Origin of the sequence: Luteibacter sp. 22Crub2.1, assembly GCF_900167995.1 — a bacterium.
Classification (GTDB): Bacteria; Pseudomonadota; Gammaproteobacteria; order Xanthomonadales; family Rhodanobacteraceae; genus Luteibacter; species Luteibacter mycovicinus.
Window position 1 is genome coordinate 57,672 of the sequence record NZ_FUYT01000001.1, and the last position, 230,223, is coordinate 287,894.

The 230,223-nt window shown below is 65.2% G+C and carries 203 protein-coding genes (1 of these 203 cut by a window edge); 107 read left to right on the forward strand and 96 right to left on the reverse strand.

The window, feature by feature from the left end; genetic code table 11:
• Positions 1–275 precede the first annotated feature (275 nt).
• From cyoA to B5X73_RS00260, 7 genes are all read left to right on the forward strand, one after another.
• Positions 276–1,292: a ubiquinol oxidase subunit II gene (gene cyoA / locus B5X73_RS00230; protein ID WP_079519818.1), complete on the forward strand. Its 1,017-nt coding sequence runs from the start codon at positions 276–278 to the stop codon at positions 1,290–1,292.
• A gap of 83 nt (positions 1,293–1,375) precedes the next feature.
• Entirely contained in the window at positions 1,376–3,376 is a 2,001-nt protein-coding gene (cyoB, locus tag B5X73_RS00235; RefSeq protein ID WP_079519820.1) for a cytochrome o ubiquinol oxidase subunit I, read from the forward strand.
• A 19-nt stretch (positions 3,377–3,395) separates the two neighbouring features.
• A complete protein-coding gene (gene cyoC, locus B5X73_RS00240) occupies positions 3,396–4,022 on the forward strand; it encodes a cytochrome o ubiquinol oxidase subunit III (protein ID WP_217699724.1) in 627 nt (208 codons plus the stop codon).
• Entirely contained in the window at positions 4,019–4,396 is a 378-nt protein-coding gene (gene cyoD / locus B5X73_RS00245) for a cytochrome o ubiquinol oxidase subunit IV (RefSeq protein WP_139382599.1), read from the forward strand. The genes cyoC and cyoD overlap by 4 nt, the downstream gene beginning before the upstream one ends.
• Before the next feature lie 214 nt (positions 4,397–4,610).
• Complete coding sequence (locus B5X73_RS00250) at positions 4,611–5,453, forward strand: tetratricopeptide repeat protein (RefSeq protein WP_139382600.1); 843 nt, start codon at positions 4,611–4,613, stop codon at positions 5,451–5,453.
• Between the two features lie 54 nt (positions 5,454–5,507).
• Positions 5,508–7,298 carry a peptide-N4-asparagine amidase gene (locus tag B5X73_RS00255; protein WP_079519826.1) on the forward strand — a complete coding sequence of 597 codons (1,791 nt, stop codon included), beginning with the start codon at positions 5,508–5,510 and terminating at the stop codon, positions 7,296–7,298.
• Positions 7,299–7,416: 118 nt separating this feature from the next.
• On the forward strand, positions 7,417–9,288 hold the full coding sequence (locus B5X73_RS00260) for a beta-ketoacyl-[acyl-carrier-protein] synthase family protein (RefSeq protein WP_079519828.1): 1,872 nt from the start codon (positions 7,417–7,419) through the stop codon (positions 9,286–9,288).
• On the opposite strand, the gene B5X73_RS00265 is transcribed toward B5X73_RS00260, so the two are convergent.
• Together B5X73_RS00265 and B5X73_RS00270 are read right to left on the reverse strand one after the other, a co-directional pair.
• Positions 9,289–10,614, reverse strand: a complete 1,326-nt coding sequence (locus B5X73_RS00265; protein ID WP_079519830.1) for an ATP-binding protein — start codon at positions 10,612–10,614, stop codon at positions 9,289–9,291.
• Positions 10,611–11,336, reverse strand: coding sequence for a response regulator transcription factor (locus tag B5X73_RS00270; protein ID WP_139382601.1), 726 nt, complete (start codon positions 11,334–11,336; stop codon positions 10,611–10,613). The genes B5X73_RS00265 and B5X73_RS00270 overlap by 4 nt, the downstream gene beginning before the upstream one ends.
• 185 nt (positions 11,337–11,521) lie before the next feature.
• On the opposite strand from B5X73_RS00270, the gene B5X73_RS00275 reads away from it, so the two are divergent.
• Genes B5X73_RS00275 through B5X73_RS00290 form a run of 4 tightly spaced genes read left to right on the forward strand, consistent with a single transcriptional unit; the run spans position 11,522 to position 20,518 of the window.
• Entirely contained in the window at positions 11,522–12,745 is a 1,224-nt protein-coding gene (locus B5X73_RS00275) for an MdtA/MuxA family multidrug efflux RND transporter periplasmic adaptor subunit (RefSeq protein ID WP_079519834.1), read from the forward strand.
• Complete coding sequence (locus tag B5X73_RS00280; RefSeq protein ID WP_079519836.1) at positions 12,742–15,855, forward strand: efflux RND transporter permease subunit; 3,114 nt, start codon at positions 12,742–12,744, stop codon at positions 15,853–15,855. The genes B5X73_RS00275 and B5X73_RS00280 overlap by 4 nt, the downstream gene beginning before the upstream one ends.
• Positions 15,852–19,124, forward strand: coding sequence for an efflux RND transporter permease subunit (locus B5X73_RS00285; protein WP_079519838.1), 3,273 nt, complete (start codon positions 15,852–15,854; stop codon positions 19,122–19,124). The genes B5X73_RS00280 and B5X73_RS00285 overlap by 4 nt, the downstream gene beginning before the upstream one ends.
• Entirely contained in the window at positions 19,121–20,518 is a 1,398-nt protein-coding gene (locus B5X73_RS00290) for an efflux transporter outer membrane subunit (protein WP_079519840.1), read from the forward strand. Before B5X73_RS00285 ends, B5X73_RS00290 begins: the two co-directional genes overlap by 4 nt.
• 21 nt (positions 20,519–20,539) lie before the next feature.
• Here the strand turns inward: B5X73_RS00290 and B5X73_RS00295 are convergent, their stop codons facing one another.
• Positions 20,540–20,875, reverse strand: coding sequence for a hypothetical protein (locus tag B5X73_RS00295; RefSeq protein ID WP_139382602.1), 336 nt, complete (start codon positions 20,873–20,875; stop codon positions 20,540–20,542).
• 465 nt (positions 20,876–21,340) lie between these two features.
• Here B5X73_RS00295 and pilV (B5X73_RS00300) point away from each other — a divergent pair, with 465 nt between their 5' ends.
• The 12 genes from pilV (B5X73_RS00300) (at position 21,341) to B5X73_RS00355 (ending at position 36,431) form a co-directional block, all read left to right on the forward strand.
• Complete coding sequence (gene pilV, locus B5X73_RS00300) at positions 21,341–21,832, forward strand: type IV pilus modification protein PilV (protein WP_176167666.1); 492 nt, start codon at positions 21,341–21,343, stop codon at positions 21,830–21,832.
• Complete coding sequence (locus B5X73_RS00305; protein WP_079519845.1) at positions 21,829–23,157, forward strand: PilW family protein; 1,329 nt, start codon at positions 21,829–21,831, stop codon at positions 23,155–23,157. The genes pilV (B5X73_RS00300) and B5X73_RS00305 overlap by 4 nt, the downstream gene beginning before the upstream one ends.
• On the forward strand, positions 23,154–23,741 hold the full coding sequence (locus B5X73_RS00310) for a pilus assembly PilX family protein (protein ID WP_079519847.1): 588 nt from the start codon (positions 23,154–23,156) through the stop codon (positions 23,739–23,741). The genes B5X73_RS00305 and B5X73_RS00310 overlap by 4 nt, the downstream gene beginning before the upstream one ends.
• Positions 23,742–23,752: 11 nt before the next feature.
• Positions 23,753–27,697, forward strand: coding sequence for a pilus assembly protein (locus B5X73_RS00315; RefSeq protein ID WP_079519849.1), 3,945 nt, complete (start codon positions 23,753–23,755; stop codon positions 27,695–27,697).
• A gap of 1 nt (position 27,698) precedes the next feature.
• Complete coding sequence (locus tag B5X73_RS00320) at positions 27,699–28,127, forward strand: type IV pilin protein (RefSeq protein WP_079520327.1); 429 nt, start codon at positions 27,699–27,701, stop codon at positions 28,125–28,127.
• A 5-nt stretch (positions 28,128–28,132) separates the two neighbouring features.
• Complete coding sequence (locus B5X73_RS00325; protein WP_176167667.1) at positions 28,133–28,750, forward strand: GspH/FimT family pseudopilin; 618 nt, start codon at positions 28,133–28,135, stop codon at positions 28,748–28,750.
• Positions 28,751–28,940: 190 nt separating this feature from the next.
• Positions 28,941–29,459: a type IV pilus modification protein PilV gene (gene pilV, locus B5X73_RS00330; protein WP_079519853.1), complete on the forward strand. Its 519-nt coding sequence runs from the start codon at positions 28,941–28,943 to the stop codon at positions 29,457–29,459.
• Positions 29,456–30,754 carry a PilW family protein gene (locus B5X73_RS00335; protein ID WP_079520328.1) on the forward strand — a complete coding sequence of 433 codons (1,299 nt, stop codon included), beginning with the start codon at positions 29,456–29,458 and terminating at the stop codon, positions 30,752–30,754. The genes pilV (B5X73_RS00330) and B5X73_RS00335 overlap by 4 nt, the downstream gene beginning before the upstream one ends.
• Positions 30,751–31,338 carry a pilus assembly PilX family protein gene (locus B5X73_RS00340; RefSeq protein ID WP_043694056.1) on the forward strand — a complete coding sequence of 196 codons (588 nt, stop codon included), beginning with the start codon at positions 30,751–30,753 and terminating at the stop codon, positions 31,336–31,338. Before B5X73_RS00335 ends, B5X73_RS00340 begins: the two co-directional genes overlap by 4 nt.
• Positions 31,323–35,378, forward strand: a complete 4,056-nt coding sequence (locus B5X73_RS00345; protein ID WP_079519855.1) for a pilus assembly protein — start codon at positions 31,323–31,325, stop codon at positions 35,376–35,378. Before B5X73_RS00340 ends, B5X73_RS00345 begins: the two co-directional genes overlap by 16 nt.
• 1 nt (position 35,379) lies before the next feature.
• Positions 35,380–35,814 carry a type IV pilin protein gene (locus B5X73_RS00350; RefSeq protein ID WP_079520330.1) on the forward strand — a complete coding sequence of 145 codons (435 nt, stop codon included), beginning with the start codon at positions 35,380–35,382 and terminating at the stop codon, positions 35,812–35,814.
• Complete coding sequence (locus tag B5X73_RS00355; protein WP_079520331.1) at positions 35,814–36,431, forward strand: GspH/FimT family pseudopilin; 618 nt, start codon at positions 35,814–35,816, stop codon at positions 36,429–36,431. The genes B5X73_RS00350 and B5X73_RS00355 overlap by 1 nt, the downstream gene beginning before the upstream one ends.
• 14 nt (positions 36,432–36,445) lie before the next feature.
• On the opposite strand, the gene B5X73_RS00360 is transcribed toward B5X73_RS00355, so the two are convergent.
• Positions 36,446–36,982: a YaeQ family protein gene (locus B5X73_RS00360; protein ID WP_036113095.1), complete on the reverse strand. Its 537-nt coding sequence runs from the start codon at positions 36,980–36,982 to the stop codon at positions 36,446–36,448.
• Positions 36,983–37,094: 112 nt separating this feature from the next.
• On the opposite strand from B5X73_RS00360, the gene B5X73_RS00365 reads away from it, so the two are divergent.
• The 3 genes from B5X73_RS00365 to B5X73_RS00375 all read left to right on the forward strand — a co-directional run bounded on the left by B5X73_RS00365 (position 37,095) and on the right by B5X73_RS00375 (position 40,592).
• Complete coding sequence (locus tag B5X73_RS00365; RefSeq protein WP_079519857.1) at positions 37,095–38,804, forward strand: dihydroxyacetone kinase family protein; 1,710 nt, start codon at positions 37,095–37,097, stop codon at positions 38,802–38,804.
• A gap of 39 nt (positions 38,805–38,843) precedes the next feature.
• Positions 38,844–39,686, forward strand: a complete 843-nt coding sequence (locus B5X73_RS00370) for a class I SAM-dependent methyltransferase (RefSeq protein ID WP_079519859.1) — start codon at positions 38,844–38,846, stop codon at positions 39,684–39,686.
• A 153-nt stretch (positions 39,687–39,839) separates the two neighbouring features.
• Complete coding sequence (locus B5X73_RS00375) at positions 39,840–40,592, forward strand: hypothetical protein (protein WP_079519861.1); 753 nt, start codon at positions 39,840–39,842, stop codon at positions 40,590–40,592.
• Here B5X73_RS00375 and B5X73_RS00380 read toward each other — a convergent pair.
• On the reverse strand, positions 40,563–41,108 hold the full coding sequence (locus tag B5X73_RS00380) for a DUF2878 domain-containing protein (RefSeq protein ID WP_079519863.1): 546 nt from the start codon (positions 41,106–41,108) through the stop codon (positions 40,563–40,565). The genes B5X73_RS00375 and B5X73_RS00380 overlap by 30 nt on opposite strands.
• Positions 41,109–41,288: 180 nt before the next feature.
• Between B5X73_RS00380 and B5X73_RS00385 the strand changes: the two genes are divergently transcribed.
• Both B5X73_RS00385 and gph read left to right on the forward strand, forming a co-directional pair.
• Positions 41,289–43,841: a bifunctional diguanylate cyclase/phosphodiesterase gene (locus B5X73_RS00385; RefSeq protein ID WP_079519865.1), complete on the forward strand. Its 2,553-nt coding sequence runs from the start codon at positions 41,289–41,291 to the stop codon at positions 43,839–43,841.
• Positions 43,842–43,873: 32 nt separating this feature from the next.
• Positions 43,874–44,530 (forward strand): phosphoglycolate phosphatase, encoded by a 657-nt coding sequence (gene gph, locus B5X73_RS00390; protein WP_079519867.1) that lies wholly within the window; start codon positions 43,874–43,876, stop codon positions 44,528–44,530.
• A 59-nt stretch (positions 44,531–44,589) separates the two neighbouring features.
• Here the strand turns inward: gph and msrA are convergent, their stop codons facing one another.
• The 4 genes from msrA to B5X73_RS00410 form a co-directional block, all read right to left on the reverse strand.
• A complete protein-coding gene (gene msrA, locus B5X73_RS00395; RefSeq protein ID WP_079519869.1) occupies positions 44,590–45,090 on the reverse strand; it encodes a peptide-methionine (S)-S-oxide reductase MsrA in 501 nt (166 codons plus the stop codon).
• Complete coding sequence (msrB, locus tag B5X73_RS00400; protein ID WP_036113072.1) at positions 45,087–45,548, reverse strand: peptide-methionine (R)-S-oxide reductase MsrB; 462 nt, start codon at positions 45,546–45,548, stop codon at positions 45,087–45,089. The genes msrA and msrB overlap by 4 nt, the downstream gene beginning before the upstream one ends.
• Positions 45,549–45,660: 112 nt before the next feature.
• Positions 45,661–46,992: a sensor histidine kinase gene (locus tag B5X73_RS00405; RefSeq protein ID WP_079519871.1), complete on the reverse strand. Its 1,332-nt coding sequence runs from the start codon at positions 46,990–46,992 to the stop codon at positions 45,661–45,663.
• Positions 46,976–47,665, reverse strand: coding sequence for a response regulator (locus tag B5X73_RS00410; protein WP_079519873.1), 690 nt, complete (start codon positions 47,663–47,665; stop codon positions 46,976–46,978). Before B5X73_RS00410 ends, B5X73_RS00405 begins: the two co-directional genes overlap by 17 nt.
• Before the next feature lie 137 nt (positions 47,666–47,802).
• On the opposite strand from B5X73_RS00410, the gene B5X73_RS00415 reads away from it, so the two are divergent.
• The 3 genes from B5X73_RS00415 (at position 47,803) to B5X73_RS00425 (ending at position 50,249) form a co-directional block, all read left to right on the forward strand.
• Positions 47,803–48,576, forward strand: a complete 774-nt coding sequence (locus B5X73_RS00415; protein ID WP_079519875.1) for a MipA/OmpV family protein — start codon at positions 47,803–47,805, stop codon at positions 48,574–48,576.
• 3 nt (positions 48,577–48,579) lie between these two features.
• Positions 48,580–48,780: an antitoxin Xre/MbcA/ParS toxin-binding domain-containing protein gene (locus tag B5X73_RS00420; RefSeq protein WP_036113058.1), complete on the forward strand. Its 201-nt coding sequence runs from the start codon at positions 48,580–48,582 to the stop codon at positions 48,778–48,780.
• Between the two features lie 83 nt (positions 48,781–48,863).
• The gene (locus B5X73_RS00425) at positions 48,864–50,249 is read left to right on the forward strand and encodes an aminotransferase-like domain-containing protein (RefSeq protein ID WP_254857182.1); all 1,386 of its coding nucleotides are present in this window, start codon (positions 48,864–48,866) and stop codon (positions 50,247–50,249) included.
• Positions 50,250–50,287: 38 nt separating this feature from the next.
• Here B5X73_RS00425 and zwf read toward each other — a convergent pair whose 3' ends face one another.
• Complete coding sequence (zwf, locus tag B5X73_RS00430; RefSeq protein WP_079519879.1) at positions 50,288–51,775, reverse strand: glucose-6-phosphate dehydrogenase; 1,488 nt, start codon at positions 51,773–51,775, stop codon at positions 50,288–50,290.
• Between the two features lie 193 nt (positions 51,776–51,968).
• Between zwf and B5X73_RS00435 the strand changes: the two genes are divergently transcribed.
• Positions 51,969–52,715, forward strand: a complete 747-nt coding sequence (locus B5X73_RS00435; protein ID WP_079519881.1) for a glucose 1-dehydrogenase — start codon at positions 51,969–51,971, stop codon at positions 52,713–52,715.
• Here the strand turns inward: B5X73_RS00435 and yjjX are convergent.
• The 4 genes from yjjX to B5X73_RS00455 form a co-directional block, all read right to left on the reverse strand.
• Positions 52,712–53,281 carry an inosine/xanthosine triphosphatase gene (gene yjjX / locus B5X73_RS00440; protein ID WP_036117558.1) on the reverse strand — a complete coding sequence of 190 codons (570 nt, stop codon included), beginning with the start codon at positions 53,279–53,281 and terminating at the stop codon, positions 52,712–52,714. The two genes, B5X73_RS00435 and yjjX, sit on opposite strands and share 4 nt — an antisense overlap.
• Before the next feature lie 53 nt (positions 53,282–53,334).
• Positions 53,335–55,245: a methyl-accepting chemotaxis protein gene (locus B5X73_RS21465; RefSeq protein ID WP_079519883.1), complete on the reverse strand. Its 1,911-nt coding sequence runs from the start codon at positions 55,243–55,245 to the stop codon at positions 53,335–53,337.
• Between the two features lie 78 nt (positions 55,246–55,323).
• The gene (gene pgm / locus B5X73_RS00450; RefSeq protein WP_079519885.1) at positions 55,324–56,964 is read right to left on the reverse strand and encodes a phosphoglucomutase (alpha-D-glucose-1,6-bisphosphate-dependent); all 1,641 of its coding nucleotides are present in this window, start codon (positions 56,962–56,964) and stop codon (positions 55,324–55,326) included.
• Between the two features lie 104 nt (positions 56,965–57,068).
• Complete coding sequence (locus tag B5X73_RS00455) at positions 57,069–57,761, reverse strand: response regulator (RefSeq protein WP_052191257.1); 693 nt, start codon at positions 57,759–57,761, stop codon at positions 57,069–57,071.
• Between the two features lie 138 nt (positions 57,762–57,899).
• On the opposite strand from B5X73_RS00455, the gene B5X73_RS00460 reads away from it, so the two are divergent.
• Entirely contained in the window at positions 57,900–58,643 is a 744-nt protein-coding gene (locus B5X73_RS00460) for a hypothetical protein (RefSeq protein WP_139382603.1), read from the forward strand.
• Positions 58,612–59,469, forward strand: a complete 858-nt coding sequence (locus tag B5X73_RS00465) for an NAD-dependent protein deacetylase (RefSeq protein ID WP_079519889.1) — start codon at positions 58,612–58,614, stop codon at positions 59,467–59,469. The genes B5X73_RS00460 and B5X73_RS00465 overlap by 32 nt, the downstream gene beginning before the upstream one ends.
• On the opposite strand, the gene tadA is transcribed toward B5X73_RS00465, so the two are convergent.
• The 5 genes from tadA to B5X73_RS00490 form a co-directional block, all read right to left on the reverse strand.
• Positions 59,460–59,975, reverse strand: a complete 516-nt coding sequence (gene tadA, locus B5X73_RS00470) for a tRNA adenosine(34) deaminase TadA (protein ID WP_255363943.1) — start codon at positions 59,973–59,975, stop codon at positions 59,460–59,462. The genes B5X73_RS00465 and tadA overlap by 10 nt on opposite strands.
• 44 nt (positions 59,976–60,019) lie before the next feature.
• A complete protein-coding gene (locus tag B5X73_RS00475) occupies positions 60,020–60,574 on the reverse strand; it encodes a DNA-3-methyladenine glycosylase I (protein ID WP_079519891.1) in 555 nt (184 codons plus the stop codon).
• A 59-nt stretch (positions 60,575–60,633) separates the two neighbouring features.
• A complete protein-coding gene (locus tag B5X73_RS00480) occupies positions 60,634–61,194 on the reverse strand; it encodes a TetR/AcrR family transcriptional regulator (protein ID WP_079519893.1) in 561 nt (186 codons plus the stop codon).
• A 5-nt stretch (positions 61,195–61,199) separates the two neighbouring features.
• Positions 61,200–61,664 carry a nuclear transport factor 2 family protein gene (locus B5X73_RS00485; RefSeq protein ID WP_217699725.1) on the reverse strand — a complete coding sequence of 155 codons (465 nt, stop codon included), beginning with the start codon at positions 61,662–61,664 and terminating at the stop codon, positions 61,200–61,202.
• A 120-nt stretch (positions 61,665–61,784) separates the two neighbouring features.
• Positions 61,785–62,948 carry an NADH:flavin oxidoreductase/NADH oxidase gene (locus B5X73_RS00490; RefSeq protein WP_052191258.1) on the reverse strand — a complete coding sequence of 388 codons (1,164 nt, stop codon included), beginning with the start codon at positions 62,946–62,948 and terminating at the stop codon, positions 61,785–61,787.
• 258 nt (positions 62,949–63,206) lie between these two features.
• On the opposite strand from B5X73_RS00490, the gene B5X73_RS00495 reads away from it, so the two are divergent.
• Entirely contained in the window at positions 63,207–64,121 is a 915-nt protein-coding gene (locus B5X73_RS00495; RefSeq protein ID WP_036113034.1) for a LysR family transcriptional regulator, read from the forward strand.
• 51 nt (positions 64,122–64,172) lie between these two features.
• Here B5X73_RS00495 and B5X73_RS00500 read toward each other — a convergent pair whose 3' ends face one another.
• Entirely contained in the window at positions 64,173–65,063 is an 891-nt protein-coding gene (locus B5X73_RS00500; protein ID WP_079519897.1) for an AraC family transcriptional regulator, read from the reverse strand.
• A 99-nt stretch (positions 65,064–65,162) separates the two neighbouring features.
• Here B5X73_RS00500 and B5X73_RS00505 point away from each other — a divergent pair, with 99 nt between their 5' ends.
• The 3 genes from B5X73_RS00505 to B5X73_RS00515 all read left to right on the forward strand — a co-directional run bounded on the left by B5X73_RS00505 (position 65,163) and on the right by B5X73_RS00515 (position 67,610).
• On the forward strand, positions 65,163–65,906 hold the full coding sequence (locus tag B5X73_RS00505) for an SDR family oxidoreductase (protein WP_079519899.1): 744 nt from the start codon (positions 65,163–65,165) through the stop codon (positions 65,904–65,906).
• A gap of 102 nt (positions 65,907–66,008) precedes the next feature.
• Positions 66,009–66,263 (forward strand): helix-turn-helix domain-containing protein, encoded by a 255-nt coding sequence (locus tag B5X73_RS00510; RefSeq protein ID WP_254857184.1) that lies wholly within the window; start codon positions 66,009–66,011, stop codon positions 66,261–66,263.
• A gap of 3 nt (positions 66,264–66,266) precedes the next feature.
• A complete protein-coding gene (locus B5X73_RS00515) occupies positions 66,267–67,610 on the forward strand; it encodes a type II toxin-antitoxin system HipA family toxin (RefSeq protein WP_079519903.1) in 1,344 nt (447 codons plus the stop codon).
• A 62-nt stretch (positions 67,611–67,672) separates the two neighbouring features.
• On the opposite strand, the gene B5X73_RS20505 is transcribed toward B5X73_RS00515, so the two are convergent.
• The 4 genes from B5X73_RS20505 to B5X73_RS00535 form a co-directional block, all read right to left on the reverse strand.
• The gene (locus B5X73_RS20505) at positions 67,673–68,107 is read right to left on the reverse strand and encodes an SDR family NAD(P)-dependent oxidoreductase (protein WP_303048749.1); all 435 of its coding nucleotides are present in this window, start codon (positions 68,105–68,107) and stop codon (positions 67,673–67,675) included.
• A 192-nt stretch (positions 68,108–68,299) separates the two neighbouring features.
• The gene (locus tag B5X73_RS00525; protein ID WP_254857185.1) at positions 68,300–68,617 is read right to left on the reverse strand and encodes a YybH family protein; all 318 of its coding nucleotides are present in this window, start codon (positions 68,615–68,617) and stop codon (positions 68,300–68,302) included.
• A gap of 4 nt (positions 68,618–68,621) precedes the next feature.
• Entirely contained in the window at positions 68,622–69,023 is a 402-nt protein-coding gene (locus B5X73_RS00530) for a VOC family protein (RefSeq protein ID WP_079519905.1), read from the reverse strand.
• 10 nt (positions 69,024–69,033) lie between these two features.
• Positions 69,034–69,777 (reverse strand): SDR family NAD(P)-dependent oxidoreductase, encoded by a 744-nt coding sequence (locus tag B5X73_RS00535; protein WP_079519907.1) that lies wholly within the window; start codon positions 69,775–69,777, stop codon positions 69,034–69,036.
• Between the two features lie 41 nt (positions 69,778–69,818).
• On the opposite strand from B5X73_RS00535, the gene B5X73_RS00540 reads away from it, so the two are divergent.
• A complete protein-coding gene (locus B5X73_RS00540; RefSeq protein ID WP_254857186.1) occupies positions 69,819–70,844 on the forward strand; it encodes an AraC family transcriptional regulator in 1,026 nt (341 codons plus the stop codon).
• Positions 70,845–71,115: 271 nt separating this feature from the next.
• Here B5X73_RS00540 and guaA read toward each other — a convergent pair whose 3' ends face one another.
• From guaA to folD, 3 genes are all read right to left on the reverse strand, one after another.
• Positions 71,116–72,672, reverse strand: coding sequence for a glutamine-hydrolyzing GMP synthase (gene guaA / locus B5X73_RS00545; RefSeq protein WP_079520334.1), 1,557 nt, complete (start codon positions 72,670–72,672; stop codon positions 71,116–71,118).
• Positions 72,673–72,792: 120 nt separating this feature from the next.
• Entirely contained in the window at positions 72,793–74,247 is a 1,455-nt protein-coding gene (gene guaB, locus B5X73_RS00550) for an IMP dehydrogenase (RefSeq protein ID WP_036113016.1), read from the reverse strand.
• Positions 74,248–74,358: 111 nt separating this feature from the next.
• Entirely contained in the window at positions 74,359–75,213 is an 855-nt protein-coding gene (folD, locus tag B5X73_RS00555) for a bifunctional methylenetetrahydrofolate dehydrogenase/methenyltetrahydrofolate cyclohydrolase FolD (protein WP_036113013.1), read from the reverse strand.
• 65 nt (positions 75,214–75,278) lie between these two features.
• Here folD and B5X73_RS00560 point away from each other — a divergent pair, with 65 nt between their 5' ends.
• On the forward strand, positions 75,279–75,845 hold the full coding sequence (locus tag B5X73_RS00560; protein WP_079519909.1) for a GNAT family N-acetyltransferase: 567 nt from the start codon (positions 75,279–75,281) through the stop codon (positions 75,843–75,845).
• Positions 75,846–75,898: 53 nt separating this feature from the next.
• Here B5X73_RS00560 and moeB read toward each other — a convergent pair whose 3' ends face one another.
• The 8 genes from moeB to ndk form a co-directional block, all read right to left on the reverse strand.
• On the reverse strand, positions 75,899–77,068 hold the full coding sequence (gene moeB, locus B5X73_RS00565; protein ID WP_079519911.1) for a molybdopterin-synthase adenylyltransferase MoeB: 1,170 nt from the start codon (positions 77,066–77,068) through the stop codon (positions 75,899–75,901).
• Positions 77,069–77,094: 26 nt separating this feature from the next.
• A complete protein-coding gene (gene der, locus B5X73_RS00570) occupies positions 77,095–78,492 on the reverse strand; it encodes a ribosome biogenesis GTPase Der (RefSeq protein WP_036113005.1) in 1,398 nt (465 codons plus the stop codon).
• Between the two features lie 23 nt (positions 78,493–78,515).
• Positions 78,516–79,715, reverse strand: a complete 1,200-nt coding sequence (gene bamB, locus B5X73_RS00575) for an outer membrane protein assembly factor BamB (protein ID WP_036113002.1) — start codon at positions 79,713–79,715, stop codon at positions 78,516–78,518.
• Complete coding sequence (locus tag B5X73_RS00580) at positions 79,712–80,362, reverse strand: YfgM family protein (RefSeq protein WP_036113000.1); 651 nt, start codon at positions 80,360–80,362, stop codon at positions 79,712–79,714. Before B5X73_RS00580 ends, bamB begins: the two co-directional genes overlap by 4 nt.
• Positions 80,363–80,512: 150 nt before the next feature.
• Entirely contained in the window at positions 80,513–81,490 is a 978-nt protein-coding gene (locus tag B5X73_RS00585) for a helix-turn-helix domain-containing protein (RefSeq protein WP_254857187.1), read from the reverse strand.
• An 89-nt stretch (positions 81,491–81,579) separates the two neighbouring features.
• Positions 81,580–82,329 (reverse strand): type IV pilus biogenesis/stability protein PilW, encoded by a 750-nt coding sequence (gene pilW, locus B5X73_RS00590; protein ID WP_254857188.1) that lies wholly within the window; start codon positions 82,327–82,329, stop codon positions 81,580–81,582.
• Positions 82,330–82,339: 10 nt separating this feature from the next.
• A complete protein-coding gene (gene rlmN, locus B5X73_RS00595) occupies positions 82,340–83,464 on the reverse strand; it encodes a dual-specificity RNA methyltransferase RlmN (protein WP_239709043.1) in 1,125 nt (374 codons plus the stop codon).
• A gap of 8 nt (positions 83,465–83,472) precedes the next feature.
• Positions 83,473–83,898 (reverse strand): nucleoside-diphosphate kinase, encoded by a 426-nt coding sequence (gene ndk / locus B5X73_RS00600; protein ID WP_036112989.1) that lies wholly within the window; start codon positions 83,896–83,898, stop codon positions 83,473–83,475.
• 254 nt (positions 83,899–84,152) lie between these two features.
• On the opposite strand from ndk, the gene B5X73_RS00605 reads away from it, so the two are divergent.
• From B5X73_RS00605 to B5X73_RS00615, 3 genes are read left to right on the forward strand one after another with little or no spacing between them, the layout of a single operon-like run.
• Positions 84,153–84,815 carry a TetR/AcrR family transcriptional regulator gene (locus tag B5X73_RS00605; RefSeq protein WP_079519915.1) on the forward strand — a complete coding sequence of 221 codons (663 nt, stop codon included), beginning with the start codon at positions 84,153–84,155 and terminating at the stop codon, positions 84,813–84,815.
• Between the two features lie 35 nt (positions 84,816–84,850).
• Entirely contained in the window at positions 84,851–87,220 is a 2,370-nt protein-coding gene (locus tag B5X73_RS00610; RefSeq protein ID WP_079519917.1) for a 3-hydroxyacyl-CoA dehydrogenase/enoyl-CoA hydratase family protein, read from the forward strand.
• A 50-nt stretch (positions 87,221–87,270) separates the two neighbouring features.
• Entirely contained in the window at positions 87,271–88,479 is a 1,209-nt protein-coding gene (locus B5X73_RS00615) for an acetyl-CoA C-acyltransferase (RefSeq protein ID WP_043694133.1), read from the forward strand.
• A 23-nt stretch (positions 88,480–88,502) separates the two neighbouring features.
• On the opposite strand, the gene B5X73_RS00620 is transcribed toward B5X73_RS00615, so the two are convergent.
• Together B5X73_RS00620 and B5X73_RS00625 are read right to left on the reverse strand one after the other, a co-directional pair.
• A complete protein-coding gene (locus B5X73_RS00620) occupies positions 88,503–88,838 on the reverse strand; it encodes a tRNA-binding protein (RefSeq protein WP_079519919.1) in 336 nt (111 codons plus the stop codon).
• Between the two features lies 1 nt (position 88,839).
• Positions 88,840–90,165, reverse strand: a complete 1,326-nt coding sequence (locus B5X73_RS00625; protein ID WP_343124633.1) for an NAD(P)/FAD-dependent oxidoreductase — start codon at positions 90,163–90,165, stop codon at positions 88,840–88,842.
• A 61-nt stretch (positions 90,166–90,226) separates the two neighbouring features.
• On the opposite strand from B5X73_RS00625, the gene B5X73_RS00630 reads away from it, so the two are divergent.
• A complete protein-coding gene (locus tag B5X73_RS00630) occupies positions 90,227–90,751 on the forward strand; it encodes a 3-hydroxyanthranilate 3,4-dioxygenase (RefSeq protein WP_079519923.1) in 525 nt (174 codons plus the stop codon).
• 9 nt (positions 90,752–90,760) lie between these two features.
• Here the strand turns inward: B5X73_RS00630 and B5X73_RS00635 are convergent, their stop codons facing one another.
• Positions 90,761–91,321, reverse strand: coding sequence for an NUDIX hydrolase (locus B5X73_RS00635; RefSeq protein WP_052191261.1), 561 nt, complete (start codon positions 91,319–91,321; stop codon positions 90,761–90,763).
• 142 nt (positions 91,322–91,463) lie between these two features.
• Between B5X73_RS00635 and B5X73_RS00640 the strand changes: the two genes are divergently transcribed.
• The 3 genes from B5X73_RS00640 to B5X73_RS00650 all read left to right on the forward strand — a co-directional run bounded on the left by B5X73_RS00640 (position 91,464) and on the right by B5X73_RS00650 (position 95,679).
• Positions 91,464–92,432, forward strand: coding sequence for a hypothetical protein (locus B5X73_RS00640; protein ID WP_079519925.1), 969 nt, complete (start codon positions 91,464–91,466; stop codon positions 92,430–92,432).
• Between the two features lie 217 nt (positions 92,433–92,649).
• Positions 92,650–94,140, forward strand: a complete 1,491-nt coding sequence (locus B5X73_RS00645) for an amino acid permease (RefSeq protein WP_079519927.1) — start codon at positions 92,650–92,652, stop codon at positions 94,138–94,140.
• A gap of 90 nt (positions 94,141–94,230) precedes the next feature.
• A complete protein-coding gene (locus B5X73_RS00650) occupies positions 94,231–95,679 on the forward strand; it encodes an amino acid permease (protein ID WP_079519929.1) in 1,449 nt (482 codons plus the stop codon).
• 373 nt (positions 95,680–96,052) lie between these two features.
• Here B5X73_RS00650 and B5X73_RS00655 read toward each other — a convergent pair whose 3' ends face one another.
• The gene (locus tag B5X73_RS00655) at positions 96,053–96,385 is read right to left on the reverse strand and encodes a high-potential iron-sulfur protein (RefSeq protein ID WP_079519930.1); all 333 of its coding nucleotides are present in this window, start codon (positions 96,383–96,385) and stop codon (positions 96,053–96,055) included.
• Positions 96,386–96,572: 187 nt separating this feature from the next.
• Here B5X73_RS00655 and B5X73_RS00660 point away from each other — a divergent pair, with 187 nt between their 5' ends.
• The 4 genes from B5X73_RS00660 to B5X73_RS00675 all read left to right on the forward strand — a co-directional run bounded on the left by B5X73_RS00660 (position 96,573) and on the right by B5X73_RS00675 (position 99,763).
• On the forward strand, positions 96,573–97,217 hold the full coding sequence (locus B5X73_RS00660; protein WP_079520335.1) for a methylthioribulose 1-phosphate dehydratase: 645 nt from the start codon (positions 96,573–96,575) through the stop codon (positions 97,215–97,217).
• Positions 97,214–97,789, forward strand: coding sequence for a 1,2-dihydroxy-3-keto-5-methylthiopentene dioxygenase (locus tag B5X73_RS00665; protein WP_079519931.1), 576 nt, complete (start codon positions 97,214–97,216; stop codon positions 97,787–97,789). The genes B5X73_RS00660 and B5X73_RS00665 overlap by 4 nt, the downstream gene beginning before the upstream one ends.
• A gap of 209 nt (positions 97,790–97,998) precedes the next feature.
• Positions 97,999–98,682 (forward strand): acireductone synthase, encoded by a 684-nt coding sequence (gene mtnC, locus B5X73_RS00670; protein ID WP_079519933.1) that lies wholly within the window; start codon positions 97,999–98,001, stop codon positions 98,680–98,682.
• Positions 98,666–99,763, forward strand: coding sequence for a C13 family peptidase (locus B5X73_RS00675; protein ID WP_079519935.1), 1,098 nt, complete (start codon positions 98,666–98,668; stop codon positions 99,761–99,763). Before mtnC ends, B5X73_RS00675 begins: the two co-directional genes overlap by 17 nt.
• A 144-nt stretch (positions 99,764–99,907) precedes the next feature.
• Here the strand turns inward: B5X73_RS00675 and B5X73_RS00680 are convergent, their stop codons facing one another.
• The 3 genes from B5X73_RS00680 to B5X73_RS00690 are packed head-to-tail and all read right to left on the reverse strand — an operon-like array spanning position 99,908 to position 102,882.
• Positions 99,908–100,711, reverse strand: coding sequence for an amidohydrolase (locus B5X73_RS00680; protein WP_079519937.1), 804 nt, complete (start codon positions 100,709–100,711; stop codon positions 99,908–99,910).
• Positions 100,699–101,844, reverse strand: a complete 1,146-nt coding sequence (locus B5X73_RS00685) for a pyridoxal phosphate-dependent aminotransferase (protein WP_079519939.1) — start codon at positions 101,842–101,844, stop codon at positions 100,699–100,701. The genes B5X73_RS00680 and B5X73_RS00685 overlap by 13 nt, the downstream gene beginning before the upstream one ends.
• Before the next feature lie 9 nt (positions 101,845–101,853).
• Positions 101,854–102,882: a LysR substrate-binding domain-containing protein gene (locus B5X73_RS00690; protein WP_079519941.1), complete on the reverse strand. Its 1,029-nt coding sequence runs from the start codon at positions 102,880–102,882 to the stop codon at positions 101,854–101,856.
• A gap of 122 nt (positions 102,883–103,004) precedes the next feature.
• Here B5X73_RS00690 and B5X73_RS00695 point away from each other — a divergent pair, with 122 nt between their 5' ends.
• Positions 103,005–103,589: an FMN-dependent NADH-azoreductase gene (locus tag B5X73_RS00695; RefSeq protein WP_079519943.1), complete on the forward strand. Its 585-nt coding sequence runs from the start codon at positions 103,005–103,007 to the stop codon at positions 103,587–103,589.
• A gap of 67 nt (positions 103,590–103,656) precedes the next feature.
• Here the strand turns inward: B5X73_RS00695 and B5X73_RS20845 are convergent, their stop codons facing one another.
• From B5X73_RS20845 to B5X73_RS00720, 6 genes are all read right to left on the reverse strand, one after another.
• Complete coding sequence (locus B5X73_RS20845) at positions 103,657–103,803, reverse strand: hypothetical protein (protein ID WP_176167669.1); 147 nt, start codon at positions 103,801–103,803, stop codon at positions 103,657–103,659.
• A gap of 230 nt (positions 103,804–104,033) precedes the next feature.
• Positions 104,034–104,993: a ribonuclease H-like domain-containing protein gene (locus B5X73_RS00700; protein ID WP_079519945.1), complete on the reverse strand. Its 960-nt coding sequence runs from the start codon at positions 104,991–104,993 to the stop codon at positions 104,034–104,036.
• Complete coding sequence (locus B5X73_RS00705) at positions 104,990–107,428, reverse strand: DEAD/DEAH box helicase (protein WP_079519947.1); 2,439 nt, start codon at positions 107,426–107,428, stop codon at positions 104,990–104,992. Before B5X73_RS00705 ends, B5X73_RS00700 begins: the two co-directional genes overlap by 4 nt.
• A 76-nt stretch (positions 107,429–107,504) precedes the next feature.
• A complete protein-coding gene (locus B5X73_RS00710; protein ID WP_139382604.1) occupies positions 107,505–107,738 on the reverse strand; it encodes a hypothetical protein in 234 nt (77 codons plus the stop codon).
• 96 nt (positions 107,739–107,834) lie between these two features.
• On the reverse strand, positions 107,835–108,074 hold the full coding sequence (locus B5X73_RS00715) for a hypothetical protein (RefSeq protein WP_079519951.1): 240 nt from the start codon (positions 108,072–108,074) through the stop codon (positions 107,835–107,837).
• Between the two features lie 69 nt (positions 108,075–108,143).
• Entirely contained in the window at positions 108,144–108,557 is a 414-nt protein-coding gene (locus B5X73_RS00720) for a hypothetical protein (RefSeq protein WP_139382605.1), read from the reverse strand.
• 153 nt (positions 108,558–108,710) lie between these two features.
• Between B5X73_RS00720 and B5X73_RS00725 the strand changes: the two genes are divergently transcribed.
• Both B5X73_RS00725 and B5X73_RS00730 read left to right on the forward strand, forming a co-directional pair.
• A complete protein-coding gene (locus tag B5X73_RS00725) occupies positions 108,711–109,115 on the forward strand; it encodes a hypothetical protein (RefSeq protein WP_079519955.1) in 405 nt (134 codons plus the stop codon).
• 38 nt (positions 109,116–109,153) lie between these two features.
• Positions 109,154–109,537, forward strand: coding sequence for a DNA-binding transcriptional response regulator (locus tag B5X73_RS00730; protein WP_079519957.1), 384 nt, complete (start codon positions 109,154–109,156; stop codon positions 109,535–109,537).
• A gap of 3 nt (positions 109,538–109,540) precedes the next feature.
• On the opposite strand, the gene B5X73_RS00735 is transcribed toward B5X73_RS00730, so the two are convergent.
• Positions 109,541–109,756 carry a hypothetical protein gene (locus B5X73_RS00735; RefSeq protein WP_079519959.1) on the reverse strand — a complete coding sequence of 72 codons (216 nt, stop codon included), beginning with the start codon at positions 109,754–109,756 and terminating at the stop codon, positions 109,541–109,543.
• 88 nt (positions 109,757–109,844) lie between these two features.
• Between B5X73_RS00735 and B5X73_RS00740 the strand changes: the two genes are divergently transcribed.
• The gene (locus B5X73_RS00740) at positions 109,845–110,531 is read left to right on the forward strand and encodes an SOS response-associated peptidase (protein ID WP_079519961.1); all 687 of its coding nucleotides are present in this window, start codon (positions 109,845–109,847) and stop codon (positions 110,529–110,531) included.
• A gap of 16 nt (positions 110,532–110,547) precedes the next feature.
• On the opposite strand, the gene B5X73_RS00745 is transcribed toward B5X73_RS00740, so the two are convergent.
• Both B5X73_RS00745 and B5X73_RS00750 read right to left on the reverse strand, forming a co-directional pair.
• Entirely contained in the window at positions 110,548–110,886 is a 339-nt protein-coding gene (locus tag B5X73_RS00745; RefSeq protein ID WP_079519963.1) for a hypothetical protein, read from the reverse strand.
• Positions 110,887–110,939: 53 nt separating this feature from the next.
• Positions 110,940–111,662 (reverse strand): murein L,D-transpeptidase catalytic domain family protein, encoded by a 723-nt coding sequence (locus tag B5X73_RS00750; protein ID WP_079519965.1) that lies wholly within the window; start codon positions 111,660–111,662, stop codon positions 110,940–110,942.
• Positions 111,663–111,805: 143 nt separating this feature from the next.
• On the opposite strand from B5X73_RS00750, the gene B5X73_RS00755 reads away from it, so the two are divergent.
• The 6 genes from B5X73_RS00755 (at position 111,806) to B5X73_RS00780 (ending at position 116,782) form a co-directional block, all read left to right on the forward strand.
• Positions 111,806–113,533 carry a L,D-transpeptidase family protein gene (locus B5X73_RS00755; RefSeq protein ID WP_176167670.1) on the forward strand — a complete coding sequence of 576 codons (1,728 nt, stop codon included), beginning with the start codon at positions 111,806–111,808 and terminating at the stop codon, positions 113,531–113,533.
• A gap of 115 nt (positions 113,534–113,648) precedes the next feature.
• Positions 113,649–114,380 (forward strand): 2OG-Fe dioxygenase family protein, encoded by a 732-nt coding sequence (locus tag B5X73_RS00760; protein ID WP_079519969.1) that lies wholly within the window; start codon positions 113,649–113,651, stop codon positions 114,378–114,380.
• Between the two features lie 104 nt (positions 114,381–114,484).
• Positions 114,485–114,853 carry a BON domain-containing protein gene (locus B5X73_RS00765; protein ID WP_217699710.1) on the forward strand — a complete coding sequence of 123 codons (369 nt, stop codon included), beginning with the start codon at positions 114,485–114,487 and terminating at the stop codon, positions 114,851–114,853.
• Between the two features lie 14 nt (positions 114,854–114,867).
• A complete protein-coding gene (locus B5X73_RS00770; protein WP_043694172.1) occupies positions 114,868–115,389 on the forward strand; it encodes a hypothetical protein in 522 nt (173 codons plus the stop codon).
• Between the two features lie 161 nt (positions 115,390–115,550).
• Positions 115,551–115,892, forward strand: coding sequence for a 2-hydroxyacyl-CoA dehydratase (locus tag B5X73_RS00775; RefSeq protein ID WP_343124634.1), 342 nt, complete (start codon positions 115,551–115,553; stop codon positions 115,890–115,892).
• Positions 115,889–116,782, forward strand: a complete 894-nt coding sequence (locus B5X73_RS00780; RefSeq protein WP_079519973.1) for a bestrophin family protein — start codon at positions 115,889–115,891, stop codon at positions 116,780–116,782. The genes B5X73_RS00775 and B5X73_RS00780 overlap by 4 nt, the downstream gene beginning before the upstream one ends.
• Here the strand turns inward: B5X73_RS00780 and B5X73_RS00785 are convergent.
• Positions 116,770–118,356 carry an inorganic phosphate transporter gene (locus B5X73_RS00785; RefSeq protein ID WP_079519975.1) on the reverse strand — a complete coding sequence of 529 codons (1,587 nt, stop codon included), beginning with the start codon at positions 118,354–118,356 and terminating at the stop codon, positions 116,770–116,772. The genes B5X73_RS00780 and B5X73_RS00785 overlap by 13 nt on opposite strands.
• A gap of 109 nt (positions 118,357–118,465) precedes the next feature.
• On the opposite strand from B5X73_RS00785, the gene B5X73_RS00790 reads away from it, so the two are divergent.
• Both B5X73_RS00790 and B5X73_RS00795 read left to right on the forward strand, forming a co-directional pair.
• Positions 118,466–119,302: a CHAD domain-containing protein gene (locus B5X73_RS00790; protein WP_079519977.1), complete on the forward strand. Its 837-nt coding sequence runs from the start codon at positions 118,466–118,468 to the stop codon at positions 119,300–119,302.
• A 428-nt stretch (positions 119,303–119,730) separates the two neighbouring features.
• Positions 119,731–121,035 (forward strand): carbohydrate-binding protein, encoded by a 1,305-nt coding sequence (locus tag B5X73_RS00795; RefSeq protein ID WP_051943619.1) that lies wholly within the window; start codon positions 119,731–119,733, stop codon positions 121,033–121,035.
• Positions 121,036–121,072: 37 nt separating this feature from the next.
• On the opposite strand, the gene B5X73_RS00800 is transcribed toward B5X73_RS00795, so the two are convergent.
• Both B5X73_RS00800 and B5X73_RS00805 read right to left on the reverse strand, forming a co-directional pair.
• The gene (locus tag B5X73_RS00800; protein WP_036112909.1) at positions 121,073–121,462 is read right to left on the reverse strand and encodes a response regulator; all 390 of its coding nucleotides are present in this window, start codon (positions 121,460–121,462) and stop codon (positions 121,073–121,075) included.
• A 21-nt stretch (positions 121,463–121,483) separates the two neighbouring features.
• Entirely contained in the window at positions 121,484–124,597 is a 3,114-nt protein-coding gene (locus tag B5X73_RS00805; RefSeq protein WP_079519979.1) for a CheR family methyltransferase, read from the reverse strand.
• A 180-nt stretch (positions 124,598–124,777) separates the two neighbouring features.
• Here B5X73_RS00805 and B5X73_RS00810 point away from each other — a divergent pair, with 180 nt between their 5' ends.
• From B5X73_RS00810 to B5X73_RS00830, 5 genes are all read left to right on the forward strand, one after another.
• Positions 124,778–126,988: a TonB-dependent receptor gene (locus B5X73_RS00810; RefSeq protein ID WP_079519981.1), complete on the forward strand. Its 2,211-nt coding sequence runs from the start codon at positions 124,778–124,780 to the stop codon at positions 126,986–126,988.
• Positions 126,989–127,090: 102 nt separating this feature from the next.
• On the forward strand, positions 127,091–127,609 hold the full coding sequence (locus B5X73_RS00815; protein ID WP_036112903.1) for an RNA polymerase sigma factor: 519 nt from the start codon (positions 127,091–127,093) through the stop codon (positions 127,607–127,609).
• Positions 127,602–128,747 carry a FecR family protein gene (locus tag B5X73_RS00820; protein WP_176167671.1) on the forward strand — a complete coding sequence of 382 codons (1,146 nt, stop codon included), beginning with the start codon at positions 127,602–127,604 and terminating at the stop codon, positions 128,745–128,747. The genes B5X73_RS00815 and B5X73_RS00820 overlap by 8 nt, the downstream gene beginning before the upstream one ends.
• A 119-nt stretch (positions 128,748–128,866) precedes the next feature.
• Positions 128,867–131,338 carry a TonB-dependent receptor gene (locus B5X73_RS00825; RefSeq protein ID WP_079519986.1) on the forward strand — a complete coding sequence of 824 codons (2,472 nt, stop codon included), beginning with the start codon at positions 128,867–128,869 and terminating at the stop codon, positions 131,336–131,338.
• 47 nt (positions 131,339–131,385) lie between these two features.
• Positions 131,386–133,014, forward strand: a complete 1,629-nt coding sequence (locus B5X73_RS00830) for a histidine phosphatase family protein (protein WP_079519988.1) — start codon at positions 131,386–131,388, stop codon at positions 133,012–133,014.
• Between the two features lie 18 nt (positions 133,015–133,032).
• Here the strand turns inward: B5X73_RS00830 and B5X73_RS00835 are convergent, their stop codons facing one another.
• Positions 133,033–134,283 carry a cyclic di-GMP phosphodiesterase gene (locus tag B5X73_RS00835; RefSeq protein WP_079519990.1) on the reverse strand — a complete coding sequence of 417 codons (1,251 nt, stop codon included), beginning with the start codon at positions 134,281–134,283 and terminating at the stop codon, positions 133,033–133,035.
• A gap of 158 nt (positions 134,284–134,441) precedes the next feature.
• On the opposite strand from B5X73_RS00835, the gene B5X73_RS00840 reads away from it, so the two are divergent.
• Entirely contained in the window at positions 134,442–134,771 is a 330-nt protein-coding gene (locus B5X73_RS00840; RefSeq protein ID WP_079519992.1) for a hypothetical protein, read from the forward strand.
• 48 nt (positions 134,772–134,819) lie between these two features.
• Here the strand turns inward: B5X73_RS00840 and B5X73_RS00845 are convergent, their stop codons facing one another.
• From B5X73_RS00845 to B5X73_RS00860, 4 genes are all read right to left on the reverse strand, one after another.
• Positions 134,820–136,493, reverse strand: coding sequence for a methyl-accepting chemotaxis protein (locus B5X73_RS00845; protein ID WP_079519994.1), 1,674 nt, complete (start codon positions 136,491–136,493; stop codon positions 134,820–134,822).
• A gap of 99 nt (positions 136,494–136,592) precedes the next feature.
• On the reverse strand, positions 136,593–137,756 hold the full coding sequence (locus B5X73_RS00850) for an AI-2E family transporter (protein ID WP_217699711.1): 1,164 nt from the start codon (positions 137,754–137,756) through the stop codon (positions 136,593–136,595).
• Positions 137,757–137,844: 88 nt separating this feature from the next.
• Positions 137,845–139,041, reverse strand: a complete 1,197-nt coding sequence (locus B5X73_RS00855; protein WP_079519998.1) for a DUF2252 family protein — start codon at positions 139,039–139,041, stop codon at positions 137,845–137,847.
• A 122-nt stretch (positions 139,042–139,163) separates the two neighbouring features.
• Entirely contained in the window at positions 139,164–140,390 is a 1,227-nt protein-coding gene (locus B5X73_RS00860; RefSeq protein ID WP_079520000.1) for an MFS transporter, read from the reverse strand.
• A gap of 98 nt (positions 140,391–140,488) precedes the next feature.
• Between B5X73_RS00860 and B5X73_RS00865 the strand changes: the two genes are divergently transcribed.
• Both B5X73_RS00865 and B5X73_RS00870 read left to right on the forward strand, forming a co-directional pair.
• Positions 140,489–141,448 (forward strand): AraC family transcriptional regulator, encoded by a 960-nt coding sequence (locus B5X73_RS00865; RefSeq protein ID WP_036112878.1) that lies wholly within the window; start codon positions 140,489–140,491, stop codon positions 141,446–141,448.
• A gap of 41 nt (positions 141,449–141,489) precedes the next feature.
• The gene (locus B5X73_RS00870; RefSeq protein WP_079520002.1) at positions 141,490–142,881 is read left to right on the forward strand and encodes a cation:proton antiporter domain-containing protein; all 1,392 of its coding nucleotides are present in this window, start codon (positions 141,490–141,492) and stop codon (positions 142,879–142,881) included.
• Here the strand turns inward: B5X73_RS00870 and B5X73_RS00875 are convergent.
• The 3 genes from B5X73_RS00875 to B5X73_RS00885 are packed head-to-tail and all read right to left on the reverse strand — an operon-like array spanning position 142,871 to position 147,124.
• Entirely contained in the window at positions 142,871–143,953 is a 1,083-nt protein-coding gene (locus tag B5X73_RS00875; RefSeq protein ID WP_079520004.1) for a lipocalin-like domain-containing protein, read from the reverse strand. The two genes, B5X73_RS00870 and B5X73_RS00875, sit on opposite strands and share 11 nt — an antisense overlap.
• A complete protein-coding gene (locus tag B5X73_RS00880; protein WP_079520006.1) occupies positions 143,953–146,469 on the reverse strand; it encodes an FtsX-like permease family protein in 2,517 nt (838 codons plus the stop codon). The genes B5X73_RS00875 and B5X73_RS00880 overlap by 1 nt, the downstream gene beginning before the upstream one ends.
• A complete protein-coding gene (locus B5X73_RS00885; protein ID WP_079520008.1) occupies positions 146,462–147,124 on the reverse strand; it encodes an ABC transporter ATP-binding protein in 663 nt (220 codons plus the stop codon). The genes B5X73_RS00880 and B5X73_RS00885 overlap by 8 nt, the downstream gene beginning before the upstream one ends.
• A gap of 55 nt (positions 147,125–147,179) precedes the next feature.
• On the opposite strand from B5X73_RS00885, the gene B5X73_RS00890 reads away from it, so the two are divergent.
• The 6 genes from B5X73_RS00890 to B5X73_RS00915 all read left to right on the forward strand — a co-directional run bounded on the left by B5X73_RS00890 (position 147,180) and on the right by B5X73_RS00915 (position 152,608).
• Positions 147,180–147,527: a LysR substrate-binding domain-containing protein gene (locus B5X73_RS00890; RefSeq protein WP_079520010.1), complete on the forward strand. Its 348-nt coding sequence runs from the start codon at positions 147,180–147,182 to the stop codon at positions 147,525–147,527.
• Between the two features lie 89 nt (positions 147,528–147,616).
• Positions 147,617–148,054 carry a MarR family winged helix-turn-helix transcriptional regulator gene (locus tag B5X73_RS00895; RefSeq protein ID WP_176167672.1) on the forward strand — a complete coding sequence of 146 codons (438 nt, stop codon included), beginning with the start codon at positions 147,617–147,619 and terminating at the stop codon, positions 148,052–148,054.
• Positions 148,055–148,066: 12 nt separating this feature from the next.
• A complete protein-coding gene (locus B5X73_RS00900; protein WP_079520014.1) occupies positions 148,067–150,073 on the forward strand; it encodes an FUSC family protein in 2,007 nt (668 codons plus the stop codon).
• Entirely contained in the window at positions 150,070–150,291 is a 222-nt protein-coding gene (locus tag B5X73_RS00905; protein ID WP_303048743.1) for a DUF1656 domain-containing protein, read from the forward strand. Before B5X73_RS00900 ends, B5X73_RS00905 begins: the two co-directional genes overlap by 4 nt.
• Positions 150,288–151,184: an efflux RND transporter periplasmic adaptor subunit gene (locus B5X73_RS00910; RefSeq protein WP_079520016.1), complete on the forward strand. Its 897-nt coding sequence runs from the start codon at positions 150,288–150,290 to the stop codon at positions 151,182–151,184. The genes B5X73_RS00905 and B5X73_RS00910 overlap by 4 nt, the downstream gene beginning before the upstream one ends.
• The gene (locus B5X73_RS00915) at positions 151,184–152,608 is read left to right on the forward strand and encodes an efflux transporter outer membrane subunit (protein WP_079520018.1); all 1,425 of its coding nucleotides are present in this window, start codon (positions 151,184–151,186) and stop codon (positions 152,606–152,608) included. Before B5X73_RS00910 ends, B5X73_RS00915 begins: the two co-directional genes overlap by 1 nt.
• Positions 152,609–152,634: 26 nt before the next feature.
• On the opposite strand, the gene B5X73_RS00920 is transcribed toward B5X73_RS00915, so the two are convergent.
• The 4 genes from B5X73_RS00920 to B5X73_RS00935 form a co-directional block, all read right to left on the reverse strand.
• Positions 152,635–154,155: an acetyl-CoA hydrolase/transferase family protein gene (locus B5X73_RS00920; RefSeq protein ID WP_079520338.1), complete on the reverse strand. Its 1,521-nt coding sequence runs from the start codon at positions 154,153–154,155 to the stop codon at positions 152,635–152,637.
• 77 nt (positions 154,156–154,232) lie between these two features.
• On the reverse strand, positions 154,233–154,637 hold the full coding sequence (locus tag B5X73_RS00925; RefSeq protein WP_079520020.1) for a hypothetical protein: 405 nt from the start codon (positions 154,635–154,637) through the stop codon (positions 154,233–154,235).
• 216 nt (positions 154,638–154,853) lie between these two features.
• Positions 154,854–156,758 carry a diguanylate cyclase domain-containing protein gene (locus tag B5X73_RS00930; protein WP_176167673.1) on the reverse strand — a complete coding sequence of 635 codons (1,905 nt, stop codon included), beginning with the start codon at positions 156,756–156,758 and terminating at the stop codon, positions 154,854–154,856.
• A 197-nt stretch (positions 156,759–156,955) separates the two neighbouring features.
• Entirely contained in the window at positions 156,956–157,540 is a 585-nt protein-coding gene (locus B5X73_RS00935) for a TetR/AcrR family transcriptional regulator (RefSeq protein WP_079520086.1), read from the reverse strand.
• Between the two features lie 101 nt (positions 157,541–157,641).
• On the opposite strand from B5X73_RS00935, the gene B5X73_RS00940 reads away from it, so the two are divergent.
• Both B5X73_RS00940 and B5X73_RS00945 read left to right on the forward strand, forming a co-directional pair.
• Positions 157,642–158,841, forward strand: a complete 1,200-nt coding sequence (locus tag B5X73_RS00940; RefSeq protein WP_079520088.1) for an MFS transporter — start codon at positions 157,642–157,644, stop codon at positions 158,839–158,841.
• 320 nt (positions 158,842–159,161) lie between these two features.
• Positions 159,162–161,534, forward strand: coding sequence for a TonB-dependent receptor (locus B5X73_RS00945; protein WP_079520090.1), 2,373 nt, complete (start codon positions 159,162–159,164; stop codon positions 161,532–161,534).
• 13 nt (positions 161,535–161,547) lie between these two features.
• Here the strand turns inward: B5X73_RS00945 and B5X73_RS00950 are convergent, their stop codons facing one another.
• The 7 genes from B5X73_RS00950 to B5X73_RS00980 all read right to left on the reverse strand — a co-directional run bounded on the left by B5X73_RS00950 (position 161,548) and on the right by B5X73_RS00980 (position 171,139).
• A complete protein-coding gene (locus B5X73_RS00950) occupies positions 161,548–163,113 on the reverse strand; it encodes a response regulator (RefSeq protein ID WP_079520092.1) in 1,566 nt (521 codons plus the stop codon).
• A 16-nt stretch (positions 163,114–163,129) separates the two neighbouring features.
• Positions 163,130–163,960 carry a CheR family methyltransferase gene (locus tag B5X73_RS00955; RefSeq protein WP_079520339.1) on the reverse strand — a complete coding sequence of 277 codons (831 nt, stop codon included), beginning with the start codon at positions 163,958–163,960 and terminating at the stop codon, positions 163,130–163,132.
• Positions 163,961–163,974: 14 nt separating this feature from the next.
• Positions 163,975–167,427, reverse strand: coding sequence for a response regulator (locus B5X73_RS00960; RefSeq protein WP_079520094.1), 3,453 nt, complete (start codon positions 167,425–167,427; stop codon positions 163,975–163,977).
• Positions 167,428–167,598: 171 nt separating this feature from the next.
• Complete coding sequence (locus B5X73_RS00965) at positions 167,599–168,687, reverse strand: FUSC family protein (RefSeq protein WP_079520096.1); 1,089 nt, start codon at positions 168,685–168,687, stop codon at positions 167,599–167,601.
• A 59-nt stretch (positions 168,688–168,746) separates the two neighbouring features.
• Positions 168,747–169,622: a glyoxalase gene (locus B5X73_RS00970; protein WP_079520098.1), complete on the reverse strand. Its 876-nt coding sequence runs from the start codon at positions 169,620–169,622 to the stop codon at positions 168,747–168,749.
• A 117-nt stretch (positions 169,623–169,739) separates the two neighbouring features.
• Positions 169,740–170,414: a siderophore-interacting protein gene (locus B5X73_RS00975; RefSeq protein WP_176167674.1), complete on the reverse strand. Its 675-nt coding sequence runs from the start codon at positions 170,412–170,414 to the stop codon at positions 169,740–169,742.
• A gap of 38 nt (positions 170,415–170,452) precedes the next feature.
• Positions 170,453–171,139, reverse strand: a complete 687-nt coding sequence (locus B5X73_RS00980; RefSeq protein ID WP_079520102.1) for an O-methyltransferase — start codon at positions 171,137–171,139, stop codon at positions 170,453–170,455.
• Here B5X73_RS00980 and B5X73_RS00985 point away from each other — a divergent pair.
• Complete coding sequence (locus tag B5X73_RS00985) at positions 171,123–172,109, forward strand: AraC family transcriptional regulator (RefSeq protein WP_254857189.1); 987 nt, start codon at positions 171,123–171,125, stop codon at positions 172,107–172,109. The genes B5X73_RS00980 and B5X73_RS00985 overlap by 17 nt on opposite strands.
• A 102-nt stretch (positions 172,110–172,211) precedes the next feature.
• Positions 172,212–172,490 carry an EF-hand domain-containing protein gene (locus tag B5X73_RS00990; protein ID WP_176167675.1) on the forward strand — a complete coding sequence of 93 codons (279 nt, stop codon included), beginning with the start codon at positions 172,212–172,214 and terminating at the stop codon, positions 172,488–172,490.
• Positions 172,491–172,529: 39 nt separating this feature from the next.
• On the opposite strand, the gene B5X73_RS00995 is transcribed toward B5X73_RS00990, so the two are convergent.
• On the reverse strand, positions 172,530–174,707 hold the full coding sequence (locus tag B5X73_RS00995) for a TonB-dependent siderophore receptor (protein WP_079520106.1): 2,178 nt from the start codon (positions 174,705–174,707) through the stop codon (positions 172,530–172,532).
• Between the two features lie 164 nt (positions 174,708–174,871).
• Positions 174,872–175,483 carry a TetR/AcrR family transcriptional regulator gene (locus tag B5X73_RS01000; RefSeq protein ID WP_079520108.1) on the reverse strand — a complete coding sequence of 204 codons (612 nt, stop codon included), beginning with the start codon at positions 175,481–175,483 and terminating at the stop codon, positions 174,872–174,874.
• Between the two features lie 119 nt (positions 175,484–175,602).
• On the opposite strand from B5X73_RS01000, the gene B5X73_RS01005 reads away from it, so the two are divergent.
• Complete coding sequence (locus B5X73_RS01005) at positions 175,603–176,802, forward strand: MFS transporter (RefSeq protein ID WP_303048744.1); 1,200 nt, start codon at positions 175,603–175,605, stop codon at positions 176,800–176,802.
• Here the strand turns inward: B5X73_RS01005 and B5X73_RS21160 are convergent.
• Together B5X73_RS21160 and B5X73_RS01015 are read right to left on the reverse strand one after the other, a co-directional pair.
• Positions 176,776–177,249, reverse strand: coding sequence for an NAD-binding protein (locus tag B5X73_RS21160; protein ID WP_217699713.1), 474 nt, complete (start codon positions 177,247–177,249; stop codon positions 176,776–176,778). The two genes, B5X73_RS01005 and B5X73_RS21160, sit on opposite strands and share 27 nt — an antisense overlap.
• A 361-nt stretch (positions 177,250–177,610) precedes the next feature.
• On the reverse strand, positions 177,611–178,033 hold the full coding sequence (locus tag B5X73_RS01015; RefSeq protein WP_254857190.1) for a substrate binding domain-containing protein: 423 nt from the start codon (positions 178,031–178,033) through the stop codon (positions 177,611–177,613).
• A gap of 214 nt (positions 178,034–178,247) precedes the next feature.
• Here B5X73_RS01015 and B5X73_RS01020 point away from each other — a divergent pair, with 214 nt between their 5' ends.
• On the forward strand, positions 178,248–178,721 hold the full coding sequence (locus tag B5X73_RS01020) for a hypothetical protein (RefSeq protein ID WP_079520114.1): 474 nt from the start codon (positions 178,248–178,250) through the stop codon (positions 178,719–178,721).
• A gap of 48 nt (positions 178,722–178,769) precedes the next feature.
• A complete protein-coding gene (locus B5X73_RS01025) occupies positions 178,770–180,308 on the forward strand; it encodes a cryptochrome/photolyase family protein (RefSeq protein ID WP_079520116.1) in 1,539 nt (512 codons plus the stop codon).
• On the opposite strand, the gene B5X73_RS01030 is transcribed toward B5X73_RS01025, so the two are convergent.
• The 4 genes from B5X73_RS01030 to B5X73_RS01045 form a co-directional block, all read right to left on the reverse strand.
• On the reverse strand, positions 180,262–182,313 hold the full coding sequence (locus tag B5X73_RS01030) for a hybrid sensor histidine kinase/response regulator (protein WP_254857191.1): 2,052 nt from the start codon (positions 182,311–182,313) through the stop codon (positions 180,262–180,264). The two genes, B5X73_RS01025 and B5X73_RS01030, sit on opposite strands and share 47 nt — an antisense overlap.
• On the reverse strand, positions 182,300–183,796 hold the full coding sequence (locus B5X73_RS01035) for an ATPase domain-containing protein (protein WP_079520120.1): 1,497 nt from the start codon (positions 183,794–183,796) through the stop codon (positions 182,300–182,302). The genes B5X73_RS01030 and B5X73_RS01035 overlap by 14 nt, the downstream gene beginning before the upstream one ends.
• A 178-nt stretch (positions 183,797–183,974) precedes the next feature.
• Positions 183,975–185,042, reverse strand: coding sequence for a metallophosphoesterase (locus tag B5X73_RS01040; protein WP_079520122.1), 1,068 nt, complete (start codon positions 185,040–185,042; stop codon positions 183,975–183,977).
• Positions 185,043–185,092: 50 nt separating this feature from the next.
• Positions 185,093–186,376 carry a hypothetical protein gene (locus tag B5X73_RS01045; protein WP_079520124.1) on the reverse strand — a complete coding sequence of 428 codons (1,284 nt, stop codon included), beginning with the start codon at positions 186,374–186,376 and terminating at the stop codon, positions 185,093–185,095.
• 194 nt (positions 186,377–186,570) lie between these two features.
• On the opposite strand from B5X73_RS01045, the gene B5X73_RS01050 reads away from it, so the two are divergent.
• Positions 186,571–186,933, forward strand: coding sequence for a hypothetical protein (locus B5X73_RS01050; RefSeq protein WP_079520126.1), 363 nt, complete (start codon positions 186,571–186,573; stop codon positions 186,931–186,933).
• Between the two features lie 21 nt (positions 186,934–186,954).
• Here the strand turns inward: B5X73_RS01050 and B5X73_RS01055 are convergent, their stop codons facing one another.
• Positions 186,955–187,689 (reverse strand): SDR family NAD(P)-dependent oxidoreductase, encoded by a 735-nt coding sequence (locus B5X73_RS01055; RefSeq protein ID WP_079520128.1) that lies wholly within the window; start codon positions 187,687–187,689, stop codon positions 186,955–186,957.
• A gap of 83 nt (positions 187,690–187,772) precedes the next feature.
• On the opposite strand from B5X73_RS01055, the gene B5X73_RS01060 reads away from it, so the two are divergent.
• From B5X73_RS01060 to B5X73_RS01080, 5 genes are all read left to right on the forward strand, one after another.
• Positions 187,773–188,333 (forward strand): TetR/AcrR family transcriptional regulator, encoded by a 561-nt coding sequence (locus tag B5X73_RS01060; protein ID WP_079520130.1) that lies wholly within the window; start codon positions 187,773–187,775, stop codon positions 188,331–188,333.
• Positions 188,334–188,407: 74 nt separating this feature from the next.
• A complete protein-coding gene (locus tag B5X73_RS01065) occupies positions 188,408–189,148 on the forward strand; it encodes an alpha/beta fold hydrolase (protein ID WP_079520132.1) in 741 nt (246 codons plus the stop codon).
• A gap of 231 nt (positions 189,149–189,379) precedes the next feature.
• Entirely contained in the window at positions 189,380–191,317 is a 1,938-nt protein-coding gene (locus B5X73_RS01070; protein WP_079520342.1) for a glycoside hydrolase family 76 protein, read from the forward strand.
• A 117-nt stretch (positions 191,318–191,434) separates the two neighbouring features.
• A complete protein-coding gene (locus B5X73_RS01075; protein WP_176167676.1) occupies positions 191,435–192,640 on the forward strand; it encodes a GAF domain-containing sensor histidine kinase in 1,206 nt (401 codons plus the stop codon).
• Positions 192,641–192,683: 43 nt separating this feature from the next.
• Complete coding sequence (locus B5X73_RS01080) at positions 192,684–192,950, forward strand: DUF3253 domain-containing protein (RefSeq protein ID WP_079520343.1); 267 nt, start codon at positions 192,684–192,686, stop codon at positions 192,948–192,950.
• On the opposite strand, the gene B5X73_RS01085 is transcribed toward B5X73_RS01080, so the two are convergent.
• Entirely contained in the window at positions 192,934–193,686 is a 753-nt protein-coding gene (locus tag B5X73_RS01085) for an EAL domain-containing protein (RefSeq protein ID WP_079520136.1), read from the reverse strand. The genes B5X73_RS01080 and B5X73_RS01085 overlap by 17 nt on opposite strands.
• 122 nt (positions 193,687–193,808) lie before the next feature.
• Positions 193,809–194,135, reverse strand: a complete 327-nt coding sequence (locus B5X73_RS01090) for a hypothetical protein (RefSeq protein ID WP_079520138.1) — start codon at positions 194,133–194,135, stop codon at positions 193,809–193,811.
• Positions 194,136–194,349: 214 nt separating this feature from the next.
• Here B5X73_RS01090 and B5X73_RS01095 point away from each other — a divergent pair, with 214 nt between their 5' ends.
• Both B5X73_RS01095 and B5X73_RS01100 read left to right on the forward strand, forming a co-directional pair.
• On the forward strand, positions 194,350–195,513 hold the full coding sequence (locus B5X73_RS01095) for a zinc-dependent alcohol dehydrogenase (RefSeq protein WP_079520140.1): 1,164 nt from the start codon (positions 194,350–194,352) through the stop codon (positions 195,511–195,513).
• Between the two features lie 44 nt (positions 195,514–195,557).
• Positions 195,558–195,821, forward strand: coding sequence for a hypothetical protein (locus tag B5X73_RS01100; RefSeq protein ID WP_079520142.1), 264 nt, complete (start codon positions 195,558–195,560; stop codon positions 195,819–195,821).
• A 27-nt stretch (positions 195,822–195,848) separates the two neighbouring features.
• On the opposite strand, the gene B5X73_RS01105 is transcribed toward B5X73_RS01100, so the two are convergent.
• A complete protein-coding gene (locus tag B5X73_RS01105) occupies positions 195,849–196,553 on the reverse strand; it encodes a nucleoside/nucleotide kinase family protein (RefSeq protein WP_079520144.1) in 705 nt (234 codons plus the stop codon).
• Positions 196,554–196,698: 145 nt separating this feature from the next.
• Between B5X73_RS01105 and B5X73_RS01110 the strand changes: the two genes are divergently transcribed.
• The 8 genes from B5X73_RS01110 to B5X73_RS01145 all read left to right on the forward strand — a co-directional run bounded on the left by B5X73_RS01110 (position 196,699) and on the right by B5X73_RS01145 (position 204,655).
• Positions 196,699–197,424: a nucleoside/nucleotide kinase family protein gene (locus B5X73_RS01110; RefSeq protein ID WP_079520146.1), complete on the forward strand. Its 726-nt coding sequence runs from the start codon at positions 196,699–196,701 to the stop codon at positions 197,422–197,424.
• On the forward strand, positions 197,421–198,137 hold the full coding sequence (locus B5X73_RS01115) for a nucleoside/nucleotide kinase family protein (protein WP_079520148.1): 717 nt from the start codon (positions 197,421–197,423) through the stop codon (positions 198,135–198,137). Before B5X73_RS01110 ends, B5X73_RS01115 begins: the two co-directional genes overlap by 4 nt.
• Positions 198,138–198,337: 200 nt before the next feature.
• Positions 198,338–200,071, forward strand: a complete 1,734-nt coding sequence (locus B5X73_RS01120; RefSeq protein WP_079520150.1) for a fatty acyl-AMP ligase — start codon at positions 198,338–198,340, stop codon at positions 200,069–200,071.
• Between the two features lie 2 nt (positions 200,072–200,073).
• Positions 200,074–201,039, forward strand: coding sequence for an NAD-dependent epimerase/dehydratase family protein (locus B5X73_RS01125; RefSeq protein WP_079520152.1), 966 nt, complete (start codon positions 200,074–200,076; stop codon positions 201,037–201,039).
• Between the two features lie 13 nt (positions 201,040–201,052).
• Positions 201,053–201,304, forward strand: coding sequence for an acyl carrier protein (locus B5X73_RS01130; RefSeq protein WP_079520154.1), 252 nt, complete (start codon positions 201,053–201,055; stop codon positions 201,302–201,304).
• A complete protein-coding gene (locus tag B5X73_RS01135; RefSeq protein ID WP_079520156.1) occupies positions 201,301–202,485 on the forward strand; it encodes a serine palmitoyltransferase in 1,185 nt (394 codons plus the stop codon). Before B5X73_RS01130 ends, B5X73_RS01135 begins: the two co-directional genes overlap by 4 nt.
• Positions 202,482–203,819, forward strand: coding sequence for a lipopolysaccharide biosynthesis protein (locus B5X73_RS01140; protein WP_079520158.1), 1,338 nt, complete (start codon positions 202,482–202,484; stop codon positions 203,817–203,819). The genes B5X73_RS01135 and B5X73_RS01140 overlap by 4 nt, the downstream gene beginning before the upstream one ends.
• Complete coding sequence (locus tag B5X73_RS01145) at positions 203,816–204,655, forward strand: hypothetical protein (protein WP_079520160.1); 840 nt, start codon at positions 203,816–203,818, stop codon at positions 204,653–204,655. The genes B5X73_RS01140 and B5X73_RS01145 overlap by 4 nt, the downstream gene beginning before the upstream one ends.
• Here B5X73_RS01145 and B5X73_RS01150 read toward each other — a convergent pair.
• The 6 genes from B5X73_RS01150 to B5X73_RS01175 all read right to left on the reverse strand — a co-directional run bounded on the left by B5X73_RS01150 (position 204,652) and on the right by B5X73_RS01175 (position 214,906).
• Positions 204,652–206,025: an efflux transporter outer membrane subunit gene (locus tag B5X73_RS01150; RefSeq protein ID WP_176167677.1), complete on the reverse strand. Its 1,374-nt coding sequence runs from the start codon at positions 206,023–206,025 to the stop codon at positions 204,652–204,654. The genes B5X73_RS01145 and B5X73_RS01150 overlap by 4 nt on opposite strands.
• Positions 206,022–209,138, reverse strand: coding sequence for an efflux RND transporter permease subunit (locus B5X73_RS01155; protein WP_079520164.1), 3,117 nt, complete (start codon positions 209,136–209,138; stop codon positions 206,022–206,024). The genes B5X73_RS01150 and B5X73_RS01155 overlap by 4 nt, the downstream gene beginning before the upstream one ends.
• Before the next feature lie 10 nt (positions 209,139–209,148).
• Positions 209,149–212,238: an efflux RND transporter permease subunit gene (locus B5X73_RS01160; protein ID WP_079520166.1), complete on the reverse strand. Its 3,090-nt coding sequence runs from the start codon at positions 212,236–212,238 to the stop codon at positions 209,149–209,151.
• Positions 212,235–213,446, reverse strand: a complete 1,212-nt coding sequence (locus B5X73_RS01165; protein WP_079520168.1) for an efflux RND transporter periplasmic adaptor subunit — start codon at positions 213,444–213,446, stop codon at positions 212,235–212,237. The genes B5X73_RS01160 and B5X73_RS01165 overlap by 4 nt, the downstream gene beginning before the upstream one ends.
• Positions 213,446–214,585: a hypothetical protein gene (locus tag B5X73_RS01170; RefSeq protein WP_217699714.1), complete on the reverse strand. Its 1,140-nt coding sequence runs from the start codon at positions 214,583–214,585 to the stop codon at positions 213,446–213,448. The genes B5X73_RS01165 and B5X73_RS01170 overlap by 1 nt, the downstream gene beginning before the upstream one ends.
• Positions 214,586–214,711: 126 nt before the next feature.
• Positions 214,712–214,906, reverse strand: coding sequence for a hypothetical protein (locus tag B5X73_RS01175; protein WP_079520170.1), 195 nt, complete (start codon positions 214,904–214,906; stop codon positions 214,712–214,714).
• A gap of 167 nt (positions 214,907–215,073) precedes the next feature.
• Here B5X73_RS01175 and B5X73_RS01180 point away from each other — a divergent pair, with 167 nt between their 5' ends.
• Together B5X73_RS01180 and B5X73_RS21165 are read left to right on the forward strand one after the other, a co-directional pair.
• Positions 215,074–215,838: a DUF72 domain-containing protein gene (locus tag B5X73_RS01180; protein ID WP_079520345.1), complete on the forward strand. Its 765-nt coding sequence runs from the start codon at positions 215,074–215,076 to the stop codon at positions 215,836–215,838.
• A gap of 98 nt (positions 215,839–215,936) precedes the next feature.
• Positions 215,937–217,301 (forward strand): thioesterase family protein, encoded by a 1,365-nt coding sequence (locus B5X73_RS21165; protein ID WP_217699715.1) that lies wholly within the window; start codon positions 215,937–215,939, stop codon positions 217,299–217,301.
• Here B5X73_RS21165 and B5X73_RS01195 read toward each other — a convergent pair.
• Both B5X73_RS01195 and B5X73_RS01200 read right to left on the reverse strand, forming a co-directional pair.
• Positions 217,246–218,685, reverse strand: a complete 1,440-nt coding sequence (locus B5X73_RS01195) for a sensor histidine kinase (protein WP_079520172.1) — start codon at positions 218,683–218,685, stop codon at positions 217,246–217,248. The genes B5X73_RS21165 and B5X73_RS01195 overlap by 56 nt on opposite strands.
• A 202-nt stretch (positions 218,686–218,887) precedes the next feature.
• The gene (locus B5X73_RS01200) at positions 218,888–219,718 is read right to left on the reverse strand and encodes an NAD-dependent epimerase/dehydratase family protein (RefSeq protein ID WP_079520174.1); all 831 of its coding nucleotides are present in this window, start codon (positions 219,716–219,718) and stop codon (positions 218,888–218,890) included.
• Positions 219,719–219,831: 113 nt separating this feature from the next.
• Here B5X73_RS01200 and B5X73_RS01205 point away from each other — a divergent pair, with 113 nt between their 5' ends.
• Positions 219,832–220,590 carry a helix-turn-helix domain-containing protein gene (locus tag B5X73_RS01205; RefSeq protein ID WP_079520176.1) on the forward strand — a complete coding sequence of 253 codons (759 nt, stop codon included), beginning with the start codon at positions 219,832–219,834 and terminating at the stop codon, positions 220,588–220,590.
• On the opposite strand, the gene B5X73_RS01210 is transcribed toward B5X73_RS01205, so the two are convergent.
• On the reverse strand, positions 220,583–222,577 hold the full coding sequence (locus tag B5X73_RS01210) for an AAA family ATPase (protein WP_079520178.1): 1,995 nt from the start codon (positions 222,575–222,577) through the stop codon (positions 220,583–220,585). The two genes, B5X73_RS01205 and B5X73_RS01210, sit on opposite strands and share 8 nt — an antisense overlap.
• A 353-nt stretch (positions 222,578–222,930) precedes the next feature.
• On the opposite strand from B5X73_RS01210, the gene B5X73_RS01215 reads away from it, so the two are divergent.
• Positions 222,931–223,290: a helix-turn-helix domain-containing protein gene (locus tag B5X73_RS01215; RefSeq protein ID WP_079520180.1), complete on the forward strand. Its 360-nt coding sequence runs from the start codon at positions 222,931–222,933 to the stop codon at positions 223,288–223,290.
• An 81-nt stretch (positions 223,291–223,371) separates the two neighbouring features.
• Here B5X73_RS01215 and tehA read toward each other — a convergent pair whose 3' ends face one another.
• Positions 223,372–224,352 carry a dicarboxylate transporter/tellurite-resistance protein TehA gene (gene tehA, locus B5X73_RS01220; RefSeq protein ID WP_079520182.1) on the reverse strand — a complete coding sequence of 327 codons (981 nt, stop codon included), beginning with the start codon at positions 224,350–224,352 and terminating at the stop codon, positions 223,372–223,374.
• 114 nt (positions 224,353–224,466) lie between these two features.
• Positions 224,467–224,739: a hypothetical protein gene (locus B5X73_RS01225; RefSeq protein ID WP_079520183.1), complete on the reverse strand. Its 273-nt coding sequence runs from the start codon at positions 224,737–224,739 to the stop codon at positions 224,467–224,469.
• Between the two features lie 622 nt (positions 224,740–225,361).
• On the opposite strand from B5X73_RS01225, the gene B5X73_RS01230 reads away from it, so the two are divergent.
• From B5X73_RS01230 to B5X73_RS01240, 3 genes are all read left to right on the forward strand, one after another.
• Positions 225,362–226,153 (forward strand): SDR family NAD(P)-dependent oxidoreductase, encoded by a 792-nt coding sequence (locus tag B5X73_RS01230; RefSeq protein WP_079520185.1) that lies wholly within the window; start codon positions 225,362–225,364, stop codon positions 226,151–226,153.
• Between the two features lie 107 nt (positions 226,154–226,260).
• The gene (locus B5X73_RS01235; protein WP_079520187.1) at positions 226,261–226,761 is read left to right on the forward strand and encodes a hypothetical protein; all 501 of its coding nucleotides are present in this window, start codon (positions 226,261–226,263) and stop codon (positions 226,759–226,761) included.
• A 505-nt stretch (positions 226,762–227,266) separates the two neighbouring features.
• A protein-coding gene (locus B5X73_RS01240; protein WP_176167678.1) for a sensor histidine kinase crosses the window boundary here: on the forward strand, positions 227,267–230,223 show its 5' portion. The gene runs 22 nt beyond the window's last position; 2,957 of the gene's 2,979 nt are visible here — the first part of the coding sequence; it begins with the start codon at positions 227,267–227,269; its stop codon lies off the right edge, out of view.

Genomic DNA, 230,223 nt, shown 5'->3' on the forward strand with positions numbered 1-230,223 from the left:
CCCGCTCGCGTATACCTTCCAGGCCACCGACACGGTCACGTTCGAACCATGTTCGTCGAAGGTACCGCCCAAGGCTTCTCACCGTCGACACATCGAGAAGAATCACCCCCGTGGCACGCGCGAAGCGCGATGGCATACACGAGGAATAGTTACCTTCCATCACCCAGCGGTCCTGCTGAATCGCTTCGCGGTCGCTGTCGACACGCAACCGGGCATCGCAGCCAAAATTGACCCAGGTCAGGATCGATCGGCAATTGCCGCCCTATCGTTCCGCCATGACCCCGAGAACCCCCTTAGCCCACTGGGCCCGTAGTGCACTAGTCGCGGTGCCGCTCATCCTTCTGAGCGGCTGCAAAATGGTGGTGATGGACCCCACCGGCGACATAGCCATACAGGAACGCAACCTCATCCTTGTCGCCACGGGCATGATGCTTCTGGTGATCCTGCCGGTCATGGCACTCACGGTCATCTTCGCGCTGCGCTACCGCAAAGGTCGCAATCCCAAGGCATACGACCCCCACTTCACGCACTCGACCCGGGTCGAACTGGTCGTCTGGACCATCCCGCTCCTCATCATCGCCTGCCTTGGCGTCATCACCTGGACGAGCACGCACCTGCTCGATCCCTTCCGTCCGCTGGACCGGATCTCGGCGACCAAGCCCCTTCCCAAAGACATGAAGCCGCTGGATATCCAGGTCGTGGCCATGGACTGGAAGTGGCTGTTCATCTACCCCGAGCAGGGCATCGCGACGGTGAACGAACTCGAGCTGCCCGTGGATGTGCCGGTGCGCTTCTCGATCACCGCGACCAGCCAGATGAACACGTTCTACGCGCCCACGATGGCCGGCATGATCTACGCCATGCCGGGCATGAAGTCGATGCTGCACGCGGTGCTCAATGAACCGGGCGACACCTGGGGCTACTCCGGCAATTACACCGGCGCAGGCTACTCGGACATGCGTTTCATGCTGCACGGGGTGGATCAGGCGGGCTTCGACGCCTGGGTGAGCAAGGTCAGGTCCTCCGGCGAGTCTCTGTCGACCGAACGTTACCTAACGCTCGACGAGCCCAGCGAAAAGGTGCCGGTGATGCACTTCGCCGCCGTCGAGGCCGACATCTTCAACCGGGCGGTCAACCGCTGCGTCAAGCCGGGCACGCCCTGCATCGCCGATGTCATGGCGTTGGACCGCGCCGCCGATCAGGGTCGCTACCAGGCACCCAGGGCCGCCGCCAGCGATGCGTCGATGCATGACGACATGTCCCACGACGCCATGCCACACGGCAGCCCCTGAGCGAACCCTCGCGCCGACACCCTCTTCTTCCTCTCCGCCCCGGCCGCCTCGTGTGGGCCGCGGGCCTGAACCCCGGGCCGACCATGCTAGACCAAGGCTTTCTCAAGGCACCACTCGGGCGGTTATCGCTCGATTCCCTTCCACTCCACGAGCCCATCCTGATCGGTACCTTCATCGGTGTCGCGGTGCTGGGCCTCGTCGTCGTCGCCGCGCTCACCTGGCTCGGCCGATGGGGCTGGCTCTGGCGTGAGTGGCTCACCAGCGTCGATCACAAGAAGATCGGCATCATGTACGTCATCCTCGGCATCATCATGCTGTTGCGCGGGTTTTCCGACGCGCTGATGATGCGCGCCCAGCAGGCGGTCGCCTTTGGCGCCAACCAGGGCTACCTGCCTGCCAGTCACTACGACCAGATCTTCACCGCGCACGGCACGATCATGATCTTCTTCGTGGCGATCCCGCTGGTGGTAGGCATCATCAACTTCGTGATGCCTCTGCAGATCGGCGCGCGCGACGTGGCGTTTCCGTATCTCAACAACCTCAGCTTCTGGCTGACCGCTGCCGGCGCGGTGCTGACGATGATCTCGCTCTTCGTGGGCGAGTTCGCGCGCACCGGCTGGTTGTCGTATGCCCCGCTGGCCGAGCTGCAGTACAGCCCCGACTCCGGTGTCGACTACTACCTGTGGTCCCTTGAGATAGCGGGTGTCGGTACGACGCTGTCCGCGATCAACATGGTGGCGACCATCATCAAGATGCGTGCCCCCGGCATGACCCTGATGAAGATGCCGGTGTTCACCTGGACCGCGCTGTGCAGCAACATCCTGGCGATCGCGATCTTCCCGGCACTCACCGCGGCGTTCTTCCTGCTGATCCTGGATCGCTATGCCGGCACGCAGTTCTTCACGAACGAGCTGGGCGGCAGCCCGATGATGTACTGGAACATGGTCTGGATCTGGGGTCACCCGGAGGTGTACGTCCTGATCCTGCCCGCTTTCGGCATCTACTCCGAGATCACCTCCACGTTCACCGGCAAGCGGCTGTTCGGCTACTCCTCGATGGTCTACGCCACCGTGGTCATCACTCTGCTTTCGTACCTTGTCTGGCTGCATCACTTCTTCACCATGGGCTCCGGCGCGTCGGTGAACTCGTTCTTCGGTATCGCGACGATGATCATCGCCATCCCGACCGGCGCCAAGGTGTTCAACTGGCTGTTCACCATGTATCGCGGCGAGATCCGCTTCGAGCTGCCGATGATGTGGGTGGTCGCGTTCATGCTGACCTTCGTGGTCGGTGGCATGACCGGCGTGCTGCTGGCCGTGCCGCCGGCGGACTTCGTGCTGCACAACTCGCTGTTCCTCGTCGCCCACTTCCACAACACGATCATCGGCGGCGTGGTGTTCGGCCTCTTCGCCGGCATGACGTACTGGTTCCCCAAGGCCTTCGGTTTCCGGATGGACGAGTTCTGGGGCAAGGTCGCCTTCTGGGGCTGGGTGGTCGGTTACTGGGTGGCCTGGACGCCGATCTACATCGTCGGCCTGATGGGCGTGCCGCGTCGCGTGCATCACCTGGACGATGTGTCGCTGCGCCCCTACTTCGTCGTCGCGGCCATCGGTGCGGTCATCATCCTGATCGGCATCCTCGGCTTCGTCATGAGCATCGTCATGGGAATCGTGAAGCGCAAGGCACTGGCCGACGTCACCGGCGATCCATGGAACGCCCGCACGCTCGAGTGGTCGACCTCGTCGCCGCCGCCGGCCTATAACTTCGCCTTCCAGCCGGTCGTGCACGACCTCGACGCCTGGCACGACATGAAGGAAAACGGTTATGTCCGCCCGACCACAGGCTTCAATCCGGTGCATATGCCGCGCAACACGGGTGTCGGCATCTATGTGGCCGCATTGAGCCTGACCCTCGGCTTCGGCATGGTCTGGTACATCTGGTGGCTTGCCGCGATCAGCTTCGTCGGCATCGTGCTGGTCTCGATCCTGCACACTTTCAACTATCGCCGCGACTACTTCATTCCCGGGCACGAGATCGCCATGACGGAAGACGCGCGCACGCGTTCACTGGCCACGGGAGCCTGATATGAGCAGCAACGTAGCCATGCCGAGCCGCCACGACGGTCCCGTAGCCACCCGCACCTGGTTCGTCGCCACGGAAGATCACGCACACGGTGGCGGTGCCACCCTGATCGGATTCTGGATCTATCTGATGAGCGATGCGCTCATCTTCGCCTCGCTGTTCGCGGTGTTCGGCGTGCTCGGCCGCAACTATGCCGGCGGCCCCGGCCCGAAGCAGCTGTTCGACCTGTCGCTGGTCGCTCTCAATACCGGCTTGCTGCTGGCGTCGTCCATCACCTTCGGCATCGCGATGATGGCGATGGAGTCGGATCGCGTGAAGCGGACGATGTTCTGGCTCGTCATCACCGGCCTGCTGGGCCTCGGCTTCCTGTGCGTCGAGATGCACGAGTTCGCCGAACTCGTCGCCCAGGGCGCCACACCCCAGCGCAGTGCCTTCCTCTCGATCTTCTTCACGCTGGTCGGAACCCACGGCGCCCATGTCGCATTCGGTCTGATCTGGCTGGTGACCATGCTGATCCAGATCGGTCAGCGAGGCCTCCACGTCGAGAACCGCCGCCGCATCGTCTGCCTGTCGATGTTCTGGCACTTCCTCGACATCGTCTGGATCGGCGTCTTCACCTTCGTCTACCTGTATGGAGTCATCCGGTGACCACTTCCGCCGCCTCCCATCCCGCCGATCCCGGCCACAGCCACGGCAACAAGCAACGTTTCATCACCGGCTCCGCCCTTGCCGTTCTGCTCACCGCGATTCCTTTCTGGCTGGTGATGAGCGGAGGATTGCACAGCGGCAGCGCCACGGCCCTGACGATCTTCGCCTTCGCCATGGTTCAGATCGTCGTCCATGTCGTTTATTTCCTGCATGTGGACACGAAGAGCGAGGGCGGATGGACGCTGATGGCGACCCTCTTCACGGCCATCATCGTCGTTCTGACGATCGTCGGTTCGATCTGGGTGATGTATCACCTGGACGTCAACATGATGCCGATGCCCACAGCGCCGGGCGGCATGGGCGCGATGCACTGAGTGTCCGTCGGGCCGGGGCGGACCGGGAGCGATCGTCGAGATGAACGGAGGGATGTCGTTCGCAAGAAGTTGCTTCGGGGCGTGGCTACACTTCGCCGCACGTCGCCGCGATTGATCTTCGAGCGTGGCGTCCGCACATCCGGAACAGGACGCCTCGCACGAACTTTCCGTCGTGCGGCGACTCAAACCGCCATCCCGCGCTTCGGACACCCACATGAAAAAGACGTTGCTTGCCCTTAGCCTGATGTTTGTCGCCGCGGCCGCCAGCGCCGGCGATTCGCCGAAGGACGTCCAGGCGATGATCGCCCGTGGCGACTTCCCCGCCGCCGAGACGGCGTTGCGTGAGGCCGTTTCGGAACACCCGCAGAGCGCCAAGGCGCACTACGTGCTGGCGGAAGTGCTTGCGCACGAAGGCAATATCGGTGAGGCCCGGGCGGAAGCCAACAAGGCCGCCACGCTGGATCCGGCGACCCGTTTCACCGATCCCGCCCGGTTCCAGCAGTTCCAGAGCAAACTCAACCAGGCCATGGCGCCGCCGTCGGCCAGTCGCCCGGCTGCCCGCCAGGCGGCTTACGGCGGTGCCCCGGCGGTGGCACCTCCGAAGGAGGCGTCCTTTCCATGGTCTGGACTTCTGATCGGCGCAGGAGTTATCGCGCTCATCGCCTTCCTGTGGTCTCGCCGCCGCCGTGATGTTGCGCCGCCTTTCGCCGGCGCGCCTTATGGTTCGCCCATGAACGGTGGCCCGGGCCCGGGTTATGGGCCGAACTACGGTTACCCGCCGCAGGCTCCCTCGTCGGGCGCCGGTGCCGCGGTGGCCGCGGGTCTGGGTGGTCTGGCCGCGGGCGCCCTGCTCGACGAGGCGTTCCGTAGCCACGGCTCGGGTGAGACCTCGCGCGAGGCGGGCTTCGCCAATCCACCGCCGCAGCAGGACGCCTCTCCGTCCGGTCAGGCGTATGACGACCTGCGCGACGATCCGATCGACATGGGCAACAACGACAGCTCGTGGGATCAGGGCGATTCGGGCGACAGCGGGAGCTTCGACGATAACCAGTGGTAAAACCTATGCTACGTTTCCCGCGCAGGGGGCAGTTTGTCGCGGGAGAACGGGCGCATGGCTGTCATCGTCGGGGCGGGCCGCAAGGGCCTGTGGGTGGGGTTGTTCGGTTGCATGATGGTAAGCCCGGCGCCCGCTGCATTCGCAGCGACGGCGCCGGGTTTCAATGTCGGTTCCGCTAACGTCGCGGTAGCCGACCCAGCGGTACCGAGGCCACCGGGCAAGGCGTGCACGGTCCAGCTGTTCGAGGGTTTCAGCTTTACCGACTTCTCCAACCACCCTTATACGTATACGCCACCGGTGGGCTGCGGCAAGTCGTGGTCGAAGGTCGTGCTGGAAGCGGATTTCTCCGTCACCGCCGGAAGGCAGTTCGACCGCACCGCGTCCTTGTGGCTCGGCGGTGCGAACCTCTATTTCGGTACCACGCAGGAACCTTCAGCCGCCGTCTCGCCGAGCTGGCACATCGAACGCGATGTCAGCGACTTCGCAAGTCTGCTCGGCAATGTGCAGACGGGTCAGGCGATCCTGGGCAACGTCGTCGACGGAACCTATACCGGTGTGATCAGTGGCTCGGCGCGGCTGGTCTTCTATCCCGCGAACGTACTGGCGCCGAAGGTCGATGCCCCGGATGCGGTATTTCCACTATCGGACGGCACGGCGGGCGGTCCGGTCACCCTGAACACCGGCGCGGACGTGCTATCACGCACGCTGACCTTGCCGACGAACGTCGAGCGCGCCTACCTGGACGTCTTCGCCCAGGGCCAGGGTGGTGACGAGTTCTGGTACTCCTGTGTGCCCGATGCGCTGGCTGAGGAGGCTCAGAGCTGCGGCGGCGGTTCGTACCGCGAGGTGCAGGTATCGATCGACGGAACCGCGGCAGGCGTCGCGCCGGTGTATCCGTGGATCTTCACCGGTGGCATCGATCCGTACATGTGGCGGCCCACGCCAGGCGTGCAGACACTGAATTTCCTGCCCTATCGCGTGGACCTTACACCGTTCGCCGCGTTGCTCAATGACGGCAAGGCGCATGCGGTGGCGATCGGCGTCACGGGAGCCAATGGCTATTTCGCGGTGACGGGCAACCTTTTTGTCTATCTCGATCGCGGTCGCAAGGTTCTCACGGGCAGCGTCACGGCCAATACGTTGCAGGGTCAGCCAGCTGTCGCCGCGGTCGACAACCGGCTGACCGACAACGCCGGAGTCGTCGCGGGCTCGGTGGCCACCCAGGCGTCGCGTCGCTTCCGCACCGCGGGCTATGTCGATACGTCTCACGGCAGGGTCACCACCGATGTGACGCAGACGGTGGCCTTCCGCAACACCCAGACCTTCGCCATCGACCCATCGCGGTATGACCAGCGCATCGATCAGCTGTCGACGGTCGACAGCACGACGAAGACACGGCAGGGTCCGTTCGGCGTTACCGTCACCAGCGAGGCGCATTTCGATTATCCACTGGTCGCCAGTTTCCGTTACACGTTCGACGCGGCCGGCAACGTCGCGACGGCGCCGAGCGCTGTCACGCAGGGCTATTCGAGGCAGTTCACGAAGAAGCTGGGCAGCCTCGTTCTCTATCGCAGCGACGTGGACAACAGCATCGATACCGCGGACACGCTGGTCTTCACGGACGGTGCGGTGACCAGCCACACCGGCCAGCGCAGCACGCAGGTGTTCCGCTTCAAGGACAACCTTGGCAGTTGCTACGGAAGGGATATCGCGACCGCGACAGGCGTACTGACCGCGGCGACGGATGGCGGCGATTGCGCGAAGGGGCGTAACCAGGTGCTGTGGTTCACACACCCGGATGGATCGCCGGATACGTCACGGACGGAAGACCCGGGTCTCTTCTGAACCAGGCTGTGGTGGGAGCCCGCCGTCATTGCGGCTCCCTATCACAGGGATGTGTCGATACGGGTGGCGTCTTCGGATCTATAATGGGGAATTCATCTGTATCGGTACCCGTCCGGGCATGGCTATCCTGAAAACGAATCAAGTCCTCGTCACCGTCGGCACGGCCTGCACCTTGTCGGCCGTCGGTTCGACGGAAACCTATCAGGCCCTCGTCGCCCGGTCGGAAGAATTCCTTCCGCTGGCCGCGTTCGACGCGGGTCTGGTGGAGATCGATCCGGAATCGGCCAGCGCAGCGGACGGCATGCGTTGGGCCGGCGGCGAACACGCAGGTGAACCCGTCACGCTGGACGAACTGAAGCGCCTGCACGGCGACAGTCTCCGCGCCAACAGCGGCATCCGCCATGTGCCCAACGTGCGCGAACTGGCGCCGCGCGTGGTAACCGACATCGCCGCACCGTTGCCGCACGATCTGGAGACCGTCGGACTGCGTCGCCTCGCCGGTCTGCGATACGAGGATATCCGCGCGTCGAAGCTCAAGGACATGCACGGTCTTTTCCAGGATGATCCGTTGCTCAGCCCGTCGTTGCAGGCCCAGCTGTTCGCCTACGGCGCGCTCGGCGCGCTGGCCGGCCTGCCGCGTCCGCTGTCCGAACTGGTCCCCAACCCGTTCGGCTTCCGTGTGGCGTCAGCGACGGCATTCGGCGGTAACGAAGCGCTGGGCCAATGGCTGCGGCCGGATGCGCCGCTGCCCGAAGGCGGCTTTCCGAAGGACACCTTCGCGGTCCGGCTGGCGCACTCGCTGGGTTCGCACGGCCCTGCCCTCGTCTCGACCATGCTGTCGCCGTCGTACAGCATCAGCCGCGTTCTGAAGAACCCGGAACTGCGCGAGTCGCTGCGCTCCGACGATGTCGGCTTCATGCGCGTTCCGCAGGCGCCGATGACCGCCGTGGGCGCCTGCGCGTCGAGTCTGGTCGCGCTGGCGGACATCGCGCCGCAACTGCTGTTCGACTACCCCGGTTTCCAGAAGCCGCAGATGGTGCTCCTTACCGCGGCCGACGCCGCGCTGCAGCCACGCTTCGGCATCCTCGAGGCGTTCGGCGGCGGTGCGCTGATGACCGGCGACAAGCTGGCCGCCAAGAACGCCGCGCACGACGACGGCAACGTTCGCAGCGTGCACGATTCGCTCGCGCCTTTCGACATCGATGCCGACGGCACCGTGGTCGGCCACGGAGGCTCGGGCCTGCTGGTGACGACCCTGGAATTCGCCCTCGTCAACCAGCTGGATATTACGTCCATCATCGTCGGCTGGGGCCAGAGTGCGGAAGCCGGTGGCAAGGCGCATTTCGCCGGTGTCGGCTTCGGCGGTGAGAACGCGCTGGTACAGGCGCTCGACATGGCCCATGCCGGCCATGGTTACGGCGTGCACGACTTCCAGTACCTCGCGGCGCACGCGACGGGCACGCGTACCAACTCCAAGACCGACCTCGGCACCGCACTGGCCGGTCTACGCGGCGCGGCGCAGCGTCAGGGTGTCGAAGGTGAACTGCCCAGGCTCTTCGTGGGCACGCCGAAGGCCGTCGGCGACGGTCACTCGATGGGCGAGACCGGCCTGAAGGCGCTGTCCCAGGCATTGCAGTTCGTACTCGGGCGCAAGGCGCCCGGCGTCCCGACACTGCGCCGTCTGGACCCCGATCTGGCCGATGTCGCGGCGCACTTCCATTTGCAGGCCGACCCGTCCGACGGCAACGCTGACGGCGGCGCCATCTGCGCCACGCAGGGTTTCGGCGGCTACAACGGCGCGGTGGCCCTGCGCTCCGCGACACCGGCGACGATCGCGAAATACGAAGGCGATCCGGCGGTACTCGAGGCGTATCTCGCCGCGTGGCCGACGATCCGCGCCGACCGCGAGAAGCGTGAGCGCGTCGCCCGCCGTAGCCCCAGGCTCGCCCTCAACATGGCCGAGACGCACCGCTGGATCGGCCTGGACTGATCACGGGGCGGATGCGACGAGGGGCAGTTCGATCAGCGCGAGCAGCCCCCCTTCCACGCGATTCGACAGCGTCAGGCGGCCGCCGTGCTCCTGCACGATGTCGCTGACGATCGACAGGCCAAGGCCCAGACTGCCCGGTCGCGCGTTACGGGACGGGTCCAGCCGGACGAAGGGCTCGATCACTTCGGCCAGCTGATGAGCCGGGATGCCGGGGCCGTCGTCCCCAATCGTCACCGCCACCTGGTCGCCGGCGGATGTGGCGATCACATCGATGCGCGAGCCGAACGCGATCGCGTTCTCGAGCAGGTTGCCGACCGCCCGCTGGATCGCATTCGGTTTGCACACGACCGTCAGGGCATCCGGCCCGGTGTAGTGGATCTCGACACCGGCATCCGCGTACTCGTCGCAGATCGTCTGCAACAGTGCCGCAAGATCGAGCGGCTCGAAGGCTTCCGACGAACTCCGGTTGCCGAGATAGCCGAGTGCGGAGGTCACCATGTCCTGCATCAGGATGGTCTCGCGCGACAGCTTCTGCACCATCTGTGTCGGTTCCGCCGTGTCCAGCTGGAGACGCATGCGGGTCAACGGCGATCGCATGTCGTGACTTATCGCGGCCAACATGCGGGTGCGGTCCTGGATCGAGCGCGTTACGCGCTCCTGCATCAGGTTGAACGCGTGCGCGGCACGCCGGATCTCGAGCGGACCTTCTTCCGCCAGTGGCACGAACGACATCTGTTCACCGAACGTCGTGACCTGGTCGGACAGCCGCCGCAGCGGACGTATGACCAGCCATACCGCCCATGCGGACATGAGAACGACCGCGACACCCAGAAAGACAAGTGCCCCGACCAACGGGAAGGTCAGCCGTCGACGGGTGCCGTTGACGGCATGCGTCCGCACCGCAAGCGTCTGCTCGCCCAGGCCGACAAGGATCTGCACACGGGTCTCGAGCGGCGCATCGCTGCATTCGCGCACGGTGACTTTCCCGCTCGTCGCGGCAAGGTCGTCCTGGAGTACCGCTTCCAGCTCACGCGTGTCTTTGGATAGCGCATCGCACACCGATGCCGCCGTCGCCAGTCTGGCCTCGGTAAGCGGCCAGCGCACGCCGGCCAGCAACGCGGCGCGATCGCGCTCCGGGACGCCACGCAAACCGTCCACCAGACTTTCGATACGAAAGGCGACCGACCACGGCCATGGTGGACGCGGTGGCGCGTTCGGGTAAAGCCACGAAAACAGGGCGAGGGAAAAGAGGAAAGTCACCGTCGACGAACTGGCCGTGATCATCAGAATCTGGCCGACGGTACTGCGGAAGAAGCGGCCGATCATCCGGCGGTCACATCGCGCTGAAATGCATAACCATCCGAACGCATGGTCCGAATGGGATCGTCGAGCGGATCGGTTCCGGCCAGCTTGCGACGCAGCCGACTGATGAGCAGATCCACCGAGCGCGCGGAGATCGGAAAGCCCTGGCCACGGGTCAGGCCGATGAGCTCGTCACGCGAGAGCACCTCGCGCGGATGCTGACACAGCGCGAGCAACAGATCCGTCTCCGTACCTGTCAGCGGAATGCGCACGCCCGCGTCGCTGCGCAGAAAGCGTTTTGCCGGGAAGAAGGTAAAGCCCTGGAAGCGCAGCACCAGGCCATCCGCGCCGCTTGCGGCGACCGTGGGAGCATCGGCCGCCATGGGTCGACGCAGCACGGCACGGATTCGCGCGACCAGTTCACGCAGATCCACCGGCTTGGTCATGTAATCGTCCGCGCCCAGCTCGAGACCGACCACCTTGTCGGTGGACTCACCCAGCGCGGTAAGCATGATGATCCGCGGCGAACCCCTGGCCTGCATGCGCCGGCAGAACGACAGCCCGTCCTCCCCGGGCAGCATGACGTCGAGCAGCATCACCTCGACATCGCCGCGTGCCAGCAGGGGCTCCGCCGCTTCCGCGCTGTCGGCTTCGGAGACGACGAACCCCTTCCCTCGCAGGAAGTCCGCCAGCGGCTGGCGAATACCGGGGTCGTCCTCGACCAGGAGAATGTGCGGAGTGGCCAACGCGCCCTGCCTTTTGCGGTTCGTCGATATTCTGCGGCATCCCCGAGGCGGATAACCAGCGAATGCGGTGTTTGTTTAAATACTGACACACTGTGTAAATGTGTTTTGATATCAACAAGATGCATTGTCGCGACAAGGGTCCGGTGTCACCGTGTCGACCATCCGAATCTCCCTGATGGCCCGCCATGCACCCGCGTACCGAACCGCAATCCTCCTCCACCCCGTCACGCCGTCGCGTCGGCCTTTGGGTATCCGTCGTCGCGGTCGTCCTCCTGATCGCCGCGTTCATCGCGTGGCGGGTGGTGTCGGGTACGGGTGGTAGCGGTCATCAGGGAGGTCCGGGCGCTCAGCAGACGGCGACCTCGGTCGGCGTGGCGACAGCCACCAGGGCCGACATCCCGGTCACGCTGGAGTCCATCGCCACGGTCACATCGCTGGCTACCGCCACCGTGAAGGCGCAGACCAGCGGCTACCTCACCTCCATCGCCTTTCGCGAAGGCCAGACGGTGAAGGCGGGCGACGTACTCGCGCAGGTGGACCCGCGTCCTTACCAGATCGCCCTGGCGCAGTATCAGGGCCAGCTGCAGAAGGATCAGGCCACGCTGGAAAACGCGCGCCTCGATCTGCGGCGCTACCAGCAGCTGATGAAACAGGACTCGACATCGAAGCAGACGGTGGACACCGCCATCGCTTCGGTGCACGAGTACGAAGGCACGGTGCGGACGGATCAGGCTCAGGTCGACACGCAGAAGCTCAACCTGACCTATGCGCGCATCACCTCGCCGATCGACGGCAGGACCGGCTTTCGCCAGGTGGACGTCGGCAACTACGTGACCTCGTCGGACACCGATGGCGTCGTGGTGGTGACCCAGATGGATCCGATCTCGGTCGTGTTCACGCTGCCGGAAGATTCGCTGGCCGCCGTGCTGAAGCCGTCGGCCGACGGTAAGCCGCGGCCGGTGTCCGTCTGGGACCGTACGTTCAGCACGAAGCTGGCCGATGGCACCCTGGATACGATCGACAACGCGGTCGATACGAGCACCGGCACGGTGAAGCTGCGTGCCTTGTTCGCCAATCCCGACGGGCGTCTGTTTCCCAACGAATTCGTCAACGCGTCGCTGCTGGTCGACACTCTGCGCGATGCCGTGACGGTGCCGACGACGGCCGTGCAGACCGGTACACCGGGCACCTATGTCTACGTGCTCAAGAGCGACCGCACGGTATCGCTGCGCAAGATCACGACCGGTCCTTCCGCCGACGGCAACGTCGCCGTGACCTCCGGACTGAACGTGGGCGACGTCGTGGTCGTGGACGGTGCGGATCACCTCAGTGACGGTGCCAGGGTCGTCGTGCCGGACGAGAAGAAGGCGTCGGTCTCCGGTAAGGCAGCCGCCACGGCCGCCCCATGAATCCGTCGCGCATCTTCATCCTGCGGCCGGTAGCGACCACGCTGCTGATGGCCGCCCTGCTCATCGTCGGCCTCGTCGCATGGCGCTCGTTGCCGCTCTCGGCCCTGCCGGCCGTCGAATACGCGACGATCCAGGTACAGACGTTCTATCCCGGTGCCAGTCCGGACGTCATGACCTCGGCGGTCACCGCGCCGCTCGAGCAGCAACTGGGCACGATGTCGGGCCTGAAGCAGATGTCGTCGCGCTCGTCGGCGGGTGCGTCGGTGATCACGCTGCAGTTCGACATGGCCGTGACCCTGGACGTCGCCGAGCAGGAAGTGCAGGCGTCGATCAACGCGGCCAACAGTTTGCTGCCCAGCGACCTGCCCGCACCGCCGGTGTATGCGAAGGTGAATCCCGCCGACGCGCCGATCATGACACTGGCGATCACCTCACCCACCCTGCCCCTGACCCAGGTGCAGACGCTGGCGGATACGCGTATCGCCCAGAAGATCTCCCAGCTTCCCGGCGTGGGCCTGGTGACGCTGAGTGGCGGCAACAAGCCGGCGATCCGCGTGCAGGCGAACATCCGCGCCATGTCCGCTTACGGTCTCAATATCGACGATCTGCGCACCACGCTGGACAACATCAACGTCAACACGCCCAAAGGCAGCATCGACGGCCCCAGACGCGCGTACACGATCGATGCCAACGACCAGATCCAGGATCCGGCCGACTACCTCGAGACGATCATCGCGTACAAGAACGGCCGCCCGGTCAAGCTGAAGGACGTTGCCACGGTCGTGGCCGGCTCGGAGAATGCGGAACTCGGGGCGTGGATGAATACGACGCCCGCCATCATTCTCAACGTTCAGCGCCAGTCCGGCGCGAACGTGATCCAGGTGGTGGACAACATCAAGTCGTCGCTCGCCCAGTGGACCGCCGGACTGCCCTCGTCCGTCCATGTGGCCGTCCTGACGGACCGCACGACCACCATTCGCGCGTCGGTCCAGGACGTGGAGTTCGAGCTGGCGCTGGCGGTGGCGCTCGTCGTCATGGTCATCTTCCTGTTCCTGCGCAATGTCCGCGCCACCATCATCCCGAGCCTGTCCGTGCCGCTGTCCCTGGTAGGCACCTTCGGCGCCATGTACCTGTGGGGCTTCAGCCTCGATAACCTTTCGCTGATGGCGCTGACCATCGCCACTGGATTCGTCGTGGATGACGCGATCGTGGTGATCGAGAACATCAGCCGCTACATCGAACAAGGCATGCGTCCGCTGGATGCCGCGCTGAAGGGCTCGGAAGAGATCGGCTTCACGATCATCTCGCTGACCGTGTCGCTGCTGGCGGTACTGATTCCGCTGTTCTTCATGAGCGATGTCATCGGCCGACTGTTCTACGAGTTCGCCGTGACCCTGGCGGTGACGATCGTCCTGTCCGCCGTGGTGTCGCTGACGCTGGTGCCCATGATGTGTGCGCGGCTGCTTCGTCAGCATCCGGCCGAGCCGAAACAGCTCGACGCCGGAAAGCGACCGGGATGGTTCGATCGCGTGATCCGCGGCTATGACCGCATTCTCACCATGGCGCTCGACCACAAGTGGATCACGCTCGGCGTGGCCGCAGGCTCGGTCGTGCTGACGGTCCTGCTCTACATCGTGGTCCCCAAGGGCTTCTTCCCGAGCCAGGACACCTCGGTGATCCAGGGCATTACGCAGGCATCCCAGTCGATCTCCTATGACGATATGCGCAAGCGTCAGCTGGCGCTGGCCGAGGTGCTGCTGAAGGATCGCGACGTCGTCAGCCTGTCCTCGTTCATCGGCGTGGACGGTACCAACACGACACTGAGTTCGGGCCGTTTCCAGATCAACGTCCTGCCCAAGGATCAGCGCGACGATTCCATCGACGAAATCATCCGCCGCATCCAGAAGGACGCCGCGAAAATCGCCGGCATCACGCTCTACATGCAGCCGGTACAGGATCTGACCGTCGATACCGAGGTCAGCGCCACCCAGTACCAGTTCATCCTGGACAACCCGTCGCTGGACGAACTGTCCACCTGGACGCCGAAGCTGCTCGCCGAGCTGCGCAAGTCCTCCGAACTGGCGGACGTGACGAGCGACTTGCAGGACAACGCCCTCGCGGCCACGGTCGTGGTCGACCGCGCCACCGCCGCGCGTTTCGGCATCACGCTGGCGACCATCGACAACGCCCTCTACGACAACTTCGGCCAGCGCATCGTCAGCACCGTGTTCACCCAGTCGAGTCAGATGCGGGTGATCCTCGAAATGGATCCGACGCTCGGGCGCGGCCTGAAGACGCTCGATTCCATCTATCTGTCTTCGGCCACCGCCACGACGGGCCAGGTCCCGCTGAGCTCGATCGCAAAAGTCGTGGTGACACATAAGCCGAACCAGATCGGCCACCTCGCACAGTTCCCTGCCACCACCGTATCGTTCAACCTGGCGCCCGGCGCGTCGCTGGGCGCGGCGGTCGACGCCGTGAATCAGGCGCGTAAGACCGTCGGCCTGCCCGGGAGCTTCGGTGTGAACTTCCAGGGCGCGACCGATGCGTTTCAGTCGTCGCTGTCCAACGAACTGTATCTGGTGCTGGCCGCGGTCCTGGTCATGTACGTGGTGCTGGGCGTGTTGTACGAGAGCTTCATCCATCCGCTCACCATTTTGTCGACGCTGCCGTCGGCGGGTATCGGAGCGCTGCTGGCCATGGAGATCAGCGGGTCCGGGCTCGATATCATCGGCATCATCGGTATCGTCCTGCTGATCGGTATCGTGAAGAAGAACGCGATCATGATGATCGACTTCGCACTGGCCGCCGAACGCGAGGAAGGCCTCAGCCCACGCGAGGCCATTCACAAAGCCTGCCTGCTGCGCCTGCGCCCGATCCTGATGACGACGATGGCCGCGCTCATCTCGGCCGTGCCACTCGCTCTGGGCCATGGCAGCGGTTCCGAGCTGCGCCATCCGCTCGGCGTGGCGATGATCGGGGGCCTGCTGGTCAGCCAGCTGCTGACGCTGTTCACCACACCGGCGGTGTATCTGGTGCTGGACCTTGCCGCGCAGCGGTTCCGTCACCATCGCGCCGGCCTGCCCGGTCACGAGGCAAGCCAATCGTGAACCTCAGCGCGATCTTCATCCGGCGCCCGGTCGCGACCATCCTGCTGACCGCGGCCATCGCCGTGGCCGGTGTCCTGGCTTTCCGTCTGCTGCCGGTGGCACCGCTGCCCAACGTCGACTTCCCGACCATCCGCGTGCAGGCGCAGATGGCCGGAGCCAGTTCGGACACCATGGCGTCGACCGTGGCGGCACCGTTGGAACGTCGGCTGGGCCAGATCGCGGACGTGACGGAGATGACGTCGCAGAGCAGCCTGGGCTCGTCGAACATCACGCTGCAGTTCGGTCTGGACCGCGATATCGAAGGCGCGGCACGCGACGTGGAGGCGGCGATCAATGGGGCCCGCGCGGATCTGCCCGCCAGTCTCAAGGCCAACCCGACCTACCGGAAGTCCAATCCGGCGGATGCGCCGATCATGATTCTGTCGATGACCTCGGACAAGCTGACTACCGGCCAACTTTACGATCAGGCCTCGAACATTCTCGAGCAGCGTCTGCTCCAGGTGCAGGGCGTCGGCAATGTCGACCTCAACGGCGGTTCATTGCCGGCCGTACGCGTGGAAATCAATCCCGGCAAGGTGTTCAAGTACGGCATCGGTCTGGAAGACGTGCGTGCCGCGTTGTCCGCCGCCAATGCCGACAGCGCCAAGGGCGTGGTCAACGAGGGCAATCTCCGTTACCAGCTCTACGCCAACGACCAGGTCTCCGAGGCCAGCGACTATCGCGATCTGATCGTCGCCTGGCGCAACCAGCGACCTGTCTACCTCAAGGACATCGCCGAGATCGACGATTCGGTGGAAAGCCTGCGCAACGTCGGCATGGTCAATGGCAAGCAGGGCATCATGCTGTTTATCTTCAAACAGCCCGGCGGCAATATCGTCAACACGGTGGACGGTATCCGCAAGGTGCTGCCGCAGCTGGAGGCCGCCCTCCCCGCCGGCACGCATATGACGATCGCCGCGGATCGCAGCAGCACCATCCGCGCCTCGCTGTCGCATACTGAAGAAACGCTTGTCGTCGCCGTGGTCCTGGTAGTCCTGGTCGTGCTGGTCTTCCTGCGCGAGTGGCGAGCCACGTTGATTCCCGCCGTGGCGGTGCCCGTGTCGATCCTCGGGACGTTCGCGATCATGCGTCTTTGCGGATTCACGCTGGACAATCTGTCGCTGATGGCCCTGACGATCGCCACGGGTTTCGTGGTCGACGATGCCATCGTCGTCCTGGAAAACATCACGCGGCACCGCGAGGCGGGTATGCCTCGCGTCGAGGCGGCCCTGACCGGTGCCAGAGAGGTCGGCTTTACCGTGCTGTCGATGAGCGTATCGCTGATCGCGGTTTTCCTGCCTATCGTGCTGCTGGGCGATATCGTGGGACGGCTGTTCCGTGAGTTCGCGCTGGTGCTGTCCGTCGCCATCGGTATATCGCTCGTGCTGGCCTTGTCGACCACTCCGATGATGTGCGCGCTGTTGCTGAAGGACGAAACGACGCCGAAGCGGCCGGGCCGCGTCAGTCGCTTCATCGAACGACGCATTCAGGCGGTTCACGACCTTTATGCGCGAACGCTCGGCATCGCGCTGAGGCACCCGCTGGCGGTAATACTTACCTTCTTTCTGACCATCGGCGCCACCGTCGTGCTTTTCACGATCATTCCGAAAACCCTGTTCCCTCAGCAGGACACCGGACTGATGATAGGCGGCATCAACGCCGACGAAAGTACGTCGTTCCAGTCGATGCGCACCAAGCTCACCGAAGCGCAGGCCATCGTGCAGGCGGATCCGGCCGTGCAGACGGTGGTCGGGTTCACCGGCGGCCGCGGTACCAGCACGGCCAACGTCATTGTCGCGCTGAAGCCGCTCGAGGAGCGGACGGCATCGGCGGCACAGGTCATCGCCCGGCTGCGCCCGAAGCTGGCGAACATTCCCGGTGCCCGGCTGATGATGTTCCCGATGCAGGACCTGTCCGCCGGTGGCCGACAGAGCTTCGCGCAGTTCCAGTACACGCTGCAGTCCGATGACAGTGCGCTGCTGAGTGTCTGGTCGAACAAGCTGCTCGACGCACTGAAGTCCAACAAGATGCTCGCCGATGTGAACTCCGACCAGCAGACCGGCGGCCTCGAGACCCGGGTCGTGCTGGACCGCCCGACCATCGCGCGGCTCGGCCTGACACCCGACATCATCGACGCGACGCTTTACGACGCTTACGGCGAGCGTACGGTGTCGACGATCTACAAGGCTCAGAACCAGTACCACGTCGTCATGGAACTCGCGCCGCGGTACCTGCAGGATCCCGAGACGATCAAGGGCATCTACGTCGGCACGTCGGGCGAAGCCGCCAGCGGCACGTCGTCGACCAATGCCACGTCGAACACCACCAGTGCGGCGAGTACATCCGCAACGTCCACGTCCTCCGCGGCGACCAACGCCGCGACCAACTCGATCGCGACGAGCGGCGGAAGCGCCTCCAGCGGCTCCGCGGTCAGCACGACGGCCGGCACCATGATTCCGCTCTCCTCGTTCGCCACGCTGGCCACCGGCAATACGCCTGTGCAGGTGAGCCACCAGGGCCAGGCCGTCGCGACCACGCTTTCGTTCAACCTGGCGCCGGGCTATGGACTGGCGGATGCGACCAGGGCCATCGAGCAGGCCACGCAGGCCATTCGCATGCCTGTGTCGGTGCGTGGGTCGTTCGGCGGCACGGCAGGCAAGTCGCAGTCGATCATCGCCACGATGCCGCTGCTGATCGGTGCCGCGCTGCTTGCCGTCTATGCGGTTCTGGGCATCCTCTACGAGAGCTACGTCCATCCGCTGACGATCCTGTCGACGTTGCCGTCCGCCGGTGCCGGTGCCGTACTGGCCCTCTTGCTGACCGGTACCGAATTCAGTGTCATCGCGCTGATCGGTGTGTTCCTGCTCATCGGCATCGTCAAGAAGAACGCGATCATGATGGTCGACTTCGCCCTTGAAGCCGAACGCAACGAAGGCCTCGAACCGCTCCAGGCGATCGAGCGTGCCTGTCTGCTGCGCTTCCGTCCCATCCTGATGACGACCTGCGCCGCCCTGCTCGGTGCCTTACCTCTCGTGCTCGATCACGGCATGGGCGCGGAGCTGCGCCGCCCGCTCGGCATCTCGATCATCGGCGGCCTCGTCGTCAGCCAGCTGCTCACGCTGTACACGACGCCCGTCGTCTACCTCTACCTCGACCGCTTCCGCCATCGCTCGCTGGGCTTCTGGCACCGGGCGTTCCCCGGCGCGGCCCTGCCGGATACCCGTCCATGAACCGACTGACCCCCATCTTCCTCGTTGCAGCGATCAGCACCGCCCTCGGCGCCTGCGCCGTCGGGCCGAATTACGAACGCCCGTCGGCACCGGCGCCGACCGCGTTCAGGGAGGCGCCGGCCGGATGGCAGGCGGCGCAACCGAAGGACGCGGCGCAGCGCGGTCCCTGGTGGAGCGTCTATGGCGATCCCTTGCTCGATCGGCTCGTGTCCCGTGTCGCCATCGACAATCAGAACCTGAAAGCCTACGAAGCCGCGTATCGCGAGGCCGTGGCCGTCGTGGGCGAAGCGCGCGCCGGCTTGTCGCCCACGGTGGATCTCGCGCCGACCGCCAGCCGCCAGCACAGTGCGCGCAGCAACAGCACCACCCGCGCGGCGACCGCATCGGGCACGTGGGAGCCCGATCTGTGGGGTAAGGCCCGTCGGCAGATCGAGAGCGACACGGCCTCCGCGCAGGCAAGCGCGGCTGAACTGGCCGATCTCACCCTCTCCGCGCAGGCGGAGCTGGTCACCGATTATTTCGAACTGCGCTATCAGGACTCGCTCATCGTGCTCTACCAGCGCACGGTGAATGCCTATGAGCGCAGCCAGCGCATCGCGCAGAACCAGTACGACGCGGGCACCGTGGCACGTTCGGATGTGATCACCGCACAGACCACTCTCGCCACGGCCCGCGCGTCACTCGTCGGCGCGGAGCGCCTGCGTGACCAGTACGAACATGCGATCGCGCTGCTGGTCGGCAAAGCGCCGGCCGAGCTGACCATTCCGGCGGCCACGCTGGACACGCCTCTACCCGAGGTCGCCGGTGTGCTGCCTTCCGCACTGCTCGAGCGCCGGCCGGATATCGCGGAAGCGGAGCGCAGGATGCAGCAGCAGAGCGCCCAGGTCGGTGTCGCGCAGGCGGCGTATTACCCGACCATCGACCTGTCGGCGGAAGCCGGATACTCGGGTCTGGGCAAGCTCCTGTCCGCCCCGAATGAGCTCTGGTCGCTGGCAGGAACGGCGACGGAGACCCTCTTCGACGGTGGCCAGCGCAGATCCACGGTCGAAGCCGCGCGCGCGGCCTACGACCAGAGTGTCGCCAGTTACCGGCACACCGTGCTCGCCGCCTTTCAGGACGTCGAGGACGAGTTGTCCAACCTGCGCGTGCTCGCGCAGCAGTCGGTCGCGCAGGATGAGGCACTGCGCCTCGCACGGCAGGCCGAAACGATCGCGACCAATGAATACCAGGCGGGCACCGTCGACTACACCACGGTCGTGACGGCCCAGGCCACCGCGCTCTCAGCCGAACAGAGCAGCCTTCAGATCACCGAGCAGCGCCTTGTGGCGACGGCGAGCCTGATCCGCGCCCTCGGTGGTGGCTGGTCGACGGCGGACATGGCCAGGGCGCCCTGAGGTCGAAGAATGTCCCGCGGGTCAGAGCCACACCGATACGTTCGAGGTATTGCCCGCACGAATATCGTATGAGCAGCGAAACGTAAACTTACGCGTGCCGCCCGATCCGTCGCGAAGATGCCCTCCGCCTGCGATGTCGGTCCTGCTTTCCGTAGCGGGCGATGCGTGCGCCTCGTCGACCTCGACCTGACTGGCCATGGCGTTGCGCGACCGCACCTCGCGATTCACGGCATCGCCGCAGGCGCCGATGGCGACATCGTCCGTCGCGCGGTGCTCGCGGGCCTCGGTGAATGACGACTGTGCCCAGCCCACGACCGGCACGACCGCGGCGATGCCCATCCACAGGAATATACGCACGAGCCCCTCCTTCGGCACCAAGGCCGAGGTGTTGTCCGGGTTCGATCTTTTGCCCGCACCGGTGCAGCCGCGGTGAAATCCAGGTCGTTGCCGCAGGAAGCCGCCCTTCCGGCAGGAAATCGCAACCTGTCGTGGCATTTCACGATGCTGATGAGATTTTTCGTGAGAGCGCGACGGATCGAACACGCGGTGACGGAAATCTCGCGGATATCGAATCATCTCGCGGACGCAAAAAAACGCGCTATAGCATTTGCATATTCGCACCGTGTTTTTAGCTGTTTCATGCATGGTCTCATTCACTAGATTGCGCGCATCGCACCATCACGGAATGCGGACTACGCGTATGCAGTGGCGGCAAAAGGTCACACCTCGTTGCCACTCCATCATTGCGAAGCTAGCATTTCCCCGATTTATTTCGATTTAAATGCAAGGGGAAGTATGGCTTCGCCAGGACATGTCAGGGGCGTGTCTTTGATCGAGGTGCTGATGGCGGTGCTGGTTTTCAGTGTCGGACTCATCGGACTATCGAGCCTTCTGATCACATCGTTCCGGTCTAATCAGGTCGGTTACCAGCGCACTCAGGCCGAATTTCTCGCGATGAGCATGGCCGATCGCATGCGTGCGAATCCGCTTGGCGTCTGGTCCGGAAGCTACAACTCCGCGTCCTATCCCCTCTCGGTCACACAGACATGCAATAAGGCCAGCGCATGTCCGCCGGCTAAAATCGCGCTGCGCGACCAGTCGATGTGGAGCACGCAGCTCACCACCTTCCTTCCCAACGCCACGGCATCCATCGCGTGTACGAACGGCGCGACGGCGAATGCCACGCAGCTGCTGGTCCGCCCACCCTATGCGGGCAACTGTGTGATGCGTATCAACTGGACTGAGCGCGCGGCCGGCGACAGCTCCCATCAGGACGCCGGTACACGGACTTACGTGTGGAATTTTCAGCCATGACCGCGATCTCGCCCCTGCGCGCGCACACGTCGCGAGGGCTCTCCCTTATCGAACTGATGGTCGCGCTCGCGCTCGGGCTGCTGGTCGCGGTCGGTATCGTCAATGTCTTCCTCGTTACGTCGCAGAGCAGCCTGGTGCAGACCCAGCTCGCGAAACTGCAGGAAGAAGGTCGTTTCGCGATGACCGCCCTGACGACGGACCTGCGCATGACCAACGCCCAGTACTGCAACAACATGGGCGGGCAGTCATCCACCCTGTCGAACGGCGTGATGTCCCTCGACCGCTACCTCCGGGCACCTCAGGTGCTGGTGTCCGGCGCCACCCTGCAATCCGCACTGCATGACGACACGACCACGTGGGCGTCGACCAGCGGCAGCAATACCTACCCCGCCTCGCCGACCGCCGCCTTCGCAATGCCTCCGTTCCTTTCCCTGCGCGGCTACGACTGCACGGTGAGCACGTGTACGCCGGGAGACCCGTCGACCTCGGGCGACACCTCGCCTCTCCCCGCTCAGGGCACGGAGGTCGGCAAGCGGGTGCTGGGAAGCAGCGTAATTACGCTGCGCTACCTCGACGGCTCACGCGGGTGGGCGCTCGACGGCAACCACAGCACGATGAACCTCAGCGGCAGGACCGTCACCAGTTTCACCATCGCGCCGCAGACCGGCGAGCCGCCGCTGTCCGATTACACGGCGGGCGATCTGGCCATGCTGTCCGATTGCAACGCGTCTCAGATCTTCGCGGTAACGGCCTCCGGCGCGACTTTCACACCAGCTGCCAGTAACTACGCATCCGTGACACAGCCCTCGGGCGTGATGCCCAGGCTCTTCGATTTCAACCGTGACTTCGTCACGGTCAGCTACTACCTGCAGGTTGTCGACGACAATAACGGGCATACGACGGGCGCGCTGATGAAGCGGGTGAACGGTGTCAGCGCGGAGGTCGTGCGCGGCGTCGAACGTCTCGATTTCCTGTATGGCGTCATGGACGCCTCGGGAAACACCAGCTATCAGACGGCCGCCCAGATCGACAGCGCCACGTCGTGCGCGTCGTCGACGGTCACGCTCACCGGCACGGATCCCGGCTGCCTGTGGCGTTCGGTCCAGGACATCGAGGTGCACATACTGATGGACGGCCAGGTCGCCCAGTACGGGCTCTCCTCCACCGACCTCCAGTACCAGTACTACGGCGACAGTGCGGTCACCGGACTCGCGGCGCCGGACAACAGCGCCCGCGCCGTGATGCCCAGCCAGCAGGGTTTCGACAATCACATGCTTCGACGTGAATTCTCGGCGCTCGTCGCGGTCAGGAACTACAACCCATGAAGCGGCAACGCGGTGCGGTACTGGTCCTGGCCATGATCTTCCTCCTGTTGCTGACGATCGTCGCCATCAGCACGTCCGGACGCTCGCTCCTTCAGGAGCGCATGGCGGGCGCGCTGCGCAACGCGCAACAGGCCGAGTGGTCCGCGGAAAACGCTTTACGCGGTGTCGAATGGAACCTGTTCAGTGGCGCAGGCGGGATCGCCTGCTACAACTCCAGCAACCCCGCGACGATCAGTCCGAAGGTCTCGGCCTTCCGCCAGTCCTCGATCTGGCTTACCGACGGCGCGACCGAATACAAGGGAGCGGGCGTCAGCATCGATTACACGACCGCGTCATCCGACGCGGCGTTGTCGACGGCTGTCATGGCCCGGAATCCCTGGTACATCGTCGAATACCTCGGTCAGGACCTCTCGCCCAACAACGCCACCAGTGCGGCGAAGGAAGCGGGCTCCAGCGGAACCGCGACCGCCAGGTTTTACCTGTACCGGATCACGGCGCGTGCCACCGGTGGCAGCCCGAACACGATCCGTGTCGTCGAAAGTATTTTCGTCACACCCAACCTCGTCGCCTGCACGCTGAGCTGAAGGATTCGATCATGTCCCTGCCCTCCTTCATCCGGCGCATGGCTCTCAGCGCGCTTGCATGCCTTCTCGTCGCCATGCCGGCCGCGGCCACGACGGTGACACTGAGCACGACGCCGCCCGGCGTCACCTCGAAGGTGGCGCCCAATATCGTCGTGACCTTCGACGACTCGGGCTCGATGAATTCGACCTCCATCCCCGACGCGATGGACGCGAGTTACGCCACGAAGGTGTACTACTCGGCGAAGGGCAATCCGATCTATTTCGATCCCACGGTGACCTACGTCGTACCGCCGGACGCGACGGGTGCCCCGCTGGGAACGCCCACGTTCACGGCGGCGTGGCGTGACGGCTACTGCGCCAACACACTGACGAAGAAGTGCTGGGCGCCCTCGAGTGGCAAATATATCGCGCCGAACGTCGTCGATCTGAGCACGGCCTTCTACGCCGGGTTCCTGGCCAATACGCTGGCGGGCAACTCGCCCTGCGCCAGGGACGCCAACGAATTGACCACCTGGTACGACAACGGCTCGTGCAGCCAGATGGATATCCCGACGTCCGTGCGTGGCGCGACCACGACGACGACGACGTCGACCGCCAATTCGACCTGCACGAACACCGGTTGCGGCAGCGCCAACGGAACCACCGGCACCCACACATACACGGGCAGCGACGGCAGCAGCTCAACCTATACGTGCACGGCAACGACCTCGGGAAGAGGCAACAACAAGACGACGACGACCAGTTGCAGCGTCGCCACCACGACGACGAAGACGTCCACCACATACGACCAGGGTGGTTTCTATTACGTCTGCACCTCGGCGACCAGCGACAGCACCTGTACGTACCATCTGGTCGCCAACGAATCGGCGGCGACCCAGCAGAACTTCGCCAACTGGTACAGCTTCTATCGCACGCGCAATCTCAACGCCCGTGCCGCCGTGGGCCGCGTCTTCGGCAGCATCGGCGACGGCGCGGTACGCGTCGCCTGGCAGACGCTGCAAAGCCAGTCGGCCAGCGGCAGCTACAACACCACGGGTTCCTATGGCGGCCCCTCGTACGGCCCACTGGCGTCCACGAGCAAGATTCTCGAACTGGCGAATGCCACGACGGGATGTACGGCGACCAGCACCAGCGACAGCTGCTGGCGGAGCCAGTTCATGAACTGGCTGTATGGCGCTCCCGCCAGCGGCGGCACGCCGACGCGCGTCGCGACGGTGGCCGCCGGCGAGTTCTTCAAACGTACACTGAAGACCTCGCCGACGTCGCAGGACCCGTACTGGAACGGCAGCACCAGCACGCCCGGCGAGCTGTCCTGCCGCAAGAACTTCAACATGCTGGTCACCGACGGCTACTGGAACGGCGACAATCCGTCGACGGTCAGCCCGAACGACAACAAGGCGGTGACACTTCCCGACGGCACGTCCTATTCGATCAGCGACGGTACGTCGAGAATCTTCTGGAATCAGACCGGCACGACCAATCCCTCGCTCGCGGACATCGCGTTTGCCTATTGGGCCAATGACCTGCGCAGCGACCTCAAGGACAACGTTCCGGCTTACTACCCCGACCTGACGACAGGCATCACCGGCAGCACCGCCACGGTGAATACCGCGTCCCCGGGCGCCACCCCCGAGGTGTATTTCAACCCGTCGAACGATCCCGCCACGTGGCAGCACATGTCGCAGTACATGGTGACGATGGGTATCTCCGGCAGCCTCACCTACCCCGATGACTACGCGGCGCTCCGCACGGGGAGCAACGGCAAGAAATGGCCGACGCCCAATACGTCGGGTGGCGCGACCAACATCGACGACACCTGGCATGCCGCGCTCAACAGCCGGGGTGGCTACTTCAGCGCGGCGGATCCCACATCGCTGGTGAACAGCCTGAGCACGATCCTGTCCTCCGTGATCGCAAGCAGTTCCACCGCCCTGACGCTGAGCCTCAGCACCAATGTGCTGACGACCAATGCCGTCGCCTACTACGCGGGTTACGACACCACGGACTGGAGCGGATCACTGCTGGCCAAGGCCGTGGGCACCGATGGCTCCATCGGCACCACGCTCTGGTCGGCCGGCACGATGCTGACCCAGCGCGCCGCCAGCGACCCGCGCATCCTCACCACAGGTACCGGACCGGGCACGGGGACCGGCGTCGCCTTTGCTTACGCCAACCTCAGCACGGCCGAGCAGGCCGCCATCAACTCGTCCGATGGCAGCGGCTCGACGGCGACCACCGATGGGCTGGGCGCATCGCGCGTCGACTGGCTCAGTGGCGTGCGCACGCTGGAAGGCACCTCCCTGCGCACCCGTACCTCGCTGCTCGGTGCGGTGTTCGGTTCGCAGCCGGCCTTCGTCGGCGCGCCCACGGGTGGCTACAGCGATACGTTCCCCAGCGGTTCGCCCGAGGCGGTGGCGCTGAAGAACGGTTCCGCCAACAGCTACTCCCGTTTTCTGGCGACCTGGGCGAATCGGCCGTCCACCGTTTACGTGGGCGCCAACGACGGCATGCTGCACGCCTTCGACGCCCGCCTCGCGTCGGTGAGCGGTGCATCGCCCGGACGGGAGATCTGGGGCTACGTACCGGCCAGCGTCTACGCCAACCTGCCGGCGCAGTCACGACTGAATAAATTCGCCTTCACGCCGACGGTCGACGGAAGCCCGGTCACCGGCGACGTTTTCTTCAACGGCGATAACGCGCAGAACAACTCGTCCGCAGGATGGCATACGTTGCTGGTCGGCTCGCTGCGCATGGGTGGACGCGGCGTGTTCGGTATCGACATCACCGATCCGTCGGCGGCGACGATGAGTTCCAGCGCCGCGGTCGCGAAAAAGGTGCTCTGGGAATTCAACAGCAGCAGCGTCTCCACAGCGGGCACGCCGGCCAATCTCGGTTACACCTTCGGCACGCCGGTCATCGCCCGCGTGGCATACACCAACACCGACAATTCGATCGGGCGCTGGGTGGTGCTCGTCCCCGGCGGTTACTTCCCCGATGGCAGCACGATCAGTGCCGCATCCAATACCTACAGTTCGCTCTTCGTGCTCGATGCGCAGACCGGAACGCTGCTCAAGGAAATCCGTACGCCGACCGGCACCGGCGCGGTAGCCAGTCATGGCCTCACCACGCCGGCCGTCGGTGACTACGACGGCGATCAGGTGGCCGACGTGGCTTTCGCCGGCGATCTGGATGGCAACGTGTGGCGGATCGACCTGTCCGCCGCCTCGCTGGCCTCGACCACCCAGTCGCAAGGTGTGAGCCTCCTGTTCCAGCCGGACACCGCCAATGCGCAGTCGATCACGACCTCCCCGCGACTCCTCGCCGACCCGACCTCCGCGTATTTCATGGTGATCTTCGGGACCGGTCGTTTCCTCAGCACGGCGGATACCTCCGACACCACCACTCAGGCCTTCTACGGAATCCGCGATCCGGGCAAGGCGGTGACCACGCCGACCACGGTCGCCGGGGGCACGCTGATCCAGCAGACCATGACCGTGGACAGCGCGACCGGGGCGATAGGTGTCACCAGCAAAGCCGTCGCATCCACCAATGCGGGCTGGTACCTGCCGCTGAACAACCCGTCGGGTGAACGCGTGGTCGTGACGCCCGCGCTCGACTCCTCGAACAACACTGTGACGTTCAGCACGTTGATCCCGACCGCCAACGACCCCTGCACGACCTCGAGCTCCGGCTCGGTCATCGCCCTTGACGGGACGACCGGCGCCGCCGCCATCGGTGTCTCGATCGGCAGCGCGGTGTCGTTCGGGACCGGCTACTCCCTTGCCGGCGCGCACGTCACGGGTGCGGCCAGTTCGGGCTCGCTCTATACGGCGGCCAGCCTTTCCGGCGGCACCGCCTACGCGGCCGGCCAGCTGACCTCCGCTGGCAGCACGTTCGGAACCAGCATCCCTACGGCCCGCCGACGTGCCTGGCGCGTCCTGAACAGCGAGAACTGATATGAAGATGCCACGCCGCGCGGCCGGATTCACCCTGCTCGAACTCATGGTCGTCCTCGTCGTGATGGCGATCCTCGCAGCCCTCGCGTTCACTTCGTACGCGCGTTACGGCTTCCGTGCCCGGCGCCCCGACGGACAGAAGCTGCTGCTGGCGATCGGCAATGCCGAAGAGCGCTACTACGCCCTGCACAACATCTACGCGGACCTTGCGACCATCGGTTACGCATCCACGACAACCGCCACCTCGGACAGCGGTTACTACACCGCGTCCGTCACCGTCGGTACCGTCAACGCGCTTGCCGGCCAGGGTTACACGGCGACAGCCGTGCCCGTCGGCAACCAGGCCAGGGATGTCTGCGGATCGCTGACGCTGACCGATACCGGCGTCAGGAGCCAGACCGGCACCATCGGCAACGGCAATTGCTGGTGATGTCCATGCCGTCGCGACCGCGTTCCATGGGGGGCTTCAGCCTGCTCGAGCTGATGGTGGCGATCGTCGTCGCCGCCATCCTCGCGGCGATCGCCGTGCCGTCGTTCCGGGCGAGCATCCAGCGCCACCGGTTGCTCGCCGCGGCCGACGAGCTGCAGGCCGCCGTGCAATACGCCCGCACGGAAGCGGTGCTGCGCGCCACCTATGTCTCGCTGTGTCCGAGCGCGGACGGCACCAGCTGCGCATCGTCGACCACCTGGGACACGGGCTGGCTCGTCTACAGCCACCCGGTAGCGACAAGCAAAGCCTCGGATGCCTATTCCGCCACGCCTGCCAGCGGTATGCAGATCCTGCGTGCCGCGGCGGCCCTGACCCTCGTGTCCGCACGCGGCGTCGATACGGGCGTGGTGACCTTCGGCCAGCAGGGCCAGCTCGAAGCGGTCGCATCGCGAAGCAACGCCGGCCAACCCGTGGCCTTCGTCCTGTGCGCGATGCCCGCGGGTCAGCCGGGCAGCGGCCTGGGGCAAAATACGACCCGCCTGCCGGGCACACGCATCGGTGTCAGTCCTTACGGCGGCATCGCCTCCACAAAGCTCGCGAGCACCGACAGTTGTCTGCCCTGAGGTTGCAACGGAGCGTTCGCACGCTGTCCACATTCGTGAACGTGACAGCAAAAGCGCATGGCCACCACTCGAGGTGAAGCGATGCCGTGGGATGTTTTGCCGTAAAGGCCTAGCTTCTACCGAATAGACGTAAAGCGACGCGCGTGCACAGCCTATACCTGAATCGCACTTCTGCTTTTCAAGGTTTCATATGGCTTCGACAAGACATGTCAGAGGTGTATCTCTGATTGAGGTCTTGATGGCGGTCCTGGTTTTCACGGTCGGCCTTCTCGGACTTTCCAGTCTCCTCATCGCCTCGTTTCGCTCGAATCAGGTCGGGTACCAGCGCACCCAGGCCGAATTCATCGCGATGAGCATGGCCGACCGCATGCGCGCCAATCCGCTCGGGGTCTGGGCCGGAGGTTACAACTTTGCGGCATATCCGCTGAGCGGATCGCAGGCATGCACGGCCGACGTTGCCTGCACGCCAGCCAAACTCGCGCTGCGCGACCAGTACATCTGGAGTTCGCAGCTCCGGACGTTCCTGCCCAACGCCAGTGCATCGATCGCCTGCAGCAATGGCACCACGGCGAATGCGACGCAGCTCCAGGTACGCCCGCCGTACGCCGGTAACTGCGTCATGCGGATCAGCTGGACGGAGCGCGGTGCCGGCGACAGTAAGCATCAGGATGCCGCTCCGAGGGTCTATGTCTGGAATTTCCAGCCATGAACCGCCCCTACGGTTTCTCCCTCGTCGAACTCATGGTCGCCATGGTGCTCGGCCTCGTCGTGGCGGGCGGCATCGTCAGCGTCGTTCTCACGACCACCGGCAGCACGGTCACGCAGACCCAGCTGGCCAAACTGCAGGAGGAAGGACGCTTCGCGATGACCGCGCTGACGACCGACCTGCGCATGACGAACGCGCAGTACTGCTCGAACGTCGGCGGTCAGTCCGCTCCCTTGTCGAACGGAGTCGTGTCACTGGACCGTTACCTGCGAGCGCCTCAGGTACTCGTGTCAGGCGCCGTCTTCCAGACCGCCATCAGCGACAACACGACGACGTGGGGCTCGACGAGCGGGACCAACACGTATCCCGTGGCGCCTGTCGCGTCATTCGCCATGCCATCCTTCCTTGCCTTGCGAGGGTACGACTGCACCGTCTCCGCGTGTACGCCGCAAGATCCCGCGGATCCCACCGGTAAAGGTATTCCCCAACAGGGGACGACAACGGGTAACCGCGTACCGGGCACCGGCGTGATCACCTTGCGTTACCTTGACGGCGCACGAGGCTGGGCGCTCGATGGCACCACGAGCAAGCTGACGCTGAGCGGAAGCTCGGTCGCCGGTATCACCGTCGTCCCGCAGACAGGCGAGCCGCCGCTATCCGCCTATGCCACCGGCGACCTGCTCATGCTCGCCGACTGCAATTCGGCCCAGGTTTTCGCCGCCACCCTTTCGTCCGCGACGTTTACGCCATCGACCAACTACAGCGCTCCGGCCCGGCCGTCCGGCGTCACACCGAGGCTGTTCGATTTCAACCGGGACTTCCAGACCGTTTCGTACTTTCTACAGGTCGTGGACGACAACAACGGGCACAAGACCGGTGCACTGATGAAGCGGGTCAACGGTGTGAGCGCCGAAGTGGTACGCGGCGTGGAACGGCTCGATTTCCTCTACGGGGTGATGGACGGCTCAGGCAACACCAGCTATCGCACCGCGGCGGAGATCGACAGCTCGACGGCGTGCGCGTCATCGACGGTGACCGTTTCCGGGACCGATCCCGGCTGCATGTGGCGGTCCGTACAGAGTATCGAGGTTCACATTCTGATGGACGGACAGCTCCCGCTGTATACGCTGACCCCGACCGACCTCCAGTACCAGTACTACGGAGACAGCGCGGTTACCGGACTCTCGTCGCCCGACGATACGAAGCGAGCGGTGATGCCCAGCCAGCAGGGTTTCGACAATCACATGCTGCGGCGGGAGTTCACCGCCGTGGTGTCGATCCGGAACTACAACCCATGAACCGGCAGCGCGGTGCCGTGCTCGTCCTGGCGATGATCTTTCTGCTCATCCTGACCATCGTGGCGATCAGCACATCCAGTCGCTCATTGCTGCAGGAGCGCATGGCCGGAGCGATGCGCAACGCGCAACAGGCGGAGTGGTCCGCCGAGAACGCCTTGCGCGGCGTCGAATGGAACCTCTTCAGCGGTAACGCCGCCGTCGCCTGCTACAACTCCAGCAACCCTTCCACGATCAGCGCGAAGGTCACGGCATTCCGACAGTCATCGGTCTGGATGGTCGACGGCGCCACCGAATACAAGGGCGCCGGCGTGACCATCGATTACACGAAGAAAAGCAGCGACGCCGCGTTGTCGACCGCCGTCATGGCGCGCAACCCCTGGTATGTCGTCGAATTCCTCGGTCAGGACCTCGCCCCGGGTAACGGAACCAGCGCCGCCAAAGAGGCCGGATCGAGCGGATCGGCGACGGCGAAGTTCTACCTGTACCGGATTACCGCACGCGCCACCGGGAGCAGTCCCAACACGATCCGCGTCGTCGAGACCACCTTCGTCACGCCGAACCTCGTCACATGCACCCTGACCTGAGGCCCCAGCCGATGATGAAAGAGAAGCCATCCACCGCATGGGCCGCCCTCCTGCTGGTCGCGCTGGCGTGGATGGCGTGGGTGCCGAGCGTGATCGCGGGTACGGTGACGGTGAGCAAGACGCCGCCCAGCGTCACCTCGAGGGTCGCACCCAACATCGTCGTGACCTTTGACGATTCCGGCTCGATGAACGCCACGTCGATCCCCGATGCGATGGACGGTTATTACGACAAGAAATACTACTACTCGGCCAAGGGCAATCCGATTTACTTCGATCCGACGGTGACCTATGTGGTACCGCCCGATGCCAATGGTGTTCCTCTGGGCACGCCGACGTACAAGGCGGCCTGGCGCGATGGCTATTGCGCGAACACGTTGACGAAGAAGTGCTGGTCGCCCAACAACAGTGGTTACCTCGACCCGATCGTGATCGACCTTTCGAAGAATTTCTATGCCGGGTTTCTCTCGAATACCCTGGCCGGCAACGCCCCCTGCGCGCGCAACGCCAATGAGCTGACGACGTGGTTCTACACCACCACCAACCCGCGCGGAAATCCCGTCAACGCCTGCCAGCAGATGGATATTCCGGAGGTCGTGCGTGGGAAGACGACGACCAGCACGACGACGAGCGATACCTCGACCAGCGTCACGACGACGACCTGCACCACCTTGATCCTCGGAAACTGCGGCACGTTCAGCGGTTTCACCGGCGTCAAAACGGTGGTGAACAGCCCTACGAGCGTCAGCGTGTGGACCTGCAACACCGTGATCAGCATCGGCGTGGGCGGGATCCGGCTCAGTATCACTACCTGCACCATCGTCACGACGGTAACCACCACCACAACGACCACGACGACGACCACGACGACCGATACGGGCGGTTTCTACTACGTCTGCACATCGCCCACGGATGAAAGCACCTGCGTCTACCACCTGGTGGCGAACGAGTCGGCAACCATTCAGCAGAATTTCGCCATCTGGTACAGCTACTACCGGTCGCGCAACCTCAACGCCCGTGCGGCGATCGGACGCGTGTTCGGCAGCATGGCCGATGGTTCGGTGCGCGTCGCATGGCAGACACTGCAGAGTCAGTCGGGTTCGAGCACCTATAACGCTTCCGGCTCGTACAGCGGTCAGTCGTACGGGCCGCTGGTGTCGACCAGCAAGATTCTCGAACTGGCCAACTCGACCGGTTCGAGCTGCCTGACGTCCAGTACCAGCGACCCGTGCTGGCGCAGCCAGTTCATGAACTGGATCTACGGCGTGCCGGCCAGCGGCGGAACCCCGACCCGCGTCGCGACGCAGGTCGCCGGCGACTTCTACAAGCGCAGCCTCGCCACATCGGCCGGAGCGCTGGACCCGTACTGGAACGGCAGCACAAGCAATCCCGGCGAGCTTGCCTGCCGGAAGAACTTCAACATGCTGGTCACCGATGGCTACTGGAACGGCGACAGCCCGGCGGCGGCCGGGTCCGACGCCGTCTCGACCACGCTGCCTGACAAAGTCGCTTATTCGACATCGGACAAGACGTCCAGGATCTTCTGGAACGAGGCGGGGACGACCAGTCCATCCCTCGCGGATATCGCCTTTTATTACTGGGCGACGGATCTGCGAACCGACCTCAGGAACATCGTGCCGCCCTATTACTCGGACCTGACGACCGGCGTCACCGGCGCCACGTCGACCGTCAGCTCCACCAACCCCGGCAGCAACAGCGAGGTCTACTTCAATCCGTCCAACGACCCCGCAAGCTGGCAGCACATGTCGCAATACATGGTCACCATGGGCATCTCCGGCACGCTGGCCTATCCGGGCGACTACGCGGCGTTGCGCGGCGGCGGCAAACCGTGGCCGACACCGACGACGGGCGGCGGAGCGAGCAATATCGACGACACCTGGCATGCCGCGGTGAACAGTCGCGGCGGCTATTTCAGCGCCGCGGATCCCACGTCGCTCGTCAGCAGCCTGACCACCATCCTGTCCTCGGTGATCGCCAGCAGCTCCAGCTCACTCACGCTCAGCCTCAGCAGCAACGTGTTGACCACGGGCGCGGTCGCCTACGCCGCCGGCTACAACACGACCGACTGGAGCGGATCGCTCACCGCGAGTCTGCTGAACGCCAACGGCAGTGTCGGCGACGCGCTCTGGTCGGCGGGCGACATCCTCAACGCCCGCGATCTCAGCAAGGACCCGCGCTTCATCGCTACCGCGACCGGGCCTGGCACGGGCACTGGCATCACCTTCGCCTACACGACGTTGAGTGCCGCTCAAAAGGCGATCCTCGACTCCTCCGACGGGACGGGGTCCGCCGCCACGACCGACGGGCTGGGCGCCAAACGTGTCGACTGGCTGTCCGGTGTCCGGACGCTCCAGGGCACCACCTTCCGTTCGCGCACGTCCCTGCTCGGGGCGGTCTTCGGTTCGCAGCCGACGTATATCGGCGCACCCAACGGCGCGTACAGCGATGCGTTCCCCGCCAATTCGCCGGAGGCGCTGGCGCTCAAGACGGACCAGACCACCAGTTATTCCGCCTTCCTGGCGAAGTGGGCGGCGCGCCCGGCGACCGTGTATGTCGGTGCCAATGATGGCATGCTGCATGCCTTCGATGCCCGGCTCAGCACCGTTGCGAACGCCATTCCGGGTCGCGAGATCTGGGGGTACATCCCGGCCAGCGTCTATGCCAGCCTCCCCGCCCAGACGCGTCTGACCAACTTCAGCTTCACCCCCACCGTCGACGGGAGCCTCGTGACGGGCGACGTCTTCTTCAACGCCGCCAACACCGCGAACAAGACCACCGCGGGCTGGCACACGCTGCTGGTCGGCGCGCTGAGACTGGGTGGACGTGGCGTTTATGGCATCGACGTGACCGATCCGTCGGCGGCCACGCTCAACACGAGTACCGCCGTAGCGTCGAAGATCCTCTGGGAATTCAACAGCGACAGCGTATCCACGGTCGGAACCCCCGCGAACCTCGGCTATACCTTCGGCACGCCGGTCATCACACGCGTCGCTTTCAACAACGGTGACAGCAACAGCACCGTCGGGCGCTGGGTCGTACTGGTACCCGGCGGCTACTTCCCGGACGGCAGCACCGCCGCGGCCGCAAGCAACACCTACAGTTCGCTGTTCGTTCTCGACGCCCAGACCGGCACGCTGCTCAAGGAGATCCGTACCCCTTCCGGTACCGGGGCCACGTCGAGTCACGGACTCAGCACGCCCGCGGTGGGCGACTACGACGGCGACCAGGTTGCCGATGTCGCGTTCGCCGGCGACCTCGACGGAAACGTCTGGCGCATCGATCTGTCGGCGACCACCCTGGCGTCTACGGCCCCCTCTCAGGGTGTGAGCCTGCTGTTCAAGCCCGCGACCGCCAACGCCCAGTCGATCACGACATCGCCGCGCCTCCTGGCCGATCCGACGTCCGCCGCCTTTCTGGTGATATTCGGTACCGGGCGCTACCTGAGCACGGCGGATACCGCGGACACCACCACGCAGGCGCTCTACGGCATACGCGATCCGGGCACCGCCGTGGCGTCGCCGGTCACGGTCGCTGGCGGCAACCTCTTCAGGCAATCCATGACGGTCAATTCGGCCAATGCGATCGGCGTCACGAAAAACGCCGTGGCGGCGACCCGGTCCGGCTGGTATCTGCCGCTGGATGCGACCGCCGGGGAGCGCGTGGTGGTCACGCCGGCCCTCGATTCCAGCAATAACACGGTGTCCTTCAGCACGCTCATTCCGGCAGCGAGCGACCCATGCACGACCTCCGGCTCCGGCTCGGTCATCGCGCTCGACGGCACGACCGGCGGCGCCGCCTTCGGCGTTTCCATCGGCGCCGCGACGAGCTTCAGTGCGGGCTACTCACTGGCCGGTGCACGCGTCAGCGGCGCCGCCAGCTCGGGCGCGCTTTACTCCGCGGCCAGCCTGAGCGGCGGCATGTCCTACCTGCCTGGCCAGGTCCTCGCCTCGGGCGCGACGGCCGCCAACAGCATTCCGACCGCGCGGCGTCGCTCGTGGCGCGTCCTGAACAGTGAGAACTGATATGCACGCACCCGACCGACGCCGCGGCTTCACCCTTGTCGAACTGATGATCGTGCTGGTCGTGATGGCGATACTGGCCGCCATCGCTTTTCCGGCGTACACCAAGTACGGCTTCCGGGCGCGTCGCGCCGACGGGCAGAAGTTACTCATGGCCATCGCCAATGCCGAGGAGCGGTATTACGCCCTGCACAACGCCTATGCCGACCTCGCCACCATCGGCTACGCAGCCACGACGACGGCGACGTCGGAGAGCGGGTACTACACGGCGGTCGTCACCGTAAGCGCGGTGAACTCGCTCGATGCGCAAGCGTATAACGCGACCGCGACGCCGGTGCCCGGTGCGGCTCAGGCGCGCGACGTCTGTACGACGCTGTCCGTGACCGACACGGGCGTCAAGGCCCCGACCGGCCCGACCAGCAACGGAACCTGCTGGTAATGCGTACGCGTCATTCCACGGGCGGCGCTCGTGGGTTCACCCTGCTGGAGCTGATGATCGCCATCATCGTCGCCGGCATCCTCGCGGCCGTCGCCGTGCCGTCGTTCCGCACGACCTTGCAGCGCCACCGGCTCCGGACCTCGGTCGACAACCTGCAGGCGGCGGTCCAGTACGCGCGGACGGAAGCCGTGCTGCGCGCGACCTATGTGTCGATATGCGCGAGTACCGACGGCGCGACCTGCTCCGCCGCAAGCACCTATGAAACGGGATGGCTCGTGTACGTGCATCCCGTGGCGACGACGAAGGCGAGCGATGTCTACTCGGCAAGTGCATCGGCGGGGATGCAGATCCTTCGCGTCGGTGGCGCCTTGAATGACGTCTCGGCACGCGCCGTGGACGGATCGGTCGTGACCTTCGGACAGCAGGGTCAGCTCGCGCCCGTGTCGACGCGCACCAGTCCCAGCCAGCCGATGGCCTTCGTTCTGTGTGCCGGTGTCGCCACGACGACGGGGCTTGGCGTGAACACCACACGCCTGCCCGGATCGCGTATCGGCATCAGCCCGTTTGGCGGCATTGCATCGACCAAGCTGAATAGCACGGACAAGTGCGTGCCCTGATCTCGCGCGGAGGGTCAGGCCAGCGTCGTCAGCTCGACCGGCACGACCGACTCGCCGCTGATCACCTGGGCCTGACCGTCCTGCACCATGAACTGGATCTGCATCGTGCGCTGGGTCAGCGCGGCGAGCGCCTCCACCGTGGCGGGGGCCACGTCGATGACGGAAACGTTCCGGGTGCGCGCCACGGCGGCGGCGGTCTTCTTCCACCACACTTCGGCGCTGCGTCCGCTGTAGCTATAGATGACGACGCGATTGGCCCGGCCGGCGGCACGGCGGATGCGCTGCTCGTCCGGCTGGCCGATCTCGATCCACAGATCGACCTCGCCGGTCAGCTCCTTGCGCCAGAGATCCGGCTCGTCTTCCGAGCTGATGCCCTTCCCGAAAACGAGAGCATCGTCCGCATTGAGCGCGAAGGCCAGGACGCGGACCATCATGCGCTCGTCGGTTTCCGACGGATGCTGGGCGATGGTCAGGGCATGGCCCTGGTAATAATGCCGGTCCATGTCGCTGACCTGCAGGTCAGCCTTGAAGACCGTGGATTTGAGGGCCATGAGATCGCTTCGCGGGCAAAGTAGCCGCCAAGCCTACACGCATTTTTATACCCGGACGTATGGTGCGACTATGCCTGCATCCGCCCACCATCGAATCCACGAGGAGCGCTGCGTGAAGAAGCTGATCAACGATCCGTTGAAGGTCGTCGACGAGATGATCGAAGGACTCGTCCTCGGCGACGAGCGACTGGCCCGCATCGAGGGCGAAAACGTCGTGTTGCGCGCCGATTACGCCGCGCACGCCGCTGCCGGTAAGGTCGCGCTCATCTCGGGCGGTGGTGCGGGTCACGAACCCGCGCATGCCGGTTACGTCGGCGCCGGTATGCTCACCGCCGCGGTGGTCGGCGAGGTGTTCACCTCGCCCAGCGTGGATGCCGTACTCGCGGCGATTCGAGCCGTAGCCGGTCCCGCCGGCGTCCTGCTCATCGTCAAGAATTACACCGGCGACCGGCTCAACTTCGGCCTCGCCGCGGAGCTCGCACGCGCGGCGGGCATCGCGGTGGAGGCGGTGGTCGTCGCTGACGACGTCGCTCTCGATGACGACCATGCCGTCGGTCGCCGGGGTATCGCCGGCACCGTCCTCGTGCACAAGGTGGCCGGCGCCGCCGCCGAGGCCGGGCTGAGCCTCGCCGGCGTCAGGGATGAGGCGCAGGCCGCCATCGACGCGGTCGTCAGCATGGGACTGGGTCTGGGCTCATGCACGGTACCGGCTGCCGGTAAGCCAGGGTTCGAACTGGGCGAGACCGAAGTGGAATACGGCTTAGGTATCCACGGCGAGCGCGGCGCACAGCGCGGCCCCATCGCGCGGGCCGACGAGATGCTGGATCGGCTCATCGAACGCCTGCTGTCGCGCGGCGCCATCGGTGGCGGGGACCGTGTCGCGCTGCTGGTCAACAACCTGGGCGGCACCGCCGTGCAGGAGCTCGACATCGTTGCGCGCCACGCACTGACGCGGCTCGCCGACCTCGGCGTCGAAGTATCCGCGGCGCTGGTCGGTACCTATCTCACCGCACTGGAAATGCCCGGCTGCTCGCTCAGCCTGCTCAAGCTCGACGAACATCGCCTCGGGCGCTTGCTGGCACCCGCCGCCGCCGCGGCCTGGCATGCGCCCTTGCGGCCGACGACGCGTCCGTCGATCGTGGCGCTCGCTCCCACGCAGGCGGCGGCGGATGCCGCAGGCCCGGCGTGGGCCGACGCAAGCCAGGCGGATCGCTTCACCGCCAGCCTGCGCGCCGTGGCAGCGGCTCTCGAAACCGCCGAGCCCGAGCTCACCGCACTGGACTCCGTCGTGGGTGACGGTGACATCGGCCTCAGCCTCGCGCGCGGTGCCCGTGCGATCGACGATGCGTTGCGCACGCTCGACGTCGCCCATCCCGCCGGCGCCCTGCTCGCCCTCGCCGGGACCTTGCGGCGCGTGCTCGGCGGCACGTCCGGACCGCTCTATGCCGTGTTCATCGTGCGTGCCGCCACGACCCTCGCCGAGGCGGGCAAGGTCGACGCGCCCCTGGCGTGGGCTACGGCTTTCCGTGCCGGCTGCGAAGCCGTGCAGGCGCTGGGCGGTGGCAAAGCCGGCGACCGCACCATGCTCGACGCCCTGCTCCCCGCGGCCGATGCGATCGACGCCGCCGTGGCGAGGGGAGATGACGCCAGAGCCATCGTCCAGGCCGCCATCGCCGCCGCCGGGCACGGCGTGGAGGCGACCAGGACGATGCGGCCACGCCTGGGCCGGTCCGCCTATCTCGGCGATCGGACGCAGGGGCACGCCGATCCGGGTGCGCACGCGGTCGCCGTGTGGCTGAAAGCCGTCGGATCGGCGTTCTGACAGGTAAAATCGTCGATTGCCCGTTGCTGGAGTTCGCCTGTGTCCCACTATGCCGGTCCGCTGCTCACGCGTCCCATCGTCGCGGCGTGGGCCGCTGCGCGACAGGACGGCACGGGCGCGTGGCGTGGTTCGCTGGATCTGGGGCGTACCGATGAAGACGTATTGCTTGCTGCGGACACGTGGACTTGGCGCGACCGGGTCTACCCGTGGCCTGGCAAGCTCAAGGACCGGACCCTTTACTGGTGGGACGGGGAAAGCTTCGAACCGGTGTCGAGGTTTTCGGGCTCGCTGATCAAACTGGTTCCCACCGAATGGGGCGCGCCGACCTTCGAAATCGATGGCATCAAGATGCTGCCGACGTCGAAAGAGTCGCCGGTCGACGATGCGCGGCGGAAGGTGGCTCTGATCGAGCCCCGAGGAAAGGTCGTGCTGGATACCTGCGGCGGACTCGGCTATTTCGCCGCCTGCTGTCTCGATTCCGGCGTCGCGCGCATCGACTCGTTCGAAAAGAACGCGGATGTGCTCTGGTTGCGCACCATCAACCCGTGGTCGCCCGATCCGGAAGCGCCCGAAAGCGGAGGACGGCTGACTCTTACGCACGCGGACATCTCGCACGCCATCGCGCATATCGCGGACGCGTCCGTCGATGCCCTGCTGCACGATCCGCCGCGCTTCGGCATCGCGGGCGAGCTTTACTCGCAGGCCTTCTACGGCCAGCTGGCCCGCGTACTCCGTCGTGGCGGCCGTCTCTTCCATTACACCGGCAGCCCCAACAAGCTGACCAGCGGACGTGACGTGCCACGCGAAGTGGCGACACGGCTGACCAAAGCCGGCTTCACGGCGGAGCTGGCACTGGACGGCGTGTTCGCCACGCGCCGGTAAGGGCAAGTAGCAGGCGAATAGGAACACACAAGGCATGCGAACGAGGTCGACCGGGAAAGGGATCGCCTCACGATGCCTGCACGGCACCAACGCGCATCCTGACGGCGAGGCTGCACGTATGAACTCCATGACGCCCCTTCGCCACGAGGTCCCATGCGCCATCCAGCCGCTCTCTCACTCATCGCCTTTTCGGCGTACGCCGTCGCTTCGCCCTCTTTCGCGATGGAGCAGTACACGGGCGAGGCCTTCGCCCGTGGCAGCGACAGGCTGATCTATCGGGAAGTCCACATCGAAGATGCGTCACGGCACGCCATTGTCTTTCAGTGCCCGGATGGCAGGGCCTTCGCCCGCAAGCGGCTAAGCACGGCTGGTGCGCCGACGCAGCCGGACTTCGACTTCAAAGATGCGCGCAACGGATACGAGGAGGGCGTCCGTGGCGAAGGCGGCCAGCGTGTCGCCTATGTACGCAAAGTCGATGGCCAGCGCAGTGAGCATCCATTGACCATCGATGCCGGCGCGGTCATCGATGCCGGGTTCGATGCCTACGTACGGGCCAACTGGGATCGCGTCAATCGGGGCGAAGCGTCCGTCCCGTTCCTGATGACGGGACGCGGGAAGTTTTTTCCCGTGAAGATCACCGCCGCCCCCGCGCAGGGGCCGGACCGCAGGATCGATCTCAGGCTGGATGCCTGGTATGGCTTTGCCGCACCGACCATCAGCGTGACCTATACCGAGGCGACACGATTGCTGCGGCGGTACGAAGGGCCCGGCGCGATACGCGACGAGCATGGAAAGCCCCTCGACGTACGCATCGAGTTCAGCCCGTCCGGGCGCAAGAGTGACGTCCCGGCCCACGCGTGGGACGACGCCCTCGCATTACCGCTTGACGGTCGCTGTCCGGCCTGACGTCAGGTGTGCGAGCGCGACGGCAAGCACCGCCATCGCGACAGCCCAGGAAACCGCCAGCCACGCGTATCCCTGCCAGACGGGTGCCGGAAACGTCACCGCGCTCCAACCCCTTTGCGCTCCCGCGTACGACAACGGCCCGCCGATGGCCCCCAGTAACGCCGCCGCCACCGGACGGCCGGACAGCCAGCGCATCGGTCCCGGCAGCGTTACGGCGAACGACGCCCAGAGCCCGAGGATCCAGCACGGGGGCCCACCGGGAAAGGGCATCGGATCTTTCGCCGCGTAGCGCACGACACCTGCCACCGTCGCACCTCCGTCCACGAGCATGCCCAGCAACACCGCGAGAACGGCAAGCCGCCAGACGACGGCGCGCTCGGCTGACGCGATCGATTGCCAGAGAACGAACACGAGACATGCTGCGCAGGCAAGCCAGCCGCGGTCGTGTCCCGCGGCGGCGACCACGGCGAACCACAGCGCCTGGTAAGCGATAAACGTGAGGACACGCGTGTTCATGCGGATTTCTTAAGTAATCATGCGTTACCCATCATTACGGCATGGAAACGCCGGCGGATGCATCGCATCAACACCCAAAAATTGGCAAATGCACACTTCGCCGCATCTGTGAAGATGATTGCGGGCGATCCGAGAGACTGTTAGCGTCCTCATTTCCGGGGGGATAGGCGTTCCATCGCCGTGATCAACGAGTTCAGGAAAACTTCTTCGCTGGTCCGGTCCATCGGCTTCGCGGTAGGCATGATCATCGGCATCGGTCTGGCGGCCGTCCTGTTTCAGGATTACCGTCACCGCGTGCAGGCGGCGCATGCTCAGGCGCAGGCTCTCGCGGACGGTGCACAGCGTCTGCTCAGTGCGCGCCTGCATACCATCGAGCGCGCGATGCAGGCCGTCGCGGCCAATGCCCGCGATCTAGCCAGCACCGTTCCTGCGCAGGCGCAGGCACTGGTCGCCGATAACCTTAAGGGCGTCATGGCACGCAATGAGCAGGTCGAAAGCATCGTCCTGGTCGACGCGCAGGGCCAGCCGATCAGCGCCGGCGATCCGGAACCCTCTATCCGCCAGTGGAGTGGCGACGTCACGCGCGGTGCGGACCTGCGTACGGGTCCGCTCGCACGACACAACGACGGCTGGGTCATGCCGCTGGCTGTGCCTCTGTCCGATGGGGGCTGGGTACTCGTCCGCCTCAGGCAGGCCGAATTCCAGGACGTCGTGGACAACCTCCACGCCGGCCCGCAGGACGTGGCCGCCATCACCGATCGCTTCGGCATGATCGTCGCCCGGACGGGTGCGAATGCCGAACTGACCGGCAAGCCGGTCGACATGCTGTTCGCACCGGACGACGTCCGTCTGGGCCGCCGCGTCAGTCGCATCGACGGCGTGGAGCGTCTCATTTCCGCCGCGGCGCCGGGACGATATCCGATGTGGGTGGGATTCGGCACGGCAAGCGCCGCCGTCGTCGAAAGCTGGTACCCCGTGGTCGCGCTCACCGGCGCACTCTATCTTCTGTACTGGATCGCGCTGCTGTACATCCTGCGGCGCATCGGTCGCGCCGAGCGCGATCACCTGCGCTATGTCGAACAGATCGAAACGGCCGAGCGCCGGTTCCGCGTCATCTTCGACAAGAATCCGATGCCCTGCTGGGTCTACGACATCGACACGCTGCGTTTCCTGGTCGTGAACCAGGCGGCCACCGACGCGTACGGTTACACGCGCACGCAATTCCTTGCCATGACCTTGCTGGATATCCGACCCGCGGCCGACGAGGCCGCCCTGAGGGCCGCCGTGACCCATCGCGACGTTCGCGTCGTCGAAAAACACCCGTGGACACACCGTCGTGCGGACGGAAGCCTGCTTCAGGTACGGGTCCACGCCTCCGACATCGACTTTCCCGGGCACGCAGCGCGCCTGGTCGTGGCCGAAGATGTCACCGAAAGGTTGCGTAACGAGCGTGTTCTGCGGCACCGGGCGACGCACGACGCCACCACGGGTCTGCACAACACGGACGCCCTGCTCGAATTCCTCGACGACGACCGCCGCCGCTCGGTCGGTTACGAACTCGCCTTCGTTCAGTTGCGCGGCCTCGAGCTGATCAGCGATACCTTCGGACAGGCCGTCGGTCAGGACGTGCTCCGTGTCATGGCCGACCGGTTCGCGGCCCTGCGGGGGCCCGACAGCGCCGTAGCCCATCGTCCCGCCGAAACCTTCGTCCTGGCGATACTTAACGGCGAGCGCCGTGGCGAGATGCTGGCCGCGCTGATGCGCGCGGTAACCTCACCCGTCAGCGTCCATGGCATGTTGCACGTCCTCGAACCACGGGTCGGGCTCGCCGTGCACCCGCGTGACGGCGAGCGTGCCGAGAAGGTCCTCGGCGCGGCCGCCCTCGCGGCGCAGATGGGCAACGGCGCGCCGGGCACCTGGCACGTGTTCGAAGCGGCCATGGCGGCGGCATCGATCAACCGTCTGAAGATGGCGGCGCAGATCCGTAACGCCCTGGATCAGGACACCTTCATCGTCCACTTCCAGCCGATCATCCGCAGCCGCGACGGCCTGATCGTCAGCCTCGAAGCGCTGATCCGCTGGCCACTGCCGGACGGCGACTTCGTCGCACCGGACGTCTTCATTCCGCTGTGCGAAGAAACCGGCTTGATCGTTCCGCTCGGCCACCGTGTGCTGCGTGAGGTCGGGCGAGCGTACGTGACCATGGCGCAGGCGGGCTTCGCGGACATCGCCCTCGCGGTGAACGTCTCGGCCGTGCAGCTGCAGCGCGACGACATCGTCGATGCGATCCGCCAGACCATCGCCGATTACCATCTGCCGACGGGAGCGATCCAGGTCGAACTCACCGAGAGCGCCGTGATCGGCGATCAGGCCCTGCGCGCGATGGATGCCCTGAAGGCACTGGGCGTACCGGTGCACCTCGATGATTTCGGTACGGGGTTCTCCAGCCTCGCCTATCTGCGCGATCTGCCTATCGATGCGCTGAAAATCGATCGCGCGTTCGTCGCCGAAATCGACTCCGAGGTTCGCTCGGCATCGGTCTGCGAAGCCATCCTGACGCTCGGCCATACCCTGGGCCTGCACGTGATCGCCGAAGGCGTGGAGCGCGAATCGCAGGCGGAATGGTTGATCGCGCATGGCTGCGACTACCTGCAAGGCTTCCATGCCGCCATGCCCATGACCGTCGACGATGTGATCGTCTTCATGCAGGAGCGGCGGGCGGCAAGGGCGTAGAATGGCGGTCTTTGCGCCCGGAGCCCGAGCCTGTGACCTTTCCCTTCTCGCTGGTCATCTTCGATCTCGACGGCACGCTGGTCGACAGCGCCGCCGACATCGCCGAATCGGTCAACCGCACGCTGACCGACTGGAAACTGCCCACCGTCGACACCGCGCGCATCACCGACTGGATCGGCGAGGGTTCGCGCAAGCTGATCACCTACGCGTTCCGCGATGCCGGGAGCGACGCCGATATCGACGCGGTGATGCCCGGTTTTCTCGAACACTATGCCGAAACCGCGCTCGATGCCGTCGCCTATGACGGCGTCGTCGAGACACTGGCGGCGCTGCACGCGCAAGGCGTGAAGATCGCGGTCTGCACCAACAAGAACGAAGAGTTCGTCCGTCCGCTGCTCGAGGTTCGCGGCATGCTGCCGTACGTGGATACCATCGTCGGCGGTAACACGCTTCCCGAGCGCAAGCCCAGCGGCGTGCCCTTGCTGCATATCGCCAAAGCGGCGGAAGTCGCCGTGTCGGACGTGCTCATGGTCGGCGATTCGGAGAGCGACATGCTGGCGGCGCATGACGCGGGTGTGGCGCTGGTCATGGTCAGCTACGGCTACCGCAAGTCGCTGGATCTGCAGAAGGCCGGTGCACTGGCCGTGATCGATCGCATGCCCGACCTGCTTTCCATCCGCCCGCGCTGATCGCCGCCCGCCCCGCCCGCGTGCCAGGCCCGGCGGCGCCGGGCCTGGATCAGGTCAGATCAGGCCGCGCGTCGGGGCAGCACCCAGTCCGGACGGATGAAATGACAGGTGTAACCGCTGGGGTACTTTTCCAGATAGTCCTGGTGCTCCGGCTCGGCTTCCCAGAAATCCCCCGCCGGGGCGAGTTCGGTCACGACCTTGCCCGGCCATAGCCCCGATACATTGACGTCCGCGATCGTGTCCTCGGCGACGGCTTTCTGCTCGTCGTCCAGGTAGAAAATAGCCGACCGGTAGCTCAGCCCGCGGTCGTTACCCTGGCGGTTCAGCGTCGTCGGATCGTGGATCTGGAAGAAGAACTCCAGGATCTTTCGATAGTCGATCTTCGCCGGGTCGAACTCGATTTCGATGGCTTCGGCATGGGTGCCGTGGTTGCGGTACGTCGCGTTGGGCACGTCGCCACCGGAGTAGCCGACACGCGTGGCGATCACGCCGGGCTGCTTGCGGATCAGATCCTGCATACCCCAGAAGCAGCCGCCGGCCAGAATGGCGCGTGACGTCATACGACACCTCCTTTTTCGTTGGCGAACAGGGCCACGTAATCCGGATAGCCTTCTTTCTCGAGATCGGCCACGGGGATGAAGCGCAGCGAGGCGGAATTGATGCAGTAACGGAGCCCGCCACGGTCGCGCGGGCCATCGGGGAACACGTGACCCAGATGACTGTCGGCATGCGTCGAACGCACTTCCGTGCGGATCATGCCGTGGCTGATGTCGCGGTTTTCGACGACATGCTCGTCCTCGAGCGGACGCGTGAAGCTCGGCCAGCCGCAGCCGCTGTCGAATTTGTCCAGTGACGAGAACAGCGGCTCGCCCGATACGATATCGACGTAGATACCGGGCTCATGGCTGTCGTGAAAGGCGTTCTGGAACGGCCTTTCGGTGCCACTCTGCTGGGTCACGCGAAACTGTTCGGGGGTGAGCCGGGAAAGGGCTTCGGGAGTCTTGCGATAGTCGGACATGGGGACCTCCTCGAGGGTTCGTCACATAATGCGGGCGGACCGCGTGGATGCAATGGCAACGTCGTCGCACCACCGGAGAGACCCGGCTCTGGCGTCTCCGGCCTGACGGAGGTCAGGCCGAAGGCAGCCGGATCCGGAAACGCGCACCGCCACCGGGCGCGTCCGTCACGCGGATGTCGCCGCCGTGTCGTGCCACGATTTCCTGCACGAGGTGCAAGCCCAGGCCGGTACCTACGCTGCTCGGCTGGAGGCGATAAAACGGAGTGAACACGCGCGCACGCTCTTCCCTGGGAATACCCGGTCCCTGATCGCTCACCTGGAGCACGCCGTCGTCGTGGACCTCGACATGAATGAGTCCCTTGCCCCCTGCGTGGACGATCGCGTTCTGGATGAGATTGGTCAGCGCTCGCGACAGCGAAAGGCGATCGCCGACGATCTTCACGGGGTGATCCGGTGCGTCCATGGCCAGTTCGTATCCCGCGTCGAGCACCAGCGGCGCGACATCCGAGCTGACCTCACGCGCCAGGGCGACGAGATCCAGAACACTGAGGGTGTCGGGCTGACGGCCGAGGCGCTGCAGATCCAGCAGCTGCTCGGCGATGTTCGCCAGACGCGCAAGGTCGGTCAGCAGCCGCGTCCGCGAATCGCCGGGCGGAAGTGCTTCCAGACGAGCTTCGAGAATGGCGATCGGCGCGCGAAGTTCGTGCGCGGCATCCGTAAGGAACCGGTCGCGTGCGTCGTATCCCTCGGCCAGACGGGCCAGCGCCGTATTGAATGCACGCACGAGGGGTTGCAGTTCGCGCGGTACCGCACCGTCCTCCAGGCGCGCTCCGCGATCGGCGATATCGATTTCCCCGGCCTGCCGGGCGACCCGACCGACGCCGGCCATCGCACGATGGATGATCCAGGGCACCGCGATGAGCGTCAGCAAGACCAGAGGCAGGCCGATACGCCAACCGAGGTAGAACGCGATCCTCGCGACGAGCACCGCCGGCCCGGAAAGAGGGACACCGCCCACCATCACGTGTACCCGGTCCCCGTCCCGCTCATCGACCGCCAGGCGCATGGTCATCACGTACGGTGGTTCGCTGCTATGGATTTCCGAGGCTTCCAGTGAAGGCAGCGCGGCGACGAATGACGCGTACGCCGCGGGGATATGCCCATATTGCAGATGGCGACCCTGTTCATCGGCGGCGACGAACCAGAGACCGGGCGACTTCGTAAGCAGCATCGCCATGTCGCGATCGTCGTCCAGACGCAGCGTCCCGCCTTCGACGACCAGTGAGCGCAGAATGGTCTTCGACACCGCATCGTCGATGTACGATGCCCGCGCGTTGATCAGACTCCACGTCAACGCCGCGATCGTCGCCACCAGCGTCAGGGTCTGCAGAACACTGAGGCGCCAGGCCAGCCGTTTCGTCAGTGACTTACCGGGATGATGCATTCGCCACCTCTCGCAACAGGTAGCCCACGCCGCGAATCACGTGAATTTCCACGTGTGCGCCCCCTTCGGCGAGCACGCGGCGAAGCTTGGATACGTGCGCGTCCAGCGCGTTGGACTGAATCGCGTCGTCGAAACCGTAAACGGCCTCCTGCAGCACCTCGCGTTGCACCGTCCGTCCTTGCCGGTAAGCCAGCGCCTCGAGCAGCAGGAGTTGCCTGCGCTGCAGCCGCAGAGGCTCGCCATCGACGAAGACTTCCCGTGCACCGAAGTCGTAACGAAGGTTTCCGATGGAGGCGACCGGCAGTGCGATCTGCGCCGGCCGGCGCGAGATGGCGCGTATGCGTGCGAGCAGCTCTTCGATCGCGAAGGGTTTGACCAGGTAATCGTCGGCGCCCAGATCCAGCCCCTGAATGCGATCGGTCAACGTGCCGCGCGCCGTCAGCATGATCACGGGCAGGTCGACGTGTACGGCACGTGCCTTCGCCACGAGCGTGGCTCCATCGCCGTCGGGGAGCTGACGGTCGAGCAGCAGCAGGTCATGCACCCTGCTCTGCAAGGCCTCCGTCGCATGCGCGATGTCACCCGCCAGATCCACCAGCATGCCGTGCCGATGCAGGGCTCCCTGAAGGGCCTCGGCCATCTCCGGTTCGTCTTCCACCAGCAATATGCGCATGCGCGACCCCGCCCGGCCCGCACCGCGGGCATGAAGGGGGGCGATGCTAACACGCGCTAAAGGCCTGACCGGGCGCGCAATGTTGAGGCAATGTGGGCTCGCCACCATGCCCGACATCGTCCCCACGGTTACCTTGCATGTCGCTGCCCCGCTTCCGCTCCCTGACCCTTGTCGCTGTCCTCGCCGGCGTCGCCGTCCCCGCGGCCCACGCGCAATCCTCCACCGATGGCCAGGCGCACTGGACGCTCGGCATCGGCGCGACCTGGAGCCCGAGCCCGTATCGCAGCTACGACAACAAGGCCTGGCCACTGCCGCTGGTCAATTACGAAGGCAAGTCGTTCTACTTCCGCGGCGCCTCGTTCGGCTATCGCTTGTACAAGACACCGAACGATGAGATCTCGGTCCTGGTGTCGCCGCTGGCCAACCGCTTCCGTCACGACGACAGCAACGATGCGCGGCTGCGCCGCCTGTCCGATCGCGATATCTCCGGCATGGGTGGCATCGCCTGGAAGCACACGGCCGACTGGGGTGTCCTGCAGGCCTCGGCGCAGAAGGAATTCACCGGGCATGGTGGCGGCACGTCGCTCGATGCGAACTACGCGTATCCCATCCGCAAGGGCGCGCTTACCCTCACCCCGACTCTCGGCGTGACCCGCGCCAATGGGGCGCTCAACGACTACTACTACGGCGTGAGCGGACGCGAGGCGGCACGTAGCGGCCTGGCGTCGTACCGCGCCGGCAGCGGCACGGCGCCCTGGCTGGGTCTGGCGGCCATGTACCGCCTGTCGCCGTCGTGGATTACCGCCGCCGGCATGCGCTACACCGTGCTGCCCGACGCCGTGAGAGATAGTCCGATGGTCGGCGACGACCACACCCAGAGCTTCTTCCTCTCCCTCAGCCACGTCTTCTGAGCCATGCGTAACGGCATCATTCATCGCATCGCCGACATCGCAAGGCTCATCGAGCCCGACCGCCGCGCCGTCTGGGAGTGGTTGCTGCGCACGCCTATCGGCGAGTTCGACGGCCGCACGGCCATCGAACTCGCGCACGTGGGCGAGGGACAGCGGGTCGTCGATCTTCTAGAGGCTGTTCTCTCGGGCGCACGCAGCGCCTGAGCCGTGCGCGTTGGCGATGTATGACCCAGCGCGCCGATGAGGCGCATACTACCTGACCATTCCCTCCGTACATGGTTGGCAAGGTGACACGGACAACCTTCCTGCAGGGTATCGACTGGGCCGGCGTGCTGGACGAAAAGGGACCGCGCTACCTGCAGGTCGTCCGCTTCATGGAACGCGCGGTCGCCGACGGAAGGCTTCGTCCCGGAGATCGACTACCGCCGCAACGCCTGCTCGCCCGTGCACTCGGCATCGACTTCACCACCGTTACCCGCGCCTATGCCGAAGCCCGTGAGCGCCATCTGCTCCACGCGCGCGGCGCGCTGGGGACATTCGTCGCGGCGCCGCGGTTCGACACGACACAGGTCGTGGACCTGGGCATGAATCTGCCGCCCCCACCAGACGGAATCGATCTGGCGGACCTGCTGAAACGCGGTATCGATCAGGTTCTGACGCATGCGGACGCGCACCTGCTGATGAGCTACCACGCCGGTGGTGGCAGCGCCGCGGACCGCGCGGCCGGCGCGCTCTGGCTGAAGCCCATGCTCGGGAAGCTGGATGAAGGACGTATCGTCACCTGCCCCGGCGCGCAGACGGCGCTGGCCGGTCTGATCCTCGCCCTGACCGTTCCGGACGAGGCGATTCTGACCGACGCGCTGCTCTATCCCGGCATGATCACGGCGGCGGCAAAACTGGGGCGCCGCCTGATCGCCGTCGCCGGCGATGCGGACGGGATGCTTCCGGACGAGCTGGCAAACGCCGCGGCGCGCGAGAACGCGCGAGTGCTCTACCTGAATCCGACGCTATGCAATCCAACGGCCCGGACGGTGCCGGCGACGCGGCGGTTGCAGCTGGCCGACGTGGCCCGATTGCACGGCCTGCAGGTGATCGAGGACGACCCGTACTGGGCGCTCGCGGACGACCCTCCGCTGCCCCTCGCCCGACACATCCCGGAGCGCACTTACTACGTAGCGACCTTATCCAAGGCGCTGACACCGGGGCTGCGTACGGCTTACGTGGTGTCGCCCGACGCGGCGGCGCGTGGCGCGTTCCTGACCAGTCTGCGCGCCGTGAGCCTGATGCCTGCTCCGATGACGACCGCCCTGACCACGCAGTGGATTCACGACGGCACCGCGGCCGCCGTGCTGGAAGGCGTGCGGCGCGAGGCGCGTGAGAGGCAGCGCATGGCGGCCTTCGCGCTGAGCCGTGTCGACGTCGCCACTCAGGGTATTCACCTCTGGCTTCCCCTGCCCGCCCGCTGGACGGCCCGCTCGCTGACGACCGCGGCGCGGCTGGACGGCCTCGCCGTGACACCGGCTGAGGCGTTTTCCCTGGGCGCGCCGCCGGCCGAGGCGATTCGTGTGTCGCTGGGAGGAGTGAAGGAGCGCGTGCGACTGAAGCAAGGGCTCGATCGCCTCGCCACGCTGCTGGAGCGTGGCGAGACGAGTGAAGCCTCATTGGTCGTGTAAGCGCTCAACCTGGCGGGAACCGGCCTGCCGGCGACGACTCAGGCCGCGATATCTTCTACCCAGACATGCCCCGCCTGACGCAGCAGCGCCCGGGCCGAATCCGGTCCCCAGGTGCCCGCTTCGTAGGCATCCGGTCCCGTCTGGTCGTCATGCCAGGCTTCGAGAATGGGCGTCACCCACTGCCATGCGGCCTCGGTTTCGTCCTTACGCACGAACAAGGCCGGACTGCCCTTCACCGCATCCAGCATCAGCCCTTCATACGAATCGCGATAGACGATGCGCGAGGGCTCGTTCAACTTCGAGAACGCATCCACCTCGTCCAGCGCAAACCGGTTACCCGGCTGCTTCACGAACAGCGGCAAGGTCACGCTCTCGTTCGGCTGCACACGAATCACCAGACGGCTGCCCGGACGTGCCTCACCGAACAGGCCCGGCTCCGCCGCGCGGAACTGGATCACCACCTCGGTCAGCTTCTCCGGCATGCGCTTGCCCGATCGCAGGTAAAACGGCACGCCATGCCAGCGCGGCGTATCGATCTCCGCCTTGAGCGCGACGAAGGTTTCGGTGTTGCTGGGCGTTTCGCCGGGCAATTCCTCGCGATAGGCCGGCACCGGCTTGCCCGCGTTGGTGCCCTGCACGTACTGGCCGCGCGCCACATGGGCGCTGAGATTGTTCCGGTCCAGCGGTTTGAGGGATTTCAGGACGCGCACTTTCTCGTCGCGCAGCGCGTCGGCATCCAGCGATGACGGACGCTCCATCGCGACGACCGTCAATACCTGCAGGAGATGGTTCTGGATCATGTCGCGCAGCGCGCCGGAGCCGTCGTAGTAACCACCCCGGCCTTCCAGACCCACCGTCTCGGCCGCCGTGATCTGCACGTACTCGATCGACTCGTGGTCCCACATGCGCTCGAGCATGGGATTGGCGAAGCGCAGCGCGATGATGTTCTGCACCGCTTCCTTACCGAGGTAGTGATCGATGCGGAAGATGCTGTTTTCGGGGAAGTGGCGACCCACGCCCTCGTTGACCTTGCGCGCGGTATCCAGGTCGGTACCGATCGGCTTCTCGAGCACGATGCGCGACGTTTCGGTGCGCAGACCTTTTTCGTCGACGTTCTTCGCGATATCGCCATACAGGTCGGGCGAGGTGGCGAGATAGAAGACGCGGATGCGGTCATTCGTCGCGCCGTCGTCCAGCAGCGACTTGAGACCGTCCCAGTTACCGCTGGACTCGGCGCCATTGAGGCTCACATAGTGAACCAGCTCGAGGAACCGGTTCACCGTGTCGTCCGAGTATTCCTCGGCGCGGATGAATTCCTTCAGGGCTTTCTGCGCCCGTTCGCGGTACGACGTGTCGTCGAGCGGCGAGCGCGCGGTACCGACGATGCGCGAGTCCGACGGCACCTGGCCTTCGGCGAAGCGGCGATACAGCGCGGGCAACAGCTTGCGCATGGTCAGGTCGCCGGTGGCGCCGAAGATGACGTAGTCGAACGAGTCGACGGGTTCGAGTGCGGTCGAAGTGCTCATGGCTCGGGAGTTCCAGAAGGGTATGCCGTTCATCAATGCGGCATTGCATCATGGATTCAACCCCGGCGCACCTAAACAATCTTGCGTACGCCGCATAAGTGTTATGACGCGGCGCCTATGACACCCCTGCCCTGGCGACCCCATGGATAGCTCTTCGACGGCCAGATCGGCGGTCATTCAAGGAACCACTCCCATGAGCAAGCTGAAAGACAAAGTCGCGCTGGTCACCGGCGCATCCAAGGGTATCGGCGCCGCCATCGCCAGGTCGCTGGCCGCCGAAGGCGCGTCGGTCGTCGTCAACTACGCTTCGAGCAAGGCGGGCGCGGACGCGGTCGTGGCAGCCATCGAGGCGGCCGGTGGCAAGGCTGTCGCGGTAGGCGGTGACGTCTCGAAGCAGGCCGACGCGGAAGGGCTCGTTGCCGCCGCCATCGAGCACTTCGGCCGTCTGGACATCGTCGTCAACAACTCCGGTGTCTACGAGTTCGCATCGATCGAGGCCACCACCGAAGAACTGTATCGCCGCATCTTCGACATCAACGTGCTGGGCACCATTCTGGTGACGCAGGCCGCGTCGAAGCATCTGGGCGAGGGCGCGAGCGTGATCAACATCGGATCCGCGGTCACTCGCATCACACCGGTCGACAGCAGCGTCTACACGGGCACCAAGGGCGCCGTCGACGCGATTACCGGCGTGCTCTCGCGCGAGCTCGGCCCCCGCGGCATCCGCGTCAACTCGGTCAACCCGGGCATGGTCATCACCGAAGGCACGCACACGGCGGGCATCGCCGGCGGCGACTTCGAAACCTGGGCTGCCAGCCAGACCCCGCTCGGCCGCGTCGGCAAGCCGGAAGACATCGCGCCGATCGTGACCTTCCTCGCCTCGGACGACGCACGCTGGGTGACCGGCGAACTGATCCTCGGCTCGGGTGGCATGCGCTAAGCGTCTTCCGCCGCGACCAGCCCGTAGAGTTCCGGATGCAGGAACGGCGCCATCGCCAGCATGATGGTCTGCGTGTACGCGCTCTCGCGCGTCACGTGACCATTCGTGACCAGGCCGATGGCGCCACCCTGCTGCTTGATGTTGACGGTGCCGAACAGGCGATCCATGACGGGACCGAGCTCCTCGCCATCGACCAGCGCCTCGTAAACGGCCGGCGGCAGGGGCAGCCACGCGCTGCAGCCGACCGATACGTCATCGCCCCCGGCGATCGCGACATAGCCCATGGTGCCCGGACCATCCGCGGTGACGTCCACGCCGCCCTCCAGCGCCACGTAAAAGTCCGCCTCGGCGCCGTGTGCGCGGCAGTATTCCATCCGGTTGATCGCGCCTTCGCGAGTCTCGGCGGCGGTCATCGGTTGTTCCGGCACGCCCGACGGTGCGTGCATGCCTTCGCATTCGATCAGCCGTCCCGGAAAAAGCGGTGCGATAGCGTTGCGTACCGCGCCGATCTTGACGGGATTGAGGGAGCCGACGACGACCTTGAGCGTGCTTTGGGGTGACGACATGACGGGACCATGGGGGCGATGAAAGTCCCCCATGGTACCAAGCGCCCCTTATCTCAGAGCCTGAACCCGCCGACCACCGCTTCGAGCGTACGCGTCTGGTCTTCCATCGCCTTGGCCGCGGCAGCCGCTTCCTCGACCAGCGCCGCGTTCTGCTGGGTCATGTCGTCCAGCTGGGTGACCACACCGCTGACCTGGTCGATGCCCTGGCTCTGCTCGGTGCTGGCCGCCATGATCTCCTCCATGAAAGTAGCGACGTGGGCAACGCTGCCGGTGAGTTCACCGATGCGCTGGCCGGCGACGCGGACCAGCTGCGAACCGCGTTCGACGTCGTCGACCGACTCGGCGATCAGCGCCTTGATGTCCTTCGCCGCCTTGGCGGAACTCTGCGCGAGACTGCGGACTTCGCTTGCCACAACCGCGAACCCGCGACCCTGCTCGCCCGCCCGGGCCGCTTCCACCGCCGCGTTGAGCGCCAGCAGGTTGGTCTGGAAGGCGATACCGTCGATCACACCCACGATGTCGGCGATGCGTGCGGACGACTGGCTGATCGCGTCCATCGTCACGACCACTTCGTTCACCGTGCCGCCGCCATCGCGTGCCGCGTTGGCTGCCTCACGCGCCAGCGTATTGGCCTGACGGGCGTTATCGGCGTTCTGGCGCACGGTCGCCGTCAGTTCTTCCATGGACGCAGCCGTCTCTTCCAGCGAGCTGGCCTGCTCCTCGGTACGCTGCGAAAGATCCATGTTGCCGCTCGCGATCTGCGTGGCCGCCGACGAGATGGCCGACGAACTGTCGCGCACCTGACGCATCATGCCCTGCAGACGGGCGATGAAGCCGTTGAAGCTCTCGACCACGCCGTTGTATTCGCTGCCGCTGCCGTTCGCCAGGCGACGGGTCAGATCGGCGTCGCCGGAGTTGAGGTCGTCGATGTTGGCCTTGAGGGTCGCGAGCTGCTTCATCAGCGCACGGATGCCCAGCACCAGCGCCACGATGAGCAGAAGTGCCAGAGGCACCTGCACCGCGGCGAGCTTGGTCAGGATGCGAGTGCTGTTCTCGGTAAGCAGCCGGGTCGGGAGACTCGTGGCCAGCACCCACGGAGTGCCGGCGATCGGCTTCAGGAACAGCGTGTGCGATTCGCCATCCGCGTCGTAATCGAGCTCGACCTGACCGCCCTTGGCCACCTTCGGCAGGGCGTCCTTCACCTGCGCGATCATCGCCGAGCCAGCGGCCAGATCGGGGATCTTCTTCAGGACGATATCGTCCTTGATGTAGGTGCTGTTGCTGACCACCGTGCCGTTCGGCTCGACGATCAGGATCTGACCGTGGACCTTCTTCTCCATGTCGGCGACCAGGCGGTTGAAGAAGCCCAGCGTGACGTCGATGGTGGAGACGCCGAACACGTCATCGCCCTTGTAGATCGCCATGGCGCAGTTGGTGCGCGGCTGTGCGCTGGCATCGTCCTTATAGGCATCGGCCCAGAGACAATGACCACGCGGAGCGCTGAGGCCATTCTTGTACCAGCTCTGCTCCCAGTACTTGAGCGCGTCAGGCTGATTCCAGTGCGTGTTGACCACGAGCTTGTTGCTGGCATCCCGGGCGAAGAAGGTACTGTCGCGCTCCTTGCTCGCCTCGCGCTTGAACGGCAGCGGCCAGATGCCACCACCGAACACGTCGGGATCGCCGTACTGGTCGACCAGACCCGGCTGGAGACGGTCGATGGACGCGCTGTCCATGAGCGCCACCGTCTGCGTGATGCTGCGCTGCTGCGCTTCGACCTGCTTGAGCTTGTTGGTGATGACGGTGCCGATCTCGTCGACATTGCGGCCGACGAGTTGCGCCTCGGTCGCCCGCAGGTCGGGGCTGACGAACAGCCGGACGACGATCAGGGTGAGGACCACCAGTACGATAAAAGAGCCCAGCACGGCTACGGTATAGCGGGCCTGGGTCGACTTGAGAAAATTCACGCGAGTGCCGTTAGTAAGGGGACCCTTACCTATCGGCTTGACGAGGGCTTAACTTTAGCCCTCGTCAACACCTTAGTTTCAGCTGAGAGCCTTGTCTACCATGGCCTGCGCCTCAGCCAGCACCTGCTGGAGGTGATCGTTGCCGCGAAAACTTTCGCCGTAGACCTTATAGATGTCCTCGGTGCCCGACGGACGGGCCGCGAACCATGCCTCCGCGGAAATCACCTTGATCCCGCCGATCGGCTGGCCGCCCGCCTGATTGACCACCTCGACGATCGGATCGCCGGCGAGCGTCCTGGATTCGACCTGGTCCGGAGCGAGCTTCGACAGCTTCGCCTTCTGCGCGTGGGAGGCCGGCGCGTCGATGCGCGAATTGGCCGGATCACCCAGTTCGCCGGTGATACCCCGGTAGATCTCACCGGGATCCTTGCCCAGCCGCGCGGTCATCTCGCCAGCAAGCAACGCGGCGACGATGCCGTCCTTATCGGTCGACCAGGCCCCGCCGTCCTTCGACAGGAACGACGCGCCAGCGCTTTCCTCGCAGCCGAAGCCGAGACTGCCGTCGTAGAGTCCGGACACGAAGTACTTGAACCCGACCGGCACTTCGCGCAGCGGGCGGCCCAGATGCGCGGCGATGCGGTCGAGCAGACCCGTGCTCACCGCCGTCTTGCCGACGGCCGCGTCCGCGCGCCAGCCGGGTCGATTCTGGAAGAGATACCAGGCGGCGGCCGCCAGGTAGTGATTGGCCGGCAGCAGTCCCGTACTGGGCGCGACCACGCCGTGGCGATCGTGGTCCGTGTCGCAGGCGAAGGCCACGTCGAACTTGTCCTTCAGGCCGATCAGCCGCTGCATCGCATAGGCGGACGATGGATCCATGCGGACACGGCCATCCCAGTCGAGCGACATGAAGGAGAAGGTCTTGTCGACGGTCTCACTGACCACGGTCAGGTCGAGCTTGTACCGCTCACCGATGGCGCGCCAGTAATGGACGCCGGCGCCACCCAGGGGGTCCACGCCCATCCGGACGCCCTTGTTCCGGATGATGTCCAGATCGAGCGCATTGCCCAGATCGGCCACGTAGCGTTCCAGGAAGTCGTATTCCTGCGTCGTTGACGCCTTCAGCGCCTGTGCGTACGGCTGCCGCTTCACGTCACGCAGACCGCCCTCGATCAGCGCGTTGGCGCGTGCCGCGATCCAGGATGTCGCATCGGTATCGGCGGGCCCACCGTGCGGCGGGTTGTACTTGATGCCGCCGCTCTCGGGCGGGTTGTGCGAAGGCGTGATGACGATGCCGTCGGCATGGCCGCTCTCGCGCCCATGGTTGAACACCAGGATCGCGTGCGAGACCGCGGGTGTCGGGGTGTATTCCCCACCGGCCGAGATGTATGTCGGCACACCGTTCGCGGCGAGCACTTCGAGCGTGCTTTCGAACGCAGGGCCGGACAGCGCGTGGGTATCGATGCCCACGAACACGGGACCATCCACGCCTTCCTTACGGCGATACTCACAGATCGCCTGGACCACGGCCTGCACATGCCATGCGTTGAACGAACGATCGAACGAGGAGCCGCGGTGGCCGGACGTACCGAAGACGACGCGCTGCTCGGGTACCGACGGATCGGGTCGCAGGTCGTGATACGCGGCAAGCAGGGCGGCGACGTCGACCGGAGTGGTTTCCGTAGCGGGCTTTCCCGCCAGCGGGCTGATCTTGGCACTCACCGATAGCTCTCCTTGGGCGGTGCCGTCAGGGCACCGGACCGGGGCATTGTAGGCATGCCGCCTGAATGGCGTTGTCAAACCGGTGTGCACTTTTGAGATTTTTTCTATGTCCGGCGCGGTCGCCTGCGACTATCTTGTTTGCCATCGCTCTCATCGGCCGGCGGTAACCGCAGCCGGTCGATGTATTCGAAGATCTCAGCATCCGTGTCCAGCCGCAGCTTGCGCATGGCATTCGTCTTCTGCTGGCTCACGGTCGAAAGACCACGGCCCGTGGCGCGGGCGATGTCGGTCACGCTGTTACCCGCGGCGAACAACCGCAGGATCTCCAGCTCCCTCGGCGACAGGTCCGCCAGGGTGCCCTTGCCCACCGGCTCGCCCTGCGGCGTAACGATCATCTCGCGAACGGAGGCACCCAGGTACACATGGTTGGACACGATCTGCGCCAATGCCTCGGGAATTTCCCGGGTGTCGCCCGACTTCCCGATCAGTCCGCGGACGCCCGTACCGAGAATCTCGCGATACAGCGCGGGATTGGCCAGCGTGGTGATCACCATGATCGGCAATGCCGGATAGAGCTTCCGCACTTCCGTAAGCAGCGCGAGCCCGTCCCGTCCGGGCTCCGGCATGCTGAAATCGGTAATCAGCGCATCGCAAGGCTGCGCGGCGAGCGCAGCCAGCAGTTCATCGGGCGATTGCGCCTCGCCGACCACGTCGGCAAGGCCGTCCTTGGTCAGGGCCAGGCTGATGCCCTTGAGAACGACGGGATGATCATCCGCAAGAATGACGCGGTGAACCATGAGTAATCCTTTCTCCGTAGCCAGTCCGTGCGGCGGGGCGCAGAGTTGAGCACATCGCCGCCGGCATCGCCACTACGAATGCGCCTGCGCGCGCGAGTTCACGCATGGCGCGAACGCATCGCCCGGGCCTGCGTCCGCATGGGTGCGAGCGCTGACCTGCCCGACCTGCTGACGCGCCTAAGCCACTACTACACGGGCCTCGCCCGTCAGCGCGGCGGCACGCTTCAGCTCGAACTGGATCCCGCCCTGGCGCCCGACCTCGTGGGTCCTTACGCAGCGCTCGGTGACGTCCTCTGCCTGCTCCTCGACCGCGCCTTTGCCGTGACCGCCCATGCACAGGTCGCCCTGCAGGTCGATGTCGTCGGCGATGTCCCGGACGGCCAGCTGGTGCACATCACCGTGGCCGATCCCGGGGAAACGCTCGACGACTGTCCAGGCCTGGACACCGCCGCCCGGCTGATCGCTTCGCTCGATGGCGTCCTGCACAGGGAGTGCGCGCCGGATCGGGGTACACGGGTCATCATCGAGGTCACGCTAACCTTGCCACGCCATCCTCCTCGCATCGACATCGAGACCCTGCGGACCACGCTCGGAGGCACCCATGCGCTGCGCGAAGTGATCTCGGCACTGGATCGCTCACTCAGCCGCGATCTTTCCGAACTCGACGTCCTGCTCGCCCAGCCCGGCATCGCCGATCTGCAGGCCTGGCTGCACCGGGTCTCCGGTGCGCTTGGTATGGCCGAGGCCACCGACCTCGCGCGCATGGGACTCACGCTGGAGCGCCGCCTGGCGGAAGAACGGGATGCCAGCGTCGACGCGGCGATCCGGCGCTTCGGGGAAGACGCCGCGCATGCGCTTCAGGTGCTGCGCAAACACAGCTGAGCGATCGGCTATAGTGCCCGGCACTGTGAGTACCCTGCACACCTTCATCGACACCCATCCGCGCCTCTTCGTGCTGACTGGCGCAGGCATCAGTACCGATTCCGGTATTCCCGACTACCGCGATGGTCAGGGCGCGTGGAAACGCAGCCCGCCGATGACCCTGCAGATGTTCATGAGCGGTCCGCCGGCCCGGGCACGCTATTGGGCGCGTGGCATGATCGGCTGGCGCCATTTCTCATCGGTGAGCCCCAACCTCGCGCATCGGGCACTGGCACGGATGGAGCACGAGGGGCGCATCGAACTCCTGCTGACCCAGAACGTCGACGGGCTTCACGAAGCGGCCGGCAGCATCAATGTGGTCGACCTCCACGGACGCCTCGACCGCGTGCGCTGCATGCAATGCGGCGATATCACGACGCGCGCCGCCATGCAGGCCAGACTCGAGGAAGCGAACCCCGCGTGGCTCGCGCTGCAGGCCACGGTGGCGCCCGATGGCGACGCCGACCTCGACGAGGTGGACTTCAGCGCATTCGTCATCCCGACCTGCACGGTCTGCGGCGGGATCCTGAAACCCGATGTCGTCTTCTTCGGTGAAAATGTCCCCCGCGCCCGTGTCGACACGGCCTGGGCACATCTGGCCCGGGCCGACGCCATGCTGGTGGTCGGCTCGTCGCTGATGGTCTACTCCGGCTACCGCTTCGTTCTCGAAGCCTCGCGCAAAGGTCTCCCCATCGCCTCGGTCAACCTCGGCGTCACCCGCGCGGACGCACTGATAGATGTGAAGATCGAGCAGTCGGTCACGGACGCGCTCGCGCCCTACGCCTGACCTTCAACCCGTGGCGCCTGGCGCCTGGCGCGGAAGAACTCACGCAGCATCGTGCTCGCCACGTCAGCCCCCAGGCCGCCCTCGACCGTCACCCGGTGGTTGTGCAACGGCGAAACCAGCGTATCGAAGACGCTCCCGGCTGCGCCGGTCTTGGGATCGGTCGCGCCGAACACCACGCGCCCAACCCGTGCGTGGATCATGGCCATCGCGCACATGGTGCAAGGCTCGAGCGTCACATACAGCGTGGAGCCTGGAAACCGGTAGTTGGCGACAGCCTGGCCTCCGGCCCGCAGCGCCTGGATTTCCGCATGTGCGGTGGGGTCGTTGAGGGTGATGTTGCGATTCCAGCCTTCGCCGATCGCGACGCCACCCTGCACGAGCACGGCACCGACGGGCACCTCGCCCTCCGCATCGCGCGCGTGTTCCGCCAGCTGAAGCGCACGGGCCATCCACGCGCGATCGGCGTCGGTAAAGCGGTCGTCGCTGGAAACCGGAGGTGCGGACAAGAGCGGTCTTCCGTCAGGCAGGCCGGGGATTCTACGTCGTTTCGTCAGCGACGGAAGCAGCCGAGGGCGTGGTCGTCGACGATACCCACGGCCTGCATCCAGGCATAGGTGATGGTCGGACCGACGAACTTGAAGCCGCGCTTCCTGAGGTCTTTCGAGATGGTGACCGACAAAGGCGTCTGCGTAGGCGCCGTGCGGCCGTCGCCACGAATCACCTTGCCGTCGGTAAACGACCAGCAGTAGCTGTCGAAGTCTTCGCCGCGGGCGTGCATGTCTCCATAAATGCGCGCCCCGTTGATGGTCGCCTCGATCTTGGCGCGCGAACGGATGATGCCGGCATCGTCCAGCAGGCGCACGATGTCCTTCTCACCGAAGCGGGCAACCTTGACCGGATCGAACCCCTTGAACGCTTTTCGGAAGTTTTCGCGTTTGCGCAGGATGGTGATCCACGAGAGCCCAGCCTGAAAACCTTCCAGCATCAGCTGCTCCCAGAGCATGCGCGAATCGTGCAGAGGCTCGCCCCACTCCGTGTCGTGGTACTCGGTGTAGAGCGGGTCGGATCCGGCCCAGGCACAGCGTGTGGGTTCTTTGGTGGGCATGAGAGGCGATCCGTCTTTGCCGGAGATCAGGACGTAGGGGCGGCAACAGTTCGTACATCTTAGCGCCCGGCACTTGTCCGACAAGCCATCCGGGCCACGGCACGCCTGAAAATGCCGGGCTGGCCCAGCGACCGCGACAGAACGATCGCCCCCTGAATGCCGGCGACCGCATCTTCCGCCACCTCGCGCGCCATGACCCGGGGCTGTCCCAGCCGACCAAGGCATTCGCTCAGAGCATCGATCCAACGGACAAAATAGTTCTTCACCGCCATCGAGAAGCGGTCGCGTGTCTCATCCAGGGCGAATGCGCCGACGAGACAGACACGTCGTCCTGAATCGAAATAGGTATCCACGGCTTTCCACATCCCTTCGATCGCCACACCGGGCTCGGCGTCACGCAACGGCTTGAAGATGTGTTCATCGAACCAGGCATCGATATCCGCCAGAACGGCCGCCGCCATCTCTTCCTTCCCACCGGGAAAAAAGTGATAGAGGCTTCCTTTGCCCAGCCCGGTACGCTCGGTGATACGGCTCATCGTCGCCCCGTCGTAGCCGAGTTCCCGAAACGCCTCGGCCAGCAGCGGGATGATCTCCGCACGCTCGTAGACCTCGCGAGCCATCGCGCTCAAAGTCCCAGATCGGAGAGTCCCGGATGATCGTCCGGACGACGCCCCTGTGGCCAGCGGAACTTGCGATCGGACTCGGCGACAGGCAGATCGTTGATGCAGGCGTAGCGGCGCTCCATCTCGCCCTCCGCGCTGAACTCCCAGTTCTCGTTGCCGTATGAGCGGTACCACTGACCGCTGTCGTCGCGCCATTCATAGGCGAAACGGACGGCGATGCGGTTGCCGTCGAAGGCCCAGAGCTCCTTGATCAGACGGTAGTCGTGCTCCTTCTCCCATTTACGGGTGAGGAAGGCGACGATCGCCTCGCGGCCATTGACGAACTCGGCGCGGTTACGCCATTGGCTGTCGCGGGTGTACGCCAGCGCGACCTTCGCCGGGTTGCGGCTGTTCCAGCCGTCTTCGGCCATGCGGACCTTCTGAACGGCGGTAGCGTGCGTGAAGGGAGGCAACGGAGCGGCCACGATCGGATTCCTGTGTCGATGGAGGTCGCAGTGTACCGATTGGTACAGAGATTCGCCTGAACGAAAATGCCGCAGGGGTCGACCCTGCGGCACGTCGGACCGGCGCTGCTTGCCAGCGATAACTCAGCGGTAAGCGCCACCCTCATCCCGCCGCCACGCGGCCTGCGGTTCGACCAGCCCTTCGACGTCGAAGAGGTGGCGATGCCGCGATGGCTGCGAACGCAGGTACTGCTTGGGCGGATGGACCGTGCCGCCCAGTTCGGCGGCGGCATGCCAGGGCCAGCGCGGGTCGTAGAGAATCGTTCGCGCCAGGGCGATCAGGTCGGCCTCGCCCGTGGCCACGATGGCTTCCGCCTGCTCGGGGCTGGTGATCAGACCGACAGCCACGACCGGCATGTCGACCGCTTCCTTCACGCCGCGCGCGAACGGCACCTGATAGCTCGGTCCAACGGGGATCTTCTGGTGTTCGTCGAGGCCGCCGGTGGAAACGTGGATGGCATCGCAGCCACGCGCCTCCAGCGCCTTGGCGAAGGCGATGGTCTGCTCGAGGTCCCAACCGCCGTCCACCCAGTCGGTCGCGGAAACACGCATGGTCACGGGGCGATCGACGGGGAACGCGGCGCGCACGGCGTCGAAGACTTCCAGCGGGAAACGCATGCGGTTCTCAAGCGAACCGCCGTATTCGTCACTGCGCTGGTTCGACAGCGGCGAGAGGAACTGGTGCAACAGGTAGCCATGGGCCCCGTGCAGCTGCACGAACGCCAGGCCCAGGCGCGCCGCACGCACGGCGGCCGCGGCGAACGCGTCGCGCACCCTCGCGAGGCCGGCCTTGTCGAGCTCGGTCGGAGCTACATCGCCCGCGTGGAAGGGAATCGGCGAAGCACCTACCGTCTGCCATCCGTGTACGTCATCCGGCGCCAGCTGATGACCACCGGCCCAGGGTGTCTCGGTGGACGCCTTACGTCCGGCGTGGCCGAGCTGGATACCGATCGGCATATCGGACCAGTGGCGCACACTCTCCAGCACCTTGCCCATGGCCGCCTCGGTGGCGTCGTCGTACAGGCCGACGTCGCCCCACGTGATGCGACCTTCCGGCTCGACGGCCGTCGCCTCGATGGTCAGTAGACCCGCACCGGACAGGGCCAGCTGCCCCAGGTGAATCTGGTGCCAGTCGGTCATGCGGCCATCGTTGTCGGCCGAGTACTGGCACATGGGAGCGATCACGATCCGGTTGGCCAGTTCGAGGTTACGTACGCGGAAGGGTTTGAAAAGCGCGGGCTGCGCCATGGGGTGGCTCCGGAAAAGGGTCGGGATGGCTTCCGACATGGTGATGGGAAAGGGAATCGGCAAGCACGCGAACGAATGAGACGTCATTCGGGACATTCGGTCGCTGATTTCATCAATATAGTTCGATCGGCACGCCACATGGCTTGCAAGATCGTGAGCTGCCGTGATCAGGACGTAATATGAAAGCTGGACGTCCGGGCGACAAGACGCGCCGCGGACCGACACCCGTTCCTTGAATTCACGAATAGAGGTTTCTTCATGGATAACCGCGCCGGTGAAATGGAAGCGTTCATGCGCGTCGTGCAGGCCGGCAGTTTCGCTGGCGCCGCCCGCGCCGCCGGCCTGTCACCGTCCGCGATCAGCAAGCTGGTCGCACGCCTCGAAGCGCGTCTGGGCACCCGCCTGATCGTACGCACCACCCGCACGCTGCAGCTCACGCCTGAAGGCGAGGTCTATCACGCGCGCGCCCTGCGCGTCCTGGCCGATATCGACGAGGCGGAGCGCCTGGTCGCCCATGGCGCCCGGTCGACGCCCTCGGGGCGGCTCAGAGTCAGTGCCTCGGTGTCGTTCGGCGTGCGCAAGGTGGTTCCGCTGGTGCCCGACTTTCTCGCCCTGTACCCGCGCGTCGAACTGGACCTGTCGCTCAGCGACAGCATCGTGGACCTGGTGGACGATCGTGCCGACGTCGCCATCCGCGTCGGCACCCTGCCCGACTCCGGCCTCAAAGCCCGCAAGATCGGCGAGGCCGGGTTCGTCGTCTTCGCTTCGCCGGCCTATCTGAAAAGCCATGGCGTACCCACCACGCCGGACGACCTGGCCTCACACAACTGCCTGGCCTTCAACCTCGGTCCGGCGTTTACCTCGTGGCCCTTCCTGGACCCCGCGACGGGACAGGTACGTCAGGTGCCCATCGGCGGCAATTTTCGCGCGAACAACGGGGAGACGATGCGGCGCATGGCGATGGAAGGCGTGGGCATCGCCCGCCTGTCGAGTTACCACGTCGAGCGCGACATCGCCGAAGGACGACTGATATCGATCCTCGACGCGTTCGCTACGGGCGAACGCCAGGCCACGCACGCCGTATTCGTGGGACATCCGCACCTGGCATCGCGCATCCGGGCCTTCGTGGATTTCCTGGTCGAGCGGGTTCCGATGGGCGAACAGGCCGCCTGAGCGATCGCAGCGGATACATCACCGGGCATCGCATATCGTCCCGACGCGCTTCTACGCGTCTCTGAATTGCGTCGGCGGCATGCCCACATGACGCGCGAAGGCAACGCTGAACGCGCTCGCCGAGCTATAGCCGACGCGCCCGGCGACGGTAGCCACACCCATGTCTTTTCCGCGCAGCAGCCGCCTGGCCAGAGCCATACGCCACGACAGCAGGTATTCCATGGGAGCCACACCCACGGCGCGGCTGAAGCGCTCGAAAAACACCGAGCGAGACAGCGCCGCGATCTTCGCAAGTTCCACGACGGTCCAGGGCTTCTCCGGACTTGCGTGCATCTGCCGGAGCGCGAGGGCCAGTCGTGCATCGGTCAGTCCCCGTACCAGCCCGGGCGACGCCGCCGTACCGGTCGATCGCAGTGCCTCGATGAAAAGCAGTTCCAGCAAATGAGCGAGTACGACATCACGCGCCGGCCGTTGCGCGCGCGATTCATCGCGCAGGAGTTCGACCAGCGTAGCGAGGCGACGCTCGCCACGCACCAGCACGATCCGGGGAAGCAGCGAGACGAGCAGATCGGCGTCCGGCGAGCCGAACGCACAGTGACCGATCAGGTATTCCACATCCGCCGGCGCGTCGATGGTTCCGAGACGGAACCGGCCATCGGGCATGGCCGCGGGCAAGCTATCCGGCGCGTCGTCCGGCACTTCCACCAGGCCCGACATGGTGAAGTCGAAGGCTTCGGGAATCAGGATGAAGTCGCCTGACTCGAGCGTGATCGGCGCCTCGCCGTTCGTCTGCATCCGGCTGGACCCATCGAGGATGACGCAATAAAACGGCTGCCCCGCTTCTTTCCGGCGAACGCGCCAGGGCCCCGCCGCGCTGACTGCCTTCGAAAACGTCGGCTTCGGCTGTAGCAAGGTGACGACATCGGCGAGCGGATCGACCACGACCGGACTCCTGCAAACGATAATGGGACGAATGATTGTAGCAAGTCCGGATGCCGGGCCGTATCGTGACGCTCCTGCACACCCCACCCAGGAGATCCCATGAAAACCGTCCTGATCACCGGCTGCTCGTCCGGCTTCGGCCTCGAGATCGCCCGCTACTTCCTCGACCGCGACTGGCATGTCGTCGCCACCATGCGCACGCCACGCGAAGACGTCCTGCCCCGCTCCGACCGCCTGCGGGTGATCGCACTCGACGTCACCGATCCGGCCAGCATCCGCCGGGCCGTGGCGGACGCCGGCCCGATCGACGTTCTGGTCAACAATGCGGGGATCGGCATGCTCAACGCGCTGGAGGGCACGCCAATGGACGTTGCCCGCGACGTATTCGAGACCAATACGCTCGGCACCATCGCCGTGACGCAGGCTTTCGTTCCGCAGATGCGCGAGCGCAAGGACGGCGTGATCGTCAATGTGACCTCGACCGTGACGCTCCGCCCCCTGCATCTGCTGTCCGTCTATACGGCGAGCAAGGCCGCGGTGAATGCCTTCTCCGATTCGCTGGCGCTCGAACTGGCGCAGTTCAACGTGCGTGTTCGTGTCGTGCTGCCGGGCCGCGCGCCTGACACGCGGTTCGGCGAGAACGCCCAGCCACGCATGGCGGCGGGTTTCCCCGAGCCGTACGCGGAACTGGCGAAGAACGTATTTGCCAGCTGGCAGGGCGATCATCCGATCACGCGGTCGGTGCAGGTCGCCGAGGCGGTATGGCTTGCGGCGAACGATGCGGGAAGTCCGTCACATATTCCTGCTGGCGATGATGCGGTGGCGCTGGCTGCAACTCACTGATCCGAGGTTCGCGATCACAGTTATCTGATATACGAATATTTGCGATTTATTTGAATTTAAGATAAATTGTATTTATTCGGATATCAGGTAACGATCATGGCCATGTCAGCCACGTTGATCACGAGCTCACAGCTCGGACAGTTGCTCCATTCGAGCCGAAAAGCCAAAGGGCTCTCCCAGGCAAACCTCGCCACCCGACTCGGCTTCAGCCAGTCGCGCGTGTCCCATCTGGAACAACACGCCGACCAACTCAGCGTGGGTCAGCTGCTGGCATGGTGCGCGGCACTCGACCTCGAGCTCACGCTTGGCGGCAAGGGCGGCTACGGCGTGCGGGAAGACCGCGGCGCGGAGTGGTAGACCATGGGCCGTCGATCCCACAGTCGAAACCTGTCCGTCTGGGCAAACGGTTTACGCGTGGGCACATGGACGCTCCCTTCCCGTGGTGAAGGCCAGCTGCGGTATGACGAGGCGTGGATAACGTCGGCGGAAGGTCGACCTTTGTCCCTCTCCCTTCCCTTCCTGGTCGCGAACCGGCCACTGCAGGGCCCCCGGGTCGGCCACTACTTCGACAATCTGCTACCCGACAGCGACCTCATTCGACAGCGGATCGCGCAGCGCTTCGGAACACGGTCTATGGATCCTTTCGATCTGCTGAAAGCCATCGGACGCGACTGCGTGGGCGCCATTCAGTTACTCGCTGAAGAAGAAACGCCAGAGGATGTGTTCCGGGTCTCAGCCACGCCGCTAAGCGACAACGACGTCGAGCACGCTATCACGGGGTCGATGTCTTCGACGGGCCTGGCAGGAGGCCGGCATCACGAAGCTGATCTCCGGATCTCCCTGGCGGGCGCACAGGAGAAGACCGCGCTTCTTCGCTGGCAGGGCCAGTGGCAGAGACCACAGGGCTCAACGCCAACGACACACATCGTCAAACTCCCGCTGGGCCTGGTTGGCGGGCGGCGGGCGGACTTCACCACCTCGGTCGACAACGAGTGGCTCTGTCTCCGCCTGATGAAGGCATTTGGTCTTGACGTAGCCGAGGCCACCATCGAGCGATTCGGAGATCAGCGGGTCTTGGTCGTAGAGCGCTTCGATCGCCGCGTGTCGGCCGACGGTCAGTGGATCATGCGCCTGCCACAGGAGGATTTTTGCCAGGTCACCGGATGCTCGCCCCTCAGAAAATATGAGAGTGATGGCGGCCCAGGGCTGAAGAGCCTCTTCACCACGCTTCGTCAATCGGAACGCGCAGGTATCGACATGAAGACGCTCATGACGACCCAGATTCTTTTCTGGCTCCTGCGCGCGCCGGATGGGCACGCCAAAAACTTCAGCATTCGACTCCTACCCGGTGGACGCTTCCACCTCACGCCGATGTACGACGTGATGTCGGTCTACCCGGTGATTGGCCGGGGGCCGAACCAGTGGTCGCCGCACGACGTCAGAGGAGCGATGGCCCTGCTGGGAAAGAATCGTCACTACGACATGCAGACCATTCAGCGCCGCCACTTCAACAGCACCGCGCGCAAGGTGGGCTACGGAGACACGGCGGAGCCGTTGATCGAGGAAGTCCTCGCGCGAGTGCCGGGGGCCGTCGGGCAGGTCCTTTCAGAACTTCCACCCGACCTGTCGCCGAAGGTGGTGGAATCGATCCTCGGCGGACTCCTGGCCGCCGCCGACTCGCTGGCGGCCATGCCTGCCGACTGACGCCGATCAGACCGTGTCCCTTGCCGTGCTGCAGCGACCAGCCATCGCTCGCATTCACCGCGTCAGGTCTGAGAGGCCCCGCCGTCGGCGAAGAGTTCAACACCATTGACATAGCTTGCCGAATCACTGGCCAGGAACGCCACCACCGAAGCAATCTCTTCTGGCTCGCCGATGCGACCGAGTGGGCTCTTGGCGGTCAGGAAGGCCAGGCCTTCGTCGGCATTGTCGCCAAAGGCCTCACGCAATGAGTCGGTATTGGTTGGCCCCGGGCTCACGATGTTGATGCGGATGCCTGTTCCTTTGAGCTCAGCGACCCAGCTGCGAACCATATTTCGCACCGCCGCTTTAGTACCGCCATAGATGCTCATGCTCGGCCCGGGGTCCATGGAGGCGGTTGAGCCGCTTCTGCAGTGGCGATGGCGGCGAAGGTATAGCCGTTGACCGTATCCAGGACCGAGCGCGCAACGGAGCCGTCTGCATCGGTGATTTCGCCGCATGGTATCGATTGGCCGCCCGCTCCGCCGGGCACGGGCCTGCACGGAGTTCCACCGCGTCTCCCGCCGGGAATGCGCCTGCGGTGATCTGACCGAAGGTGAAGCATCACGCGTGCAGCTCGGGTGTCGCAAGCGCCGCCCGGCTTGGATCACTCTTCCGGATCGGCTATTCGAGCGAAGCGTCGATGCGCAGGATCAGTCCCCGGGCGTCGACCGAAATCTCAACAGGCCGGTCTCGTGACCAAAATCCCCGGTGAAATCGACCCGCACGCGCGCCCGGTTGTCGTCGAGGAACTCGATCGACATGAACTTTGTCACCGTGTGATAGCCGATGAAATACTCTTCGATATAGCGCCGGATGCCAGCGTGGCCGTCGAAGCGATGGCCGGTGGACGGGTCGTCGATCACCGCGTCCGCTGTGAACAAGGCCAATGTCTTTTTGACGTCGAAGGCGTTGGTCGCAGCGATGAGGGCATTCGCGATCCTTCGTAGGTTTGCGGTCTGCTGAGTCATCCCATCAGGCCCCGTGTTGCCAGCTCTTGTATACGAACTCCAGGCTGTAGCCGTCCAGGTCCCTGACCTGCGCAGCGTAGTAGCGGGGATCGTAGTGAAGCTGCGGCCCGGGCGCATGGATCTCGGTCGCACCGGCGGCCAGGGCCTTCGCGAAGGCGGCATTCACCACGTCTTCGGAATCCGCAATGAAGCCAATGTGCACGGCACCGGGCGCCGCAACGCCTTGCCGTAGCCAAAACGACATGCGGCCTTTTGCGCCGAAACCCTTCAGGTCGGGATGGCCCACCGGGCCGTCTTTCCCGTCATATTCGAGCCGGCTGGTGATTCCGAGGATGGGAAGCACTGTCTCGTAGAAGGCAACCGAGCGATCGGTGTCCCCCACGGTAAGAAAGATGTGATCGATCATGGTATGGCCCTCAGACGACGTAGCCGCCGGCGACTTCGACGTTCTGGGCGTTGACCCAGCCACCGTCCACAGTCAGCAGCGACGCGATCGCACGAGCCACTTCTTCTGGTTCGCCCACGCGCCCGAGGGCGGTTTGAGAGGCAAGTAGCGCCTCGAACTCAGTGTTCAGTCCCCCGCCGAGTTCGGTGCGGATGGGTCCCGGCGATACCGAGTTGGCCCGGATGCGCCGTTCGCCGAATTCCTTGGCCATGTAGCGCGTCAGTACCTCCAGGCCCCCCTTGAATGCGGCATAGGGCGCAACGCCCGCAGTGGCCACCCGCGTGGTCGCACTCGTCAGGTTGACGATGCTGGCGCCTTCGCTCAGCAACGGCAGCAATGCCTGAGTGAGGAAGAACGGGCCTTTCAGATGCACGTTCATCAAGCCGTCGAACTGGTCTTCGGTGACGGTCTCGATGGGATTGAACAGACCGTAGCCCGCATTGTTGACCAGGCCGGCCAACTGGCTCACTCCCCATGTGGATACCAGCGCCTGTTCCACTGAGCTTCGAAAGGCTGTAAAGGTGCGGACATCGGCGACATTCAGCGGCAACGCAACCGCCTTGCCTCCCGCGACCGCAATGCTGCGAACCACGTCTTCAGCAGCGCCTGAATTCTGGTTGTAGGTGAGGATGACGCCTAATCCGCGCCGCGCGCATTCGACTGCGGTGCTCGCGCCAATGCCCCGGCTGCCGCCGGTGATGACGATGATTCCCATGAATGGCTCCTTGAAATTCGGTACCGATACGATAGGTGCGCGTGGCGGTGCTGGCTCATCCGATCGTGCCTCATTCCTGCCTATTTCTGCTTGATCGCTTGCCGTCAGCCGAGAGTCGAAGTCCAATGGGTGTCATGGAAAACCCATTGACCGAACTGCGGAGCCTTGCCGCTCACGCGCAAAATCGTCGAACCGAGACTGGCATCCCGCGCGTGGCGATGGTTCAGGGAGCCGTTCCGGAACACGAGCTTGCCGCCGTCTACGAGCCCATGGTCAACGTGATCCTGCAGGGTAGTAAGTCCATGACCGTGGGCGGACAGACCCTGCACTATGATCCTGCCACCTATTTCGTCATGTCCGTCGACCTGCCTGCAGCCGGCATCGTGCGCAGCAGCGATTCGGGCGCGCCCTATCTCGCGGTAAGCCTGACGCTCGACCCGTCGCTGCTGGCGGAGTTGCTGTCCGATTTGCCCAATGCTGCCGCGGCAAGACGCCGCGAAACGGGCTTCTCGGTCGCTGCCATGACCGTCGAATTGCTGGATGCCTGGGTTCGCATGCTGCGCCTGATGAACCATCCGATGGATATTGCGGCCCTTGCACCCGCGTATGAACGCGAGATCCTTTACCGCGTGCTGCAAGGTCCAATGGGCTGGATGCTTCATGACATCGCGACGCCGGACACCGCCCTGGCGCGCATGAACCGGGTCATCCAACGTATCCGCCAGGACTATGCGCGCCCGCTGCGGATGGAAGAACTGGCCGAGGAGGTTGCGATGAGCGTATCGGCCTTCCACCGTCACTTCAAAGCCGTGACAGCGCTAAGTCCGCTGCAGTACCAAAAACAGATTCGCCTGCTGCAGGCGCGCAAGTGGCTGGTTACTGCGGGCTACAGCGTCACCACAGCGGCGCATGATGTGGGCTACGAGAGTCCGACCCAGTTCAGCCGCGAGTACGCTCGTGAATTTGGATTGCCGCCAGCGAAGGACGTACTGCGTATTCACAACGCAATGCGTAACAAGGACGGCGCCACCAACATCAGGCCTTTGCAGAATGCGGATGCGACCTGACGGTTCGCGGATGGGCGATATCTGCAGCCCTCCTGAATGCTCGTGGCCGACGCTTTCCCAGATGGCGACGGTAACGAGAAAGAAGCTGAAGCATTCGCTTCAGCGGCCGAAGACAGCTCTCGCTTGGGCAGCAGATTGCGCGCCAGGATCACGCGCTGCGCGCCTCTGGCAGTCGCTGCATGATCCCGATGTCGAAGCGCCGCGCCAGCCACTCAGCGCCAACATGAAGCGCTGATGGCCCCCTTCCACTCGATCAGTCCGACGGGCCAGCTCACTCCCACTCAATCGTAGCCGGCGGCTTCCCCGAAATGTCATAAACGACGCGAGAAATACCACGCAACTCATTGATAATCCTCGTCGAGCACTTATCAAGAAAGTCATACGGCAGGTGCGCCCAATGCGCCGTCATGAAGTCGATCGTCTCCACGGCACGCAGCGCGATCACCCACTCGTAAGCCCGGCCGTCACCGACCACGCCCACCGAGCGCACCGGCAGGAACACCGCGAAAGCCTGGCTCACCCGGTCATACAGACCATGGCTGCGCAGCTCCTCGATGAAGATCGCATCGGCACGCTGCAGCAGGTCGACGTATTCCGCCTTGACCTCGCCGAGCACGCGCACGCCCAGACCCGGACCCGGGAACGGATGGCGATAGACCATCTCGCGCGGCAGGCCGAGCTCGACGCCGATGCGGCGGACTTCGTCCTTGAACAGCTCGCGCAACGGCTCGACCAGCTTGAGCTTCATGTGCTCCGGCAGGCCGCCGACGTTGTGATGGCTCTTGATGACGTGAGCCTTGCCCGTCTTGCTGCCGGCGGATTCGATGACGTCGGGATAGATCGTGCCCTGGGCCAGCCACTTCACGCCTTCGAGCTTGGCCGACTCTTCGTCGAAGATCTCGATGAACAGGCGGCCGATGACCTTGCGCTTGGCTTCCGGGTCTTCCACGCCAGCCAGCGCGTCGAAATAACGCTGCTTCGCATCCACGCGGATGACATGCACGCCCATGTGCTCGGCCATGGTGGTCATGACCTGGTCGCCTTCCTGGAAACGCAGCAGACCCGTATCGACGAAGACGCACGTCAGCTGGTTGCCGATGGCCTTCTCGAGCAGCGCGGCCACGACGGACGAATCCACACCGCCGCTGAGACCCAGGAGCACGCGATCGCTGCCGACCTGCTCGCGCACGCGGGCGACGGCGTCTTCGATGATGTGTGCGGCGTCCCACAGCGTGGCCGAGCCGCAGAGGTCGACGACGAAGCGGCGGAGAAGCTCCATGCCGCGCTTGGTGTGGGTCACTTCCGGGTGGAACTGGACGCCGTAGAAGCGGCGCGTGTCGTCGGCCATGGCCGCGAGCGGCAGGCTGGATGTCGACGCGGTAACCCTGAAACCCTCCGGGATCGCGGTGACGCGGTCGCCGTGCGACATCCATACACCCAGCGCCTCACCGTCCTCGACCACCGTGTCGAACAGCGCGCAGCTGCCGAAGGTGATGGTGGCCGGACCGAACTCGCGATCGTGGCCGGCCTCGACCTTGCCGCCGAGCTGTTCGGCCATGGTCTGCATACCGTAGCAGATGCCCAGCACCGGCACGCCGAGGTCGAAGACCTGCTGGGGCGCGCGCGGCGAGTTGTCCTCGGTCACCGATTCCGGGCCGCCCGAAAGGATGACGCCCTTGGGGTTGAAGCCGGCGATCTCGTCCGGTGCGTGATCCCAGCCCCACACCTCGCAATAGACGCCGATCTCGCGGATGCGGCGGGCGATCAGCTGCGTGTACTGCGAACCGAAGTCGAGGATGAGGATCTTGTCGCTGTGGATATCGGTCATCGTGGCGGCCTGGCAGTATGAAATTTCTGGCGGCCCCGCGCGCTGCGCGTTGGCCTGAAAAAGCAGAACGCCCACTTGCGGCGGGCGTCCTGGGTCACCGGGGTCGAGCGCGTGAGCGCATCAGTCCCGGCGGTAGTTCGGCGCTTCTTTCGTGATCTGGATGTCGTGCGGATGCGCTTCGAGCACACCGGCGCCGGTCACCTTCACGAACTGGGCCTTCTCGTGGATCTCTTCGATCGAGGCGGCGCCCATGTAACCCATGGAGGCACGCAGCCCGCCCATCATCTGGTGAATGATGTTGCGCAGGGGACCGCGATACGGCACGCGACCTTCGATGCCTTCCGGCACGAGCTTGTCGGCGTCGGCTTCGTCCTGGAAGTAACGGTCCTTGGAGCCCAGCTGCATGGCGCCGATGGAGCCCATGCCGCGGTAGCTCTTGTAGGAGCGACCCTGGAACAGCTCGACCTCACCCGGGGCTTCTTCGGTACCGGCAAACATCGAGCCGAGCATGACCGAGGACGCGCCGGCGGCCAGTGCCTTGGGGATGTCGCCCGAGTATCGGATGCCGCCGTCGGCGATGAGCGGAATCTCGCCCTTCAGCGCGGTGGCGACCATGTCGATCGAGGTGATCTGCGGCACGCCGATACCGGTGACGATACGGGTGGTGCAGATGGAACCGGGACCCACGCCGACCTTGACCGCGTCGACACCGGCGTCGAGCAGCGCACGCGCCGCCTCACCGGTGACTATGTTGCCGGCGATGACCTGGACCTGCGGGTAATGCTTCTTGACCCAGCCCGCGCGGTCGATGACCGCCTGCGAGTGACCGTGCGCCGTGTCGACCACGACCACGTCCACGCCGGCGTCGACCAGGAGCTCGATGCGACGCTCGGTGTCGCCACCCACACCCACGGCGGCGCCCACGACCAGGCGCTCATGCGAGTCCTTGGCGGCGTTGGGATTGTCGCGGGCTTTCTGGATGTCCTTGACCGTGATCAGACCGCGCAGCTGGAAGCTGTCGTTGACGACCAGGACCTTTTCGATGCGGTTGCGGTGCAGCAGTTCGAGGACTTCGTCGTGCGAGGCACCTTCCTTCACCGTGACCAGGCGATCTTCGCGGGTCATGATGTTGCGCACCGGGTCGTCGTGCTTGCGCTCGAAACGCAGGTCGCGGCTGGTGACGATGCCGACCAGCTTCTCGCCGTCGACCACCGGCACGCCGGAGATGTTGTGCGCGCGGGTCAGGGCCATGACGTCGCCGATCGAGGTGTCCGGACGGACGGTGATCGGGCTGCGGATGACGCCGGCTTCGAACTTCTTGACCAGGCGTACTTCAGCGGCCTGGAGCTCGGCGGTCATGTTCTTGTGGATGATGCCGATGCCGCCGTTCTGGGCCATCGTGATGGCGAGGCGGGCTTCGGTCACGGTGTCCATGGCGGCGGACACGATGGGAATATTCAGGCGCAGGCCGCGCGTGAACCGCGTTGAGGTATCCACATCACGGGGCATAACCGTGGAGTGGCCGGGAACCAGGAACACGTCATCGTAAGTGAGTGCCTCGGCAAGGATGCGCATAGCATTAGTCCCGCGAGTAAATCGCGGCATTATAGCGTGCGTTGCAGCAAAACGACAGCGCGACGAGTCCGCTCCGGCAGGAGCCGGCCCTGCCGGCGATCCCTTCCCCCCTCAACCGTCGAGAGCCTCCGCCGCCTCCAGCGTGTTCTCCATCAACGTCGCCACTGTCATCGGCCCCACGCCACCCGGCACCGGCGTAATCCATGACGCACGCTCGGCCGCGGGGGCGAACTCCACGTCGCCCACCAGACGCCCGTCCTCGAGGCGGTTGATGCCTACGTCGATGACCACGGCGCCCGGCTTGATCCACTCACCCCTGACCAGCCCCGGCTTACCCGCGGCCACAACGAGGATGTCCGCCTGGGCCACGAAGCCTTCGAGATTCTGGGTGAACTTATGGCAGCAAGTGACTGTACTTCCTGCAATAAGAAGCTCCAGCGCAAGCGGTCGACCGACGTGGTTAGAGACGCCGACGATGACCGCGTGCTCGCCGCGTACCGGGCGATCGGTATGACCCAGCAGCGTCATCACACCCTTGGGCGTGCACGGACGCAGGCCGAAACGGCGCAGCGCGAGGCGGCCGACATTGACCGCCTGGAAGCCATCGACATCCTTCATCGGATCGATCCGGTCGACCAGCGCTTCTTCATCGATATGCGCGGGCAGCGGCGACTGTACGAGGATGCCGTGCACCGCCGGATCCGCATTGAGCTTGTCGATCAGCGCAAATAGTTCTTCCTGCGACGTTTCGGCCGGAAGGTCGTAGCCGAACGACTTGAAGCCCACCTGCTGACAGGCTTTGCGCTTGTTCCTGACGTAGACCGCAGAGGCCGGGTCTTCGCCGACCAGAACCACCGCGAGTCCAGGTGCGCGATGCCCCTCGGTAACGCGTTTGGCGACACGACGCCCGATATGCTCGAGCAGTTCCTGGGCGATGCGCTTGCCGTCGAGAATACGTGCGGTCATGGGATATCGCCCTTTGGAAACCGGACATTATCCCCTGAGCTTACGACGCTTGCATACTCTCCGGCATGGCCATCGAAACCCTTCCCTACCCAAACGCCCTGACCGATGGGCGGATCACGCTTCGCCCGCACCGTACCGGCGACATGGAGGCCCTCGCCGAAGCCGTGCGCGAGTCCGTCGCGACCGTCGGCCGCTGGCAGGACTGGTGCCATGCGGGATACACGCCCATGGACGCGGCGGCATGGATCGCAACCTGCCAGAAGGCCTGGCTGATGGGCGAAGGCCATGAGTTCCTCGTGTTCGATGCAGCGACGGACGCACTGCTCGGCGGCATGGGCGTGAACCACCTCAATCGCGGGCACCGTTTTGCCAACCTCGGTTACTGGGTGCGTGAGTCGGCGCAGGGCCAGGGCGTCGCGGCACGGGCGGGCAAGCTCGCGGTCCAGTTCGCTTTCGAGGCCGTGCGGGTCTCGCGGCTGGAAATCGTCGCGGCGCACGACAACGTGCCGAGCCGGAAGACAGCTGAACGCATCGGAGGCATATTCGAAGGAATGCTTCGTAACCGATTGGTGTTACGAAATAAACCTGTCGACGCTGCGATGTATTCCGTCGTGTCCGGGGATCGATTGTGAGCGAGTCTTCCGGCTTTCCGTAAGCATGAAGCCCGCAACCGACCCGCAACGCCTCAGCCGGCGATCGCGCACATCCGCTCGAGGTCCACATAGCCGTCGAAGGACGCCCCGTCTCCGCAACCCGGGCACTGCGGATCGCGCTTCAGCTTCAGCTCGCGGAAACGCATGCCGAGGGCGTCGTAAGTCAGCAATCGTCCGACGAGCGTTTCGCCGACGCCAAGGATCAGCTTCATCGCTTCGGTGGCCTGCACCATGCCCACCAGTCCGGGGAGCACCCCCAGCACACCGGCCTCGCTGCAGTTGGGCGCATCGGCGGCCGCCGGCGGCTCGGGGAACAGGCAGCGGTAGCAGGGAGAATCCGCGCGTCGCGGATCGAACACACTCGCCTGACCAGTGAAGCGCTCGATCGCGGCATAAACCATGGGCAGCCCCAGGCGCCGCGTTGCCGCGGCCAGCAGGTAGCGCGTGGCGAAATTGTCCGCGCCATCGATCACCACATCGTGGCCGCCGATCATCGCTTCGACGTTGTCCGCACGGAGGCGCTCGACCACGACACGGACATGAATGCGCGGGTTGAGCGCAAGCAGCGTCATCCGGGCCGACTCCGCCTTGCTCATGCCCACGCGCGCGTCCGCATGGACGACCTGGCGATGCAGATTGGATCGCTCGACGCGATCGTCGTCGATCAGGGTTAGATGCCCGACGCCGGCCGCGGCGAGGTAAAGCAACGCCGGAGACCCCAGGCCGCCCGCCCCGATCACGGCCACGCGAGCGGCGGCAAGCCTGGACTGCCCAGCCTCACCGACCTGCGGTAGCAACACCTGTCGGGCGTAACGCTCAGCGGCGTCGCTATCGAGCGCACCCGCAAGCACCGGCAAGCCCGCGACCTTCCACGCCGCCATGCCGCCCGCGACCGAGGACACCCGTGCATAGCCCATGCGCTGCAAGGCCTCGGCGGCGAGCAACGAGCGCTGGCCGCTGCCACAAAGCACGAGGATCTCGCGCTGCCGGTCCGGCTCGATCTGCTCGATGCGCAGCTCAAGAAATCCACGTGAGAGCCCGCTCGCACCGGCCGGCGAGCCCTCGCTGCGCTCGTTGTCCTCACGGACATCGATCAGCAATGCCCCGTCCAGCTGGCGGGACAAGGCATCGGTCGCGGCGATCTCGGGCACCCGCTGGCGCAACTCGGCCAGCCAGCGATCCCTACCCAGGTCTTCGGTCATGCGAGGCACCTCTGCGAGGGCGACGCTTACTTCTCGCGTCGCTTCGCGTTGCGGATCATTTCCCGGCGGCGGCGCTGCTGGCCTTCCGTCAGGACGTTCTTCTTGCCGGCGAACGGGTTCTCACCGTCGCGGAAATCGATACGGATGGGCGTGCCTTCCAGCTTGTATCGCTTGCGGAAGAACCCTTCCAGGTAACGACGGTACGCCGGCGCGATGTGCTTGGTCCGGCTGCCGTGGATCACGATCGTCGGCGGATTGAATCCGCCCGGATGGGCGTAACGCAGCTTGGGTGCATGCCCGCGGACCAACGGCGGCTGATAAGCCTCATAAGCCTGCTCGAGCGTCCGGGTCAGTTCGCTGGACGTCAGCACTTTCGTCGCCGCCCCGTGAGCGCGAATGACCGCCTTCATGAGTTCGCGCAGGCCGGAGCCGTGCAGCGCGGAAATGAAGACCGTCTTCGCCCACTCGGCGAACTGCAGGCGGCGCTCGAGCGCTTTCTGCGTCTGCTCGCGGGCATACGAGTCCATGCCGTCCCACTTGTTCACCGCGATGACCAGCGCCCGGCCTTCTTCGATGGCGTGCCCGATGAGGGTCAGGTCCTGGTCGGCGAGGTTTTCCCGGGCATCGATCAGAACGACCGTCACCTGCGACGCAGCAATAGACTGCAACGTCTTGATGACGCTGAATTTCTCTACCGCTTCCTCGACGCGTGCACGACGGCGCACGCCGGCGGTATCGATCAGCGTGTAGCGCTTGCCGTCACGCTCCAGCGATACCCGGATCGGATCGCGCGTGGTGCCGGCGAGGTCCGAAACGATGAGACGATCCTCGCCCAGCAGACGATTGATCAACGTGGACTTGCCGGCATTGGGACGACCGACGATCGCCACGCGGATGCCCTGATCTTCGAGCGCGGGGTCGTTATCCCTGTCGTCCGGCAGGTAACCGATGGCTTTGGCCACCAGCACGTCGACGCCGCGGTTGTGCGCGGCGGACATGGGCAGCGTTTCGGCGATGCCGAACGAAGCGAATTCGCCCAGCGCCACGATTTCGTCGACACCGTCGGTCTTGTTGACGACGACGATGACCGGCTTGCCGCTGCGGCGGAGCTCGGTGAGGATGCCGGCATCCAGCGGGAGGACGCCATCACGGGCATCCACCACGAAGACGAGCAGGTTGGCCTCGCTGATCGCGAGACGAACCTGCTGCGCGGTGAGGCCTTCAATGCCTTCATCACTACCGGACAAGCCGCCGGTATCCACGACAACGAACGGTCGGGGACCGAGACGACAGACACCGTAGTGTCTGTCACGAGTGACGCCGGGCATATCGGCGACAAGAGCGTCCCTGCTACGCGTCAGCGCATTGAAGAGGGTCGACTTACCGACATTGGGACGGCCGACCAGAGCGACGACGGGCAACATGGGAGTTACATCTATCCTGTGGATCAGTTCGTCGCGATGCGGTAGGCGCCGATGTGGCCCTCGACATCTTCCACGAACACGGTGTCACCCACCACGAGGGGCTGGGCACGAATGGCTTTCTTGGACAGGCGCTCGCGTGCGGCGATCTTGCCGTCGCCCACCGCCAGCCAGTGGATGTGACCGTCGAGGTCGCCGACCACGGCATAGTTGCCCTGGATCGCCGGACCGGTCAGCCAGCGGTACTTGAGGCCCGCCTGCTTCCAGATGTTGGCACCGCTGCTCTTGTCGAACGCGAAAACCTGCGACTGGTCGTCGACACCGTAGACGGCGTTGTCTTTCACGTCCAGCGAGGTGAACGTCGAGAAGCCGTGGTTCCACAGCGGACGGCCGCTCGGGCCGTCGATCGCGGTGAGGTTGCCATGGTACGCGGCGCCGTAAAGCGTGGTGCCATCGAGGACCAGCGAGCCATCGGCGTCGTTCAGGCGATCGATCTCGGTACGGCCTTCACCGCTGGCGAGCGTCTGCTCCCAGAGCTTCTCACCGTTGTCCAGACGAATGGCGATCAGCTTGCCGGCATCGCTGCCGACGAACACCACGCCGTTGGCAATCAGCAGGCGGCCATTGCCACGCAGGCTGAGGAGCGGCACCTGGGCCTGGTCGAACACCCAGCGGCGCTCGCCATTGCTGGCGTCGATGCCGTAGATGCGACCGTCGTTGCAGCGAACGACGACCAGACCGTTGACGATGACCGGCGCCGTGATGACTTCCGAGGACAGCTCGGACGACCAGCGACGCTCGCCGTCCTTCGCGTTGATACCGTACAGGTGTCCATCCAGCGTGCCGATGGCGACGAGATCGCCGGCGGCGCCGGGGCCACCGGAGAAGCGCGCGTCTTCGCGCTTGGCGTCGCCCCAGCCGAACCAGCCATGCTGGCGGGTGCTCTTGGACCACAGTTTCTTGCCGGTCGACGCCTCGAAGGCGGCGATCTTGCCGTCGGTGCTGGCGGCGTAAAGCACGTTGTCGACGACGGTCGGACGCATACGCACACCGGACTCGGCGGCGCCGTCACCGATGCTGGACTTCCAGAGACGCTCGACCTTGAGGGTCGGCTCGAACTTCTTGTCGAGCGGGGTCGGCGGTTCGACGTTTTCCTTCTTGAACGAATGGCAGCCGGCCAGAACGACCAGCGACGAAGTCAACGCGATTGCCCAAAAACGTTTCATGCACCCTGCTTCCCGGCCACTGCCAGATCATCGAGCTTTGTTTGAACCACACCGCGTTGCGGTGCGCTGTCGCCCATCGCGGCGATCGCCGCCTGATAGGCCTTGCGTGCGTCGTCGTGGCGTCCAAGCTTGACCAGCGCATCGCCGCGGAGTTCCTGCGCGATGGCCACAAACGACTTGCCCGGCATCGCGTCCAGCGCGGTGAGGGCGTCCTGTGGCTTGTTCTGGGCAAACTTGAGTTGTGCGACACGAAGCTGCACGAGTGTCTTGAGGGCATCGTCCTTGGCATGGGCCACGGCCCAGTCCAGGTCGCCCGAAGCCTTGTCGAGCTGACCGGCCATGACGTTGCGCTGCGCCCGCTCGCCCGCTGCGAAGACGGACCAGGCGGTGTCCGCATAATCCTTCAGCAGCGTTTCGGTGTGGACGTCGATCGCATTGGCGTTGTTCTGCGCCACGGCCGCCTGAAGCGCCGAATATTCGCCGGCCGCCGCCTGTTCGTGACCGGCGCGGTGCGACTTCCACTGCTGCCAGCCAAAGATCAGCACGAGGCCCAGCGCGATGCCGACAGCGATCGAAACGCCGTTCTTGCGCAGCCATTGCTGGACGCGTTCGCCTTGTTCGTAGTCGTCGTATACGTCGAAAGACATGCAATCACCCACTGCGCTCCGCGCAGCACATCCTGAAGGGAACAAGCCCGCACCTGCCATCTGACGATGACGGGGCGGATCAATAGGCAAGGATAACCGAAAAGCGCGGGCCGGCGGCGCCGCGCTGAGACGGAACCACGCTCGCGGCGATCAGTTGGAGACCGGCGTCGCCTTGCCGTCGCGGATATCCACACGGAAACGGGCGACGTTGGCGCGGCGGAACGCGTCGATCTGCACGGCCTGCCCGTCCACCGAGGCCTGGGCACCCGTGGCATTGCCGATGCGGACATCCAGAGGGCTGTCGCTGCGGTAGGACTTCTGCGTTCCGGCCGGCAGGATGCCGTACTCCAGACGCGAGCCATCGGCGGCCGTCACTTCGACCCAGCTCGCGGACGGCAACGAAAGAGAAAGGCTGTGCGCGCCCTGCCCCTGGGCCTTCGCCGCGTCATCGATGACAGGCGCGGCGGCGGCGGTAGCCAGCGGCGCCCTGGCGGCACCCCGGTCCAGCGGCGGGAACATGGCCATCGACGCCAGCAGCGGCTGCTGGTCCTCGGCGCGGGGTTCGGACACGGCCGCCGGCCTGGCGGGGGCGGCATCGCTCGCGACAGCGGTGGACGAGGCGCCGGCCGGGGCATCCTGCTGAGCGACGGGAGCGGCATCCAGCGGGGCCAGGCGCGGCATATCGCGATCGAGCGTGCCGCGTACGCCGAGCCACACCATGGGCACGACGATCACCGCGGTCAGCACGACGTACGTGGCGGCGGTCACGTAGCGCTCGAGCAGATAGCGCGAATGGGACACCCCACCGGTGACGACGAGCTCCGGCTGGCGCGGGGTCAGGCGCGCGAGCTCGGCCTGAATGGCTTCCGGGTCGACGCCGAGATGGTTGCCGTATTTACTGAGATAGCCGGCAAGATAAACCTGGTAGTCGATACCACCGTACTCGCCCGCTTCGAGCTGACGCAGCAGGCGCGACGGCAGACGCAACGCCTGACCGCAGGCCTCGATGGTGTAGCCGCGCGCCTCCCGGGCGGCACGCAGACGGGCCCCGAAGCCCGTGGTGCCAGCACCGAGGTCGATCAGGACGCGACCGCCCTCGTCAGCGTTCACATCGAGCTGGGGATCCATGGCTTGCTCCGTGTGTGCGTTCGGCGCGAGCCCGGCGAACAGATCCTGTTCGCGATCGTCCCGACCGGAAGAATTCGAAGGTACGGATGTCATTGACGTGCGCTGGCTTCGAGTGAGCGCGCTTGTTCCGAATCCGGGAACTGTGAGCGCAACCGTTTGGCATAGTCCTGGGCAACCTCCCCGTTGCCCAGACGGAGCTCGATATCGCGACCGAGCTTCAACGAATCCGGAGTGGGCCTGGCCAGCGCTTCGTAGCGCTGCATGAAGGCCCGTGCCCGGAAAGCATCGTTCTTAAGGTACAACAGGTAAGCCATCTGATACAGGGCATCGGCATTGTTGCCATTACGCTCGAGCGCTTTACGGAAGTAACCTTCCGCGGCCTCGTAATCGTGAGCCTGGATCTGACAGGTGCCCGCGTTGGTCATGGCCAGGTCGGGCGTCTCGTAAAACGGATCGGCCAGGGCACGATCGAAGAACGGTTTGGCTTCTCCGGCACGCCCCTGCTTGCACAGAAAAACCGCAAGATTGTTGTTCAGCGAACCTTTTTTCGGATCGAACTCGATCGCCTTACGGTAGTGCAGTTCCGCATTGACCGGATCGTTGATCCGCTCGTAGAGCACCGCGATCACCGTGTGGGCCGGCACGTATCTGGGATCGAACGACAGCGCTTTCTGCAGTTTTTCCATCGCGCCCTGCAGGTTGCCGCTCTCCATGTAGCGCTGACCGAGCTCGGTGTGAACCTGAGCTCCCTTGGCGCGCTCATCCGCCGCCGTAGCGGGCTTCAGGACCGAGCCGTCACCCACGCAGCCGGTGCACGCCCACACTAGCGCCACCAGCATCCCCCACCGCTCAAGCCGCATTCACCACTCCCTCTTCGAGCTTCTTGCGGAATTCCGCCTGACGGCGCGTGCGATCGACCACCTGCCCCTTCAGCTGGCCGCATGCGGCGTCGATGTCGTCACCACGGGTGCGGCGAAGCATCGTAAGTACACCGGCGTTGAGCAGCTGGGTCTGGAAGTTGCGGATGTCTTCCTGATTGGAGCGCTCGAAGCGCGTTCCCGGGAACGGATTGAACGGAATGAGGTTGACCTTGTTCGCGCCCGGCAGGCGGCGCATGAACTTGATCAGCTGCCTGGCATGTTCGGGGCGATCGTTGATGCCCTTCATCAGCGTGTATTCGAACGTGATCGAGGTGCGCGGCGCACGGTTGATGTAGCGCTCGCAGGCCGCCATGAGCTCCGCCAGGGGGTAGCGCTTGTTCAGCGGGACCAGCTCGGTGCGCAGCTCGTCGTTGGCCGCATGAAGCGAGACGGCCAGCGAGACGTCGCTTTCCGTCGAGAGCTTGTCGATCATCGGAACGAGGCCGGCCGTGGAGAGCGTGACGCGCTTGCTGGCCAGGCCGAAGCCCAGGTCGTCGCGCATCAGACTCATGGCCTTCACCACGTTGTCGAAATTGAGCAGCGGCTCACCCATGCCCATCATCACCACGTTGGTGATGCGGCGTTGCTGGTGAGGCACGTTGCCCAGATGTTTGGCCGCGACCCAGACCTGACCGATGATCTCGGCCGTCGACAGGTTGCGGGAGAAACCCTGCGTTGCCGTGGAGCAGAACTGGCAGTTCAGGGCGCAGCCGACCTGCGACGACACGCAAAGCGTGCCGCGGGTCGGCTCCGGGATGTACACGGTCTCGATGGCGTTGCCGCCATCCATACCGAGCAGCCACTTCTGGGTGCCGTCGACCGCGGTCTTTTCGAACGCGGTCTTGGGCGGGCCCACATAGCAGCTGGCGCTGAGCTTTTCACGCAACGCCTTGCCGACATCGGTCATATTCTCGAAATCGCTTTCGAGACGGTGGTAGATCCACTTCATGACCTGTTCGGCGCGATAGGGCTTCTCGCCGAGCTGGGCGAAGAAATCGCGCAGCCCCTGGCGATCGAAATCGAGCAGGTTGACCTTGTCAGCAGGCGTATTCACGGCGTGTCTCAGTGCGAAACGACTTCCGAGTCGTTGAAGAAGTACTTGATCTCGTTCGCGGCGTTCTCGAGCGAGTCCGAACCATGGACCGCGTTGGCGTCGATGGACTCGGCGAAGTCGGCGCGGATCGTGCCCGCGGCGGCTTCCTTCGGATTGGTGGCGCCCATCAGGTCACGGTTCTTGAGGACCGCGCCTTCGCCTTCCAGGGCCTGTATCATGACCGGGCCGGAGATCATGAAGTCGACCAGGGCGCCGAAGAAAGGACGCTCCTTGTGGACGGCGTAGAAGCCTTCGGCCTCTTCGCGGGTCAGCTGCTTCAGCTTCGCGGCAACGATCTTGAGACCGGCCTTTTCGAAGCGGGTCAGGATTTCACCGATGACGTTCTTCTTGACGGCGTCGGGCTTGATGATCGAAAGGGTGCGCTCCAGCGCCATACGTTTGCTCCGGGGAATGGGAAAAGGGTGAACGAGTCTGCCAGCGTCCGCGGGGACGCCCGGTGAAAGTTTGGGGCCAAAGCCGTCAGGAATGACTGACTTAGCTCACGAAATCTTGACAGATTCTAGCTCAATCGCAAGCCGTTTGCAGGCCTACGGCGTCATGTGCGTTCGCACATTGACCCTTTCGCGGACCCGGGCGTATTCTCAAACGATCGTTTGATTCAAACCTGCCGCCTGCGGAGTCCGCCGACATGACCAGCGCACCCTACGCGTCCCGCGAGCGGACCACCAAGGAACGCATCCTGGGTGCCGCCGAGGCCCTGTTCGCCACGCATGGCTTCGCCGGGGCGTCGCTGCGCCAGGTGACGGCTGCCGCCCGGGTCAATCTGGCCGCGGTCAACTATCACTTCGGTTCAAAGGACAAGCTGATCGAGGAAGTGTTCCGCCGCCGCCTCGACGAGCTGAACAGCCGGCGCCTGGCGGCACTGGCCAGGGTGGCGGGCAAGCCCGGGACGTCGCTGGAAGACATCCTCGACGCCTATATCAGGCCAGCCCTGGACCTGTCCCGGAACGACGGCGGCGGCGCCGCGTTCGTCCGCGTGCTGGCCCGCGCCTACGCGGAGCACAACGAGACCCTGCGCCGGTTCCTTTCCGAGAACTACGGCCACGTGCTGCGTCAGTTCGCCGCCGAGTTCGGCCGCCTGCTCCCTGGTCTCGCCAAGGAGGAGATTTACTGGCGCCTCGACATCGTCACCGGCGCGCTGACCTATGCGATGGCCGATTTCGGAATCATCCAGCGCAAGAACGACGTGGACGAACGCGACCACCGCGAGAGCGCCGCCGAGCACCTCATCCGCTTCGCCGCCGCCGGCCTGCGAAGCCCCACCGTTTCGAACTCCACGGCCACGCGCTGACCGTGGACGAATCCCAAGTACCACCGGAGATCATCATGACCGCAACACCGTTACGCATTCGCAAGGCCGCGGTACTCGGCGCCGGCGTCATGGGCGCGCAGATTGCCGCTCACCTGACGAACGCCAACGTTGAAACCGTGCTGTTCGACCTGCCCGCGAAGGAAGGTCCGAAGAGCGGCATCGCCCTCAAGGCGATCGCCAACCTGGCCAAGCTGTCGCCCGCCCCGCTTGCGGAGAAAACGCTTGGCGCCGCGATCATCCCGGCGAACTACGAGGACGATCTGGCCCAGCTGGCCGATGTGGACCTGGTGATCGAAGCGATCGCCGAGCGCATGGACTGGAAGCTCGACCTGTATCAGAAGATCGCCCCGCACGTGTCGAAGACCGCCGTGCTGGCGTCCAACACGTCGGGCCTGTCGATCAACGGGCTGGCCGAGGCGCTGCCCGAAGAGATGCGCCACCGCTTCACGGGCGTGCATTTCTTCAACCCGCCGCGTTACATGCATCTGGTCGAACTGATCCCGACCAGACTGACCGACAAGGGCGTACTGGAAGGCCTCGAAGCCTTTCTGACCACGACGCTGGGCAAGGGCGTCGTCTACGCCAAGGACACCCCGAACTTCATCGGCAACCGCATCGGCGTGTTCTCGATGCTGTCGACCATGCACCACACCGAGCAGTTCGGCCTGGGCTTCGACACCGTCGACGCACTGACCGGCCCGGCCATCGGCCGCCCGAAGAGCGCCACCTTCCGCACCGCGGACGTCGTCGGCCTCGACACGCTGGCGCACGTGGTCAAGACCATGGGCGACACGCTCCCGGACGATCCGTGGCACTCGTATTTCCAGCCGCCGGTCTGGCTCAAAGGTCTGATCGACAAGGGCGCGCTCGGCCAGAAGACCGGCGCGGGTTTCTACCGCAAGGCCGGTAAGGACATCGTGGTGCTCGACCTGCAGAAGCAGGACTATCGCCCGTCCGAGCAGAAGGCTTCCGACGAGGTCTCGGCCATTCTGGCCATCAAGGATCCCGCCGAGAAGTTCACCCGGTTGCGCGCGTCGCAGGATCCGCAGGCCCAGTTCCTCTGGGCGGTGTTCCGCGATCTCTTCCATTACACCGCCTTCCACCTGGCCGATATCGCCGAGACGGCGCGTGACGTCGATTTCGCCATCCGCTGGGGTTACGGCTGGAAGCTCGGTCCCTTCGAGCTCTGGCAGGCCGCCGGCTGGCAGCAGATCGCCGGCTGGATCGCCGAAGACATCGCCGCCGGCAAGACCATGAGCAGCGCACCCCTGCCCGCCTGGGTCACCGACGGTCGGGCCGGCGTGCACGGCAAGGCCGGCTCGTACTCGGCCAGTGCCAACGCGGAGAAGCCGCGTTCCTCGCACCCGGTCTACGCGCGCCAGGCCTTCCCGGATCCGATCCTGGGCGAGAAATTCGACCAGGGCACCACGGTCTGGGAGAACGACGGCGTGCGCCTGTGGCACTCGGGCGACGACATCGGCGTGATCTCGTTCAAGACCAAGATGCATACGGTCAACGATCACGTGCTCGACGGCATCCAGCATGCGATCGGCCTGGCGGAGCAGCAGTTTCGCGGCGTCGTGCTGTGGCAGCCGTCCGAGCCGTTCTCGGCCGGTGCGGACCTCAAGGGCGCGCTGGGCCTCCTGCAAGCCGGCAAGCTGGCTCAGTTCGAAGCCATGGTGGCGAACTTCCAGGCCACCAGCATGCGCATCAAGTATTCGCTGGTGCCGGTGATCGCGGCCGTTCGCGGCCTGGCCCTCGGTGGAGGCTGCGAGTTCCAGATGCATTCGGCGCGTACGGTCGCGGCGCTGGAAAGCTATATCGGTCTGGTCGAAGCCGGCGTGGGCCTGCTGCCCGCTGGCGGTGGCCTGAAGGAGTTCGCCGTGCGCGCCGCGCAGGCCAACCCGGAAGACCCGTTCGAGTTCCTGAAGAAGATTTTCGAGACCGTGGCGATGGCCAAGGTCTCGACCAGCGCACTCGAAGCCAAATCCATGGGTCTCCTGCGCAAGGACGACATCGTGGTCTTCAATTCGTACGAGGTGCTGCACGTGGCCAAGGCCCAGGCGGTCGCCCTGGCCGAGTCCGGCTATCGCCCGCCCATGCCCGGCCGCGCCATCCCGGTCGGCGGCGATGTCGCCACGGCCACGTTCAAAGCCTCGCTCGCGAATCTCGCCGAAGGCTATTTCGCCTCGCCGCATGACATCGACATCGCCAGCCGCATCGCCGACACCCTGGCGGGCGGCAAGATCGAGCGTGGCTCGCTGGTCGATGAGACGTGGCTGCTCGCGCTCGAGCGTCGCCACTTCGTCGAACTGGCACAGACCGAAAAGACCCAGGCCCGCATCGCGCACACGATGACGACGGGGAAGCCGCTGCGTAACTGACGCGCTTCGCGCTCTTACGCATCCGACTTCACCACTTAAAGGAACCAACCATGAGCAAGCAAGTGCAAGACGCGTACATCGTCGCCGCCACCCGCACCCCGGTGGGCAAGGCGCCGCGCGGCGTGTTCCGCAATACCCGCCCCGATGACCTGCTCGCGCATGTCATCCGCGCCGTCATCGAGCAGGCCCCGGGCATCGACCCCGCCCTGATCGCCGACGCCGTCATCGGCAACGCGATGCCGGAAGCCGAGCAAGGCATGAACGTCGCACGCATCGGCGTGCTGCTGGCCGGCCTGCCGGAGCAGGTCCCGGGCGTCACCATCAACCGCTTCTGCTCGTCCGGCGTGCAGGCCATCGCGATGGCGGCCGACCGCATCCGCCTGGGTGAGGCCGACCTGATGCTCGCCGGCGGTACCGAGTCGATGAGCATGGTGCCGATGATGGGCAACAAGATCGCCATGAATCCGGCGATCTTCGACAACGACGAAAACCGCGCCATCGCGTTCGGTATGGGCATCACGGCCGAGAAGGTCGCCGAGCGCTGGAAGGTCAGCCGCGAGGATCAGGACCGCTTCGCCCTGCAGTCGCACGAGCGTGCCTTCGCGGCGATCGCCGCCGGTGAGTTCAGGGACGAGATCACCCCGTTTCAGCTCGACGACCGCTACCCCGACCTGAAGAACCACAGCGTTCGCGAAGACCGTCGCGTCATCGACACCGACGAAGGTCCGCGCAAGGACACGACGCTGGAGGTCCTCGGCAAGCTGCGTCCGGTGTTCCGCAACGGCCAGTTCGGCGGCTCGGTCACCGCGGGCAACTCCTCGCAGATGTCCGACGGTGCCGGCGCCCTGCTCATCGCCAGCGAGAAGGCGATCAAGGACCACGGTCTGACTCCGCTTGCGCGCTTCGTCGGCTTCTCCGTCGCCGGTGTGGCGCCCGAAGTCATGGGCATCGGCCCGAAGGAAGCGATTCCCAAGGCACTCAAGCAGACCGGCATCACCCAGGATCAGCTCGACTGGATCGAACTGAACGAGGCCTTCGCGGCGCAGGCGCTCGCGGTCATCCGCGATCTCGGCCTCGATCCGTCGAAGGTCAATCCGCTGGGCGGCGCCATCGCGCTGGGCCACCCGCTGGGCGCTACCGGCGCCATCCGCGCCGCCACGCTGATCCACGGCCTGCGCCGCCGGAAACAGAAATACGGCATGGTGACGATGTGCATCGGCACGGGCATGGGTGCCGCCGGCATCTTCGAATCGCTGTGAGGTGAGCCGGTGTCCGGCGGGGATCAGGCCAGCCTGGCCCCGTTCGGCACCGCCCGCTCCGTCGTCGTGATCACCACACCCTCATCGGTATGAAATCCGGTCAACAGGAACTGTGACCGGAACGGCCCGATCTGCTTCTCGGGGAAATTGATCACCCCGACGATCTGCTTGCCCACCAGCTCCTCGGCCGCATAGATCGTGGCGACCTGCGCACTGGTCTTTCGTTCGCCGTGCGGACCGAAGTCCGCCCAGATCTTGTAGGCCGGGCGCCGAGCCTCGGGAAAGGCCTCCGCGCGCACGATGGTGCCTGCGACAAGCATGACTTTTTCGAAGTCGGCCCAGCTGATTTCCTCGCTCATGTCACCCTTCCAGTCGCGACTTGAACCAGTCGCGGAATTCGTGATTCCAGTACGTCCCCTGAGCCGCAAGATAACCGAACGGGCGATGCACGGGATCGAGACCGAAGTCCGCGTAGGCCGCGAGGGACGTGTCTCCGCCGGCGATCGCATCGGCCAGCGCTTCGCCCGCCGCGCAGGTTGGTGCCAGCCCATGGCCTCCGAATGCCTGTGCGTACCAGAGTCCGTTGCCGTGAGTGCCGACCTGGGGCATCTCATGGCGTGCATAGCTCATCAGGCCCGACCAGGCTTTCTCGATCCGCGCATCTTTCAGGGACGGGAAGACGCGTGCCAGATCGCGCCTGAGCAATCGCTGCACGGCGCGCGGCGACCGGTCGCGCACCGAGATGCGACCGCCCCAGAGCAGCCGCGTGTCCGTCAGGGGACGGTAATAATCGAAGGCGAAGCGTGTGTCGTAGATCGCCGCGCGCGTCCGCAGGCACGCACCCAGGCTTTCGCCCAGCGGCTCCGTCACCATCACATACGTCGCAATGGGAAGCACGGCGCGGTCTATGTCGCGATCCAGCCCGGCCAGATAGCCGCCGCAGGCCAGGACGACGTTCGGCGTTTCGATTTCCGCATCGCCCACGCGCAGCGTCCAGCGTGGTCCGCGACGCTCGAGCATGCGCACCCGCGATCCCTCGTGGATGAGGACTCCTGCGCTCTCGGCGGAGCGCGCCAGCCCGCGCGCATACGCCAGCGGGTCGATGTGCAGGGCGTTCCGCTCGTACAGACCATCGTGATAGCGAGCGCTGCGAACGAACTCGTGCATGGCGTTCGCGGGGATCCACTGCCAGTCGGCCCCGTACTCCCGCGCGAGCAGTTCCTGGCGCGAACGCAGCAGCCCGGCATCGCGGAACCAGTTCGCCCAGACCACCCCGGCGTCGACCATGTCGCAGTCGATGGCGAGGGTGGAGATGCGCTCGCGAATGAGGTTCACGGCATCCACCGTGCGGCCGTAGAGCTGTCTTGCACGGCCGGGGCCGGCACGTTCCAGCAGCGCGCGCTCACCCAGTGAGTAACCGGCGAAGACGAAGCCGCCGTTGCGGCCGGACGCGCCGAAGCCGATGGTCTCGGCATCGAGCAGCACGATGTCGCGCACGCCCCGTGCGGCGAGACCGAGGACGGTATTCAGCCCGGCGAAGCCGCCGCCAACGACCACGACGGCCGCCTCGCGCCTGCCTTGCGGCGGCGGCCGGCGTTCGGGTGTGGGGACCCGGTCGTGGTACCACGACGGCATGGGTGGCGATCCGGTGATGAAAGAGCGCAGTTGTACGACAGTGCGGGCCACGACGGGAAGTACCCGAAGACACCGGAGTATGATCCGGTGACTTCTCATACGACGCCCGGCCATGAGTCTGCTCCCCCCGATCGACCTTCAGCGATGGATCGACGACAACCGCGCGCTGCTCAAGCCGCCTGTCGGCAACAAATGCATCGTCGATGGCGATTTCATCATCATGATCGTCGGTGGCCCGAACGCGCGCACCGATTATCACTACGACGAGGGCCCGGAGTTCTTCTACCAGCTCGAAGGCGAGATGGTCCTGAAGGTGCAGGACGAAGGTCGGGCACGGGACATACCGATCCGTGCCGGTGAGGTCTTCTACCTGCCCGCCCGAGTCCCGCATTCACCGCAACGCATGGCCAATTCGGTAGGCCTCGTCGTCGAGCGGCGACGGCTGGCGGGTGAACGGGACGGATTGATGTGGTTCTGCGAAAACTGCAACCACAAGCTGTTCGAGACCTATTTCCCGCTGGACAGCATCGAGAACGACTTCCCGCCCGTCTTCGAGCGCTTCTACCGGTCGGTCGAGGCGCGCACGTGCACCGAGTGCGGCACCCTGCATCCGGCGCCGGCAAGATACCAGGACTGAGGCACCGCGCTACGACATCAGCGTATCGCGCATGACGAGCCACTTCGCCGCCATGCGTCGCAAGGACACATCCGCTTCCGGATCCGCCGCGATATCGGCGACCGGACGCCACGCCAGCGCGAGTGCTTCCTCGTTGACGACGAACGTCTCGTCGCCGCGCGCGACCACCACGTAACGCACGTCATGGTGCCAGTGCTCCGGCTCGTGTCCCCGTGCGGGGATGCGATGGGTATCGACGTCGAAGATGACGGGATGAACCTCGAGATCCCGCAGTCCGGTCTCTTCCCGCGCTTCGCGAAGGGCGACCTCGGCCAGGTCGGGATCGCCATCGGCATGACCGCCCGGCTGAAGCCAGCGGCCGAGCTTGCGATGCAGCATGAGCAGAACGCGCTCGCCGTCGCCGCTGACCAGCCATGCGGAGCCGGTGAAGTGGCCAGCCAGCGTTTCGCGATGGAACGGCTGCTCGCTGTCGCGCAACCAGGCGACACATCGCTCCACATCCGGTTCGGCCGGCCATCGCTCGCCATAGTGACGAAATGCATCGAGCAAGGCGTGGCGTTCGGCGTGCATGCGGGCGCTTCTGTGACGTCGGGCTGAGCATTCTCGCACGACATTTTAGGACTAATCCGATGTTTTTCACCGGGCGTGGCCGCCTAGGATGGGTCCATGCGCACGACGCGCATGGCAGTTCAGCCCAGCAAGGAATCGCAGCATGCGCTACATCCCCAACGTCACCGCCCTCGTTCTCGCCCTGACGATACCCGCAGCCTTCGCCGCACAGGCGTCTTCGGAGCAGGAATCGCCCCGCTTCACCGGCCCGCTCGTGACGCCCGCCGTCAACACGATGCCGATGGGAATGCTCAACATCGAGCCTTACCTCATCCATACGAATACGCGTGGCAGCTACGACAACACGGGCCACCGCCGCGAGCAGCATCCGATGTACCGCCAATGGCAGGTCGCCGTACCCATGACGTACGCCCTGACCGACAGCAGCGCGGTCCAGCTCACACTGAACGCCTCACGCACGTCCGGCGGCGGACGGCATACCGACGGTCTTCGCATGGGCGACTCCGTACTGCGCGTGCAACAGCGCCTCATCGCTCCCGCCGCCGACGGCACCGGCCTGGTGCTGGCCCTGGCGGTGGCGCAGCGCTTCGTCACCGGCACATACCAGCGGCTGGACACCAATCCGCTGAATGCCACAGGCAACGGCGCCGCGCGAACCACGCTGAGCCTCGGCGCGCAGCAGCTGCACTGGCTGGCGAACCAGCACGCCCTGCGCTGGCGCGGGCAACTCGCCTGGAGCCCGTCGCCGGGGCACGTCAAGGTACACGACAGCAGCGTTTATGGCACCGCCGAAGGATTTCGCGGCCGGGCACGCGTCGGGCAGGCCTGGAACGCGACCCTTGCCGCTGAATATGTCCTCGACACGCGCTGGGGCCTGGTCGGCGAAGCGATCTGGAACCGCGCGAGTGCGGTGTCCGTCAGCGGTCGGTCGCACCACGGGCAGACGACCCGCCACCGTGTCGTAGCATCCCATGACATCAGCCTTGCCCCGGCGGTGGAGTACCACTTCAGCCCCACGGTGGGGCTCATCGCGGGCGTCCAGTTCACCGTCGCGGGCCGCAACGCCGGCGACTACGTGGCACCGCAGGCCGCGCTGAACATGGTTTTCTGAGAAAGCAGCACCGCGCCATGCACAACCGCCGTAAGTCATGCTCGACATCCGCACCCTGTCCGTGCAGGGCCTTGGCACGCCCCGCATCGCAGCTTGTACGGCCAATGCCCGCTGGGCTATGGTGCCGTGCCAGCGCTTTAAGACAGCGGCGTGTCCACCGTGAGTCACGCGGCGGTCCCAATAATAAAAGGCTACATTCCGGTAGTAGGGGAGACACATGTTGAAACACCTGTTCGCGACGCATCCGATCGAGGCCGCGCCGCACGTAGACGCCGGTGAGCACATCAGCACCAGCGCCCACGGAAATAACGAGCTGAAGCGCGTACTCACCGCGAAGCACCTCATCCTTCTCGGTGTCGGCGCCGTCATCGGTGCAGGTATTTTCGTCATCACCGGCCAGGCCGCCGCGCTTCACGCGGGTCCCGCACTGGTCATCAGCTTCCTTATCGCCGGTTTCGCCTGCGCCCTCGCAGGTCTCTGCTACGCCGAATTCGCGGCCATGCTCCCGGTCTCGGGCAGCGCCTACTCCTATTCCTACGCCACGCTCGGCGAGTACGTCGCCTGGTTCGTTGGCTGGAATCTCGTCCTCGAATACCTGTTCGCCGCCGCGACGGTCGCCGCGGGCTGGTCAGGCTATTTCAACGAACTGCTCGGCATGGTCGGCCAGTTCACCGGCAGCAATCTCGCCCTGCCCGCCGCGCTCGCGTCGGCGCCGTACCAGTTCGTCGAGGGGCACATCCAGGCGACCGGCACCCTGGTCAACCTCCCCGCCGTCTGCATCATCGCCGCGCTGTCGGGCCTGTGCTACGTCGGTATCACGCAGTCGGCCTTCGTCAACTCGATCATCGTGGCGATCAAGGTCACCGTGATCCTGCTGTTCCTCGCTTTCGCCATCCAGGTGATCAACCCGGCCAACTGGCATCCGTTCATCCCGGAAGCGGAAGGCCCGGGTACCTACGGCTGGGGCGGCATCTTCCGCGCCGCGACCATCGTGTTCTTCTCCTACGTCGGCTTCGATGCGGTCTCCACCGCCGCCGGCGAAGCGAAGAACCCGCAGCGCGACATGCCCATCGGCATTCTCGGCTCGCTCGCCATCTGCACGGTGCTGTACATCGCCGTCGCGCTGGTCCTGACCGGTATCGCCCCGTTCCGCATGCTCAACACGCCGGAGCCGGTCGCCACCGCGCTTGGTCTGTATCCGCATCTGTCCTGGCTGAAAGCGCTGGTCATCCTCGGTGCGATCACCGGCCTGTCGTCGGTCATCCTCGTGATGCTCATGGGCCTGCCGCGCATCTTCTTCTCGATGGCGAAAGACGGCCTGCTTCCGCAGACCATGGCCAAGGTGCACCCGAAGTTCCGCACGCCGTACATCGGTACGATCATCGTGGGCGTCGCCGCGGCCGCCATGGCCGGCCTGTTCCCCGTCAGCGTGCTCGGTGAGCTCGTCTCCATGGGTACCCTGCTCGCCTTCGCCACCGTCTGCATCGGCGTGCTGATCCTGCGCTACACCCGTCCGGAGCTGAAGCGCAGCTTCCGCGTTCCGTTCGTCTGGCCGATCTGCATCATCGGCGCCCTGGCTTGCGTCTACCTGTTCTGGCAGGCATTTGAAGAACACTGGCGGCTGATGTGCGGCTGGATCGTCATCGGCCAGCTGATCTACTTCGGCTACGGTTACGCACACAGCAAGTTGCGCAAGTCGCTCTCCTGATCGACACGCTCACGTGACAAGGCCGGCGGGCTCCCGCCGGCCTTTCCGTTTGCGGCTATTCTCTCAACGTCTTTTCTTTCCGGGCCGCCCATGCTCAAGCAGTTACTCGCCAAGAAAGCCCCCCAGGCTGAACCCGACGACGCGCACGGCCCCGCCCTGCGCCGCACCCTTGGCCCCTGGGGTTTGACCGCGCTGGGCATCGGCGCGGTCATCGGCGGCGGCATCTTCGTCATTACCGGCGTCGCCGCGGCGGAGCACGCAGGTCCGGCGATCATCATCTCCTTCATCCTCGCGGCCATCTGCAGCACGTTCACCGCGCTGTGCTATGCCGAGTTCGCCTCGATGATTCCCGTTTCCGGCAGTGCGTACTCCTACGCGTACGCCACCCTCGGCGAAGGTGCCGCCTGGTTCATCGGCTGGAACCTCGTCCTCGAATACGGCGTCTCGGCGTCCGCCGTCGCCGTCAGCTGGACGGGCTATTTCGTCAGCTTGCTCGACCATGTCGGCATTCACATCCCGACCGCCCTGACCAACGCACCGCTCGATTACGTCGATGGCCATCTGGTCACCACCGGCGCCCTGTTCAATCTTCCGGCCGTGGGCATCGTGCTGGCGCTGACCTGGCTCTGCTACGTCGGCATCCGCGAATCCGCCGGCATCAATATGGCGATGGTGCTGCTGAAGACCGCCCTGATCATTACCGTGATCGTGGTCGGCGCACAGCACATCGATACCGCCAACTGGCACCCGTTCATCCCTGAGAACCAGGGAGAGAACAAGTACGGCTGGTCCGGCATCCTGCGTGGCGCCTCGATGGTGTTCTTCGCCTACATCGGCTTCGAGGCGACCTCGACGGCGGCGCAGGAATCCAGGAACCCGCAGCGCGACATGCCTATCAGCACCCTGGCCTCGCTCGGCATCTGCACAGTGCTGTACATCGCGATGGCCGCCGTGCTCACCGGACTCGTCCCGTTTACCGAGCTCGGTACGTCCGAGCCGGTCGTCACGGCCATCCGCAACCATCCGGAGCTCGGCTGGCTGCGCGGCGTGGTCGAGGTGGGCGCCCTCATCGGCTTGTCCTCGGTGGTGCTGGTCATGGTCATCGCCCAGCCACGCATCTTCATGATCATGGGTCGCGACGGGCTGCTGCCGAAGGTGTTCACCACCGTGCACCCGAAGTACCGCACGCCGCACCTCAACACGGTGATCACGGGCGTCGGTATCGCGCTGCTCGCCGCCGTGTTCCCACTGAACGTCCTCGGCGACCTGACCTCGATGGGCACGCTCATCGCCTTCTGTGCCGTGTGTGGCGGCGTCCTGATCCTGCGTCTCACCGCACCGGAGCTCCCGCGCACTTTCCGTGTGCCCTGGGTCTGGTTCACCTGCCTCGCCGGCATCGCGAGCTGTATCGCGCTGCTGTTCTACATGAGCTGGTACAACTGGGCGCTGATGGGCGCATGGACTGTGATCGGCATGGCCATCTATGGCGCCTACGGGTATCGCCACAGCCGGCTCAAGCACGGTCCGGCGCGCATGTAAGCCGCTAACGAAAATCTTACAGAAAGTATTAGGTTTTCGTTATAAGACCTTGTTTTGCGACGAGATAGGCAGAAATTCGCCCGTCATTTAACTGCCATTGGCAGCCTGCGGCGGGAGGGGAGTATGATCCTCAGTCCGCGGGTAAATCACTTGGCAGTGGGCCCCGGATTGCCGCCCAGCGCGTCAGGCGGGTCAGCTCCTCGGCCTGACGCGCTTGGGCTGCATTTTTGCGATTCCCATGATGTCATGGGCTGGAAAGGCCGGCTGCGGAGCTGGCCTTTTTCTTTGGCTGAGCCCGGCGAAGCGGTTCGTCGCGTCCACTACAAAAAAAGCGCCCGAAGGCGCTTTTCCCTTTTCCACCGTCAGGCCGGCATCACATCATCGCGGCGTGCGATACGCACCAGCCCTTGGCGGCCACGGCCTTGCCGGGGAACAGCTGGCATGGGCCCCATGCGGCGCCGGCCTTGCCGCTGTAGAAGTTGCAGTTCATGCAGGCGTCCTTCGGATCCTTCTTGCCAACGGCCTTGCTGCCGTCCTCGACGTATTTCAGCGCCGACGCCGTCGGGTCGCTCGTGGCGAGGTGCGGCAGGTCCTGCGCGTTCGCGAAACGCGGCACCGTCCCGAGGACCGCCGCGGCGGCCACGCCGCCAGCGGCGGCCTTGAGGAAGCGGCGGCGCCCCTCCATGTTCTTATCGTCTTGCGACATTGGTTAACCTCCGTCGATAAAGCAAACCGCGGGCCAGATGGCTCGCACCCAGTTGAAGCGTACGCGATTTGCCAAAATAGCAGTGGTTCGCATTCCGCTCCGCGACGTCTGGTCGCAGCAGACCGGAAAAAAAGTCCGCCTCGGCGTGCGTGATACACTTCATACCCGTTTGGACGTCCAAATCCCCATGTCGAAGACCCTGTCCCACCTCGATCCCGTCCTGCTCGCCGAGCGCGCCGACGCCATCGCCGACGCGGCACGCGAGCTTGCGGCCTTCGGCTGGACCCCGGCGACCAGCAGCAACTTCTCGATGCGGATCGACGACGAGCTCGCCGCCATAACGATTTCCGGCCGCGACAAGGGTCGGCTGGGGCGCGACGACATCATGGTCGTCGACATGGATGGCAAGGCCGTCGGCTCGGACAACCGCCCCTCCGCGGAGACCGGACTGCATACCCAGGTGTATCGCCGTTTCCCTGAAGCCAACGTCGTGCTGCACACGCATTCGCGAACGCAGAGCGTCTGCTCGCGCCTGTTTGCCGACGAGGGCCGTGTGCGCCTCGAAGGCTGGGAGCTGCAGAAGGCCATCACGGGCTACACCACGCATGAAAGCGTGCTCGACATCCCCGTTTTCCCCAATACCCAGCACATGCCCGAACTCGAAGCCCGTGTGGACGCCTGGATCGACTCCGGCAAGCCGTTGCATGCCTACCTGATCAACGGGCATGGCATCTACACGTGGGGCCGGGACATGGCCGAGACGCGCCGTCACCTCGAGGCACTCGAATTTCTGCTGGGCTGCGAACTCGATCTGAGGAGGCTAACCCGATGAGCCGTTTGCGCATCTACGAAGACAACAAGCACGAAGCGCCGGTCGCGGTGCTCGAGAATCATGCCGACATCGCCGCGGCGCTCCATGCGGTAGGCGTGCGCTTCGAGCAGTGGGAAGCAGGCCAGCCGATCGCCCCGGGTGCGACGCAGGACGAAGTCATTGCCGCCTACCGCGCCGACATCGACCGGCTGATGGCGGAGAACGGCTATCGGTCGGTCGACGTTATCAGCCTCAAGCCCGATCACCCCGATCGTGCCGCGTTCCGCCAGAAGTTCCTCAACGAGCACACGCACAGCGAGGACGAAGTACGCTTCTTCGTCGCGGGTGCCGGTCAGTTCACGCTGCATCTCGACGGCAAGGTCTACGAGGTGCTTTGCGAAAAGGGCGACCTGATCGGCGTACCGGATGGCACGCCTCACTGGTTCGACATGAGCGAGTCGCCCTACTTCGTGGCTATTCGCCTGTTCACCAACACCGAGGGCTGGGTGGCGAACTTCACCGGAACGGATATCGCGGAGCGCTTCCCGCGCATGAACCCGCACGCGTCCGCCGGGCAGACCAGCGAAGCCTGAGTCCTGCCCGCGCCAGGCTTCGGCCGGGGCGCACGACGGCTCTCACCACCTCGCGGATGACCTCCGCGAGGTGGTGGCCGGGGACGGATACCCCGCCTTAGCCGGCAAGCCTGTTCACGTTCCGCGACCTCCCGTGACGCCCGGCCATTCCGCCGGCCCTGGTCGTCGTTTATCCTGCATGGTCTCCCCGCACCGCAGGCTTCCCCCGCATGTCCGATATCCGCGCCGTCCTCACCGACATCGAAGGCACCACCAGCTCGATCGACTTCGTCAAGGACGTGCTGTTCCCGTATGCCCGTCAGCACCTGCCGGCCTACGTGGAAACGCATACGGACGAACCCGAGGTACAGCACTGGCTGCACGAAGCCGCCAAAGAGGCCGGCATCGTCGAGGCGACACGGGGTGAGATCATCGACCTGCTGATTCGCTGGATCGACGAAGACCGCAAGTCCACGGCCCTGAAGGCGCTGCAGGGCATGATCTGGCGTGAAGGTTACGAGTCGGGTGTTTACACCTCCCACATGTATCCCGAAGTGGCGGCACGCCTGCGGGCCTGGCATCAGCAGGGGCTCTCGCTCTACGTGTATTCGTCAGGTTCGGTGCCCGCGCAGAAGCTTCTGTTCGGGTTCACGGAAAACGGCGATCTCACTCCGCTCTTCTCCGGCTACTTCGATACGCAGACGGGTCACAAGCGTGACACGGAGTCGTACCGGAAGATCGCCGAAGCGATCGGCCTGGAACCTGCGCAGGTTCTGTTCCTTTCCGACATCCGCGAAGAACTCGACGCCGCCCGCGATGCCGGCATGCGCACCACCCACCTCATCCGTCCGCCGCTTCCGCTGGTGGACGCCGGCCACCCCGCCGTGACGGATTTCGATGCCATCATTCCTTGATCCGCGCCGACGCACGGCGATCTGCGTGCTGGCCGCGTTCGCGGTCGGCGTGCTGGGGACCGTAGGCGTCCTTCGTTTCGGGCCTGCTCCCGTGACGACGCGACCCGTCGCCGCTGTCTCCGCGCGCGGGGTTGCGCCGGCGCCCGTTGCGACGACCGCCGGGCCGGCCAGGCCGGCAAGCACGTCCGCTCCTGCGACAGCGACAGCGACAGCGACAGCGACAGCGAACGACGATACCGACGACGATCAGCCCGTCGAGCTCGACGCGAGCGCATGGCCAGACGATGCTCCCACGCCAGAGCAGGTTTTCTCCGCACAGCCCGATCGGGTCAGGGCATCGCTGGCCAGGCTGGCGAAGCGTCGACCGGGGAAGACCAACGTCTACGCCATCGCTTTCGCGGGCGACGGCTCCGAGGACGTGTTCCGCAACGAGGCCGAATACCTGGATCGCCTGATGACGACGCGGTTCGCCAGCCCGGGGCATACGCTGGTGCTGGAGAACAATCCGGCAACGCTGTCGACCTACCCACTCGCCAGCTGGACCAACCTCGAGGCCGCCCTGACCGGTCTGTCGAAGGTGATGGACCCGAAGGAAGACGTGTTGCTGCTCTATGTCGCGACCCACGGCGGCAGCGACCACTCCCTGCTCGTGGATATGGACCCGATTCCGCTGGATCAGCTCGACGTCGACGACCTTGCCGATATCTTCGCCAGGCACCCGTTCCGCTGGAAGGTCGTGGTGGTCAACGCGTGCTACTCCGGCGGCTTCGTCCCGAAGCTGCGCGGCGAAGGCACCCTGGTCATGACCTCGGCGCGCACCGACCGCACCTCGTTCGGCTGCGGCGCCGACTCGGACATCACCTACTTCGGCCGTGCCTGGCTCACCGACGGACTGAATGCCACCAGCGATTTCGTGGAAGCCTTCGGTAAGGCGAAGACGGAGATCGCGGCGTGGGAAAAAAAGGATTCGCTCGAGGCGTCGGAGCCGCAGATCGACGTCGGTGAGGGCATCGAAGAAAAGCTGGCAGCGTGGCGGAAGGGCCTCAAGGCGGGGCCGGTAGTTCCGTTCAGCGCAAGGTAGGAGCGCGCCCCGCGCGCGGCCGGGGCGCGCCCCGCGCGCGGTAGGAGCGCGCCCGCGCGCGGTAGGAGCGCGCCCCGCGCGCGAAAAGCCAACGAAGCGCCGACGCCGAACCCCATCGCGCGCAAAGCGCGCTCCTACATCCAGTCAGACCGACACGTCCAGAGAAAACCGATCCGCGTCCATCCACGCAGGAAACCGCTCGCGGTGCGCCTGCAACGGCTTTGGATCGAGCACAAGGGTGACCACCTGCTCCTGCGGCCCCAGTTCGATCAATGGCTCGCCCACCGGATCGATGATCGCGCTGTCGCCGGCGTACGGATGGTCGTTACCGTCCACACCGACGCGATTCACGCCGATTACGTAGGCCAGGTTCTCGATCGCCCGTGCACGCAGCAAGGTGCGCCACGGCTGACGACGCGGCGCCGGCCAGTTCGCGACGAACAGCGCGAGGTCGTAATCCATGCCGCCCGCGGCTGCCTCACGACGACCGTTGCGCAGCCACACCGGAAAGCGCAGGTCGTAGCAGACCTGCGGAAGAATACGCCACCCCTTGAGTTCCACGATCAGGCGCTCGTTACCGCCACCGTAGCGCGTGTGCTCGCCCGCCATGCGGAACAGGTGTCGCTTGTCGTAGTAAGCCAGCGAGCCGTCAGGCGACGCCCAGATCAGCCGGTTGAAGACCGTCTCGCCTTCGCGGATCACCAGACTGCCGGTGACCGTGGCATTCACCTCGCCGGCCAGCGAGCGCATCCACGCGACGCTCGCGCCGTCCATGGTCTCGGCATTGCCGAGCGTATCGTTGGTGAAGCCCGACAGGAAGGTTTCCGGCAGGACGAAGAGGTCGCTCCGCGCGGCGCCGCGTACCAGGGCGCCGTAATACTCGCGGTTAGCCGCGGCGTCGTGCCAGCGGGTCGCACCCTGGACAAGCGTGACGGTCAGAGTTTGCACAGCAGCTCCGCGGCGGCTTCCATGGTGGCGTCGTTCTTCGCGAAGCACAGCCGGACCAGCCGCGTGTCCGGGGCGCTTTCGTAGAACGGGCTCAGCGGAATGGCGGCGACACCGCCCTCGCGCACGAGCCATTCACTGAAATTAATGTCGTCGAGATCGCGGATCGCGCTGTAATCGACCAGCTGGAAGTATCCGCCCGGCACGTCCAGCAGCTTCAGTCGCGACGGTGCGAGCAACTCGCGAAAACGATCGCGCTTGGCCTGATAGAAGGCCGGAAGCTCGAGGTAATGCTCAGGCGTGGACTCGAGGAACTCCGCAAACGCCTGCTGCGCCGGATTGAAGGTGCAGAAGGTCAGGTACTGGTGCACCTTGCGGAACTCGGCGGTCAGCGCCTTCGGCGCGATGGCATAGCCGACCTTCCAGCCGGTGCAGTGATATGTCTTGCCGAACGACGACACGACGATGCTCCGCGTGGCGAGTTCCGCATGGCGCAGCACGCTCTGATGCTCGGCGCCATCGAACACGATGTGCTCGTAGACCTCATCGGACAGCACCACGATGCCGGAGTCGAGCACGATGGACGCGAGCTCGTCGAGATCGGCGCGAGAGAGCACCGCACCCGACGGGTTATGCGGCGAATTGATCAGGATCATGCGCGTCTTCGGCGTGATCGCATCGCGAACCCGCTGCCAGTCGATACCGAAGGACGGCAACGTCAGCGGAATATGCACCGCCGTCGCGCCCTGCAGTTCGATGGCCGGCTCGTAGCTGTCGTAGCACGGATCGAAGACGATGACCTCGTCACCGGCGCGCACGACGGCGGCGATGGCCGAGAACAGCGCTTCGGTGGCACCGGAGGTGACCGTGACTTCCGTATCGGGACTGACGCGGTGGCCGTAGAGTCGCTCGGTCTTCAGGGCGATCTGCTCGCGCAGCTTCGGGATACCGACGCCCGGCGCATACTGATTTTTGCCCTCGGCCATGGCGCGCGTGACCGCGTCGCGCAGTGCCTCCGGTGGCTCGAAATCGGGAAAACCCTGCCCCAGATTCACCGCCTTATGTTCCAGCGCGAGCTGGCTCATGACACTGAAAATCGTCGTACCGACCTTGGGAAGCTTGGTTTCGAGCTGCATTGAACGCCCTTATTCGTTTGGACGGCCAAATGCCGCCGAATGATCCGATCCTAACATGCGCGCCATCTGCAGCGCCCCTGCCTGGGCGGGATTGCCCGCCACCGTCTCGCATTCCTTATGGAAGTCCGAGCGAGCCTTGGGCAGGCGTTCGGCGAGGAAGTCGACGAAACTGCGGATCGCCGGCAGCAGGCCACGCCGGCTCGGGTAGACGAAGTGCAACGTGCCCTGCGCGGTGGTGTAATCCGGAAGCACCCATTCCAGCTGACCGTTGGCGATCAGCGGCCCGCAATACTCCTCGGGCAGCAAGGCCACACCGCAGCATTGGACGGCGGCGGCGATCAGCACCGAAAAATCGCCGCTGACCAGACGCGGCTTTACTTCGACAGCGGCCTTCTTGCCGCTGGCATCGACCATCTCCCACACCTGCGCACCCTCGTGCTCGAACATGGACAGCGCCGGCACCTGGGCGAGATCGTCCAGCGTCTTCGGCCGGCCGTAGCTGTCGAGAAACTTCGGACTCGCCACGAGCAGGCTGCGCGCATAGCCGATGCTGCGAAGGACCAGCGTGGCGTCGCTGTCCAGCTTTTCGCGCACGCGGATCGCCACGTCGAAGCCCTCACCGATCAGGTCGACCCGGCGATTGGTCGCGGTAACGCGGACCTGGACCTTGGGGTGCTCGAGCAGAAAAGCCGGCAGCATCGGGCCCAGTACGTTCTGGGCAAGGGAGATCGGGCAGCTGACGCGGACCACGCCACGGGGTTCCGTGCGCAGTTCGTCCACCGCATCCTGTGCGGCGCGGGCCTCTTCGAGGACGGCGCGGCAGTGCTGGTAGAAGCGTTCGCCGATCTCGGTGACGACGAAGCGGCGCGTGGTGCGCTGTAACAGCCGGACTCCCAGACGGTCTTCGAGCTGGGCGATCCGCTTGCTGAGGCGCGACTTGGGGATACCCAGGGCCCGCCCCGCCGCCGAAAAACCCCCGTGCTCCACCACCGAGGCGAAGAAATAGAGGTCGTTGAGGTCCTGCAGCGCGCCTTCCATCGGGGAGTCCGTCGTTTCTCGTTTAGAACAATCAGTCTACCTCACGCCGACTAATCAAGGCATTGTGCGCAGGGTAACTTGTCGGCATACCGCCACGGCGGCCCCTGTCGAGGAATCTGTCCATGAAACTCCTGCATATCGATGCCAGCGCGCTGGGCGCCCACTCGGTCTCCCGCGGCCTGACCGCGGCGATCGTCGCCGAATTCGTCGCCAACCATCCCGGTGTCGAAGTCACCTATCGCGACGTCCACGCCGAACCGCTGCCGCACTGGGCTTTGCCGTCCGGCGAAAACGATCCGCAGGCCGCCGAAGGCGCCAGGGTGATGGAGGAGTTCCTGGCCGCCGACGTCGTGGTCGTCGGCGCGCCGATGTACAACTTCTCCATCAGCAGCTCGCTCAAGGCCTGGATCGATCGCATCACGGTCGCCGGCAAGACCTTCCGTTACACGGCGACGGGGCCCGAAGGCCTGGCCGGCGGCAAGCGAGTCATCGTGGCGTCCTCGCGCGGCGGCATCTACAGCCCTGGCAGCCCTGCGGCGGCCATGGATTTTCAGGAGCCTTACCTGAAGGCGTTGTTCGGCTTCCTCGGCGTGACGGATCTCGAGTTCGTCCGCGCGGAAGGCATCGCCATGGGCGACGATCACAAGACCCAGGCGATCGGCGGCGCGATGGCCGGCATCGGCGGCCTGCTGCGCAAGGCCGCCTGATAGCATCGCGGTACCTTGCTTCCGGGTAACAAAAAGGCCGCGCATCGCAGGATGCGCGGCCTTTCTGTCAGGAGCCCTGCTTACCGGGCTTGTCGTTGGGCATGTTCTGCGACTCTTTAGGATGCCCCTCGCCGGGAACCGAGGGGGTGCCGTTCGATGGCTTCGGATTGTCCTCGCGGTAACCGGGTGTCGGTTGCTTACTGTCGTTGCTCATTGTCGGTACCTCCGGATCGGTGGCGCTGCTGACACGCGGCGTGCCCACATTCGCAGCCGGCGCCTCCCATTTGGCTTTCGGACGCCATGCGGCAACTCTCGCTGCAGAAGTCCCTGGACACCGGCACATGGCAGTTACAGCCGGCGTGATCGCAGGGTTTCGTGGCTTCGTTCATGACGCGAACTCCTCACCGCATGGTTGATCGTCATCGAGCCTGCGCGGCCCGGCGTCTATTTTTTGTAATCGGCCAGCGAAGCCGCCAATGCGTCCTTCTCCGCCCAGCCATGCGCCTCGATCAGCAGGCCGCTGAGGCTGCGTACGTCCTGCAGGTTGTGATCGGCGACGCGGACCAGGTCCGTCGATGCGCCCCCACGCAGGTAGGAGAGCCACGCACGCGGTGCTTCAGACCCCGGCAGGTCGTCTTCGCGGACGATGCGCAACAGCCGGCGCTCGGCCGTCTGCATCTTGCAGTTCTCCCAGTCCTGCCGGTAGCGCCGTCGCATCGGGTGCAGCAGGTCGACATGCGTCAGGCCGGACAAGGGATTCGCGAGGCGGGCAAGCCGGTAACGCGTGGCGAGCAAGGGTGCGTCGTACGACTTGCCGTTGTAGCTGACGAGTACCGTATGCGGATCGATCCACTCGGAGAACGCCTTCAGCATCGCCGTCTCCGCGGCCATGGTCGTGATGTAGAGCTGACGCACACGCAGCGCGCCGTCGTGCCAGTCGGCGGCGCCGATCATGAAAGCGCGTGTACCCGTTCCGCCGGCCAGGCCCGTGGTTTCCGTGTCGAAGTGCAGCAGATGCTCGCGTCGCGCCGTGGCGAGACGCGCGAAGGTCAGGTCGAACTCGGCAGGCGGTTCGGACGAGGCGAAACGCTGCTCGAGAAGACGGAGGCCGGGGGACAGCTCATCGCCGGGAACGTCACGGGTGTACGAGCGTAAAGGAGCGCGCGGCTGGCTGACGCGCTCGCGTACGCCGGCCATGCGGCGCAGCGCGGCCAGATCGATACCGGGGCGAGGTGCTTTCGCCGGCAGGGTCGGCTCCCGGCGGGCCGTCTGACCCGATGGCCCGGACGAAGCATCCGCGGCGGAGCGGCTTCTGGCGGGGGCCGATCCTGTCGGCGATGGCCCGGATTCGCGAATGCCCGCCTGCTTCCTCAGCGCCCGCAGCCGCGCAGCCAGATCACTCATGCATCGCCACCGATCCGCGCATCCGCCCCCAGCAACCTCAGCACACGAGCCGTCAGCGCACGTGGCGTGTTTTCCCCACGCGCTTCGTCCGCCGCCAGTACGGGTCCGACACAGGCGGGACAGCCCGCTTTGCACTCGCAGCCTTCAACGGTCGCCAGCGCATGCCGGAGCAGCTCCGACGAGCGATGGAACAACGGCTCGCTGAGGCCGACGCCGCCGGGAAAGTTGTCGTACAGATAGACGGTGGGCAGGAACCGCTCGAGCGCGTCCGGCAGCGCGATGCCTCCATCAGGCGCATGGATCTGCCCGCGACCGGAGGAATCCACCTGCGCGGACCATCCACCGTCACCTGAACCGACGGCTTTCTGCAGGTCGCGCGCCTCCGCCATGACCGCGACGATGGCCGAGGTATGCAACGCATACGCCGCACCCAGAAATCCATCCAGGGCGTGCTGACGCGAACGGAACGCTTCGTCCAGCACCGTCTGCGGCAACTGCCACCACACCGCGGTGGAATGCAGTTCCTGATCGGGCAGGTTCACCGGACCGTAGCCGATGTTCTCGTGCGTGTAGTAACGAATCTTCTTGTAACCCGATACCCGGCGCACCACGTGCACCTCACCGTGACGGGCGCTGCCCTGCCCCGCCTTGCTGCCGTCGAAACACTCCAGCTCCTTGAGCTTGGTGTAGTCGATGGCGTCGGTGTAGTAGTCGACCCTCGTCCGCGTGCAGTACGCCTTGCGCCCTTCCCAGTCGAGCTTCTCGACCTGGTAGGGCACCGACTGGATCATGTGGATCGCACCCTCGTAGAGCGTCAGAGCGGCGGCGGAATAGTCGACCTCGGCAATGATCGTCTGGCGACCCTCCGTCCGGTCGACGACGACGAAATTGCCGTCCGCGACCGAGCGCAGGCTCACCGCGTTCGCCGGGTAGGAGTCGGCGATCCATTCCCAGCGGTCACCCTCGCGATGCAGCACCTCCGACTCGGCGAGCACCGTGAGATAGGGCTCCGCGTCATCGGGACCGAAGGTATCCCCGGCGAGAAAAGGCAGCTCGAACGCGGCGCAACGGATGTGGTCGAGCAGGATGAGCGGCTGGTCCGGCTGGATGCGTGCGTGCTCGGGCGTCGCTTCGGTCAGGAAGGCCGGGTGCCGCATGAGGTACTGGTCCAGCGGCGCACTGGTCGCGACGAGCACGCCCAGAGACGGCTGCTGGCGGCGCCCGGCACGACCGAAGCGCTGCCAGGTCGCCGCGATGGAACCCGGATACCCGTTGAGGACGACGGCGTCGAGGCTGCCGATGTCGACACCCAGTTCGAGCGCGGAGGTCGACACGATGCCATCCACATCGCCGGCTCGCATCGCGCGCTCGACTTCACGCCGCTCGGTCGGGAGATAGCCGCCCCGGTAGGCGCGGATGCGGGCGGGCTTGCGGGTGTCGTGATCGAAGACGTCCTTCAGATACTTGGTCAGCACCTCGACCATCAGGCGTGACTGGGCGAACACCAGCGTTTTCATTTTCGCCTTGATGGCGACGCGGGCGATCAGGTTGGTCTGCGAGCGCGCCGACGCCCGCAGGCCCAGGTCCGGATTGATCACCGGCGGATTCCAGAGCAGCACGTGCTTGTCACCACTGGGCGCACCGCTGGACGAGATGGTGACCACCTCGTCCTCGATCAGCGCCTGCGCGTGCTCCGTGGCGTTGCCGATGGTGGCCGAGCAGAGGACGAACTGCGGCGTGACACCGTAGAAGGCGCAGATCCGCTTCAGCCGGCGCAGCACGTTGGCCAGATGCGAGCCGAACACGCCCCGGTACGTGTGGATCTCATCGATCACCACGTAACGCAGATTCTCGAAAAACTGCGCCCACTTGGTGTGATGCGGGAGGATCGCCTGGTGGAGCATGTCGGGATTGCTGACCACTACGTCGCCATGCAGGCGGATGGCCTGCCTCGCGTCGCCCGGCGTGTCGCCGTCGAAGGTAAACGCCTTGACGCCCAGGTCGCCCGCCCGGTTGATGTCGAGCAGTTCGGCGACCTGGTCCTGCGCCAGCGCCTTGGTCGGGAAGAGATATAACGCCTTGCCGCCGGTCTCCAGAACCGAGGAAATCACCGGCAAGGTGTAGCAGAGCGTCTTGCCCGATGCGGTCGGCGTGGCCACGAGCACGTTACGCCCGGCACGCGCGGCCTCCCAGGCTTCCTGCTGGTGGCTGTAGAGGCGTTCGATGCCCCGGACGGTGAGTGCTCTCGAGAGTCCGTCGGGCAGGTCGGCAGGCAAGGGGACGAAACTCCCCTCCCGTCCGAACACGGTGAACGCCGTGGCGACCCGGTCGCCGTACTTGTCGGTAAGGCGACTGGCGAGCGTACGCCCATCGTGGCTCGTGGCGAGCACCGAATCGGCTTCGTCGGTACGTCGGGATTGAAGGTAGGCGGCCATGAGGGCATCCGGACAGGGAGGCGCCTCTTATCGCTTTCCGCGATCTCATATCCTGAGACGGAGGAAAGAAAAGCCCTCAGACGGGACCAGCGCCCTCCACCTCAGCCGCCTGCCACCGTCCGGACTCATCCTCGATCTTGATGTCGACCTGCTGGCCCGACTGCGCACGCAACGCCGCAGTCAGGCTCACCGCGTGGCGCAGCGCGTCTTCGCGCGTCGGGTACTGGCCGACCAGCTCGGCATTTCGACGCAGGATCCAGGGACCCCGCGTGGACGCATTGAATGGGACGTAGAGGGTGGTGTGCTGCAAGGTCGGCTCCGCCTGAAGGGGCCGGAGGCCCATGCGGCGAAGCTAGGCGGACAGCCGTCGTGGCCGCGTTATGGCGGAGTCGCCGGAACAGTCACGTCACTGCGTCAATGCGCCACGCGAGGCATTGAGCCAGTCGGCGTGCCTGACGCCCCGCTCCATCGCGGCATCGACGGCGACGCGCTCGTCGTCGAACTCGTCCAGGAGGGTGATCATCACGAAATCGCGGGGGCCCGCGCTCACGGCGGGCTCCACGATGTAGGCGGCTTTCCAGACGCCGGCCAGGGTTCGCAGGGTGCGGACCTCCACGGAATACTGACCCACGGTACGTCGATGCACGGAACACCCCCTTGCCGATGTCGCGGCGACGTGATGATTCTTGCGCCTCCGCGACGGCAATGGCAAGCGTTATGCCTTAGGCGGAGCCTGCACGCCGAGTCCCCGACCGCTGGCCGGAATCGAGAAGTTCTTCGTTTCGCCCTGCCCCACACTGGCGTCGACGTCGACGCGATCGGCCGAACACGACCCGTGCGGAAGAAGGCTCAGCTTCCGCGTACCGGAGGGCACGCGAAGCACCAGCTGCTCGCCGATCTCCATATCCGCCACAGCCTTGTCGTCGAGATAGATGGCGCTCGAGCACCCGGCGCCCCAGAGGCCCTGGTCGCGCACGATATTCAGCGTGGCATCGCCGTCCGCCGGAGACTGATTGGCGAATACCGTGCTGGACGGAACGTCGTGAATACCGACGTGGCGCTCGTTCTGGGTCGCGCAGCCGGAGATGAGCACGACGCTGGCGAGCCCGGCAATGAAGAAATGGCGCATGGAGAGAGCCTCGTTGATGAATGTGAAGAGCATTGGTTTCGTGACGTCGACGCTCGGTGAACGGGCGCCGTCCACTGACGGATCGTGCACATCCGACGCCGAACAATCGCGCGCCCCTATCGCTCACTATCATCGTCCAGGAGAAATACCTCAATGGCCAGCCGCGACTGGATCGACATCGACTCGTTTGAGGCCGTGGACGATACCGAGCAATTCGACCGCCCCGAGATCCCGCGCGTGGAAGCCGTTCTTTCCGGCGCTCCCGAGCGCGAGTGGCAGCAGTTCTTCCTCGTGCGCGCCCGGGAGCTGGAACAGACCCACCCCGGCTTGCGTATGGAGATCCTGGCCGACCGCCTGGGCTTCCACACGCGGGCCGCGTCGGCCGAGGAGACCTGTCGCCTTGTCCACGCGACCGTGCAGGGCACGAACCAGGACTTCGCGGCTCAGAAGGTGGCGGAGGAAAAGCGGATTGCCGACCGGAACGACGAAGTCCGCGACCTGATGGCGCGGATGAAAACGATCAACGCCAACTGGCCGCCCGACGCGTCGCAAAGCTGACTCTCCCGCGCGGCGCGCGCGCGGGATAGAATCGCGCCATGAATGACTTCGCCAGCCAGCCAGCTCTGGTGTTCGACCGTGCCGCCATGGTCGCCGAGACCGTGGCCATGGTTCTCAGCGACGCGGGCTACGACGCACGCGGCGTCGTGACGTACCGGGCGGCGAAGCAGGCCTTCAATGAGATGGACGACCTGGCCTTGCTGGTCATCCATGCCGATACGCCAGGCGAAAGACGCGGAAGCGTCCTTTTGCAGGCGACGCTGCGCGAACGCCCCTCCACCGCCATCGTCGTCATTTCCAGCCGGCTCCCACAGGACCTCGCGCCGTTTCCGCGCACAGCCGTCTTTCTGGAAAAGCCCTTCGACCGTGCCCAGTTGCTCGACGCCGTGGATCGCGCGCGCAACGCCCGTCCGGTCGCCTGAGCCTTACTCCTCCATCCCGATGAGCTTTTCGATGTCGTCGATGGCGAACCGGCGCGCGGCGCGCTGCCGCTCACGGCGGCCCATGGCCTGGCAGGCGGGGCCCAGCGGTCGCGCCCGACGGAGCCGCCCGTCCCTGCTTATCCGATAACCTTCGGTGTCGTACTCCACGAGGTAAGTAGCCTGCTGGCCCAGCGTGCGCTGATAACGGACCGATTCCATAGTTCCTCCGATCGACGTTCGTCACCCCCGGTCGTCGATCGAAGCAGCATAAACATCAAGATCACGAGAAATCGGTAGGCTCATTGACATGTGCGGACGCTATGCCACCTTCGGCCCTGCCAGCCTGTCACGACAGGGTCGCGACGTACTGGAGCGGCTCGAGCTCGATCTGACCAGCGAAATCAACCAGCGCGACGACCGGTTCAATATCGCTCCCACCCAGCGAGCACTGATCGTCACCGCCGGCGATGGCCGCGCCGACATCGGACCCGGTCGCTGGGGGCTCATACCCTCATGGGCCCGGGACGCTTCGATCGGTGCGAAGACGATCAACGCCAGGCGTGAAGGCCTTGCCGAAAAACCTGCGTTCCGTGCGGCGGTCAGACGGCGTCGCTGCCTGGTGCCCGCCTCCGGTTATTACGAGTGGACCGGCGAAAAAGGCAGCAAGCAGCCGTACTTCATCCAGGCCGCCGATGGCGAGCTGCTTCTGTTCGCGGGGCTATGGGAAGTGTGGCGGGGACCGGATGGCGAGCCGCTACGCAGCTTCACCATCGTGACCGGCGAGCCGGGCAAGGTCACGGGCGACGTGCACGATCGTCAGCCCGTCATGCTGGCACCGGAGGCGTGGGAGGACTGGCTCTTCGCGCCCCTCGAACCGGCACTTGAAGCCCTCGGCTCGGCGGCCGGGCAGGACCTCGTCTTTCATCCGGTCGGCAAGCGCGTCGGCTCACCGAAAAACGATGGGCCCGAACTGGTCGAGCCCATCGTCATCTGATGCCTGGCGACCGCGCTTACAGGCAGGAGATGGCCTCTTCGCGATAGCGGCCGTCGTAATCGCCGCCCTTCACCTTCTGAATTTCGTACATCACTACCTGGGCACCCGCACCGCTTGCGGTCACATCAAGGCGCTCATGCTTGCCGTTGTCGTTCGCGGTGACACGGCCCTCGTCGTCCTTGGCGTTACCCTTCGCGTCCTTGGTGAGTGCCTGCCACTTCGGTTCGACGCACTGCACATAGGCCGTGACACTCTTGCCCGTCTTGCTGCTGAGCTTGGGCAGGGTATCGGTCATGCCGCTGGTGGCGCAGCCGGCCAGGACGACACAGGCAGCGATCGCAAGAACGTGTTTCATGCTCGATTCCACGGTTAGGGTCCGGGAATTCTAGCGCGACCAGGGAGGGAGGATCAGATCCCGGCGCGCGCGACGGTGTTGGCTTCCACCTTGGCAAGCTGGCCGTTGCTGCATTTCAGGTAATGGGAAGAGGCCAGCCAGCGTTGGTCGGGGTAGTACGAAAAGACCATCTGACCACCCTTCAGCGCGTCGATCAGCTTGTGTGCGATGGCCGTGCGAACGGCGGGACAACCCCAGCTGCGACCGATACGACCGGCGACTTTCGCCATCGCCTCATTCACATAGGCGGCGCCATGAATCACGATGGCCCGCGCGAGTGCCTGATCGTTGACGCCGGGCTCCAGGCCCGACATGCGCAGGGAATACCCGTTCTTCCCCATGTACGTATCCGACGTACGGAAGAGGCCGATGCTGGATGCGAGGCTTTCGGGCGCATTGGAGAATTTCGTGGCGTTGGCGTCGCCACTGTTCTTGCCGTGCGCGACCAGTTCGTGAAACAGCAGCTTCCTGTTCACCGTATCGAACACCCAGAGGCGCGGCTGCGACGACGGCTTCGAGTAATCGATCACCGCCAGGCGATCCGACGGCGCCCCGCCCTGTGTCTGCGCACACTCCGCCGCCTTGACCGCGAGACTGATCACCTTCGGATCGGCGGAGGGAGCGAGATGAGCCAGAGCTTCACCGAGGGAGTCGGCGGCTTGGGCCTGCGCGGGAAGAAGAAACAGTGCGCCAAGGAGTGGCGCCGACGCCAGAAGCGTCCGAAACGATCGAATCATGCGACCAGCCGGATGAAGTACGACGGGCCATCCTAACGCGCTGATCATTTATTGACCACAAAGCCGTCACATCTCTGCCATTCATATATGTGAAATGCTTTAAGTAAAGCCCGCCGTTCCACCGGAAGCGATAGATAATGACTATGGAAGCCAGATTTCGCAGCGCCGCACTCCTCGCGTGGTCGCTTTTTCCGCTCGCCGCCGCGGCGGGCCCGCAGGTGCATCCGGCGACGGCGGCATCGGCCGCGTCGCCGCCGCCCGTCGTCGCGCCCGACCCCGCGACGGCGGCATCCACCCCTGCTCCGCCAGCCATCGACGATCCCGTCGCCCAGGCCATTTACGCACGCGTCCAGCAGATGGCGCCGATCCAGGGCAGCCCGATTTCGCGACAGGACGCCGCGCTCGGTAAGGCACTCGCCGACTTCTACATGCAGCGCCACTACACCGCGGCATGGACGGACGACAGCAATGTCCAGCAACTGCTCGGGGGCCTCGCCTCGGTCGACGCCGACGGGCTTCTTCCCGAGGATTACCACCTCAGCGAGCTGAAGGCGCTTGCCGAATCCCCCGACCGCGCCAGCGCCACGCCCGAGAAGAAGGCCGACTTCGACATGGCCGCGAGCAGCGCTTACATCACCGCGCTCGTGCAGCTGGCCCGCGGCAAGGTCGACCCCGTCCGGCTCGATCCGACCTGGAACTTCGATGCCGCCGCCATCGATCCTCAACAGGGTATGTCGATGCTGCAGACATCGGTCGATGAGCGCAGTGTCGACCAGGCATTCGCCATGGCGAGGCCGCAAAACCCGCTCTACGCCAAACTGCGCGATGCACTGGCGCAGCTGCGAACCACCGCCGCGCAGGGCGGATGGCCCGGCGTCCCCGAGGGCCCGACGCTCAAGCCCGGCATGAAGGACGCCCGCGTCGAAGCCTTGCGCGCCCGCATGGTGGCTGGCGGCTATCTCGATCCGACGCTCGCCCATGGACACCACTTCGACAACGCGCTGGCGGACGCGGTCAAACGCTTTCAGGCCGACCAGTATCTCGATGCCGATGGCAGTGTGGGCGCCGGCACGCAGGCCTCGCTCAACGTCCCCGTGCAGGACCGTATCGGTCAGGTCCGCGCCAATCTCGAGCGCGCACGCTGGCTGCTGCATTCACTGCAGGGTACATTCGTCGTCGTCGATGTGGCCGGCTACAAGATCAGCTTCTACCGCGACGGAAATCCCGTATGGAAGTCGCGTGTGCAGGTCGGCAAGCCCTATCGAAGCACGCCGATCTTCCGGTCGCAGATCACGTACGTCACGTTCAACCCGACGTGGACCGTGCCACCCACGATCCTGAAGAACGACGTGCTCCCCAAGATCCGCAGCAACCCGTCGTACCTCGCCAACAACCGTATCCGCGTGCTCGACAGTGCCGGCAACGTGGTGGCGGCATCCAGCGTCAACTGGGCCAACCCGCGCGGGATCACACTGCGGCAGGACGCCGGCCCGGGCAACTCGCTGGGACAGGTGGTGATCCGGTTCCCGAACTCCTTCGCGGTGTACCTGCACGACACGCCGCACCAGGAGCTGTTCTCCAGGGCCAAGCGCGACACGAGTTCCGGCTGCATCCGCGTCGAGCATCCTCTCGACCTGGTCGAGCTGCTGTTCAACGATCCGGACAAGTTCAGCCGTCAGGCGATCGACGAGCGCATCGCGACGAAGAAGACGCAGAACGTCACCTTGCCCACCGCGGTGCCCGTGCTTCTTGCCTATTGGACCGTGGACATCGCCGACGACGGCAAGCTCAGCTACAAGCCCGACATCTACGATCGCGACGGGCCGCTGGTCGCCGCACTGGACAAGCCGCAACCGCTACGTGCGCCCTGAGCCGGGAGTGCATCCGCATCGTGTCGGACCGGAACGCGCCTGACAGATATCGGTAAGGCATCCGGGGCCGTTTGCCGCACGGCGCAAGCAAGGGTCCCGGTCGTATACTGTGTGGATGAACCCCTCTCCCACCGCGACCGAGACGACCTTACACGACCAGGTTCGGGATGACGGCTTCGCCTTCGTCCAGGGAGACGACATGCGGGAGCTGGTGTCGAACATCGCACCGCTCGCCGACTGGGACACCTTCCGTGCGAGCTGGGACGCCCTGGAGCCCGACACCTATCTGGCCGCGACAGGGCGCTTTCGCCGACGTCGCCACGCCGTCTATGCCGCCTCGCGCTTCGGTCATGTCGAGCAGCGCCCGCATCAGGCGCATTTCCAGACGCTGGCTTACAACACGTTGCAGGGCGACATCGCCCGCTGGTTCGAGCCGGTGCTTCCGGAGATCGCCGGGGGAGCGACGCTGCGTGCGATTCTCGAATTCTGCCGCGACTTCTTCGGTGGCTTGTCGCCGGAGATCGAGCAATGGCACGTCGAAGTCCATCAGTTTCGGATCGAAGCCACGGCCGGTGCCGCCGGTGAACCGACGCCCGAAGGCAGCCATCGCGATGGCGTCGACTACGTTCTGGTTCTGCTGGTCGACCGCGAGAACATCGCTCGCGGCACGACGACCATTCACGCACCCGACGGCACGTCGCTGGGCGAGTTCACTCTCGCCCGCCCGCTGGATGCCGCGTTGATCCATGACCCCAGAGTGTTTCACGGCGTGACGCCGGTGACGCCGCTGGATCCGGGTCAGGCATCGCATCGCGATGTGCTGGTCGTGACATTTCGCGCGGCCTGATTCATCCACCGTTAGCCTGAGCGAAACTCCCGTCGCGCGGATTGCACCGCCGGTTCACGGCTTTTGCCGCGTACTGCGCCCTCCCCCGCGACGGAGCTGACGCCGTGACCTTTCGTATCGCCCCGCTTCTCGTCTTCGCCGCCCTGATCAGCGCACCCGCGTTCGCTCAGGACACGTCGAAGGTCGACAACACCCAGATCAATCAGCGCGACCGCCACACCGAGCATGCGACCCCGTTCGATCAGTCGAACGACCCGGCCGACATCAAGCTGGCGGCCAGCGTGCGCGCCGCTATCGTCGCGGATGACGGCCTTTCGAGCGCCGCCCATAACCTCAAACTGATCGCGGCCAAGGGCGTCGTCACGCTTCGCGGCCCGGTCAAGGACGCCGCCGAGAAAGCGCGGGTCGAAAGCATCGTGCATTCCGTGGCCGGCGTGAGCCAGGTCGAAAACCAGCTCGATACCAAGCACTGAAAGCGAGGACCGTCATGAAAGCATCTGTCTACTGCACCACCCGTACCGTCGAGCAGGCCGAGCACATCGTGCTGGAACTGAAGCAGGCGGGCTTCACGAGCGACGATATTTCGGCGCTCCTGCCCGACCGCCGCGGCACCCGTGACTTCGCGCACGAGCACCACACCAAGGCGCCCGAAGGTGCCACGACGGGTGGCGTTCTCGGCCTGGGTCTGGGCGCAGGTCTGGGCTGGCTGGCCGGCGTCGGCGCGCTCGCCATTCCCGGCGTCGGCCCGTTCATCGCGGCCGGACCGATCATGGCCGCCCTGGGCGGCGCCGCCGTCGGCACGGCTACCGGCGGCATCCTGGGTGCGCTGGTAGGTATGGGCATTCCGGAGTTCGAGGCGAAACGCTACGACGCCAAGGTCCGTGAGGGCAGCATTCTTATTTCCGTCCACACCGAGAGCGGCCGCCAGCGTGACGTGGCAAAGGATGTCTTCAAGCGGAACAACGCGGACGATATTTCCACCGGCTCGGAAGCCACCGCGCCGACGTGATGCGATGGACGGCGCCGGCCAACGGTGCCGTCCGCTCTTACCAATACAGGGGCTCACGGACGACGCCCCGTTCGACGTATTGCCCGATCCGGGGCAATCCGTCTCAGGCCGTAATGGGATCGTCGTGGCACAATGGGCCGACCCACGATCGAAGCATGACCATGAACTCGTCCGGCAAATATGATTTCAAGCAGTTCCAGGACGAACTGGCCGCCCTAGACCGATTATCCGGGAATACGGCAACGAAACCGGTCGTCGCGGCCGAGCCGGTAGCGCCTGAGCCGGTGGCGCCAAAGCGCCGCGGTCGGCCGCCGAAGGTCGATCCCCTCGCGCCCGCCAGGGCGGAGTTCGAGGCGCTGCGGCTTCGTTACCAGCTCAGTGTGGCCGACGTGGTGGCATGGTTTCCGCCTGAGGAGGGCATCGCGTACCTCCAGGGCCTGATCGCCAGCGCGGAACCGAAGCCGCGTAAGCCGCGCACCAAGAAACCGTCCGTCGACGAATGACCCGTACGCGCACGCCAAGCCTGCGCTCGCTGCTCTTCTCCCTGAGCGGCGTGAACGGGTCGATCGTCCCGATGATCTGGCGCCGCGTCCTTTACACCGTCCTTCTGTCGCTGATCGTGGTCCTGCTGGACCATCGCCTCTTCGCGCTCAAGGCCGGTCTGAATGCGGCACCACTGACCTTGATGGGTCTCACGCTGGCCATCTTTCTGGGCTTCCGCAACACGGTGGCCTATCAGCGATGGTGGGAGGCCCGCACGCTTTGGGGCGAGATGATCATCGCGATGCGCAATCTGGCCCGCCAGCGCATGGCGTTCCTGCCGTGCATCGAGGCGGTCGACGCGCGCCGGCTCACATACCACCTCATTGCCTATGCGCACACGCTTCGTCACCACCTGCGCGGCAGCGACCCCGCCGCGGAGCTCGGGCGGTGGCTCGACCAGGCGTCCATCGAGGCCATTCTCGCCGCGCCGAACCGCCCGTCCGCCCTGCTGGCGCGCACCGGGGCCGTCTACGCGGAGATCGCCCGGGCGCTTAACATCGAGCCCATCCTGCTGGCCGCGATCGACGCCGAACTCGGCAAGCTGTCGCATGTACTGGGCGGCTGCGAACGCATACAGGGCACGCCCATCCCGTTCGCGTACATCCTGCTGCTACACCGGACGGTACACATCTACTGCTTCCTGCTGCCGTTCTGTCTGGTCGGCCTGATGGGCTGGTTCACTCCGCTGGTCGTGGGTGTGCTTGCGTATACGTTCTTTGGCCTGGATGCGCTGGGCGATCAGATCGAAGATCCCTTCGGCACCTTGCCGAACGACCTGCCACTGGATGCCTACAGCACGACGATCGAAAACGATCTGCTCGCCTTGCAGGCATCCGCTCAGAACAGGTGACGCAAAAGCCAGAACAACCCCGCGGCCAGAGCGATGGATACCGGCAAGGTCAGCACCCAGGCCATCAGCATGCTGCGCACCGTGCTCCACTGCAGACCCGAACCGTTCGCGACCATCGAACCGGCTACGCCCGATGAGAGCACATGCGTCGTGCTCACCGGCAGACCGAAGCGATCGGCGGCACCGATCGTGAGCATGGCGACCACCTCCGCGGACGCGCCCTGCGCATAGGTCAGGTGCTGCTTGCCGATGCGCTCGCCAACGGTGCGCACGATGCGCCGCCAGCCGACCATCGTCCCAAGGCCCAGCGCGATGGCGACGGCGACCTTCACCCACGGCGGAATGAACTTGGTCGATTTGTCCAGCAGGCCGTGGTAGTTGCCGAGCACGGCACTGTCCTCCGCACGGAAGGCGGGCTTCTTGTCCTTTTCCATCAGGCGCAGCGCTTCCGAACTCAGGTACATGTTGTTGCGAACGTTGTTGACTTCATGCTCCGGCACGTCGGCCAGCGTGGGCCGGTTGGCAACCTGCGCGCCGATGCTGTCCGTGAGCTGGACCAGGGCGGCCATCGTCGTCGGCGTCGCCTCGCGCGACTGGATGTAACGCTCGATCTCGCTGCGTGCCGATGCCACCGGCGCCGCGCCCTGCGCATACTTCTGCAGCGTCTCGCTCGCATGGTGGGCGACCGACACGAAACTCTGCGTCTCGTCCTGCGTCACCGCCCGGTTCAGTGCATATGCGCTCGGCACGGTACCGATGAGGATCAGCATGATGAGGCCCATGCCCTTCTGTCCATCATTGGAACCGTGCGCGAAGGACACGCCGGTGCAGGTCAGAATCAGCAAACTGCGCACCCAGAACGGCGGCGGCTTGTCGCCATGCGGTTCGGCGTACAGCTCAGGGGCCTTGACGAACGTCTTGAGCAGCATCAGCAGGGCGAAAGCGAGACCGAAGCCGATCAGCGGAGAGAACAACAAGGCCTTGCCGACGCTCAGTGCCTGACTCCAGTCGACGGCGGCATTCGCGTTGCCGGGATTCATCATCTGGTTCATCAGGCCTACCCCAATGATCGAGCCGATCAGCGTGTGCGAACTCGACGACGGAAGCCCGAGATACCACGTGCCCAGGTTCCAGACGATCGATGCGAGCAGCAAGGCGAACACCATCGCGAAACCGGTTCCGCTGCCTACGTTGAGCACGAGTCCGATCGGGAGCAACTGCAACACCGCATAGGCCACCGCGCCGCTCGAGATCAGCACGCCGACGAAATTCCATCCACCGGACCAGACCACGGCGAAGGTGGCCGGCAACGAACGCGTGTAGATGACCGTCGCCACCGCGTTCGCGGTGTCATGAAAGCCGTTGACGAATTCGAAGCCCAGCGCGATCAGCAGCGCGACACCGAGCAGGACGTATTCGAACAGTGGGCTGGTGGGCGCCACATGGAGATCGTGGCCGAGCTGTATAGCGACATAAACGGTCGCAGCCAGCAGAACCGCGGTGAAGATACCCAGGCTGAGCAAGCGGGTTTGCGGCGACCCCGCGGCTTGTTCGGTCAGGACGGTGCTGTTCATGGCGCGCCTCCGGTCTTGGTCTCCCAGAGGTAGCAAGCGCGTATGACGAACGGGTGTCAGTGGCGGCAGCGTGGCGTGAAGATCATGTAAGCGTGGTATTAATGCCGCCATGCCGACCACACCGAAACTCGCCACGGCCCTGGCCGCATTCGCCGCCAGCGAATGCCGTCGAGCCATCCGGTCGCTGGGCGATAGCAAGCAGCCGCACACCGGCATCCACGAAGCCCGCAAGGCCCTGCGCCGACTCAAGAGTCTGCTGAGACTCGGAGCGACGGTCTTCGAGGGCGCGCTGCCGCCACTGGAAACCGCCATCGATCGCCTCGCGGTGAGCCTTTCGCCCTTGCGCGACGCCCACGTCGCCGTGCTCACCGCTCGCCTGCTTGCGGGCGCCGAGCCGTCCGATGGATGGAAGCACGCCATCGAGGCGCTGGAGTTACGCAGCGAGAGCCGGCTCACGGCGGCGCTGATCAAGGATCCCCGGTTTCTCGAGCGCCGCAGACGCATTCGCGAACTCGCCCACGCCGTCGCCGCGCTTCCCTGGTGGAAGATGTCCGGGCATGTACTCGAACGCGCGCTCGCGAACTCGGAAAAGCGCGTGGCGAAAGCGCGCAAGCGCATGCGCAAGTCGGCAACGACGGCCAATCTTCACCGTTGGCGCAGGCGGGCGCGACGGTTGCGCATGCAGCTGGAGTTGATCCGCAAAGCGCGCAAGGCGGCCGGGATGCCTGCCCCCCATCATGCGGAACGCGACAAGGCACTCGCCAGGACGATGTCCGCCCTGTCCGACACGATAGGCAGCAAGCAGGATCTGCGCGCGCTGCGCAGGACCCTTCGCACAATCGTCGATCCGGACACCATGCCGCCGTTGATCGTCGCGATAACGCACGAGCTGAAGAAGCACCGCACGCCCACGATCGACTCGCTGCCTCAGCATCGCGTCGGGTAGACCGTACCCTTTGCCTGGACGCATACGTGCTTCCGGCAAACGGGCTCGCGACGGCGACGCCGTGACACGGATCGATTGACTCACGTTGTCATTCAGGACAATTGAACCGTCACTCTTGGCGGAAAGTGGCTTGCGCAGTGCATCACGAGCGGGATATCGCATACACAGCATCGACGAGAAAAAATACCCCGCGATGCCGCAAAACTGGCGGCGCGGCTTTCATGGCACCCGTCACATTTCGTCACATTTCAAATAGACAACGTTGTCATTCGGGACTAAACCGTAAGCGCTCAATCGTGGTTGGTCGTATCGCGCAAGGACGCGGTCAGGGGACGTAGATGCCGGCAATCCGCCGTGGTCGCGCGCGCCCCTTCCCTTTCAAGCACCACTCGATCCGGAGGCGCTCCATGTTCCCGAAAGCATCAGCTATGCGGTCTCGTGCGGTACTGGGCGGATGTACAGGCAGTCTCGCCCTCGCTATCGCGCTCGCTCTTTCCTCGGTCGTCCCTGTCAACGCCGCGCATGCGGCCACGGCGTGCGCCGCCGCCTGGCAGGCCGGCACGGTTTATACCGGCGGCAACGTGGCCAGCAAGAATGGCACCAACTACGTCGCCAACTGGTGGACTCAGGGCAACGATCCCGCCACCAACAGCGGCGGTGCCGGCTCCGGTCAGCCGTGGACCTCGCAGGGCGCCTGCGACGGCGGCACGACCACGCCGCCCACCGATCCGGGCAACCCGGGCGGCGATCCGCCGACCAATCCGCCGCCCGCGGCGGGCGACCTGCTGTTCAGTCCGTACAAGGACATCACGATCAACCTCGACTGGAACACCAACATCATGTCGACGCTGGTCACCGGAACGCGGATTCCGGTCGTCGGCAGCGGCAGCCTGGTCTCCACGCAGGTACCGAACATCGGTGCGATCACCCTCGCCTTCGCGACCGGCGAATGCGGCAGCGAGAACTGGGGCGGCGTTCCCGCCGCGGCATTTGCCAGCGCGAACATCGCGCGGCTCAACAGTGCAGGCGTGAACTACGTCGTCTCCACCGGTGGTCAGGCGGGGACGTTTACCTGCGGCAGCACCGCGGGCATGGCCAAGTTCATCCAGACGTACAACTCATCGCACCTCGTCGGCATCGACTTCGACATCGAGGCCGGCCAGACGCCCGCGCAGCTCAACGCGCTGATCGCCAATGCCAAGTACGCCGCAGGCCTGTATCCGAACCTGCGCTTCTCGTTCACGCTGGCCACCCTGGCCGCTTCGGACGGCAGCTACGGCGGTCTGAACAGCACCGGTGACACGGTGGTCCGTGCCGTGCTCGCATCCGGCCTGCAGAACTACACCATCAACCTCATGACGATGGATTACGGTGCGGCCGGTGCCGGTATCTGCGTGGTCAGCGGCGGTAGCTGCGACATGGGTCAGTCGGCCATCCAGGCGGCGAAGAACCTGCAGCACACCTACGGCATTCCGCTGACGAAGATCGAGCTCACGCCAATGATCGGTGTCAACGACGTGTCGAGCGAGACCTTCACCCTTCAGGACATCGACGAGGTGACGGCGTACGCCGCGACCAACAAGCTGGCCGGCGTGCACTTCTGGTCGCTCGACCGCGACACGCCATGCACCAACGGCAACAACGGCGGCTTTGCCTCGCCGACGTGCAACTCGGTGTCGGGCACCAGTGCCTTGCAGTACACCAGGCGGTTCCTGAGCGACCTCGGTCGCTGACGCGATACGCCGCCCCCGGCCGTGTCCGGGGGCGGCTTTACGATACGTGTGCCGGGCGCTGGCGGCCGGGGACGGACAGCAACGCCTCGACCACGTCGGCGCGCCTGAAAGGCTTGGTGCAGATCGTGCAGCTGCTGTAGGCCGGCTTGATGCTGTCGCGCGCATAGCCGGTCATGAACACGACGTGCGCTCCACGAGCAAGGAGTGCATCGACGGCGGGGTAGGAATACTCGCCGTGCAGGTTTACATCGACCAGCGCCGCATCGATGTAGGCGTCCGACGCGGCATGCCGGATCGCTTCATCGAGCCATCCGAACGGTCCGATGGCGTTGGCACCTGCCGATCGAAGGAGAACGACGAGCGACTGCGCGATGACGTAGTCGTCCTCGATCACCATGACCGCCTTGCCGGTCAGTTCCATACCCATGGTCTTCGCCCCCCTCGCCGATCAGTAATGGACGCCGCGATTGTTCATCGGCATGTCGAGAACGTAGTGGACACCGTCTTCCTCCAGTTGCCAGGAGGGCCTGGCACGTAACGAGAACGCGAGCGCCTGCTCGATCAGTTCCCGTCCGAAACCCTTTCCGACCTCGCGGTTCGCGATCGCCACGCCACTTTCCTTCCACGTCAACGACAGCGTTTCCTCGCTCTCGCCGATGAGGCGCCAGGTCACGGCGAGGGTGCCACCACCGTCGTTCCGCAATGCACCGTACTTCACCGCGTTCGTTGTCAGCTCGTGCAGCGCCATGCACAGTGTCTGCGCCACGTCATAGCTGAGCGGCACGGCGGGACCCTCCATGGAGACCTTGCCGGCGGGCACCGGGTGAGCCTCCAGTTCCAGCCGAAGCATATCGCTCAGGTCGATCGACTCACCGGACTGGCTTCCCACCAGACCCTGCACACGGCTGAGCGCGCCGAAACGGACGCTGAGTTCGTCGAGGCCCTGCGAACCTTTGACGGTGCGTCGGACGATGCTCTCCACGATGGTCAGCAGATTGCGCGTCCGATGCTGCAACTCGGCGATGAGCATCCTCTGTCGCGCTTCCGAGCGGGTCAGGCTCGTGATGTCCAGAAAGGTCACCACGACGCCGTCCACCTGCGCATCGGAAGCCTGATAAGGGGCGACGCGAAGGAGGTAGTGCCGCCGCCCGTCCTCGCTGGTGGTGCGCCGCTCGATCGGCGCGTGGTACCGGAAGACCTTGTCGATGTCCTCCGGCAGGGTGGGAATCAGCAGCTGCGTGGACAGATCCGTGATAGGCCTGCCGCGGTCGCTGCCCCGGATATTGAAGACCGTTGCGACAGCCGGTGTGTAGGAGCGTATGACGAGACCGCGATCCAGGAACACCGTCGCCACGTTCGTGCTGTCGAACAGGTTGATCAGGTCGCTGTTGGCCCGGTCGAGCGCGTCGATCTTGCCGTGAAGCTCGCCATTGACGGTGTGCAGTTCCTCGTTGACGGACTGCAGTTCCTCCTTGGATGCTTCGAGCTCCTCGTTGGTGGACTGGAGTTCTTCGTTGACCGAGACGAGTTCTTCGTTGGACGCTTTGAGTTCCTCGAGCGAGGTCTCGTACTCCTCTACCATCGACTGCAGGCGATCGCGCGTCTCGCGCAGTTCGTGTTCCACCTGCGAACCGTCGGCGCTGCCACGACCGAGGTGATCGATCGCATCGCCGCGACTCTGGACCACTCCCTGATCGACAAACAGGACGATGTACAGCGAATCGGCGGCGTCTCCGCCCTGAAGGGCCTCGACGTGCAGCGTGAGGACCTGAATGCGCCCGTCTTCGAGTTCCACCATGACGCCTTCGCGGCTGCTGGCACGGCCGCTCTCGACACAGGCACGGAAGCAGGTTCGCAGATCGAGCCGGATATCCTTCCGCGCCATGGTCATCAGGTGACGGGTCGGCGCGCCTGCGGGCGGCTCGAGATACTTGCCCGTACGCGAGGAGTAATAGACCACGTCGCCATCGCGGTTGGCGACGACGTGCGCAGGCGCGAAGCGATCCAGCACCTGCTGATCCACCAGCTGGCGAAGACCCGTTCCCGGCACGTCGGTACGGCGTGGGGACATCACGGCGGCGTACCCGCCGGCACCCCGCGCGGGACCCACCGGAAGGCGCAGATTGCGAGTGCTGTCGGAGCGTCGACGGAAAATACGATGGCGCTTCTCCAGGGATTCGAACAGATCGTCAAACAGACTGACATTTTCAGCGGAGCCCAGAAACAGGAAACCGCCCGGACGAAGGGCGTAATGAAAGATCGGAATCACCTGGCTCTGCACATCCGCGCCGAAATAGATCAGCAGATTGCGGCAGGACACGAGGTCGATGCGGGAAAACGGCGGGTCGCGGATCAGGCTGTGCGGGGAGAAGATGCACAGGTCGCGCACTTCCCTGGCCACCACGTATGCGTCCCCGTCAGCGGTGAAGAATCGCTCGCGGCGCTCAGCGGACACGGACGTCATCAGTGCTTCCGGATAGCGAGCCGCGCGGGCCACGGAAAGCGCGCTGTCATCGATGTCGGTGGCGAACAACTGGACTTTCGGCGGCGCGCTCAACGCATCCATGTATTCGCGTACCACGATGGCGATGGAGTAAACCTCTTCACCCGTGGCACAGCCGGGCACCCAGAGGCGTACGACATCGTCGGCTCCCTTGTGCTCGAAGAGCCGGGGTATCACGCTGGCCGCCAGCGCTTCGAAAGCGGCGGCGTCCCGGAAGAAGCTGGTCACGCTGATCAGCAGGTCGCGGAACAACGCGTGCACCTCCTGCGCGTCCGTGCGAAGCAGCGCCAGATACTCATCCATCGAGCGCATGTCGTGTACCTGCATGCGTCGCTCCACGCGCCTGACGAAGGTTTTCGTCTTGTATCCGCTGAAGTCGTGTCCAAGCTGGCCACGCAGCAACTTGTAGATGTGGCCCAGCAGGTCGGCGCGGGACTGCTCCGCCTCCCTGGATGCGATGCCGGTCCGCTCGAGGGCATCCGCCGCGTGCATCATGTCGAGCAGGCGCGCCCCCATACGCTCGGCGGGCAAGGCGAAGTCGATGAAACCCGTGGAGATCGCCGTGTCCGGCATGCTGGGATGGCGCGGGCCGAAGCCATCGGGCGCCTGGGCCATGGTGATACCGCCGTGCTCCTTGATCGCCTTGACCCCCAGCGTCCCGTCTCCATCGCCTCCGGAAAGAACCACGCCGACGGACCGCTCGGCGAAGTCCGTGGCCAGCGACGCCAGGAGCAGATCGACAGGCTTGACCTCGCCGCGACCCACGGTCGCAGTGAGCACGAGGCGCCCCTGGGCGGTGGTCAGGGTGGCTCCTTCGGGCAGTACGTAGACATGCCCCGATTCCACAGGCGAATCATGGACAGCGACCGAGACGGGCCGGGAGGTGAAGCGCGCCAGTACCTCGTGCAGCAGGCTCTCGCGTTCGGGGTTCAGGTGGGTCGCGACGACGAAGGCGGCGTCCAGTTCATCCGGTACGCCCTGGAAAAAACCTTGCAGGGCTTCGATGCCACCGGCGGAAGCGCCGATACCCACGACGAGAAAGGTGTCTTCAAGGCTCATGGCGTCCCTCATCCTGGCGCCCGGCATCTAGAAGGCATGACCATGCTCGTGCGCACCGCCCCGGAAGTCAAATGGCCGCGGCGTCCCGCCACTGGCGGCGGATTCACGGATCGATCATAATAAGATCGATTCGCATTTCCATTCGCCTCTAGCCGGGCGACTCTCGCTCTCGGGACCACCATGCTTGCCACCTCCTTCCAGGCGCGTCGCCGCCTCGCCGTGTCCATCCGCGCCTCTCTCATCGGTGCGCTTCTCGTCACCGGTGCCGCACACGCGGCCGATGCATCCGCCCCGGACGATCAGAACAAGCACACGGACAACGTCACCACCCTGTCCGGCATGCAGGTAGCGGCGAATGTCGTCGCGCCTACGGCGGCCTACGCGGGTGGGCAGGTTGCCCAGGGCGGCCGCTTCGGCGTGCTGGGTAACCAGGACATGATGAACGTGCCTTTCAGCATGACCAGCTATACGGACACGCTGATCCGCAATCAGCAGGCCCGCTCGCTGGGTGACGTGGTCTCGAACGACCCGTCGGTCCGGACCGGTTTCGGCTACGGCAATTTCTCGCAGACCTTCGTGATCCGCGGTTTCCAGGTCGCCAGCGACGACATCGGCTTCGACGGTCTCTATGGCCTCCTGCCGCGTCAGCTGCTGGCGCCTGAGCTGGTCAACCGCGTCGAGGTGTTCAAGGGTGCCAGCGCGTTCCTCAACGGTATCAGCCCGGGAGGCACGGCCGTCGGCGGCAACATCAACATCGCGCCCAAGCGCGCCGAGGCCGAACCCATCACGCGTATCGGCATGGACTGGGGCAGCGACAGCCAGATCGGCGAGAGCGTCGATATCGGCCGTCGGTTCGGCGCCGGCAAGGAATTCGGTATCCGCGTGAACGCCGTCCACCGCGAGGGTGGCGACGCCATCGATGGCGAAAAGCGTCGCGTCACCGCGCTCGGCGTCGCGTTCGACTTCCAGGGCGAGAACCTGCGCATCACGACCGATCTGGGTTATCAGAAGCAGGACATTACGGGTGGCCGTGCGGTCGTCTACAACGGCGGCCTGACCTATGTGCCGCGCGCGCCTTCGGCGAAGACAAACTATGCCCAGCCGTGGTCCAACTCGTCGCTGGAAGATACCTTCGGCGTGGTTCGTGCCGAATATGACTTCACCGACTGGCTGACCGGTTACGTGGCCGCCGGTGTCCATCACGGTAACGAGTATGGCGACTACGTGAGCCCGAGGCTGCTCGACGGCAGCGGCAGCGCCACCGAGACACGCTTCACCGTCCCCTATATCGCGGACACCGCCACCGGCGAGGCGGGTCTGAACGCGAAGTTCGACGGCGACGTGAGCCAGCGCATCAACGTGAGTTTCTCGGCACTCAACTTCCGCAAGAAGGCGGCGTACGCCGGTTCGCTGACGCCCATCCAGACCAACATCTATTCGCCGACCTACGTGCCGGTTCCGGCGTTCGACTACGACATCGGTCCTATTGCCGATCCGGGCATCACCGGGCGTACGATACTGCGCAGCGTTGCCGTCTCCGACACACTCGGCTTCATGGACGACCGCCTGCAGGTGACCCTGGGCGCCCGGCGCCAGAAGCTCGAGGTGCTCGGCTACGACTACGGCACCGAGGTGAAGAACTCGGAATACAGTCAGTTCGCCAACAGCCCGATCGTCGGCATCAATTACCGGTTCGCCGATCAGTGGTCGATCTACGCCAACCACATCGAAGCGCTCACCCAGGGCGGCCAGGCGCCGGATACGTACGGCGGCCTGCCGGTGACGAATGCCGGCCGGGTATTCGCACCTTACAAATCGAAGCAAAACGAGGTCGGCGTCAAGTGGGACGCCGGCGAGTTCGGCAGCACGCTGTCGCTGTTCCAGATCAAGCAGCCCAACGCGTATGTCGATCCCTCGACGATCACCTACGTGGTCAACGGCGAGCAGCGCAACCGCGGCGTCGAATGGAGCTTCTTCGGTGAACCGGTCAAGGGCCTGCGCCTGCTGGGCGGCGCCAACTACATCCAGCCGGAACAGACCGACACGCAGGACGGGGTCAACGAAGGCAGGGACTCGATCGGCACGCCGCGCTTCCAGGCGAACCTCGGTGCGGAATGGGACATTCCGAACACCCCGGATATCTCGCTGAGCGCACGCGCCGTCCGCACGGGGAAGCAGTACCTGGATGCCGCCAACTCGCTGAAGCTGCCGGCATGGACCACCTATGACATCGGTGCACGTACCACGGCGCATCTGGAGGGTGTGCCCGTCACGTTCCGCCTGACGGTGCAGAACGTGGCCAACAAGGGCTACTGGGCCAGTGCCAATGGCGGTTACCTGAGCCAGGGGACGCCGCGTACGTTCCTGGTGTCGGCTTCGTTCGACCTGTAAAGAGCATCGCCAGCGGGGCTGGCTCCCACAGGAGCCGGCCCTGCGCCGTAACACCGCTGCCACAAACGCCTCCTAGGCTCGTCACACGAACCGGGAGCGACCTTGAGCCACGAGACGCCGTCGAGTTGGGCGCGCTTGTTGGTCGACAAGGGTCCCACCCTCGCCAATTACTTCCTCCGCCGCGTCTCCCATCGCTGGGATGCGCAAGACCTCGTGCAGGAGGTCTACCTGCGCCTGCTGCGCAATGGTCAGGGCGATGCTTCGGACGTTCGCAACCCCGAAGCCTATCTGTTCACCGTCGCCGCCAACCTGGTCAAGGAACACGCGCAGATGAAACAGCGCGCGCCGATCAGCAGTGAAGGGCTCGAAGACGTTATCGAACGCCTCGCCACGCCATGCGACGCGGGCGCCGACGTCGATCGCGCGTTGCGCCGTGAACGACTGGCGACACTGATCGGACGGCTTTCGCCGAAATGTCGCGCCGTCCTGGTCATGCATTACCGCGATGACCTGTCCTACCGCGAGATCGCGGAGCAGTTGTCGATCTCCACCAACATGGTCAAGAAATACATCGTCAAGGGACTGGCTACGTGCCGGCAAGGGATGCTGCGCTATGAATGAAGCACGGACGACGCGCGTATCGCGACGCACGACCGAAGAAGCCGCGGCCTGGCACCTCGACATGCGTGAGGAGGTCGACGCGGGCACCCGCCAGCGCTTTCTCGACTGGCTGCGCCGGTCGCCCCAGCATGTGGCCGAATACCTCGCCATCGCTCAGTTGCACGGTGAAATGCGCGCAGCGACGCTGGCCGAGATCGCTACGCTCGACGAACTGCGCGCACTGGCCGACAGCGAACCGTCGGTGCTGCCGTTCGTTCGTGGCGGCCAGGCGTCCAGGGTCGCGGCACCGCAGGATGGGCAGCGACCATCCGCCGCAGCCGAACCCGCAACAGCCCACCGCCATGAGCGTCAGCGGGCCCGCACCGTCCGACGCCTCGCGATAGCCGCAAGCGTCGCGATGGCCGTGTCCGTCGGACTCATCGGCGCATGGCCGGCCCGGGAAACCCCGGCAGTGCGCTATGCGGCGGACGCTGCCGCCGTCCGCAGCGTTGCACTCGATGACGGCACATGGCTCCAGCTTGCACCGGGCGCCGTGGTGGACGTTGCCTTCGATCTTCATGCACGCCGCATCACGATGATCGCCGGCCACGCCAGTTTCGACATAGGCAAGGATCCCGCGCGCCCACTGTCCGTGATGGCGGGTGGCCAGCGGATCGACGACATCGGCACGGTCTTCAACGTCGGTCTTCGCGACGGCGAGACCGACGTCAGCGTGGTCAGCGGACGCGTGACCGTATCGCAGCGCCCCGTGGCATGGCTGGATCGCGCGAGCCAGCGCGTCACCGGCTCCGCATGGTCGACCGATCTTATCGTCGCGCTCGGCGCGGGCGAAGACGCACGCGTCGCCATGGACGGGCGTCTGCTGGGTCACGCCAATCACGCCACTGCCACGGTCGCCCCCTGGCTGCCGGCGGAGATCGCCTTCCACGGTAGCAGCGTGGCCGACGTGGCCCGGCGCTTCAACGCGTATACGCAGGCACCGCTGACCATCGACGACCCCGACCTGGCGGACAAACGTATCAGCGGCGTCTTCCACGCGAGCGACGTCGAAGCCTTTGTCAGCTACCTCGGCAGCCTGCCGAACGTCCGCGTGATCCGCGAACCAGGACGCATCCGGTTCGTTTCGGCGAAACGCTAAACGACGCTGTAAGAAAAAATTCATCGAATCGGCGGTACCCGATGGCCCGCGAACGGACTCTTTGATGGGGTCGGCACCACACGTTGCCATGCTTCTACCCCTCAAAGGAAAGCGTTCCCATGCGTCATTCGCTCGCGCTCTGTATCGCCCTCGCCCTCGCGGCCACCGCCTCGCCCACGCTCCGCGCCGCCACGGTGAGCACGACACCGATCGCCGCCATGCCGCTGTCGCAGGCACTGGATCGCTTTGCGCAGGATTCGGGCTGGCAGGTGGTCTATGACACCAGCGTGCCGGACGACGCGCGCAGCACCGCCGCTCCGGGCGGCGTTACCGCCGAAAAGCAGCTGACCACCCTGCTCCGCGGTACGCACCTGACCTACCGCTTCGTTACCCCGACGACGGTGAAGATCGTGCCGGGAAACGTCGGGGCCGGCCCGGCGCCGGCGAGGGAACTGCCCGCCATCGACACCCATGACGACGCGAAGAACCTCGCGCCGGTCAGCGTCTCAGCCAACGCGGTGGACACGCTGGCACCCAGCGCCGCGCCGCTCGACGCCACCCAGCCGACCTCGGTGATCGACGAGCGTTTCATCCGCGACGGCCTGCGCTTCAACGCCAACTTCGACGACATCATCAAGTACGCACCCAGCATCACCGTGACCTCACCCGAGGGTCCGGGCCTGGGCAAGAACGAAGGCATCAGCCTGCGTGGATTCCAGGATGGCCAGTTCAACATCACCTTCGACGGCATTCCCTTCGGCGACGCCAGCGACCTGCACCACACGACCTCGGCTTACTTCAACAATCATGTGCTCGGCCAGGCGGAGATCGACCGTGGCCCGGGTGGCGGCAGCACCATCGGTAACGCCACCTTCGGCGGCACCATCGCACTGCGCTCGCGCGATCCGTCCGACGAGCCGGGCATCACGCCCTACCTCACGCTGGGCAGCTGGAACACGCGGGCCGGCGGCGTCACCGCCGACGAAACCCTCGGCAACACGCGCGTGTTCGCCGACATCTCCAAGGAATCCAGCGATACCTACCTCAAAGGTACGGACGATCGCCGTGAGCACATCTTCCTGAAGACGATCACGCAGCTCGGTACCACCACCGAACTCACGTTCGTCACCAGTTACAACCGCGAACACCAGAACACCGTGCAGGGCGCGACCAAGGATGAAATCGACCGCTACGGCTGGCGTTTCGGGCTCGGCAACGATCCGACCTTGCAGAACTTCGCCGGTGCGAACAACGCCGCCTACTACTCCAGCTTCACTTATCTGGGTCTCACCAGCCAGGTCGGTGACTGGACCGTCGACGACAAGCTCTACTACAACAGCTTCGACCACTGGGCGCGCAAGGCCAGCGATGCGTCGGACATCGACCCTGTCGACAATGGCGTGACGTTTTACAATGCGGCCGGCAAGAAGGTGCGCACCGTGGCGCACGACGTGCCGGGCAAGTTGTCCGACTCCGGCTTTCATGCGTTCGGTAACGTGCTTCGCCTTGGCCGCGACCTCGGTCCCGGCACGCTGCAGACGGGTGTCTGGCTCGAACGAAACCTCGATGCGCGGTACCAGTATCCGCTTGACCTGACCACCGGCGAGAAGACCGGCACGAAGTACGGCCCCGTCCAGAACTACGAGCTGAGCGACCGCACCGACACGCTGCAACCTTATTTCCAGTACGACTGGAAGGCCACGGACAGCATCACCGTGAGTCCGGGCGTGCGCTACTCGGAAGTCACCCGCAGCATCGACGCACCGCTGAATAAGGTATCCCCGCCGATGCCGCTCGATGCGGAAGCGACCTATCACGCTACCCTGCCCTCGATCAGCGTGCACGACCGCCTGAGCGATGAGTGGAGCGCGTATCTGCAGGCCGCCAAGGGCTTCCTCGCACCGCCCATCGACGTCATCCAGATCAACGGCTCACACGGCCTCAGCCCGGAAACCACGAAGAACTACCAGCTGGGCACGGCCTTCGCGTCACGCCAGCTGACCTTCGGCGCCGATGTCTACTACATCGACTTTTCCAACTACATCACCGAGACCCAGGTCGCCACCGACAACGGCAACGAGAGCACGTACGTCAACGGTGGCGGCGCCATCTACAAGGGTGCGGAAGTCGAAGGGACCTGGGCGCTGACACGCACGCTGAGCCTCTACGGCAATGCCAGCTACAACAAGGCCACGTACAAGAACAGCAGCGTGCAGGTCGCCGGCACACCGAAGGTCACGGCCGCGCTGGGTTTGCTCTACAGCGGAAGCAACGGGTACTTCGGTTCGCTGATGGGCAAGTTCCTCGGCCACCAGTACGGTCTGGACAATACGACCGACGACGATGGCAACCTGGCGTTCCATAACGATCAGCGCATCGCCGGCTACATGAGCGTCGACGCCGCCGCCGGCTACCGCACGGACAAAGGCCCCGCAGGAACCAAGGGCGTTTCCGTGAGCATCGACGTCAACAACCTGTTCAACGTGCACAAGTACACCGGCTATGCCGGCACGCAGTCGGTCAGTGGCGATCCGCTCTACTTCGGGCTGCCCGGTCGCGGTATCTTTCTCGACCTGTCGGTGAAGCTGTGAGGGCCGCGCTCGCCCTACTCCTCGCTGCGGCGGTGCTTGCGGCGCCCATGGCGCATGCGAAAGATCACGTGCAGGTCGAGATCGTGCTACTGCGCCACGGCATCCGCTCGCCGACCAAACCCAACGCCAACTACGTCGATTATGCGAACGCCAGCTGGCCCGACTGGCCCGTGGCACCGGGCATGCTCACGGCGCACGGTCATGAGGGCATGCGGGCCATCGGCTCGCGCCTTCGCCAGGAACTGGTCGCCGACGGTGCCATGTCGAAGTCATGCCCCACGGGATCCTCGCTGGTCCTCATCGGCGACAGCACGCCACGCAATCGCGAGAGCAGCGTGGCCCTGCGTGAAGGGCTGACGCCGGGCTGCGGCACGACGTACCTTGCCATGGACGGCGCGACCAACAACCCGCTGTTCCACTACCGCAGGGACGATGACGACGACGCGGCACCGGCAACCCTCGGTTCAACGCCCCCTGCACTGGATGAACTGCAGTCCGTGCTGCTGGGCTGCGAAAGCGCTACGTGTGCCGACATCGCCCGACGCGACGGAAAGAAGCTCCTCTTGTCCACACCGGATGCGCTGCCGAAGGCCATGAAACTCGCTGGCACACTCAGCGAGAACCTGATGCTCGCCTATGTCGAAGGCATGCCGCTGGATACGGTCGCTTTCGGCCGCGGCGACGTCACGCGGCTTGGCCGGATCATCACGCTGCATAACGACCAGTTCGCCGTAACGAAGAAGGCCATGCCCGCCGCGTCGCTTGCGGCCTCCAACCTGGTTGCGCATATCGTTGCCACGCTGGATGCGGCCAATGGCGTCACGACGGACGTCGCATCCCTGACCCCGTCGCACCAGGGCGTCGTGGTGCTCGTCGGACACGACACCAATCTTGCGAACGTGGCGGGGGTCCTGGGCCTGGACTGGCACGATAAATCGCGTCCGGACGATTACCCCCCGGGCGGTGCGCTGCTCATGGCGCTGGTCGAGCGCGATGGCAAACGCCTGATCCGCATCGACACCCTGATGCCGTCCATGGAACAGCTACGCGAGGGGCGCTTCGATGCCATGCGTCGCAGGCCGGTTCAGGTGGCCGGGTGCAGCCATCCGGGCGAATGCACGGTGGACGAGTTCGCCGCGATCGCGAAGCGCGGCATCGACCGGAGCCGGGTCGATGCCGCCCTTCCCGTCATGCGTGCTCAGCAGGGGCGGGGCGCGCGGCCCCGAACGGGCAGAAAGTTTCGACAGAAACCGATGCAAGGGAGGCGATCTGGTCATACGATGCGAACATCGTCACAGATCGGCGATGCGCGGTGCCCGGCCTGGGAGTGCGTCGACACCGTCGCCACGTCAGCGGAGCTATGCTCTGGGCCGACCATCGGGGAGAAAAGGAAGATGCAACAAAATCAGGAAGCCGACACGTTCACGATGGGCGAAATCATCTTCGACGCCGTGGAGATGAACGAGGCCGCCGTATCCGGCAATCTCGACGTGAGCCGTTTTCGTGCACGTCGCATCGCCTCGCTCGCGGCGCCCGAAGGACTCGACGGCATCGCCGAAGCCGCTCACGCCCTCACCCGCCTGCTCGGGCCGCCCGGTTCCGAGCCGCTCCCAGGCTACGGTGCCGCCATGGTGAACGTATCCACCGAGATCGACCGGGCCTTCGGCGAGGGCTGAGATCGGCTAGGGCGCCCGTCAGGGCAAGGCCAGCTTCGCCAGCTCCGCTTCCGACCACTCACCTCGTGCCTCCTTGGCCGCGACACGATCCTCGCAGCCGGGTGTCGCAAGGTCGAGCACGAACGGGTCGACCCGGCGTCCTTCCACGATGGAATAGAACACCCGGACCACCGGCTGGGTGAGCGAGTCGCGCGAGCCATCGAGCACCACGGCGAGCCTGCACGACTCCAGGCGCACGAGGGCACCGATAGGATAGACACCCACCGTGCGGACGAAGGCGCGGAACAGGCGCGGATCGAAATGCCCGCGCCAGCTCGCCATGCGCTGAACCGCATGCGCCGGATCCCAGCCTTTCTTGTACGGGCGATCCGAGGTAATCGCGTCGTAGACATCGCAGATAGCGGTCATGCGCGCCAGTCGCGTGATCTGCTCGCCGACCAGCCCGTGCGGGTAGCCGGTGCCATCGAACTTCTCATGATGGTGCAGGCACGCATCCACCGCCTCGGTGTCCACACCGCCCCGACTGACCAGCAGCCGATGGCCCAGCAGCGGATGCTTGCGGACCTGATTCATCTCCGTGACGCTGAGTTCCATCGGCTTGCTCAGCACCTCGAGGGGCACCTGCGACTTGCCGACGTCGTGCAGCATCCCGGCCATGCCAGCCGCCCGCACGCGCAAGGCATCCAGGCCCAGGTGGCGGGCGAAGCTCAGCATGAGCGCGCCCACGGCGACGGAATGCATGTACGTGTAATCGTCCGCGGTCTTCAGGCGGACGAGGCTCAGCAAAGCCGACGGGTGTGCCTCGATCGAGCGTGACATGTCGTCGACGAGCTCACGCGCGGCGACAGCATCGATGCCACGCCCCAGACGTGCGTCCTGGAACATACGAACGACCACGCCGCGTGCGCGTTCGCACAGGGCGGCGGCGGTAGCGACGGGGTCCGGAGCGACCGCGGCGATGACGGGCGCGGGAGACGCGGTGGGGTTTTCGACCGACGAGGCATCTTCTTCCGCCTCGACGCTGGGCTCGTTTGCCGCAACCGGAACGTCCACCGGCGGCACGTCCAGTCCGCGATCCGTATCGATCCAGATAGTCGGCACATCGAGCGCGCGGAGCGTCGCCAGGTCGTCGGGGGCTTCCAGCAGGAACTTCGTCCGCCAGAAAGGGTGCGACACCCACGACACGCCGACCTTGTGGACGAACATGCCGAGCCGCAGGTCGCCCATCGGTATTTCTTTCAGGGGCGAACTGCGCACCACGATAGTCATCCCGCCCCTTCTGTGACCCCCGTCACATTCGCAAGCGTATCGGCAGTGGGCAAAATCGGCTGAATAGGCCAAAAGTCATGGTTTTTGCCGAAGTCACCCAACCGTCACTGCCGAAGCTTAGTATCCGCTTAGCTTTCTCCTTTCTTTCGCAGAGCCCGATGTCACAGCTGTTGTTTCTTGGATCCGCCGGCCTGATCGGTATCGTCCTGACCATCGTGGTCCTGGCGGCACCGGCGGCGTCGCGCACCGCGAACGGGATCGCGGCCTTGCTGGTGCCTACCCTCGCTCATGTCGCCTGGCGGCTCGGCGAATGCATTGCCCCGCTGGCCGCCACCATCGACCCACGCGACCCGGTGGAAGCCTTCGATCTGTGGCTGGTCGGAGCGACATCCCTGCTGACGGTGGCGGCGCTCAGCTGCGTCGTTCGTCTGCTCATCCTGGCGCTCCGGTGCGAGCCGGCAGCGCAAAGCGCCCGCCTCGCGCGCTGACCCCGAGCAGGCAGCAACGCCGCGCCGCACCACGCACCCCGCCCCGACTCAGAACTCCTGCCAGACCGCTTCCTCGACACGCACCGGTGCGGAGCGCGGCTGGGTGGGCAGGCGCGCCGGCATCGGCTCCGTCACAGGAGCGGCTTGCAGGCGGCTCACCGCCGCAGCGGCAGGTGCCACTCCGGCCCCTTCATCGCCCAGCCTGAAGAACGCCACATCGCGCATCAGGGCCTCGGCCAGTTCCAGCGTTGCCCGGCTGGCGGCGCTGGCTTCTTCCACCAGCGCCGCGTTCTGCTGGGTGACCTCGTCCAGCGCGGAGACCGCCTGATTGACCTGGTCCACACCGGCCGACTGCTCCACCGAAGCGGCGGCTATCTCGCCGACGAGCCCCGATACGGCGCCCACGTCACTGACCATGCCCGCCAACGAGCGACCCGTCGACTCCACCAGCTCCTTGCCCTGCCCGACTTCGTCACGCGTGCTCGCGATCAGGCGACGGATATCCTTCGCCGCCGCCGCACTGCGCTGCGCCAGCGCACGAACTTCGGCCGCCACGACGGTGAAGCCCCGACCCTGTTCACCCGCACGCGCCGCTTCCACCGCGGCATTGAGCGCGAGCAGGTTCGTCTGAAAGGCGATCTCGTCGATCAGCACGGCCATTTCGCCGATATCGGTGCTCGCCTGCGAAATGCGCCCCATCGCCTCGACCGCCGTGCTGGCGATCGTGTGGCTGGCCTGCGCATCGTTGCGTAGCTTGTCGGCCAGACGCTGGGTATGGCCCGCCGCGTCCGCGTTCTGCTTCACCGTCGCCGCCATCTCCTCCATGGACGCCGCGGTTTCCTCGAGCGACGACGCCTGCTCCTGCGTCCGGTTGGAAAGATCGTCGTTACCGGCGGACATGTCACGCGCGGCGGCATTCACCTGCAGGGCGTTTTCCCGTACGCGACGCACGATCAGCGTCAGCTGCTCGTCCATCGCGGCAAGCGCGCGCAAGGTGTCGCTCAGCTCATCGTTCCCGCTCACCGTCAGCTGGTTGCCGAGCTGGCCATCGCGTATCTGCGAAGCCAGTGCCCGGGCCTCGAGCAACGGTCGCATCACCGCGCGGCGGAGGAAGAAGCCGATGACGGCAATCGCCACGGCGCCGACGACGAGCGCGATCAGCGCCTCGACCGCCGAGCGCTCTCCGTCGGCAACCATGCCGTCGTAGGTCGCCTTGGCCTGCTCGCGGTTGATCGTAACCAGCTGCGCGATGAGATCCGTCTCCTTCTGCAAGGACGGGCCCACCACGGTGAGCATGTTGTGCGTCGCCGCGGCATGGTCGCGTTTGAGCAATTCCAGCTGAGCGTCGACCAGCGGCCGCACGGCACTCCGCGCGGCGATGAAGGCGTCCGCGGCGGCGCGCTCGCGGTCGGTATCCACATGGTCCGGGTAATAACGCTTCCACATTTCATCGCCCTCGGCACGCAGGACCTGAATCCGGGCATGAGCCACATCCGAGGCATCCGGCGCATCCGTGAGCAGCGACCGGTTCAGCGCCGTTCGCTGCTCGTCGATGTGATGGCGAACGTCCGTCACCTCGGCGATCGGCAGCAGCGCCTCGCCGTAAATCCGATGGGCGCCCTGGTCCGCCGCACGAATGCCGCGCAACCCCACGAAGCCAACGACGACGGCGATGCCCACCGACGCGGCGACCGTAGCCAGGATCCTGATTCCGATCTTCATGCCTCACCCCCGTTGTGACGTACGTCACACTTTGCAGGAGTATCGGCCGCTGCCGAATTTACTTAATGCATCGAGCCAGGCGCATGTCCCAGGAGCCCCTCAAGGCGAGATCCCGTGTTTTTCCCCCTCGAGGAAATGCCCGAAGGCCGCCAGTGGCCGGATCCGGTCGCAGACGATCTTGGTGATCGCGAGCATCGGTACGGCGAGAATCGCGCCAGGCACGCCCCACATCCAGTCCCAGAACAACAGGGAGATGATCACCAGCACCGGATTGAGGGTGAACCGGCGCGCCAGCAGCATGGGCGTGATGGTCTCGCCCTCGATCACATGGATCGCTCCGTAAAGAATCATCGGCATGAAGGCCTTCCACAGCGGATCGAGGCTGAGCATGCCCACGCCAAGAAAGGTCACCACGCCGACCAGCGGGCCCAGGATCGGTACGTAGTTGAGCAGGAAGGCCACCGCACCCCACAGCGCCGCATCGGGCAAGCCGAGTGCCCACATGGCCAGGCCTGTGGCAACGCCGACCGCCGCGTTCATCACCGTGATGGTCACCAGATACGACGACACGTCCGATTCGACCTGCTGGGATATATCGATGACCTGACGCTTGTCCTTGAAGCGGGGCATCACCTCGACCAGCCTGCGCAGGAAGGTGTCGCCGGAATTGAGGAGGAAGAACAGGACCAGGAAGGTGGTCAGGAATTCCGAGGTAAAGGTCTGTACGCCGGACAGGATGGCCGACTGGATGTCGGCCGTTCCGGCGGACGCCGGCTGCGCTGGCTGCGCTGGCTGCGCCGGATGACCCTCGTCGCCTGCACCGACCATGCCCCTGGCGTGCGCGAGCATGCCCTTGAGGCTGTCGAGCGGGCCACTGATCACCTTGACCCGCTCCTGCAGGCGAGGCAGACCTTCCGGCAGTCGCTTAGCCCAGTTCGCGGCCGGACCGCTGAGCGCACTGCCGAGCCCGGCGATGATGCCGAACAGCGCAAGGATCATCAGCAGCGACGCGAGCACGCGCGGCACGCGCAGACGGGCCAGCAGACGCATGACCGGCTGCAGCAGCAGTTTCAGGATAAAAGCGAGAACGACCGGAAGGATCACCTCGCGTGCGACGAAGGACGCCGCCAGCACGGCGAGCAGAAAGAGCCCTCCGAGAAAGACCGTCTTCGGGTCACTCGGCAGCGGCATCTCCGCGTCTTCGGTGGCGCTGTCCAGCGCTTTGGAAACCTCGGGTTCGACGGTCGGTTTCGTCTCTGGCACGCTGCTGTTCATGGGTCCCCCTGGGGCATCGGTCGTTTTCGACGCGGAGTGGAGCACGCACGATGAGCGCCCCGCGTGAAAAAGGTCCTCAGGATGCAGCCGTGGCGTAACGCCGGCAATGCTCCAGATAACCGCCTTCATGCGCCTGGACCAGTTCCACGACACTGCGCCATAGCCACGAGGGAGCATCGATGTTGGCCGGGCGGTTACGCGCGAGCTCGCCCAGCCAGGCCTTGCGGCGTTCGCGGGTGAGCTGCCGGGCGTGCGCACGGCCGACGACGTTGCCGAGGTAACGCGCGACCTCCATCGCCTCGCCCTCCTCCATCCGTTCGATGTCGACCTTGAGATCCTGCGGTCTCAGCTCGCGCACGAAGACCGAGCGGCCCTGCACCTTGCCACCGAGCATCCGCTGGCCGAGGTTGGGGGCGAGATGCAGAGCGCCCTCTCGCACCCGCGTCGCGTTATCGCGCGGCATGATCGCTTCCGCGCTGCGCGGCGCGGCGGCGCGCAGCGCTTCCTTGACGTCGACGAGGCAGAGTTCGCCCTTGCCTTCGCCGACGCGCACCAGCAACGCGTAGCGCAGGCGTCCGAGCGAACTGCAGCCCTTGACCCAGTACTTCGCATCGATCAGTTCGATCGCCGCGTCATCGGCGCGATGCACGATCTGCGTGACCAGCGAACGCATGCCTTCCGTGTGCACGAGTGCGCGCAGTTCTTCCAGCTCCTCCTCCGTCACCGGCCAGAAACGACGTCCTTCGGGGATGCGGGGGTGCGACCCGTCGATACGCTCGCGCGCAAGGTCTTTCCACCGCCGCCTCAGCGCCGTCTTCATCACCAGCTTGATCGACGGCGGCCGGTCGACGAGACGGTACTCCTTGCGACCGCTGCCCATCGCCCGCTCGTAGCCGTCGATCAGCTGTTCCACCATGCGCGCGGTGACCACGCCCGGCAGATCCGAACCGCGCGCCGCGGTAGCGAGCGATACCGCGAGACGTACGATGTCGTGCGCGGGATTGCCGATGACCGACTGATCGAGGTCGCGGATCTGGATGTCGATCCCGCCTTGCATATCGGCCACCGGTCCGATGTTGCTGACATGGCAGTCGCCGCAGATCCACAGGTCGGGGCCGCTGGGCAACGTACGTCCGGCTCTCTCCAGCCACTCATAGAACTGCACGGTGTTACCGCGCACGAAGGCGTGCGCCGAGCGCGCCATCTTCAGATTGCGCAGTGATGCGAGACGGGGAGCGCGCTCCTCCGGTGTCTTTGGAACGATCTTCGCCATGCTCGCCTCGTAAGTTCTTGCGCATCGTTTCGATGCGCAACCAACCACGAAGCTTGAACAGCGTCCGGTGAAAACGCCGTTGCAGAAGCGCGCACGTGCGCAAGCTCCTGGAGCGACCGTGCCTAGTGAAGACCGGGCGCGGCGCTCGCACCCGAAGGCAACGCAGCGACCGCGGGCAAGCGCATCGAAATCGTCGCCGCCGCCACGAGCAACACGACCGCGGATGCCACGAAGACGCCGGTCGCACCCGACGCATCGAAGATCACGCCACCTACCGCGGCACCCAGTGTGATCGCGAGCTGCACGGCAGCGACGATCAGGCCACCGCCGCTCTCGGCCTCATCGGGCACGGTCCGCGTGATCCACGTCGTCCAGGCGACCGGCACGCAGCCGAACGCCATGCCCCACAGCGAGACGAGCACGGCATCGGCGACGGGCGCACGACCGAGCGTGACCAGCACCAGCGCCATCGCACCCATCGCGAGCGGCATCAACAGGAGCATGAGCCGCAGATTGCGCTCCAGAAGGAAGCCGGCCAGCGAGGTGCCGACGAAATTGGCGATACCGAAACCCAGCAACATCGCGGACAGGCCGTTGACGCCCACGCCGGTGACCGTTTCGAGGAACGGGCGCAGATAGGTGAAGAACGCGAAGTGCCCGGTGAAGACCAGAATCACCGCGACCATGCCCGTGCGCATCGCGGGACGTTTCATCACCTTGAGCAGCGTACCCATGCGTGCGGCGCCGTTCGACGGCATGCGCGGCAGCGTGAACCACTGCCACACCAGGGCGAACACGCCGATCGCGGTGGCGATCAGAAACACGTTGCGCCAGCCGATCAGATGGCCGAAGTAGCTCCCGAGTGGCGCCGCGGCCACGGTGGCCACGGATACGCCGCTGAAGATGATCGACAGCGCACGCGGCACCATCGCTTCGGGCACGAGCCGCATGGCGGTCGCCGCCGACATCGTCCAGAAACCGCCGATGGCGACACCCAGCAGGACGCGACCGAGCAGCATCACGGTCAGGTTGGGCGCATAGGCGACCAGCAGGTTGGAGCCGATCAGCAGGACCGAGAAGGCGAGTAACACCAGCCGGCGGTCGGTGTTGCGGGTGACCACGGAAATCACCAGGCTGGTGAACAGCGCCACCACGGCGGTCGCCGTGACCGTCTGCCCGGCCATGCCTTCGGTCACGCCGAGCGTGAGCGCCATGGGGGTGAGCAGGCTGGCCGGGAGGAACTCGGCGGTGATCAGTCCGAAGACGCCAAGCGTCATGGCGAAGACCGCTCCCCAGGCGGGAGCCGTCGTTTCCGTCACCGCGTCGGCGGTGTCTGCGCAGGTATCCATGTGGTCGGTATCTTGGTCGGAGAAAACATGAGGTTACCCGGCCAGGTCCGGACGGTATATGATGCATCATCCTCAAAATTTGATCTTTCGTCCGGATCATGACCGCTACGCTCTCTATCCACGACACCGATGCCGCCAGTGAACTCCTGCTGGGCATGCGTCTGGTCGGCGTCAGATACCGCCGGATCGAAGTGGCCCGGCCGTTCGGCATCGCCGTGGACGCCGCACCCGGCAAGGCGCAGTTCTACTTCATCGGCCGTGGCCCCGTGTTGCTGCGCACCGAGGACGGCACGATCTATCCGCTGAAGACGGGCGATGCGCTGCTCATGTCGCAGGGGCGTGCTCATGCGTTGCTCTCGTCCGAAGAGGCGACCACCCGGCATATCGCCACCTTCGACGAAACACCCCTCTGCGACACGGTGAAGGACATCCATCCTGACTGCGTGTTCGCGACACGGGCGGACGGCGCGCTGATCTTCAGCGGCTGCATGGACTTCGAGCTCGGCGGGATGCAACCCATGGTGCACGCCATGCCCGAAGTGATGCAGGTCGGCACCCTGCTCGACCGGTATCCGGAATTGCCACCGATCCTCGCCGCGATGGAACGCGAGTCCGCCGCGAAGCGGAGCGGCTTCGCCGGCATTCTCGCGCGCCTTGCCGATGTCGTCGCGGCGATCATCGTGCGCGGCTGGGTCGAATGCGGCTGCGGCGATGCGGCGGGCTGGCTGCAGGCGCTGCGCGATCCCCGTCTGGGCAAGGCCATCGTCGCCCTGCACCGCGATCCAGGGCGCGCATGGACCGTCGCCGATCTCGCGGCGGAAATGGGAAGTTCGCGCTCGGTGTTCGCGGAGCGCTTTCTCGCGGTGACCGGCATGACCCCGGTGCATTACCTCACCGAGCTGCGGATGCGCCTGGCCGCGCAGTGGATATCCCATGATCGTCAGCCGATCGAATCCGTGGCCTTCCGTCTGGGTTATGGATCGCTGGCCGCGTTCAGCCGGGCGTTCAAACGCGTGGTCGGTTCCGCGCCCGGGGCACTGCGCGCGGGTCGTGCCTGATCCTTCGCGGCCGTTTCATGGCCTGACCGCGATGCTGGGCCATGGGATACCTCGGCTGGATCATTTTCTTTGGCGTGCTACTGGTCGCCACCTCGGCGAGTGCCGGCTTCATAAGACGCAGCCCGATCACCGCGTTCGCCCTCTATCTCGTGGCTGGGGCGGTAGTCGGCCCCGCTTTGCTGGGACTGGCGGCCGTCGCGTTCGATGGGGACAGCACGGCGTGGCTGCGACCCGCCACCGAGATGGGCATGATCGTCTCGCTGTTCATCACCGGTCTGAAGCTGCGTCTGCCGTTCAACGATCCCGGCTGGCGCATGGCGATACGCCTCGCCCTGCCCGGCATGGCGCTGACCGTCGGTGGGCTTTGCCTCGTTGGTCATTTCGCCTTCGGGTGGCCGTGGCCGCTCGCGCTGGCACTCGCCGCCATTCTGTCGCCGACCGACCCGGTGTTGGCCAGTCTGGTCTCCGTCGACGACGCACGTGACGACGATGCGCTGCGTGTCGGGCTCTCCGGCGAAGCCGGCCTCAACGACGGTACCGCGCTGCCCTTCCTCGTCCTCGCACTCGCATGGATGACCGGCGAAATGTCCGACGATGCCGGCTTCTGGCCGCACTGGTTCAGCGTCGAACTTGGCTGGGACTGCGTGGGAGGCATCGGCATCGGTTTTCTCATCGGCTGGGGTCTAGGCCACATCGGCACGCGTCTCCGGCACTTCGCACCGGGCGTGGCACCGAGCGATTTTCTCGCGCTCGGCATCATGGCGCTGGCGTATGCGGGTGCCGAAGCACTGCATAGTTCGGGCTTTCTCGCGGCGTTCGCGGCAGGCGTCGGGCTACGCCGGGTGGAGATGGGCGTCACCCACGGCCATCCACCGGTCGGCAAGGAAGACGATGCGGACGAGGCGCGGCACGAGCACAGCCGCGCGCGGGCGCCGGCCGAGTTGCTCGTCAATCCCAACGAGCGGGCCACGTCCGAAGCGAACCATCCCGCGCAAACCGTCGGCTGGGTCGTCTCCGATGCGCTGTCGTTCGGAGAAACGATGGAACGCCTGATCGGTGCCGCCATGGTGTTTCTGGTCGGCGTGGCGGTGCTTCCGCGCTTCACCGTCGATGGCGTGTTGCTTGCCGTCGCGCTGTTCTTCGTCGTCCGCCCCGCCGCGGTGTGGCTGGTGACGATTCGCTCCGGCGCACCCTGGCAGCGCCGCCTGCTGTTCGGCTGGTTCGGCATTCGCGGCCTGGGCAGCCTCAACTATCTGGCTTACGCGCTCGTGCATGGCCTCGGCGGTGCGCAGGCGCAGACCGCCGCCGCCGCGGTGCTCACGGTGGTGGCGTTGAGCATCGTCGCGCATGGTGCCAGCACGACGCCGTTGATGAACTGGCGCGGTCGCGCGCTCGCTGCACGGGAAGCCTCGGTCTCCGACGTCAGAGACTGACCTTGCCGCCGTAACCGACGAGTTCGAGATAGCCGCGTCCCCCTTCGGTGCGCACGGCGCCTTCCCAGTACACCGGACCTCCCGTGCGACGGGTATCGAGTTCCTGATCGTCGAACAGCGGTCGCAGGGTGAAACGACGTTTGCCGGTCGGGGTGGTGACGACGACATCGGTTTCCACGGGGTAATCCGCACCGGTACGCGGCGAGTGCCAGCGGCGTCGCGGTTCGAAGGCGACATCGCCCGCGCCGAGCACGGTAAGCGTTCCATCCGCGCCGCGCACGCTGCCGCCCGCCCAGACGGCATGGCCTGCTTCATCGCGCACGCGGAAGACGGTGACCGCACTGCCATCGTCCATGTTGAGACCCGCCCAGTCCCAGCCGACCGAACGTGGATCGAGCAGGCTGGACGACCATTCGCGATCGAGCCACGCCTCGCCCTGCACGGCTTCGTTCTTCGTTCCCCGCGACAAGCGTCCGCCGACCTTGAGATGCGGGAGACTGAAGTACGCGCTCGCTTCGCCTGTGCCAGGGCCTTTGCGGCTGTAGCCACGGTCGCCCTGCAGCAAAGCGGGCTGGCCTGGCGTCAGTGTCAGGTCGAGCGTGAAATCCTCGCCGCTCACCTTCGTCGCGAAGCTGCCGCCCGGGTCGCGACGCAGCCGCCAGTCACCGAGCGTCACGTCGGTATCCGCGGTCGACGCTTCGGCGAGACCGAAGCCTTCACGTGCGAGACGCTGCGACTCGACGATGTGTCCCGTCGCGGGATCGGACAGCGCTACGTGTCCGACGATCGCCTGACGCGGCGCGAAGCGACTGGGATTCGCGTCGTCGAACGGAAGCCGCGAGCGAAAGAAGGTGATCTGAAAGCCGACGGGACCGTCCTTCGTTCGCAGCCAGCCGGTGACGTACCACCATTCCGTCCTGAAACCCGGGTGGGCGCCGTGGTCCCGCGGGAGCGCCACCGGCGCGTCCGGCGACACGGGCGTATACGTGACCCGATCGCTCGCCGCGACGTCGACCGCGCCGGTGAGGGTCGTGAGCAACATGGCTGCCAGTCCGAGTACGCGCGCGCGCATCACCAGTCCTCCCGCACGGCACGCACCGCGTCCGTCGAAAGCACGCCCCGCCCCACGACAACCGCCGTACCGGCCGTCGCGACCGCAAGACTTCCGATCACACCGATGAGCAAAGGCCAGGGCAGCAAGGTGTCCATCGTCCAGTGGAACGACTGCGGATTAACCACATGAATGAGCACCTGGCTCATGGCCAGACCCAGCGCTACGCCCGCCACGCCGCCCACCAACCCCAGGAGCGTCCCCTCGATCATCAGCATGCGGGCCAGATCGCCGCGCAGCGCTCCGACATGTCGAAGCATGCCGAACTCTCGGATGCGCGACAGTACCTGCGCGCCGATGGTCGCGGCAACGCCGGCCAGGCCGACGCACACGGCGATGCCTTCGAGCAGATACGTGATGAGAAAGCTGCGGTCGAACGCTTGCAGGGCCTTCGCGCGTATGTCGCGCGGGCTGCTGATCGTGGCCGTGCCGCCGCTCGCGCGGACCACGGCGCGCAAACGCGTCGCCACCTCGTCGACGCTCGTGCCGGGGGACACCATGACGGACACGCCGCTGCGTGTACGGTCGCCCGTCAGTCGCGTGTATGCCGCCTCGTCGATCACGATCGCGCCCTGCTGCCGTGCATAGTCGCGCCAGATGCCGACAACCGTCGCGCGGGGCGATCCCGGCAGGGGCAAGGTGATCGTGTCACCCGGCTGCCAGCGATAAATGCGCGATGCCGGCTCGGAGATCCACACCCGTAACGCTCCCGGGCCCGCCGCGACCTGCGGACCGATGAGGGACAGTCGCCCACCGGGGCCATTCAGCGTCCTGGCCACCAGCGTGACGGCGGGACGCCGCTCGTCGAACTGCAACGGGGTTTCCTTCAGCGTGCCGAGCCAGGCGACGCCGGGTACCGCCCGCAAGCGCGCCTGCATCGTGGCATCGAAGCCGCCACCGGCGCCACCGTCCGCCAGCAGATACACATCGGCCTGCAGGACGTCGCCCAGCCAGTGTTCGACCGATCCGCGGAAACTGGTGACCATCACCGCCATCGCCACGGTCAAGGCGGTGGAGGCGAGAACACCGGCCAGCGCGACGGACGCCTGTGAGGGTGCGCCCCAGAGCCTGGCGGTAGCGAGACGGAACGCCACCGACCGCGAGGGAACCCGGCGCAATGGCGAGACCAGCGCACGGGCCAGCCACGGCATCAGCATGACGCCACCCGCCAGAAGCAACGCCATCGCCACATATCCGAACAGCGCGATGCCGCCCACGGCGGGAAGAAGTGACGCCACCAGCGCGCCGGCCAGCAACACGATGGCGGGCAGCACCCGTGCGCGCACGCGGGGATCCACCGCGTCACCCGCGTTCTTGATCGCGATACCCGGCGAAATGCGCGAGGCGGCGAGCGCCGGCACCATGCTGCCGAGCACCGCCGCGGCGATGCCGAGCAGACCGAAAACGAGCGCGGGCCAGGGCGCGAACACCAGTTGCGGGGCCTGGCCATGGAAGTACCCGCCGCCCAGATCGCCACCGAGCAACCTGAGCGCGAGCTGGGCCAGACCGAGGCCCAGACCGATGCCCGATGCGGCACCGATGACACCCAGCGCAAGCGCTTCCGCCAGGACCTGCACGAGCAACGTCTTCCGCGCCATCCCCAGGACGCGCAGTAAGGCGAGCTGCGGGCGGCGGCGGGCGACCGACAAGGACTGCGCCGAGTAGACGAGAAAGCCACCCGTGAGCAACGCGATCAGCGCCAGCATGTCGAGATTCACGCGATATGCGGCGGAGAGACCATCGTTGCGGACGACGTCGCTCGCCGCGTCGGCGAGGATGGCGTCCGCAGGCAGGACCGCGCGTACCGCCTGCTTCGCCTTCGTCACATCGGCACCGGCGGCGAGATGGACGTCCAGACGCTGGAGGCGCCCCAGCGTGCCGAATCGCCACTGCGCCGCGCCGATATCCATGACCGCATGTGCGCCGTCGTTTGCGCCGCCGGGAAGACTTCCCGCGATCCGCACCGATACCGTGTGACCGTTGGCGACGAGTGTCACCGTGTCGCCCACCTTGTATCCGGCGGACACCATCGCGTCCGATGAGAGGTAGATCGACTCACCGGTCAGCAGCCGGCCGAAGCCACCCGAGTCGACGGCACCGGCCGACTGGCCGGGCGGCGCGGGTCGCAGAAGGTCGATGCCTTCGAGGGTGACAGCGGTCTTTCCGCCGACGGTCCCGGGCAACGACACGACCGGCGACACCGACACGTGCGGTAGCTTCGCGACACGCGGATAGAGCATCTCGTCGAAACCGAACGGGCTGGACGAGCGCACGCTGAAGTCGGCCGCGCCACTCACCGCGTGCACCGCCTTGTCGAACTCGCCGAGCGCCGAGGCGTTGATGAGATGCACCGCGAAACCCAGCGCGACACCAAGCGCGATGGCAAGGACGGCGGAGAACGCGCGCCCGGGGTAAGCGCGCCATTCGCTGCTCAGCAGCCAGCGCCCGACCACCGGCAGGAGCATGCGCTCAGCCATGCGCGATGAGCCCGCGCTGCGACAGCACCAGCGTGCGATCCGCGGCCGCGGCCGCCACGGCCGAATGCGTCACCAGCAGTACGGCGGTGCCGGCGTCGCGCACGCGATCGACAAACAAGGTCAGCGTGCGTGCCGCGGTTTCCGGATCGAGATTCCCCGTGGGCTCGTCCGCAAGGATCAGCCCCGGCCGGTGGACGAGCGCCCGCGCCACCGCGACACGCTGCAGTTCGCCGCCCGAGAGTTCGCGGGGATACGCGCTCCCTCGCCCGCCCAGGCCAACGGCTTCGAGCATAGCGTCCGCGGCGGTCAGCGACTCACGCGCCTCGCGCCCCTGGAGTGCCAGCGGCAGGGCCACGTTATGAGCGAGATCCAGATGCGGCAACACGTGAAACGCCTGGAAGACGAAACCCACCCGATCGCGACGCAAGGCGGTGCGCCCGTCGTCGTCGAGGCTGGCGATATCCACGCCACCGATCATCACTTTCCCTGCATCCGGCGTATCCAGCCCGGCGATCAGATTGAGCAGCGTCGACTTGCCCGCACCCGACTCGCCGGTTACCGCGACAAACTCCCCGGGGGCAAGCGACAGATCCAGCCCGCCGAACAAGCTACGCCCACCCGGCACCGTCTTGACCAGCCCTTCGACCTTCAGCATCCGTGAAACACCCGGGAAAACCTCAGTCTAGCGCGGCCGGGGGTCAACTCAGGGAATGACCCCTCGTTCGCGGAGCGCGGATCACGACCTCGCGCTCGTTGGCACAGGCGGCACGATAGCCGTTCCTCTATCGCCGACGTTCGTCGCGAACAACAGCTTCGTGCTGATCGCAGCGTTGCTCGCGGGACGCGGCATCGGCGGCGTGCAGACGGCGCTCGTGCGCAACGAGCTGGAGAGCGGCGCCCTCGTCCGTGTGCTCGACGAGTTCGGCTACCCTCCCCTCGACGTCCACGTCGTCGTGCCGACGCGCCGGTACGTCACGCGAACGGTAAAGGCTTTGATCACGTGCGTGGAGACGGCAATGGCCGGTCATGCCTCGCTGCGAGCGTCGCTCCGACGGTAGCGAGATCGCGCTGAAGCAGGACGCCCGGGCTCCCAGATCAATTCATAGCATGCTAAGCTTTTCGGATGGGACCTCCCGCCAGACTGCAAATGCAATTCACCACGCTGCTGCCCTCGACCAGCCGGCGCTGGCTGCGGCTGCTTTTTGCGCGGATTCCCGATTTCGACATTACCCCGGCAGGTGTCGTCCCGCTGATCCTGGTCGGACGCGCCGGCGGTGGCATCGCCCAGATCGCGCTGGCCGAACAGCTCGGCGTCGTCGAGCCCTCGCTCGTTCGCACCCTGGCGCGGCTGGATGAACAAGGCCTGCTGAGGCGCGAGCCCGACCCGAACGACCGCCGTGTACGGACCCTCTGGCTGACCGACGTCGGTGAGGCCATGGTGGAGGGACTGGAAAAAAGGCTCGTCGAGATCCGCGCCGAACTCTTCGAGGGCATCTCGACCGACGACCTCAAGGCAGCGCTGCGCGTGCACGAAGCCCTGGTCGACCGCCTCGCCCTGCTCGCGCCCATCCGCCCGGGCAGCTGAGGAACGAAACCCATGGGTGCGCCCACGCGCTTCGAGTGGCTCTACTCGGGCAAAGCGTTCTTCGCCGGCATGCTGGCCTTCTATATGGCGCTGTTCCTGCAGCTGCCGAATCCCTACTGGTCGTTCGCGACGGTCTATATCGTGTCGCATCCGCTCTCGGGTGCGACGCGCTCGAAGGGCGTCTACCGCGCGATCGGGACGGCGATCGGCGCCGCCGTCGCGCTGCTCCTCGTGTCCGCCCTCGCCGAGTCACCCATGCTGCTGGTGTTCACGCTCGGCACGTGGATGGGCGTGTCCCTTTACCTCTCGCTGGGTAACAACACGCCCAGTGCCTACGCCTTCCTGCTCGCCTCGTATACCGCACCGCTCATCGCGGTACCCGCCATTCTCGCCCCCGGTTCGATCTTCGATATCGCCGTCGCACGCACGGAGGAGATCCTGCTCGGTATCGTCTGTGCCAGCGTGGTCAGTACGGTGCTGTTTCCCAGCCGGGTATCGCCGCTGTTTCATGCACGCGTCGCTTCGCTGCTGAAGGACGCGGGGGACTGGACCGGGCAACGCCTGCGGCACCTGGACCGGTCGGCACCGCCTCCGCTGCGTCTCCGCCTGCTCAACGACGTGCTCGCTCTCGACGCGCTGATTACGCATCTGTCCTATGACAGCACGCGCGACGGCCAGGCCGAGGAGGCACGCCAGATCCGCATGCGCATGACCCTGCTGCTTCCACAGGTGGCGTCTCTGAGCGACGCGCTCGTCGCGCTCGACGGGCGCGCGGACATGCGCGATGGTGGCCTGCAGGACGTGCTGGACGCGACCATCGCCTGGATGCACGAGGGGACGACCGCGTCGATAACGACCGGCGACGTCCTGCGCACACGATGCGGCGCATTGCGGCTGACGACGGCTATGACGACGCCCGGCGCGCACGCGCTGCATCGGCACGCCGCCGAACGCCTCACCGACCTCATCGACCTCTGGCAGGACGTACTCCTGCTGCATACCGCGTTCACCGAGCATCGCCCACAGCCCACGCCGCTCATCTATCGCGCGCACACGCTGGGCCACCGCGCTCGTCATGACGACCTCCGTGCCCGCCTGCTTGCCGCCGCATCGCCGGCGATGGCGGTGATCGCCACCGGATGGCTGTGGCTGCTCACGGACTGGCCGGGCGGCGCCGGCGGGGTCGTGCTCGTGGCCATCGCCACCGCCTTCTTCGCCGCGTCGGACGATCCGGCGCCGCAGGTGCGCCGCTTCCTGGTCTGGCAGGCGATCAGCGTCGTCACGGCCGGCACGTATCTCTTTCTCGTGCTGCCGCGGATCACCACCTTCATGGGCGTGGTCGCGGCCATGGCACCCTTCTTCCTCGTGCTCGGGGCGTTCACCGGTCGTCCGTCCATGACCACGGGTATCGTGCTGGTCACGTCGCAGACCGTCAGCGCCATCGCCCTGCAGAACAATGCGGCGGTCGGCTTCGAGGATTTCGCCAATTCCGCGACAGGGATGATGCTGGGACTGGGCTTCGCGCTGGCCTGGACCCTGGTCACGCGACCGCTCGGCGGCGACAGTGCGGCGCACCGCCTCGGTCTGGCCAATGCGCGCGACCTTGCCCTGCTCGCCCAGCCAGCGTCCGCCCCGAAGCAGGTCGCGCGAGCCACTCGTGTCCTCGATCGCACGATGCAATGGCTGCCGCGCATCGCGCTGGCGACGGGTGAATCGCTGGTCCGAATGGATGCGGTGCGCGATATGCGCCTCTGCCTGGCGCTACTGGATCTGCAACGCATCGCACGCGGCGCCGCGACCGACATCGACGACGTACTCGCGCGCAGCAGGGCCTGGCTGCTCGACAGCGTCGCGCGGCGTACGCGCACCGACCCTCCCGACGCCTTGCTCAGGCTTATCGACGACGCCGCCGTGCATCGCGGCGATGGAGACGGCCAGCTCGCCACGCTGCTGATCGCCTACCGCCTCGCGCTCTCCGAACCCGTCTCTCCCTTACCCATCTCACCGGCACTTCCGTGAACACCAGCCTCTCCGGCGACCTCAATCTCTATGGGGTCTTCGTCCCCACGTTCCTCGTCCTCATGGCAGCGGCTTACCTCCTCAAGGGCGCGATCCGCGGCGTTCTTGCGCGCTCGGGGTTCTACGCGCGCATCTGGCATCCAGGACTCTTCAACGTCGCCCTCTACATCGTCGTCCTCGGCTCGATGCTCGCGCTGATGCCCGGGGCGGCGTCATGAGCGGCCGCCTCGCGCATGCCCGCTCGATCTGGCCCACGCTGGCCATGGCGGCGCTGGCGGCCGTGGTCGGCTGGCACGTCTACACCTCGTACCGCAGCGCGTCGTGGACCCGCGACGCGCACATCCGTGCGGACACGCTGCCTGTCTCGCCGGACGTTTCAGGACTCGTCGAAAAGGTCTACGCCTCCGACAACCAGTTCGTAAAAAGGGGCGATCCTCTCTTTCTCGTCGACCGCGCACGCTTCGAACTGGCCTTTCGCCGGGCCGCCGCGGCCGTGGAAGAAGACCGGGCGGCCCTGGCGCAACTCCATCGCGATGCCAGTCGAAACGATGCGCTGAAGGATCTCGTCGCCGCCGAAAGCGTCGAACAGGTTCACGCGAAGGTCGCCGAGGCGGAGGCGCATCTGCACGCCGCGGAGGTCGCCGCCGATACGGCGCGTCTCGATCTGGACCGCACCGTCGTCCGCGCACCCGCGGACGGCTATCTCAATGACCGCGTCGTCCGCGCCGGTGATTACGTCAAGGCCGGTCATGCACCGTTCTCCATGGTCGATGCCGCGTCGTTCCATGTCGACGGCTACTTCGAGGAAACACGACTGCATGGCGTGGAGCCCGGCCAACCGGTCAGTATCGAAGTCATGGGCGAGCCGGCCTTACTGCACGGCCGCGTCGTCAGCCTGGCGGCCGGCATCGCCGACCGCGAGCGAAGCGCCGACGGCACGATGCTTCCGAACATCAATCCCACCTTCAACTGGGTCCGCCTCGCGCAACGTATCCCCGTCCGCATATCGATCGATGGGCGACCGGACGATCTGCGGCTGATCGCCGGCCGCACGGTCACGGTGACCGTCGACACGCGACACACGCCCCCGGCGACGGCGGCCCATTCGTGATGCGCCGGCACGCGGCACTCGTAACGATCGGCCTGCTGCTTTCGGGCTGCGCGGCGGTAGGCCCCGATTACCGCTTGCCGGACCGCGCGGTGGTGAAGCGTCCTGAGGCTCAGGCCGCCTTCGTGGACGTGGACACCGCAACCGTGGACACGTCGCATGCCGCCGCCGACGCGTGGTGGAAGCTCTACGACGACCCGACGCTGGATGCGCTGGAAACGCAGGCCTTCAAGGCGAACGCGGCGCTTCGCGAAGCCGAAGCACACCTCCGTCAGGCGTACGCCATGCTGGATGCGGCGCGAGCGGAGGGCGGCCTGACCGGCGGCGCCTCCGCCTCGGCGTCGCGAAACCAGCTGTCCGCCGAGTCATACCTGCAATCGGACAAGCTGCCCGTTTTCACGCTGTCGTCGGTGGCGGCATCCGCGTCGTACGAGTTCGATCTCTTCGGCAAGCTCAGGCGGGCCACGGAGGCGTCGGCCGCCGATGCCGAAGCCACGCGCGCAGCACGGGATCTCGTGCGCACGACCGTCGCCGCCGAGGTGGCGCGCAGCTATCTCGGGCAGTGCGAAGCGACTCACGATCTGTCGGTCGCGCGGGAGACGCTGCGCATCCAGGAGCAGGTCCTGTCGACCACCACGCGCATGATGGCGGCAGGCAGGGGCACGCGCATCGACGTGACGCGTGCCACGACACAACGTGACCTCGCACGCGCCGAGCTCCCGCCGATCGAGAAACGGCGCGACGCCTCGCGCTACGCGCTCGCCGCCCTGACAGGTGAAACCCCGGGACGTCTCCCCTCCGCCGTCGAGGCGTGTAAAGAGGCACCGCGCCTGTCGACGCCGATACCGGTCGGCGACGGCGCGACGTTGCTCCGTCGCCGACCGGACGTCCGGGAGGCGGAACGTCATCTGGCCGCGGCGACGGCACGGGTCGGCGTCGCGACCGCCGAGCTTTATCCGGACATCACGCTGGGCGCCGGCCTCGGCAGCAACGGCACGCTGGCGGATGTCGGTCAGGCACCCGCACGCTATTGGTCGCTGGGACCGCTGATTTCCTGGACGGTACCGACCAGATCGGCTCACGCGCGCGTTCGCGCCAGCGAGGCAGGTGCGGATGCCGAGCTTGCCGCCTTCGATCAGACGGTACTCACGGCCCTCAAGGAAGTGCAGACCGCGCTGAGCGACTATGCGCGGGCGCTGGATCGACAGGCGCTGCTCAGGCAGGCGCTGAACGATGCCACGCAGGCCTCGTCCGATGCGCAGACCCTGTTCCATGCGGGACGCTCTCCCTATCTGAGCAGCCTCGACGCGGAACGCACCCGGGTCTCCACCGAACACGCGCTGGCCGACGCGGACCGTGATGTCACCGAGGCCCAGGTGAACCTGTTCTTCGCCCTCGGCGGCGGCTGGCAAGCGCAGGACCCTTGAGACCGGCCCCGCGCCGCGCCGCCGGTTCACACCGCGCTGCGCATGCTCCCGGTGTCGAGCCAGCGCTGGTGCCATGACAACGCCTCGGGCAACAGATGCGGCGTGTGCTTGCCGTAGCTGTCACGGGAGGCGCGGTCGAAGTAATCCTCGAGCTGCGCACGATAGTCCGGATGCACGCAACGATCGATCAGCTGTCGCGCACGGTGCCGGGGAGGAAGTCCGCGCAGATCGGCCAGACCGTGCTCGGTCACGATGATCGAAACGTCGTGCTCGGTGTGGTCGACGTGGCTGACCATCGGCACGATCGACGAAATGCTTCCGTTCTTCGCCGTGCTCGGGCTGAGGAAGATCGACAGAAAACCGTTGCGGGCGAAGTCGCCCGATCCGCCGATGCCGTTCATGATGCGGCTGCCCATGACGTGCGTGGAGTTGACGTTGCCGTAGAGGTCGGCTTCGATCATCCCGTTCATGCCGATGCAGCCGAGTCGGCGCACCAGCTCGGGATGATTCGAGATCTCCTGCGTGCGCATGATGATGCGCTCACGGTAGAAATCGATGTTGCGCTTGAACTCTTCGTTGGCCTGAGGACTCAGCGCGAAACCGGTGCACGACGCCACCTTGAGCACACCACTGCGCAGCAGGTCGAGCATGCCATCCTGGATGACTTCGGTGAAGGCGGTGAGGTCGCGGAATCCGCTGCTGGCGAGCCCGGCCAGTACCGCATTCGGGATATTGCCCACACCCGACTGCAGCGGCAGCAGGTTGGCGGGAAGCCTGCCCTTCGCCACTTCGTGCTGGAGGAATTCGATGAGATGCCCGGCAATCCGCTGGCTGCACTCGTCGGCAGCGGCAAACGGACTGTTCCGGTCGGGGCCGTTGGTCCGCACGATGGCGACGATCTTGTCGGGGTCGCAGTGCAGCGACGGCACACCGATGCGATCGTCGGCGTGCACCAGCGGAATCGGCTTGCGGTTGGGCGGCAAGGCCGTGCCGTAATAGACATCGTGCATGCCGTCGATGCCTTCCGGTTGCCACTCGTTGACCTCGATGATCACCTTGCGGGCGAGGTCGAGCCAGGTCTTGTTATTGCCGACCGATGTCGAGGGAATCAGGCTGCCGTCCTCGCGAATGCCGGCCACCTCCACCACCGCGGTATCGATCTCGCCGTAGAAGCCGAACCATACGTGCTGGGCCACGTGACTGAGATGGATGTCGATGTAATCGAGCGTGCCCGCGTTGATACGCTGACGGGCGTCGGGATCGGTCTGGAAAGGCATGCGCAGCGCGATGCCGTCCGCCTTGGCCAACGCGCCGTCGAGCTCCGGCGCCGTGGATGCACCCGTCATCAGCTTGATGCGGAACGATTCGCCCCGGCCATGTGCCGCGTCGATCCGCTTCGCCAGCTCCATCGGCACCGACTTCGGGTATCCCGAGCCGGTGAAACCACTCATCGCCACCGTTTCGCCCGGCTGGATCAGCGCGGCCGCGGCTTCGGCGGAAACGACACGATCGCGCAGAAGAGGATGACGAATTCGCTCGGCGGACATGAGGGCGGCTTGGTTGTGGGGACCGCCCATTATACGTGCCGCGCAACGCGCAACGAGCAGCTCAGGCGCCTCGCGCGTTACGGCTGCGACGTCAGCAGCACGCCCTCATCCGTCAGCGACCGGACCAGCTGGATCGACGCACTGCACACCGACGCCGTTCCGCACGAAGCGTTCGACACCAGGGCGATCTCGAGTGCCTCGGCATGCATGGTGACGCCAGGCATACCGCTCAGGCGGCCGGCACGCTGCAGGCGGTGAGCACGGAAGGCGGCTTCGAGCGTGTCGTCACGGTGCATGGCCGCGAACAAGGCGGAAGCCTCGGCGCCGGCGTCATGGTTACCCCACCAGGAGGCTTCGGTAATCCAGGGTGCCGAACGGCTCGCCAGCGACGCGCCACCCGGCAGAGCGAAGACTTCACCCAGACGACGATTCAGCGTTACGCGCCAGACCAGACGTTCCGCAAGCTCACGCAGCACCAACATGTCCCGACTCCCGATTCAGACGCCGGCAAGAGGGCCGGTACCGTGAAGAAGCAAGAGCCGTGCCGATATTGCACGACCATAAAATCAACGAGTTGAATGTGAAGACGCGGCAGGCTTGGTCAACAAATAGCCAAGTTCGTCACATTTTAACCAGCAGGGGGAATGCGCCCGTCGGACCGCGACCCGCAAGCATCCGGCCGGGCGGATTGGCGCGAGTCAGACTGAGACGCTATTCGCCGCTTCCGGCGCCATGAGCGCGCGATTGCGCCCGGACTGTTTCGCGCGATACAGGGCGTGGTCGGCCTGCCGCATGAGCGCAACGACGTCCGTCGCGTGGTCCGGATAAAGCGCGGCACCGACGCTGAACGTCACGTCCAGTGGCTCGCCATGCCAGCTGAAGCGTCCCTGCGCGGCGGCGACGATCTTCTCCGCCAGGTTCATCGCTCCCTCGCCGTCACTCACCTCAGGCATGAGCACGACAAACTCGTCGCCACCGATCCGGCATACGGTATCGGTAAGGCGCACGGTACTTTCCAGGCATGCAGCCACCTGCCGGAGGAGTTCGTCTCCCGCACCGTGACCATGCGTGTCATTGACCTGCTTGAAGCCGTCCAGGTCGATATACAACAGGCCGACACGCGCACGATGACGAATGGCCGCATGCAGGGCCTGGCGGGCCCGGTCTTCGAACAGCAGCCGGTTGGGAAGATCTGTCAGAACGTCGTATTCCGCGAGGTGACGCATGCGTTCGGCGATGGCCTGCGCGATGCTCACATCGCGCAAGACGAGAACGCCACCGATGACCGTGCCCTGACGATTGCGGATGGGCGCGGCGACGTCTTCGATATCGAGTCGCGTGCCATCCGACAGGACAAGGCGCCTCGGCTTGATCACATCGATCGTACGGTTTTCCGCGATCGCCCGGAGCAGCGACGTGGGACTGGCCTCGCCATCCTCGTCGACGAGCTGCAGCAGTTCGTCCACGGGCATGCCGACGCCCCGTTGCGCTTCGGTTTCGAGCAAGACGGCGGCGCGCGGATTCAGAAAGGTGATCACGCCTTCCGCATCGGTCGCGATCACCGCGTCACCGATCGATTCGAGAGTGACCTGCGCGGCCTCCTTGGCGGCGAAAAGATTTTCTTCCAGCGCCTTGCGCTCCGACAGGTCACGGCAGACACCGACAAAACCCGTGGTACGGTTTTCGACCAGTACCGGCGCCAGATGCGATTCGACCCAGACCGGCGAGCCATCCTTGCGGACCAGCCGGAACATCTCCTCGAGACTTTCGTTGGTGCGTAGCAGCCGGTGCCATGCACTGTTCAGGGCATCACTATCCTCGGGATGCACACTGGCCAGCCAGTCCGCCACGCTGCCACCCTCGGTCACCAGTTCACCCATCCGGATGGCTTCGGCGTTGAAGTACGTCGGCAAGCCTCTCTCGTCGAGGTGAAACAGGCCCAGTGGCGACGCATCGATGAACGCCTCCAGTTCGGCCTTGCTCAATGCCGTGTCGCGATAGGCCGCGGAGAGTTCGCCGATCAGGTCGTGCGCGGCCCGACGCAACCTGGCAAGGATCGCCACCGCCCAGAAAACCAGACCACCCAGGGCGATACCGAGCACGAGGAGGATGCCGCTCTGACGCGATCGCCGTTCCGCCAGCAACAGTTCTTCAGCCCGTTCCATCCGGTCGATCGAATCCATGAGGCGGGCATTGACGACCTGATACGCCGGCTCCGTCATCGCCCGGGCGCGACTTTCGATCGCCGCGGAAAAGTCGGCCGTCGACATCAGCCTGGTCGAGCTGCGCACACGCTCTTCAAAGGCACCGGCAAGCTGATCGAGCAGCGGCTTTTGCGGCTGGTTCGAACCCACGAGGGCGCGCAGGGACGCCAGTCGCGCACGGGCGGAGCGTATGGAGGCGGCGACATCGTCACGCGACGCGCGATCGCCGCGGACGATAAAAATGCCCACCCGGAGCCGCAGCGCCTGGACGTCTTCGCGCACCAGCGAGGTTTCATGCAGCACGTCGTAACTGTGAGCCACTCTGCCCTGCGCGATCAGCAAGGCGCCTGTCGTCGCCACCCCGCAGACGATGAGCAGTCCGATCAGCGCGGCGCCCATCCGAAGCGCACGGTCGACAAGACGGCTCAGGCGCTGCGGGCGCGGTTCGGGTATCGCTGGACGGGGATGCGTTGGGGCCATGCCAGCGTGAAGCAAATTCGGTGCCACGCCCGGCGGCGATAAATTGGCGGTCAGGCGCACGACCGCAGGGGCTCACGCCAGGAATGGATATCCGCTGCGCTTGCCGACGATAACGGTCATCGCGGCTGAAGCGCCGTCCGCGTCCAGCGGTCGACGTCCTCCGGGACGGGCGTCGCGTTCGCGAAAACGATACGAAACATCACCGGGGCGATGACCCCGTCGATGATGTCGATGGTGGGGACGGGATGTTCGCCACGATCGAGCGCTCGCTCGCGGATCACGTCGATCTGCTGCGTGCAGAAGGTCAGGCACTTCCCTGCCATCGCGTGATCCTGTGTACCGAGCAGGTCGCGGAGCATCGCTCGTCCCGGCACCGACGTCATCTCGTCGACGTACTGCTCCAGCCACGCACGAAGGTCCGCCTCGAACGATCCCTCGTCGGCCGGCGGTGTTTCGGGCCACAGCTGTTCGACCGCCACGTCGGCAAGAAGCCGTCCGAGGTCGCCCCAGCGGCGGTAGATCGTCGACGCGGTCACCCCGGCGCGCGATGCGATCGCGGGAACCGTGAGACCTTCGCGGCCCGCATCGTCCTGCAGCTCGCGCACCGCCGCATGGACGGCGGCCTGGATGCGCGCGCTGCGGCCGCCCGGACGAGGACCGGGGCGGGACGCGGGGTCGGGTATGTCTGAAACGTCGGTCATAGGTATTACAAGCTGTCAGCACTAACGCAATTTATTTGCTTTAGTGAGAAAGGAGGGGTAGCTTACTAATGCATATTCTTAGCTTTAGTGGAAAGTATCGCATGTCCTCGCCCCGTACGACACCCAGCACGACCGGTGCGCTGCTGACCCATGGCCTGACCCTGCTCGTGTTTTTCGCGGCGTCCTCGGCGCCCACGCCGCTGTATCGCGTCTACCAGCAGATCTGGCACTTCTCCGCGACCTGGCTCACCGCCGTGTTCGCCATGTACGCGATCGCCTTGCTGGCGGCGCTGTTGACCGGGGCCCGGCTGTCCGATCATCTGGGGCGGCGCCCGGTCATTGGCATGGCGATCGCACTGGAATTGCTATCCATGCTGCTCTTCATCATCGCCGGTTCGGCGCCCGCCCTGCTGCTCGCGCGGGCGGTCCAGGGCGCGGCGACCGGCCTCGCCGCCAGCACGCTCGGCGCGGCTCTGATGGACACGGATCCCAGACGCGGCCCGGATCTCAACAGCATCGCTCCCCTGGTCGGCCTCGCCGCGGGCGCGCTGGGCAGCACCGCCCTCGCCCAGCTGGCCCCCGCGCCCCTGTCGTTGGTCTATGCCGTGATGGGTTTGCTCCTGATCCTCTGCGCGGTACTCACGTGGCGCACCCCCGAAACGGTCGTGCGGCGGCCAGGCGTTCTTGCCAGCCTGCGCCCCAGAGTCAGCGTGCCGCCCAGCGCACGGGCGGCCCTGCTGGCGGTATCGCCCCTGAACATCGCGCTGTGGATGCTTGGCGCGTTCTACCTCTCACTCATGCCGACGCTGATCGCGCAGGCATCGCATTCTTCCTCGCTGTGGCTCGGCGGCGCGAGCGTGGCCCTGCTGACGCTGACCGGTGCGGCCGCCGTATGGCTGGCGATGAAGCGGCACGCACTGCATGCCTTGCTTGCCGGTGCCACGTTGCTTGCCGCCGGCACGGCGTGCATCCGCTGGGCGGCGGTACACGGAAGCACGACCGGTCTGCTCACGGGCTCGGTGCTGGCGGGCGCGGGATTCGGCAGCGCCTTCCTGGGCTCGTTGCGCACCGTACTCCCCCTCGCCGCGCCGCATGAGCGCAGCCACCTCATGGGCGTGTTCTATATCGAGAGCTACCTGTCATTCAGCGCACCCGCCATCGCTCTGGGTTTCGTCGTGCAGCACGAAGGACTGATTGCCGCGGTCAACCTGTACAGCGCGACCATCCTCGTACTCACGACCGCCGCTATCGGCTGGATCGTGCTGCAACGCCGCCACGTTCGCGCACCCAGCCCCGGCTGAAGCTCCGCCGTTTGCGGCTGGTTGACATTCGAAACGCACTGCACCAGCATGGGTTCACCATTCGGACTTCTAAACGCCCAGACTTCTGGACGTCCTTCGAGGTAAACCCATCTTGATCATGCCGCAGTCAACCCACACGCCTCACCCGATCGCCACGTCGATCGGTGCGTGTTGCTGTTGTCGCCTCGCCTGATCCTGTAGCGCCCCTGCGCGCTTCCGCCTGACCGGCGGACCCACCCCCTCCGATCGCCCCCACTGTGCCACGCGCGGCCTGCCGCCGCGTTGACGTGTCGCCGTCCGTAAAATCCAGGAATTCATTCATGAGGCATGCCCTGCCCGCGCGCCTGTCGCTGTCCGTCGTCATCGCAGCCAGTCTTTACGTTCCCGTTTCCGAAGCGCAGGAAGACGCCGCCAGGCTGCAGACCGTGGTCGTGACCGGCACCCGCTCGGTCAACCGGAGCCAGAGCAGTTCGCTCTCGCCGATCGACGTGGTGTCGGCGCAGGACTTGCAATCCTTCGGCGATACGCAGCTCGGCGCGGTGCTGTCGCGCCTCGCTCCGTCGCTCAACTTCCCGCGTGCGCCGGGCAACGACGGCTCCGGCATCGTGCGCCCCGCGGCGCTGCGCGGTCTCTCACCCGACGAGACCCTGGTGCTCGTCAACGGCAAGCGCTGGCACACGAGCGCATTGCTCAATCTGCAGGGTGCGCTCGGTCGTGGCTCGGCACCGGCCGATCTCAACTCGATACCGATCTCGGCGATCGATCACATCGAAGTACTGCGTGACGGTGCGTCCGCTCAGTACGGATCGGACGCCATCGCTGGCGTCATCAACATCGTGCTGAAGGGCGCCGCGGGCGACGGCACCAACGAAGCGAGCATCACCGCGGGACGATCGAGCGCCGGCGACGGCAGGCAGTGGCAAGGTGAGGCAAGCCTTGGCGTGCCGCTGGGCGGTGACAAAGGCTTCGCTCGCCTGAGCGTCGTGCAGGGGCACGCTGACGCCACGAATCGTGGCGGCCGCGACTATCGCGATCCTTCTTCGCCTGTTTACGGGCAGCAGACGCAGCGCATCGGCGAGCCGGACATCAGCACCCATCAGGCGCTGCTCAACGTGCAGTACGCCCTGGCGTCGGACATCGACTTCTACGCCTTCGCCAGTACCAGCAGCCGCGAAGGTACCTCACCTGCCCTGTTCCGCACCTACGACAGCGCACGCAACGTACCCTCCATCTACCCCAACGGCTACCTCCCGCTCAACGATGTCCGCTCGATCGACAGCGCCGTCGTCGCCGGCGTGCGCGGCACCACCGCGAGTGGATGGCGCTGGGATATCAGCGGCAACTACGGACGCGACCGCGTCAGTATCGACCCGATCCACACGCTCAACGTCGACCTCGGTGCCGCGAGCCCCACCCGCTCCAACGCAGGTCGCCTGATTGCCACTCAGAAAGCCTTCGACGTCGACATCGCCCGCGACCTCGACGTGAGCTGGCTCAATAGTCCCGTGACACTCGCCTTCGGGCTCGAGTATCTGCATCAGCAATATGAGATCGAGGCTGGCGACCCGGCGTCGTACTTTGGCACGGGCTCGCAAGGCTTCCCCGGCTTCCAGCCCGCCGATGCGGGACAGCACAGCCGTCACGACGTGGCCGAATACGTCAGCCTGGAGAATCAGATTACCGACAAGCTGAGCGGTTCGCTGGCGATCCGGCACGAGGATTACAGCGACTTCGGCAATACCACATCGGGAACGCTGTCCGCGCGATACGACTTCACGGACAGCTTCGCGCTGCGCGGCACGGCGGCGACCGGCTTCCGCGCCCCATCGCTTCCTCAGCAGTACTACACCACCACGTCGACCAATGTGATCGGCGGTGTGCCGACGCAGATCCGAAACTTCGCGGTGAGCGACCCGGTGGCGCGCGCCCTGGGCGCCGAGCCACTGAAGCCGGAGAAGTCGCATAACTACACGCTGGGTGCCGTGTATGCGCCGGGGGCCTGGACGCTGTCACTCGACCTGTACCAGATCACCATCGGTAACCGCATCGTGCCGTCGGAGAACCTCGTCGGCGACCCGGTGCAGGCATACCTGGAGGGACAAGGTTTCGCCAACATCCAGGGCGGGAGCTACTTCACCAATGCCCTGAAGACGCGCACCCGGGGCATCGACCTGAGCAGCGGCTATCGCATCGACTTCGGCAACGCGGGCAAGCTGCAGCTCACGGCGGCTTACAACCGCAACCACACTTCGATCCTGTCCGTGGCGCCGAATCCCGCGTCGCTGGCCGAGAGCGGGCTGGAACTGGTGCGCGTCGGGCACATCGCGCAGGGCTACATCACCAACGGCGCGCCACGCGACAAGATCGCCCTTGGCGCCGACTACGCGCTGGGTAAATGGAGCGTCCACAGCGCGCTCACCCGCTACGGCCAGTTCGCCGTCAACCAGGATCCGGTGAGCAACCCCGGATTCGACCAGGTGTTTCCGGCGCGCTGGCTGCTCGATCTCTCCACGAGCTACGCGACGCATGGATGGACCTTCACCGCAGGCGTCGACAACCTTACCAACGTCTACCCGCGGAAATACAAGAGCGGCAGCGACGGTGCCGTGGGAGGCACCTGGCCGTATCCCGATTACTCGCCGTTCGGTTACAGCGGTCGGTATCTGTACACGCGTGTCGCGTATCGCTGGTGAACGTTTTCCAGGCCTACACCACGGCGCTCCGGAACGGGTCGGTCACCAGCGCGAGTGCATCCCGCAAATCGACGGCGCCGACCGGCTTGACGAGGTGGTGGTTGAAGCCGGCTTCGGCGGTAGCCGCCTTGTCGTTGGCCTGCCCCCAGCCCGTCTGGGCAATGATCGGAAGGTGCTTCAGCAAGGCATCCTGACGGAACGCGCGGCAGACGTCGTAGCCGCTCATCGTCGGCATGCCGACGTCCAGCAGGACCACGTCGGGCTGAAACGCATGCGCCGCGTCGAGGGCCAGCCGTGCGTCCAGCACCACATGGTGTTCGTGGCCCATCTCCTGAAGCAACCAGCCGATCGTCTCGGCGACATCCACGTTGTCGTCGATGACGAGAACCTTGAGGCGCTCGTCGTTCGCGCCCCGGTCGTCCGACGACAAGACGCGGTCAGCCGGCTGCTCGAGCGGCAGAAGCGGCAGGCGAACGGTGAAGCGACTGCCCTGGTTCTCGCCTTCGCTACTGACCGAGATCGATCCCTCGTGCATGCCGACCAGCTGCTTCACCAGCGCAAGGCCGATACCGAGCCCGCCCTGTGAACGGGTCAGGTGCTCACCGACCTGTGTAAAGAGCTCGAAGATATTCGCCTGCATGGCCGGAGGGATGCCCATGCCGTTGTCGGACACCACGATCACCGCCTCGTCACCCTCACGGGTGGCATCCACGGCGAGCGAGCCGCCGGTCGGCGTGTACTTGGCCGCATTGTTTAGCAGATTGCCGACGATCTGGGTCAGTCGCGTCTTGTCGCCGTCGATCCACATGGGGGTATCGGCGACGTCGACCCGCAGGGCGTGCTTGCCCCCATCCACGAAGGGCTGACTTGCCTCGAGCGCGGCCTCGACAATGTCGGCGATCCGCACTTTCGTCCGCTGCAGCGCGATCTTCCCCTGGCTCACGCGGGATACGTCGAGCAGGTCGTCGACCAGCCGTACGAGATGCACCAGCTGCCGATCCATCACGCCGTGAATCTGTTCGGTGCGCTCCCGCGCGGGATGCCCACGAAGCACGTCGAGTCCCATGCGCAAGGGGGTCAGCGGATTGCGCAGCTCGTGCGCCAGGATCGCCAGGAACTGATCCTTGTAGCGGTCCGAACGCGTCAGGGTCTCGGCGTAGGCTTCGAGCCGGTCGCGCTGGTCGGCGATCTGCTGCTTCTGACGGTAGAGATCGAAGAACACGTTGGCCTTGCTGCGCAGGATGTCCCACTCGATCGGCTTCTGGATGAAATCGACCGCACCGGCCTCGTATCCACGAAACTTTCTCTGGTTGTCCGCCGTACTCGCCGTCAGGAAGATGATCGGCACATGCCGCGTGCGGTCGTTGCCGCGCATCAGCTCGGCAAGCTCGAAACCATCCATGCCGGGCATCTGTACGTCGAGCAGGCCCAGCGCCACGTCGTGAACCAGCAGAAGCTCAAGTGCTTCCTCGCCGGACCGCGCCTTGAGCAGGACGAGGTTTTCGCGCCGAAGCAGCGCTTCCAGCGAGAGGAGATTGTCCTCGAGGTCGTCGACGAGCAGGAAATAAACCGGGCTCATAGCGGTACTTGTGTCTTTAAGCATCGTCGGAAGTCTTCTGGTAAATCCTCTCGCCCTGCACGAAATCCTGGAACGCCGCGGCCTGACTGGAGAAACGGATGCTCTCCTTGGACCCGAGCCCCAGGAATCCCCTGCGAATGAGGGAGTCGTTGAATAACTTCAGCGTACGATCCTGAAGCGTGTTGTCGAAATAGATGAGCACGTTGCGGCACGAGATGAGGTGCATCTCCCCGAAGACCGCATCGGTGACCAGGCTGTGGTCCGAGAACACCACGCGTTCGCGCAGGCTGCGATCGAACGTCGCCTTGCCGTATCCGGTCGTGTAGTAGTCGGACAGCGAGGACCGGCCGCCCGATTGCTGGTGGTTCTCGGTAAACCCGCGAATCCGGTCCAGGTTGTAGACGCCGGCCGACGCGGCCTCCAGGGCACCCGGATTGATATCGGTCGCATAGAACATCGTGCGCTGCTCGAGCCCTTCTTCCCGGAACAGGATGGCCAGCGAGTAAAGTTCTTCACCGCTGCTGCAGCCGGCGACCCAGACTTTCAGCGAGGGATAGGTACGCAGGTGCGGCACGACATGCTCCCGCAGCGCGCGGAAGTACGACGGATCGCGGAACATCTCGCTGACCTGGACGGTGAGGTAGCTGATCACCTGCGGCACGACCGAGGGGTCGTGAAGCAGGCCTTCCAGCATCGCCGAATAGGTGCGATAGCTCAGCCTTTCGCGTAGCTGCTTCAGGCGCCGCTTGACCGACGCCTTGGAGTAACCGCGAAAATCGTAGTGAAAGCGCTGGTACAGCGCCTCCAGCAGAAGGTCGATCTCGATCGCCTCGACGCGATCGGTCATTTCCACGGGCGAAATCATCGCGCCAGCCACACACGGACCAGAGACAGGAGCTTGTCGACGTCGAGCGGCTTGGCCATGTAGTCGCTGGCCCCCGCCGCCAGGCAGGTTTCCTGATCGTCCGGCATCGCCTTGGCGGTCAGGGTGATGATCGGCAGCTTCTTCCAGCGGAAGTCGCTACGGATATGACGCGTCGCGGTCAGGCCATCCATGACCGGCATCATCACGTCCATCAGCACGAGGTCCATCGGCTGTCCGTCGACATCCGCCGCCTTGTTCAGCGCCTCGATCGCCTCCTTGCCGTTGCGTGCGACCGTGAGGACGCATCCGCGCGGCTCGAGGATATTGATCAGCGCGTAGACGTTACGAACGTCGTCCTCAACGACCAGAATGCGGCGGCCTTCCAGCACGGCGTCGCGGTGCTGGGCTTCCTGGATCATGCGCTGGTGCTCGGCCGGCAGATCGGTCACGACCTGGTGCAGGAACAGCGACACCTCGTCGAGCAGACGCTCGGGCGATTTGGCGCCCTTGATGATGATCGAGCGGGAATAGACGCGCAGGCGCGACTCTTCTTCCGCCGTGAGGTCGCGCCCGGTATAGACGATGACCGGCGGGAAGGCGTAGATGCCTTCGGCGCTGAGCGTTTCCAGCAAGGCCAGACCCGACGCGTCCGGCAGGGAGAGGTCGAGCACCATGCAGTCGAAGGTCTGGCTCTTGAGCAGCTCCAGGCATTCGGCCGCCGTGCCCGCGTCCACGGTTTCGACGTCCGCCGTCGAAAGCAGACTGCGGATGGCGTCGCGCTGCACGTCGTCGTCCTCGACCACGAGGACACGTCGCACGTCGCGAGACAGACGGGCGTCCAGCTTGTCCAGGACTTCGACCAGCTGGGGGCGGCGCACCGGCTTGATCAGGTAGCCGATGGCGCCCATCGACAACGCCGCGTGGGAATGGTCCTCCGCGGACACGACATGGATCGGAATATGGCGCGTGCGCACGTCGCGCTTGAGGATATCGAGCACGGAGAGGCCCGACTGATCCGGCAGGCCGACGTCCAGCACGATGGCATGCGGGAGGAACTTCCTCGCCAGCGCCAGCGCTTCCTGCGCGCTGGTGGCCACCAAACCGCGGAAGTTCATCTCGCGAACCAGATCCAGCACGATCCTCGCGAAGGCCTCGTCGTCTTCGATGACCAGGATGACGCGGCGGTTATCGGCCTCGTCTTCGCGATCGTCGGGGATGCGCGGAACGATGGTCGGCGCGGGAGCGGGGGTTTCGACACGAGGCGGCGGCGCATGACCCTGGCCCGACGCGGCGATGCGAGGACGCGCCGGTGGCGCGCTGCTGGCGACGGCGTCGACACCGGCATCGGCGATGCTGAGTGGCAGGGTCAGGATGAATGTGCTGCCCTGCCCGACTTCGCTCTCCACGGTGATGCCGCCGCCCAGAAGCCGCGAAAGCTCGACCGAGATCGACAGGCCGAGGCCCGTGCCGCCGTATTTGCGGCTGATGGTGCCATCGGCCTGCTGGAACGCATCGAAGATACGCCGTTGCTGCTCGACGGGAATGCCGATACCGGTGTCGCTGACCGTGAAGACGACATCGCCCTGCGTACCTGCCGATACGTCGACGCGTACGCCGCCCTCTTCCGTGAACTTGAACGCATTGGACAACAGGTTGCGCAGGATCTGCTCCAGGCGCTGACGATCCGTATCCAGCACAGCCGGGCAATCCGGCGACATCGTCACTTCGAAGGACAAGCCCTTCTGCTCGGCGATCGGCTGGAAACCCGGGATGAGGCCATTGACCATCCGGTCGACCGCGAACGGCTCCGGCTGGATGGCGATATGGCCCGCCTCGATCTTCGAGAGGTCGAGGATGTCGTTGATGAGCGTGAGCAGGTCGTTGCCCGAGGAATGGATCGTACGGGCGAACTTGACCTGCTCCTCGGTCAGATTGCCGCGCGGATTGTCCGCGAGCAGCTTGGACAGGATGAGGGCGGAGTTCAGCGGCGTCCGCAATTCGTGCGACATGTTGGCCAGGAAGTCCGACTTGTAGCGGCTGGCACGCTGGACTTCCTCCGCCTTGGCTTCGATCTGTTCGTTGGCGCGGTAGAGGTCGTCGCGCTGCACTTCGAGCTGGCTGGCTTGCTCTTCGAGGTGGGCGTTGGTCTGTTCGAGTTCCGCCTGCTGCTGTTCGAGCTCGTGCTGGGACTGTTTGAGCGCGCGGCTCTGCTCTTCCAGCTCTTCGTTGGACGCGCGCAGCTCTTCGCTCTGATGCTGCAGCGAATCCGACTGCCGCCGCGTTTCTTCGAGCAGGCGGCTCAACTCGGCGCGATAGGTCGCCGACCGCAGCGCAACGCCGATGTCCGAGGCCACCTCGTCGAGCAACGTCAGCGCGTCATCGTCGATCGGACGGAAGAACCCGAGTTCCAGCACGCCGTTGACCTCACCGTCCACCAGGACGGGCAGCATCACGAGCTGGCGGGGCTTTTCCTTGCCCAGTGCCGAGCCGACGGAGAGATAACCGTCCGGCACGTCATTGACCACCAGCATGCGCTGTTCCGCCGCCGCCTGTCCGAGCAAACCCTCGGTAGGCAGGAAACGCTCGACCGTGTCATGCCCTGGCGCAAGCCCGTACACACCGATCCGCTCGAAGAACGTCGAGGCATTGACGAACAATGCACCGGCTTGCGCATTGAGGAAGCGGGCCAGGAAGGCAAGAACGTTCGCACCCAGTTCGTCGGTGCCCTGGTCACCGCGCATCACGCTGGCGAGTTCCAGCTGGCCGGCCTGCAGCCACTCACTGCGCTGACGCGCCCGCGAGGCATTACGGATCAGCACGCCCACGACCACCGTCAGCGCGACGCCGAGCAGCGCGCTGAGAATACCGCTGGTGAGCGCACTGCTGTACGCGGAGGTCATTTCTGCCACACGCTTGTCGCGCAGTGCCAGCTCTTCCGTCTGCATGGTGCCCAGCTGCGACCGGATGGCATCCATGGCGGCCTTGCCCCGGTCGCTGTTGACCACCGCCACGGCCGCATCGAAGCCCTGCGTCTGACGCAGCTCGATCGTGGTTTTCAGTTCCGCGAACTTGTCGCCCAGGCGGGCGCCGACTTCCTTCAGCCGCGCAAGCTGCGCCGGATTGTCGCTGAGGGCTTCGCGCACCGTGTCGAGTCTGGCGGGCACGCCCGCGACAGCCGCGCGATACGGCTCGAGGTAGCGGTCGTTGCCGGTGAGCAGGAATCCACGCTGTCCGGTCTCCGCATCCTGCGCGCTGGAAAGGATCTCACTCAACCCCGTGACGGTCTGCTGGGAGTGGATGACTTTCTCGTTGTTGTCGCGGATGCTCCGGATATTCTGCCAGGCAAGCAGACCCGTCACGAGGAAAAATACGATGACGACGCTAAGTGCCAACGATGTGCGCTGGTCCACCGCGCGTGAGCGCGATGCGCCGGAAACCTGAGAAGTCATACCGCCCTGTCCAAAGCCGCCCTGTTAGCTGCCTAAGATATCATGACGGTCCCGCCAGTCTCGCCCACCATGTGTTGCCGAAGGCCTCGATAGCCAGCCGTTCGGGCGTCGTCTTTTCACACCCTCTTCACGGCGACGCACCGGCTGATCAGGTGGGCATGGCATCACCGTTCATTGAGGCTTGGCAGGCCTTACGCCCCTCAGCATCCTGTCCATCAGCACATTGGCTCCCACCACGATCAACGAACCCACCAGCGTCGCCACCAGCCGGTCCACGAGCGTCCCCGGTTCGAGCGCCCCATCGGCATCCATCGCCAGCAGAATGAGCGGCGTGGCAAAGATGCAGTAAGCAGCGTAATTACCGGAGCGCAGGAGCGGCGCCAGTGTGCCGAAGAGGCAGACGAGCCCAGCGATCACCGCATGGCCCGGCGCGACGTAAAGAACGATGCCGGCGAGCACAACGCCGATGAGCGTTCCGACCGCGCGCTGTGTGATATGGACGGGCACATGCTCCAGCGCGCGCGGAGTGAGCAACGCGATACTCAACACCATCCAGTCGAAATGGTGGCCGGGCCACCGGTCGCGGATGGCGCATGCGGCCGCCAGGCCGAGGCCGAGACGTACGGGATATTGCCAGCCCTGCCACGAACGAAGCATGCGCCCCAGATGGACACGCCGTTGTCTGGACGTCGGCTGACGCTCCGCGGGAACGGCGTCCGAGGAAAGCTCCGCTGGGATTCGTCGATGGCGTGCGATCAATCGAAGTGCGAGACGCCACAAGGCGCCGATTCCGAACATCAACGCCGCTCCGCGACCCTGCGGTCCGTGCCCGGCGATCAGTCCGAGGTTCAGAACCAGAAACACAATGAACCGAATACCGCCCACGGCGGCTGGCCGGCTGTAGTTGACGAGAGTCGCCGCAGGAATCACGAGCGCGATCATGAACACGTCGGCGAAGGGCAGCCGAGCGATACCTGCCGCCGCGGCGACAGCCAGAAGAACAGGTACCAGGGATGCGATCAAGGTGTGCGAATGGCAATCCGCTCGTTCGCCCTGCTCACCCGCCAGCAACATGGCACCGAGGCCGATGACGTAACCCAGTGATGGATGCCCGGCCCAGAAGCCGATAACCACGGGTATCGTGATCGATGCCAGCGAGAAAACGATGCGCCCGCCATCCAGGCGCGTGTCGTCCGACCAGCGAAATGCCTCCGCCAGATGTGACCGCAATAGATCGGGAGCTGGCATATCCGTCGGCATCCTGCGTCGATACGGGCGGCCATGATAAGGGCCGCTACTCCCTTCGCGCCAGCACCCGATCACCTGCCGGCGCTATGCACTTCCGCGATGTAGCCGCCCGGGAACTGCAGCATCGCGGCGCGACGATCCCTTTCCGCATGGATGTCGACCAGGACCTTTACGCCATTGCCGCGCGCACGTGCCAGCGTCGCGTCCAGATCGCCGACCTCGTAGCCCGTGGTTTCCGCGCCATAGGGCCAGTCGAGGTGCCCATCCGTCACCAGCACCGTCGCCTTGCCGTAGCCCGATTCGATACGGATACGACGGAACATGCCACTCTTCCCGCCGATATCCGACACCGGAGCGGCACGCTCGTCCGACACGACCTTGCCATGGGCGAAAGCGACGAACGCCTTGACGAAAGCGTCCGCCGACTGCACCGGCAGATAGATGCGGTTCTCGGGCACGTGCGCCAGTGGGGCGTATTCGGATTTCTTCGTGTGCCAGTAGAGCTGCATGTTCACGCCGCCCGGCCACGTCACCACCGCGTCGCGACCGATGGGATCGTCGAAGGGCGCCACCAGCGTAGCGGCGCCCGCATGGTTGGCCGCCCTGACCGCCTCATCCAGATCGGTCACCAGATAACCCGTGCGCTCCAGCCCGAACGGATACGGCACCGGTGTGCGGAAGCCGAATACGGAGATCGCGCCCACGGGGCTCTTCACCAGCTGAGATGACGTCGACGATGGCGTCGGAGTGACAGTGACCACGGCTTGCGGCGTGGACTGACCGCCGAATGTCGCGGCAAAACTCCGCACGAACGCCTCGACGTCGCCAGGGGCCACATAGACGTGCGTCGTGTCATATTGCGGCCCGACCGAAAAATCCTGCGTCGCGGCGAACGAGGCTGGCGCGACGAGCAGCGCCATGGCGGCAAGAAGAACGTGTGATCGCATGATGGATTCCGGGGCGAGTCGCAGAAGGCACGAAGACCTCATTCTGCGTCCTGCTCCACACACGATTCCAGCATCCCGCTATCGTACGAGGAAGCCGCGCGATTGAATTCGCCAACGTCAGTCGAGGCCCGTTTTACCGGGGGACCAATACGCTTTCGACATGATGCGCGCCCGCGACACACCCAGTGCCTTCAGCGCACGACTGGCGTGCTGGATCGATGTCGCCTTGCCCGTAAGAACAAAGCTGGCCGGTGTGTCGGCCAGCGCGGCGAAGCGGCGCTCTACGGCCGGGAAATGGGCGTCCTCCGGCAAACGCTCGTGAATTTCCACGCCCTCGAGCGCCAGCCGGGCGATGACCTCACCGGCACGGGCTGCGTGACTGAACTCCAGGATGCCGTGCAGTTTCTGATGGGGGAACCGCTGGGCAAGGGCATACACCAGACCCATCGAGGTTTCGTCACCGAATACCACGGGCTCGCCTTGCACACCGCTCAGATCGAGGGATGCACGAGGGCCGAAAACATCGCATGGCGCACCTGGCTTTACACTCCGAAGCCACTGAGCGCCAGGCCCGTCTCCGTGTGCGTAGCCCACAATCCTCGTTCTTCCCGATATCGCATTCCAGTCGACGGGCGTGAAGGTTCGGGCCGTGAACGCGGATCCCATGGCGACCTGCACTTTTTGCCCGGGTGCCCACGCCACGTCTCTGAAGGCGTCGCTCTGCAGCGAAATCAAATGGAATCCGCCCGCAAGGGTCTCGACCGCGGTCACCTGCGCCTGCTTCATGAACATGCGGATCAGCGTCTTCCCGAACCGGCCGGGCTGCCCCGTCATCGCACGAACACCGAATATTCGTTGCCCCGCCCTTCGCTCACCGGGATGGGCTGTGACAGGTAGCCGTGCGTCGGATCGCGCACATAGTCGAGGTAGTCGTTGCCGTGATCGAAGGCGTTCTCCGCCAGTATGACCGCCCCCGATGTCAGATAAGGTTCGAGCAGTTTCAGTATCGGCAGATAGAGGCTGAAGGCGCCATCGAGCAGCACCATGTCGATCGGGCCACCCACGTCCAACAGCGTCTCGCGCGCGTCACCGACCCTGATATCCACGAACTCCGTGAGTCCGGCGGATGCAAGATTCGCACGCGCTCGCGCGGCCTTGGCCGGCTCGATCTCACTGCCCACCAGCTGAGCGCCACCCATGTCGCGCAATGCGGCGGCCAGATAAATGGCCGATACGCCCATCGATGTCCCGAATTCGACGATCCGGGTGGCTCGCCTGGCACGCGCACACTGATAGAGGAAGCGTCCGTATTCAGGCGCCACGTTGAGGAAGTTTTGCGCGTAACCCTGGTAGACGCCGCGCAGGTCGTCTTGCTCCAGCGCGATCTGCTGCGCGAAGAACGCATCGTCGATCTCGACCTCCGCAAACCGCTCCATCAGAGGGCGATCCGCCAGCTCCGCTTCCGCGAAAAGACGTGCCAGCGTGTCAGCGACACGCCCCGTGCTCAAGGTTTCCATGCTGCCGGTTCTCCGGATAAGGGTGAGCTGCTGCCGGAGAGCCCGCCAGCCATCGACGGACAGCCTAGGCCGCGACGAGCTTGCTGCCATTGCGCAAGAACGCCAGAATGTTTGGAATTCCTGCCACCGCTACCCGGACCGGGCTCAGGCCCATCGCATGCCGATCCTTACCGACTCGCCCACGCCCGGCGCCGAGAATGCCGAATGGATCGAACCTGATGACGTTCCCCGGCCCGCCATCACGTTCGGTGTCGTCGCCGAGAACCTGAGCCCGATCGAGACCGATTTTCATCGGCACCGGAAGGCGCAACTCATGATGCTGGTGCGCGGCATCGCCAGTTGCGAAGTCGAGAGCGGCCTCTGGACGGTGCCGCCCCAGCACGCCATCTGGGTACCCGGCGGCGTGCTGCACAACATCACGATCGCCGGCCGACTCGAAGGCTATACGCTCTTCATCGATCCGGCGGTGACGGCGAACATGCCAGCCGAATGCTGCTCCATCACGGTCTCCCCGCTGCTACGCGAGCTGATGATCCGCTCGGCGAGCTTCCCCCTGCTCTATCCCGAGGGCGGGATCGAATCGCACGTCGTAACGCTGCTGCTGGACGAAATCGCGGCGATGCCGACAGGCAACCTCCACCTGCCTATGCCCACGGACGCCCGCTTGCGCAAAATCGCGACCATGATCATGGCCGCGCCCGCCGACCGCGGCACGATGCATAGCTGGGCCACTCGCGTCGGACTCAGCGAACGAACCATGGCCCGCATCCTTCCTCGGGAAACGGGCATGAGCTTTGGCCGCTGGCGCCAGCAGATCCACCTGATGCTGGCCGTCAGGTGGCTTGGCACGGGATCGACCGTTCAGAGCGTCGCGGAGCGGCTCGGCTATGAAAGCGCCGGTAGTTTCGTGACCATGTTCCGCAAGGCGCTGGGAACGTCCCCGGGGCGTTACATGGCTGAGCGCCGGTAACGTTTTGAAACAAGTTTCGCCGCTTCCGACACATACGCAACGCACACGGTGACTAACCTGCTCCCGACGACGAGGCATACCGCCACGTCCCGAGGAGCCGATATGCGATACCTCTACGTAACCGCCTGCCTGATGATTGTCCCGACCTTCGCCATCGCTTCGCCCCAGGAAGCCGGCGGTCGCGCGCAGCAGGCCATGGCCCAGCTGACACAGCGTTTCAACCAGGCGGACAAGGACCGCGATGGCAAGTTGACCCGGGACGAGGCGAAAGCGGGTATGCCGCGCATCGCCGAGCACTTCGACGACATCGACAGCGAGCATCGCGGTTACATCACGCTGGAGCAGATTCAGTCGGCCATCCGCTCCCGCATGGGCAGCTGAAAAGCCGGCGATCTTCCTCCGGCTTGTCGAGACGTTCTATCAGAAGAACTTGTAGTTGAACGACAGCGTCCAGGTCGAGCCCGGCGCGTAATACAGGTCGCTGGAATCGTCGAGCACGAAGTACTTCTTGTTGAGGAGGTTATCGCCGTTGAACTGCACGGATGCGCGGTCGTTGAAGGCGTAGCGGGCCATCGCGCTGACCAGCGTCACTGACGACTGGCGTAGCACGTTCGGCCCGTTGGCACCGTCGACATACGCCTTCGACGGACCCTGCCAGTTCACGCCGCCACCCACGGTGAGCCCGCTCCATGCGTCCGGCAGCGTGTACGAGGTGAACAGTCGAACCAGCGTGCGCGGCAACGAGGGACGCAGCGCACCGCCGTCCGGCGATTTCACGTTGAAGTGCGACCAGCCGAGCGTCGCGTTCCAGTCACGCGACAGCACGCCGGATGCCTCGAACTCATAGCCACGCGACTTCGTACCGTCGACCGACCGGTAGGCCTGGGTGATACCGTCCGGCAGGTAGACGCCCGGAAGCGCGTCGGCAACATGGTCCTGCCGGGTTTCGAAGAAGACCAGCGAGGTATTCAGTGCACCGTCGAAGTGGCGACCCTTGACGCCCACTTCGCGGCTCGTGCCCAGCACGGGCTCGAGGAAGCTGCCGTCTCCCTTGCGGTTGTTCTGCGGATCGAAGATCTGCGTGTAGCTTACGAACGCGGAGTAAGTCGGCGTGATGTCGTAAATCAGGCCGGCGTACGGGATCGTCTTGCTGGCGGTCTCGTGATAGATCCCCGCCGTGCTGTCGTTGGTGTCGTTCTTCCACCTGGCATAGCGGGCACCGATGATCAGCTTCAGGGGGTCGGCCAGCGACAGGCGAGCCGCGGCGTACGCGCCACTCTGCTCAGTCCGGGCGATCGAGACACGGTCCGCGACCGACGAGAAGTCCGGGTACGGGTAGTTGCCCGTCCACTCGAGGAAGTTGCCCACGTCCGGCAGATCGCCATGCGGGTACTCGAAATAGTCGGTACGGTAGTGCGAGTCGGTGACACCCACGACCAGCTCGTGCTCACGGCCAAAGGCGCTGAACGGACCGGACGCATAAAGGTCCAGGTTGTTCTGGCTGCCGCGCTGGAAGCTCTTGTACGCGTACGGCGTGATGCCCTCGCCCGTTTCGCGGTTGGGCCAGCCGTAAACGTAGAACAGCGCGGAGTCCGCATCGGTTTTGCGGTGGCTCGCCATCGCGTGCAGCTGCCAGCCATTGTCGAAGCTGTGCTTGAGGTCGATAAAAGCGGTCTGCGTCGTGTTGTTCCAGTGGGTCCAGTCAGCCGCCGGCGAGAAGCTGCGCGGCCACTTGATGAAGCCGCCTGCATCGTCATACACCGGATACGAACCCCAGGTGACGCCTGTCGGACGTGTCTTCTGCCAGTCATAGCCCACGCTCAGCGTGGTGTTGTCGTCAAGGTCGGCATCGATGACGCCATAGGCCACGTTTTTCTGGGTATGGTAACGATCGAGATACGAGTCGCCGTCTTCATGCGCCGCGACGAAGCGGCCGCGCACGCTGCCGGAGCTGTTCAGCGGGACGGAGGCGTCCACGGTCTCGCGCTGGGTGTTCCAGGAACCGTAGCTGACGCTCACATCGGCTTCGGCCGTACGGCTGTCCGCATGCTTGCGCACGAAGTTGATGTTGGCCGACGGGCTGCCGGCACCGCTCAGCAGACCGGTCGCACCGCGTATCACTTCGACACGCTCATAGATCGAGGTGTCCAGCGACGAGTCGGCCGAGCTGATGTTCAGGCTGGATGCGATCGGCACGCCGTCGTACGACATGTTCTCGATCTGGAAGCCGCGCGACCAGAACACGACGCGCTCGGAATCGTACGCCGTGGACGAGACACCCGTGGTGTTGTCCAGCACGTCGCGCAGGTTGGTCAGGTTCTGGTCCTTGATCCGCTGCTCGGTGATCACGCTGATCGACTGCGGGGTGTCCTGCAGGGTCAGCGGCAGACGCGTGGTCGCGCTGGTCTGGTCCGTCGTGTACACCGAGACGGCCTGGCCCTTCACGTTAACCGTGTCCAGGGTGGTCGTCTTCTTGTCCTTGGCGTCCTTGTCGGCGTCTTCAACGGCCGTTTCGGCGTGGACCATCGCGGGCAGCGCCGCGCTGAGGGCAAGGCAAAGCAAAGTCAGCCGCAGCTGGCTCGATGAACGATGAGACATGGCAAAAACCCCAGGCAAGCAAAACCCATGGAACGGCCGTCTGGCCGTCCCGATTCATGTGACGACTAGGGCTTGCCACAGGGCTGGCTCATCGTTTCGCGGCGAGATATTAACGCAAATCGAACTTATTCGCATCAGCAGAAACTAAGGTTTCTTTGCAAAAGCTACTTAATTGCCGGTCCGAGGAGATCCATCATCCGGCTCACCGAGCCTTCCAGCATGGCTCGCGACGCACCGTCACGCGCCATGATCGACATGCCCAGCAGGAAGCCGTAAAGCGCCATGGCCGTTGCCTGGGCATCGAGCTCCGCGGGAAAGTCGCCTTGTGCGATACCGCGTCTGACGCAGGCGAGCAGCCCCGCCTTATTCCGTTCACGTGCGGCTTTCACCGGCTTGTCGGTGTCGGCGTGCTCCGGCGAGCAGGCGCCCATTGCCCCCAGCGCGATCATGCAGCCGCGCGGGTGGCCGCGCTCGGATTGCATGCGCGCTGAGCGACGCAGCGACTGTTCGATGGCCTCACGTGGCGACAGCGATGCGTCCCAAAGGCATTCCATGACCTGCCCGTGCGTCGCGAGATACAGCTCGACCGCCTCATGGAACAGGCCCTCCTTCGAACCGAAAGCCGCGTAAAGGCTTGGCGACGATATACCGCCGCCGATGCCCGCTTTCAGGTCGTTCAGCGAGGTGGATTCGTACCCACGCTCCCAGAACAGGTGCATCGCCTGCTTTACCGCGGCGTCGCGATTGAAGCCGCGCGGTCGCCCCATCTGAGCCATCGAAAGGTCCTCCGTTGGATGATTTATATACTACTCGATACAGAAGTCCTTGACCACGAGACCGCCACCGCCTACTTTTGTATCGACTGATACACAACTCGATCAATTCAGGAATTCCGGTGGCAAAGCCTTCAGACCCCAAGCTCCCCATAGCCGCGTTACTCGCCCTCGCGATGACCGGCTTCACCTGCATCGTCACGGAGACCCTTCCCGCCGGGCTGCTGCCACAGATCGGCGACGGTCTGGGCATCGATGCTTCCGCGGCCGGACAGACGGTGACGGCCTATGCCGCGGGCTCGTTGATCGCGGCCATTCCCCTGACCGTCGCGACGCAGAACTGGCGGCGGCGCAGCGTGCTCCTCCTGTCGATCGTTGGCTTCCTCGTCTTCAACTCACTTACGGCGTGGTCATCCAGCTTTACGCTGACACTGGTCGCCCGATTCTTCGCCGGTGCCGCGGCCGGTCTCGCATGGAGCCTGCTGGCAGGCTATGCACGACGCATGGTCACCGTCGCCCAGCAAGGCAAGGCGATGGCACTGGCGATGGTGGGTACCCCGATCGCACTGGCGCTGGGCGTGCCGGTCGGAACGTGGCTGGGGGCCGCCATCGGATGGCGCTGGGCCTTCGGCAGCATGTCCGGCCTGACGCTCGTGCTGATCGCGTGGGTGCTACTGAAGGTCCCTGATTACGCTGGGCAACCAGCCAAGTCATCGCACACCCTGCGCGCCGTACTACGCATGCCCGGTGTGCGCCCTGTCCTGGGCGTCGTGCTCACCTGGATGCTCGGACACAACATCCTTTACACGTACATCGCTCCGTTGGCGACACCTTCCGGCCTGCTGGGAGACCTGGACAAGCTGCTTCTCGTCTTCGGCGTAGCGGCATTGGCAGGCATCTACGCGACCGGTCGTACCGTGGACCGGGGTCTGCGGCCTTCCGTTCTTGGCAGTCTCGCCGTCTTCGCCGCGACGTGCCTCGCGCTGGGCTTCGGCATGCGATCGCCCGGTGTGGTATGCGCGGCCGTCGCCGTATGGGGACTGACCTTCGGCGGTGCCGCCACCCTGCTGCAGACCGCCCTCGCCGATGTGGCAGGCGATGCGGCGGATGTCGCCTTGTCGATGAACGTGGTGACCTGGAACAGCGCGATTGCCGGCGGCGGCCTGCTTGGCGGCGTCCTGCTCGATCACTTCGGGGCGGTGTCGTTTCCGTGGGCCACGCTGGTCCTCGCGCTCACCGCACTGTCGATTGCGTTCGCGGCACGGTCTCACGGCTTCCCGCCAGGGGCGCGGCAGTCATCCGGGCCGGTCATCGCGCACTAAGGGCCGTGGCGGCACGGCGGCCCTGCCCGCCCCGCGCACACCGCACTCATCTGTCACGGTAGCGCTCTCCCCGCTTACCTCCCCACGTACGACTTTCGCGAGCGCGGACCAATCCTCGTTACCGAGACCGGCGGACGCGGCTCGCGAAAGGCTTTCACGCACGACGCTCATCGCGGGGAGCTCGAGTGCAGCGGACTCCGCCGCATCCCGCGCAAGATTGACGTCTTTCAGTCCCAGGAAGAGTTTGAAACCCGGTTCGTACGACGCGTGGGCGATATTGCGTGCATAGCGCTGATAGCTCGGACTGGCGAACATCGTCTGCGTCACCACGCCGAGGAAGACTTCCGCCGATAAGCCGTACGCTTCAGTGAGCGCCGTCGCTTCAGCCATGGACTCGATGGCCTGGGTAATCATCAGATTGCCGGCGATCTTCGCAACATGCGCCATACGCTGATCCGCACCGAGACGCCACGTGGTTTTACCCATCACGTCGAACAAGGGCTGGACCGATGCAATCGCTTCGTCCGAGCACCGAGCCTGCGCTTGCCAACCGACAGACGTTTTGCCAAAACCCGCTCCTTCAGGACGTGCTGTGAGAAGCATGGTGCCACACCCTCCGCCCAGATGTTTTCGTCGCCCGGTGAACGACGATCGTCGTCGTGGCGAATCCGGGTACACCACTGACCCTCTTTGAGCTGCCGTTCGACATTCAGCCGATGACCTGCAACCTGCTCGCACTCGCACCCATGATGGATACGGCGGAAACCCGATAGATGGCGGGCCTGCTGGGAGCGACCAGGAAAGACCTTCAGGATTCAGCCGCGGCGAACGCCTCCACCAGATAATCGATAAACACCCGGACGCGCATCGGGATGCGCCGGCCCGCCGCAAAAACGACATGCACGGGTATGCGTGCGGGCTGTAACTCCGGCAGCACCACCTGCACCTCGCCGGACAGCACTTCCTTTGCCAGCAGCCACATCGGTACCTGGGAGATACCAAGCCCACTGAGCACGCCTGCCCGCACGTGTTCGGCATCGCCTGTGACCAGCGACCCGTGCGGCACGTACGCGACGGTTTCCCGTCCTTGTTTCAGGGTCCACGGGCGACGCTCGCGACCACGCGCGAAGACGATACAGCTGTGTTTGTCCAAATCGGACAACCGCTGCGGAACACCGTGTTCGGCGAGATACGTTGGGCTCGCCACGATCACGAATTCCGTTTCGGTCAACAGGTCTGGTTGCCGCACTGCGAGCGCTCGGCGGCGTGATCGGGGATCCCCTGTTCCGGACCCGGCTGGGCAAGGAGTTCGCCTTCGACCAGATCGACGAGGCCATGGCATACGCCCCGTCCGACGGGAGTAAGGCCGTCCTGGTCGCCTGAACCTGCGAGGTGCCCTCTGGAAAAGGCGACGGCGGCCCCCATCTTGGCCGCCAGGAGCCCCCATGAACACCTCAAAGCACACCCTCATCCTTTCCGTAGCCCTTGCAGGCCTCGCCTTGCTGGGCGGCTGCCGAAGCCATCCTTCCGGCGAGGATTCGGTTCAACCGCCCTCCAGGCAGGTGGCCGTCGTGGCGGGCCATCATGCGGCCAAGCCGCCGATGCAGGCAAAGGAAGCGATTTCGGCCGTCGATCTGGCCGGGACCTTTGCCGCGGATCCTGGTGTCGCCGCGAAGCACTTCGCTCATCGACAGCTGGAAATCACGGGTGACGTTCGTAGCGTGGACGCCGACGGCCCGGGTGTTCCCGTATTGACGCTGGCAAGCGGCGGCAGCGCCACCGATCCCAGGATGGTTCTCGGCGCCGACGCGTGGTCGGGCGTTTCGACGCTGAAAGCCGGCACGGCGGTCCGGGTGCTGTGCTCCAGCGTGACGTTCGCCAGCGGCCGCGCTACCGCGGGGGCGTGCACGCTGCTCTGAGCGGTTGAGACGGTAGGATGGCTCCCGGCGCGGAGATAAACTCCACCGATGACCATTCGCCACCTCGTCGTCGTCCTCGGTGACCAGCTCAACCGGGACTCCTCCGCCTTCGATGACTTCGATCCGGCGACCGATCTCGTCTGGATGGCCGAGCGACGCGGCGAATCCGAACACGTGTGGTCGCACAAGGCGCGGAGTGCCCTGTTCATCGCTGCCATGCGGCACTTTGCAGCCGAACTTCAGCGAGAAGGGTTTCCGCTGCGTTACGCGAAGCTCAACGACGCCGGCCCCGACGACCTCACCGCGCTGTTGCAAGAAACCCTCCAGCACCTCAAGCCCGAACGCCTGATCGTCATCCGCCCCGGCGAGCACCGCCTGCGTACAGGCATCCAGTCGGTGGCCGCCGCATGCGGCGTGCAATACGTCGAGCGGCCCGATCGCCACTTCCTCGTCTCGGTCGATGACTTTGCCCAATGGGCCAAAGGCAAGACCGAACTGCGCATGGAAAACTTTTACCGCTGGATGCGCCAGCGGCATGACATCCTGCTCGAGAACGGAAAGCCCGTCGGCGGCAAGTGGAACTACGACGCCGACAACCGGGGCAGCTTCGGTCGGCAAGGACCCGGTTGGGTCCCACGCCCGAGGGCCTTCAAACCGGATGCCATCACCCAGAGCGCCCTCGACGATATCGAGGCCACGCTGCCGGACCATCCCGGTGAACTCGACCGCTTCGACTGGCCGGTCACCCGCGAGCAGGCAGAGGAGGCGCTCGCCGACTTCCTCGACCAACGCCTGCCCGCGTTCGGCCACTGGCAGGATGCAATGTGGACCGGCGAACCGTGGCTTTACCATGCACGTCTGTCGACCTCGATGAATCTGCGCCTGCTGTCGCCCGCCGAGGTGATCGACGCCGCACTCGCCCGCTTCCATCGCGGCGAGGTCAGTCTTTCGTCCATCGAAGGCTTCGTGCGACAAATCCTGGGCTGGCGCGAATACGTGCGCGGCGTTTACTGGCTGTCACCGGAGCGCCTGCTCGCCTCGAACGCGTTGCGTGCCGACGCACCGCTGCCAGCCTTCTACTGGACCGGTGACACCGACATGCACTGCATGAGGGAAACGATCACCCAGACGCTGCAGACAGGCTACGCGCACCACATCCAGCGCCTGATGGTCACCGGCAACTTCGCGCTCCTTCTGGGCGTCGCGCCGGCACAGATCCACGAGTGGTACCTCGCGATCTATGTCGACGCCGTCGAATGGGTGGAAGCGCCCAATACGCTGGGCATGAGTCAGTTCGCCGACGGCGGCCGCATGGTATCCAAGCCGTACGCGGCATCGGGCCGCTACATCGAGCGCATGAGCAACTACTGCACGGATTGCCGCTTCAAGCCGGGCGAAGCGGTCGGCGATAACGCCTGCCCGTTCACGACGCTTTACTGGGATTTCCTCGACCGGCACAAGGCACGCTTCTGGAATCATCCACGCGCGGCTTTGCAGTGGCGCTCACTCGAACGACTGAGCGAAGATCAACGCGAAGCCATCAGGTCCCGTGCGCGGCAGCTGCGGATCGAGTATTCCCCAGAATAGAGCTGACCGCCGCACTCAGCGCACTCAGGCTGAAAGGCTTGGTGATGAGCGTCATGCCGACATCGAGATACTCCCCCTGCGTCGCCGTGGTCGCCGCATAGCCTGTCATGAACAGCACGGGCAATTCCGGCCTCGACTGCCGGGCGATCTCGGCAAGCTGGCGGCCGTTCAGTCCAGGCAGACCCACATCGGTGACCAAAAGGTCCAGAGGACGTGCGGAGGCAAGCAGGGGGAGCGCGGCATCCGCGGACTCCACGGCCTCCACGTCGTAACCTAGCTGCTCCAGCAGCTCGGTGACGAGGGTGCGTACCTGCACATCGTCTTCCACCACGAGGATGCGCTGACCGCCACCTTGCAACACGACAGCGCGACCCTGCTCGGGTGCAACCTCGGTCCCGGTCGCCATCGGCAGATAAAGCCGTACCGTCGTACCCTGACGCAACGCCGACGTGATACGGACATGCCCATGCGACTGCCGGACGAAGCCGTAGATCATCGACATGCCCAACCCCGTGCCCTGTCCGATCGGCTTGGTCGTGAAGAAGGGCTCGAAAACCTTGTCCAGCGTGCCCGCGTCCATGCCGGTGCCGGTATCGGTGACGGACATGACCACGTACACCGTGTCGTCCGACGTGTCGGGAAGCGTTTCGACCGTCGTCCTGACGCACAGCGAACCACCCTCGGGCATCGCATCCCGCGCATTGATCGCCAGATTCAGCAGCGCACTCTCGAGCTGGTTGTGGTCGACCATCGCATGCGGCACATGGCCCAGGTCGATATGCAGCTGCACGCGCTCGCCGAGCGTCCGCGTCAGCAGATCTTCCATCGAGCGCACCAGGACTTCGACATCGACCGGGCGCGGGTCGAGTGACTGACGGCGGGAAAACGCCAGCAACCGCTGCGTGAGCCCCGCGGCCCGCTGAGCCGATGTCGAGGCGATATCGAGGAAACGATCGAGGCCGTCGTAGCGCTTCGCGTCCAGGCGCATGCGCATCAGCTCCATCGCGGCCAGGATGCCGGTGAGCATATTGTTGAAGTCATGCGCGATGCCGCCGGTCAGCTGGCCGACCGCCTCCATCTTCTGCGCCTGCCGCAAGGCCTCTTCGCTGCTCGCGCGCGCGGCCATTTCGGCTTTCAGCTCGGCCGTGCGCTCCGCGACCCGCGACTCGAGCAGAGCCGCCTGCTGCTGCGTGGCTTCGAGTGCGACCTTGCGCACCGTCACATCGGTGGCGAAGATGTGGAATCCGTCGACACGGCCATCGGCATCGAACCGAGGCAGATAACGGATTTCGGCGTCGCGCCGGCGACCGTCACGGCGCGGCCAGTTGAGTTCCATGCGTACGGGACGACCATGCAGCGCACGATCGATCGCTTCGGCTCGCTCGGCCCACGTCACGGGTCCCAGCACATCCGGCATGCGCCGACCGAGGATCTCCTTCACCGGCACGCCGAACCATTCCTCATAAGCGAGGTTGGCGAAGCGGTATACCAGATTCGTATCGACGAACCCGATCAACACGGGGATCGAATCCGCGATCAGACGCAGTTCCGCTTCGCTCTCGGCTTGCAGCGCCTGGCTTTCCTCGAGCCGCACCATCTGATCGCGAATGATGAACTGCTTATGCCGTGCCCGCAGCGCCGAGGTGACGGCGCTGACCAGCGACGTCGCGCTCAGCGGGCGCTCCAGCTCGACGACGTTCAGAGCTTCGTCGGGCAGCGCCGCACGCCTGCCCGGACCCGACGAACGCGGCGCACGAAGCAGCACGAAGGGAATGTCGGACCACGATTCCTGACGGCGCAGTGCCGCGACCAGCGCCGCCGGGTCACCGGCGATCGCTTCCTCCGTGAGCAGCACAGCGCCCACCGAATCGTCGAGGCGCTGCGCGAGGTCTTCGAGGGACGAGGCAATCGCCGATCGATAGCCGTTCTCGCCGATGATGGAAGCCAGGCTCTCCGCGTCGCGTCCGTAAGGCGCCAGCAGCAGGACCGTCTTACTGAAGGGCACTGAACTCATCCAGCAGAGGCGCCGAGCTTCCGACGAATTCTGGCGTACCCGTGAGCACGCCACGGAAATCGGACAGCGGCGCGCTCAGACGCAAGCCCTGACTGTCGATGCGCAACTCGCGAATGGTGTCTTCGTGCGCGCCGCTGCGGTTCTTGATGACCGACAACGCCTTGCGAATACGCCCCTGGGCTTCGAAGAAACGGAACAGGATGACCGTGTCCGCCATGTAGCTGACGTTGAGGTTACCCGTCGACATCGTGCCGACCAGACCGTGCTGGGGATTGATCAGCAAGGTCAGTACGCCGGCCTGATTGAGAAACGAAAGCAGTTCATGCATCTGCAGCATCAGCTGCTTTTCCTGCGGCATCGATGCGAGGTACCCGTTGAGGCTGTCGATGACCAGAACCCGGCAATTCTTGTCCTGCACGGATTCGCGCACACTCCAGGCAAACTCGCCGGGTGAGATTTCCACAGGGTCCATCTGGCGCAGCTCGAGCAGACCGCTTTCGATATGCGGCCGCAGGTCGAAGCCGAGCGCGTCGGCCCGGGTCAGCAACGTCCCGGTACGCTCGTCGAATTCGAAAATGCAGCAATGCTCGCCGCGCTGGCAGGCGGCGGCGACGAATTGCAGGGCGACGTTGGTTTTCCCCGTCCCCGCCGGCCCCGTCAGCAGCGTGCTGGTACCTCGCAGCGGGCCGCCTCCCAGCAGATCGTCGAGTTCGGCTATACCGCTGGGCACGGCGTCGCCGACGAAAGGCCGGTGGTGATCCGAAGCAACCAGCCGGGGATAAATCCGCATACCACCCGTCTCGATAGACAGATCGTGGTAACCCGCGATGAAATCCACACCGCGCAGCTTCTGCACCTGCATGCGTCGACGCGCCGCGCCGAAATCGAGGGTCAGGCGCTCGAGCGAAAGCACCCCGTGGCAAAGGCTGTGCAGGTGCGCATCACGCTCACCACCCTCACCGGTCAGGTCGTCGACCAGGATCACGGTGATGTTGCGTGGCGCGAAAAACTGCTTGAGCGACAGCACCTGACGGCGGTAACGCAGCGCATCCTGGGCCAGCAGGCGAAGTTCGGACAGCGAGTCGAAGACGATGCGGCTCGGGTTGAAGCGTTCGACCTCCGCCTGGATCAGTCGGACCGTGCCGTCGAGTTCCATCTCCCACGGATGCAGGATCGATTGCTGACGACCGTCGCCCAGAACGGCCTCGGCGGAGGCCAGTTCGAAAAGGTCGATGCCATCCAGCGACCAGCCGTGCGAGGCCGCTACTTCAGTCAGTTCGTCCGTGGTTTCCGAGAGGGTGACATAAAGACAGCGCTCGCCGTTCCGCACGCCCTCGCGGAGAAACTGCAGGGCAAGGGTCGTCTTGCCGGAGCCCGGCTGGCCTTCCAGCAGGTAGACGCGGTCGACGGGCAACCCGCCCTTGAGGATCGTGTCCAGCCCGGCGGTACCGGTCGTCATACGGGGAAGAGGCATGGGGGAACCAGGTCGGGACGGACGGGGGTCCGCAGCCTGGGCGGCGCACCTGTTCAGAGGCCATGGTAACCGAATTCCCCACTTTCTCGACGGCAAATGCGGCAGCCGAATAATCGACACGTCTTCACATTTGTGTGTGATCGACCCGAACCGATGGTGAAGACGTTTTCGCGTCGCGCTAACCGCGACGCGCGACCGATCCTGCGACGGCAGAGGTGACCAGGTCGTCGAAGACAACCTCTCGCTCGGGCCAGCGCAGGGCGCCGAGTCGCGTCTGGAAGTCCATGCCCCGCAGCCGCTCCTGAAACCGCCGACCGACCGAATAGTCTATGCAGTAGACGTTCTTTCGCGCTCCCAGTGGTTCGTCAAAGGAGGCGCCGCCGAAGAGGTCCGGACCACCCTTGCCGAACGCGGCGCGATCGACCGGATACGGCCAGCGCCAGTAGTGACCGATCACGACCGGCACATCGTCGGCGTATTCGTTCCACCAGGCGACGCGCTCGACCATGCGCCATTTTCCGCTGCTGTAAAACGGCGCGGTACCTACACGCTCGACTCCGGAGGTCAGCACCCGGATGGGGTTGGCCATCTGGCGCGTCTCGTCCATGACCGCCGTGTTGGGCAACATGGGCATCAGGGCGTTCGGATCATGCATGAGTTCGCCGAACGCCAACCGCTCGTCACGGGCACCGACGAATGCACCGTCGGCTTCCAGTTTCGCTTCGAGTTCCTCTTCCCACTGGTCGAACATGGCGGTGGTGCCAGTGACGGAAGCCGCCCGCACCCTCCCGACCGAGTCCGCGTGCCAGCAGGCGTGCACCACGCGAAGTCCAGGTCCCTCGAGGGCCAGCGGCAGTGCTTCCAGGAAAGCGAGATACCGTGAACGCATGGTCGGGTCGACAGCCGAGGACGTGTGAAACTTCCCCTCCGCACGATCGTGGTCGTGCTCGAAGAACCATCCGTTGCCCTCTCTGATGGCGCCGCAGAGAATGTTCAGTTCGTGGTTTCCGAGCACGCACTGCGCGTGTCCGCTCTCCACCAGCCCGATGACCAGGTCGAGCACGGCGGGGCTGTCGGGACCGCGGTCGCAGAGGTCGCCGACAAAGACCAGCCGACGCCCCTCGGGGTGCGTGCCGTCCGGACCATAGCCAAGCCGGTGCAGCAGATCCCTCAGCGCGTCGATCTCACCGTGGACGTCGCCGATCAGGTCAAGCGGGCCGTCGAAAAGTGCTGCAATGCGCGTCATGGCCGCTCCCTGCCCGTCGGTCAAACGACGAGTTTACCGGCAGTAGCCGCTCAGATGGTGGGCTGCTTACGCAGTCTGTCGGGACCCTGTCCGCTGTCGAAGCGATGCCGCATCGTGATCAGTTGCATCAGCTGAAGCGCCCGCTCGAAACCGGGCTTTGCCGCGAGGGCGGCTTCCGCATCGGCTTCGGCGCCTTTCACATCGTTCATCGACAAGCGGGCGAGGCCGCGCTCGGTCCGGCTCGCTACTTCAGAGGTGGGTGACATGCGAAGCACTTCGGTGGCGTAGATCGCCGCGTCCGCCGGGCCGCCGGCACGTGCGCGCCGCTGTGCGATCTGTCGCATGACGGGCAGGCTCGGACCGATCTGGTTCATCGCCTCCAGGTCGGCCGTGCTCCATGCGCATTCGTCGCCGCACGAGCGTCGCGTCCACTCGATCTGGCTCACGATGAGGATCAGCAACGGGTTGCTCGCGCCGGCCGCCCGCGCACGTTCCTGCTCGGCGACGAGATCGGCGTCCGAGCCCACCCATTTACGCTGAAGAAGCCTGGCCGCTTCCTCATGAAGCATGAAATTGTCGGGATGTTCGTGCAGAGCCTTTTCGAGGCGGTCCCGCGCCTCCAGCCGCTCGCCCTCGCGCGCTTCGACCCAGAGCATGCCGTATGTGGCTGGCGTCAGTTGGGGGACGGCGATGAGGGCTCGCCGCAGGTCTTCAGCGCCTCTGGCGTCAAGCTGTGCCATCCGCGCAAACCGCTCGTCCGAGGTGTCCTGGCTGAAGGCGCCACCGCGCGCCTCGCCCGCTGCGGCCACGTGCTGCAGGCCGCTGGCGACGTGAGCCCAGACGTTATCGGGCGAACGCGCGAGCCAGGCGTCGGCAAGATCGCGCGCTTCCTTGCACGCGCACGAGAAGGTACGCAGGAAGGCCTCGTCCAGCTTCCACGAGGTCTCGATGCGAGCCTGATCTTTCAGCAAACCGTCGAAATATCGCTCCAGAGCCCTGGGGCCCTTCGCATCGAAGGTCTGCTGAAGTTGCCCGAGCGACATCAAGGGGTCGAACTGGAAGTGGCACAGCAAGTCGACTTCGCGGTGATCCCAGTGCACGTCCCGCGGATCCGGGTAATGCAGGCAGCGGGCAAGACGATCGGGATAGGCATCGAAGCGCGCCATGTCCCCGATGACCGCTTTCTCGGCGTCGGTCGTATGGTGCAGTAACCCGCCTGGACGGGTAGCGGCGGCGCCCGCCGAACTGCTTTGACGCGCAGGACCGTCCTGCGCAAGCGCAGATGCCGACAGCACGCAGACGAACGCGATAAACACACGCTTATGCCAGTACATCCCTGTTCCCTTCCCCTGGTGAACCCCTAGTCTATCCATAGGCGGCCGTCTTACAAGCCTGGGTGACGTGCGAAGGCTCATTTGTCTTCGCTATCGCCCCCATAGCAAGTAACGATTGGATTGCAACGCGCTTGCCGCGCACGCTCTACGCTCACAGAAGCAACCAGGGGCGAACGCCCCAAGTCGAAAACACCATGAACACTACCGCCCTCGCCCGCACGCCGTCGCGTGCGCTCCCCCTGGCCGCACTGGTTCTTGCCGCTGGCCTCCTTGTTGTCGCGCCGCAGGTCCGCAAGGCATCGCAGCAGGTGGCTCCCGCGAGTGCGGACACGGCGCCTGCCGTGTATGTGGCGAACGGGGCAAATGCCTTGCTGCCGTACGGAGCCGTCGGACACGACGTGCACTCAGCGCCGCAGACGGTGCTTCCCTACGGCGCGGTGAGCCACGAGGCGATGTCCTCCGCGGAGACCGTTCTGCCCTACGGCGCGATGACCTCGGCGTCCCTGCGCGATGCCATCACGCCTTACGGCCAGCTCAGCCGCCACGCGGCTCCGTGACCAGGCCGCAAGGCGCCTGAATCAGATCGCCGACGTCCCGCCGTCGACGAAGAGCTGAACCCCGTTGACGTAGGTCGAATCGTCCGATGCCAGGAAGAGAGCCGCTTTCGCGATCTCTTCCGACGTGCCCATCTGGCCCCGCGGGATCATCGACTCGAACTGACGGATCGTCGCTTCATCGAACAGCTTTTCCTGAATCGGCGTGCGCACCTGTCCGGGATGCAGCACGTTGACCCGGATCCGGCGGTCCTTGAGCTCATTCAGCCATGTGCGCGCGAACGCGTGCAACGCGGCCTTGCTCGCCGAATAGACGCCGAAGGACGGAAACCCTTTGACCACGACCATCGATCCGTTCAGCACGATCGATGCGCCCTCGGTCAGCAACGGCAGAGCCTTCTGCACCGTGAAAAGCGTGCCGCGCGTATTCAGACCGAAGACGTTGTCGAAGTGTTCTTCGGTGACGTCACCGAGCATGGCCGATTCGCCCGTGCCGGCGCTGGCGAAAATGATGTCGACCTTGCCCTTCTCGCGCTTCACCGTGTCGTAGAGGCGATCCAGATCGTCCAGATTGGCCGCATCGCCCTGCACGCCGGTCACATTGCGACCGATCAGCTTCACGGCCTCATCGAGCGTCGCTTTCGTGCGCCCGGTGATGAAGACATACGCCCCTTCTTCCACGAACCGTTGCGCGGTGGCCAGCGCCATACCGCTGCTGCCACCCGTGATGACCGCGACCTTACCGTCCAGCTTACCCATGGCTTTTCCTCTTGAGTTATATTTAATGGAGCAGTGCTCCGATTCAATATATGGAGCACTGCTCCACTTGTCAATGGAAGCCCATGCGAGCCGACGCGAAAAAAAATTACGATCAGGTACTGGCCGTCGCCGCCGAGGTCGTCGCCGAACAGGGCGCGGATGCGTCACTCCGCGATATCGCGCGGCGGGCGGAGGTCGGTCTCGGGACGCTGTACCGCCATTTCCCCACACGCGAGGCATTACTCGAAGTCTTGTTGCGCACCACCTTGGACGAGCTGACACGGAAGGCGACCGACATCGAAGCCACCTGCGCTCCCGACGAAGCGCTGTTGACGTGGTCACGGCTGGCGGTCGCGTTCACCCACACCTTCCGCGGCGTCGTCGACCTGATGGCTACCGCGATGGACGATGAAAACTCCGCGCTACATGCCTCGTGCACGAAGGTTCGCGCGGACGGTGCCCGACTGTTGCTGCGTGCCCAGGACGCAGGACTGGCCCGCAAGGACATCGACGGGGCGGATCTGCTGTCACTCATCGCGGCGCTGGGCTGGCTCAACGACCAGCCCTCGTTCGCCCCGCGGGCGGCGCATCTGTTCGACGTCATCGCCGATGCCCTGTTGATCGCGAAGCCTCACTTGCCATAAGGCCGCGACGACTGACGCAAACCTTCAGGCGCCGTGCGTGATAAGTTTTTGCATCACCTTGCAAGGACCGCCGAATGCCTCTGCCTGTCGTCTACGTCCAGGGTTTCATTGGCCACCTCCATTTTCCGGAATTGCGCGCGGGACTCGATCCATCGCGCGTCATCAGCCCTGACCTTCTTGGCTTCGGCGACTTCGCACATCGCTTTCCGCGATCCGTGGCCGACCAGGTCGAGCACCTGGAACGACAGATTTCCGCGCGATTCGGCAACGCGCCTGTGCTGCTGGTGGGACACTCGGGCGGGGCGGCCCTGTGCGTACGCTTTGCCCAGGCCTGGCCCGAGCGTGTCGCGGGTCTGGTCAGTGCCGAAGGAAACCTGGCGCCAAGCGACGCATTCCTCTCCTCGCGCCTGGCTCCCATGTCGGGCGACGCCATACGCGCGTGGCTGGAGAAAGCTCGCGCCAACCCGGCCGGTTTCGTCGCGCAGGAACGGATGGCCTTCGACACCGAACAGATGGCACGTCTCGAAGACTGGCTAGCGCACCAGTCCGCCGAAGCGATACATGCGATGGCGCGTGCTCTGCTCGTCGAGACCGTGCATCCCGGATACGGCATGGCCGTTGCGAGCGTCATGGCGTCGGTTCCCACCTATCTCATCCAGGGCGCAAAGTCGGCGGGTGCCCTTGGCGTGCCGCCGCGTCTCGTCGCTATGGCCGCAGGCACGATCACCATTCCAGGCGCTGGGCATCTTATGGTTCTCGAAGCACCCGAGGCCGTCGCGAAAGCCGTCGTCGCCATCATTAAAGAACTCAGCTGACCGCGCACCGGGATGAAATTGGTTACCGTTGAAAGCACCGCGCTGCCTTGACCGGGTTCTCATTTTTAACGGACCACCTCTGCGACACTTCGCCGACTCGCACGAGCCGACGCCTCTTCGAACCTGTCAAAACGGCGCCCTGCGTGCACGTTTCCCCACCGGATCACCGCCCACGGTCCGGTGACGGACAGATGGGTCGTGGGTATCCCTGAGGAGCGGTGAGTGAATCCGATGATCAAGTTCAAGCCGGTCGTGCATCGGCTGGTGTCGACGTGTGCCCGTTTCAGATCGCTGCTGGTTACCGCGAGCCTTGCCACCGTGGCAGCGGCGTTCCCTGCTGTCGCAGCGGTACAAGCGCCATTGACCGGGCCGCAGGTCGACGGCCCGACCGCCGTCGCGCGTGCGCGTGTGGCAGCCGACGTGCTGATGGCCACCTACGACCCCGTGAAGGCCTGGTTCCCCTCCAGCTGGTGGAACTCCGCCGTCGCCTTGCAGACCATCGGTGACTACATGCAGCGCACCGGCGACCGCCGCTACCTGGGTCAGCTGGACAACACGTTCGAGAAGGACAAGGGCGCCTTCCCCGCCGGCGTGTTATCGGGCGACCCGCTGCTGGGCAACTTCACCAGCCGCGCGATCGACGATTCGGAATGGTGGGCCCTGACCTGGCTGCAGACCTACGACCTGACGAAGGACCCCAAATACCTGGACATGGCGGTCACCATCGCCAACTACGTCAACGGCTACTGGGACACCGGCACCTGCGGTGGTGGCGTCTGGTGGGACGGCGAGCGCACGTACAAGAATGCCATCACCAACGGTTTGTGGATCCGTCTGACCGCCGAACTGCATAACCGCATTCCCGGCGACACCTTGTGGCTGGGCCGTTCGAAGACGGCATGGACCTGGTTCCAGGGCAGCGGCATGGTCAATGCCGACGGGCTGGTCAACGACGGACTGACCAACGCATGCACCAATAACGGCCAGACCGTATGGAGTTACAACCAGGGGCTCGCCATCGGCGGGGGCCTGGAACTGTATCGCGCGACCGGGGATGCACAGATCCTGGTGGCAGTGAAGCGCCTTGCCGACGCGGCGATCGGACCGGACGCGTTAGCGGCCGACGGCATCCTGACCGAGAGCTGCGACGCGACCGATCAGACCTGCGACGACAATGGGAAGCAGTTCAAAGGCATCTTTACGCGCTACTGGACCGATCTGGTCGACACCACGCATGACCCGCGTTATGCCACGTTCCTCGACCACCAGGCGCAAAGCATCTGGGCGAACGATCGCGACGCGGCGGGACGGCTCGGCACCCACTGGTCCGGGGCGACGGATGACGATCATCCCAACGTGTTCGACTGGCGCACGCAGGCAAGCGCGCTTAGCGCATTGATTGGCGACGTGCCCGCCGTGACACCGCTCGAATCGCTGGCGGCGACGTTGTCTCCCGCCCAACCGGTCATCATGCCGTCGGCATCCGGCGTGACGAAGATTCCCGTCGACCTCGGCGTTTCGGCCACCGGCTTCCTGCCCGTGCTCGCGCTCGCCTCGGTCGATGTACCTTCGGGATGGAACGCGACGCCACGTGCGAATCTGCTTGCCCTGCAGCCCCACGGCATCTCGGCGCCGGTCAGCGGCAAGCTACCGTTGACCGTCACCGTGCCTGGCAACGCGGCGGATGGACACCACATGGTGACGGTGTATCTGAAAGCGGCGGGCTTACGCTTCACGACGCAGGCCGACGTGCTCGTCGCCCATGCGATCGACTTCGATACCGGCACGGTCGACGAGAATCCCTGGTTGTTCGACGCCGGCGGCTCGCAGAGCAACGGCGTGCAGAACCGCTTCGCCGATGGCCATGCCCACTTCACGTATCGCTTCCCGTTCCCGGCGGACACGTCCGCCGCGCATGTCACGCTGACCATCGATGCCGAATTCCTCGTGCAGGTCAGCCAGGACAACGCGCACTGGACCACGGTGCTGCAGGAGTCGCAGCCGGTCACGGATGGATCGAACAAGGCGGACCGCACCATCGACCTCACCCCGTATCTCGGTGCGGCGGCAGACGGGGCGAAGCCGCTTTACCTGAAGGTGTCCGATGCCTTCCCCGACGACGGCTGGGGCGGTCGCGTGTACCACGTGACGGCGAACATACTCGAGTAGGTTGAAGTACCTCCGTCCTCGTCACGGGACGGGACGGAGGTTCCCGCCACCGTCGGGATCATGGACCGCCGTGCCGATGATCCAGCGGCGCGCCGGTTTCCCGGCTATGCTTGGCCGATGACCGAATCCCTGACACCCCTGAGCGTCGAGGCCTCCGTTGAGGCCATCCAGCGGCTGTCGATCGTGCCCAAGGTCCTGGAAGCGGTCTGCAAGGTTACGGGAATGCGCTTCGCCGCCATTGCCCGCGTCACCGACGATCGCTGGACCGCCTGCGCCGTACTCGACCACCTGAACTTCGGACTGCTTCCGGGCGGCGACCTCGTCCTCAACAGCACCATCTGCGACGAGATCCGCGAGCATCGCCAGTCGGTGATCTTCGGTCATGCCAGCCATCACCCTGTTTTTTCGGCGCACCACACGCCCCGCATCTACGGGCTGGAAAGCTACGTCTCGGTGCCCATCCTGACCGAGGGCGGCAAGTTCTTCGGCACCTTGTGCGCGATCGACAGCGCGCCGCGTGACTTCGACGAAGGAACGATCCTCGCGAGCCTCACGATGTTCGCCGAACTCGTCGCCTCCCATCTTGCCCTCCACGACCGCACGATCGCCGCCGAAACCGCTCTGAAAGTCGAAGCGGACAACGGCGCGCTCCGCGAACAGTTTCTTGCCGTCGTCGGCCACGACCTGCGCAGCCCCCTGCAGGCCGCCAAGCTGGCCGCTGAGCTCCTCGAACCGCTGCAGGAAGGCGAGCGCGCCAGGCGGCTGACCCGCAACCTGACGCAGAGCCTCAACCGCATGACAGGCCTCATCGCCGACGTGATGGACCTGGTCCGCGTCCGACTCGCCGGACGGCTGGAACTCGACCTCGAGGAAGGCCCCGACCTGCAGATGGTGCTCGATGGTGTCGCGGAGGAGGTTCGTCTGGGCAACCCCACGTGCCGGATCGTGACCGAAGGGGAGATCGACTGCGGCGTACGCTTCGATGACCGGCGCATCCGGCAGCTGATGGCCAACCTGCTGAACAACGCCGTGGCCCACGGCGATCCCACCCAGCCGATCGTCGTCAGTTATGCACAGTCCGGAGACGGCATCGAGGTCAGTGTCGCCAACGCCGGGGAGCCGATTCCCGCGCACTTCCTGCCACGCCTGTTCGAGCCGTTCTTCCGGCCGGAATCGCCCCGCTCCCAGCCCGGACTCGGCCTTGGCCTCTACATCGCTTCCGAGATCGCACGAGGCCACGGCGGGACCCTTCGAGTGGACTCGAACGCCAGCGAAGGTACGCGTTTCACCCTCAGCGTGCCGCGTGTGCGCGTCGCTGCTTGAGGGCGAAGCGCCTTCGGCGTATGCCTCGCCTGCGGGAGCGAGCGTGGATATAGAGGCGACGATCATCCAGCTTCTGAGTCGACGAGCTCCCGAGGCGTCGATTTGTCCGTCGGATGTCGCGCGGGCGCTCGCCGAGGACGAAGCCGCCTGGCGGGCGCTCATGCCACAGGTACGCGAAGTCGCCGCCACGCTAGCGCGTCGCGGGCGCGTCGTCATCACTCAGGGAGCGGAGCGACTTTCGCCGGATGATATCGATCGGGGACCGGTCCGGCTTCGCCGCGGCCCGGGCTGGGCTAAGGCAGCGAAATGAAATGGATGTCCGGCAGCGGGGCCAGCGCCGGACGCGCGAAGAAAAAGCCTTGCTGCAACGAGATACCCAGATCGAACAGCGCCTTAGCCTCCTCCGCGAGTTCGACGCCCTCGGCGATGACGCGGACGCCGATCTCCTCACATAACCGGACCATGTGTCGCACGATGCGCTGGCGTACCACGTCTTCGTGGACGTTTCTGATCAGGCCGATGTCCAGCTTGAGCAGATCCGGCTGAAAGTCGGCCAGCAGGTTCAGCCCTGCGTATCCCGCGCCGAAGTCGTCGATCGCGGTCCTGAATCCGCGGGCGCGGTAAGCCGCGAGGATGGAGAGCAGGTGCGCGTGGTCCGTGATCTCTTCGTGCTCGGTCACCTCGAAGATGATGTCGGACAGCGGCCAGTTCACCCGTTCCGCGGCCGCCAGCGTCGCCCTGAGGCAATGCTCCGGATTGTAGACGGCGTTCGGCAGGAAATTGATCGAGACGAGCGCGGGAAGCGCGGCTTCTTTCGCACATTCCAGCGCGCGCACCCGGCACGCCTGATCGAAACCGTAACGATTCGATGCGTCGATACCGCTGAGCACTTCAGCGGCTCCCTCGCCATGGATGCCCCGCACCAGCGCTTCGTGCGCGAAGACGGTACGTGCGGCGACGTCCACGATGGGCTGGAACGCCATCGTAATCCCGGCGGCAAGTGAATCGCTGTCGCGGCAGGCCCCGCAGGTCAATTGGCTGTCCATCGTTTCGGTGTTCCTCAAGTCTCCGTGTATCGGCCGGCATCCGCGAATCTGAAGGTACCACCGTTCCGACTGACCGGCCGGGCAGGGATGGACTTCACCTGCCCTGTCGCGGCTTAAGCACGTTACTTTTTCTTGTCCGCCGCCCGCACAGCGTTCGAGCTCACGTTCGTACCCTGGCCCTTCAGCGGCTCGGGCACCGGGGTTCCGAAAGCATCCCGGCGACGCGGATCGCCTGAGCCTTTTTTAGTATTCACCGGATCGGTCAGCTCCTGATTCGCCTCGGCCCGCTTTGTCTTCGGTGTTTCGACGACCTTCTGCGGATGCCCTGCCACCGTCTGCGTCTTGACCTGGGCGCCTTCGTCGGCCCTTGTCTGGGCAATCGCCCCTAGCGGCAGCAAGAGCAAGCCGGCCACAAAAAAATTCAGCGTTTTCTTATTCCGATAAGCCATCGTTACACCCTCTCAAGCCATGGGATTCGTCGTCATGACCGTGCATTGCGGGGTGTAACAGCGACCGTAACGCGGCGTGAAGGAATGCTTCGCGCGCGCTTGCCGATCGCCGGCGACAGGCATTTGTCGATTTGGCGGCTGCGAAACCGCCTGCGGCCAACACCTCCCCTTCAACACGGCAGGATGAGGATCGGGCTTTGACTGGAGAAACAGGATGAAGGCTCTGACCTACCACGGCTCCAAGGACGTGCGTGTCGAAACGATGCCCGACCCGACGATCCTGGCCGCCGACGATGTCGTTCTCCGAGTCACGGCAACCGCCATCTGCGGCTCGGACCTGCATCTCTACCACGGCAAGATCCCTGAAACGAAGCACGGCGATATCTTCGGGCACGAGTTCATGGGAGTCGTCGAAGAGGCTGGCACCGAGGTGACCAACGTCGCTGTCGGCGATCGCGTGGTCGTCCCCTTCGTCATCGCCTGCGGCAAGTGTTTCTTCTGCGAGAACGACCTGTTCGCCGCCTGCGAGACGACGAACCCCGATCAGGGTGCGTCACTCAGAAAAAGAGCGAAGATGACGCCGCCCGCTGCCCTATTCGGCTATTCGCACCTCTACGGCGGCGTGCCCGGCGGTCAGGCGGAATTCGTCCGCGTCCCAAAAGCCAACGTCGGGCCTTTCAAGGTTCCCGGCAGTCTGTCGGATGAGCGCGTGCTCTTTCTCTCCGACATCCTCCCCACCGGCTATCAGGCCGTACTCAACGCAAAGATCGAGCGCGGTTCGACGGTAGCCATCTTTGGCGCGGGGCCGGTCGGCCTGATGGCTGCCGCCTGCGCGCGTATGCTGGGAGCCGAGCGCATCTTTATGGTGGACTCCGAAAAATACCGGCTGGATTTCGCCGTCTCGGCGTTTGACGTCATCCCCGTCGATTTCGGTTCACTCGATCCGTCCGAGTTCATTCTCGAGCAGACGGCGGGCCATGGTGTCGACGCGTCCATCGATGCCGTCGGCTTCGAAGCAAAAGGCAGCACGACGGAGACGGTGCTGAGCACACTGAAGATCGAAACGAGCTCGGGTGAGGTGCTACGCCAGTGCATCACCGCCACACGGCGCGGCGGCGTGGTAAGCATTCCGGGTGTCTATGCCGGCTTCATCCATGCCTTCCTGATCGGTGACGCCTTCGACAAGGGGCTCACGCTGGCGATGGGTCAGACGCACGTCCAGAAGTACCTGCCGGAGCTGCTCGAATTCATCGAAGACGGCAAGCTTCAGCCCGACATCATTATTTCGCACCGCATGAAGCTGGCCGACGCGGCCCGCGGCTACGAAATCTTCGACAAGAAGGAGGAAGATTGTCGGAAGGTAGTGCTTACCCCATGATGCCTTGCCTCACGACGACTTGCTGAAATAACGGAACGAACACGATGGAAGCTCGCGACCTCGGTGACACGATCACCTTTTACCTGCCCCAGGGAAGCGCTGGCGCCGAAGCGTACGCAGTGTTCCAGGACCGCCAGCATCTCGGCGGGTTTCCCACTCGCGAGGAATCGCTTCAGTTCGCGCTTGCGAGGGCACGTGCGATCCGCGAAACCCGCACCGTCCCGATCCGGCTACGGATCGAGGACGATGCGGGTGTCTGGCTCACCAGGGATGCGCTGGCCGAAGCGGTCGCGGCGGACAGCGAGTAACCCGGTCATCACGGAGCACGTGGCGTCTCATACGCGCGCGGTATAGCCGCGCTCAGCCATGACCCGCGCCACGGCTGCTTTCGCATCGTCGAGGACCCGTTCGAGCGGCTGGTTGGCGTCGATATCGATCACCGTCGCACCACTGAACGCGAGCTGCGGTGTCACGGCGATTTTGCGCGCCAGCGCTTCGCGCCGGTGGTCCGGCTTGCGTGCGCAGGCGATGTCGAGGTCGACATTCAGACGGAGAACGATGTCGGGTCGGTGGCTGGCCATCCATTCGAACATGGCGTACTCGCGCCGAGCCAGACCGAGCACGAAACGCGAGCCCCCTTCGACGGCGGGAAATCCCGGGCCGTCGTACGCGCCGGGAATTTCCAGCTGCGGGAAGCGATCGGTGACCACGATCAGCCCGCGGCGCCTGAGGGCAAGCATGCGCCGGAAGCGGCGCCGGCGGCGCAGCGTGAAGGCGCTGATGACCAGAGCGGGCAGCAGGCTGGGCTGCTTCGCCTCTTTCATCCGGTTGTTCACGTCATCGGACTTGCGCCGGATCAACCGCCCCAGCGCGCTTCCCACCAGCGGCCACTGCGCGACCGCACGGCCCACGTTCCCGGCCTGCTTGCCTAGGTGGACGCTGGCCGCGGGACCGTAACGTCCTATCCAGGCGAGGATATGTTCGCTGACTGTCGACTTACCGGAACCGTCGCAGCCGATGACCGCGATCAGTGGCGCCATGGCGCCGTCCTTTGCCCCGGATACCGCTACCGGACTGAAAAAATGGTTCATTAAATCTCGCTGATGCGCGCGGTCTTACGACCGTAGACGCAAGAATATGCCATGTAATAAAATTGTATTCATCCTGCGCTACCGGCTATCTGGTGTGCCTCTCCTTTCTGATTCCGATGACTTCCACCCGAAGGTGGGGGTGATCGCGCTTACCGGTTGCGATGGCTCCGGCAAGTCCACACTGGCGGCGAAGCTCGTCGCCCACCTGCGCGAACAACGCCCCACGGAGGCCCTGTACCTCGGCCAGTCGTCGGGCCGGATCGCCGAGTGGATCCGCACGCTGCCCCTGATCGGGCCACGCTTCAACGCGTACCTGCTGCGCAAATCCGACCAGGTTCACGATAAGCCGTCGATGCCGCCGGGCAACGTTGCGGCATTCGTGATCTACATGCTGTCGCGTTGGCGCGCTCACAAGTTCCGACGCATGCTCGCCCTGTGCCGGCGCGGCGTCTTGGTGGTCACGGACCGTTACCCACAGGCGGAAATTCCCGGGTTCTACTGCGACGGCCCGCAACTGGCGAAGACCGAAGGGGGCAACTGGTGGATCCGACGCCTCCGCGCGAGCGAGCAACGCCTTTACCAATGGATGGCGTCCAGCGTGCCAGCGCTCGTCATCCGTCTGAACGTCGATGCCGAGACGGCGCATGCGCGCAAACCCGACCACAAGATGGCATCGCTTCGCCAGAAGGTCGCTACCTTGCCGACGCTTCGGTTCAACGGGGCGCGGATCCTCGACCTCGATGGCCGTGACGATCAGGGTGCCATTCTCGATCGTTCGTTGCGCGCGGTGAGCACGGCTGTGCCGTTGCTGTCCTCATGACGGCGGCCGAGACCCTGCGGCCGCCGATCGCGCGGCTCATCGCCGTCGTGGGATGCGACGGGACCGGCAAATCGACGCTGACCCACGACATCGTCAGAACGCTGAAGCAGACGCGCAGCGTCCAGCGCCGTTACCTCGGGCTGATATCCGGCGAAACCGGCGACAAGATCAAGCGCCTGCCGCTCATCGGTCCCCGCCTGGAAAGGCGCCTGGCGGCCAAAGCCGCCAGCGCTCAGGACATGCGCAACAAGGTGCCCGGCGTGCTCGGCTCGCTCGTCATGTACGGGTTATCCGTCTGGCGGGCCGCTCACCTGCGCCGGGTGTGCCGGCTCGCGGAGCGCGGCACGCTGATCATCACGGACCGCTATCCCCAGGCTGAGATTGCAGGCTTTCGTTACGACGGTCCCGGCCTGGGCCTCGCGCGCAGCGAACACTGGCTCGTGCGCAAGCTTGCCGTGCGCGAGCAGCGCTTGTACGAACGCATGGCGACCTATCGCCCTTCGCTCGTCATCAAGCTCGATATCGACTTCGCCACGGCGCATGCGCGCAAGCCGGACCACGGCCCGGAAGAGCTCAATGACAAGATCGCGGTGATGTCACGGCTGCGCTTCAACGGCGCCCGTCTCTTCGATCTCGACACCCGTGCCCCGTACGCCGAGGTCTTCGCCGCGGCCATGGCCGCCATCCACGATCTTCCGGCCCAGGGGGCCTGAGCGCGTCCCGCTGCGCGCCCTAGCGCAATCTTACGTCGGCCTGAGGTTTTTCTTAACAAATCCTCGGATTATGGTACCCTTGGGTACAGTAAACGCACGGCAATAACCCAGTAACAGACCGGTAACACGGGGGTTGGCCCCAGTGGCACGGGACTCGTTGAGACGCGACTAACACTATGAGCGCAGACGGAAACATTGCGATGCAGGCCGGCCTGGCGACGCCGACCACGAACACGGTGCCCATGCGACGCGGCGACTTCGCCAGTCTGGCCGAGGCGCTCGACTACGCGGCATGCGGCGTGACAGGTGCAAATTTCTACGCCGGCGGCAAGCTCGAAACCGCGCTGCCTTACCGAATCTTGCGAGCGCAGGCTCGCGAGCTCGCGCAGAAACTGGCCAGCCTCGGCCTCGAACGCGGCGCGTGCCTGGCGATCGTCGCGGAAACGACGCCGGATTTCCTGCGTTTCTTCTTCGCCTGCCAGTATGCGGGCCTCGTGCCTGTCGCGCTGCCGTCCTCGGTGAATCTGGGCGGACATGACGCTTACGTGCACAAGCTGCGCGGCATGTTGCAGGCCTGCGAGGCCGCGATCGCTGTGGCCTCCTCCGCGTTCCAGGGATTCCTCGGGGAAGCCGTGAACGGGCTGGACATCGTCATGTGGGGCGAGCCGCAGGCATTCGACGCCCTGCCCCGCCATGACGTCGAATTACAGCCCATCGGCCCGCATGAAGTGGCCTATCTGCAGTTCACCTCGGGCAGCACCGGCACCCCGAAAGCCGCGGTGATCACCCAGGAAGCCCTGCTTGCCAACGCCCGGGGATCGATCAATGACGGCCTCGATCTGCGTGACAGCGACCGCTTCGCATCGTGGTTGCCGTTCTATCACGACATGGGTCTGGTCGGCTGCCTGCTGACCGTCGTGGCGAGCCAGCGCTCGATCGATTACCTCGACACGCGTGAGTTCGCGATGCGTCCGCGTCGCTGGCTCGAGCTGATGACCGAATCGAAAGCCACCATTTCCTACAGTCCGCCGTTCGGTTACGAGATGTGCGCACGACGCGTCCGCCCGTCGGACATCGCGTCATACGATCTGTCGAACTGGCGTGCCGCGGGTATCGGCGCGGAGCCCATCCTGCCTGAAGTACCGGCGCGCTTCGCCGAGATGCTGGCACCCGCCGGCTTCGACGCGAAGGCGTTCGTGCCCTCCTACGGCATGGCCGAAGCATCGCTTGCCGTCAGTTTCGCACCGCTGGACACCGGCATCGTGGTCGAGTGGCTCGATCCGGTGGACCTCGCGGAGAACCTGCGCGCCACGCCGGTCGCCGAAGGCACCGGCAGCGGTTTCGTCCGATGCGGCGGACCGTTGCCCGGCCATGACCTCGACGTGCGCGACAACGCCGGCCGTCGCCTGCCGGAACGCCACGTCGGCCGGATCCTCGTGCGCGGTCCCAGCCTGATGTCGGGTTACTTCCGCCAGCCGGAACTCAACGCGCAGGTGATGGGTGATGACGGCTGGCTCGACACCGGCGACATCGGTTACGTGGTCGATGGCGAAGTGGTGATCACCGGCCGGCACAAGGACATGATCATCGTCAACGGGCGCAACATCCTGCCTCAGGACATCGAACGCATCGTCGAACGCCAACCGGAACTGCGCTCGCAGGATGCGTCGGCGTTCGGCATTCCCGGCCCCGGGGGAGCGGAAATCGCCGCGGTGGTCGTACAGTGCAATTCGCTCGATCCCGATGTCCGCGCCGCCCTGGTGCGGCGCGTACGGCGCGACGTGCTCGAAGAACTCGGCATTGCCTGCATCATCGAGCTGGTACCTCGCCACACGCTGCCGCGCACGTCCTCCGGGAAGTTGTCGCGTTCGGCGACGCGCACCGGATACCTCGAGCGTCAGTCCATGCGGGATGCGACCGGAGCCGCGGCGTAACGATGAAGGAACTCGCCGACGCGGGGCATCCCGTGATTGCTTTGACGGGGGCGACGGGCTTCATTGGCACGGTGCTGCGCGAACAGCTGATGGCTGCCGGATACCGTGTGCGGGCGTTGTACAGACCTCGTCCCGGGCGGGTACCGGAGAATGCGCCGGGCCTTAAGTGGATCGCCGGCGACCTCAACGATCGCGACGCCCTCGCCGCCCTTGTGGAAGGCGCGGACGCGGTCGTGCACTGCGCCGGCAACGTGCGCGGCGCGCGCGCCGCCGATTTCGACGTGGTCAATGAAGCCGGTGTCATCGACATCGTGCGTGCGGCGCGGGAAGAAAGCCATTGCCACCGGTTCCTGCTGGTGTCGTCGCTGGCGGCCCGCGAGCCGCAGCTGTCCGACTACTCACGCAGCAAGTGGCTCGGTGAACGCGCCCTGGCAGCCCACGCCGGCGACCTCGTGTGGGCCGCGCTGCGGCCGCCGGCGGTCTACGGGCCAGGCGATCGCGAGATGCTTCCGCTCTTCCAGAGCATGGCACGCGGCATCGCGCCGATACCCGGCAGCGGCGACGGTCGCTTTTCCCTGATCCATGTGAGCGATCTCGCCTCGGCTATCGTGGCCTGGCTGCGCTCGGACACACAGTCGGGGCAGACTTTCGAACTCGACGACGGTCACGCGGGCGGCTACGACTGGGACACCGTGCTGAGCACGGCGTCACGCGTCCTGCGCGACAACGCGCCGATCCGTCGCCTCCTCATCCCCGCGCCGTTATTACGCGCGATCGCCGGAGCGAACCGCGCCGCGGCGCGCGTGTTCGGTTACGCCCCCATGCTGACCCCCGGCAAGGTCCGCGAACTGACGCATGCCGACTGGGTATGCGACGGCCGCGCCTTTACCCGCGCCACCGGTTGGACACCCGACATCGGGTTTGAACGTGGCCTTGCCGCCACGCTCGGCAACACCGTGACGCACTGAACGGAATACCCTGATGAACCATCAAGACATCGTTGCGAAGCTTGTCGACATCCTCGAGCCACTCGCGGAGGGCCGCGTCGCGTCCATCGGCGAGAACACGGAACTCACCGGCGAACTGGAACTCGATTCACTGCGGGTCATGGACCTGGTGCTGGCGGTCGAGGACGAGTTCGACATCTCGATTCCCATCAACGCCCTCGCGGAAATCAAGACCGTCGGCGACCTCGCGACGCAGATCGAAACGACGCTGAGCGCAAACGCATGAGAGAGAATCCCAGGCTTCAGGCGGTACAAGCCGTCCGGCAGGAGCTCGCCACCCTGGGGATCGATCCGTTCGGCGTGCAGATCGACCGCATTCTTTCGCCCACGGAAGGCCTGATCCACGGCCGCCGCACGATCCTGGCGGGCACGAACAACTACCTCGGACTGACGTTCGATCCCGGCACGATCGCCGCGGCGCGCGAAGCGCTCGAGGCGGCCGGCACGGGCACCACGGGCTCGCGCATGGCCAATGGCAGCTACGCGGGACACCGCGAGCTGGAAGTGGATCTGGCGGCGTTCTACGGCAAACGCGACGCCATCGTCTTCTCCACCGGCTATCAGGCCAACCTCGGCATGATCTCCGCGCTGGTGGGCACCGGCGACGTCGTCATGATCGACGCCGACAGCCACGCCAGCATCTACGATGGCTGCCGGCTGAGCGGCGCCAACGTCATTCGTTTCCGTCACAACGACGCCGCCGATCTGGCCAAGCGCATGCGCCGTCTTGGCGACGACGCGGCCAACGCGCTGATCGTCGTCGAAGGCGTCTACAGCATGCTCGGCGACCGCGCTCCCCTGCGCGATTTCGCTCGCGTGAAGCGGGAGTTCGGTGCCACGCTGATGGTGGACGAAGCCCACTCCATGGGCGTGCTCGGCAGCAAGGGGCGCGGCCTGGCCGATGAGCAAGGTGTGCTTGCCGACGTCGACTACGTCGTCGGCACCTTCAGCAAGAGCCTCGGAAACACGGGCGGCTTCTGCGTCAGCGACTCGCCGGATCTGGACGTGCTGCGCTATGCCAGCCGGCCTTACGTTTTCACCGCGTCACTGCCGCCCGCGACCATCGCCGCCACCCGGCAGGCGCTGCGCACGCTCGCGGCCGCCGATGACCTGCGACTGCGCCTGCAGAACAATGCGGAGCGTCTGCACGCGGGCCTGGGCGCGCTCGGCTTCCGGCTCGGCGCTCCGGCTAACGCCGTCGTCGCCGTCCTTGTCGGCGACAAGCTCGAGGCACTGCGTTTCTGGGACCACCTGCTCAAACACGGTGTCTACGTCAATCTCATGGTTCCGCCGGCCACGCCCGGGGGCGAATCGCTGCTTCGCTGCAGCGTCAGCGCCGCTCACACGCCCGAGCAGATCGACGCCATCTGCGCCGCGTTCGCCAGCTGGACTGGCGCCAAAGCATGAAGCACTGGTTCTCCGATGGCGCTTTCCGCGCCATCGTGCGCAACGCGTCCTATCTGGCTTCCAGCAACGTCGCCAGCGCGTTGCTGGGATTGCTGTCACTCGCGTGCGCGGGACGTGGCATGACGCCGGAGCTGTTCGGCACGCTGGTGGTCGTTCAGGCGTACGCGAAAAGCGTCAGTGATTTCGTCAAGTTCCAGACCTGGCAATTCATCGTTCAGTTCGGCACCCCCGCGCTGGCCCATCAGGACGTGGCCCGCTTTCGCGATGTCACGGGCCTGTCCTTCGGACTGGATCTGGCAAGCGGTGCGGTCGCCCTGGTGGGTGGCGTGGTGCTGCTCCCCCTGCTCGGCCACGCCGTCGGCATCTCGCCAGCGGACTTCTGGTGGGCACTGGGCTACTGCACTCTGATTCCGACGATGACCGCGGCGACACCGACCGGCATCCTGCGCTCGATCGATCGCTTCGACCTGATCGCGGTTCAGCAAGCCATTACGCCGCTGCTGCGCGCGGCCGGCAGTGTCATCGCGTACTTCGGCCATCTCGGATTTCCGGGCTTCATCGCTACCTGGTATGTCTCGAGCCTGGTCGGAGACGGCGTGCTGTGGCTGTTCGCCGTCCGCGAACTCCGCCGTCAGCGGATCGATCATGCGCTGCGCCCGGGTCTGTTCGGTCCCGCCCGCCGTATCAAGGGCGCATGGGATTTTGTCTGGACGACGAACATCGCGCACTCGATCTGGTCCGCCCGCAACGCCGGTACCAACGTGCTGGTCGGCATCATCCTGGGACCGACCGCGGCCGGCTTGTTCAAGGTGGCGCTTACCTTCTTCGACGCCGCCGGCACGCCGGCGTCGCTGATGCAGAAAAGCTTCTATCCGGAAATCATGCGCATGGACCCGGCCAGCACACGCCCGTGGAAGCTGGGCCTGCGCTCGGCGACGCTGGCCGGCGGCGTCGGTCTTCTGGTTGCCTTACTGGTCATCGTCGTCGGCAAGCCGCTGATCTCGACGGTGTTCGGAGCGCAGTATCTCGAGTCTTACAACCTGCTCCAGGTCATGTCCGCCGCCCTGGTGGTCTCGATGGCCGGCTTCCCGCTCGAATCGCTGCTGTACATCGCCAGCCGTCAGCGTGCCGCCCTGGTCGCCCAGGCGCTGGCGGCCCTTCTTTACGCCCTGTTGCTGGTCGGACTGTCGCATTATCTCGGCATCATGGGCGCCGCCATCGCCTACTTCGGCGGACAGTGCCTGGAAGCCTTCTTCTCGCTGATTCCGACGATCGGCGCGTACCGCAAGCGACATACGCTTTCGTTCTACAAGCCCGAGGAAGCGCAGACATGATCCGCCGCCGTGACCACGCATGGCCGACGTTTCCGGCCGAAGCGCTCCGACGTCTGTTCGACGCCGTCGATGTCGACGATATCGTCGATGCGCATGTCGCCCTGCCCGACCCCATCGTTCTGAGCTGCCCCGAGGGCACGATGCGCGACTGCTACGCGCTGTGCCTGCAGTTCTGGGAAGAAGGCGTGCGGCGGGAAGATCTCCTGGGACTCGTCGGAAAGCTGCTTCGCAACGAAGGGTTGAGCGCGGACGAGCGCCTGCATTTCAAGCACATCCGCGCCCGGTACAAACACCTCCGTTTCGCGCAGCGCCTGTACAGCGAAGGTCACACCTCCAGCTATCTTTTCGACCTGACGACACGCGTGCTCGGCCACTTGCAGGATGCGTTCCGCAGCGGCAGGCGCGGCGGCATCGTCCGCCACGGGCTAAGGCTACGCGTGCTGTTGTCCAGGCCCGTGTGGACGATGGTGCGGCGGACCATGGAACGCACGCGCATCGATACCGAAGCCGGGCTGATCGCGTTGCAGCAGGCCGAAATGCGGCGCCTGGCCGGGGCGGTGTCGCGCACGCACTTCGCGGGCCACGAATTCCATACCGTGCGCAAGATCGTCAGCATGCAGGTGTCCTACTACGACACCCTGCGCTCGCTCGGTCCCGACGAGCATGCCTTGCGCATGTCGAGGTTTCTGGCGGCCATCAATGGCCTGATGGGCTCGCGTCACGACGAAATGGTGGCCGAGGCCCTCTCCGGCCGGCGTCATTACCGCACGCCGGCTCCGCTGGCCAACGAGATTCGTTCACGCCTCGAAACGCTGATCGCCCGCTACCCCGTTTAGGGTGATCGGTGCTCAGGGACGGGCGGCGACGGAGAAGACCACCCGCCGCCCAGCGCCATGATCAGATTGACGCTGGCGTCCAGCCGGCGAACGCGAAGCTGAAGTTCGCCACGGCCCGCGTCGAGGGAAGCATTGGCCGCCTCCACGACAGCGGAATAGTCGGCGACACCTTCCCTGTACTGGTTTCGCGTGACCCGGTCGGATTCGTTGGCCGCCGCGGCGGCCCTGTCCTGCAGCTCCGCCGCACCGGACAGCGTGCTCGTGATCACGAGGCCGTCTTCCACTTCGCGGAAAGCATCGAGCACCGTCTGGCGGTAATTGGCGACAGCCTCGTTATAGGCCTCGCTGGCATTGGCGGCCTGTGCCTGCAGCCGTCCACCCGTGAATAACGGTGCGCGTACATCGGCGGTCCCCGTGGGACCGCGGAGGATGCCGATGCCGGCCGCGAGGTTGATCGTCGGCAACGCTTCCGCCCTGGCCACGCCGATGCGCGCGCTGGCCGCCGCCATACGACGCTCGCTGGCGGCGACATCCGGCCGGCGTTCGAGCAACGTCGCAGGTACGCCCGCGGGAATTGCCGGGACCTGCACGTCGAACGCAGCAGGGGCGATCGCAAAGTCCGCCGGCGCCTTGCCGAGCATCACCGCGATCGCGTGCTCCAGCTGGGCTCGCGCGCTCCTGGTATCCGCCAGTTGCATCTGTGCCGTACTCGCCCGCATCAGCGCCTCGGCGACGTTCGCGCTCGATGCCTGTCCCTGGGCGTACTGGTTGCCCACCATGCGATGCCACTGATCGCTTGCCTCGGCGCTTCGCTGAAGCAGCACGATCAGCGCATCGTCCTGACGCAGCGCGAAGTAGCTTTGCACCAGCTGCGCCTGCATCGAAAGGGTGGCGGCGGCCAGATCGTCGGCACTGGCGTCGGCGGCTGCCCGATGAGCTTCGACGTCACGGCGGATCCGTCCCCACAGATCCAGCTCCCAGCTGACACCCAGGCCAAAGTCGTTCTCGTTCTTGCGGCCGGATTTCAGCGTTCCCGCGCTGACCGCCGGTACCGAGGCACCACTGGCGACCTGCACCAGCGCCTGCGCCTCGCGTACGCGCGCCGCCGCTGCGGCCAGCGACTGGTTGCTCACCGCGACTTGCGACACCAGCGCATCGAGCGCGGGGTCACCGTAGATCTCCCACCACCTGGCCGAGATAGCGGCTTGCGCACCCGACGACGCATGCGCGCCCGCTTCCTTGTAAGCGGCGGGTACCGGCGCGGAAGGGCGAACATAGTCCGGGCCCACCGGCGCGCAGGCGCCGATGAAGCACACACCCAGAGCGACGAGGGCGACGCGCCATACACGGGGAGGCATGCGCTCGCTCACGGCAGCGGATCCTCGCGGCCGGTTGACCAACCCGCGTCGTCGCGCCTGCCGAGTTTCTGCATCCATCTGCCTGCCCACTTGCTGAATCGATCGAGGTAAAGGTACACAACCGGAGTCGTGTAAAGGGTCAAGAGCTGACTGACCACGAGGCCGCCGCCCATCGCGATGCCGAGCGGCCGGTGCATCTCGGCACCGTCGCCGCGTGCGACCGCCAGCGGCACCGCGGCGACCATAACGGCGAGAGACGTCATCAGGATGGGGCGAAAGCGAAGCCGGCATGCCAGCTGGATGGCTTCCGCCGGCGTCAGCGCCGATCCGCGCTGCGCGGCCAGGGCGAAGTCCACCATCATGATCGCATTCTTCATCACGATACCGATCAGCGCGAAGATCCCGACCAGTGCGATGACGTCCAGGTCGGTCCGGAAGAGCATCAGCGCAAAGACGGCACCCACGGCAGCCGACGGCAACGTCGACAGAATCGTGAGCGGGTGCACGCAGCTCTCGTAGAGAATACCCAGCACGATGAACAGGGTGAGGAAAGCGCCAAGAATGAGGGCTGGCTCGCTGTCCGCCACCTGACGAGCCGCACCCGCCGACCCTTGCAGGCTGCCGCGGACAGACGTCGGTACGGCCATCCCATCCACGGCCTTCCTGATAGCGAGCGTTGCCTGAGAGAGGGAGACGCCAGGCGCTCTGTCGAACGAAATCGTCGTCGCCACGGACTGAGCGAAATGCGCGATCGTCAGTGGCATGTCGTGCTGACGGACATGGGCGAGCACGGGCAACGGTACGCTGGCACCGTTCGCCGCGGGAACCTCGATGTGGTTGAACACGTCGGTAGACGTGGCGTGCTCGGGCGCGATCCCCATCAGCACCGGCGTCTGGCTCGACGGAGAAAACATCGTCGTGACCCGGCGGCCGGCGAACGCGTCTCGCAGCACGCCGTCCACCCGTGCGTAGCTGACACCGAACTGCGCAGCGGCATCCCGGTCGACGTGCAGCGCCGTCGCGACGCCCGTCCCGCTACCACTGCCGTGCACGTTGGACAGCTCCGGCAACCTTGCCATGGCCTCCGCGATACGCGGCACCCATGTCGCCAGCAGCGCCGACGAGTCGGCCTGGATCGTGTATTCGTTGGAGGCGCGGCTACGACGTCCACCCGTGCGGATGTTCTGCACCGACGTCACGGTAAACGTGCCGCCCGAAAGTTTCGCCAGCCTGGCGTTGATACGCGCGGCCACTTCGTCCGCCGTCGCGTCGCGTTGCGAAAGCGGCTTCAGCGTGGCGAACAGCGAACCCGAATCGTGTTCGACATAACCCGCGACACTCGCTATGGCCGGATCCGCACGCACCACCTCGAGATAGCTCGCCAGCTTGGCGCGCGCCACCGGAAAGGAGGCATCCGCGTCGGTGTCGAAGTCGCCGGTGAGCTCACCGGTGTCCTGCCGCGGAAAGAATCCCTTCGGCACGGCGATGTAGAGAAAGACGCTAAGGCAAAGCACGGCCAGCAGGGAAAGCATTGTCAGCGGCGCACGGCGGAGCGCCCACACCAGGCTGTCGTCGTAAGCGGGTTGCAGACGACTGAACGCACGTTCGCTCCAGCGCAGCATCCGCCCTGGTGCGCGCCGGGCGTCTGCCGGTTGCAACCACAACGCGCACAGCATGGGCACGACAGTAAGCGAAACCACCAGCGAGATCGCGATCACGACGGCGAGCGTGACGGAGAATTCGCGCACGAACAGACCGACGTAGCCGCCCATCAGCAACAAGGGAATGAATACCGCGATGAGGACCGCGCTCATACTCACCACCGTGAGACCGACCTCACCAGCACCCACACGCGCCGCCTCGCGCGGCGGCACCCCGTCTTCGATATGGCGCGCGATGTTTTCGACGACGACGACCGCGTCATCCACGGTGAAGCCCACCGCGATGGTGAGTGCCATCAGCGAGAGGATGTCGAGGCTGTACCCCAGCAGGTACATCGCGGTCATCGCACCGAGCAGCGAGATTGGCGCCACGGCGCTGGCGATCAGGGCCGCGCGCAGGTCGCGCAGGAAGACCAGCATGACCAGGACCACCAGCACGACGGCCAGCGCGAGGGTATGTTCGGCCGCGCGCAGCGAGCCGCGGACCGAGGTGGCACGATCGACGATGACGCTCACCTTCATGTCGCCAGGCAGCGAAGCCTGGAGCGCGGGCAGGCGCTTCATCACCCCGTCGATGACTTCGATGGTATTGGAGCCGGGCTTGTGGCGGACCAGGGCCAGCACGGCCGGCTCGCCGTTGGCGAGCGCCGCCTGATGTGGGTCGCGCTCCGTCTCGATGACGCGGGCGATGTCACCGAGCGGCACGGCCGTACCATCGCGTCCCGCCACGACGACCGAGCGAAACGCGCTGGCCTTGTCGAACTGACCGTTGGTAGCGACCTGCAGGTAACGGTCACCGGTCTCGATCGCGCCGCCGGCGGCATTCGACACGGCAGCCGACACCGCGTGGCGCACCTGCTCGAAGCCGACACCCCGTTGGTTCATCGCCTGCGGATCCAGGGCTACACGCACGGCGGGGACGGAACTTCCGACCAGTTCGACCTCGCCCACCCCATCCACCTGCGCCAGCGTCTGGCTGAAGGTGGTCGACGCGACGCCATACATCTGACTCGGCGTCGCATGCCGGGAGGTGAGGCCGAGCACCAGCACGGGCGCGTCGGCGGAACTGACCTCGCGATAGCTCGGTGCGGCCGGCATATCGGACGGCAGGTCCGCACGCGCGGCATTGATCGCCGCCTGCACGTCGCGCGACGCCCCGACCACGTTGCGTGACAGGTCGAAGGTGAGCCGCACGTCGGTGCCTCCCGTCGTACTGACGGAGGTCATCTCGGTGAGCCCGGCGATGCGCCCGAGCGCGCGCTCGAGCGGCGTCGCCACGGCCGAGACCATCGTCGCCGGACTGGCACCGGGCAACTCGGCCGACACCTTGATGGTCGGCACGTTCACCTCGGGCAACGAGGCGATCGGCAGCAGCCGCCAGGCAAGCGCCCCTGCGACCACCAGCCCGAGGCAGAGCAGCGAGGTCGCTACCGGCCTGTCGATGAAGAGACGCGACAGATTCATGCCGTCTCACTCACGAGCGACGCCCGCCCCGCTGCAGCACGCGCTCGAACGCCAGATAGATCACCGGCGTGGTGAACAGCGTCAGCAACTGGCTGACCAGCAGCCCCCAGAAGATGCCCACACCCAGGGGGTGACGCAGTTCCGCGCCCATACCGCCGCCCAGCATCAGCGGCAACGCGCCCAGCATCGCGGCCAGCGTGGTCATGATGATCGGACGGAAACGAAGGAGACACGCCTGCACGATGGCATCGCGCGGGAGAAGGCCCTGCTCGCGCTGCGCATCGATCGCGAAGTCGATCAGCATGATCGCGTTCTTCTGCACGATGCCGATCAGCAGGATCACGCCGATCAGCGAGATCACGTCGAGCTCGAAGCCGCCGATGATGAGTGCCAAAAGGGCACCGATGCCGGCTGAGGGAAGCGTCGAAAGAATCGTCAACGGGTGGATGTAGCTCTCGTAGAGTACGCCGAGCACGATGTAGACACTGAGCAGCGTGGCCAGCAGCAACCACGGCTGTCCGCCGCGCGATGCTTCGAACGCCTGCGCGGCGCCCTGCCAGCGCATGTGCATGCCGGCCGGCGGTTTCAGTCGATGCCACGCCGAATCCACGGCTTCCATCGCACCGTCCAGCGACACGCCCGAAGCGAGATTGAACGACACCGTAGCCGCGGGCAACTGGTCGATTCGGGTGACCACCAGCGGCGCGATGCGCTCCGTCACCTTCGCGATGGATGCGAGGGGAATCAGCGACGCCGCCGGATCCGCAGGGTCGGCACCGGCGTCGCCTGCCCCGCCCTGGCCGGAGAGATAGACACCCTCCATCGCGCTCGCCGTACCGCCCGCGGCGGGCAAGGCCTCGAGGATGACGCGACGCTGGCTGGCGAGGGTGAGCAAGGTGCCGACCTGACGCTGGCCGAAGCTGTTGTACAGCGCGTCACCCACAGCCGCCGACGTGATCCCGTAGCGGCTGGCAAGCTCGTGATCGACATGGACGTAAGCCTCGAGACCGTCGACCTGCTGATCGCTGGTGGTATGGGCCAGGTGCCGGTCGTTCCGCAAGGGCTCCAGCACCCGCGGCAGCCAGGCCGCAAGCTGGGTGGAGTCCGCGTTTTCGACCGAGAACTGGTACTGACCCGGACTGAGGCGGTCGTCGATCGTCAGGTCGGGCACCGGCTGCATGTAGAGCGTAATGCCGGCGACGCCGGACGCCGCGTCCGCGAGTCGCTTCATGACCGCGGGCGCGCGGTCGCGGTGCGACAGCGGCTTGAGGTGGATGAGCAGTCGCCCGCTGTTGAGGGATGGCGCACCGTCACCCACACCGACGAACGACGCGACGCTGGCCACGGCCGGATCGCGCAGGATCGCATGCGTCAACGCCTGCTGCCGCTGGCTCATGGCGGCGAACGATACGGTCGCCGGCGCGACGGTGACGCCCTGAATGTCGCCGCTGTCCTGCCGGGGAAAGAGACCGCGCGGCACGACGAAATACAGCGCGACCGCAAATACCGCCATCGCGCCGACCGTCACGAGTGTCGCGGTCTGCCGTGCCAGGACCCAGCTCAGACCGGCCTCGTAACGCGCGAGTACGCGGGCATGCCACGCTTTGCCCTCGCGCACGGGCGTGCGCCGGAGCATCCGTGCGCACATCATCGGTGTCAGTGTCAGCGACACCACGCCGGAGATCAGAATGGCGACCGCGAGGGTGACCGCGAACTCGCGGAAAAGACGCCCCACCACCCCGCCCATGAACAGCAGCGGGATCAGTACCGCCAGCAGCGACAAGGTGAGCGAGACCACGGTGAACGCGATCTGGCGCGAACCCTTCAGCGCGGCGGCGAATGGCTCTTCCCCCGCTTCGACATAGCGTGCGATGTTCTCGATCATGACGATCGCATCGTCCACCATGAAACCCGTCGCCACGATCAGCGCCATCAGCGTCAGGTTGTTGATCGAGAAGCCCGCGAGGTACATGACCGCGAACGTGCCGATCAGCGACAGCGGCACGACCACACCGGGGATCAGCGTCGCGGCGCCGCCGCCGAGGAACAGGAAGATCACCAGGACCACCAGGATCACGGCGAATACCAGCTCCATCTGTACATCGTGCACGGCGGCACGCACGGACTCCGTGCGATCGGCCAGTGTCGTGACATCGGCGGCCGCGGGCAGCGTCGCCTGCAATTGCGGCAGCACCTGCCGGACGCGATCCACGACCTCGACCACGTTGGCGCCCGGCTGCCTGCGGATCTGCAGGATGATGGCGGGCTGCTCGCCCGACCAGGCGGCAAGACGTGCGTTTTCCGCACCATCGCTCACGCTCGCCACATCGCGCAGGCGAACCACCGCGCCTTCGCGGTGGCCCACGGTCAGATTCGCGAAGGCTTCCGCGCTGTCCAGCGGATCCGCGATGGCGATGTTGGACGAACGCACCGCGCCGTCGAGGGTGCCTTTAGCCACGTTCGAATTGGCCTCGCGAATCGAACCGCGCAGGTCCTCCAGCGTCATGCCACGCGAGCGCAGTTTCGCCGGATCGGCCTGTACCAGGATGGCCGGTTGCTGGCCTCCGCCGAGGCTGACCAGGCCGACGCCGGTCACCTGAGACAACTTGGGCACGAGGCGGGTATCCGCCAGTTCGCGCAGCGTCCGGAGCGGCAACGTCGGGGACGTCAGCGCCAGCGTCATCACCGGCGCATCGGCCGGATTGACCTTGCGGTAGATCGGCGGCTGCGAGATATCGGAAGGCAGTGACGGCGCCACCGCGTTGATCGAAGCCTGCACTTCCTGCTCCGCCACGTCGAGCGGCAGATCCAGATTGAAGCGCAGGGTGATCGTCGAGGCGCCCGCCGAACTCGTCGACGACATCTGGCTCAGCCCTGGCATCTGGCCGAACTGCCGTTCGAGCGGCGCCGTGATGGTCGATCCCACCACCTGCGGTCCGGCCCCCGGATACGCTGTGACGACCTCGATGGTCGGAAAGTCCACTTCCGGCAGCGCCGAGAGCGGCAGAAAGCGATACCCGAACAGGCCGACCAGGAGGATCGCGACGGCTAGCAGCGCGGTTGCGACCGGCCGGAGAATAAACGGACGGGACGGGTTCACGAGCGCGCGGTCGACGTCCGCGCTGAGGCGCCCGCCTCGTCGCGATGACAGGAAGGCGTCTCCGCCGCGGGGGACGGCGCAGGCTCGGCCGCCGCCGTGGCCTGCACTTTCGTCCCGGCGCGCAGCCGGTCCGCGCCTTCGACGACGACCTTCGCCCCCGCTGCGATCCCGGAGGCGATGACGGTGGTGGAAGCGTCCTGAGCACCCAGTTTGACCGGCACGACGGCAGCGGTCTTGTCGTCCTTGATCGCGTAGACGAAGGGCCCCTGAGCGCCCTGCTGGATCGCTGCGGATGGCACCAGGATCGCCTGCGGCAACACATCGACGGGGAGCTTCGCGGTCACGAACTGGTTCGGCAGCAGCGCGCCGTCGGCATTGGCGAACTCGGCTTCGAACTTCACCGTGCCGGTCGTGGGGTCCACCTGATTGTTCGCCGCGAGAAGATGGCCGGTACCCAGTTTGTCGTCAGGGCCGTCGCCGTAAGCATCGACCGGAATACAGGCACCGCCGTTAAGGCGCGCGAGTACGCGCGGAACCACGTTGACCGGTACGGAGAAGAGGACCTTGCTGGGCTGCGACTGCGTGACGGTGACGATGCCACGAGCGTCCGACGGGCCCACCAGATTGCCCGGGTCGACGCGCCGCAAGCCCACCATTCCCGAGATCGGCGAGACGATCCGCGCGTTGGACACCTGAAGGTTGGCGCTGCCGATACGGCCCTGCTCGGATTTCACCTCGGCGGCGTACTGCCGTACCAACGAGCGCTGATCGGCGACCCGCTGACGCGAGATGGAATCCTGCGCGAGGAGCGCCTCATAGTGCTTGAGCGTTTCTTCCGCATTGGCCAGCTGCGCCTGACTGCGGCCCAGATCGCCGGTTGCGAGCTGGAGCTGTGCCTGCGAGGCTCGCGGATCGATCTCGGCCAGCAGATCGCCCTTCCTGACCTGCTGCCCGCCGCTGAAGGCGACGCGCGTGAGCACTCCATCCACCTGGCTCCGCACCAGCACGCTGTTGAACGGGGTGACCGTTCCCGGCTGCACGCGATAGACGACGAATCCGCCTTGCCGGACGGTGGCCGTGACGACCGGCACCGCCTGATCGGCTACCGAGGCACCGTCTTTTTTGCCGTGTCCGACCCACCATACAATCGCGGCGACCGCGACGATGCCGACGACCGCCACGGTTCCACGCGAGGATTGCTTCGCCATCAGAGCTGCCTTTCGTAGACGCGATAGCGCTTGTAGTCACGACCGCCGATCGCTTCGATGATGTTGCGCATGCCGGCGTTGTCTTCGAGGATCCAGGACAACTCGACCTCCTCGACGCCACGCGCCACCAGATGATGCCGGACGGCATCGATCACCAGAAATGCCAGTCCGGGACCGAGCGGCGTGTTATGAAAGCTGCGACGCACGCCCATGAGCGGCACGCGCGACGACTTCGGGAAGCGCTTCTTGAGCCGCCACAGCAGCTTGACCCAGTTGAACGGCAGCAGCTTGCCGTCGAAGTCCCTGATCACTTCGTTGACGTTGGGCAAGGCGACGATGAACGCGGCCGGTTCGCCGTCCACCTCGGCGATCTGGATCAGCTCCGAGGCGATCAAGACCTTCAGGGTGTGACCGAGATCCTTGAATTCGGCTTCGGTGAACGGCACGAAGCCCCAGTTATCGGCCCAGGCATCGTTGAAGATATCGCGCAGCGTGGCCAGTTCTTCATCGAAACGGCTGCGGTCGAGCGGGCGCACGCGGATGCGCTGCTTCGACTTGCCGAGCAAGCGGTTCATCACTTTGGGCTCGGGAAAGTCGGGCGCGACGACATAGGCCAACATGTCCTTGGCTTTCGCGTAGCCTGCCTGCTCGATGTGCGAGCCGTAATACGGCCGCGTATGACCCATCATGAAATAGGGCGACGTATCGAAGCCGTCGATGAGAAGGCCCACCTCGTCGTTGATCGACAGACTGAGCGGCCCGCGTATGCGTTCGATACCCTCGCCTCGGAGCCAGTCTTCCGCCGTCCGGAGCAACGCGGCGAAGGTCTCCGGGTTGTCCTCGGCGTCGAGCATGCCGAAGAAGCCCGCACCGTCGGCGTGGCGCTGCAGGTGCAGGGAATCTATCTGGGCACTGATCCTGCCAACCGGGCGATCACCGCGATAGGCGATCCACCCCTTCCACCGGGCATGCTCGAACCATGGGTTGGTTTTTGCACCGAGGTGGAGTTTTCGTTCAAGAAATAAAGGCGCGATCCATGCGGGATCCGATCCCAGGATCGCGCCCGGTACCTTGATGAACCGGTCCAGTTCGGCCTTGCTATCAAGGGGAACGATGCGCAGCGAGGCGGAGTTGCTCAATTCTGGGATCCCTGAAAAGCGGATTAAGACATGTGTTTGCCATATCGGCGAAACATGATTTTAATCTTGCGAATCCCAATTTGATATACCCGCGAGGCTAGTAATTCAAAAGCGTGCCTCCCTACCCTATCGCTGACCGCTCTTGCCCGGATCCCGCCGTCCCTTCTGATCCGCGCCGTCGGTCGCCACATCGTCCGGCCGGGTCTGACCGACCTGGTCCGAGGGCTCGTTCGCCGGCTTGTCCTGGCCGGGGTTGGCCGCTGGATTGTTGGACCCACCGACGCCGATGGAGGAATGCTGCACGCTGTCGCGGTCGCTCATGGTGTTCTCTCCTCTCAGAAGAACGAATCGTTGCCCCACCTCCGTGACGAAAGAGCGTGTCGGCGGTGTTCATTGCGTGACTGAGTCAGGAGGCCCGGTGAAGACCTCATGCGACGTTGTCCGGTCAGGCCACCGTGCGTTCACGCCGTCTGACCAAGACTGCCCGCATGAACCAAACCACTCACGCTTCCGAATCGCCCGCCCTGCGAGTGGGCTGCGCGGGCTGGTCGCTTGCGTCGAAGGTCGCCTCGTCGTTCGGCACCGAGGGCACTCATCTGGAGCGCTATGCGCGGGTGTTTTCCTGCGTCGAGATCAACTCGTCCTTCTATCGGTCGCACCAGGAGAAGACCTACCTTCGCTGGGGGGAAAGCGTTCCTGAAAGCTTTCGCTTCAGCGTGAAGATGCCTCGAACGATCACGCACGAGCTTCGCCTGCAGCACTGTGAAGCGCCGCTCGCCGCCTTTCTGCGTGAGGTGTCAGGACTGAAGGCCAAGCTCGGTTGCATCCTGATCCAGCTTCCCCCGAGCCTTGCACTTGATTCAAAAACAGCGAGAGCATTTTTCCGCCGTCTGCGGAAGATCACATCCACCCCCGTCGTGTGCGAGCCGCGACACGCTTCCTGGTTTACGGCGAAGGCGGATGCGTTGTTACGAGAAGGGGACATATCGATCGTCCAGGCCCATCCCTCGCCCGTCGCCGGTGTCGAGCCAATGCTTCACCCCGAGCTTCTTTACATTCGGTTGCACGGCGCCCCCGAGATCTACTATTCCGCATACGACCGCACGTTCATCGACAGCGTCGCCACAAGGATGAGGTTGTCAGCCGGCGACGGACGCGATGCGTGGTGCATTTTTGACAACACGGCACGCGGAGAGGCCGTTCCCAATGCCCTGACGCTGAAGGCCATGCTCGATGCCGAGCAGCCGGATTGATGCTGAAACTCGTTGACATACCTGCGTTGTCGGGCGCGTTGAGGTCGATCGGCCAGTTCGGCTAACCTCGCCGTTTCCCTGCGCAGAAAAAAGCTTTGATGAGCACGCCCGTTGCCGACGCCTACTTCGTTCAGATCGCACCAGGGCGCTATCGTCCCACCGACCACGTCGGCGGGGGCTGGAATCCCGACGAACAGCACATCGCGCCGGTCATGGGCCTGCTCGCCCGCGAAATCGAAACGCACCATGCGTCGCGTCGGACCGACGTTCTGACCATCAGCCGTGCCACCTACGACATCCATGGCGTGCTTCCCATGGACGCGTTCGATATATCGGTCGACGTAATCCGCCCGGGCCGCACCATCGAGCTCGTCGAGGCCACCCTCACCTGTCAGGGACGCATCGCGATCACACTGCGCGCATGGCTGCTGGCGACATCCGACACGTCGACGATCGCAGGGGACGGATTCCCGTCTATGCCTCCGTTGGCGGACACCCCGCCGTGGGACTTCTCATCCCTGTGGCCGGGCGGCTTCGTACGAAGTGTGGAAGCGCGTCAGATCAAGGTCGATACCGGTCAGGCGACCAGCTGGGTGCGACCGGGGTTTCCGCTGATCGCCGATGCCGCCACCAGCCCCCTCGCAAGGATGCTCGGTGTCGTCGACGTCGCGAATGGCCTTTGCCCGAGGCGGCTGCCCGGTGACGTGGCGTTTCCCAATGTGGATCTGACCGCGCACATCCTGCGCTCTCCCGAAGCCGGCTGGCTGGGGCTCGCAAGCCACGCGTCGTTCGGACCGGCAGGGCTCGGTGTGACGCACAGCACGGTATACGACGAGCGCGGTCCCGTCGCTGTCATCAGTCAGTCGTTGACCGTCCGCCGAAGGCGGCCGTCTAGAGCGCTACGCTGGCCATTCCCTACGGAGATAGCATGCTCACGTTCGACCCGGCGACCCGCGCCGATACCGACGCCAACCGATGCACATCGGTTCAGCTCACCTCGGGCGCGCAGGATCCGGCACATCCGGCCTCCGCTCCGCCATGCTCCGAAGCAGGCCCACGAGTTGCTGCGCGTCATACGGCTTGGAAAGGAAGACTCCGCGCGCGGGCATCTCGTGGTTCGCGATGCTGACATGACTGGACGTAACCACGATCTCGATCGGCGGCCAACGGTCGCGGATCATCGCGGCAAGGCGTATGCCGTCCATGCCACCGGGCATATCGATGTCGGTAAACACGATGCGGATGTCGAGCCGGGTTTCCAGAATCCGCACGGCCGACGCGGCATCCGGCACGGAGACGACGTCAAAGCCGCCGTCCTCGATCAGCTCTTCCGCCATGAGGCGCAGCAACGGTTCGTCTTCGACGATGAGAACCACGGGTTTCAAGGGAGATGCCTGGCCCATCGGGTCATACCTGCTGTAAATGCGAAAGCGGTGCGGAGAGCGTCAGTACGAACCCCTTAGGGTGGTACTCCGTACGAACATCGCCCGACCCCATGCCCATCCTGATCAGACGGGAGCCGAAGCCCTTGCGTTCGGGCTCGCTCACAAGCGGCCCACCCACTTCCTGCCACTTCAGATAGAACTGTTCGCTGTCGGTTGACCAACTGAGTCGTATCCTTCCCTCGGCATTCGAAAGAGCGCCGTACTTCACCGCGTTGGTCGTCAGCTCATGAAGCAGGAGCGACAGGGAAAGCGTGGCTTTCGGTCCGAGTTCGAACGCCGTGCCGATGAAATCCACACGGCTTTCCAGGCAGAAACGCCCGAAGGACGACTGCGCGATGGCTAGCACGGGCGCGCCGTGCCAGTTCTCCCGGAAGAGAATGTCGTGCGCCGAACTGAGTGCGTGAATGCGCTTTTCCAGTGCATCCACGGCGTCCCGCTCGGTCACGCCGCGCAAGGTCTGCACGGCCAGCGCCTGAACCATCATGAGCGTATTCTTCAGACGATGGCTCATCTCATGGTTGAGCACATCCTGCAGTTCTTCGTTTCTGCGACGCTCGGTGACGTCAGTAAAGAAGCCGATCAGCCGGTCGCCGTCGAGCGGCGTCAGACGGGTCTCGAACCAGCGGCCGTCGACCAGCGTCGAACGACCGACATGCACGACCGCCGAGCGATCCTTGAGTACGCCCTCGAACACCGGAAGCAATTCATCGATGGCCAGCGGCGCGACATCGCCCAGCATCGCACCGGTCGTCGCCGCCGGGTCGAGACCGGTGAGTCTTCCGAAAGATGGATTGACCTCTTCGAAACGGAAGTCGACGGCGGCGCCATCGGCCGAGCGCAGGAGCTGACCGACGTAGAAGCCCTCCCGCATCTCCCCGAAAAGCGTACGGAATTTTCGCTCCGACGAACCGACGCGGATTTCCTTGTCGACGATGATCGCGATCATCTCGAGCACGCTGCGATCGTGCGCCGTCCATGCTCGCGGCTTCGTGTCGATCGCGGCCAGGGCGCCAATCAGCGAACCGTCGAGCGAGTGGATCGGCACGCCAAGGTACGCCTCTACGCCGAGATCGGGAATGGCGAGGTTGTTCTTTACCAGCGGCTCGGCGCGCGCATCCGGTACGTCGAACACTTCACCCCGCTCGACGACGTACTGGCAGAACGAATGAGTGATCGGGGTTTCGCCCATCGACGCCCACGGCTCGGGCAGGCCGGAGTGACCAGCGAACACCTGGCGGGTTTCGTCGACGATGGACACGATGGCGACGGGAACGCTCAGAACGTTCCGGACAAGTTCGGTGAGGTGCCCGAACTGGGCGCTCCCCGGCCGGTCCAGCAGGCCGCTGCGGCGCAGTTCGTTGACTCGAAGGGAACGGGTGTATGTGAGGGAATCGGCGGGCATGGGGCATGGTCGGGGACGGGGCGACAAAGCCGCGTCAACGGGCTGCGATGAGACCGGATCCCGACTTTGTCATCCTCTTCCCGCGCGGAGCCTACGCGCCCATGCTGCCCGGCGTGTCCGAAGCCATGCCTCCGCGGCCACCCCGTAACGGGCCATTGTGAGCATTGTCGCTTGGTGGAAGACTTTCGAGCCGTCCCGCCGCCTAGAGAGCCCCTGCCTCCACAGCATCCCGCAGACGCGGAAAGACCGGTGCGAAGCCCAGATCTTCGCGAATGCGGCGACCGTCCATGCGCACATTGAAGATCCTGGCTCGCTCAGCGTCCGAACCATCCGGAGGCAGCTCGCCGACCGCCTTGAACAACGTCGCCAGATCGGGATCTTCGTCGTCGACGACGTTGTAGATACGGTGCTTCGGCGCTTTCGCATAAAGCATGCGAACGACCGCCTGAGCGATGTCGTCATGATGCCCGAGCGACATCCGCATGTCGGCGGGGAATTTACGCATGAACGGCACGACCTCGTTGATGTGCGGATCACCCGCGCCATAAACGAAGGGAAGACGAAGCACCCGGACATCCAGCCCGTCCATCGACAACAGCAGCTTCTCGGCGGCAAGCTTGCTCACCGGGTACGCATCTACCGGCGCACAGCTATCGTCTTCGCCGGTCTGCGCTCCACCCTTGGGGCCGTACACCAGGCCCGTACTCGTGAAAACGAAGCGCCCCACCGAGGCGTTCTTGCTCGCCTCCGCCAGATGCCGCGTTCCCAGGTCGTTCGTCGCGTGCGCCTGTTCATCGGTCGCGCCACGAAAAAACGCGGCGCAATGAACCACCGCGTCCACACCCTCCACCGCCTTAGGCAGGGAACCAGGCTCGAGCAGATCGCCCTGGACCAGTTCCACCTGGTCGCCCAGCATGTCCCGGGCGCGCTTCTCGTCGCGCACCAACGCCCTCACCTGCTCGCCATGATCGATCAGGCGCTTCACGAGACGTGAACCCACCTTACCCGTCGCTCCGGTAACCAGGACCTTCATACGACACCGCCTTTCCGAAAGAATGAACGGTCAGCGTACTCGCGGGATTTCCGGAGAATTGGATAAACCGGACAAGGCTTGTTAGCCGCCCGGTTTGTCTTCAGACTGACCCCATGCGCACAGAGATGCACCGTTATCACGACCCGCTGAGCATGCCCTTCCCGGCATCCGCGACTCACCTCGACCTCGTCGCAAGCCCAAGCGCCAATATGTATCTGGTCGCTCGCTACGGCCCCTCAATTCCCGGCGGACTGGACGTTCATGCACTCGGTGCACGTCAGCGCGTTCATCGAAAGCGGATCTACCGCGGTCACCGCGCCGCCTTTGTCCGTGTTCCTTATGAGACTCACCAGGCCGTGTTCGGCGTGCCGGCGAGCGCGCTGGTGGGGCGGACGATTCCGATCGAGGAGATCTGGAGCAGAAGCGCTGCGGAGGATCTGATCGGGAAGCTGGCCGATACCCATGATTCCGCCACCGCTGCCTCCGTGCTGGAAGATGCGATCGCCCTGCGTGTCGCGTCGACGCCGATGGATGCCAGGCATGGCTTTGTGCGCCGGGCAGCCGGACTGCTGGAACACGCCAACGTCGGCGATGTCTCAACGCAACTGGGAATCAGCGATCGTCATCTGCGTCGCGTCTTTCAGGAGGTGACGGGCCTCAATCCCAAGACGTTCGCCCGGCTGAAACGGTTCGACCGCGCCGTAAGCAGCGCGCTGAATAACGGCGGATCGAACTGGTCGAGCGTCGCGGTGGATGCGGGCTATTACGACCAGGCCCATCTCATCGCGGACTTTCACGTCATCGCCGGTACCACCCCGCAGAAGTTCCTGGCGGAGGTTCGCGACCAGCGCAGGCTGATCGCATTCAGGTGAACTGGCCGCGTACCCGCGACACCCTGTCGGCAAGGATGTCGATCGCATCGCCAGGCAACCAGAGTTCGTCCGTCGCACGGCTCATCGCGAGATAGACGGCGCGCACGCGCTCGTCGGCGCGACGTCGCTCGAGCGCTCCCGACAGCGTGTCGAAGCAACACGGCCACAAGGTCACCTGGCTGAACTCCAGGCTCTTGCAATGCTCCAGCAGGCCCAGCGTCAGCCCTTCCGCTTCCGCGTCCTTCTGGGCGCCGAGCAGCGACTGCATATCCGTGCTGCCGAAATCCCGTTCGAACAGCCGCACGACCCTGCTGTAGCCGATCCTCTCCAGGTGCCCTGCCAGCGCGCTCCAGGACGTGTACTCCCGGTTGCCGTAGTACCGCGTCACATGGTCCCCACGTCGCATGCCGATCGCATCTTCGGTGGCGCGTGCCAGGTCGCTCTCCGTGGCGGGCAACAACCGGAACGGCACGCCCTGGCTCTTCAGCCTTAGTGCGTCCTCCAGAATGGACCACACGCTCTCATAGACGCGAAGCCCGGCGAGTGGCAGCGTGTCGGTCGACTGATAGAAATACCGTCGCGTGTAATGCTCTCGCGAACCCTCGAGCGACTCGACGACCAGCTCCGTGCTGTGCATGCCGAGCACCGACCGGATGAGTCCGACCGCCTGACCACCGGCGCGTACCGACCGGGTCAGCGTCAACGCCTTGCCCGACCCGTAGTTGGCCATGACCCCGCTCAACTTCTGATAGGGATCGCCCATGGTCACGCAGCCATCGGGGTAGCGACGAATGAGGGCGAGCAGCGGCGCGGGCAGATCGTGGGCCTCGTCGATGAGCAGCGTGCCCATCGGTGGCAACGAGGCGCCCTCGACGTCGAGCCATTTGAACAGGTGATACGCGCGAACGGTGAACGGTCGCTCGGTCTTGCTCCCGAGCGGTTGCAGCATCAGCTCCCACACGCGGCGTGCCATCGCCACGTAAGCGGCGCGCTCGTCCACCGAGAGGCCGTCGTTGAAGCGCACGTGCTCCGGGCCGATCTGAGGCGCATCCGAGTAGCACCACCGGTTGATGATGCGATCGACCGCCGCAAGCACCCTGGCCGGACTATCGCCGGCAATCGACACGATGCCCGCGGCCTGCAATCGTGCTTCGAGCGGCATACTGGCTTCGCGCACCGTCGGCGCCCGCACCCAGCGGATGCTGTTGCCCTGGACGTGCGCGGTGGCCATGTCATTGGCGAGCGTGCGAAGCACCACGCTGGAGACCGCACGCGTCCCTACGCGCTCGTTGAAGGCGTGCTGGTGCGCATGGGTCGGCGCGAGGTGCGTGAAACGACGACCGCTGGTCGCGAGGGCGAACATGAGGTGCGTCTTGCCGGTTCCGGCAAACGCGGTGATCGCGTAATGCTCGCTCGAGGATGCCGCGATGGCCCTTACCGCGCGGACCTGATCCGTCGTTCCACGAAGGTGGAACGTGGGCCGGACCACTTCGACGACCTGATCGCCCGCCATCGGTCGTTCGACGTCGCCGTCCTCGTCGTCCGCCCCGAGGTCTTCTTCGAGTCGAACGCTCACCTCCATGAAGGTTTCACGACAGGCCGCCTGAAACCCGTGCGAGAACTCGCCGTCCTCCCCGAGCCAAGCCTCGGCCGCCATGACCTCGACATCGGCGAAAGCGACGCCCTGATCGCCAAGCAAGCCTGCGACCTCACCAAATCCCATGTCCGCGAGGACGACACGCTGCGCCAGAAGATCGCGCTCGCCGTCCGCCAGGGGCTGGCCATCGAAGAGTTGGCGCGCCTCGTCCACCAGGCGGTAGAGGTCGCCGCGGCCCAGCGGACGCTGTGTCGCAAGCATCATGGCCAGCAGTGCAGCGCGCTCGATCGATGCCTCCGGAACCGCGCCGTGGCTGATGAAGGCCGATGCGACGCTTTCAGTGACGGGTAGATACCAGGTGTCGATGCGACGGAGAGTCCCAGATTCCATGGGGCGTCGTGCTCCTCATTTATCGATAATCAGGCCATTCTAGGCGATAGGCCCAGGTAACGCGCAGCGCATGAGGCCGCGCGCAGGCCTTGGGGAGCAAGGCTTTTACGGATTCGAGAAAAGGTTGCCGGGCAGCTTGTGCTGGCTCACGTACGATTCATGTACTGCGAAGTATACTTATTCCCAAGGTTGCCGAGAGGCACCGGTCCCAGCATATCCGGGCAGTTCCCCTGCTGCCTTTTGCAACGACGGAGTTTCTCAAACCCGCGGTCCCCTCCGCGGGTTTTTATTTGCCACAAATTTCGTCTAAGAGGTTTGATTACACCTCTTAGCAGCCAACCTATCATAAGTACATGAAATCACTGGCGGAATTGCTTGCCAATAAGCGGCCTCCCACGCCCTCCCCGGAAGACTTCCCACGCGAGGTCGGAAACCGGATTCGGCGGCAGCGGATGGCGTTCGCGTGGCGACAGGCCGATCTCGCCAGGCGCGCTGGCGTTTCCGAAAGCACGATCAAAGCTGCGGAGAAGGGGTCCCCCGTTTCTTCGGAGAATCTCCTGCGGCTGTTACTCGCACTGGGACATGGCTCCGACGTCATTAAGATGCTCGACGCGCCTCACTACCCTGATCTCGAAGCGCAAGCTCGTTTTTTCGAGATGAAGCCAACCGCCTCGCCTGCCCTGGCGAAAAAGCGTGTCCGCCCCAAAGCGTAGGAACGCATGCCTATCGATAGCGATGATCGAGGGACATCTCACTGACGTTTCCACCGTGTTGCTTCAGGCCGGTAGTTCACCTCAGGGTGCACGTCCGAATGGCGCGACCGGTGCGGGTCGCGGAATCAGTTTGTTCTGTGCGAGCCGAACCACGGTTCCCACCATCAGGACAGCCATGACCGCGTTGGTGATGACGAACAACACCGGCGCCATGTCGGCGACAGCGCCCGTGAGTCCACGCGCTGTCATCTGAAGCGCATCGCCGGAGAGTGCGGTGACGCCGAAGCTGAAGGCCCAGTAAGCCGGTGCGAAAGCCTGCTTCAGAATCCACGGTAGCAGCCGGATCAATAGAAGCGCCTGCAACAGACCATATCCCCAGATCGCCTGCAGAACGAGATCGGGAGGACCCTTCGTGTTGGCAAGCCAGGCGGCCACGGCGACGACGGGAGGCGCGAGCTGAATGCCGAGCGTGGGGCGCAGCGGCACGGCAAGTGCGCTCGCATTGAAGAGTCGGAAAATGATGATGGATTCCAGCGCGAACCAGCTCAACAGGCCCCCGCCGGCGAACAGGATCCCCCACGAAGAAAACCCGAGGACACCGCATCCTATAGCGATGATGAAGTTTCCGGCCACGGACGGCAGATAGATAATGGGTGTCGTCGTGACGACGTCGCGCTCGCCCTGCAGCATGGCCCCGAATCGCCAGAGCCAGAACGTCACCTGCCCTACCCCGCCGACGACCAGCGCGCCGACGGCAGCGTGGTACGCGTACGGGTGAATCACCAGCGCCATCAGCACGGTCGACGAAGGCGCGAGGCCGATAAAACAGCATTGCACCGGATGCCGCGCTTCCTCGGCAGCCGCCTCACGGTCGAAGCACCACTTGTACGCGTAAGCCACGATGAGCGTTCCCCACACGACGAGCGCGAGGAACATCACCGCTTCACCCACGATCGCCGGCAGTCCCCAGAGGGATGCGGCCACCCGCCAGTTCCCGCCTAGCCCTACGAGGCCGAGGACGATACCGAAGAACGATGCCGGAACGGTTGCGCGGGATGACATGCACAGGGTCCTTTTTTGCAAAGCATCCGGGTCGCATGCCGTGACGTCTAGGAAGAACGCTCCCAAATTGAACGTAATGACAGTCCGCTCCGATGGGTTCGCCGCGAAAGGCGATCAGCCCGCTTGCCCCCAGCACATCCGTACGTGTGCCTGCGCCATGCAATGGATGCCCATGCGCATCAACGCGCCGATCGCTTCCATCCCCAGCGCGACGCGCTGGCAATCCATCGCGTCCGACTCGTGGATCAGGTCGGCTAGCAAGCCATTCAGCCCGCGCGCATATTGCAGCCACTCCGTTGCTTCATTCATGAGGTCATGCGGCGTGGCTCCAGGGTCCGCGTGGTAACTGAGGCCATCGTCCATCGACTGGCGCTGAGACGTATTCATGAAACTCTCCTTGGTAGCAACCCACCCCGCGCATCCAGGTGCGGCACGCCGGGCGTAAGCAAGGCGTGCCGCGGATCAAACGGATTCGCGGGTTCATCGGCTGCCTGAGACCAGGCGCCGGGGCGGCGTGATTGACGAAGTGTGTGGCGGCGTCAGCGCGTTTTGCCGGCCCGGCCGCGTACGCGCCGGATGGTACGGCTGAGAACAAACTCAGTTAAACGGCCGCTGCCGCGGTTCTTCAACCGTGTCTACGAGGTCGGCAGACGTCCCGGTGACCGGTGGGGTTGTCGCCGGGGGGATCCGGCGGGCGAGCGAGTACCGTATGATCGGGGGTAGCCATTTCAACTCTCTTTCAGTTGGATTGGTCAGCGGGTCGAGGGTGTCTCACCACCCTTGGCCCGCGCTTCTCACCGCTTTGAGCGATGGTTGCCTGCGAGGCTTCGAGAGCATCGACGCAGGCAACGGGACAAACCGTAGCAAATCAACTTGCGGTTGTCTGTAGGGGTAGCTGATCTATGCCTTTCGCCACGTGGGGTGAAGTGCCGTAACACACGCATCCAAGCGCACCTGCCGCCGTTGTCGAATAATGGCATCACGACAATTCCTCGAAGAGCATCGCACCATGAGTCAACATCGAACCGCATTGGTAACGGGCGCGTCATCCGGTATCGGATTGACCTATGCCGACCGACTCGCCAGGCGCGGCTTCGATCTCGTGCTGGTCGCACGCCGCACGGACCGCCTCGAGCAGCTTGCCGCTGAGCTCACCCGTGACCATGGGATCAAAGTCACCACCCTCACGGCAGACCTTTCCACGGAGACAGGGTGCCGAAGTGTCGAGCAAGTCATCGCCGATGACGCGAGCGTCGATTTTCTCGTCAACAACGCAGGCATGGGGAAACTTGGTGCCCTCTCCGACACGCAGGTCGACGACCTGGCCACCCTGATCAACGTCAACGTTCTTGCCCTTGCGCGCCTGTCCCTCGCCGCCATGCAGGCGTTCACGAAACGGGGGAGCGGTACCGTCGTGAACATGTGCTCGATCAGTGCGTTTCGCGCTGTCGCCGGTGGAGCGGCCTACAGCGGTTCGAAGGCGTTCGTGCTGAACTTCACCCGCTCGCTGAATCTGGAAACCCGAGGTACGAACGTACGGTTTCAATGCGTGCTGCCTGGTCCGGTAAAAACGGAGTTCTTTGCCGCGGCGGGTGTCGACGACTCCCTGTTTCCGGCGGGTTCGTTTATTACCTCGGAACAGCTCGTCGACGCCGCGCTACGTGGACTCGATCTTGGGGAAGAGGTCACCATTCCCACGCTTGAGGATGCGTCGTCGTTCCAGACCCTCGCCGAGGCTTTCACCCAGTTGCGGGAGGATGCGGGACGGGAAGGCGTCATTGCGACGCGCTACCGAACCTGACGGGACATATCGTGCCTAGGAAGAGCCTGCTCTCGAAGCTCAGCGCCGCATTCGCAGCATGCACTCTCGCGACGGCAACGCCGCAGGCCGCCGAGGCAGCACCGCCGATGTCGTTCGCCGAGCTGGTTTCCGGAGCGATCCCGCTCATCCCTGGCGACGCGGCAACGATGCAGGCGTATCTCCAGTCGCCCATGGTGGCGCCTGCAGACGGGCATAACGGGTGGCGCTATCCGCCCGTGGCTTATCGGACCCGCGAGGGATTCCTTCTGCGCGTTGGGCTTATTTCGGACTGGGAGAGCCCCGCTCCGCCTCCCGTCGTGCGGCTATCGGCCGCCGTGGATGCGGGGCGTTGTGTCAATGGCAAAAAGCTCACTGAAGAGATAACGCGCCGAAGAGGCATCCACTGGACTGCACTCAGCGACAGCGGGAGGCGAAGCGGATGGACCGCCATCGACTCCGCAAAGTACGTGACCGTCAACCAGTGGGGCGACTGCGTGTCGTCGATCGCCATCGACGTTCGTCGGCAGCCCAGAATGTCACCGCCGATTCGGCCGATGAGAATCGACGCCTCCGGCCATGTGGTGCCGGTTGCTTTTCCTCGGCACTGACCGCCTTCGGCATTGAAACGATCAACCGAAGGAGAACGCGCCAGATGACCGTCGACCTGGAACCTCGCATGTGTTGCATGGCTTTCCCGCCCGTGTGAAAGCCCGTTCGATTGAGGCAGGGATTGCATAATGTCACGAGCAAGCGCCACCGGTTGATGGTCGTAGCGCGTAGCAAGTCCTATTGCTCGCATGACTTGCATAAAAAACCGCCTATTTGCGCGTACTTCGCCATTCGCCCAGCGCGGAAATCCGGTTCGCATGAGCGGATGCCGTCCTGCCCTGTGTGTTGATGTTTCAAGCAGACCACAGGGAAGCGAGGTGCGGGCCCACCAGCCGGCGTAAGCACCGGTCGATGCTTGCGAATGCAACAAGCCCAGCGCACGATACATATCGCCTGTGGATGGGACGTCAAGTCCGCCCACATCAGTGCCCGGCGGGCAAGCAGCATGCGGGGAACCGCAGAAAGGGGAACCGAGTGAAGCGACATCCGGTGTGGGGGATCCTCATGACCATGGGCCTTGCCATGGTGCTTGCCCTGCCCGCCCATGCCGACTCTCCCAAGTTCCCAGGCTTCGTCACCAAGTTCTGGGGGGGACGGGATGGAGCGCCTGGCGATATCAACGCGATGGCGCAAACCAGTGACGGCTGGCTCTGGCTCGGAACCTCCTCGGGGTTATACCGATTCGACGGAAAGGCCTTTGCTGCCCAGGACCTTTTGCCCGACGACTACACAGGCTCGCGGCAGGTCATTGACATAGCGGCACGTCCGGACGGCGACCTATGGGTCGTGTACGGGAGCACTGCGGTCGTACATCGGGCAGCGGACGGCGTCGTTTCCCAGCCAGACGGCCTTCCCCGAAGCGGCATCGACGGCCTGTTCTTTGACGGTGGCGGCCGCACCTTCGCCACTGTTGGCGACGCGGTGTATGTCCTGAGCAACGGCCACTGGGTCCGGTGCCGGTCACCCGAATGGCAGCTGCCTGCTGCACCTTTGGAGATCGTGACGATCGACGCCGAGGGCGACGTCATCGCAAACACGGAAAGCGGCGTTTATCGCCTCGCCAAGGGAACCAAGGCTTTCGTCCGCGTCCCGGACATGGATGCGGCGTCACAGCGCTACCTGATCGGCGCACCTGATGGACGGCTGTGGCGAACAAGTCCCACGGGCCTCGAGCTTGTGCCCGGCGCGAGGGCCGCGAAGCCCGCCCCGGGCACAGGCAGCAGTGTATTCGCCTTTGATGGTCGTGGCGGTTTTTGGTCAATGATTGGCGGTTGCCAGACGTTGTGCCTTCGCCGCGCCGGCTTGAGTCCGGCCAAAAAATCGATGGCCGGCAGTGATGTCGAGGCCCTCCCGGAGGGGGCCGATACCCTGCAGCCCATGACCCTCCTTGCCGACCGCGCAGGAAACATCTGGGTCGGGGCAAAGGAAGGACTTGCACGCTTCCATCCCGTCGATACCCGGCCGGTGAACGTCGGTTATGCCGGCTATTATTTTTCAGTGCTGCCGGAAAACGACGGCAGCGTGCTCGTCGGTACGTTTTCCAACTGGAAGCGGGATGACGTGATGCGCTTTTCCCGCGATGGGAAACGCTCGACGCTCGCGAATGAGGACACCGTCTCGCTGGTCCCATGGGAAAACGGAGAGGCCCTCCAGGCGACCCGTTATGCCGCCATCCACCTCGTGGCGGGCGACCGGTGGGTCCGCTGGTCTGACCGGCCCTCCTCCGTGGGCCAGGCCCCGCTCCTGTTCATGCTGCCCCGGGCCAACGGTACGGTATGGGCCGGCGTGCGCAACACCGGGCTGTTTGAGATCTCCCCGCAAGGCTGGGTCCGACGCGGGAAGGCGGATGGACTTCCGGACGAGCCGCCGGTTTTTGGCGCAGCCGACCGGTCCGGCCACACCTGGCTCGCCTATCCGGGCGGGCGGATGCTCCGGGTAGAGGGGGACCGAGCGGCGCGGGAGATGTTGGACACCGGTCTTGGGACCGTGGCGGTCATCTTGCCGGGTGATCCGCTCGTCGTCGCCGGCGAGCGCGGCATCGCGTGGTTCGATGGAACCGCTTTCCATCCGGTGGCTCTGCGAATGCCGGGCGGGCTGAGGGGCGTGACAGGCCTTGCGCGGACGCCGGACGGCGCGCTTTGGGCTTACGGACGCTCGGGTCTTGTCCGCATCGACGCGCATGCGATGCGGGGCGTGTTGGCGGGACAGGAGACGGATGTGCCGTTCCGCATCCTGACCGAGGATGACGGGCTGCAGGGCGCTGGCCAGCAAGGTGGCCTGCCGAGCCTGCATGTCGATGCGGGCGGAATACTGTGGGCAGGCGGAACGCTGGGGCTGGCAACCGTCGACCCAGCCAGACTCCAGGGGCCGGACAAGGTCCACCCTGTCATCCTCTCGATGTCGAGCAGTCACGGGGTGCTCCCGAAAAACGGGGCGACGCTTCCCCCCGACGACACCGCGCTTGAGATCAGTTTCTCCGGCCTGTCCCTGGGCGACCCGAACCACGTGCAGCTTCGCTATCGTTTGAAAGGCATGGACGAGGCATGGCACGACTCCGAGAGCCCCAACACGGTCAAATACGCAAGCCTTGCGCCAGGCGAGTACCGCTTCGAACTCCAGGCAAGAAGCACCGAGGGCGACTGGTCCGCGGTCGTGTCGTCCGCTGCGATCACCCGCACGCCGTCCTTTGTTGAAACCACCCTCTTCCGCTGCCTCGTTGCCCTTGCCGCCGGATTGCTGCTGTTTGGCGCCTATCAATGGCGTATCAGGACGCTGCGCCACCGGCACATGGAACGGACAAAGGCCAAGCTCGCCGAGCGCGACCGCATCGCCAGCGAACTGCACGACTCCATCCTGCAGGGCATGCAGGCCATCTCAATCCGGCTTTCGGCATGGGAACTCGACGCCAACATGCCTGAGTGGATGCGCGATCGCGTCAAGGCACTGTCTCGACAGATGCAGGGCATCGTCCTGGAAGGCCGTGCGCGCGTCGTCGCCCTGCGGAGCGTGGGCCAAGGCAGCATGTCGCTGTCTGATGCGCTTCGGCTCATTGGCGAGGACCATGAGGAGGGTTCAACCGTCGCCTTCGAGCTGACGGTCATCGGGGAAGAAACGGAGCTGCCGGACGCCGTCCAGGTGCCAGTCCTCGACATCCTCAGGGAAGCAGTCCACAACGCCTTCCTCCATGCTGCGGCCAGCACCGTGACCGTCACCCTCGATTTTGCTCCCGGCGCCCTGCGGACCAGTGTGCGCGATGACGGACGGGGCATGCCCGCGGACGTGCTCGAGGCCGGGCGGCGCCCCGGACACTGGGGATTGGTCATCATGCGTGAGCGTGCCGAGGCGGCCGGTGCGCAGTTCGACATCGCGAGCGGTCCGACCGGGACGTGCCTGAGCCTTGGCGTCGCCCTCCCCGACGAGCGGGCGGTCCGGAACCTGCGGCGTAAGAGCGGAAGGAGGAC

What these genes read in the sequence shown, in the direction of transcription:
- B5X73_RS00845 (WP_079519994.1), bottom strand. Translation starts at nt 136,493, where the DNA reads ATGAAGATCGGAATCAGGATCCTGGCTACGGTCGCCGCGTCGGTGGGC.
- B5X73_RS00475 (WP_079519891.1), bottom strand. Translation starts at nt 60,574, where the DNA reads ATGCCCACCAAAGAACCCACACGCTGTGCCTGGGCCGGATCCGACCCG.
- B5X73_RS00760 (WP_079519969.1), top strand. Translation starts at nt 113,649, where the DNA reads ATGAACCCCTCTCCCACCGCGACCGAGACGACCTTACACGACCAGGTT.
- B5X73_RS00350 (WP_079520330.1), top strand. Translation starts at nt 35,380, where the DNA reads ATGCACGCACCCGACCGACGCCGCGGCTTCACCCTTGTCGAACTGATG.
- B5X73_RS00325 (WP_176167667.1), top strand. Translation starts at nt 28,133, where the DNA reads ATGCCGTCGCGACCGCGTTCCATGGGGGGCTTCAGCCTGCTCGAGCTG.
- B5X73_RS00990 (WP_176167675.1), top strand. Translation starts at nt 172,212, where the DNA reads ATGCGATACCTCTACGTAACCGCCTGCCTGATGATTGTCCCGACCTTC.
- B5X73_RS00870 (WP_079520002.1), top strand. Translation starts at nt 141,490, where the DNA reads ATGGGATACCTCGGCTGGATCATTTTCTTTGGCGTGCTACTGGTCGCC.
- B5X73_RS01140 (WP_079520158.1), top strand. Translation starts at nt 202,482, where the DNA reads ATGAAGCACTGGTTCTCCGATGGCGCTTTCCGCGCCATCGTGCGCAAC.
- B5X73_RS00790 (WP_079519977.1), top strand. Translation starts at nt 118,466, where the DNA reads ATGCCGACCACACCGAAACTCGCCACGGCCCTGGCCGCATTCGCCGCC.
- B5X73_RS00280 (WP_079519836.1), top strand. Translation starts at nt 12,742, where the DNA reads ATGAATCCGTCGCGCATCTTCATCCTGCGGCCGGTAGCGACCACGCTG.
- B5X73_RS00630 (WP_079519923.1), top strand. Translation starts at nt 90,227, where the DNA reads ATGAGTCTGCTCCCCCCGATCGACCTTCAGCGATGGATCGACGACAAC.
- B5X73_RS00640 (WP_079519925.1), top strand. Translation starts at nt 91,464, where the DNA reads ATGCGCTACATCCCCAACGTCACCGCCCTCGTTCTCGCCCTGACGATA.
- mtnC (WP_079519933.1), top strand. Translation starts at nt 97,999, where the DNA reads ATGTCCGATATCCGCGCCGTCCTCACCGACATCGAAGGCACCACCAGC.
- B5X73_RS00925 (WP_079520020.1), bottom strand. Translation starts at nt 154,637, where the DNA reads ATGTTGGTGCTGCGTGAGCTTGCGGAACGTCTGGTCTGGCGCGTAACG.
- B5X73_RS01215 (WP_079520180.1), top strand. Translation starts at nt 222,931, where the DNA reads ATGAAATCACTGGCGGAATTGCTTGCCAATAAGCGGCCTCCCACGCCC.
- B5X73_RS01230 (WP_079520185.1), top strand. Translation starts at nt 225,362, where the DNA reads ATGAGTCAACATCGAACCGCATTGGTAACGGGCGCGTCATCCGGTATC.
- B5X73_RS00720 (WP_139382605.1), bottom strand. Translation starts at nt 108,557, where the DNA reads ATGCGCCATTTCTTCATTGCCGGGCTCGCCAGCGTCGTGCTCATCTCC.
- B5X73_RS01205 (WP_079520176.1), top strand. Translation starts at nt 219,832, where the DNA reads ATGCGCACAGAGATGCACCGTTATCACGACCCGCTGAGCATGCCCTTC.
- B5X73_RS00335 (WP_079520328.1), top strand. Translation starts at nt 29,456, where the DNA reads ATGAACCGCCCCTACGGTTTCTCCCTCGTCGAACTCATGGTCGCCATG.
- B5X73_RS00685 (WP_079519939.1), bottom strand. Translation starts at nt 101,844, where the DNA reads ATGCAGCTCGAAACCAAGCTTCCCAAGGTCGGTACGACGATTTTCAGT.
- B5X73_RS00345 (WP_079519855.1), top strand. Translation starts at nt 31,323, where the DNA reads ATGCACCCTGACCTGAGGCCCCAGCCGATGATGAAAGAGAAGCCATCC.
- B5X73_RS01075 (WP_176167676.1), top strand. Translation starts at nt 191,435, where the DNA reads ATGACCGAATCCCTGACACCCCTGAGCGTCGAGGCCTCCGTTGAGGCC.
- cyoB (WP_079519820.1), top strand. Translation starts at nt 1,376, where the DNA reads ATGCTAGACCAAGGCTTTCTCAAGGCACCACTCGGGCGGTTATCGCTC.
- B5X73_RS00800 (WP_036112909.1), bottom strand. Translation starts at nt 121,462, where the DNA reads ATGGGTATGGAACTGACCGGCAAGGCGGTCATGGTGATCGAGGACGAC.
- B5X73_RS00465 (WP_079519889.1), top strand. Translation starts at nt 58,612, where the DNA reads ATGCGCTTCAGGTGCTGCGCAAACACAGCTGAGCGATCGGCTATAGTG.
- B5X73_RS00560 (WP_079519909.1), top strand. Translation starts at nt 75,279, where the DNA reads ATGGCCATCGAAACCCTTCCCTACCCAAACGCCCTGACCGATGGGCGG.
- B5X73_RS00690 (WP_079519941.1), bottom strand. Translation starts at nt 102,882, where the DNA reads ATGGAAGGCGCGCTGCAGGACCTCAACGACCTCTATTTCTTCGCCTCG.
- B5X73_RS01165 (WP_079520168.1), bottom strand. Translation starts at nt 213,446, where the DNA reads ATGGCGAAGCAATCCTCGCGTGGAACCGTGGCGGTCGTCGGCATCGTC.
- B5X73_RS00410 (WP_079519873.1), bottom strand. Translation starts at nt 47,665, where the DNA reads ATGCGCATATTGCTGGTGGAAGACGAACCGGAGATGGCCGAGGCCCTT.
- B5X73_RS21160 (WP_217699713.1), bottom strand. Translation starts at nt 177,249, where the DNA reads ATGGCGCATGTTGCGAAGATCGCCGGCAATCTGATGATTACCCAGGCC.
- B5X73_RS00750 (WP_079519965.1), bottom strand. Translation starts at nt 111,662, where the DNA reads ATGATTCGATCGTTTCGGACGCTTCTGGCGTCGGCGCCACTCCTTGGC.
- B5X73_RS00970 (WP_079520098.1), bottom strand. Translation starts at nt 169,622, where the DNA reads ATGCGATCACACGTTCTTCTTGCCGCCATGGCGCTGCTCGTCGCGCCA.
- B5X73_RS00695 (WP_079519943.1), top strand. Translation starts at nt 103,005, where the DNA reads ATGAAACTCCTGCATATCGATGCCAGCGCGCTGGGCGCCCACTCGGTC.
- B5X73_RS00505 (WP_079519899.1), top strand. Translation starts at nt 65,163, where the DNA reads ATGAAAACCGTCCTGATCACCGGCTGCTCGTCCGGCTTCGGCCTCGAG.
- B5X73_RS00730 (WP_079519957.1), top strand. Translation starts at nt 109,154, where the DNA reads ATGAATGACTTCGCCAGCCAGCCAGCTCTGGTGTTCGACCGTGCCGCC.
- B5X73_RS00900 (WP_079520014.1), top strand. Translation starts at nt 148,067, where the DNA reads ATGGGTGCGCCCACGCGCTTCGAGTGGCTCTACTCGGGCAAAGCGTTC.
- B5X73_RS00895 (WP_176167672.1), top strand. Translation starts at nt 147,617, where the DNA reads ATGCAATTCACCACGCTGCTGCCCTCGACCAGCCGGCGCTGGCTGCGG.
- ndk (WP_036112989.1), bottom strand. Translation starts at nt 83,898, where the DNA reads ATGGCGCTGGAGCGCACCCTTTCGATCATCAAGCCCGACGCCGTCAAG.
- B5X73_RS00435 (WP_079519881.1), top strand. Translation starts at nt 51,969, where the DNA reads ATGAGCAAGCTGAAAGACAAAGTCGCGCTGGTCACCGGCGCATCCAAG.
- B5X73_RS01085 (WP_079520136.1), bottom strand. Translation starts at nt 193,686, where the DNA reads ATGGACAGCCAATTGACCTGCGGGGCCTGCCGCGACAGCGATTCACTT.
- B5X73_RS00835 (WP_079519990.1), bottom strand. Translation starts at nt 134,283, where the DNA reads ATGACTATCGTGGTGCGCAGTTCGCCCCTGAAAGAAATACCGATGGGC.
- B5X73_RS01000 (WP_079520108.1), bottom strand. Translation starts at nt 175,483, where the DNA reads ATGGCTCAGATGGGGCGACCGCGCGGCTTCAATCGCGACGCCGCGGTA.
- B5X73_RS21165 (WP_217699715.1), top strand. Translation starts at nt 215,937, where the DNA reads ATGAGCACGCCCGTTGCCGACGCCTACTTCGTTCAGATCGCACCAGGG.
- B5X73_RS01025 (WP_079520116.1), top strand. Translation starts at nt 178,770, where the DNA reads ATGACCATTCGCCACCTCGTCGTCGTCCTCGGTGACCAGCTCAACCGG.
- B5X73_RS00260 (WP_079519828.1), top strand. Translation starts at nt 7,417, where the DNA reads ATGGCTATCCTGAAAACGAATCAAGTCCTCGTCACCGTCGGCACGGCC.
- B5X73_RS00705 (WP_079519947.1), bottom strand. Translation starts at nt 107,428, where the DNA reads ATGGCCGCCTACCTTCAATCCCGACGTACCGACGAAGCCGATTCGGTG.
- B5X73_RS01175 (WP_079520170.1), bottom strand. Translation starts at nt 214,906, where the DNA reads ATGAGCGACCGCGACAGCGTGCAGCATTCCTCCATCGGCGTCGGTGGG.
- B5X73_RS01095 (WP_079520140.1), top strand. Translation starts at nt 194,350, where the DNA reads ATGAAGGCTCTGACCTACCACGGCTCCAAGGACGTGCGTGTCGAAACG.
- B5X73_RS00820 (WP_176167671.1), top strand. Translation starts at nt 127,602, where the DNA reads ATGAATGAAGCACGGACGACGCGCGTATCGCGACGCACGACCGAAGAA.
- B5X73_RS00535 (WP_079519907.1), bottom strand. Translation starts at nt 69,777, where the DNA reads ATGGGAATCATCGTCATCACCGGCGGCAGCCGGGGCATTGGCGCGAGC.
- B5X73_RS00490 (WP_052191258.1), bottom strand. Translation starts at nt 62,948, where the DNA reads ATGGCGCAGCCCGCGCTTTTCAAACCCTTCCGCGTACGTAACCTCGAA.
- msrA (WP_079519869.1), bottom strand. Translation starts at nt 45,090, where the DNA reads ATGACGTCACGCGCCATTCTGGCCGGCGGCTGCTTCTGGGGTATGCAG.
- B5X73_RS00650 (WP_079519929.1), top strand. Translation starts at nt 94,231, where the DNA reads ATGCTCAAGCAGTTACTCGCCAAGAAAGCCCCCCAGGCTGAACCCGAC.
- moeB (WP_079519911.1), bottom strand. Translation starts at nt 77,068, where the DNA reads ATGACCGAAGACCTGGGTAGGGATCGCTGGCTGGCCGAGTTGCGCCAG.
- B5X73_RS00310 (WP_079519847.1), top strand. Translation starts at nt 23,154, where the DNA reads ATGAAGCGGCAACGCGGTGCGGTACTGGTCCTGGCCATGATCTTCCTC.
- B5X73_RS00830 (WP_079519988.1), top strand. Translation starts at nt 131,386, where the DNA reads ATGGCGCATGCGAAAGATCACGTGCAGGTCGAGATCGTGCTACTGCGC.
- B5X73_RS00855 (WP_079519998.1), bottom strand. Translation starts at nt 139,041, where the DNA reads ATGGCGAAGATCGTTCCAAAGACACCGGAGGAGCGCGCTCCCCGTCTC.
- B5X73_RS00530 (WP_079519905.1), bottom strand. Translation starts at nt 69,023, where the DNA reads ATGATCGATCACATCTTTCTTACCGTGGGGGACACCGATCGCTCGGTT.
- pilW (WP_254857188.1), bottom strand. Translation starts at nt 82,329, where the DNA reads ATGCTGGTGGCGCTAGTGTGGGCGTGCACCGGCTGCGTGGGTGACGGC.
- B5X73_RS01125 (WP_079520152.1), top strand. Translation starts at nt 200,074, where the DNA reads ATGAAGGAACTCGCCGACGCGGGGCATCCCGTGATTGCTTTGACGGGG.
- B5X73_RS00930 (WP_176167673.1), bottom strand. Translation starts at nt 156,758, where the DNA reads ATGGGCGCCGCGCTGATCGGACTGCTCATCGTCTGCGGGGTGGCGACG.
- B5X73_RS00360 (WP_036113095.1), bottom strand. Translation starts at nt 36,982, where the DNA reads ATGGCCCTCAAATCCACGGTCTTCAAGGCTGACCTGCAGGTCAGCGAC.
- B5X73_RS01060 (WP_079520130.1), top strand. Translation starts at nt 187,773, where the DNA reads ATGCGAGCCGACGCGAAAAAAAATTACGATCAGGTACTGGCCGTCGCC.
- B5X73_RS00615 (WP_043694133.1), top strand. Translation starts at nt 87,271, where the DNA reads ATGAGCAAGCAAGTGCAAGACGCGTACATCGTCGCCGCCACCCGCACC.
- B5X73_RS00810 (WP_079519981.1), top strand. Translation starts at nt 124,778, where the DNA reads ATGCTTGCCACCTCCTTCCAGGCGCGTCGCCGCCTCGCCGTGTCCATC.
- B5X73_RS00965 (WP_079520096.1), bottom strand. Translation starts at nt 168,687, where the DNA reads ATGCCGACGGATATGCCAGCTCCCGATCTATTGCGGTCACATCTGGCG.
- B5X73_RS00795 (WP_051943619.1), top strand. Translation starts at nt 119,731, where the DNA reads ATGCGGTCTCGTGCGGTACTGGGCGGATGTACAGGCAGTCTCGCCCTC.
- B5X73_RS00700 (WP_079519945.1), bottom strand. Translation starts at nt 104,993, where the DNA reads ATGAGTGATCTGGCTGCGCGGCTGCGGGCGCTGAGGAAGCAGGCGGGC.
- tehA (WP_079520182.1), bottom strand. Translation starts at nt 224,352, where the DNA reads ATGTCATCCCGCGCAACCGTTCCGGCATCGTTCTTCGGTATCGTCCTC.
- B5X73_RS00315 (WP_079519849.1), top strand. Translation starts at nt 23,753, where the DNA reads ATGTCCCTGCCCTCCTTCATCCGGCGCATGGCTCTCAGCGCGCTTGCA.
- B5X73_RS00375 (WP_079519861.1), top strand. Translation starts at nt 39,840, where the DNA reads ATGCGCCATCCAGCCGCTCTCTCACTCATCGCCTTTTCGGCGTACGCC.
- B5X73_RS01145 (WP_079520160.1), top strand. Translation starts at nt 203,816, where the DNA reads ATGATCCGCCGCCGTGACCACGCATGGCCGACGTTTCCGGCCGAAGCG.
- B5X73_RS01135 (WP_079520156.1), top strand. Translation starts at nt 201,301, where the DNA reads ATGAGAGAGAATCCCAGGCTTCAGGCGGTACAAGCCGTCCGGCAGGAG.
- B5X73_RS00655 (WP_079519930.1), bottom strand. Translation starts at nt 96,385, where the DNA reads ATGTCGCAAGACGATAAGAACATGGAGGGGCGCCGCCGCTTCCTCAAG.
- B5X73_RS00805 (WP_079519979.1), bottom strand. Translation starts at nt 124,597, where the DNA reads ATGAGCCTTGAAGACACCTTTCTCGTCGTGGGTATCGGCGCTTCCGCC.
- B5X73_RS00945 (WP_079520090.1), top strand. Translation starts at nt 159,162, where the DNA reads ATGAGGCATGCCCTGCCCGCGCGCCTGTCGCTGTCCGTCGTCATCGCA.
- pilV (WP_079519853.1), top strand. Translation starts at nt 28,941, where the DNA reads ATGGCTTCGACAAGACATGTCAGAGGTGTATCTCTGATTGAGGTCTTG.
- guaA (WP_079520334.1), bottom strand. Translation starts at nt 72,672, where the DNA reads ATGACCGATATCCACAGCGACAAGATCCTCATCCTCGACTTCGGTTCG.
- B5X73_RS00380 (WP_079519863.1), bottom strand. Translation starts at nt 41,108, where the DNA reads ATGAACACGCGTGTCCTCACGTTTATCGCTTACCAGGCGCTGTGGTTC.
- B5X73_RS00275 (WP_079519834.1), top strand. Translation starts at nt 11,522, where the DNA reads ATGCACCCGCGTACCGAACCGCAATCCTCCTCCACCCCGTCACGCCGT.
- B5X73_RS01090 (WP_079520138.1), bottom strand. Translation starts at nt 194,135, where the DNA reads ATGGCTTATCGGAATAAGAAAACGCTGAATTTTTTTGTGGCCGGCTTG.
- B5X73_RS00660 (WP_079520335.1), top strand. Translation starts at nt 96,573, where the DNA reads ATGTCGAAGACCCTGTCCCACCTCGATCCCGTCCTGCTCGCCGAGCGC.
- B5X73_RS00415 (WP_079519875.1), top strand. Translation starts at nt 47,803, where the DNA reads ATGTCGCTGCCCCGCTTCCGCTCCCTGACCCTTGTCGCTGTCCTCGCC.
- B5X73_RS00860 (WP_079520000.1), bottom strand. Translation starts at nt 140,390, where the DNA reads ATGGATACCTGCGCAGACACCGCCGACGCGGTGACGGAAACGACGGCT.
- B5X73_RS01200 (WP_079520174.1), bottom strand. Translation starts at nt 219,718, where the DNA reads ATGAAGGTCCTGGTTACCGGAGCGACGGGTAAGGTGGGTTCACGTCTC.
- B5X73_RS00780 (WP_079519973.1), top strand. Translation starts at nt 115,889, where the DNA reads ATGACCCGTACGCGCACGCCAAGCCTGCGCTCGCTGCTCTTCTCCCTG.
- B5X73_RS00770 (WP_043694172.1), top strand. Translation starts at nt 114,868, where the DNA reads ATGAAAGCATCTGTCTACTGCACCACCCGTACCGTCGAGCAGGCCGAG.
- B5X73_RS00515 (WP_079519903.1), top strand. Translation starts at nt 66,267, where the DNA reads ATGGGCCGTCGATCCCACAGTCGAAACCTGTCCGTCTGGGCAAACGGT.
- B5X73_RS00290 (WP_079519840.1), top strand. Translation starts at nt 19,121, where the DNA reads ATGAACCGACTGACCCCCATCTTCCTCGTTGCAGCGATCAGCACCGCC.
- B5X73_RS00935 (WP_079520086.1), bottom strand. Translation starts at nt 157,540, where the DNA reads ATGACCGACGTTTCAGACATACCCGACCCCGCGTCCCGCCCCGGTCCT.
- B5X73_RS00620 (WP_079519919.1), bottom strand. Translation starts at nt 88,838, where the DNA reads ATGAGCGAGGAAATCAGCTGGGCCGACTTCGAAAAAGTCATGCTTGTC.
- B5X73_RS00420 (WP_036113058.1), top strand. Translation starts at nt 48,580, where the DNA reads ATGCGTAACGGCATCATTCATCGCATCGCCGACATCGCAAGGCTCATC.
- B5X73_RS00775 (WP_343124634.1), top strand. Translation starts at nt 115,551, where the DNA reads ATGAACTCGTCCGGCAAATATGATTTCAAGCAGTTCCAGGACGAACTG.
- B5X73_RS01235 (WP_079520187.1), top strand. Translation starts at nt 226,261, where the DNA reads ATGTCGTTCGCCGAGCTGGTTTCCGGAGCGATCCCGCTCATCCCTGGC.
- B5X73_RS00675 (WP_079519935.1), top strand. Translation starts at nt 98,666, where the DNA reads ATGCCATCATTCCTTGATCCGCGCCGACGCACGGCGATCTGCGTGCTG.
- cyoC (WP_217699724.1), top strand. Translation starts at nt 3,396, where the DNA reads ATGCCGAGCCGCCACGACGGTCCCGTAGCCACCCGCACCTGGTTCGTC.
- B5X73_RS01070 (WP_079520342.1), top strand. Translation starts at nt 189,380, where the DNA reads ATGATCAAGTTCAAGCCGGTCGTGCATCGGCTGGTGTCGACGTGTGCC.
- B5X73_RS00405 (WP_079519871.1), bottom strand. Translation starts at nt 46,992, where the DNA reads ATGCATCATCCCGGTAAGTCACTGACGAAACGGCTGGCCTGGCGCCTC.
- B5X73_RS00480 (WP_079519893.1), bottom strand. Translation starts at nt 61,194, where the DNA reads ATGGCTCGCGAGGTCTACGAGCGTGCGGAGATCATCCCGCTGCTGGCC.
- B5X73_RS00880 (WP_079520006.1), bottom strand. Translation starts at nt 146,469, where the DNA reads ATGGCTGAGCGCATGCTCCTGCCGGTGGTCGGGCGCTGGCTGCTGAGC.
- B5X73_RS00875 (WP_079520004.1), bottom strand. Translation starts at nt 143,953, where the DNA reads ATGCGCGCGCGCGTACTCGGACTGGCAGCCATGTTGCTCACGACCCTC.
- B5X73_RS01105 (WP_079520144.1), bottom strand. Translation starts at nt 196,553, where the DNA reads ATGGCGCCACTGATCGCGGTCATCGGCTGCGACGGTTCCGGTAAGTCG.
- B5X73_RS01120 (WP_079520150.1), top strand. Translation starts at nt 198,338, where the DNA reads ATGCAGGCCGGCCTGGCGACGCCGACCACGAACACGGTGCCCATGCGA.
- B5X73_RS00495 (WP_036113034.1), top strand. Translation starts at nt 63,207, where the DNA reads ATGGATAACCGCGCCGGTGAAATGGAAGCGTTCATGCGCGTCGTGCAG.
- B5X73_RS00455 (WP_052191257.1), bottom strand. Translation starts at nt 57,761, where the DNA reads ATGGTTCACCGCGTCATTCTTGCGGATGATCATCCCGTCGTTCTCAAG.
- B5X73_RS00510 (WP_254857184.1), top strand. Translation starts at nt 66,009, where the DNA reads ATGTCAGCCACGTTGATCACGAGCTCACAGCTCGGACAGTTGCTCCAT.
- B5X73_RS00255 (WP_079519826.1), top strand. Translation starts at nt 5,508, where the DNA reads ATGGCTGTCATCGTCGGGGCGGGCCGCAAGGGCCTGTGGGTGGGGTTG.
- B5X73_RS01210 (WP_079520178.1), bottom strand. Translation starts at nt 222,577, where the DNA reads ATGGAATCTGGGACTCTCCGTCGCATCGACACCTGGTATCTACCCGTC.
- B5X73_RS00975 (WP_176167674.1), bottom strand. Translation starts at nt 170,414, where the DNA reads ATGTTCATGAAGCAGGCGCAGGTGACCGCGGTCGAGACCCTTGCGGGC.
- B5X73_RS01100 (WP_079520142.1), top strand. Translation starts at nt 195,558, where the DNA reads ATGGAAGCTCGCGACCTCGGTGACACGATCACCTTTTACCTGCCCCAG.
- B5X73_RS00525 (WP_254857185.1), bottom strand. Translation starts at nt 68,617, where the DNA reads ATGACTCAGCAGACCGCAAACCTACGAAGGATCGCGAATGCCCTCATC.
- B5X73_RS00885 (WP_079520008.1), bottom strand. Translation starts at nt 147,124, where the DNA reads ATGCTGAAGGTCGAAGGGCTGGTCAAGACGGTGCCGGGTGGGCGTAGC.
- B5X73_RS00605 (WP_079519915.1), top strand. Translation starts at nt 84,153, where the DNA reads ATGACCAGCGCACCCTACGCGTCCCGCGAGCGGACCACCAAGGAACGC.
- B5X73_RS01020 (WP_079520114.1), top strand. Translation starts at nt 178,248, where the DNA reads ATGAACACCTCAAAGCACACCCTCATCCTTTCCGTAGCCCTTGCAGGC.
- folD (WP_036113013.1), bottom strand. Translation starts at nt 75,213, where the DNA reads ATGACCGCACGTATTCTCGACGGCAAGCGCATCGCCCAGGAACTGCTC.
- B5X73_RS00265 (WP_079519830.1), bottom strand. Translation starts at nt 10,614, where the DNA reads ATGATCGGCCGCTTCTTCCGCAGTACCGTCGGCCAGATTCTGATGATC.
- B5X73_RS00355 (WP_079520331.1), top strand. Translation starts at nt 35,814, where the DNA reads ATGCGTACGCGTCATTCCACGGGCGGCGCTCGTGGGTTCACCCTGCTG.
- B5X73_RS00645 (WP_079519927.1), top strand. Translation starts at nt 92,650, where the DNA reads ATGTTGAAACACCTGTTCGCGACGCATCCGATCGAGGCCGCGCCGCAC.
- B5X73_RS00340 (WP_043694056.1), top strand. Translation starts at nt 30,751, where the DNA reads ATGAACCGGCAGCGCGGTGCCGTGCTCGTCCTGGCGATGATCTTTCTG.
- B5X73_RS00785 (WP_079519975.1), bottom strand. Translation starts at nt 118,356, where the DNA reads ATGAACAGCACCGTCCTGACCGAACAAGCCGCGGGGTCGCCGCAAACC.
- B5X73_RS00980 (WP_079520102.1), bottom strand. Translation starts at nt 171,139, where the DNA reads ATGGAAACCTTGAGCACGGGGCGTGTCGCTGACACGCTGGCACGTCTT.
- B5X73_RS01115 (WP_079520148.1), top strand. Translation starts at nt 197,421, where the DNA reads ATGACGGCGGCCGAGACCCTGCGGCCGCCGATCGCGCGGCTCATCGCC.
- B5X73_RS00735 (WP_079519959.1), bottom strand. Translation starts at nt 109,756, where the DNA reads ATGGAATCGGTCCGTTATCAGCGCACGCTGGGCCAGCAGGCTACTTAC.
- B5X73_RS00585 (WP_254857187.1), bottom strand. Translation starts at nt 81,490, where the DNA reads ATGGATCCCCAGCTCGATGTGAACGCTGACGAGGGCGGTCGCGTCCTG.
- msrB (WP_036113072.1), bottom strand. Translation starts at nt 45,548, where the DNA reads ATGTCCGACTATCGCAAGACTCCCGAAGCCCTTTCCCGGCTCACCCCC.
- der (WP_036113005.1), bottom strand. Translation starts at nt 78,492, where the DNA reads ATGTTGCCCGTCGTCGCTCTGGTCGGCCGTCCCAATGTCGGTAAGTCG.
- B5X73_RS00305 (WP_079519845.1), top strand. Translation starts at nt 21,829, where the DNA reads ATGACCGCGATCTCGCCCCTGCGCGCGCACACGTCGCGAGGGCTCTCC.
- B5X73_RS01035 (WP_079520120.1), bottom strand. Translation starts at nt 183,796, where the DNA reads ATGCCTCTTCCCCGTATGACGACCGGTACCGCCGGGCTGGACACGATC.
- B5X73_RS01065 (WP_079520132.1), top strand. Translation starts at nt 188,408, where the DNA reads ATGCCTCTGCCTGTCGTCTACGTCCAGGGTTTCATTGGCCACCTCCAT.
- B5X73_RS01055 (WP_079520128.1), bottom strand. Translation starts at nt 187,689, where the DNA reads ATGGGTAAGCTGGACGGTAAGGTCGCGGTCATCACGGGTGGCAGCAGC.
- B5X73_RS00950 (WP_079520092.1), bottom strand. Translation starts at nt 163,113, where the DNA reads ATGAGCCCGGTTTATTTCCTGCTCGTCGACGACCTCGAGGACAATCTC.
- bamB (WP_036113002.1), bottom strand. Translation starts at nt 79,715, where the DNA reads ATGAAACGTTTTTGGGCAATCGCGTTGACTTCGTCGCTGGTCGTTCTG.
- B5X73_RS00955 (WP_079520339.1), bottom strand. Translation starts at nt 163,960, where the DNA reads ATGACCGATCGCGTCGAGGCGATCGAGATCGACCTTCTGCTGGAGGCG.
- yjjX (WP_036117558.1), bottom strand. Translation starts at nt 53,281, where the DNA reads ATGTCGTCACCCCAAAGCACGCTCAAGGTCGTCGTCGGCTCCCTCAAT.
- B5X73_RS01225 (WP_079520183.1), bottom strand. Translation starts at nt 224,739, where the DNA reads ATGAATACGTCTCAGCGCCAGTCGATGGACGATGGCCTCAGTTACCAC.
- B5X73_RS00995 (WP_079520106.1), bottom strand. Translation starts at nt 174,707, where the DNA reads ATGTCTCATCGTTCATCGAGCCAGCTGCGGCTGACTTTGCTTTGCCTT.
- B5X73_RS00725 (WP_079519955.1), top strand. Translation starts at nt 108,711, where the DNA reads ATGGCCAGCCGCGACTGGATCGACATCGACTCGTTTGAGGCCGTGGAC.
- B5X73_RS01155 (WP_079520164.1), bottom strand. Translation starts at nt 209,138, where the DNA reads ATGAATCTGTCGCGTCTCTTCATCGACAGGCCGGTAGCGACCTCGCTG.
- B5X73_RS00890 (WP_079520010.1), top strand. Translation starts at nt 147,180, where the DNA reads ATGACCCCTCGTTCGCGGAGCGCGGATCACGACCTCGCGCTCGTTGGC.
- B5X73_RS00940 (WP_079520088.1), top strand. Translation starts at nt 157,642, where the DNA reads ATGTCCTCGCCCCGTACGACACCCAGCACGACCGGTGCGCTGCTGACC.
- B5X73_RS00920 (WP_079520338.1), bottom strand. Translation starts at nt 154,155, where the DNA reads ATGTCCGCCGAGCGAATTCGTCATCCTCTTCTGCGCGATCGTGTCGTT.
- B5X73_RS01050 (WP_079520126.1), top strand. Translation starts at nt 186,571, where the DNA reads ATGAACACTACCGCCCTCGCCCGCACGCCGTCGCGTGCGCTCCCCCTG.
- cyoA (WP_079519818.1), top strand. Translation starts at nt 276, where the DNA reads ATGACCCCGAGAACCCCCTTAGCCCACTGGGCCCGTAGTGCACTAGTC.
- B5X73_RS00825 (WP_079519986.1), top strand. Translation starts at nt 128,867, where the DNA reads ATGCGTCATTCGCTCGCGCTCTGTATCGCCCTCGCCCTCGCGGCCACC.
- B5X73_RS00610 (WP_079519917.1), top strand. Translation starts at nt 84,851, where the DNA reads ATGACCGCAACACCGTTACGCATTCGCAAGGCCGCGGTACTCGGCGCC.
- B5X73_RS00635 (WP_052191261.1), bottom strand. Translation starts at nt 91,321, where the DNA reads ATGCACGCCGAACGCCACGCCTTGCTCGATGCATTTCGTCACTATGGC.
- B5X73_RS01130 (WP_079520154.1), top strand. Translation starts at nt 201,053, where the DNA reads ATGAACCATCAAGACATCGTTGCGAAGCTTGTCGACATCCTCGAGCCA.
- B5X73_RS00665 (WP_079519931.1), top strand. Translation starts at nt 97,214, where the DNA reads ATGAGCCGTTTGCGCATCTACGAAGACAACAAGCACGAAGCGCCGGTC.
- B5X73_RS20505 (WP_303048749.1), bottom strand. Translation starts at nt 68,107, where the DNA reads ATGCGGCGAAATCACCGATGCAGACGGCTCCGTTGCGCGCTCGGTCCT.
- B5X73_RS00740 (WP_079519961.1), top strand. Translation starts at nt 109,845, where the DNA reads ATGTGCGGACGCTATGCCACCTTCGGCCCTGCCAGCCTGTCACGACAG.
- B5X73_RS00460 (WP_139382603.1), top strand. Translation starts at nt 57,900, where the DNA reads ATGGGTGCGAGCGCTGACCTGCCCGACCTGCTGACGCGCCTAAGCCAC.
- B5X73_RS00755 (WP_176167670.1), top strand. Translation starts at nt 111,806, where the DNA reads ATGGAAGCCAGATTTCGCAGCGCCGCACTCCTCGCGTGGTCGCTTTTT.
- B5X73_RS01040 (WP_079520122.1), bottom strand. Translation starts at nt 185,042, where the DNA reads ATGACGCGCATTGCAGCACTTTTCGACGGCCCGCTTGACCTGATCGGC.
- zwf (WP_079519879.1), bottom strand. Translation starts at nt 51,775, where the DNA reads ATGAGCACTTCGACCGCACTCGAACCCGTCGACTCGTTCGACTACGTC.
- B5X73_RS00745 (WP_079519963.1), bottom strand. Translation starts at nt 110,886, where the DNA reads ATGAAACACGTTCTTGCGATCGCTGCCTGTGTCGTCCTGGCCGGCTGC.
- B5X73_RS00320 (WP_079520327.1), top strand. Translation starts at nt 27,699, where the DNA reads ATGAAGATGCCACGCCGCGCGGCCGGATTCACCCTGCTCGAACTCATG.
- B5X73_RS00840 (WP_079519992.1), top strand. Translation starts at nt 134,442, where the DNA reads ATGTCACAGCTGTTGTTTCTTGGATCCGCCGGCCTGATCGGTATCGTC.
- B5X73_RS00580 (WP_036113000.1), bottom strand. Translation starts at nt 80,362, where the DNA reads ATGTCTTTCGACGTATACGACGACTACGAACAAGGCGAACGCGTCCAG.
- B5X73_RS01045 (WP_079520124.1), bottom strand. Translation starts at nt 186,376, where the DNA reads ATGTACTGGCATAAGCGTGTGTTTATCGCGTTCGTCTGCGTGCTGTCG.
- guaB (WP_036113016.1), bottom strand. Translation starts at nt 74,247, where the DNA reads ATGCGCATCCTTGCCGAGGCACTCACTTACGATGACGTGTTCCTGGTT.
- B5X73_RS00250 (WP_139382600.1), top strand. Translation starts at nt 4,611, where the DNA reads ATGAAAAAGACGTTGCTTGCCCTTAGCCTGATGTTTGTCGCCGCGGCC.
- B5X73_RS00910 (WP_079520016.1), top strand. Translation starts at nt 150,288, where the DNA reads ATGAGCGGCCGCCTCGCGCATGCCCGCTCGATCTGGCCCACGCTGGCC.
- B5X73_RS01180 (WP_079520345.1), top strand. Translation starts at nt 215,074, where the DNA reads ATGAACCAAACCACTCACGCTTCCGAATCGCCCGCCCTGCGAGTGGGC.
- B5X73_RS01195 (WP_079520172.1), bottom strand. Translation starts at nt 218,685, where the DNA reads ATGCCCGCCGATTCCCTCACATACACCCGTTCCCTTCGAGTCAACGAA.
- B5X73_RS00915 (WP_079520018.1), top strand. Translation starts at nt 151,184, where the DNA reads ATGCGCCGGCACGCGGCACTCGTAACGATCGGCCTGCTGCTTTCGGGC.
- B5X73_RS20845 (WP_176167669.1), bottom strand. Translation starts at nt 103,803, where the DNA reads ATGAGCAACGACAGTAAGCAACCGACACCCGGTTACCGCGAGGACAAT.
- B5X73_RS00960 (WP_079520094.1), bottom strand. Translation starts at nt 167,427, where the DNA reads ATGACTTCTCAGGTTTCCGGCGCATCGCGCTCACGCGCGGTGGACCAG.
- B5X73_RS00865 (WP_036112878.1), top strand. Translation starts at nt 140,489, where the DNA reads ATGACCGCTACGCTCTCTATCCACGACACCGATGCCGCCAGTGAACTC.